The 227,917-nt window shown below is 63.5% G+C and carries 212 protein-coding genes, 2 tRNA genes and 2 pseudogenes (2 of these 216 only partly in view); 80 read left to right on the plus strand and 136 right to left on the minus strand.

Annotated elements, in window-relative coordinates:
- Positions 1–154, plus strand: the 3' portion of a protein-coding gene (locus HOP59_RS15485; RefSeq protein WP_051004637.1) for a YkgJ family cysteine cluster protein. It extends 140 nt beyond the left edge of the window; the window shows 154 of its 294 coding nt (coding positions 141–294); the start codon falls outside the window, past its left edge; the stop codon is at positions 152–154.
- Here HOP59_RS15485 and HOP59_RS15490 read toward each other — a convergent pair.
- Genes HOP59_RS15490 through HOP59_RS15500 form a run of 3 tightly spaced genes read right to left on the minus strand, consistent with a single transcriptional unit; the run spans position 151 to position 5,232 of the window.
- The gene (locus HOP59_RS15490; RefSeq protein ID WP_234254565.1) at positions 151–4,086 is read right to left on the minus strand and encodes an ATP-binding protein; all 3,936 of its coding nucleotides are present in this window, start codon (positions 4,084–4,086) and stop codon (positions 151–153) included. The two genes, HOP59_RS15485 and HOP59_RS15490, sit on opposite strands and share 4 nt — an antisense overlap.
- A gap of 30 nt (positions 4,087–4,116) precedes the next feature.
- Entirely contained in the window at positions 4,117–4,749 is a 633-nt protein-coding gene (locus HOP59_RS15495) for a MiaE family protein (RefSeq protein WP_010628360.1), read from the minus strand.
- A 3-nt stretch (positions 4,750–4,752) separates the two neighbouring features.
- Positions 4,753–5,232: a DUF1289 domain-containing protein gene (locus HOP59_RS15500; protein ID WP_051004636.1), complete on the minus strand. Its 480-nt coding sequence runs from the start codon at positions 5,230–5,232 to the stop codon at positions 4,753–4,755.
- Positions 5,233–5,483: 251 nt separating this feature from the next.
- On the opposite strand from HOP59_RS15500, the gene acnB reads away from it, so the two are divergent.
- The 4 genes from acnB to HOP59_RS15520 all read left to right on the plus strand — a co-directional run bounded on the left by acnB (position 5,484) and on the right by HOP59_RS15520 (position 11,573).
- Positions 5,484–8,087 carry a bifunctional aconitate hydratase 2/2-methylisocitrate dehydratase gene (gene acnB / locus HOP59_RS15505; protein ID WP_010628358.1) on the plus strand — a complete coding sequence of 868 codons (2,604 nt, stop codon included), beginning with the start codon at positions 5,484–5,486 and terminating at the stop codon, positions 8,085–8,087.
- Positions 8,088–8,391: 304 nt separating this feature from the next.
- Positions 8,392–9,003: a porin family protein gene (locus tag HOP59_RS15510; RefSeq protein ID WP_010628357.1), complete on the plus strand. Its 612-nt coding sequence runs from the start codon at positions 8,392–8,394 to the stop codon at positions 9,001–9,003.
- A 121-nt stretch (positions 9,004–9,124) separates the two neighbouring features.
- Positions 9,125–9,613: a ribonuclease E activity regulator RraA gene (gene rraA / locus HOP59_RS15515; RefSeq protein ID WP_010628356.1), complete on the plus strand. Its 489-nt coding sequence runs from the start codon at positions 9,125–9,127 to the stop codon at positions 9,611–9,613.
- 88 nt (positions 9,614–9,701) lie between these two features.
- Positions 9,702–11,573 (plus strand): glycerophosphodiester phosphodiesterase family protein, encoded by a 1,872-nt coding sequence (locus HOP59_RS15520; RefSeq protein ID WP_234254566.1) that lies wholly within the window; start codon positions 9,702–9,704, stop codon positions 11,571–11,573.
- 35 nt (positions 11,574–11,608) lie between these two features.
- Here the strand turns inward: HOP59_RS15520 and ggt are convergent, their stop codons facing one another.
- Together ggt and ppsA are read right to left on the minus strand one after the other, a co-directional pair.
- On the minus strand, positions 11,609–13,435 hold the full coding sequence (gene ggt / locus HOP59_RS15525) for a gamma-glutamyltransferase (RefSeq protein ID WP_234254567.1): 1,827 nt from the start codon (positions 13,433–13,435) through the stop codon (positions 11,609–11,611).
- A gap of 107 nt (positions 13,436–13,542) precedes the next feature.
- Entirely contained in the window at positions 13,543–15,915 is a 2,373-nt protein-coding gene (gene ppsA / locus HOP59_RS15530; RefSeq protein WP_234254568.1) for a phosphoenolpyruvate synthase, read from the minus strand.
- 259 nt (positions 15,916–16,174) lie between these two features.
- On the opposite strand from ppsA, the gene ppsR reads away from it, so the two are divergent.
- Together ppsR and HOP59_RS15540 are read left to right on the plus strand one after the other, a co-directional pair.
- Complete coding sequence (gene ppsR, locus HOP59_RS15535) at positions 16,175–17,008, plus strand: posphoenolpyruvate synthetase regulatory kinase/phosphorylase PpsR (RefSeq protein ID WP_010628352.1); 834 nt, start codon at positions 16,175–16,177, stop codon at positions 17,006–17,008.
- Between the two features lie 13 nt (positions 17,009–17,021).
- A complete protein-coding gene (locus HOP59_RS15540; RefSeq protein ID WP_010628351.1) occupies positions 17,022–17,804 on the plus strand; it encodes a DUF3750 domain-containing protein in 783 nt (260 codons plus the stop codon).
- A gap of 26 nt (positions 17,805–17,830) precedes the next feature.
- Here HOP59_RS15540 and HOP59_RS15545 read toward each other — a convergent pair whose 3' ends face one another.
- The 6 genes from HOP59_RS15545 to HOP59_RS15570 all read right to left on the minus strand — a co-directional run bounded on the left by HOP59_RS15545 (position 17,831) and on the right by HOP59_RS15570 (position 25,128).
- On the minus strand, positions 17,831–19,036 hold the full coding sequence (locus tag HOP59_RS15545) for a CaiB/BaiF CoA transferase family protein (RefSeq protein ID WP_010628350.1): 1,206 nt from the start codon (positions 19,034–19,036) through the stop codon (positions 17,831–17,833).
- A 22-nt stretch (positions 19,037–19,058) separates the two neighbouring features.
- Complete coding sequence (locus tag HOP59_RS15550) at positions 19,059–20,240, minus strand: acyl-CoA dehydrogenase (RefSeq protein WP_010628349.1); 1,182 nt, start codon at positions 20,238–20,240, stop codon at positions 19,059–19,061.
- 85 nt (positions 20,241–20,325) lie between these two features.
- Positions 20,326–21,738: an MATE family efflux transporter gene (locus tag HOP59_RS15555; RefSeq protein WP_141638594.1), complete on the minus strand. Its 1,413-nt coding sequence runs from the start codon at positions 21,736–21,738 to the stop codon at positions 20,326–20,328.
- 86 nt (positions 21,739–21,824) lie between these two features.
- Complete coding sequence (gene mmsB, locus HOP59_RS15560; RefSeq protein WP_010628347.1) at positions 21,825–22,721, minus strand: 3-hydroxyisobutyrate dehydrogenase; 897 nt, start codon at positions 22,719–22,721, stop codon at positions 21,825–21,827.
- Positions 22,722–22,787: 66 nt separating this feature from the next.
- Complete coding sequence (locus HOP59_RS15565; protein WP_010628346.1) at positions 22,788–23,942, minus strand: enoyl-CoA hydratase/isomerase family protein; 1,155 nt, start codon at positions 23,940–23,942, stop codon at positions 22,788–22,790.
- Positions 23,943–23,958: 16 nt separating this feature from the next.
- Positions 23,959–25,128 carry an acyl-CoA dehydrogenase family protein gene (locus HOP59_RS15570; protein WP_010628345.1) on the minus strand — a complete coding sequence of 390 codons (1,170 nt, stop codon included), beginning with the start codon at positions 25,126–25,128 and terminating at the stop codon, positions 23,959–23,961.
- Between the two features lie 220 nt (positions 25,129–25,348).
- On the opposite strand from HOP59_RS15570, the gene HOP59_RS15575 reads away from it, so the two are divergent.
- Together HOP59_RS15575 and HOP59_RS15580 are read left to right on the plus strand one after the other, a co-directional pair.
- Complete coding sequence (locus tag HOP59_RS15575) at positions 25,349–25,789, plus strand: MerR family transcriptional regulator (protein WP_010628344.1); 441 nt, start codon at positions 25,349–25,351, stop codon at positions 25,787–25,789.
- Between the two features lie 113 nt (positions 25,790–25,902).
- The gene (locus HOP59_RS15580; RefSeq protein ID WP_234254569.1) at positions 25,903–27,606 is read left to right on the plus strand and encodes an AMP-binding protein; all 1,704 of its coding nucleotides are present in this window, start codon (positions 25,903–25,905) and stop codon (positions 27,604–27,606) included.
- A gap of 79 nt (positions 27,607–27,685) precedes the next feature.
- On the opposite strand, the gene gcvA is transcribed toward HOP59_RS15580, so the two are convergent.
- Complete coding sequence (gene gcvA, locus HOP59_RS15585; protein ID WP_234254570.1) at positions 27,686–28,573, minus strand: transcriptional regulator GcvA; 888 nt, start codon at positions 28,571–28,573, stop codon at positions 27,686–27,688.
- Between the two features lie 120 nt (positions 28,574–28,693).
- Here gcvA and amaB point away from each other — a divergent pair, with 120 nt between their 5' ends.
- From amaB to nhaC, 3 genes are all read left to right on the plus strand, one after another.
- The gene (gene amaB / locus HOP59_RS15590) at positions 28,694–30,187 is read left to right on the plus strand and encodes an L-piperidine-6-carboxylate dehydrogenase (protein WP_010628341.1); all 1,494 of its coding nucleotides are present in this window, start codon (positions 28,694–28,696) and stop codon (positions 30,185–30,187) included.
- Between the two features lie 74 nt (positions 30,188–30,261).
- Complete coding sequence (gene amaA / locus HOP59_RS15595; protein ID WP_010628340.1) at positions 30,262–31,542, plus strand: L-pipecolate oxidase; 1,281 nt, start codon at positions 30,262–30,264, stop codon at positions 31,540–31,542.
- A gap of 84 nt (positions 31,543–31,626) precedes the next feature.
- Complete coding sequence (gene nhaC, locus HOP59_RS15600; RefSeq protein ID WP_010628339.1) at positions 31,627–33,150, plus strand: Na+/H+ antiporter NhaC; 1,524 nt, start codon at positions 31,627–31,629, stop codon at positions 33,148–33,150.
- A 70-nt stretch (positions 33,151–33,220) separates the two neighbouring features.
- Here nhaC and HOP59_RS15605 read toward each other — a convergent pair whose 3' ends face one another.
- On the minus strand, positions 33,221–34,150 hold the full coding sequence (locus HOP59_RS15605) for a LysR family transcriptional regulator (RefSeq protein ID WP_010628338.1): 930 nt from the start codon (positions 34,148–34,150) through the stop codon (positions 33,221–33,223).
- Between the two features lie 170 nt (positions 34,151–34,320).
- Between HOP59_RS15605 and aptA the strand changes: the two genes are divergently transcribed.
- Both aptA and HOP59_RS15615 read left to right on the plus strand, forming a co-directional pair.
- The gene (aptA, locus tag HOP59_RS15610; protein ID WP_010628337.1) at positions 34,321–35,661 is read left to right on the plus strand and encodes an omega-aminotransferase AptA; all 1,341 of its coding nucleotides are present in this window, start codon (positions 34,321–34,323) and stop codon (positions 35,659–35,661) included.
- Between the two features lie 11 nt (positions 35,662–35,672).
- On the plus strand, positions 35,673–37,163 hold the full coding sequence (locus tag HOP59_RS15615) for a CoA-acylating methylmalonate-semialdehyde dehydrogenase (RefSeq protein WP_010628336.1): 1,491 nt from the start codon (positions 35,673–35,675) through the stop codon (positions 37,161–37,163).
- Between the two features lie 98 nt (positions 37,164–37,261).
- Here HOP59_RS15615 and hglS read toward each other — a convergent pair whose 3' ends face one another.
- From hglS to HOP59_RS15645, 6 genes are all read right to left on the minus strand, one after another.
- On the minus strand, positions 37,262–38,620 hold the full coding sequence (gene hglS, locus HOP59_RS15620; protein WP_010628335.1) for a 2-oxoadipate dioxygenase/decarboxylase HglS: 1,359 nt from the start codon (positions 38,618–38,620) through the stop codon (positions 37,262–37,264).
- 1 nt (position 38,621) lies between these two features.
- Positions 38,622–39,899, minus strand: a complete 1,278-nt coding sequence (locus HOP59_RS15625; protein ID WP_010628334.1) for a 2-aminoadipate transaminase — start codon at positions 39,897–39,899, stop codon at positions 38,622–38,624.
- A 199-nt stretch (positions 39,900–40,098) separates the two neighbouring features.
- Positions 40,099–40,677: a hypoxanthine-guanine phosphoribosyltransferase gene (locus HOP59_RS15630; RefSeq protein WP_010628333.1), complete on the minus strand. Its 579-nt coding sequence runs from the start codon at positions 40,675–40,677 to the stop codon at positions 40,099–40,101.
- Positions 40,678–40,718: 41 nt separating this feature from the next.
- Positions 40,719–41,732, minus strand: coding sequence for a beta-N-acetylhexosaminidase (gene nagZ / locus HOP59_RS15635; protein ID WP_010628332.1), 1,014 nt, complete (start codon positions 41,730–41,732; stop codon positions 40,719–40,721).
- A gap of 101 nt (positions 41,733–41,833) precedes the next feature.
- Positions 41,834–42,352, minus strand: a complete 519-nt coding sequence (locus HOP59_RS15640; protein WP_010628331.1) for a L,D-transpeptidase — start codon at positions 42,350–42,352, stop codon at positions 41,834–41,836.
- Between the two features lies 1 nt (position 42,353).
- Complete coding sequence (locus HOP59_RS15645; RefSeq protein WP_010628330.1) at positions 42,354–43,022, minus strand: TetR/AcrR family transcriptional regulator; 669 nt, start codon at positions 43,020–43,022, stop codon at positions 42,354–42,356.
- Positions 43,023–43,219: 197 nt separating this feature from the next.
- On the opposite strand from HOP59_RS15645, the gene lexA reads away from it, so the two are divergent.
- Both lexA and dinB read left to right on the plus strand, forming a co-directional pair.
- Positions 43,220–43,867: a transcriptional repressor LexA gene (gene lexA, locus HOP59_RS15650; RefSeq protein WP_010628329.1), complete on the plus strand. Its 648-nt coding sequence runs from the start codon at positions 43,220–43,222 to the stop codon at positions 43,865–43,867.
- A gap of 139 nt (positions 43,868–44,006) precedes the next feature.
- The gene (dinB, locus tag HOP59_RS15655) at positions 44,007–45,056 is read left to right on the plus strand and encodes a DNA polymerase IV (RefSeq protein ID WP_010628328.1); all 1,050 of its coding nucleotides are present in this window, start codon (positions 44,007–44,009) and stop codon (positions 45,054–45,056) included.
- A 36-nt stretch (positions 45,057–45,092) separates the two neighbouring features.
- Here dinB and HOP59_RS15660 read toward each other — a convergent pair whose 3' ends face one another.
- A complete protein-coding gene (locus tag HOP59_RS15660; RefSeq protein WP_010628327.1) occupies positions 45,093–45,764 on the minus strand; it encodes an energy-coupling factor ABC transporter permease in 672 nt (223 codons plus the stop codon).
- Between the two features lie 18 nt (positions 45,765–45,782).
- Positions 45,783–46,637: a formyltetrahydrofolate deformylase gene (gene purU, locus HOP59_RS15665; protein WP_026038114.1), complete on the minus strand. Its 855-nt coding sequence runs from the start codon at positions 46,635–46,637 to the stop codon at positions 45,783–45,785.
- A 242-nt stretch (positions 46,638–46,879) separates the two neighbouring features.
- Between purU and HOP59_RS15670 the strand changes: the two genes are divergently transcribed.
- On the plus strand, positions 46,880–48,463 hold the full coding sequence (locus tag HOP59_RS15670; protein WP_010628325.1) for a ribonuclease J: 1,584 nt from the start codon (positions 46,880–46,882) through the stop codon (positions 48,461–48,463).
- Positions 48,464–48,579: 116 nt separating this feature from the next.
- Here HOP59_RS15670 and HOP59_RS15675 read toward each other — a convergent pair whose 3' ends face one another.
- The 6 genes from HOP59_RS15675 to mobA all read right to left on the minus strand — a co-directional run bounded on the left by HOP59_RS15675 (position 48,580) and on the right by mobA (position 52,566).
- Positions 48,580–48,870 carry an H-NS family histone-like protein gene (locus tag HOP59_RS15675; protein WP_010628324.1) on the minus strand — a complete coding sequence of 97 codons (291 nt, stop codon included), beginning with the start codon at positions 48,868–48,870 and terminating at the stop codon, positions 48,580–48,582.
- Positions 48,871–49,023: 153 nt separating this feature from the next.
- Positions 49,024–50,037, minus strand: a complete 1,014-nt coding sequence (gene moaA, locus HOP59_RS15680; RefSeq protein ID WP_035591109.1) for a GTP 3',8-cyclase MoaA — start codon at positions 50,035–50,037, stop codon at positions 49,024–49,026.
- Entirely contained in the window at positions 50,021–50,488 is a 468-nt protein-coding gene (gene moaE, locus HOP59_RS15685; RefSeq protein ID WP_010628322.1) for a molybdopterin synthase catalytic subunit MoaE, read from the minus strand. Before moaE ends, moaA begins: the two co-directional genes overlap by 17 nt.
- Positions 50,489–50,492: 4 nt before the next feature.
- A complete protein-coding gene (gene moaC, locus HOP59_RS15690) occupies positions 50,493–51,302 on the minus strand; it encodes a cyclic pyranopterin monophosphate synthase MoaC (RefSeq protein WP_010628321.1) in 810 nt (269 codons plus the stop codon).
- Positions 51,303–51,355: 53 nt separating this feature from the next.
- Positions 51,356–51,937 carry a molybdopterin-guanine dinucleotide biosynthesis protein B gene (gene mobB, locus HOP59_RS15695; RefSeq protein ID WP_010628320.1) on the minus strand — a complete coding sequence of 194 codons (582 nt, stop codon included), beginning with the start codon at positions 51,935–51,937 and terminating at the stop codon, positions 51,356–51,358.
- 5 nt (positions 51,938–51,942) lie between these two features.
- Positions 51,943–52,566, minus strand: a complete 624-nt coding sequence (gene mobA, locus HOP59_RS15700) for a molybdenum cofactor guanylyltransferase MobA (RefSeq protein ID WP_234254571.1) — start codon at positions 52,564–52,566, stop codon at positions 51,943–51,945.
- 139 nt (positions 52,567–52,705) lie between these two features.
- Here mobA and HOP59_RS15705 point away from each other — a divergent pair, with 139 nt between their 5' ends.
- A complete protein-coding gene (locus tag HOP59_RS15705; protein WP_010628318.1) occupies positions 52,706–53,287 on the plus strand; it encodes a cupin domain-containing protein in 582 nt (193 codons plus the stop codon).
- A gap of 3 nt (positions 53,288–53,290) precedes the next feature.
- Here the strand turns inward: HOP59_RS15705 and HOP59_RS15710 are convergent, their stop codons facing one another.
- The 7 genes from HOP59_RS15710 to HOP59_RS15740 form a co-directional block, all read right to left on the minus strand.
- A complete protein-coding gene (locus HOP59_RS15710; RefSeq protein ID WP_234254572.1) occupies positions 53,291–54,532 on the minus strand; it encodes a uracil-xanthine permease family protein in 1,242 nt (413 codons plus the stop codon).
- A 249-nt stretch (positions 54,533–54,781) separates the two neighbouring features.
- The gene (upp, locus tag HOP59_RS15715; RefSeq protein WP_010628316.1) at positions 54,782–55,411 is read right to left on the minus strand and encodes a uracil phosphoribosyltransferase; all 630 of its coding nucleotides are present in this window, start codon (positions 55,409–55,411) and stop codon (positions 54,782–54,784) included.
- A gap of 110 nt (positions 55,412–55,521) precedes the next feature.
- Positions 55,522–56,205, minus strand: coding sequence for a uracil-DNA glycosylase (gene ung / locus HOP59_RS15720; protein ID WP_234254573.1), 684 nt, complete (start codon positions 56,203–56,205; stop codon positions 55,522–55,524).
- 21 nt (positions 56,206–56,226) lie between these two features.
- Positions 56,227–56,706 carry a xanthine phosphoribosyltransferase gene (gene gpt / locus HOP59_RS15725; protein WP_010628314.1) on the minus strand — a complete coding sequence of 160 codons (480 nt, stop codon included), beginning with the start codon at positions 56,704–56,706 and terminating at the stop codon, positions 56,227–56,229.
- 4 nt (positions 56,707–56,710) lie between these two features.
- Complete coding sequence (locus HOP59_RS15730) at positions 56,711–57,256, minus strand: adenine phosphoribosyltransferase (RefSeq protein ID WP_010628313.1); 546 nt, start codon at positions 57,254–57,256, stop codon at positions 56,711–56,713.
- Between the two features lie 22 nt (positions 57,257–57,278).
- Complete coding sequence (locus HOP59_RS15735) at positions 57,279–58,580, minus strand: NCS2 family permease (protein ID WP_234254574.1); 1,302 nt, start codon at positions 58,578–58,580, stop codon at positions 57,279–57,281.
- Between the two features lie 202 nt (positions 58,581–58,782).
- Entirely contained in the window at positions 58,783–59,412 is a 630-nt protein-coding gene (locus tag HOP59_RS15740; protein WP_234254575.1) for a riboflavin synthase subunit alpha, read from the minus strand.
- A 446-nt stretch (positions 59,413–59,858) separates the two neighbouring features.
- Between HOP59_RS15740 and HOP59_RS15745 the strand changes: the two genes are divergently transcribed.
- The 3 genes from HOP59_RS15745 to HOP59_RS15755 are packed head-to-tail and all read left to right on the plus strand — an operon-like array spanning position 59,859 to position 62,425.
- A complete protein-coding gene (locus HOP59_RS15745) occupies positions 59,859–60,950 on the plus strand; it encodes a methionine ABC transporter ATP-binding protein (RefSeq protein ID WP_026038112.1) in 1,092 nt (363 codons plus the stop codon).
- The gene (locus tag HOP59_RS15750) at positions 60,931–61,584 is read left to right on the plus strand and encodes a methionine ABC transporter permease (protein ID WP_234254576.1); all 654 of its coding nucleotides are present in this window, start codon (positions 60,931–60,933) and stop codon (positions 61,582–61,584) included. Before HOP59_RS15745 ends, HOP59_RS15750 begins: the two co-directional genes overlap by 20 nt.
- Positions 61,585–61,609: 25 nt before the next feature.
- Entirely contained in the window at positions 61,610–62,425 is an 816-nt protein-coding gene (locus HOP59_RS15755; protein ID WP_010628308.1) for a MetQ/NlpA family ABC transporter substrate-binding protein, read from the plus strand.
- Between the two features lie 75 nt (positions 62,426–62,500).
- Here HOP59_RS15755 and HOP59_RS15760 read toward each other — a convergent pair whose 3' ends face one another.
- Positions 62,501–62,800 carry an MTH1187 family thiamine-binding protein gene (locus tag HOP59_RS15760; RefSeq protein WP_010628307.1) on the minus strand — a complete coding sequence of 100 codons (300 nt, stop codon included), beginning with the start codon at positions 62,798–62,800 and terminating at the stop codon, positions 62,501–62,503.
- A 106-nt stretch (positions 62,801–62,906) separates the two neighbouring features.
- Here HOP59_RS15760 and HOP59_RS15765 point away from each other — a divergent pair, with 106 nt between their 5' ends.
- Entirely contained in the window at positions 62,907–63,389 is a 483-nt protein-coding gene (locus HOP59_RS15765; protein WP_234254577.1) for a GAF domain-containing protein, read from the plus strand.
- 86 nt (positions 63,390–63,475) lie between these two features.
- Here the strand turns inward: HOP59_RS15765 and HOP59_RS15770 are convergent.
- From HOP59_RS15770 to glpK, 3 genes are all read right to left on the minus strand, one after another.
- A tRNA-Val gene (locus HOP59_RS15770) sits at positions 63,476–63,552 on the minus strand.
- A 42-nt stretch (positions 63,553–63,594) separates the two neighbouring features.
- Positions 63,595–63,671: transfer RNA gene (locus HOP59_RS15775), tRNA-Val, on the minus strand.
- A 96-nt stretch (positions 63,672–63,767) separates the two neighbouring features.
- On the minus strand, positions 63,768–65,249 hold the full coding sequence (glpK, locus tag HOP59_RS15780; protein ID WP_010628305.1) for a glycerol kinase GlpK: 1,482 nt from the start codon (positions 65,247–65,249) through the stop codon (positions 63,768–63,770).
- 149 nt (positions 65,250–65,398) lie between these two features.
- Between glpK and HOP59_RS15785 the strand changes: the two genes are divergently transcribed.
- The gene (locus HOP59_RS15785) at positions 65,399–66,157 is read left to right on the plus strand and encodes a DeoR/GlpR family transcriptional regulator (RefSeq protein ID WP_010628304.1); all 759 of its coding nucleotides are present in this window, start codon (positions 65,399–65,401) and stop codon (positions 66,155–66,157) included.
- A gap of 179 nt (positions 66,158–66,336) precedes the next feature.
- Positions 66,337–67,839, plus strand: a complete 1,503-nt coding sequence (glpD, locus tag HOP59_RS15790; RefSeq protein ID WP_234254579.1) for a glycerol-3-phosphate dehydrogenase — start codon at positions 66,337–66,339, stop codon at positions 67,837–67,839.
- A gap of 1 nt (position 67,840) precedes the next feature.
- On the opposite strand, the gene HOP59_RS15795 is transcribed toward glpD, so the two are convergent.
- Complete coding sequence (locus HOP59_RS15795; protein WP_234254580.1) at positions 67,841–69,220, minus strand: class II fumarate hydratase; 1,380 nt, start codon at positions 69,218–69,220, stop codon at positions 67,841–67,843.
- A 270-nt stretch (positions 69,221–69,490) separates the two neighbouring features.
- Between HOP59_RS15795 and HOP59_RS15800 the strand changes: the two genes are divergently transcribed.
- Positions 69,491–69,982: a hypothetical protein gene (locus HOP59_RS15800; protein WP_010628301.1), complete on the plus strand. Its 492-nt coding sequence runs from the start codon at positions 69,491–69,493 to the stop codon at positions 69,980–69,982.
- 12 nt (positions 69,983–69,994) lie between these two features.
- Here HOP59_RS15800 and HOP59_RS15805 read toward each other — a convergent pair whose 3' ends face one another.
- Positions 69,995–70,747 (minus strand): helix-turn-helix domain-containing protein, encoded by a 753-nt coding sequence (locus HOP59_RS15805; RefSeq protein ID WP_234254582.1) that lies wholly within the window; start codon positions 70,745–70,747, stop codon positions 69,995–69,997.
- 230 nt (positions 70,748–70,977) lie between these two features.
- Between HOP59_RS15805 and HOP59_RS15810 the strand changes: the two genes are divergently transcribed.
- The 3 genes from HOP59_RS15810 to HOP59_RS15820 all read left to right on the plus strand — a co-directional run bounded on the left by HOP59_RS15810 (position 70,978) and on the right by HOP59_RS15820 (position 73,203).
- Positions 70,978–71,979, plus strand: coding sequence for a sensor domain-containing diguanylate cyclase (locus HOP59_RS15810; RefSeq protein ID WP_010628299.1), 1,002 nt, complete (start codon positions 70,978–70,980; stop codon positions 71,977–71,979).
- A 135-nt stretch (positions 71,980–72,114) separates the two neighbouring features.
- Complete coding sequence (locus HOP59_RS15815) at positions 72,115–72,486, plus strand: phasin family protein (RefSeq protein ID WP_010628298.1); 372 nt, start codon at positions 72,115–72,117, stop codon at positions 72,484–72,486.
- Positions 72,487–72,648: 162 nt separating this feature from the next.
- The gene (locus HOP59_RS15820) at positions 72,649–73,203 is read left to right on the plus strand and encodes a carboxypeptidase-like regulatory domain-containing protein (RefSeq protein ID WP_010628297.1); all 555 of its coding nucleotides are present in this window, start codon (positions 72,649–72,651) and stop codon (positions 73,201–73,203) included.
- Positions 73,204–73,212: 9 nt separating this feature from the next.
- Here the strand turns inward: HOP59_RS15820 and hda are convergent, their stop codons facing one another.
- Positions 73,213–73,914 (minus strand): DnaA regulatory inactivator Hda, encoded by a 702-nt coding sequence (gene hda / locus HOP59_RS15825; protein ID WP_010628296.1) that lies wholly within the window; start codon positions 73,912–73,914, stop codon positions 73,213–73,215.
- Entirely contained in the window at positions 73,911–74,987 is a 1,077-nt protein-coding gene (locus HOP59_RS15830; RefSeq protein WP_010628295.1) for an AI-2E family transporter, read from the minus strand. Before HOP59_RS15830 ends, hda begins: the two co-directional genes overlap by 4 nt.
- 159 nt (positions 74,988–75,146) lie before the next feature.
- On the opposite strand from HOP59_RS15830, the gene purM reads away from it, so the two are divergent.
- Positions 75,147–76,223, plus strand: a complete 1,077-nt coding sequence (gene purM, locus HOP59_RS15835; protein WP_234254583.1) for a phosphoribosylformylglycinamidine cyclo-ligase — start codon at positions 75,147–75,149, stop codon at positions 76,221–76,223.
- Complete coding sequence (purN, locus tag HOP59_RS15840) at positions 76,220–76,948, plus strand: phosphoribosylglycinamide formyltransferase (protein WP_234254584.1); 729 nt, start codon at positions 76,220–76,222, stop codon at positions 76,946–76,948. Before purM ends, purN begins: the two co-directional genes overlap by 4 nt.
- Before the next feature lie 243 nt (positions 76,949–77,191).
- Here purN and dcd read toward each other — a convergent pair whose 3' ends face one another.
- The 4 genes from dcd to HOP59_RS15860 form a co-directional block, all read right to left on the minus strand.
- A complete protein-coding gene (gene dcd, locus HOP59_RS15845; RefSeq protein WP_010628292.1) occupies positions 77,192–77,758 on the minus strand; it encodes a dCTP deaminase in 567 nt (188 codons plus the stop codon).
- A 126-nt stretch (positions 77,759–77,884) separates the two neighbouring features.
- Positions 77,885–78,715, minus strand: a complete 831-nt coding sequence (apbC, locus tag HOP59_RS15850; protein ID WP_338073346.1) for an iron-sulfur cluster carrier protein ApbC — start codon at positions 78,713–78,715, stop codon at positions 77,885–77,887.
- 142 nt (positions 78,716–78,857) lie between these two features.
- The gene (locus HOP59_RS15855; protein ID WP_234254585.1) at positions 78,858–79,979 is read right to left on the minus strand and encodes a coiled-coil domain-containing protein; all 1,122 of its coding nucleotides are present in this window, start codon (positions 79,977–79,979) and stop codon (positions 78,858–78,860) included.
- Positions 79,980–80,132: 153 nt separating this feature from the next.
- A complete protein-coding gene (locus tag HOP59_RS15860; protein ID WP_010628289.1) occupies positions 80,133–80,741 on the minus strand; it encodes a hypothetical protein in 609 nt (202 codons plus the stop codon).
- A 405-nt stretch (positions 80,742–81,146) separates the two neighbouring features.
- Here HOP59_RS15860 and HOP59_RS15865 point away from each other — a divergent pair, with 405 nt between their 5' ends.
- The gene (locus HOP59_RS15865) at positions 81,147–82,070 is read left to right on the plus strand and encodes a YihY/virulence factor BrkB family protein (protein WP_026038108.1); all 924 of its coding nucleotides are present in this window, start codon (positions 81,147–81,149) and stop codon (positions 82,068–82,070) included.
- Between the two features lie 4 nt (positions 82,071–82,074).
- On the opposite strand, the gene HOP59_RS15870 is transcribed toward HOP59_RS15865, so the two are convergent.
- The 28 genes from HOP59_RS15870 to HOP59_RS16005 form a co-directional block, all read right to left on the minus strand.
- On the minus strand, positions 82,075–83,475 hold the full coding sequence (locus tag HOP59_RS15870) for a glycosyltransferase family 2 protein (RefSeq protein ID WP_010628287.1): 1,401 nt from the start codon (positions 83,473–83,475) through the stop codon (positions 82,075–82,077).
- Positions 83,476–83,485: 10 nt separating this feature from the next.
- Positions 83,486–84,583, minus strand: coding sequence for a HEAT repeat domain-containing protein (locus HOP59_RS15875; protein ID WP_234254586.1), 1,098 nt, complete (start codon positions 84,581–84,583; stop codon positions 83,486–83,488).
- Between the two features lie 13 nt (positions 84,584–84,596).
- Entirely contained in the window at positions 84,597–85,385 is a 789-nt protein-coding gene (locus tag HOP59_RS15880; protein ID WP_234254587.1) for a YaiO family outer membrane beta-barrel protein, read from the minus strand.
- On the minus strand, positions 85,385–85,774 hold the full coding sequence (locus tag HOP59_RS15885) for a response regulator (RefSeq protein ID WP_010628284.1): 390 nt from the start codon (positions 85,772–85,774) through the stop codon (positions 85,385–85,387). Before HOP59_RS15885 ends, HOP59_RS15880 begins: the two co-directional genes overlap by 1 nt.
- Before the next feature lie 2 nt (positions 85,775–85,776).
- Positions 85,777–87,840, minus strand: a complete 2,064-nt coding sequence (locus HOP59_RS15890) for a sensor histidine kinase (protein ID WP_234254588.1) — start codon at positions 87,838–87,840, stop codon at positions 85,777–85,779.
- Positions 87,841–87,845: 5 nt separating this feature from the next.
- The gene (locus HOP59_RS15895) at positions 87,846–88,070 is read right to left on the minus strand and encodes a LapA family protein (protein WP_234254589.1); all 225 of its coding nucleotides are present in this window, start codon (positions 88,068–88,070) and stop codon (positions 87,846–87,848) included.
- Positions 88,071–88,185: 115 nt separating this feature from the next.
- Positions 88,186–88,788 (minus strand): HupE/UreJ family protein, encoded by a 603-nt coding sequence (locus HOP59_RS15900; protein WP_234254590.1) that lies wholly within the window; start codon positions 88,786–88,788, stop codon positions 88,186–88,188.
- A gap of 37 nt (positions 88,789–88,825) precedes the next feature.
- Positions 88,826–89,464, minus strand: a complete 639-nt coding sequence (ureG, locus tag HOP59_RS15905; RefSeq protein WP_234254591.1) for an urease accessory protein UreG — start codon at positions 89,462–89,464, stop codon at positions 88,826–88,828.
- A gap of 249 nt (positions 89,465–89,713) precedes the next feature.
- Positions 89,714–90,448 (minus strand): urease accessory protein UreF, encoded by a 735-nt coding sequence (locus tag HOP59_RS15910; protein ID WP_234254695.1) that lies wholly within the window; start codon positions 90,446–90,448, stop codon positions 89,714–89,716.
- A complete protein-coding gene (ureE, locus tag HOP59_RS15915; RefSeq protein ID WP_234254592.1) occupies positions 90,426–90,959 on the minus strand; it encodes an urease accessory protein UreE in 534 nt (177 codons plus the stop codon). Before ureE ends, HOP59_RS15910 begins: the two co-directional genes overlap by 23 nt.
- A 249-nt stretch (positions 90,960–91,208) precedes the next feature.
- Positions 91,209–92,918, minus strand: a complete 1,710-nt coding sequence (ureC, locus tag HOP59_RS15920; RefSeq protein WP_234254593.1) for an urease subunit alpha — start codon at positions 92,916–92,918, stop codon at positions 91,209–91,211.
- Positions 92,915–93,235, minus strand: coding sequence for an urease subunit beta (locus HOP59_RS15925; protein ID WP_234254594.1), 321 nt, complete (start codon positions 93,233–93,235; stop codon positions 92,915–92,917). The genes ureC and HOP59_RS15925 overlap by 4 nt, the downstream gene beginning before the upstream one ends.
- A gap of 172 nt (positions 93,236–93,407) precedes the next feature.
- Positions 93,408–93,710, minus strand: a complete 303-nt coding sequence (gene ureA / locus HOP59_RS15930) for an urease subunit gamma (RefSeq protein WP_159551673.1) — start codon at positions 93,708–93,710, stop codon at positions 93,408–93,410.
- A gap of 17 nt (positions 93,711–93,727) precedes the next feature.
- Complete coding sequence (locus HOP59_RS15935; RefSeq protein WP_234254595.1) at positions 93,728–94,621, minus strand: urease accessory protein UreD; 894 nt, start codon at positions 94,619–94,621, stop codon at positions 93,728–93,730.
- A 225-nt stretch (positions 94,622–94,846) separates the two neighbouring features.
- Positions 94,847–95,545 (minus strand): urea ABC transporter ATP-binding subunit UrtE, encoded by a 699-nt coding sequence (gene urtE, locus HOP59_RS15940; RefSeq protein ID WP_234254596.1) that lies wholly within the window; start codon positions 95,543–95,545, stop codon positions 94,847–94,849.
- Positions 95,545–96,384, minus strand: a complete 840-nt coding sequence (gene urtD, locus HOP59_RS15945; RefSeq protein WP_010628272.1) for an urea ABC transporter ATP-binding protein UrtD — start codon at positions 96,382–96,384, stop codon at positions 95,545–95,547. The genes urtE and urtD overlap by 1 nt, the downstream gene beginning before the upstream one ends.
- Complete coding sequence (gene urtC, locus HOP59_RS15950) at positions 96,381–97,523, minus strand: urea ABC transporter permease subunit UrtC (RefSeq protein ID WP_234254597.1); 1,143 nt, start codon at positions 97,521–97,523, stop codon at positions 96,381–96,383. Before urtC ends, urtD begins: the two co-directional genes overlap by 4 nt.
- Before the next feature lie 3 nt (positions 97,524–97,526).
- Positions 97,527–99,230 carry an urea ABC transporter permease subunit UrtB gene (gene urtB, locus HOP59_RS15955; protein WP_234254598.1) on the minus strand — a complete coding sequence of 568 codons (1,704 nt, stop codon included), beginning with the start codon at positions 99,228–99,230 and terminating at the stop codon, positions 97,527–97,529.
- Positions 99,231–99,304: 74 nt separating this feature from the next.
- Entirely contained in the window at positions 99,305–100,594 is a 1,290-nt protein-coding gene (urtA, locus tag HOP59_RS15960) for an urea ABC transporter substrate-binding protein (RefSeq protein ID WP_370542920.1), read from the minus strand.
- Between the two features lie 398 nt (positions 100,595–100,992).
- The gene (locus tag HOP59_RS15965; protein WP_010628268.1) at positions 100,993–102,483 is read right to left on the minus strand and encodes a tripartite tricarboxylate transporter permease; all 1,491 of its coding nucleotides are present in this window, start codon (positions 102,481–102,483) and stop codon (positions 100,993–100,995) included.
- 19 nt (positions 102,484–102,502) lie between these two features.
- Positions 102,503–102,985, minus strand: a complete 483-nt coding sequence (locus HOP59_RS15970; RefSeq protein ID WP_010628267.1) for a tripartite tricarboxylate transporter TctB family protein — start codon at positions 102,983–102,985, stop codon at positions 102,503–102,505.
- A 121-nt stretch (positions 102,986–103,106) separates the two neighbouring features.
- Positions 103,107–104,108 (minus strand): Bug family tripartite tricarboxylate transporter substrate binding protein, encoded by a 1,002-nt coding sequence (locus tag HOP59_RS15975; RefSeq protein WP_234254599.1) that lies wholly within the window; start codon positions 104,106–104,108, stop codon positions 103,107–103,109.
- 164 nt (positions 104,109–104,272) lie between these two features.
- Positions 104,273–105,019, minus strand: a complete 747-nt coding sequence (locus tag HOP59_RS15980; RefSeq protein WP_234254600.1) for a response regulator — start codon at positions 105,017–105,019, stop codon at positions 104,273–104,275.
- Between the two features lie 23 nt (positions 105,020–105,042).
- Positions 105,043–106,740, minus strand: coding sequence for an ATP-binding protein (locus HOP59_RS15985; protein WP_234254601.1), 1,698 nt, complete (start codon positions 106,738–106,740; stop codon positions 105,043–105,045).
- 75 nt (positions 106,741–106,815) lie between these two features.
- Positions 106,816–107,205, minus strand: a complete 390-nt coding sequence (locus tag HOP59_RS15990; protein ID WP_010628263.1) for a septal ring lytic transglycosylase RlpA family protein — start codon at positions 107,203–107,205, stop codon at positions 106,816–106,818.
- Positions 107,206–107,277: 72 nt separating this feature from the next.
- A complete protein-coding gene (locus tag HOP59_RS15995) occupies positions 107,278–108,738 on the minus strand; it encodes a sodium-dependent transporter (protein WP_234254603.1) in 1,461 nt (486 codons plus the stop codon).
- A 164-nt stretch (positions 108,739–108,902) separates the two neighbouring features.
- Positions 108,903–110,003, minus strand: coding sequence for a 4-hydroxyphenylpyruvate dioxygenase (gene hppD / locus HOP59_RS16000; protein WP_010628261.1), 1,101 nt, complete (start codon positions 110,001–110,003; stop codon positions 108,903–108,905).
- 411 nt (positions 110,004–110,414) lie between these two features.
- Positions 110,415–111,020 carry a LysE/ArgO family amino acid transporter gene (locus HOP59_RS16005; protein ID WP_234254604.1) on the minus strand — a complete coding sequence of 202 codons (606 nt, stop codon included), beginning with the start codon at positions 111,018–111,020 and terminating at the stop codon, positions 110,415–110,417.
- A gap of 94 nt (positions 111,021–111,114) precedes the next feature.
- On the opposite strand from HOP59_RS16005, the gene HOP59_RS16010 reads away from it, so the two are divergent.
- Complete coding sequence (locus tag HOP59_RS16010; RefSeq protein ID WP_010628259.1) at positions 111,115–112,050, plus strand: LysR family transcriptional regulator ArgP; 936 nt, start codon at positions 111,115–111,117, stop codon at positions 112,048–112,050.
- A 33-nt stretch (positions 112,051–112,083) separates the two neighbouring features.
- Here HOP59_RS16010 and HOP59_RS16015 read toward each other — a convergent pair whose 3' ends face one another.
- The 6 genes from HOP59_RS16015 to HOP59_RS16040 form a co-directional block, all read right to left on the minus strand.
- Positions 112,084–112,389: an MTH1187 family thiamine-binding protein gene (locus HOP59_RS16015; RefSeq protein ID WP_010628258.1), complete on the minus strand. Its 306-nt coding sequence runs from the start codon at positions 112,387–112,389 to the stop codon at positions 112,084–112,086.
- An 87-nt stretch (positions 112,390–112,476) separates the two neighbouring features.
- Positions 112,477–113,259, minus strand: coding sequence for a hypothetical protein (locus tag HOP59_RS16020; protein WP_234254605.1), 783 nt, complete (start codon positions 113,257–113,259; stop codon positions 112,477–112,479).
- 61 nt (positions 113,260–113,320) lie between these two features.
- Positions 113,321–113,869, minus strand: a complete 549-nt coding sequence (locus HOP59_RS16025) for a L,D-transpeptidase family protein (protein WP_234254606.1) — start codon at positions 113,867–113,869, stop codon at positions 113,321–113,323.
- Positions 113,870–114,007: 138 nt separating this feature from the next.
- Positions 114,008–118,921, minus strand: a complete 4,914-nt coding sequence (locus HOP59_RS16030) for a coiled-coil domain-containing protein (protein WP_234254607.1) — start codon at positions 118,919–118,921, stop codon at positions 114,008–114,010.
- On the minus strand, positions 118,918–119,754 hold the full coding sequence (locus tag HOP59_RS16035; protein ID WP_234254608.1) for a hypothetical protein: 837 nt from the start codon (positions 119,752–119,754) through the stop codon (positions 118,918–118,920). The genes HOP59_RS16030 and HOP59_RS16035 overlap by 4 nt, the downstream gene beginning before the upstream one ends.
- Positions 119,751–121,148 (minus strand): hypothetical protein, encoded by a 1,398-nt coding sequence (locus HOP59_RS16040; RefSeq protein ID WP_234254609.1) that lies wholly within the window; start codon positions 121,146–121,148, stop codon positions 119,751–119,753. The genes HOP59_RS16035 and HOP59_RS16040 overlap by 4 nt, the downstream gene beginning before the upstream one ends.
- A 210-nt stretch (positions 121,149–121,358) precedes the next feature.
- Between HOP59_RS16040 and HOP59_RS16045 the strand changes: the two genes are divergently transcribed.
- Entirely contained in the window at positions 121,359–123,359 is a 2,001-nt protein-coding gene (locus HOP59_RS16045) for a RecQ family ATP-dependent DNA helicase (protein WP_234254610.1), read from the plus strand.
- Here HOP59_RS16045 and HOP59_RS16050 read toward each other — a convergent pair.
- Positions 123,332–124,894 carry a sigma-54-dependent transcriptional regulator gene (locus HOP59_RS16050; protein ID WP_234254611.1) on the minus strand — a complete coding sequence of 521 codons (1,563 nt, stop codon included), beginning with the start codon at positions 124,892–124,894 and terminating at the stop codon, positions 123,332–123,334. The two genes, HOP59_RS16045 and HOP59_RS16050, sit on opposite strands and share 28 nt — an antisense overlap.
- Positions 124,895–125,170: 276 nt before the next feature.
- Between HOP59_RS16050 and phhA the strand changes: the two genes are divergently transcribed.
- The 3 genes from phhA to HOP59_RS16065 all read left to right on the plus strand — a co-directional run bounded on the left by phhA (position 125,171) and on the right by HOP59_RS16065 (position 126,860).
- The gene (phhA, locus tag HOP59_RS16055) at positions 125,171–126,001 is read left to right on the plus strand and encodes a phenylalanine 4-monooxygenase (protein WP_010628248.1); all 831 of its coding nucleotides are present in this window, start codon (positions 125,171–125,173) and stop codon (positions 125,999–126,001) included.
- A gap of 53 nt (positions 126,002–126,054) precedes the next feature.
- Positions 126,055–126,399 carry a 4a-hydroxytetrahydrobiopterin dehydratase gene (locus HOP59_RS16060; protein WP_010628247.1) on the plus strand — a complete coding sequence of 115 codons (345 nt, stop codon included), beginning with the start codon at positions 126,055–126,057 and terminating at the stop codon, positions 126,397–126,399.
- 194 nt (positions 126,400–126,593) lie between these two features.
- Positions 126,594–126,860 carry a ComEA family DNA-binding protein gene (locus HOP59_RS16065; protein ID WP_010628246.1) on the plus strand — a complete coding sequence of 89 codons (267 nt, stop codon included), beginning with the start codon at positions 126,594–126,596 and terminating at the stop codon, positions 126,858–126,860.
- A 90-nt stretch (positions 126,861–126,950) separates the two neighbouring features.
- On the opposite strand, the gene HOP59_RS16070 is transcribed toward HOP59_RS16065, so the two are convergent.
- Entirely contained in the window at positions 126,951–127,712 is a 762-nt protein-coding gene (locus tag HOP59_RS16070) for an SDR family oxidoreductase (protein WP_234254612.1), read from the minus strand.
- Positions 127,713–127,964: 252 nt separating this feature from the next.
- Between HOP59_RS16070 and HOP59_RS16075 the strand changes: the two genes are divergently transcribed.
- The 5 genes from HOP59_RS16075 to HOP59_RS16095 all read left to right on the plus strand — a co-directional run bounded on the left by HOP59_RS16075 (position 127,965) and on the right by HOP59_RS16095 (position 132,676).
- Positions 127,965–128,486: an FxsA family protein gene (locus HOP59_RS16075; RefSeq protein WP_010628244.1), complete on the plus strand. Its 522-nt coding sequence runs from the start codon at positions 127,965–127,967 to the stop codon at positions 128,484–128,486.
- A 216-nt stretch (positions 128,487–128,702) separates the two neighbouring features.
- Complete coding sequence (locus tag HOP59_RS16080; RefSeq protein WP_010628243.1) at positions 128,703–128,996, plus strand: co-chaperone GroES; 294 nt, start codon at positions 128,703–128,705, stop codon at positions 128,994–128,996.
- A gap of 60 nt (positions 128,997–129,056) precedes the next feature.
- Positions 129,057–130,700: a chaperonin GroEL gene (gene groL / locus HOP59_RS16085; protein ID WP_010628242.1), complete on the plus strand. Its 1,644-nt coding sequence runs from the start codon at positions 129,057–129,059 to the stop codon at positions 130,698–130,700.
- A 161-nt stretch (positions 130,701–130,861) separates the two neighbouring features.
- Positions 130,862–131,893, plus strand: a complete 1,032-nt coding sequence (locus HOP59_RS16090) for a diguanylate cyclase domain-containing protein (RefSeq protein ID WP_010628241.1) — start codon at positions 130,862–130,864, stop codon at positions 131,891–131,893.
- A gap of 48 nt (positions 131,894–131,941) precedes the next feature.
- The gene (locus tag HOP59_RS16095) at positions 131,942–132,676 is read left to right on the plus strand and encodes an RNA methyltransferase (protein ID WP_234254613.1); all 735 of its coding nucleotides are present in this window, start codon (positions 131,942–131,944) and stop codon (positions 132,674–132,676) included.
- A 233-nt stretch (positions 132,677–132,909) separates the two neighbouring features.
- On the opposite strand, the gene HOP59_RS16100 is transcribed toward HOP59_RS16095, so the two are convergent.
- The 8 genes from HOP59_RS16100 to HOP59_RS16135 all read right to left on the minus strand — a co-directional run bounded on the left by HOP59_RS16100 (position 132,910) and on the right by HOP59_RS16135 (position 139,189).
- Positions 132,910–133,947, minus strand: coding sequence for an Lnb N-terminal periplasmic domain-containing protein (locus tag HOP59_RS16100; protein WP_010628239.1), 1,038 nt, complete (start codon positions 133,945–133,947; stop codon positions 132,910–132,912).
- A 91-nt stretch (positions 133,948–134,038) separates the two neighbouring features.
- Positions 134,039–135,007 (minus strand): branched-chain amino acid transaminase, encoded by a 969-nt coding sequence (locus HOP59_RS16105; RefSeq protein ID WP_010628238.1) that lies wholly within the window; start codon positions 135,005–135,007, stop codon positions 134,039–134,041.
- A complete protein-coding gene (locus tag HOP59_RS16110) occupies positions 135,004–136,131 on the minus strand; it encodes a class II histone deacetylase (RefSeq protein WP_010628237.1) in 1,128 nt (375 codons plus the stop codon). The genes HOP59_RS16105 and HOP59_RS16110 overlap by 4 nt, the downstream gene beginning before the upstream one ends.
- Entirely contained in the window at positions 136,128–137,069 is a 942-nt protein-coding gene (gene lhpI / locus HOP59_RS16115; protein ID WP_010628236.1) for a bifunctional Delta(1)-pyrroline-2-carboxylate/Delta(1)-piperideine-2-carboxylate reductase, read from the minus strand. The genes HOP59_RS16110 and lhpI overlap by 4 nt, the downstream gene beginning before the upstream one ends.
- Position 137,070: 1 nt before the next feature.
- Positions 137,071–137,427, minus strand: coding sequence for a RidA family protein (locus tag HOP59_RS16120; protein ID WP_086511986.1), 357 nt, complete (start codon positions 137,425–137,427; stop codon positions 137,071–137,073).
- Between the two features lie 66 nt (positions 137,428–137,493).
- Positions 137,494–138,528, minus strand: a complete 1,035-nt coding sequence (locus HOP59_RS16125) for a histone deacetylase family protein (protein WP_234254614.1) — start codon at positions 138,526–138,528, stop codon at positions 137,494–137,496.
- A gap of 79 nt (positions 138,529–138,607) precedes the next feature.
- A complete protein-coding gene (locus tag HOP59_RS16130) occupies positions 138,608–138,877 on the minus strand; it encodes a hypothetical protein (protein ID WP_234254615.1) in 270 nt (89 codons plus the stop codon).
- Between the two features lie 123 nt (positions 138,878–139,000).
- The gene (locus HOP59_RS16135) at positions 139,001–139,189 is read right to left on the minus strand and encodes a hypothetical protein (RefSeq protein ID WP_234254616.1); all 189 of its coding nucleotides are present in this window, start codon (positions 139,187–139,189) and stop codon (positions 139,001–139,003) included.
- A 160-nt stretch (positions 139,190–139,349) separates the two neighbouring features.
- On the opposite strand from HOP59_RS16135, the gene HOP59_RS16140 reads away from it, so the two are divergent.
- Together HOP59_RS16140 and HOP59_RS23495 are read left to right on the plus strand one after the other, a co-directional pair.
- Positions 139,350–140,558: an MFS transporter gene (locus HOP59_RS16140; protein ID WP_234254617.1), complete on the plus strand. Its 1,209-nt coding sequence runs from the start codon at positions 139,350–139,352 to the stop codon at positions 140,556–140,558.
- Positions 140,555–140,680: a hypothetical protein gene (locus HOP59_RS23495; RefSeq protein WP_267965952.1), complete on the plus strand. Its 126-nt coding sequence runs from the start codon at positions 140,555–140,557 to the stop codon at positions 140,678–140,680. Before HOP59_RS16140 ends, HOP59_RS23495 begins: the two co-directional genes overlap by 4 nt.
- A 63-nt stretch (positions 140,681–140,743) precedes the next feature.
- Here the strand turns inward: HOP59_RS23495 and HOP59_RS16145 are convergent, their stop codons facing one another.
- Positions 140,744–141,691: a LysR substrate-binding domain-containing protein gene (locus HOP59_RS16145; RefSeq protein WP_234254618.1), complete on the minus strand. Its 948-nt coding sequence runs from the start codon at positions 141,689–141,691 to the stop codon at positions 140,744–140,746.
- A gap of 126 nt (positions 141,692–141,817) precedes the next feature.
- Here HOP59_RS16145 and HOP59_RS16150 point away from each other — a divergent pair, with 126 nt between their 5' ends.
- The 5 genes from HOP59_RS16150 to HOP59_RS16170 all read left to right on the plus strand — a co-directional run bounded on the left by HOP59_RS16150 (position 141,818) and on the right by HOP59_RS16170 (position 145,724).
- Complete coding sequence (locus tag HOP59_RS16150) at positions 141,818–142,687, plus strand: pirin family protein (RefSeq protein ID WP_010628229.1); 870 nt, start codon at positions 141,818–141,820, stop codon at positions 142,685–142,687.
- An 80-nt stretch (positions 142,688–142,767) separates the two neighbouring features.
- Positions 142,768–143,388 carry an isochorismate family cysteine hydrolase YcaC gene (ycaC, locus tag HOP59_RS16155; protein WP_234254619.1) on the plus strand — a complete coding sequence of 207 codons (621 nt, stop codon included), beginning with the start codon at positions 142,768–142,770 and terminating at the stop codon, positions 143,386–143,388.
- A 69-nt stretch (positions 143,389–143,457) separates the two neighbouring features.
- The gene (locus tag HOP59_RS16160) at positions 143,458–144,033 is read left to right on the plus strand and encodes an antibiotic biosynthesis monooxygenase (RefSeq protein WP_234254620.1); all 576 of its coding nucleotides are present in this window, start codon (positions 143,458–143,460) and stop codon (positions 144,031–144,033) included.
- A 99-nt stretch (positions 144,034–144,132) separates the two neighbouring features.
- Positions 144,133–145,074, plus strand: coding sequence for a pirin family protein (locus HOP59_RS16165; RefSeq protein WP_234254621.1), 942 nt, complete (start codon positions 144,133–144,135; stop codon positions 145,072–145,074).
- A gap of 41 nt (positions 145,075–145,115) precedes the next feature.
- Positions 145,116–145,724 carry an NADPH-dependent FMN reductase gene (locus HOP59_RS16170; protein WP_234254623.1) on the plus strand — a complete coding sequence of 203 codons (609 nt, stop codon included), beginning with the start codon at positions 145,116–145,118 and terminating at the stop codon, positions 145,722–145,724.
- Between the two features lie 77 nt (positions 145,725–145,801).
- Here the strand turns inward: HOP59_RS16170 and HOP59_RS16175 are convergent, their stop codons facing one another.
- Positions 145,802–145,987 (minus strand): hypothetical protein, encoded by a 186-nt coding sequence (locus tag HOP59_RS16175; RefSeq protein WP_234254624.1) that lies wholly within the window; start codon positions 145,985–145,987, stop codon positions 145,802–145,804.
- Between the two features lie 174 nt (positions 145,988–146,161).
- On the opposite strand from HOP59_RS16175, the gene HOP59_RS16180 reads away from it, so the two are divergent.
- Positions 146,162–147,391, plus strand: coding sequence for a patatin-like phospholipase family protein (locus HOP59_RS16180; protein ID WP_338073344.1), 1,230 nt, complete (start codon positions 146,162–146,164; stop codon positions 147,389–147,391).
- Positions 147,388–148,833 carry a GntP family permease gene (locus HOP59_RS16185; RefSeq protein ID WP_010628222.1) on the plus strand — a complete coding sequence of 482 codons (1,446 nt, stop codon included), beginning with the start codon at positions 147,388–147,390 and terminating at the stop codon, positions 148,831–148,833. The genes HOP59_RS16180 and HOP59_RS16185 overlap by 4 nt, the downstream gene beginning before the upstream one ends.
- A gap of 43 nt (positions 148,834–148,876) precedes the next feature.
- Here HOP59_RS16185 and yddG read toward each other — a convergent pair whose 3' ends face one another.
- From yddG to corA, 3 genes are read right to left on the minus strand one after another with little or no spacing between them, the layout of a single operon-like run.
- Positions 148,877–149,773, minus strand: coding sequence for an aromatic amino acid exporter YddG (gene yddG, locus HOP59_RS16190; RefSeq protein ID WP_234254625.1), 897 nt, complete (start codon positions 149,771–149,773; stop codon positions 148,877–148,879).
- A 41-nt stretch (positions 149,774–149,814) separates the two neighbouring features.
- Positions 149,815–150,588 (minus strand): AraC family transcriptional regulator, encoded by a 774-nt coding sequence (locus HOP59_RS16195; protein WP_234254626.1) that lies wholly within the window; start codon positions 150,586–150,588, stop codon positions 149,815–149,817.
- 19 nt (positions 150,589–150,607) lie between these two features.
- Entirely contained in the window at positions 150,608–151,693 is a 1,086-nt protein-coding gene (gene corA / locus HOP59_RS16200) for a magnesium/cobalt transporter CorA (protein ID WP_234254627.1), read from the minus strand.
- Between the two features lie 170 nt (positions 151,694–151,863).
- Here corA and HOP59_RS16205 point away from each other — a divergent pair, with 170 nt between their 5' ends.
- Both HOP59_RS16205 and HOP59_RS16210 read left to right on the plus strand, forming a co-directional pair.
- A complete protein-coding gene (locus tag HOP59_RS16205; RefSeq protein WP_234254628.1) occupies positions 151,864–153,327 on the plus strand; it encodes a sodium/glutamate symporter in 1,464 nt (487 codons plus the stop codon).
- A 70-nt stretch (positions 153,328–153,397) separates the two neighbouring features.
- A complete protein-coding gene (locus HOP59_RS16210) occupies positions 153,398–153,805 on the plus strand; it encodes a VOC family protein (RefSeq protein ID WP_234254629.1) in 408 nt (135 codons plus the stop codon).
- 17 nt (positions 153,806–153,822) lie between these two features.
- On the opposite strand, the gene HOP59_RS16215 is transcribed toward HOP59_RS16210, so the two are convergent.
- The 3 genes from HOP59_RS16215 to cysK are packed head-to-tail and all read right to left on the minus strand — an operon-like array spanning position 153,823 to position 156,308.
- Entirely contained in the window at positions 153,823–154,167 is a 345-nt protein-coding gene (locus HOP59_RS16215; protein ID WP_010628217.1) for a TfoX/Sxy family protein, read from the minus strand.
- Between the two features lie 51 nt (positions 154,168–154,218).
- Entirely contained in the window at positions 154,219–154,803 is a 585-nt protein-coding gene (locus HOP59_RS16220) for a carboxymuconolactone decarboxylase family protein (protein WP_234254630.1), read from the minus strand.
- Between the two features lie 14 nt (positions 154,804–154,817).
- Positions 154,818–156,308 (minus strand): cysteine synthase A, encoded by a 1,491-nt coding sequence (cysK, locus tag HOP59_RS16225; protein WP_234254631.1) that lies wholly within the window; start codon positions 156,306–156,308, stop codon positions 154,818–154,820.
- Positions 156,309–156,416: 108 nt separating this feature from the next.
- On the opposite strand from cysK, the gene HOP59_RS16230 reads away from it, so the two are divergent.
- From HOP59_RS16230 to HOP59_RS16245, 4 genes are all read left to right on the plus strand, one after another.
- Positions 156,417–158,732 (plus strand): ATP-binding protein, encoded by a 2,316-nt coding sequence (locus tag HOP59_RS16230; RefSeq protein ID WP_234254632.1) that lies wholly within the window; start codon positions 156,417–156,419, stop codon positions 158,730–158,732.
- Positions 158,729–159,277: a DUF4242 domain-containing protein gene (locus tag HOP59_RS16235; RefSeq protein WP_234254633.1), complete on the plus strand. Its 549-nt coding sequence runs from the start codon at positions 158,729–158,731 to the stop codon at positions 159,275–159,277. The genes HOP59_RS16230 and HOP59_RS16235 overlap by 4 nt, the downstream gene beginning before the upstream one ends.
- Before the next feature lie 103 nt (positions 159,278–159,380).
- A complete protein-coding gene (locus HOP59_RS16240) occupies positions 159,381–159,941 on the plus strand; it encodes an OsmC family protein (RefSeq protein WP_234254634.1) in 561 nt (186 codons plus the stop codon).
- A complete protein-coding gene (locus tag HOP59_RS16245) occupies positions 159,938–161,197 on the plus strand; it encodes a flavin-containing monooxygenase (RefSeq protein ID WP_234254635.1) in 1,260 nt (419 codons plus the stop codon). The genes HOP59_RS16240 and HOP59_RS16245 overlap by 4 nt, the downstream gene beginning before the upstream one ends.
- Before the next feature lie 95 nt (positions 161,198–161,292).
- On the opposite strand, the gene HOP59_RS16250 is transcribed toward HOP59_RS16245, so the two are convergent.
- Positions 161,293–162,090 (minus strand): amidohydrolase family protein, encoded by a 798-nt coding sequence (locus tag HOP59_RS16250; RefSeq protein ID WP_010628210.1) that lies wholly within the window; start codon positions 162,088–162,090, stop codon positions 161,293–161,295.
- A 149-nt stretch (positions 162,091–162,239) separates the two neighbouring features.
- Here HOP59_RS16250 and HOP59_RS16255 point away from each other — a divergent pair, with 149 nt between their 5' ends.
- The 6 genes from HOP59_RS16255 to HOP59_RS16280 all read left to right on the plus strand — a co-directional run bounded on the left by HOP59_RS16255 (position 162,240) and on the right by HOP59_RS16280 (position 168,168).
- Entirely contained in the window at positions 162,240–162,998 is a 759-nt protein-coding gene (locus HOP59_RS16255) for a GntR family transcriptional regulator (RefSeq protein ID WP_234254636.1), read from the plus strand.
- A 56-nt stretch (positions 162,999–163,054) separates the two neighbouring features.
- Positions 163,055–164,017 carry a tripartite tricarboxylate transporter substrate binding protein gene (locus HOP59_RS16260; protein ID WP_234254637.1) on the plus strand — a complete coding sequence of 321 codons (963 nt, stop codon included), beginning with the start codon at positions 163,055–163,057 and terminating at the stop codon, positions 164,015–164,017.
- Positions 164,018–164,040: 23 nt separating this feature from the next.
- The gene (locus tag HOP59_RS16265) at positions 164,041–164,535 is read left to right on the plus strand and encodes a tripartite tricarboxylate transporter TctB family protein (RefSeq protein ID WP_141638587.1); all 495 of its coding nucleotides are present in this window, start codon (positions 164,041–164,043) and stop codon (positions 164,533–164,535) included.
- A 13-nt stretch (positions 164,536–164,548) separates the two neighbouring features.
- Positions 164,549–166,060, plus strand: a complete 1,512-nt coding sequence (locus HOP59_RS16270; protein WP_234254638.1) for a tripartite tricarboxylate transporter permease — start codon at positions 164,549–164,551, stop codon at positions 166,058–166,060.
- A 67-nt stretch (positions 166,061–166,127) separates the two neighbouring features.
- The gene (locus tag HOP59_RS16275) at positions 166,128–166,796 is read left to right on the plus strand and encodes a response regulator transcription factor (protein ID WP_010628205.1); all 669 of its coding nucleotides are present in this window, start codon (positions 166,128–166,130) and stop codon (positions 166,794–166,796) included.
- A gap of 1 nt (position 166,797) precedes the next feature.
- The gene (locus HOP59_RS16280; RefSeq protein ID WP_234254639.1) at positions 166,798–168,168 is read left to right on the plus strand and encodes a sensor histidine kinase; all 1,371 of its coding nucleotides are present in this window, start codon (positions 166,798–166,800) and stop codon (positions 168,166–168,168) included.
- Here the strand turns inward: HOP59_RS16280 and HOP59_RS16285 are convergent.
- The 5 genes from HOP59_RS16285 to HOP59_RS16305 form a co-directional block, all read right to left on the minus strand.
- On the minus strand, positions 168,165–169,178 hold the full coding sequence (locus HOP59_RS16285) for an AbrB family transcriptional regulator (protein WP_234254640.1): 1,014 nt from the start codon (positions 169,176–169,178) through the stop codon (positions 168,165–168,167). The two genes, HOP59_RS16280 and HOP59_RS16285, sit on opposite strands and share 4 nt — an antisense overlap.
- Positions 169,179–169,181: 3 nt before the next feature.
- Positions 169,182–170,690 carry a tripartite tricarboxylate transporter permease gene (locus HOP59_RS16290; RefSeq protein WP_234254641.1) on the minus strand — a complete coding sequence of 503 codons (1,509 nt, stop codon included), beginning with the start codon at positions 170,688–170,690 and terminating at the stop codon, positions 169,182–169,184.
- Positions 170,691–170,702: 12 nt separating this feature from the next.
- Positions 170,703–171,158 (minus strand): tripartite tricarboxylate transporter TctB family protein, encoded by a 456-nt coding sequence (locus HOP59_RS16295; RefSeq protein WP_086510410.1) that lies wholly within the window; start codon positions 171,156–171,158, stop codon positions 170,703–170,705.
- 58 nt (positions 171,159–171,216) lie between these two features.
- Positions 171,217–172,185 carry a Bug family tripartite tricarboxylate transporter substrate binding protein gene (locus HOP59_RS16300; RefSeq protein WP_234254643.1) on the minus strand — a complete coding sequence of 323 codons (969 nt, stop codon included), beginning with the start codon at positions 172,183–172,185 and terminating at the stop codon, positions 171,217–171,219.
- A 171-nt stretch (positions 172,186–172,356) separates the two neighbouring features.
- On the minus strand, positions 172,357–173,310 hold the full coding sequence (locus HOP59_RS16305; RefSeq protein ID WP_010628199.1) for a LysR family transcriptional regulator: 954 nt from the start codon (positions 173,308–173,310) through the stop codon (positions 172,357–172,359).
- Between the two features lie 134 nt (positions 173,311–173,444).
- Between HOP59_RS16305 and HOP59_RS16310 the strand changes: the two genes are divergently transcribed.
- From HOP59_RS16310 to HOP59_RS16335, 6 genes are all read left to right on the plus strand, one after another.
- Positions 173,445–174,386, plus strand: a complete 942-nt coding sequence (locus HOP59_RS16310) for a sodium-dependent bicarbonate transport family permease (RefSeq protein ID WP_234254644.1) — start codon at positions 173,445–173,447, stop codon at positions 174,384–174,386.
- 273 nt (positions 174,387–174,659) lie between these two features.
- A complete protein-coding gene (locus HOP59_RS16315) occupies positions 174,660–175,829 on the plus strand; it encodes an isovaleryl-CoA dehydrogenase (protein WP_234254645.1) in 1,170 nt (389 codons plus the stop codon).
- Between the two features lie 76 nt (positions 175,830–175,905).
- Positions 175,906–177,513, plus strand: a complete 1,608-nt coding sequence (locus HOP59_RS16320; protein WP_234254646.1) for a carboxyl transferase domain-containing protein — start codon at positions 175,906–175,908, stop codon at positions 177,511–177,513.
- 52 nt (positions 177,514–177,565) lie between these two features.
- Positions 177,566–178,399 carry an enoyl-CoA hydratase-related protein gene (locus HOP59_RS16325; RefSeq protein ID WP_234254647.1) on the plus strand — a complete coding sequence of 278 codons (834 nt, stop codon included), beginning with the start codon at positions 177,566–177,568 and terminating at the stop codon, positions 178,397–178,399.
- Entirely contained in the window at positions 178,396–180,435 is a 2,040-nt protein-coding gene (locus HOP59_RS16330; protein ID WP_234254649.1) for an acetyl/propionyl/methylcrotonyl-CoA carboxylase subunit alpha, read from the plus strand. Before HOP59_RS16325 ends, HOP59_RS16330 begins: the two co-directional genes overlap by 4 nt.
- A gap of 182 nt (positions 180,436–180,617) precedes the next feature.
- Positions 180,618–181,517: a hydroxymethylglutaryl-CoA lyase gene (locus HOP59_RS16335; protein ID WP_234254650.1), complete on the plus strand. Its 900-nt coding sequence runs from the start codon at positions 180,618–180,620 to the stop codon at positions 181,515–181,517.
- An 80-nt stretch (positions 181,518–181,597) separates the two neighbouring features.
- On the opposite strand, the gene HOP59_RS16340 is transcribed toward HOP59_RS16335, so the two are convergent.
- From HOP59_RS16340 to HOP59_RS16370, 7 genes and pseudogenes are all read right to left on the minus strand, one after another.
- Positions 181,598–182,155 (minus strand): hypothetical protein, encoded by a 558-nt coding sequence (locus tag HOP59_RS16340; RefSeq protein WP_234254652.1) that lies wholly within the window; start codon positions 182,153–182,155, stop codon positions 181,598–181,600.
- 61 nt (positions 182,156–182,216) lie between these two features.
- On the minus strand, positions 182,217–182,885 hold the full coding sequence (locus HOP59_RS16345; protein WP_234254653.1) for a hypothetical protein: 669 nt from the start codon (positions 182,883–182,885) through the stop codon (positions 182,217–182,219).
- A gap of 578 nt (positions 182,886–183,463) precedes the next feature.
- Entirely contained in the window at positions 183,464–183,694 is a 231-nt protein-coding gene (locus tag HOP59_RS16350) for a hypothetical protein (protein ID WP_234254654.1), read from the minus strand.
- Positions 183,695–184,046: 352 nt separating this feature from the next.
- On the minus strand, positions 184,047–184,361 hold the full coding sequence (locus HOP59_RS16355) for an Imm58 family immunity protein (RefSeq protein WP_234254655.1): 315 nt from the start codon (positions 184,359–184,361) through the stop codon (positions 184,047–184,049).
- A gap of 14 nt (positions 184,362–184,375) precedes the next feature.
- Positions 184,376–188,095, minus strand: a complete 3,720-nt coding sequence (locus HOP59_RS16360) for an RHS repeat-associated core domain-containing protein (protein ID WP_234254696.1) — start codon at positions 188,093–188,095, stop codon at positions 184,376–184,378.
- A gap of 69 nt (positions 188,096–188,164) precedes the next feature.
- Positions 188,165–190,183 (minus strand): annotated as a pseudogene (locus HOP59_RS16365) (type VI secretion system Vgr family protein); the annotation flags it as partial.
- Positions 190,184–190,464: 281 nt separating this feature from the next.
- Positions 190,465–190,905, minus strand: coding sequence for a VapA/VapB family virulence-associated protein (locus HOP59_RS16370; protein ID WP_103969635.1), 441 nt, complete (start codon positions 190,903–190,905; stop codon positions 190,465–190,467).
- A 237-nt stretch (positions 190,906–191,142) separates the two neighbouring features.
- On the opposite strand from HOP59_RS16370, the gene HOP59_RS16375 reads away from it, so the two are divergent.
- The gene (locus tag HOP59_RS16375) at positions 191,143–192,870 is read left to right on the plus strand and encodes an FAD-dependent oxidoreductase (RefSeq protein ID WP_234254657.1); all 1,728 of its coding nucleotides are present in this window, start codon (positions 191,143–191,145) and stop codon (positions 192,868–192,870) included.
- Here HOP59_RS16375 and HOP59_RS16380 read toward each other — a convergent pair.
- The 3 genes from HOP59_RS16380 to HOP59_RS16390 form a co-directional block, all read right to left on the minus strand.
- Positions 192,793–195,948 (minus strand): ATP-binding protein, encoded by a 3,156-nt coding sequence (locus tag HOP59_RS16380; protein ID WP_234254658.1) that lies wholly within the window; start codon positions 195,946–195,948, stop codon positions 192,793–192,795. The genes HOP59_RS16375 and HOP59_RS16380 overlap by 78 nt on opposite strands.
- 185 nt (positions 195,949–196,133) lie before the next feature.
- A complete protein-coding gene (locus HOP59_RS16385; protein WP_234246959.1) occupies positions 196,134–196,472 on the minus strand; it encodes a hypothetical protein in 339 nt (112 codons plus the stop codon).
- A gap of 141 nt (positions 196,473–196,613) precedes the next feature.
- A complete protein-coding gene (locus HOP59_RS16390) occupies positions 196,614–197,477 on the minus strand; it encodes a helix-turn-helix transcriptional regulator (RefSeq protein ID WP_234254659.1) in 864 nt (287 codons plus the stop codon).
- 156 nt (positions 197,478–197,633) lie between these two features.
- Here HOP59_RS16390 and hemA point away from each other — a divergent pair, with 156 nt between their 5' ends.
- The 5 genes from hemA (at position 197,634) to HOP59_RS16415 (ending at position 203,590) form a co-directional block, all read left to right on the plus strand.
- Positions 197,634–198,866 (plus strand): 5-aminolevulinate synthase, encoded by a 1,233-nt coding sequence (hemA, locus tag HOP59_RS16395; protein WP_234254661.1) that lies wholly within the window; start codon positions 197,634–197,636, stop codon positions 198,864–198,866.
- Positions 198,866–199,369: a GNAT family N-acetyltransferase gene (locus HOP59_RS16400; protein WP_234246956.1), complete on the plus strand. Its 504-nt coding sequence runs from the start codon at positions 198,866–198,868 to the stop codon at positions 199,367–199,369. Before hemA ends, HOP59_RS16400 begins: the two co-directional genes overlap by 1 nt.
- Positions 199,366–200,436, plus strand: coding sequence for a Gfo/Idh/MocA family oxidoreductase (locus tag HOP59_RS16405; RefSeq protein ID WP_234254662.1), 1,071 nt, complete (start codon positions 199,366–199,368; stop codon positions 200,434–200,436). The genes HOP59_RS16400 and HOP59_RS16405 overlap by 4 nt, the downstream gene beginning before the upstream one ends.
- A gap of 22 nt (positions 200,437–200,458) precedes the next feature.
- Entirely contained in the window at positions 200,459–202,312 is a 1,854-nt protein-coding gene (asnB, locus tag HOP59_RS16410) for an asparagine synthase (glutamine-hydrolyzing) (RefSeq protein ID WP_234254664.1), read from the plus strand.
- Between the two features lie 78 nt (positions 202,313–202,390).
- Entirely contained in the window at positions 202,391–203,590 is a 1,200-nt protein-coding gene (locus HOP59_RS16415; RefSeq protein WP_234254665.1) for an MFS transporter, read from the plus strand.
- A gap of 589 nt (positions 203,591–204,179) precedes the next feature.
- On the opposite strand, the gene HOP59_RS16420 is transcribed toward HOP59_RS16415, so the two are convergent.
- The 6 genes and pseudogenes from HOP59_RS16420 to katG form a co-directional block, all read right to left on the minus strand.
- A complete protein-coding gene (locus HOP59_RS16420) occupies positions 204,180–204,686 on the minus strand; it encodes a helix-turn-helix domain-containing protein (RefSeq protein ID WP_234254666.1) in 507 nt (168 codons plus the stop codon).
- A 174-nt stretch (positions 204,687–204,860) separates the two neighbouring features.
- Entirely contained in the window at positions 204,861–205,388 is a 528-nt protein-coding gene (locus HOP59_RS16425; protein WP_234254668.1) for a DUF6998 domain-containing protein, read from the minus strand.
- 18 nt (positions 205,389–205,406) lie between these two features.
- Positions 205,407–205,670, minus strand: coding sequence for a helix-turn-helix domain-containing protein (locus HOP59_RS16430; RefSeq protein ID WP_234254669.1), 264 nt, complete (start codon positions 205,668–205,670; stop codon positions 205,407–205,409).
- A 53-nt stretch (positions 205,671–205,723) separates the two neighbouring features.
- Positions 205,724–206,115, minus strand: a pseudogene (locus HOP59_RS23700) (DUF6228 family protein).
- Between the two features lie 382 nt (positions 206,116–206,497).
- Positions 206,498–208,231 carry an AAA family ATPase gene (locus tag HOP59_RS16435; protein WP_234245793.1) on the minus strand — a complete coding sequence of 578 codons (1,734 nt, stop codon included), beginning with the start codon at positions 208,229–208,231 and terminating at the stop codon, positions 206,498–206,500.
- A 463-nt stretch (positions 208,232–208,694) separates the two neighbouring features.
- On the minus strand, positions 208,695–210,893 hold the full coding sequence (gene katG, locus HOP59_RS16440; protein ID WP_234254670.1) for a catalase/peroxidase HPI: 2,199 nt from the start codon (positions 210,891–210,893) through the stop codon (positions 208,695–208,697).
- A gap of 501 nt (positions 210,894–211,394) precedes the next feature.
- Between katG and HOP59_RS16445 the strand changes: the two genes are divergently transcribed.
- Positions 211,395–213,152: a carbohydrate-binding module family 20 domain-containing protein gene (locus HOP59_RS16445; protein ID WP_234254672.1), complete on the plus strand. Its 1,758-nt coding sequence runs from the start codon at positions 211,395–211,397 to the stop codon at positions 213,150–213,152.
- A 486-nt stretch (positions 213,153–213,638) separates the two neighbouring features.
- Here the strand turns inward: HOP59_RS16445 and HOP59_RS16450 are convergent, their stop codons facing one another.
- Together HOP59_RS16450 and HOP59_RS16455 are read right to left on the minus strand one after the other, a co-directional pair.
- Positions 213,639–213,926 carry a HigA family addiction module antitoxin gene (locus tag HOP59_RS16450; RefSeq protein WP_026038096.1) on the minus strand — a complete coding sequence of 96 codons (288 nt, stop codon included), beginning with the start codon at positions 213,924–213,926 and terminating at the stop codon, positions 213,639–213,641.
- 70 nt (positions 213,927–213,996) lie between these two features.
- Positions 213,997–214,659, minus strand: coding sequence for a TetR/AcrR family transcriptional regulator (locus HOP59_RS16455; RefSeq protein ID WP_234254673.1), 663 nt, complete (start codon positions 214,657–214,659; stop codon positions 213,997–213,999).
- Between the two features lie 90 nt (positions 214,660–214,749).
- On the opposite strand from HOP59_RS16455, the gene fabF reads away from it, so the two are divergent.
- Positions 214,750–216,012 carry a beta-ketoacyl-ACP synthase II gene (gene fabF, locus HOP59_RS16460; protein ID WP_234254675.1) on the plus strand — a complete coding sequence of 421 codons (1,263 nt, stop codon included), beginning with the start codon at positions 214,750–214,752 and terminating at the stop codon, positions 216,010–216,012.
- A gap of 52 nt (positions 216,013–216,064) precedes the next feature.
- On the opposite strand, the gene HOP59_RS16465 is transcribed toward fabF, so the two are convergent.
- From HOP59_RS16465 to HOP59_RS16490, 6 genes are all read right to left on the minus strand, one after another.
- Entirely contained in the window at positions 216,065–216,838 is a 774-nt protein-coding gene (locus tag HOP59_RS16465; RefSeq protein ID WP_234254677.1) for a ZinT family metal-binding protein, read from the minus strand.
- A 144-nt stretch (positions 216,839–216,982) separates the two neighbouring features.
- A complete protein-coding gene (locus tag HOP59_RS16470; protein ID WP_234254679.1) occupies positions 216,983–217,501 on the minus strand; it encodes a Spy/CpxP family protein refolding chaperone in 519 nt (172 codons plus the stop codon).
- A gap of 50 nt (positions 217,502–217,551) precedes the next feature.
- A complete protein-coding gene (locus HOP59_RS16475; protein WP_234254680.1) occupies positions 217,552–217,695 on the minus strand; it encodes a hypothetical protein in 144 nt (47 codons plus the stop codon).
- Between the two features lie 5 nt (positions 217,696–217,700).
- Positions 217,701–218,675, minus strand: a complete 975-nt coding sequence (locus HOP59_RS16480) for a dienelactone hydrolase family protein (protein WP_234254682.1) — start codon at positions 218,673–218,675, stop codon at positions 217,701–217,703.
- Position 218,676: 1 nt separating this feature from the next.
- Positions 218,677–219,201 (minus strand): EamA family transporter, encoded by a 525-nt coding sequence (locus HOP59_RS16485; RefSeq protein WP_234254683.1) that lies wholly within the window; start codon positions 219,199–219,201, stop codon positions 218,677–218,679.
- A complete protein-coding gene (locus HOP59_RS16490; RefSeq protein WP_338073345.1) occupies positions 219,138–219,707 on the minus strand; it encodes an EamA family transporter in 570 nt (189 codons plus the stop codon). The genes HOP59_RS16485 and HOP59_RS16490 overlap by 64 nt, the downstream gene beginning before the upstream one ends.
- Positions 219,708–219,870: 163 nt before the next feature.
- Between HOP59_RS16490 and HOP59_RS16495 the strand changes: the two genes are divergently transcribed.
- On the plus strand, positions 219,871–220,761 hold the full coding sequence (locus HOP59_RS16495; RefSeq protein ID WP_234254684.1) for a LysR family transcriptional regulator: 891 nt from the start codon (positions 219,871–219,873) through the stop codon (positions 220,759–220,761).
- Between the two features lie 4 nt (positions 220,762–220,765).
- Here the strand turns inward: HOP59_RS16495 and HOP59_RS16500 are convergent, their stop codons facing one another.
- The 3 genes from HOP59_RS16500 to HOP59_RS16510 are packed head-to-tail and all read right to left on the minus strand — an operon-like array spanning position 220,766 to position 222,310.
- Positions 220,766–221,380, minus strand: a complete 615-nt coding sequence (locus tag HOP59_RS16500) for a DNA-3-methyladenine glycosylase I (protein ID WP_234254685.1) — start codon at positions 221,378–221,380, stop codon at positions 220,766–220,768.
- A gap of 31 nt (positions 221,381–221,411) precedes the next feature.
- Positions 221,412–221,699 (minus strand): YciI family protein, encoded by a 288-nt coding sequence (locus tag HOP59_RS16505; RefSeq protein ID WP_234254686.1) that lies wholly within the window; start codon positions 221,697–221,699, stop codon positions 221,412–221,414.
- A 2-nt stretch (positions 221,700–221,701) separates the two neighbouring features.
- Positions 221,702–222,310 carry a TetR/AcrR family transcriptional regulator gene (locus HOP59_RS16510; protein WP_234254687.1) on the minus strand — a complete coding sequence of 203 codons (609 nt, stop codon included), beginning with the start codon at positions 222,308–222,310 and terminating at the stop codon, positions 221,702–221,704.
- A gap of 334 nt (positions 222,311–222,644) precedes the next feature.
- Here HOP59_RS16510 and HOP59_RS16515 point away from each other — a divergent pair, with 334 nt between their 5' ends.
- Positions 222,645–223,268 carry a Crp/Fnr family transcriptional regulator gene (locus tag HOP59_RS16515; protein WP_234254688.1) on the plus strand — a complete coding sequence of 208 codons (624 nt, stop codon included), beginning with the start codon at positions 222,645–222,647 and terminating at the stop codon, positions 223,266–223,268.
- A gap of 92 nt (positions 223,269–223,360) precedes the next feature.
- Here the strand turns inward: HOP59_RS16515 and HOP59_RS16520 are convergent, their stop codons facing one another.
- The 3 genes from HOP59_RS16520 to HOP59_RS16530 form a co-directional block, all read right to left on the minus strand.
- Positions 223,361–223,900, minus strand: a complete 540-nt coding sequence (locus HOP59_RS16520; protein ID WP_234254689.1) for a hypothetical protein — start codon at positions 223,898–223,900, stop codon at positions 223,361–223,363.
- 145 nt (positions 223,901–224,045) lie between these two features.
- Entirely contained in the window at positions 224,046–224,435 is a 390-nt protein-coding gene (locus tag HOP59_RS16525; protein ID WP_234254690.1) for a DUF1801 domain-containing protein, read from the minus strand.
- A complete protein-coding gene (locus HOP59_RS16530; protein WP_010628157.1) occupies positions 224,425–225,168 on the minus strand; it encodes a TetR/AcrR family transcriptional regulator in 744 nt (247 codons plus the stop codon). The genes HOP59_RS16525 and HOP59_RS16530 overlap by 11 nt, the downstream gene beginning before the upstream one ends.
- Positions 225,169–225,252: 84 nt before the next feature.
- Here HOP59_RS16530 and HOP59_RS16535 point away from each other — a divergent pair, with 84 nt between their 5' ends.
- A complete protein-coding gene (locus tag HOP59_RS16535; protein ID WP_202949085.1) occupies positions 225,253–226,041 on the plus strand; it encodes a siderophore-interacting protein in 789 nt (262 codons plus the stop codon).
- Positions 226,042–226,103: 62 nt separating this feature from the next.
- Here the strand turns inward: HOP59_RS16535 and HOP59_RS16540 are convergent, their stop codons facing one another.
- Positions 226,104–226,703 carry a Crp/Fnr family transcriptional regulator gene (locus HOP59_RS16540; RefSeq protein WP_202949084.1) on the minus strand — a complete coding sequence of 200 codons (600 nt, stop codon included), beginning with the start codon at positions 226,701–226,703 and terminating at the stop codon, positions 226,104–226,106.
- Positions 226,704–226,791: 88 nt separating this feature from the next.
- Between HOP59_RS16540 and HOP59_RS16545 the strand changes: the two genes are divergently transcribed.
- Entirely contained in the window at positions 226,792–227,238 is a 447-nt protein-coding gene (locus tag HOP59_RS16545) for a methyltransferase family protein (protein ID WP_234254691.1), read from the plus strand.
- A 33-nt stretch (positions 227,239–227,271) separates the two neighbouring features.
- Here HOP59_RS16545 and HOP59_RS16550 read toward each other — a convergent pair whose 3' ends face one another.
- Positions 227,272–227,917 carry the 3' portion of a sensor domain-containing diguanylate cyclase gene (locus HOP59_RS16550; protein ID WP_234254692.1) on the minus strand. 293 nt of this gene lie beyond the right edge of the window, so 646 of the gene's 939 nt are visible here — the last part of the coding sequence; the start codon falls outside the window, past its right edge — the gene reads right to left on this strand; the stop codon is at positions 227,272–227,274.

Here is a 227,917-nt window from a genome sequence, read left to right on the forward strand (position 1 = left end):
CCAGCTCGACGAGGGCAACCTGTGTCGCCTGTTCGGCGACCCTCGCCGCCCCAAGGTGTGCGAGAGCTTCGCCTTCGACCGCGAGCTCTGCGGTGAGAGCCGCACTCAGGCGCTGCAGCGCATAGCCCTGCTCGAGTGCGGCACCACCGCCTAACCGTTACCTGCGACCACCCGGTCCTTGACTCCACTCACTTGAGGCAGTGGGCGGTCGAGCAAGGTACGCCAGCGAATCAGTACCGGCGCATCGCTGTGGCTCACGCTATCCAGCAGGATGCGGAACTGCTCGCGCACAGCCTCGTCACGGCAGTCGATGAACGACAGCCATGCCTCCAGCGCACACAGCTCCTGATGGCGATTCTCATGCTGGCGGGCGCACTCCAGCGCCTGTTCGACCAGCAGCCTCACCTCTTCCTTGGGCCGACCCAGCCGGTCGCGTACATGAGCCAGCTGAACCGCCAGTTCGGATACGAACAACGTGCTGCGCTCGCGGGCAATCATCAGGCACTGATCGAGGTAATCCTCGGCGCGGCTGAGCTCGTCGAGAGCCAGGCAGGCATCGCTGTACCACAGATTGGGGCGATGATAGCGGTCGCGCCCGGTGATTTCGCCCAGCTCCTCCTGCGCCAACTCCATCATGGTCAGACCGTCGCGATCGCCCGATAGCGCTCGGCGCCAGCCGAGGATCCCCTGGGCCGACACGTGCCACAGGTGCAGATCGGGCGTCTCGGTCAGCGCGACGGCCTGCTCGGCGCGGCGAGCCGCCAGATGCACGTGACCAAGCTGCCGGTAGAGGGCGGCGGCGAACAGCAGCGCCATGGCCAGTGAGCCGGGATGCCCGATGCGCTCGGCCAGGCGAATCGCCGACTCGACCTGCTGCTCGGCCCGCCTGTAGTCGCCGCGCAGGCAGATGGCCCAACCCTGGAAACAGGCGGCCGCCACCTGGGGGTGTTCGGAGAACGGCAGCCACTCGATCATCATCGGCTGCTCGAGCGGTGCGATTTCGTCGAGATGTTCGAAGGCCTGACGGATGCGTCCGGCCCAGTACTCGCAGTTGGCCCGGGCATAGTCGGCCAGACGCTGATAGCGAGGGTCTTCGAGCTTACCGGCGATCGTTGCCAGGCTGGCGGCGAGCGAGAAGGCGTCGGCATGGGCATGACGCTGGCTGCATCCCACCCACAGCCCCCACTTGACCAGGAAGGCCTGCTCCAGATCCTCCGCGTCCTCAGCGTGACAGCCCTCGTGCTGCACCAGCAGCTCACGGGCACGGACGAAGCTCTCGTGGGCGGTCGGCGAGCCATGCCCTTCGAGGGCAAAGGCGGCCTGACCGCGCACGGTCAACAGGCTGATCTCGCGCTCGGCCTGATTCTCCACGTGACGCAGACTGGCCAGACCGAAATCGGCCATCTTCAGCGCGGTGCGGTTGGCGCTGACCTTGAGCGCTTCCCGCGCCGCCAGTTCGAAGTAGCGAGCACCGCGCGCGTAGTGGCCGCTGCGTCGCAGGTGGGTGGCAAAATCGCCTGGGTGACGGCCGATCCACATCGGGAAACGCTCCTCGATGAGGCTGACCACTTGGCGGTGGATGCGCACCCGCACGTCACGGGGACAGGAGAGGTAGGCGGCCTCCTGCAGCAACTGATGGCTAAACTGGTATTCGCGGCCGCCGCCCTCGCCGCCCGCCGGTTCGATGATCTCCAGCCGGCGCATCTGCTCCAGCGCACGATTGAGCTGGGTCATGTCCCAGCCGCTGCATTCAGCGAGGAAATCGAGCCGGAAGCGACGCCCCAGCACCGCAGCCACATGAGCCACTTCGCGGTCGCCGTCGAGCTGGTCGATGCGCCCGGCGAGCAGCCCCAGCAGACCTCGGGGGAGCTCATCGAGATGCACCATGCGCCCCTCGCGACGATCCATTTCCAGGCGCCGGCAGATTTCCTGCATGTAGAGCGGCACGCCGTCGCACCGCTCGATGATCTGCCCGCGCAGCCGTGGGCTGAGATGCAGCCGGTAACGTCTGGCCAGCTGCGACAGCAGCCGCGACGACTGCATGGCATCGAGATGTCCCAGGGTGATCTGCTGGTCCCAGTGCAGGCGGGTCGGCAGCGCCTCGCGGCCATGATGGCTGGCCACCAGCAGGAAGGCGCAGTTGATCGGCAAGCGTGCCTGCAACCCTGCCAGCACTCGGAAGGAGGGCTCATCGAGCCACTGCAGGTCGTCGACCATCAGCACCTGGGTGCGCTCGATGGCCTGACGCTCGATGACGCGGCAGAGCAAGGCCACTACCAGATCGGCCGCCTCACCGCTCTTGGCCAGTTGCGCCACCTCAGGCGACTCGCGTACGCCCAGCGCCTCTTCGAGCAGACCCAACTGTTCCGCACTCAGCGACAGATCGACCTGAGCGACCAGCGCCTCGAGTGACGGCTGGTCGAGCTTGCCTTCCAGATGCCAGCGCAGCAGCGTACGCGCCACGCCGTAGGGCTCCAGCACGGAAAGCCGCGTGGTGGGCTGCCAGCAAATGGCAGCATCGCGGCTGAGTTCGAGCTGGCGGAAGCCGACCATCAGGGCCGACTTGCCCATGCCGGAGGCGCCGCGTACCAGCACGCTCTGGCGCAGGCCGATGCCGGCCCGGGCCAGGGCATCGCGCAGCACCCGCAACGACGACTCGCGCCCCACCAGACTTGGTGGCATGGCATCACGTCCGCCCTCGTTATGGCCCAGCACCAGCGCCCGCAGGCGCACCCGACCGTCGCTCGCCACCAGCCGCGACGACAGGCGCGGCTGCAGGTCCAGCGCAGGCGGCATGTGCTGACTCGCCTCCTGAGAGATCACCAGTTCGCTACCCTCGGCAGCGCTCATCAGTTCCAGCGAGCCCTGGGTCACCTGCCCCAGAGGATCGACCAGCTGGCGCTCGGGCAGATAGACCACACGACCGCTGTTCAGGCCGGCGGCAAGCTCGATGCGCGGCGGCTCGTCCTCACCGCTCCAGTGCCGGCTCACCTCGTCGGGCAGCACGCGGCGGCAGTGTTCGTAGAGCGCCACCAGCTCGGCAAGCTGATGGGCCGGGCCATGGGTGCCGAAACAGGCCAGACCCAGCCCACCGGTAGCCCCGGGCAGCCAGAAACCGCCCAGGTGATGACACTGCTGCTCCAGCCAACGCATGAGCTCGATCTGCAGCGCCAGGCAGGCGCGGGTCTCGTCACGGGCGGAAAACTCGCCTTTGACCCGCAGCCGAATGGCCATCACCGACAGCTGGCGCTGTTCGATCTCGTCTTCACGCAGCGGAGAACTTCCGTGGGCCAGGGTGCGCGAGAAGGCCCCCTGGGGCGAAAGGCTCTTCAGATCGGGAGTTCCGTCCGACCAGTAGCGTGCCAATTGAAGAAAGTTGGGCTCAGGCTGCTGGCCGGAGAGCGCCAACAGTTGCAGGTAGGCGTTGTACTGTTCGTGGGCAGCGGCCAGTTGGCCCTGCTCGGCAAGCTGGCGCACCAGCCGCTCATGGAAGGGCCCATAGCCGGAGAAACGGCTGACGAGGGTCTGCAACAGAGGGTCGGGCACTTCATCGTGGCGCTCGAGCACGCCTTCGGCGAAACGGATCACGCGCTGGCGCCACTCGTTGCGCAGCTGCACCAGCCAGCGCTGGAACTCGGTACAGGCCGGCAGCTGCAGCTCCTCCACCAGATCGCCCCGGTAGCGCCGCAGCAGGCATTGGAGCGTCTCCACGTCCTGCTCGCCTTCCAGCAGTTGCTGCAGCTCGTGCAGGTCGAAACGCCAGCCGTCCGGCCGGCGGAAGGCGATGGTCTGGCGTGACACGACCAGCACGCGCTCCGCTTCCTCGCCCAGGGATTGCCTCAAGCAGTGGAGCGCGTGACGCAGGTTGGTACGACCGGAAGAGAGCCCCTGGTCGGGCCACAGCAGCTCGGCCAGGCTGGCCCGGTTGACCGGCTGATGATGGAGCAGAAGATAGACCAGCAGCGCCTTGACCTTGTCGTAGCTGAACTGGGTCAGTACGTCATCACCCAGTGCCAGCGAGAACTGGCCGAACAACGCCAGGTGATCACACTCACTGTTCTGCACGATATCTGAAGCGTCCTGCATGACGGAACCCTGCATGGCGAAGTGGCGGCGTCAGGCCGGCACGCCACTATGGAAACGAAACGCCGTGTCCGGCGTGACTATTAGTTGTGCTTCGCATTCGGCAAAGAAATCCACCCGCTTGTCAATGGGATCTTTCGCAAGATGCCGGGCCAGCATCAGATAATCCTCGAAATGCCGGCCCTCTGATTTGACCAGCGAGCGATAGAATCGGGCCAGTTCGGTGTCGAGGTGGGGTATCAGCCTGGCGAAACGTTCGCAGCTTCGCGCCTCGATGAATGCCCCGATGATAAGGATATCGACAAGTCGCTCCGGTTCTTGAGGGCGAACGTGGCTACGTAGCGCTTCGGCATAGCGTGACGCACTCAGATGGCGGTATTCGATGCCGCGCGCCTCCATCAGCTTTACCACCTGCTCGAAGTGCAACAGCTCCTCGCGGGCGAGCTGCGACATCTTGGTCAGCAGCAGGGGTTGGTCGACATAGCGGTAAAGCAGGCTCATCGCCGTGGAAGCGGCCTTCTTCTCGCACTGGGCGTGGTCGATGAGCAGCAGATCGGGGTTCTTCAGCGCCCACTCGACCCACGCATCGGGCGTGGGGCAGGCGAGAAAGGCGAGCAGGCTCGGCGGCAGCTCGACGTCATGGGGCGCTTCGAGAGTCTCGGACATGGTTCAGGCTCGGTATTCCTGGTCGTGCGAATCATGGGGAAGCGGCGGGTACTTGCTCGAGGCCTGACGCTCGCCAGCGGCCTCGAGCAGATGCTCGCCCAGGCGGGCATACAGCTCCGCCGCACTGAGTTCGGCGACCCCCTCCAGAGGCTTCAGGCCATAGCGCGACAGATCGCGAATACGATCGCGCCCGACCCGCAGCAGTTCCACCGCCCGCGACAAGGACGGCTGCTCCGGGCGAAAGCGAATGCGGTAGCGGCGCAGCTGCGCCTCCAGCATGGCCTCGTCGATGACCTGCAGGAAGCGCCCGGCCACTCGCTCGCGCAGAGTATCCAGTTGCGCCATGCGCAGGCTGCGCTGCTCGGCCGTTAGGGCCATCCATTCGCCGATCTCGCTATCCGTTCGCTGACAGCCTCGACATATCGGGTCGCCCAGCGTCGTCGAGCAGAGCCCCACACAAGGTGAGGCGATACGCGCGCACATCACCGCTCTCCCTTCATTTATCGGCCCCATGGTAACGCGCCCCGCCGCGAGTGGCACGTTGTAGTTCGACAACATCGCGGCGACCAAAGTCTAGCGCCCGGCTCAGCGGGCCAACTTAACATTGTCGACAGTTTCCCGTAGAATCGCGGCACCCAGTGACTACGGTTGTTTCCCCGCCAAGGCAGGCATTGCGTCGAGGATCATCGACGTATCGGCCTGCCTTGGGCAACACACCAGATGAGGGCCCCAACGTGCTTGAAGCCTATCGCCAACATGTCGAAGAACGCGCCGCCGAGGGCGTCCCGCCGAAGCCCCTGAATGCCGAACAGGCTGCCGCGCTGGTCGAGCTGCTGAAGAACCCGCCTGCTGGCGAAGAGGAGTTCGTCCTCGACCTGCTGACCAACCGCATTCCGCCGGGCGTCGACGAGGCTGCCTATGTCAAGGCCGGTTTCCTGACCGCCATCACCAAGGGCGAGGCGCAGTCTCCGCTGGTCGACAAGGTTCACGCCGTCAAGCTGCTGGGCACCATGCAGGGTGGCTACAACATCGCCACCCTGGTCGAGCTGCTGGACGACGCCGAGCTGGCCAAGGAAGCCGGTGAACAGCTCAAGCACACTCTGCTGATGTTCGATGCCTTCCACGACGTGGAAGAGCGCGCCAAGGCCGGCAATGCGGTGGCCAAGGACGTCATGCAGTCCTGGGCCGAGGCCGAGTGGTTCCTGTCCAAGCCGGCGCTGGCCGAGAAGATCACCCTCACCGTGTTCAAGGTGCCGGGCGAAACCAACACCGACGACCTCTCCCCCGCGCCGGACGCCTGGTCGCGCCCCGACATCCCGCTGCACGCCAACGCCATGCTCAAGAACGAGCGTGAAGGCATCGTGCCTGAAGTGCCCGGCACCACCGGCCCGCTCAAGCAAATCGAAGAGGTGAAGGCCAAGGGCTTCCCGGTCGCCTATGTGGGCGACGTGGTCGGCACCGGCTCCTCGCGCAAGTCCGCCACCAACTCGGTGCTGTGGTTCTTCGGCGACGACATCCCCAACGTGCCCAACAAGCGCGCCGGCGGTTTCTGCTTCGGCGGCAAGATCGCCCCGATCTTCTTCAACACCATGGAAGACGCCGGTGCCCTGCCGGTCGAGATGGACGTCTCCAAGCTCGAGATGGGCGACGTCATCGACGTCTACCCCTATGAAGGCAAGGTGTGCAAGCACGGCACCGACGAAGTGGTTTCGACCTTCGAGCTCAAGACCCAGGTGATCCTCGACGAGGTGCGCGCCGGCGGCCGCATTCCGCTGATCATCGGTCGCGGCCTGACCGGCAAGGCGCGCGAGTCGCTGGGCCTGCCCCAGTCGGACGTGTTCCGCCTGCCCGAGCAGCCCAAGGACACCGGCAAGGGCTTCACCCTGGCCCAGAAGATGGTCGGCAAGGCCTGCGGCATGGAGGGCGTGCGCCCGGGCATGTACTGCGAGCCGAAGATGACCACCGTGGGCTCCCAGGATACCACCGGCCCGATGACCCGCGACGAGCTCAAGGACCTCGCCTGCCTCGGCTTCCAGGCCGACCTGGTCATGCAGTCGTTCTGCCACACCGCGGCCTATCCGAAGCCGGTCGACGTGGAAACCCACCACACCCTGCCCGACTTCATCATGAACCGCGGCGGCGTTTCGCTGCGTCCGGGCGACGGCATCATCCACAGCTGGCTCAACCGCATGCTGCTGCCCGACACCGTGGGCACCGGCGGCGACTCCCACACCCGTTTCCCGCTGGGCATCTCGTTCCCGGCCGGCTCGGGCCTCGTGGCCTTCGCCGCCGCCACCGGCGTGATGCCGCTGGACATGCCGGAATCGGTGCTGGTGCGCTTCAAGGGCAAGCGGCAGCCGGGCGTCACTCTGCGTGACCTGGTCCACGCCATCCCCTACTACGCCATCAAGCAGGGTCTGCTGACCGTGGCCAAGGCGGGCAAGAAGAACGCCTTCTCCGGCCGCGTGCTGGAGATCGAAGGCCTCGAGGACCTTACCGTCGAGCAGGCCTTCGAGCTCTCCGACGCCTCCGCCGAGCGCAGCGCCGCAGGCTGTACCATCACCCTGGGTGAAGCGAGCGTCACCGAGTACCTGAAGTCCAACATCACCCTGCTCAAGTGGATGATCGCCAACGGCTATGGCGACAAGCGCACCATCGAGCGCCGCATCCTGGCCATGGAAGAGTGGCTGGCCAACCCGAGCCTGATGCGCGCCGACAAGGACGCCGAGTACGCCGAGGTCATCGAGATCGACCTGGCCGAGCTCAAGGAGCCGGTACTCTGCGCGCCGAACGATCCGGACGATGCCCGTCTGCTCTCCGAAGTGGCCGGCGAGAAGATCGACGAGGTCTTCATCGGCTCGTGCATGACCAACATCGGCCACTTCCGCGCCGCGGGCAAACTGCTCGAGAAGCAGCCGGCCGGCAGCCTGAAGACCCGTCTGTGGCTGGCACCACCGACCAAGATGGATCAGCACCAGCTCACCGAAGAGGGCTACTACGGCATCTACGGCCGTGCCGGTGCGCGCATGGAAATGCCGGGCTGCTCGCTGTGCATGGGCAACCAGGCACGTGTCGCCGCCAAGAGCACCGTGGTCTCGACCTCTACCCGCAACTTCCCCAACCGTCTGGGCGACGGCGCCAACGTCTACCTGGCATCGGCAGAACTGGCGGCGGTGGCCGCGGTGGAAGGTCGCCTGCCGAGCGTCGAAGAGTACCAGCGTTACATGGGTGAATTCGACGCCATGGCCGGCGAGATCTATCGTTACATGAACTTCCATGAGATCGAGGAGTATCAGAACGCCGCTTCCAACGTGATTCCGGTCGCCCAGGAAGCCTGATACCATCCGGTTCTGATAGAATCAGGTTCGACTCCGATGCTCGCAACATCGATGGCATCAGAAAGCTGATGCCGGAGCCGATGAACGAAGCGCCCTCTCACGAGGGCGCTTTTTTATTGCCGTCTTTCTGGGCTGCGCCTCGCTACGTTTCTTTACCCTCGCTGCCTTGAGCGATGCCATGGGCGTGTCTAACTTTAATAGGTCTGTGTGCAGATCTGTCGGCCAGGAAGCCGGCTCGCACATGAAGACGAGGGATAGAAAGAATGAGGGATGGAAACCACAAGGGACATTCAAGGAGTAGAACATGTCGAATAGAACACTCCTCTGCATAACATTAACGACTGCAACGCTGATCGTCGCCAACGGGGCTCAGGCACAGGCTCACTACGAGCCGCACCAGCAGTATGCCTACCTGGGGCTGGGCACCGGTTTCAGCTCGCTGGAAAACGATCGCGACGAAGTCGACAACTTCATCGAAAGCGGGGGCCGCAACTTCAGCATCGACGACGATGACAACGTGTGGAAAGTCTTCGCCGGCTACCAATTCAACCGCTACCTGGCGGTCGAGGCCTTCTACGCCGACCTGGGGCGCGTGCGCTTGCGCGGTACCGACGGCGCAAGCACCGACCTGGAATCCACCGCCTATGGCGCCAGCGTGGTGGGCCAGCTCCCCATCACCGACTGGTTCACCCCCTTCGCCAAGATCGGTGCGGCCAGTTGGGAAACCGAGGTGCGAGGCAACCTGGGCGATACCGAGCTGAACCTGCAGGACAACGACGGCTTCGACCCGGTCTACGGACTTGGCGCCCAGTTCAACTTCAACCCCATTCTTATCCGCGCCGAGTACGAGCGCTACGACCTCGACAGCGACTACACCATCGACACCTTCACCGCTTCGGTGGGGTGGCGCTTCTAGGGTTCTGGGCTTCGACGCCGGGTTCGCCCGGCGTCGGTCGTCTTGCGACGAATCGATGAAGGCCGGGCAACAGGCGTTATGGCATCATCCCGTGACACATCACTTAGGCAAGGAGCCCTCGATGACCGCCATCATCACGCCCGATATCTGCGATGCCCATCCGGAAGTTCAGGTACTCGACCCCATCTTCGTCAGCTACGGTGGCCGCGAGGCATTCTGCGGTCCGATTCGTACGGTCAAATGCTTCGAAGACAACACGCTGATCAAGCAGGCGGTGAGCGAGCCCGGCGAAGGTGCCGTGCTGGTAGTCGATGCCGGCGGCTCGCACCGCTGCGCCATGCTGGGCGACATGCTGGCCGAACTGGCCGTGGACAACGGCTGGTCCGGTGTCGTGATGTACGGCTGCGTGCGCGATGTCGATGTGCTGGCCGAGACGGACCTGGGCGTGCATGCGCTGGGCGCCCATCCGCGCAGGAGCGAGAAACGCGGCGAGGGCAGCCGCGACATTACGGTCACCTTTGCCGGCGTCACCCTGCGCCCCGGACAGTGGCTGTACGCCGACAACAACGGCATCGTAGTCGCCGAGGAGCGGCTGCCACTGGAGAGCTGAGCCTCACGTCGTGGCACACGGGCTTGCCCTGCCGGCAGTCTCGATGCCACGCTATAGGCATGAGTATTGAGCGGGAGCAGGAGAGCGGATGAAGTCACTCGGCGTGGATGTGCTGCGCAGCCTGCGAGAGCACCTGCGACCGCTGGTGGCGTATCATCTCTTCTTCACCCTGCTGGCCTCCAGCTTGCTGCTGCCCACGGTGGCATGGACACTGACGAGCCTGCTCGGCCGCTTCGACCGACCGGTGATCACCAACGCCGGGCTGCTGGACCTGTTGCTCAGCCCGGCCGGCATGCTGTGGCTGCTGGCCGCCATCGGCCTGACCTTCCTGATCCTCTACCTGCAGCAGGCCGGCATGATCCTGGTGGCGGTAAAGCGCCGCGACAATCACTTCCGGCTCGCTTTCATCGCGCTATGGCAGACGCTACGCCGCCTGCCCACCCTCGCCGGTCTGGTGGTGCTTCAGGTGGGGGCTCACCTGCTGCTTATCCTGCCCGTGGTTCTGCTACTGGGCTGGCTCTACGACGCCATCATAGGGGGGCTCGACCCCTATTACGTGCTGCGCATGCGGCCACCGGCATTCTGGTACTACCTCGGCCTGGCAGTGCCACTGGCCCTCGTCTGGGCCGTGATTGCGGCATCCGTTTACGTACGCTGGATACTGGCCCTGCCAGCGGCCATGCTGGAAAACCTGACACCGCTGGCGGCACTCAGACGCAGCCGTGATCTGACCCGCGGCCACAGAGCCCAGGTCGCACTGGTGGTCATTTCGGTGCTGCTGGTCATCGTGGCCCTGCCCCTGCTTGCCACCGGCCTGTTCGACCGGGTCTTCACCCCGATGCTGTGGTGGTTGCCCGAGCGCAACGCGGTGCTCATCCCCGCCATGCTGACCTACGTCACCGGCTACGTGCTGGTGACGCTGGCCATTACCTTCCTGGGTATCGCCGCCAATGCGCTGCTGTCGGCCTGCCTCTATCTGCGTCTCGCGCATCGCGAGCCGCGCCCCGCCCCGCCGCCGCCCGATGCCCATCCCGGCCGCCTGGCCTGGGGCGTGGAAGCGGGCGTGCTGGTGTTCGCCCTGTTTCAAGCCTGGTGGATCGTCAACAGCTTCGAGCTACGTGACGACGTCACCGTCATCGCCCATCGCGGCAGCTCCATGGCGGCTCCGGAAAACACCCTCGCCGCCATCGAACGTGCCGTAGAGGACCGCTCCCACTACGTGGAGATCGACGTGAGGCTCAGCGCCGACGGCGAGGTGGTGCTCTACCACGATCGCAGCCTGCAGCGCCTCACCGGCGACCCGCGCAACGTACGTGATCTCACCCTCGAAGAGCTTCGCCAGTTCGATGTCGGCAGCTGGTTCGGCGACGCCTTCGTCGGCGAGCGCATCCCCACCCTGGACGAGGCTTTCGCCGCGGTACGCGGTCGCAGCGCCCTGATGATCGACATGAAGCCCGACCCGGGAACGGAAGAAGCGCTGGTAGAGGCCGTCATCGCCTCGCTGCACCGGGAGAACGAAGCCCGGCGTGAGTGCCTGGCTCAAGCGAGCGCGGCCGAAGCCGCCCGCTGCGGCACTCCGGAGGCCGCAGAGGAGACACGCCTGGCGGTAATGTCGAGCGGCGTGCTGGAAATGGTCAAGGAGCGGGAGCCGGAGCTGCGCGTGACGCTGCTGGCTCAGTTGGTGATGCCGGGAACGCTGGACCGGCGCAGCTTCGATGCCTTGGGCCTGCGCCACAACAGGATCACACCCAACGAGATTCGTCTGGCCCGAGAACTCGGCTACGAAGTGCATGCCTGGACGGTCAACGACCGGGCCAGGATGTCGCAGATGATCGACCTCGGCGTCGATGCCATCATCACCGACTACCCGGATCGACTCGTGGAGCTCATGGACGACCGTCGCGAGCTCGGCGACGGTGCGATCCTGCTGGTGAAGCTGCGCAACTGGCTGCGACGCTGAGGGAAGGCGCCACGCGGACGCCCTCCCAACCGCTCTCAGTCGCCCAGCACCACGCCTTCACGGCGCGGGTCGGCCCCGCCGAAGTAGCCGTCCTCGGTACGCTGAATGGCCTGCAGGCCGCTGACCAGCTCGCGCTCGCTGGCCTCATGGCCAAGTTCGTTGAGCGCTTCGAGTACCTCACCCGGGAAGCGCCCTTCTTCGAGGTAGGCCGGCCCGCCCAGGGTGATGGCGTGAGGCAGGTTGAGCGCTTCCTGGGCATCGAGCCCCCACTCGAGCATGGCCACCAATGCCTTGGCGGTGTAGTGAATGATCGCAGCACCGCCGGGCGAGCCCAGGCTCGCCACCAGCTCGTCGGTTTCACGGTCGAACACCAGCGTGGGGCTCATGCTGGAGCGCGGCCGCTTGCCCGGCTCCACCCGGTTGGCGATGGGGGTGCCATCGGCCCCCAGCGGACGAAACGAGAAGTCGGTCAGTTCATTGTTGAGCAGGTAGCCACCCGCCAGGCCGGTACCACCGTCCGCCAGAATGCGCGAGCCGAAGGCGGCCTCGATGGTGGTGGTCATGGCCAGGGCGTTGCCCTCTTCATCGACGATGCTGATGTGGCTGGTGCCGTACTCCGGCTGAGGGAGCTGCATGGACCAGGCCATTTCCACCTCGCCCGGGTTGCCGGCTTCGGCGCCGTCGGGGCCTACGCTGCGCTCACCGATCAGTTCGGCGCGCTTGGCCAGGTACTCGGAGTCGAGCATGCTGTTCCAGTCGCCGCCGGGGGCGTTGACGAAATCCGGATCGCCAATGAACTTGCCGCGATCGGCAAAGGCCAGCCGCGAGGCCTCGAGGAAGCGATGCAGCCACTCCGTGCTGGGACGATCCTCCTCCATCGGCTCCTCGATGTCAGGCAGCTGCTTCATGACGCCCAGGATCTGCATGATGGTCAGGTGGCCGGAGGAAGGCGGCGGAAAGCCGCACACCCGGTAGGCCTGCCAATCGGTACACAGCGGCTCGCGCTCCTTGGCCACGTAGGTCGCCATATCCTCCAGGCTGATCGCCCCGGGGCGGCCAGGATGCCCCTGAACCCGGGAAACGAGGTCTTCGGCAATCGGGCCGGTATGCAGCGCCTTGCTACCCTCTTCGGCTATCTTGCGCAGGATCTCCGCCAAGGCGGGGTTCTGCAGGCGATGCCCCTGAGGCAAGGGCTCGCCCTCTTCCGTATAGTAGAAGGCGGCGCCGAGAGGATCGTCGCGCAGCCGCTCCTCCGCGGCCAGGCTGGTATGCAGCCGGGGGCTGACCTCGAAACCCTCCTCTGCCAGGGTGATGGCCGGGCCGAACAGCTCCGCCCAGGGCAGCTTGCCATGGCGTTCATGCGCCTTCTCCAGCATGCGCACGGTGCCCGGCACGCCGACCGAGAGCCCACTGGCTGCCGCCTCCATGAACTCGAGCGGCTCGCCTTCGCCATTCAGGAACAGCGACTCGCTGGCCGCCCGCGGGGCTGTCTCGCGACCGTCGTAGGCCTTTACCTCGCTACCATCGTAGTGCATCAGGAAGGCTCCGCCGCCGATGCCGCTCGACTGTGGCTCGACCAGGGTCAGTACCATCTGCACGGCGATGGCGGCATCCACTGCCGAGCCACCCGCCCTGAGGACCTGATAGCCGGCGTCGGTGGCCAGAGGGTTGGCTGCCGCCACGGCAAAACGCTCGGTGGCCCAGCCGGGCTTCTCGCTGTAGCCGGACGCCGACTCCGGCGCGATGGCGGGTGCCTCGTACTGAAACGCCGTCTCGGCGGATGCCAGCAACGGCAGGCCCAGCGCGCACGATGAAACGACGCAGGCCAACCAGCGTCGGGGGAAGACAGAGCGCATATCCATGAAAAATAGCCCCTCGGTAACTCCATGTAAGAGGTGTAAGCATAGGCGAAAAAAGACCCGATTGAGAGAGCTCAATCGGGTCAGTTTGTAACCTAAGTACGCTTTGCCTAGGCCAGCGTTTCCCCCGCCAGCATGAACCAGGTTTCCAGCACAGCATCGGGGTTCAGGGACACCGAATCGATGCCCTGTTCCATCAGCCATTTGGCCAGATCGGGGTGATCGGAGGGGCCCTGACCGCAGATGCCGACGTACTTGCCCTGGGCCTTGCAGGCCTGGATGGCCATGGCCAGCAGTCGCTTGACCGCCGGGTTTCGCTCGTCGAACAGATGAGCCACGATGCCGGAGTCGCGATCCAGACCGAGGGTGAGCTGAGTCAGGTCATTGGAACCGATCGAGAAGCCATCGAAGTGCTCTAGGAACTCCTCCGCCAGCAGCGCGTTGGCCGGCAGCTCGCACATCATGATCACCTTGAGCCCATTGTCGCCGCGCTTGAGCCCGTTGGCGGCCATCAGCTCGACGACCTCACGGGCCTCTTCGGTGGTACGCACGAAGGGCACCATGATCTCGATGTTGTCGAGCCCCATCTCGTCACGCACGTACTTGAGGGCTTTGCACTCGAGCTCGAAGCACGGACGGAAGGCATCGGAAACGTAGCGCGAGGCGCCGCGGAACCCGAGCATGGGATTCTCTTCGCCCGGCTCATAGAGCTTGCCGCCGATCAGGTTCTCGTATTCGTTCGACTTGAAGTCGGAAAGACGCACGATCACCCGCTGCGGATGGAACGCCGCCGCCAGGGTCGAGATGCCTTCGACCAGCTTGTCGACATAGAAGTCCACGGGGCTGGCATAGCCGGCGGTGCGCAGGTTGATGGTCTGCTGCAGATCCAGCGGCAGTGTGTCGTATTCGAGCAGCGCCTTGGGGTGCACGCCGATCATGCGATTGATGATGAACTCCAGGCGCGCCAGGCCGACGCCGGCATGGGGCAGGCTGGCGAAGCTGAAGGCGCGGTCCGGATTACCCACGTTCATCATGATCTTGAACGGGATCTCGGGCATCGCGTCGACGCTGGTGACGCGGCGGTCGTAGTCCAGCAGGCCTTCGTAGACGTGGCCGGTATCGCCCTCGGCGCAGGAGACCGTGACGTCGCGGCCGTCTGCCAGCACTTCGGTGGCATCGCCACAGCCGACCACGGCGGGGATGCCGAGCTCACGGGCGATGATCGCCGCGTGGCAGGTACGGCCGCCGCGGTTGGTGACGATGGCCGAGGCGCGCTTCATGATCGGCTCCCAGTCGGGATCGGTCATGTCGGTGACCAACACGTCGCCGGCGTTGACCTTGTCCATCTCCTCCGGGGTAAACACGATCTTGACCGTGCCACGGCCGATGCGCTGGCCGATGGCACGACCGTCGACCAGGGTGCGCCCCTTCTCCTTGAGGTGGAAGCGCTCGAGCTTGCCGCCCTCCTGCTGGGAGACCACGGTCTCCGGACGCGCCTGGACGATGTAGAGCTCGCCGTCGTCGCCGTCCAGCGCCCACTCGATGTCCATCGGACGCTGGTAATGCTCCTCGATGGTGACCGCCTGACGCGCCAGGGCCATCACCTGGTCGTCACTGATACAGAAGCGGGCACGGTCCTTGAGCGGCACGTCCACGGTGGAGACCGATTTGCCGGCGCTGGCGTCCTCACCGTATACCATCTTGATCAGCTTGGAGCCGAGATTGCGACGCAGCACCGCCGGCCGGCCGGCCGCCAGAGTGGACTTGTGCACGTAGAATTCGTCGGGGTTGACCGAGCCCTGCACCACCGTCTCACCCAGCCCCCAAGAGGCGGTGACGAACACCGCATCGCGATAGCCCGACTCAGTATCGAGGGTGAACATGACGCCGGAAGCGCCGGTCTCGGAGCGCACCATCTTCTGGATACCGGCCGACAGCGCCACGTTCTCGTGGGCATAGCCGCGATGCACGCGGTAAGAGATGGCACGGTCGTTGAACAGCGAGGCGAACACCTCGTGCACGGCGCGCTTGACGTTGTCGAAGCCTTCGATGTTGAGGAAGGTTTCCTGCTGACCGGCGAAGGAGGCATCGGGCAGGTCCTCGGCGGTAGCCGAGCTGCGCACCGCCACCTTGAGGTTGGGATGCTGACTGGCCAGCTTGTCGTAGGCCGTACGCAGATGCGTCTCGAAGGTCGGCGGCAGCGGGGTGTCGATCACCCACTGACGGATCTCGGCGCCGACCCGGGCCAGCTCGTTGACGTCGTCGACGTCGAGCCGCGCCAGGGCCTGGTTGATACGCTCATTGAGCCCTTCGTGGGCCAGGAATTCGCGGTAAGCATGTGCAGTGGTGGCAAAGCCTCCCGGGACAGTGACACCGGCCCCCGACAGGTTCGAGATCATCTCGCCCAACGAGGCGTTCTTGCCGCCCACACGTTCGACGTCGTCCATGCCGAGCTGATCGAACCACAGGATGTAATCTTCCACGTAACCCCCTTGAATCTTCGTTGCCAAGGCTTTCGCACCCGCTGTTCAGGCGAAAAGCGCAATGCTGCCCACCTTAAACGCAAGCGGCCATATTCGCCATTGGTCTAACATCGAAGTCACTGGAGGTTTTTTACAACAACGGCTCGATTTGGCCGATTCCTGTAGTCAAGCTGCACCCTGAGCCGCTAAGCGACACCTTGCCGCCACGCTCGGTAGCCCGGACAATGGAGCTTCCTACACAACGAATAGCGCCGACGACATGCCTCGCACCGCCTTCTTCATTTCCGACGGCACCGGCATCACCGCCGAGAGCCTGGGCCGTAGCCTGCTGGCACAGTTCGAGAACGTCGAGCTGCGCATGCTGACCAAGCCCTATATCGACTCCCTCGACAAGGCCCGCACCCTGGTCGATATCATCGAGGCCACGGCGGTACGCGACGGTGAGGAGCCGATCATCATCGACACCATCGTCGACGAGTCTATCCGCGAGGTGATTCGCCGCGCCCCGGGCTTCAAGGTGGATATCTTCTCGACCTTCCTCAAACCGCTTGAGCAGGAACTCGGCACCCACTCGAGCTACACCGTGGGGCGCACCCACTCCATCGGCAAGGACGAGGTCTACATGGACCGCATCCACTCGGTTCACTTCGCCCTGGACAACGACGACGGTGCCCGCACCCACCAGTACGATCAGGCCGACGTGATCCTGGTCGGCGTGTCGCGCTGCGGCAAGACGCCTACATCGCTCTACCTGGCGCTGCAGTTCGGCATTCGTGCCGCCAACTACCCCCTCACGGAGGACGACCAGGACGAGGACGGCAACCTCAAGCTGCCTCCCGCCCTCGCCAAGCACCGCCACAAGCTGTTCGGGCTGACCATCGACCCGCGCCGGCTGGCCGCCATTCGCCATGAGCGGCGGCCCAACAGCCGCTACAGCTCGCTTGACCAGTGCGTACAGGAAGTGGAGCAGGCGGAAGGACTCTACCGTCAGATGCACATTCCCTTCATCGACACCACACGCTTCTCGGTAGAGGAGATTTCCACCCGCATGATCGCCGAGACGGGACTCACTCGGCGCTTCTCGCCGCGCTGAGACCCGACGCACCATGCGCAATCTGTCTCTGGGGCTGCTGCTCCTGATGTTGCTGCTGATCGGTGGGCCACTCTACATGTGGCAGTTCGGTGGCATCGATACCCGCGGTGACTGGCGCAGCGCCGACCGCACCATCGCAGGACTGGCCCCAGTACCAAGCGAGACCCCCGCTGCCGTGGTGCAGGTCTACTCGGCCCGCGCCTTCAACTGGCGCGGCATCTTCGCCGTGCACGCCTGGGTGGCCACCAAACCGGAGAACGCCGACAGCTACACCCTGCACCAAGTGACCGGCTGGGGCCGCCCCGCCCTCGCCTCGCGCGCCGGCACGCCCGACCGCGCCTGGTTTGGCAGCCAGCCGACTCTGCACGCCACTCTGTGCGGCAGCGAGGCCGAAAGCGCCATCGCGCGAATCGAAGCGTTGCTGCCCGAGTATCCCTATCGTGAGCACTATCGCGCCTGGCCGGGCCCCAACAGCAACACCTTCGTGGCCTGGCTGATTCGCGAAGTACCGGAGCTGGACGTGGCGCTGCCCTCCAGCGCCATCGGCAAGGACTACCTGGGCGGGAGCGTACTGGCAGCGACCCCCAGCGGTACCGGCGTGCAGCTGTCGCTGGCCGGCGTGCTCGGTGCCGCGGCGGGGCTGAGAGAAGGATTGGAGCTCAACATCGGCGGACTGGTGCTAGGCATCGATCCGGCAGCGCTCGGGGTCAAGCTGCCCGGCGTCGGCACCCTGGGATTGCGCGATGGCGGCCGGTCGCGGGGCGACTGCGCCCCGCTGCCTGCCGACCGATCCTGATACTGCCATTCTCCTGAAACTGCCGCTCAGCGCACGATGCCTTCGCGCCGCAGGCGGGCGATGTCCTCGACGGTCAGGCCCATCTCGGCGAGTATCGCGTCGCTGTCCTGGCCCAGCCTAGGCGGCGCGACCTCGCTCAGTGCGGGCTCATTGTCGAAGCGCAGCGGACAGGCGACTTGAGGCACCTCGAGATCGCCGCGTTGGAGCGTGCGCTGCATGCCACGGTGCTTCACCTGGGGGTCGTCGAACACCTCGGCAATGGTGTTGATCGGCCCGGCGGGAATGCCCCGTTTCTCCAGCTCGGCCAGCCACTCGTCGCGCCTACGGGTGAGGAAGATCGCCTGGATCAGCGGTACCAGCTCCGCGCGGCTGCCCACCCGGGCGGCATTGGTGGCATAGGCCGGATCCAGAGCCCATTCGGGGTGGCCCAGCAGCTCGGCCAGGCGTGAGAACTGGGCGTCGTTACCCACGGTGAGCACCAGATGCCCATCGGCACAGGCAAAGGCCTGGTAAGGCACGATGTTGGGGTGGGCGTTGCCGTGGCGCTCGGGCGAGACCCCGCCGACCAGGGCATTGAGCGCCTGGTTGGCGAGCGCCGCCACCTGCACGTCGAGCAGCGCCACGTCCACGTGCCGCCCCTGCCCGGTTCGCTCGCGCTCGTGCAGGGCGGAAAGCACGCCGATGGTGGCGTAGAGCCCGGTCATCACGTCGGTGATCGCCACGCCGGTCTTCATCGGCATGCCGTCGGGCTCGCCGCCGATGCTCATCAAGCCGCCCATGGCCTGAATCATGAAGTCGTAGCCGGCGCGGTGCGCATAAGGGCCATCCTGGCCGAAGCCAGTGATGGAGCAGCCGATCAGGCGCGGATTGAGCGCCTTCAGGCTGGCGTAGTCGAGGCCGTACTTGGCCAGGCCGCCAACCTTGAAATTCTCCAGCATGACGTCGGCGCCGGCGGCGAGCTGGCGGATCAGCGCCTGGCCCCGCTCACTGGCGACGTCCACCGCCAGCGACTGCTTGCCGCGGTTGGCGCACAGGAAATAGGCCGCCACCCGCTCGGTCTCGTCATCCTCGGCCAGCCACGGCGGCCCCCAGCCGCGGGTGTCGTCGCCGCGCTCGGGATGCTCGATCTTGATCACCCTAGCCCCGAGGTCGGCGAGCAACTGACCGGCCCAGGGGCCGGCCAGCACCCGCGACATGTCAAGCACCGTGATGCCTTCCAGCGGTCGACTCATGCTTGCACTCCTTGACACCAGCTCAATTTACGAAGGCTTGGATGCCGGTCTGTGCACGGCCGAGAATCAGCGCGTGAACGTCGTGAGTGCCTTCGTAGGTGTTCACTGCCTCGAGGTTCATCATGTGGCGAATCACGTGGTACTCGTCGGCGATGCCGTTGCCACCGTGCATGTCACGCGCCACCCGGGCGATGTCCAGCGCCTTGCCACAGTTGTTGCGCTTGATCAGCGAGATCGCCTCCGGCACCAGCTGGCCCGCGTCGATCATGCGGCCGACGCGCAGCGCCGCCTGCAAGCCCAGTGCGATCTCGGTCTGCATGTCGGCGAGCTTCTTCTGGATCAGCTGGTTGGCGGCCAGCGGGCGACCGAACTGCTTGCGATCCAATGTGTACTGACGAGCGGCGTGCCAGCACGCCTCGGCGGCTCCCATGCTGCCCCAGGCGATGCCGAAGCGGGCGCGGTTCAAACACGAGAACGGGCCCTTGAGGCCGGTCACGCCCGGCAGGCGCTGGTCGTCCGACACCTCGACATCTTGCATGGCGATCTGGCCGGTGATTGAGGCACGCAGGCTGAACTTGCCCTCGATCTTGGGTGCCGAGAGCCCCTGCATGCCCTTCTCGAGGATGAAGCCGTTGATCACGCCCTCGTCATCCTTGGCCCACACCACGAACACGTCGGCGATGGGCGAGTTGGTGATCCAGCTCTTGGTGCCATTGAGCCGCCAGCCGTTCTCGGTGCGGGTGGCACGGGTGGACATGCCGCCCGGGTCGGAGCCGTGATCCGGCTCGGTGAGACCGAAGCATCCCACCCACTCGCCGGTGGCCAGCTTGGGCAGGTACTTATCGCGCTGGGCTTCACTGCCGAAGGCGTGAATGGGGTACATCACCAGGCTCGACTGCACGCTCATGGCGCTGCGGTAGCCGGAGTCGACGCGCTCCACTTCACGGGCGATCAGGCCGTAGCTGACGTAGTTCATGCCGGCACAGCCGTAGCCGTCGATGGTGGCGCCGAGCAGGCCCAGCTCGCCCATCTCGTTCATGATCTCGCGGTCGAAGCGCTCGTGGCGGTTGGCCTCGAGCACCCGCGGCATCAGCTTGTCCTGGCAGTAGTCGTGGGCGGTCTGATGGACCATGCGCTCGTCTTCATCGAGCTGGTCGATCAGGCGGAAGGGGTCTTCCCAGGTCACGGGGGTGATCTTGCTCATGGCGGCTCTCCTGACGAAATATCTACATTTTCATCGAATGTAGAGCAAAGCAACCGGAAAGCCAAGTCCCTTTTCACTCTATTCCTTACACTTTTGGCCGCACCGAGCCGGCATCCTGCGGCGCAACGGTCATAGTGGCGAGACGTCGACACAGCGCACCCCAAGCCACCAGCCCCACCGCCACGTTGGCGAGGAATAACCCGATGAAGATGCCCTCGACACCGCCCAGCACGCCGCCCAGCCACGCCAGCGGCACCGTCAGCAGGAACAGCCGAACCACTGAGAGTCGCATGGCCCGGGCCGGCTCGTGCAGCGCATTGAACGACGACACCGCCAGGATCACGACGCCTTGGGCGCCCAGGCCCAGCGGCACCCACCACAGAAAGCTTCTCAGCACCTCGCTCATCTCGCCGCCCGGGGAATAGCTGGCGACGAGCCAGGGCGCCAGCAGCTGCAGCAACAGCCAGATGCCCAACTGCCACACCAGGACGAAGACGAAGCAGCCGAAGATGGCCCGCCGTACGCGCTCGTGCTGCCCTGCCCCGGCATTCTGGCTGACCAGTGGCGGCAGCGTCATCGAAAGCGCCAGCACGCCGATCTGGGCGATGGCCTCGATACGTGTGCCCACGCCGTAGCCCGCTACCGCATGGTGGCCATGACCGGCGACGATGCGCGTCACCAGCGCCAGGGCCAGCGGCGTAAACACGCTGGTGATCGCCGCCGGCACGGCAATGCGGCCCAGCTCGCGCCACGATTCCATCAGCCCGCTCGGCGTGAGATGGCGCAGGTCGAGACACTCGCGCAGCTCGCGCTGCCAGAACAGCGCTGCGGTCATGGCGCACCAGCTCAGCACCGTGGCCAGGGCTGCGCCCTGCACACCGAGCGCCGGCAGCGGCCCCACGCCGAAGATCAGCAGCCAGTCGAGCAAGCCGTTGAGCAGTGCCGCCAAGGCCATCATCAGCCCGGGTATCAGGGTGTTGCCCTGAGCACGCAGCACGCTGTTGAGCACCCGCGGCACGATCAGCGCCGCTGCGCCCAGGTACCAGATGCCCATGTAGTCATGGATATGCGGCATGAGTGCGGCGTCGGCGCCAAGCAAGCGGAATAGCGGCTCGAGGGTGGCCAGCCCCAGCACGCTCAGCAGCACACCGACCGCCAGTGCCAGCAGCGCGGCATCGGTGGCCCTGCGCCGCACCGTGTCGTGAGCGCCCCGCCCCAGCAGTCGCGCCACCACTGCCGAGGTGCCGATACCCAGGCCGATGGCGAGACTGATCACCGCGAACACCACCGGGAAGGTGAACGACACCGCCGCCAGCGGCTCCGCTCCCAGCCGTGCGATGAACCAGGTGTCCACCAGGTTGAAGCTCATCATAGCAAGCATGCCGCCCACCACCGGCAGACACTTGCGCAGCAGGGTCAGGGCAATGGGACCTTCGAGCAGCTCACGGCGCATGGGGCGGCGTTCGCCGGAGCCGGAACGTGGGGAAGTGGATGTCATGAAGCCTCGGAAACCAGAAGCGGGCACAAGATTGTGCCCGCTTCCAGGGTCGGTGCCAAAGCGAAGTAGAAGCTATTCGCCAGACCCTATTCGCCCGCGCGGTAAAGCTTCTGAATACTGGAAAAGTCGAGACCGCCGTTGCCTTGGGCCGCATGCAGCGCGAACAGGTTGCGCGCCTGGGAGCCCATTGGCACCGTGGCCTTGCAGCCCAGTGCCAGCTCCCACGCCAGCCCGAGATCCTTGGCCATCAGATCGGTGAGGAAGCCGCCCTGGTAGTCGCGCGAGGCGGCGGAGCCTTGCATCACGCCGGGCCACGGATTGTAGACGTTGAGCGCCCAGTTGCCGCCGCTGCTCTGCTTCATGATCTCGGAGAGCACGGCCGGGTCGAGGCCGTTCTTGACCCCCAGCGCCAGCGCTTCGGCGGTACCGCTCATGAGAATGCCGAGCAGCATGTTGTTGCAGATCTTGGCGACCTGGCCGGCACCCACTTCACCGGCATGGAAGATGTTCTTGCCCATCGCTTCCAGCACCGGCCTGGCCTGCTCGAAGCCGGCCTGGCTGCCACCGACGATGAAGGTCAGAGTGCCGGCCTGAGCGCCGCCCACACCGCCGGAAACCGGCGCATCGAGGTAGGTCAGGCCACGCTGTTCGGCACCCGCGCCCACCGCACGGGCATCTTCCGGCGAGATGGTGGAGGCGTCGATGATCAGTGGCTTGCCCTCCAGGGCATCGAACAGGCCCGGAGAGTCGTCACGGCCGAGATAGAGACGACGCACGTGCTGGCCGGCTGGCAGCATGGAGATCACGACCTCGGCCCCGCTGGCCGCGCTCTGTGCGCTGGCGCAGGCACGCGCCCCGGCACTCTCCAGATGCTTCATGGCGACATCGACGAGGTCGAAGACACTGACCTCATGGCCGGCCTTGACCAGGTTGTGGGCCATCGGGGCACCCATGTTGCCCAGGCCGATGAAGGCGATTTTCATGCGAGCTGCTCCTGATTGTCGTTATGGCGTAATTGCGTCATGTCGTGGTGAGAGTACGGGTATCGGTCAGCGTACCCGCTCGCCGCTGTCGAGATCGCGCAGCGGATGCTCCTCTATGCTCCACAGCGGCTCGAGCAGCGCCAGAAGGTCCGCTTCGGGAACGTCGTCGACGTTGGCGTGCTGCCACTTGGGGTTCCTGTCCTTGTCGATCAGCAGCGCGCGAACGCCTTCGGCGACGTCTCCACGGCGACAGCACTGCACCGAGAGGTTCAACTCGTCACGGAAGGCGTCGGCCAGGCTGGTATGCCGGTGGCGTTCCAGCATGCGCCACACCAGATGAGCGCTCAGCGGACTGCCCGCTTCCAGTCGCTTGCGGTTGGCCGCAAGCCAGGCGTCGTCACGGGCGTCCGCGAGGATGCGACGCACGGCCGCTGGCGCATCGATCTGGGCCGTCAATGCCTGAACGTGATCGAGCAGCGGCCACACCTGAGCGGCAGGCGCCTGCTGGCGCGCCTCGAACTCGTCGAGCACACCCTGCACGCCGGCCTGCAGGTCGCGCCGGCTGCGCGTGCCGTAGTCGGCCGCCCCCAGCGCCTCGAGCAATTCGCTACGCCGCTCCCGCGGCACGAAGTGATCGGCCAGGCCCAGGTCGAGCGCATCGCGGGCGTTGAGCTGAGCGCCGGTGAGGCCGAGATAGGCCCCCACGCCCGGCGGCATGCGGTTGAGAAACCAGCTTGCGCCGATGTCCGGATAGAGGCCGATGGTGATCTCGGGCATGGCGATCAGCGTGGTCTCGGTCACCAGACGACGAGCAGCGCCGGCCATGAGCCCCAGGCCGCCGCCCATGACGATGCCGTCGCCCCACACCAGGATCGGCTTGGGGTAGCGATGGATGCGGTAGTCGAGGCGATATTCCGTGGTGAAGTAGGTTTCGGCAAAGAGGCTGTCGCGGCCGGCACCGCGATTTTCCCCCTCTTCGGTCATCGAGCGGTACAGTGCCACCACGTCGCCACCGGCACAGAACGCCTTCTCGCCGCTGCCCTCGAGCCATACCGCCACGATGCTGCGATCCACCGCCCAAGCCTGCAGCTTGGCATCCAGCTGGCGGGCCATATCCAGCGACAGGGCATTGAGCGACTTCGGTGCATTGAGGGTAGCGATGCCGACTCTTCCTCCATCCCGGGTCGGCAGCTCATCGAAGATGACCGCAAGGTCCGTCATGCCTGCTTTCTCCTTGTCATTGCTGAAGCGCTTCGATCGTGCCGTCCGTCAGCAGACGACGGGCCACGATGACACGCATGATCTCGTTGGTACCCTCGAGGATCTGATGCACGCGGGTGTCGCGCACCATGCGCTCCAGGGGGAACTCTCTCAGGTAACCATATCCGCCATGCAGCTGCAGCGCTTCGTTGCAGACGTTGAAGCCCATGTCGGTGGCAAAGCGCTTGGCCATGGCGCAGTACGCGGTGGCCTCCGGATCGCCCTGATCGAGCCGCCAGGCGGCATGTCGCACCATCAACCGGGCCGCCGTCAGCTCGGTGGCCATGTCGGCCAGCTTGAACTGCAGCGCCTGGAAGTGGGCCAGCTCGCGGCCGAACTGCTTGCGCTCCTGCAGGTAGTTGCGCGCCAGGGTCAAGGCGTGCTGCGCGGCCCCCAGCGAACAGCTGGCAATATTGAGCCGACCGCCGTCAAGCCCCTTCATGGCCAACTTGAAGCCCTGGCCTTCCTCGCCCAGCAGGTTGCCGACCGGCACGCGCACGCCGTCGAAGCTGATCAGCCGGGTGGGCTGGCTCTTCCAGCCCATCTTCTCTTCGTTCTTGCCGTATTCGATACCCGCAGCGTCCGCCGGCACCAGAATCGCCGACACGCCACCGGCACCGCTGTCGGGCGCGCCCGTGCGCGCCATGACCACCAGCATGTCGTTGGCGCCGGCGCCGGAGATGAACATCTTGGAGCCGGAGATCACATACTCATCGCCCTCGCGCACGGCCTTGGTACGCAGGCTGGCGGCATCCGACCCGGAACCCGGCTCGGTCAGGCAGTAGCAACCCAGGCACTCGCCGCTGATCAGGCGCTCGACCCAGGTTTCCCGAAGTTCGTCGCTGCCCCAGCTGGCCACCATCCAGGCCACCATGTTGTGAATGGTAAGATAGGCGGTGGTGGCGATGCAGCCCTGGGAGAGCTGCTCGAAGATCAGCGAGGCATCCAGGCGCGACAAACCAAGCCCGCCGCGCTCTTCGGGGATGTAGATGCCGAGGAAACCCGCCTCGCCGGCCCGGCGTATGACGTCGACAGGAAAATGCGAGGTAGCGTCCCATTCGGCGGCGTGGTCGGCCAGCTCTGCCTGCGAAAAATCGGCGGCGGCCTGGACCAGCGCCCTCTGATCGTCGGTTAGGGAGAATTCCATTGCGGTTCCTCAAGATATTTGGCGTAGCGCACTTCCAGCAGCAGCTGGCTTGCACGGCCTTCAAGGCCGAGCTTATGCCAACCAACCTAGCACTTGCTAGGTTTTATCGCATACATCCCTTGGTCGACAACCACTTTACGTTAACGTCAACGTCGTCTAGTGTTGCGGTTATGTGGAGGGACACTGCAAGACGGCCCGCCCAACTCATAGGAAAACAACGATGAACATATCCAAAGCGGAAGTCAGTTCCCCGGCCAACGGCAGCCTGACGCGACAGCGTCGTACCTATTCCATCGGCGAGCTGGCCCGGATGTTCGAGGTGACGCCGCGCACCATCCGTTTCTATGAGCAGGAAGGGTTGCTGGCGCCGGAGCGTCGCGGCCAGACCCGTATCTACCACGAGAAGGACCGCGTTCGTCTCAAGCTCACCCTACGCGGCAAGCGCCTGGGCTTCTCGCTGGCCGAGATTCGCGAAGTCATCGAGATGTACGACGCCATGCCCGACGGCAACGCCAGGCAGCTCAAGCGGCTGCTGGAGATCCTCGCCGACAAGCGCAGCAACATGGAGCGCCAGCTCGAGGACATCCGCCTGATGCAGCGTGAACTCGACGACGTCGAGATGCGGGCCAGGGAAGTGCTGGAACGCCTCGACCAGAGCTAGCACGCCCGACTGCCCTCTTGCGCCCAAGCCACGTCGAATTCAGGGCGGGCTGACATGTCAGTACCCGCCCATCGTCAACCGACTCCAACTGCCACAACAAGACGGGTAACACGATGACACGCCAAGCACTTCAACAACGCGCCCCGAACAGCTACGTCAGCGGCATCAGCGATACCCCGCTGAAAGGCGAGACCATTGGCGACTGCTTCGACGCAACGGTGGCACGCTTCCCCGACGGCGAGGCCCTGCTGAGCCTGCATCAGGGGCTGCGCTACACCTGGAAGGAGCTGCAGCAGGCGGTGAATCAGGCGGCACGAGCCATGCTCGCGCTGGGCGTGAAGAAAGGCGACCGGGTCGGCATCTGGTCGCCCAACTGTGCCGAGTGGACCATTACCCAGTTCGCCACGGCCAAGATCGGCGCCATTCTGGTCAACATCAACCCCAGCTATCGCACCCATGAGCTGGAATACGCGCTCAAGCAGTCCGGCGCCTCGACGCTGATCCTGCAGGGCAAGTTCAAGACCTCCGACTACGTGGCCACGCTGGCAGAGCTGGCGCCCGAGCTGCGAGAAGGCGCCCCGTCAACCTTCTCGGCCGCCAAGCTGCCCGAACTCAAGCGTGTGGTGTGCCTCGACGCCGACCGCGCCCTGACCGGCATGTTCAGCTGGCAGAGCATGCTGGCCCATGCCGACGAGGTTTCGGACGAGCACCTGGCCGAGATCCAGGCCACGCTGCAGTTCGACGAGCCGATCAACATCCAGTACACCTCGGGTACCACCGGAGCACCCAAGGGCGCCACCCTCTCTCACCACAACATCCTCAACAACGGCTTCTTCGTTGCCCGCTCCATGGGCTTTTCCGAGAAGGACCGCCTGGTGATCCCGGTACCGCTCTACCACTGCTTCGGCATGGTGATGGGCAACCTGGGCTGCGTGACCCACGGCGCCACCATGATCTACCCGGGCGACGGCTTCGACCCGGAAGCCACGCTCAAGGCGGTGTCCGACGAAAAGGCCACGGCGCTCTACGGTGTGCCGACCATGTTCATAGCCGAGCTGGAGCACCCCAACTTCGCCCAGTACGACCTCTCCACCCTGCGCACCGGCATCATGGCCGGTTCGATCTGCCCCATCGAAGTGATGCGCAAGGTCATCGACAAGATGCACATGGAGGACGTCACCATCTGCTATGGCATGACCGAAACCAGCCCGGTCAGCACCCAGACCAAGACCGACGCCCCGCTGGAGAAGCGCGTGACCACGGTGGGCACCATCCATCCCCATCTGGAGGTCAAGCTGGTCAGCCCCGAAACCGGCGCAGTGGTGCCGCGCGGCGAGACCGGCGAGCTGTGCACCCGCGGCTACAGCGTGATGCTGGGTTACTGGAACAACGAGGAAGCTACTGCCAAGTCCATCGACAGCGCCGGCTGGATGCACACCGGCGACCTGGCGACCATGGACGAGGAGGGCTACATCGCCATCGTCGGCCGCATCAAGGACATGATCATTCGCGGCGGTGAGAACATCTACCCGCGGGAGATCGAGGACTTCCTCTACACCCACCCGGCCATCTCCGACGTGCAGGTGATCGGCGTGCCCGACGAGAAGTACGGCGAGGAGGTGATGGCCTGGGTCAAGCTCGGTGAAGGCCAGAAGCTCAACGCCGACGAGCTCAAGGAGTTCTGCAAGGGCAAGATTGCCCACTACAAGATCCCGCGTTACGTGAAGTTCGTCGACGAGTTCCCAATGACCGTCACTGGCAAGATCCAGAAGTTCAAGATGCGCGAGGAAGCCACTCACGAGCTGGGTCTGGCCTGATCCTTCGTCGACTTCAGCGTGACGACCACAGCACCCCTGCCCCGGCAGGGGTGCTTGCGTTGGTGCCGACGCTTCCGGCTCAGTCGATGCGCTCGCGTATCCAGTCGATGAAGGCGCGCACCTTGTAGAGCTCGGCCATGTGCTCCGGGTAGGCCATGTAATAGGCATCCCGGCTCTTCAGGCTGAACGGCCAGGGCACCACCAGCTTGCCCTCGTCGATCTCCTCGTCGACCAGGAAGCGCGGCACCAGGGCCACACCGCAGCCGGCCTGCGCCGCACGCAGCGCCATATAGAAGGTGTCGAAACGCGGCCCATGGTAGCTGTGCTCGGTGTACTGGCCCTGGGCATCGAACCAGTCGTGCCATGCCTCGGGTCGGGTGGCACTCTGCAGCAGTACCAGCCGCGTCAGCGCCAGCGGCTCCTCCACCTTCTTGCCCGCCAGTGCCTGGGGTGAGCAGACCGGCACCATCTCCTCCTCGAGCAACTTGATGCACTCGGCCTTGGGCCAGGCCCCGTGGCCGAAGAAGAACGCCACCTCCACCCGCTCCTGCTGCATGTCGAACGGCTCGACACGATTGCTGATGTTGAGGTTGATGTTGGGGTGGCGAAAGCGGAAACCGTTGAGCCTCGGGATCAGCCAACGCGCCCCGAAGGTGGGCAGGGTCGCCACGTTGAGCACGTCCGCCTCCCCACCGTAGGACTGCATGTAGCGCGTCGACATCTCCAACTGGGCCAGGATCTTGCGTGCCTCGCCCAAGTAGATCGCACCCTCGGGGGTAAGGTGCAGGCGCCGACGGATGCGCCGGAACAGCGGGTGCTCCAGGATCGACTCCAGTTGAGCGACCTGCTTGCTCACAGCACTCTGGGTCAGGCTCAGCTCGTCCGCCGCACGGGTGAAACTCAGGTGGCGGGCCGCTGCCTCGAAGCATTGCAGCCCGGCCAGAGAGGGAAGGTGTCGACGACTCATTCAGCCCGCCTGCATGAAATTAAGGAATGACGTGTGTCGTAATCGTCGCTTGTTGCCGCTCGACAGCGGTAGCGATACTGGATGCCACGACATTCTCGTATGATAACGATAGGAGAAAGAATGATCGACTCCCTGATGCAGCGCCTCGGCGTGGCGCCTGAGCAGTACCGGAACGGCGATATCGCGGTCGCCACCCCCATCGACGGTAGCGAGATCGGCCGTGTGCGAACGGCCACCCCGGCGGAGGTCGACACGGCCATCGCCAACGCGCAGCGCGCTTTCGAAGCCTGGCGCCAGGTACCCGCCCCGCGTCGCGGCGAACTGGTGCGCCTGTTCGGCGATCAGCTGCGCCGCCACAAGGAGGACCTGGGCGCACTGGTCACCTGGGAGTGCGGCAAGATCCTCCAGGAAGGGCTCGGTGAAGTGCAGGAGATGATCGACATCTGCGATCTCGCCGTTGGGCAATCCCGCCAGCTCTATGGCCTGACCATCGCCTCCGAGCGCCCCGGGCACCACATGCGCGAGAGCTGGCACCCGCTCGGCCCGGTCGGGTTGATCACCGCCTTCAACTTTCCGGTCGCCCCCTGGGCCTGGAATGCGGCGCTGGCCCTGGTGTGCGGCGACAGCCTGCTGTGGAAGCCCTCCGAGAAGACCCCTCTCACCGCCCTGGCCTGCCAGGCGCTGCTCGAACGCGCCATGGCCGAGTTCGGCGATGACGCGCCTCAGCACCTCAGCCAGGTGATCATCGGCGAGCGTGCCGCCGGCGAGCAGCTGACCGACGACCCCAGGGTTCCCCTGATCAGCGCCACAGGCAGCACGCGCATGGGCCGCGAAGTGGGGCCGCGCGTGGCCGCCCGCTTCGGTCGCAGCATCCTCGAACTGGGCGGCAACAATGCCATGATCCTAACGCCCAGCGCAGATCTGGACATGGCCGTGCGCGCCATCCTGTTCTCGGCGGTGGGCACCGCCGGCCAGCGCTGCACCACGCTGCGCCGCCTGGTCGTGCATCGCTCCATCAAGACAGAGGTCGTCGCCCGGCTCAAGCAGGCCTATGCCGGCATCAGTATCGGCGACCCGCTCGCCGGCAACCTGATCGGCCCGCTGATCGATCGTCAGGCCTTCGACACCATGCAGGCGGTGCTGACCGAAGCCCGCGAACAGGGTGCCGAGGTATACGGCGGCCAGCGCCAGCTTGCCGAGCAGTATCCCGAGGGTTACTACGTGGCGCCGGCCATCGTCGAGGTCGCAGGTCAGAACGACCTGGTACGCCACGAAACCTTCGCCCCGATCCTCTACGTGATCGGCTACGAAACCCTCGACGAGGCCATCGCGCTCAACAACGACGTACCCCAGGGCCTCTCCTCCTGCATCTTCACCACCGACGTGCGCGAGGCGGAAACCTTCGTCTCCGCGGTGGGCAGCGACTGCGGCATCGCCAACGTCAACATCGGGCCCAGCGGCGCCGAGATCGGCGGTGCCTTCGGCGGCGAGAAGGAGACCGGCGGCGGTCGCGAGTCGGGTTCCGACGTATGGAAGAGCTACATGCGCCGCCAGACCAACACCGTGAACTACTCCAGGGAGCTGCCGCTCGCCCAGGGCATCAAGTTCGACTGACCGGCAGGGCATCCTCGGCCTCGGCGCAGCGGTTTGCCGAGGCCTTCCCCACCCCTCCATGTACGGGAGGCACAATGAAGGAACGCTGTCTCTGGCACGACACCTCTCCGGAGCCGCCCCTGGAGCTGACCATGCTGCAGGACGATCACCGTACCGATGTGCTGGTGATCGGTGGCGGGATCACCGGTCTCAGCACCGCCCTGCACCTGGCCGAGGCTGGCGTCGACGTGACCCTGATCGAAGCGGGCGACGTCCCCAGCGGCGCTTCGGGACGCAACGTCGGGCTCGTCAATGCGGGGATGTGGATTCCGCCGGATGATATCCGTGAGGTACTTGGCGAGGAGGTCGGCGAGCGCGCCAACACGATTCTCGGTGGCGCCCCTGCGGTCGTCTTCTCGCTGATCGAGCGGCACGGCATCGCGTGCCAGGCGACCCGTACCGGCACTCTGCACCTGGCACACAACGGCAGCGGCGCGCAGGAACTGGCGCGGCGAGCGGAGCAGCTGCAACGACGTGGAGCTCCCGTGGAGCTGCTCGAGGCAGCGGCCTGCCAGGAACACGTGGGCACCCGGCGCATCCACCGCGCCCTGCTCGACCACCGTGCCGGAACCCTGAACCCCAGCGCCTATACCCGCGGCCTGGCACGTGCCGCACAGAGGGCCGGCGCACACCTGCATACCCACAGCGCTGCCACCGGCGTCGCACGGGCGGGAGACGGCTGGCGGGTCACCACCGCTCACGGCAGCGTCCAGGCCCAGCGCCTGGTGCTTGCCACCAATGCCTATACCGAGGATCGCTGGAACGAGGTCCGCCGCCATTTCTTCGTCGGCCACTTCTACCAGGTCGCCTCCCGGCCGCTGTCCGGCGAGGCTGCCGATGAGATCCTGCCGGGGCGTCAGGGCGCCTGGGATACCCGCATGGTGCTGAGCAGCATCCGCCGCGATGCAGAAGGCCGGCTGATTCTCGGCAGTCTCGGCAAGGGGGAAGGCAAGCCCGCCGCCTTCCTGCGCTGCTGGGCCAACCGCATCCAGCGCCACTATTTCCCCCAGTTGGGCAGCGTCGAGTGGGAATGCAGCTGGACGGGACGCATCGGCTTCACGCCCGATCACACGCTGCGCCTCTTCGAACTCGCCCCAGGCGTACTCGGCGTCTCCGGCTACAACGGACGCGGCATCACCACCGGCACCGTGGTGGGCAAGGGCTTTGCTCGATACCTGATCAGCGGTGAAGACGACGCCCTGCCCCTGCCGATTCGCACACCCCGGCCGATACGGGCCAGAGCGCTGCGCAGCTCCGGCTACGAAAGCGGCTTCACGCTCTACCACACAGGGCAATGCCTGAGAGTGCTGAGCTGAAACGCTGACGGCTGAAAGCAGGAATGGGCTCGATCGCCCAAGCAAACCAAAAACAATGCACTCAAGTCCCAAGGGTAAACCAAGATGAAAAGTTCAACGCCCAGCCAGTACCAGCAGCCAAGTCTGCCGCTGGCACTGACTCCCGTCGTCCTGACACTGCTGGTATTGGCAGTGCAGCTGTTCTATTTCGGTGATTTCACTCCCCATATTCCGCTGGCGATCGGCCTGGCCATCACGGCGCTGGTGGGGGTCAAACTTGGATTCCGCTGGAAGCAGATCGAAGAGGGAATCTTCCACGTCATTCACGTGTCGCTGCCCTCCGTTTCGGTACTGATCTGCGTCGGCATGATCATCGGCGTATGGATCGCCAGCGGCACGGTGCCGACTCTGATCTACTATGGCCTGACGATCCTCTCTCCGACCATCTTCCTGGCCGCGGCCATGTTGCTGTGCTCGATCGTCTCGCTGGCCCTGGGCACCTCCTGGGGCACCGTCGGCACGGTGGGCCTGGCCCTGATGGGCATCGGCGCCGGCTTCGACATCCCGATGTACTGGACCGCCGGCGCGGTGGTCTCCGGTGCCTTCTTCGGCGACAAGGTCTCACCGCTGTCGGATACCACCAATCTCGCCCCGGCGGTTACCGGTACGGACGTCTTCTCGCACATCAAGAACATGATGCCGACCACCGTTCCGGCGATGCTCATCGCCTTCGTCATCTATTTGATTGCGGGCTTCACCCTGATCGACGACAGCACGGCTTCCTTCGCCAGGATCGATGCCATCACCACCGCCCTGCAGGCGAACTTCACCATCTCCGCCTGGCTGCTGCTGCCGGCGGTCTTGGTGATCGCGCTTGCGGTCAAGCGCATGCCGCCCATCCCGACGCTGTTCGCCGGTGCTCTGGCCGGTGCGGTCACGGCCATGTTGGTGCAGGGCGTCGGCGTGCACGACGTGCTGACCTATGCCAACAACGGGTATTCCATCGATACCGGTATCGCCGCCATGGACAGCCTGCTCAACCGCGGCGGCATCCAGTCGATGATGTGGACCATCTCGCTGGTACTCATCGCGCTGGGCTTCGGTGGCGCGCTGGAAAAGACCGGCTGCCTGGAGACGATCATTCGCGCGATCATGACCAAGGTGCGCAGCTTCGCCGGCCTGCAGACGTCGGCGGTGATGACCTCGATGTCCACCAACCTGGTCGCCGGCGACCCGTACCTCTCCATCGCCCTGCCCGGCCGCATGTATGCCCCCACCTACCGCGGCATGGGCTATTCGACTCTGAACCTGTCGCGCGCCGTCGAGGAAGGCGGCACCCTGGTCTCCCCCCTGATTCCGTGGAATGCCGGCGGCGCCTTCGTGATCAGCGCCCTGGCGCTCGGCATCGCCGAGGGTAACATCGAGAACCTGCTGTACATCCCGCTGGCCTTCGCCTGCTGGCTGTCGCCGGTGATCGGCCTGATCTATGCGCAGACCGGGATGTTCTCGCCGCGCGCCAGCGAAGAAGAGCGCCAGCTGTGGGCGGAACAGGGCGAGACCATCGCCACCGACCTCGGCGCCGCCGGTGAGGCTTCCGTGGACACCGCCCCGGCAACGCGAACCGGCTGACCCTGCCCCTCTGCTTCCAGGCAGGGCCACATCACCACCCAGCAGGCTTGGCCTGCTGGGTGGTGATCATTCACCGCTCATGCGCTGCAGCTCTTCGATCCAGCTCTTCGAGATAGGTCTCCAGCACCAGGTTGGGCGGAGCGCCCTTGCGGGTAATGGCACTGTAGTGGGTGAGATAGTGCCAGCGCTCGGGATTCAGCGCGCGCATCCGGCCGCCAGCCACCCAACGCTCGGCGTAGTGGGTCGGCAGGTAGCCGATATAGCGGTCGGAGAGAATCAGAAAGGCAATGCCTTCCCGATCGGTTGCCGAGGCCGACGCCCTGAGCGGCTCATGCAGCGCCTTGACCTCCGGCGTCTGAGCGTAGGCCGGCACCACCGAGTCGCACTCACCGAGATGCTGCTCGGTCACCTCATCCACCTCGAACAGAGGATGGCCCGAGGCGCAGTACAGCTGCGAGGCTTCCGCATAGAGCGGGCGGTAGTGCAAGCCGGGAAGGGTCTTCAGCGCCGGTATCACACCGGTATGCAGGCGGCCGTCGAGCACCGCCAGCTCGATCTCGTTGGGCGGAATCATGCGAATGTTGATGCGTACTTCCGGCCCACGCTCCTTGAGCGCGCTGAGAGCGTTGGTGATCTGCATCTGTGGCATGGTCACCAGGTTGTCGGTAATGCCGATGTTCAGCTCGCCCTTGAGCCAGGCATGCAGGCCGTTGACCCGGGTGCGGAACCCTTCCACGGCGGCCAGCAGTTGCAGGGTCGCCTGGTAGACTTCCGCACCATCGTCGGTCAGCGCGAAGCCGCTACGACCGCGCTGACACAGGCGCAGGCCTAGACGTGTCTCGAGATCGTTCATCGCCATGCTGATGGCGGCACGGCTGATGTTCAGCTCCACCTCGGCAGCGGAGAAGCCGCCGCACTCGACCACCTTGCGATAGATCTTCAGCAGGCGCAGATCGGCATCGCCGGGCTGGGCCGAAAGAGCTTCCTTACGGCGCGACATGGCCTGATCCCTCGTTCAAGACTCTCGGCTACGAGGATATGCCGGCCCATGCACAAAGTTAAGCATTGGCTTACGTGAACTTAAAAATATCTGGATTTAATTTATTTTCATCTCGACCTAGCCTGCTACAAAGGCCGTCGACCGCGGCCATGCCAACAGAGGGTGCTGAGATGTCGGTTCATCAATCACTGCACGGCGGCCTGAGTCAGGAGCAACTGGACGCCTACTGGATGCCCTATACCGGCAATCGCCAGTTCAAGCGCGACCCGCGCATCATCGTGGGCGCCGAGGGCAGCTACTTCACCGACGCCGACGGTCGGCGCATTTTCGACGGCCTCTCGGGGCTGTGGACCTGCGGTGCCGGCCACTGTCGGCCGGAGATCACCGAGGCCGTGACGCGTCAGCTCCAGCAACTGGACTACTCACCGGCGTTCCAGTTCGGCCACCCCAAGGCCTTCGAGCTGGCCCACCGGATTCGCGGCCTGATGCCTCAGGGGCTCGATCACGTATTCTTCACCGGCTCCGGCTCGGAGAGTGCGGACACGGCGCTGAAGATCGCCCGCGCCTACTGGCGCAAGAAGGGCAAGCCGACCAAGACCAAGCTGATCGGTCGCGCCAAGGGCTATCACGGGGTCAACTTCGGCGGCATCAGCCTGGGCGGCATCGGCGCCAACCGCGTACTGTTCGGCCAGGGTATCGATGCCGACCACCTGCCCCACACCCTGCTCAAGGAGAACGCCTTCACCAGGGGCATGCCCGAGCGCGGTGCCGAGCGGGCCGAGGAGCTGCTGGAGCTGATTGCCCTGCACGACGCCTCCAACATCGCCGCGGTGATCGTCGAGCCGCTGGCCGGCTCGGCCGGGGTGATTCCGCCGCCCAAGGGCTACCTGCAGCGGCTGCGCGAGATCTGCGATCAGCACGACATCCTGCTGATCTTCGACGAGGTCATCACCGGTTTCGGCCGCATGGGCTCCATGACCGGCGCCGAGGAGTTCGGCGTGGTGCCGGACATCCTCAACGTGGCCAAGCAGCTCACCAACGGCGCGATACCCATGGGCGCGGTGGTCGTGCAGAGCGAGATCTATCACACCTTCATGGAACAGGGCGGCCCGGACTACATGCTCGAACTGCCCCACGGCTACACCTACTCCGGGCATCCGGTGGCCTGCGCCGCGGCGCTGGCGGCACTCGACGTGCTCGAGAACGACCGCCTGATCCAACGCGTGCGCGAGATGAGTCCGGTCTTCGAAGAGGCCCTGCATGGACTCAAGGGAACCCGCTACATCAGCGACATCCGCAATTACGGCCTCGCCGGGGCGCTGCAGATCGAGCCCCACCCCGGCGAGCCGGCCCGCCGCCCCTTCGAGATCGCCATGAAGTGCTGGGACAAGGGCTTCTACGTGCGCTACGGCGGCGACACCATTCAGCTCGGCCTGCCCTTCATCATCGAGCGCGACGAGATCGACCGCCTCGTCAACGTGCTGGGCGAAACCATCGGCGAATTGGATTGAGAGAAGACGCAATGACCACATTAGGCCACCTGATCGACGGCGCACGCGTCGCCGGCGAAGGGCGTACTCAGGACATCTTCAACCCCTCTACCGGCGAGGTAAGCGGCCAGGTGAGCCTGGCCGGCAAGGCCACCGTCGAGCAGGCCATCGCCGCTGCCCAGGCCGCCTTCCCGACCTGGCGCAACACACCGCCGGCCAAGCGCGCCCGGGTCATGTTCCGCTTCAAGCAACTGCTCGAAGAGCATGCCGACGAGATCTGCCGGCTGATCGGCCAGGAGCACGGCAAGATCGTCCACGACGCCAAGGGTGAACTGCAGCGCGGCATCGAGAACGTGGAGTATGCCTGCGGCGTGCCGGAAATGCTCAAGGGCGAGTACAGCAAGAACGTCGGCCCCGGCATCGACTCCTGGAGCGAGTTCCAGCCGCTGGGCGTGGTGGCCGGCATCACGCCGTTCAACTTCCCCGCCATGGTGCCGCTGTGGATGTACCCGATGGCCATCGCCTGCGGCAACACTTTCGTGCTCAAGCCCTCCGAGCGCGACCCGACCTCGACCCTGTTCATCGCCGAACTGGCGCTGGAAGCGGGCCTGCCCGCCGGCGTGCTCAACGTGGTCAACGGTGACAAGGAGGCCGTCGATACCCTGCTCGACGACCCTCGCGTCCAGGCCGTCAGCTTCGTCGGCTCCACGCCGATCGCCGAGTACATCTATGGCCGCGCCAGCGCCAACGGCAAGCGCTGCCAGGCGCTTGGCGGCGCCAAGAACCACGCCATCGTGATGCCCGACGCCGACATGGACAACGTGGTCGATTCGCTCACCGGCGCCGCCTTCGGCTCCTCCGGCGAACGCTGCATGGCCCTCTCCGTGGCAGTGGCCGTGGGCGACGCCGCCGCCGACGCCCTGGTTGCCAAGATGCGGGAGCGGATGACGTCGCTCAAGGTCGGCTCCTTCGCCGACGCTGGCAATGACTTCGGCCCGGTGATCACCCAGGCCCACCAGGAGAAAGTGTGCGGCTACATCGACAGCGCCGAGGCCCAGGGTGCCGAGATCGTGGTCGACGGCCGCGGGGTGCAGGTACCGGGCTTCGAAAGCGGCTTCTATGTGGGTGGCACCCTGATCGACCGGGTGACCCCTGAAATGACCTGCTACCAGGAGGAGATCTTCGGGCCGGTGCTGCTGGTGGTTCGCGCCGGCTCCATGGAAGAAGCCATGAAGCTGATCGACGACCACGAGTACGGCAACGGTACCTGCATCTACACCCGTGACGGCGAAGCGGCCCGTTACTTCAGCGACAATATCCAGGTGGGCATGGTCGGCATCAACGTGCCGTTGCCGGTGCCGGTTTCCTACCACAGCTTCGGTGGCTGGAAGCGCTCGTTGTTCGGCGACCTGGCCGCCTACGGGCCGGATGCCGTGCGCTTCTACACCAAGCGCAAGACCGTCACCCAGCGCTGGCCGTCAGCCGGGGTCCGCGAGGGCGCGCAGTTCTCCTTCCCCTCCTGACACCAGGCGTTAGCATGGCAAAGCCGAACCAGACACCTGGTTCGGCTTTGCCATTTTCGCCATTCTCACGGCTTGAGCGTTCGAGTGACAGGCGCTGCTCAGCGCCCCAAGGCTTGCAGCACCGCCTCGCGGGAGGCTCGCTCACGCTCGGCATAGAGCGCGAGCTCATCGCAGACCGGCGCCCCCAAGGCCTGCTCGAAGGCCTCGCGATTGGCATTGCCGGCATAGGCCCCGTTCTGCCCACCTCCCAGGTTCGACTGGAAGATGCCTGCCGCACTGACCGGCAGAAAGTCTTCGTAGGTAAGCGGCAGCGCTTCCACCAGGCCCTGGTCGATCAGCGTCTCCAGGCTGGCACCCTCTACACGACCCGCCGCCTCTCCGGCCCCGGTCAGGCGATAGTGGAAGAAGGCCAACCCCTCGCGCCGCAGCACGGTCTCGTCATCGGGGAAGTCGGCGAAGACCTCGGCGAGCACGCGCTGATGCGCCTCGTTGTCGAGCCCGGCGGTGCGGCGCCGTGCTTCGCCAAGCAGGCTGTCGTAACGCTCACGTCCCCTGGCGGTCAGTGCCATGCCGCGCTGCTCGATTTCACCGAAGCGGGCGGTATGGGTTCCCTGCCGCTCACCGGCAAAGTGGATGCCCTCTTCCAGCGCCTTGAAACTGGTCTGGCGCAGCAGGATGGGGCACGCGCGACGAGGCGGCCCCTCGATCACCGCCTTGGGCTGCATGCCGGCGGCGGGCATGCGCCGTTGCACTTCGTCGATGTCCAGCGTGCGCGGCGTGAGGTGATTGATGTGCGGGCCGCGGAAGCAGACCACGTCGGCGATCAACCGGTGCTCGGCATGCAGCGCCTGGTAGGTCTCCAGATCTACCGTGGCGTCGCGATGCCAGCGGAACGTCTCCAGAGCCTCACCGATGAAGCGCTCGGCCTGCTCTTCATCGAGCCCGCCCTGCGCTTCATGGAGTTCGATCAGCTGGCGACAACCCTGGGTGAAGATGTCGCGGCCGGCAAGAATGGCTGCCGCCTGCTCACGCAGCGTCGGGTTCTCGATCAGCTCGAGGCGCAGCAGCGAGGTGAAGATGCGGAAAGGGTTGCGCGCCAGCGCCGCGTCATCCACCGGGCGGAAGGCCGTGGAGTGTACCGGCACGCCGGCTTCGGAGAGGTCGTAGTAGCCCACCGGATGCATGCCCATGACGGCGAACAGGCGACGCAGCATGGCCAGCTCCTGGGCCGTGCCCACGCGGATGGCGCCATGGCGTTCGGCGTCCAGGCGCTCCAGTTCGCCATGGCTGGCAAGGCGCCCGGCCAGGGCGGGATCGGCCTCCAGGACTTGCCGGTTCACACGCTGGACCAGATCGAGCAGCGCCCCGTACTGCGGTACTTCAGCCTGATACATCGCCGACATGGCCCGGGAAAAGCGATCGCGGATCTCATCGGAAGTAAGATAGTGGGCAGACAATTCAGGCCTCCACGGTATGGGTATTGGGTTGAACGAGCGACTCCAGGGCGCGCTCGATGCGCCTGAGTCCTTCTTGCAGGGTGTCGGGCTCGGCGGTCAGCGGAGCCAGCAAACGCAGCACGTTGCGCCGTCGGCCGCTGGGCATCAGCAGCACACCGGCCTCGCGCGCCGCCGTCAGCAGCGCAGCCAGGTGATCGGCAGCGCCGGTGCGGTCGGTATCCTCGAACACGATCCCGCGCATGGCCCCCACGCCGGTGAGGTCTCCCAGCATTGGGAAGCGCCCACTGGCCTGCCAGCGTTGATGGGCCTCGACGATCAGCGCCTCCTGACGCGCGCCCCAGCTCGCCAGGGCCTCTTCGCTCATCAGGGCCATCACCGCACGCGCCGCGGCGCAGGCCAGGGCGTTGCCCGAATAGGTGCCGCCCAGCCCACCCTTGGGCACGGCGTCCATCAACTCCGTCCTACCCGCCACCGCCGCCAATGGCAGCCCCGCCGCCATGCTCTTGCCCATCAGCAGCAGATCGGGCTCGACACCCAGCCGGGAGAAGGCGAAGCGGGCCCCGGTGCGTCCGAACCCCGACTGGATCTCGTCGAAGATCAGCACGATGCCGTGCCTGTCGCACAGGGCGCGCAGCCGCTTGGCGAAGTCGGCACACAGCACGCGGAAACCGCCCTCGCCCTGGACCGGTTCGACGATGATGCACGCCACTTCGTCGGCAGGCGTTTCGACCTCGAAGAGCCGCTCCAGGGCTGCCATGGCCTGATCGGCATCGACACCGCTTTCACCGCTGGGGAAAGGCACGTGGTACACCGGCCCCGGCAAGGCGCCCAAGCGGCTCTTGTAGGGCTTCACCTTGCCGTTGAGATTCAGTGCCGCCAGCGTGCGCCCATGGAAGCCGTCGTCGAAGGCGATGACCGCCTGGCGACCGGTCGCCGCACGCGCCACCTTCAAGGCGTTCTCGGTGGCTTCGGCACCGCTGTTGGTGAGCATGCAGGAGAGCGGGTAGGAAACGGGCACGAAGGCATCCAACGCCTTGGCGACTTCCAGGTAGCCGCGGTGCGGTACGGCATTGAACGCCGAATGCATCAGCGTATCGACCTGCGACTTCACGGCCGTGACGATCTCGGGATGTGAATGCCCCAGGTTGAGGACGCCGATACCGCCGATGAAGTCGATGTAATGCGTGCCACGCTCGTCCCATACCTCGGCATTACGCCCCCGCTCGATACAGATGGGGTGCACGATACCCAGGCCCTGGCTGACGTGAGGAAAGTCCATGAAAAACGTCTCGCAACCGTGAGAGATCGCTCCATGAGAGCAGATGGCCGAGGGCATGCTCAAACGAAAAAAAGACGCCAATTCATTCCATAAAGTCATGAAATCTGGCATCTTATATATTTTTCACAAAACTTTCATCAATCTACATGCGCGGCTTGCGATGACATTCCTAAATCTATCGCGAATGAGATATACCGAGCTACAGACCCTTGGGCGCGAAAATCCCCGGCGCATTGCGCCAGTACCCCTTGTAATCCATGCCGAAGCCGAACACGTAGCGGTCGACCACTTCGAGGCTGCAGTAGTCGGCCTTGAGACCCGGCACCGCCTTGCGGTCATGACGCTTGTCCACCAGCACGGCGGTGGAGATGCTCTCCGCGCCGGCTTCCTGGCAATAGTCGAGGATGGCGGCCAGGGTCGCGCCTTCGTCGAGGATGTCGTCGACGATCACCACATGGCGACCGGCCATGGGGATCTCCGGCGACACACGCCAGAACAGCTCGCCGCCGCGAATGCCGCCGCGGTAACGGGTGGCATGCAGGTAGTCGACTTCCAACGGGAAACCGAGCCGGGTGAGCAGGTGCCCCGTGGTGATCAGGCCACCGTTCATCACGCAGTAGAAGACCGGCAGCTTGTCGCCCAGATCGGCCGTGATCTGCTCGGCCATGCGGTCCAGCGCGCGCTCGACCTCTTCATGACTGATCAGGCAGTCGGCGTTGTCCATGACGTCGCGCATGGTGGCCAGGGATTGATGAAAGTCGGCTTCGAGTTTGGGCATGTATGACTCGTTTCAACGAAGGTAAACGGGAAGAGAAAGAGTTACAGCGAGGCCATGGCCTCGAGACGGGCATGCACCCGGCGCCAGCGCCCCAGCGCTGCCAATGAATCGATGTCGGGACGTGCACGACCGTAGCGCAGACGCGAGCCCAGCCGTACGCTCCGGCCCTGGCAGGCATCCAGCACTTCGAGCGCGGCGGCGCGATCGTTGCAGACCAGCACCATGTCGCAGCCGGCATCCAGCGCGGCCAAGGCGCGTTCGCCCGGCGAACCGGCGTAACCGGCACCTGCCATGCCGAGGTCGTCAGAGAAGATGGTGCCCTTGAACCCCAGCGACTCGCGCAGCAGACCCAGCCAGCTCGCCGAGAAACCGGCCGGACGCGCATCGAAGGCGGAGTAGACGACATGTGCCGGCATGACGCCATCCAGCCGCGAGCTCAGCTCGGCGAAAGGAATCAAATCATGTTGGCGCAGCTGCTCCAGCGGACGGTCGTCGACGGGCAGCTCCAGGTGGGAATCGGCCGCCACGCTGCCGTGCCCAGGGAAGTGCTTGCCCACCGCCGCCATGCCGGCTTCGTGCAGGCCGCCGATGAAGGCCCCCGCCATGGCCGCCACGGCATGGGGATCGGAAGAGAAACTGCGATCGCCGATGACACTGGAAATGCCGGTATCGACATCGAGCACCGGGGCGAAGCTGAGGTCGAGTCCGCAGGCGGCCATTTCCATGCCCAGCAGCCAGCCGGCATCTAGGCACAGGCGCAGCGTAACCTCGGGATTCGCTTCGTAGTCACGACCGATCCTGCCCATGGCGGGCAGACGCGTCACGCCGTCACGCAGGCGCTGGACGCGCCCCCCTTCCTGATCGATGGCCAGCAGCAGCCCAGGGCGAACGCTGCGAATGGCATTGCACAGCTCGCGCACTTGTCGCGCATGCTCGACGTTGCGCGCGAACAGGATGACACCCCCGACCTCCTGGCGCATGAGCATTTCGCGCTCTTCGCTACGCAACTCGGTCCCTTCCAGGTCGAGCATCACCGGACCTAGGGTCTGGGTCATGAGCGGAGTCCTTTGGCCATGAAAGGGAGCTGATTCTAGACGAAAGCCGTGCCAGGCGACAGCCACCCCCTAGCACGATCCGGTGCGACTGAATCCGCGCTCTATTCGTGGAGCCAGACCGGCGTTCCGGGCGGCGCCAGCGCGAAGACCGCGAGCAGATCCGCATCGCGCATGCGAATGCAGCCATGCGAACGCGGCACCCCCATCGGCTGATCGGGCGGCGTACCATGCAGGTAAATGTAGCGTCTTTGGGAGTCGACGGCGCCCCCGCGGTTGAACCCCCGCTCGAGCCCGCACAGCCAGAGGATGCGCGTCAGTATCCAATCGCGTTCCGGATGGGCCTCGGCCAGCGATTGGCTGAACGTCTCACCGGTATGACGCCGACCGCGAAACACGCTACCGGGGGGCAAGCCATCGCCAATGGCGGCCCGCACGTAATGCCAGCCGAGCGGTGTACGGCCGCTGCCTTCACGTTGGCCGGTACCGGCAAGCCCGGTGGAAACGGACCACTCTTCCTGCCGCTGCTCGCCCTGCCAGTGCACGAGGCACTGGCGGCCGATGTCGACCTCGAGCCATACCCCTTCACTGGGAGGCAACGCATCGAGCCTCGGCGTTTGCATCTCAGCTCGCCTTGGCCGGCTGCACGGCGGGCGGCGGCGGCAGCGGCGCATTCATGGCGGCGACCACGACCGGCCGCAGACGGCGTATCAGGTCACGCACCGACACGTGCTCGTGATAGTCCTTCTCGGCGATGTCTCGTAGCGCATCGAGACCGGACAGCGTGAAGATCACCGTGCCCAGCACGAAGTGCAGACGCCAGAAGCGTTCGGCATCCGGCAGCTCGGGGGTGGCGCGACGCACCAGGTCGGTGAAGCGGGTGAAGACGCTGCCGTACTCCTCCTGGATGTGCCGCCGCAGATGCCCCTGGGCCTGGCTGTAGGCCAACCCCAGCAGCTTCATGAACACCTTGAGGCTGTGCTTCTCCGCCGGCACCTCGAGCACGGTGCGCGCCATGGTCTCGAGCAGCTCTTCCAACGGAATGACGCCACCGGCATGCTGCGCCTCGAGTTCATCGAGGGCATGATGGAAACGCACCGTGAAAGGGTCAAGGTAGCGTGAGAATACCGCCTGGATCAGCGCCTTCTTGGAGCCGAAGTGATAGTTCACTGCCGCTAGATTGACGCGCGCCTTGCTGGTAATGGTGCGCAGTGAGGTCTCGGCAAAACCGCGTTCGGCAAAAAGCACCTCGGCGGTATCGAGAATGCGCGTGACGGTATCGGTCTGGGCCATGATCAATTCCCGCTGGAAACGCCTGTTTTAAACATTACAAAAGTCTACGTCATTCGCTGCCTTCTCACAACGTATAGCGTTGCATCAGCGTTTTAAACGACACCGCGGAATACAGCTCGGCTGAACTTCACTTTTACTGGATAGACTTCCATGCTGTATACTTGCACAATAGAGCAAGACAGCCATCGGAGTTCGCCATGAGCCGCCCCCTCACCTCGCGCCAGCAGAACGTGTACGACTTCATCGTCAAGACCATGCACGAGCTCGGCTATCCTCCCACTCGGGCCGAGATCGCCCGGGCCCTGGGTTTCCGCTCGCCGAACGCCGCCGAGGAGCACCTGCGTGCGCTGGAGCGCAAGGGCGTGATCCGGGTGATACGCGGCACTTCGCGCGGCATACGCCTGCCGGCACAGGACAACGATACCAGCGCCCTGGAGCCCAACAGCGAGGGGTTGCCGGTGATCGGTGAGGTCGCCGCCGGTAGCCCGATCCTCGCCGCCGAGCATATCGATCGCTACTGCCCACTGCCGCCGGACTACTTCACGCCCCGCGCCGACTACCTGCTCAAGGTTCGCGGCCTGTCGATGAAGGATATCGGCATCCTCGAAGGCGACCTGCTGGCGGTGCATCGCACCGAGCGTGTGCGCGACGGCCAGATCGTGGTGGCGCGTCTCGAAGACGAGGTGACGGTCAAGCGCTTCCATCGCCAGGGCCATCGGGTCGTGCTGGAGGCGGAGAACGCGGAGTTCGCTCCCATCGAGGTCGACCTGCGCCATCAGGAGCTGGAGATCGAAGGAATCGGAGTGGGGGTCATACGTGGCGGCAACGGCCAAGCTTTGGGTTGATCGCTTCCTGAACTCGACCATACGGCGTTGGAGCTCTCCTCGGAATGCTCATTGACTACAGTCAACTCCGCTTCCTCGTCGAGCTCCGCCTAGTCTGGTCATCGCTCAGAAAGCGCTCCAACTGAGCGGAACGACACTGATGAGTCGCAAGATTCTGCATGCCGACTGCGACTGTTTCTATGCCGCAGTGGAAATGCGCGACAACCCGGCGCTGCGCGAGGTGCCGCTGGCCATCGGTGGCAGCGCCGAGGGCCGCGGGGTGATCGCTACCTGCAACTATCCGGCGCGGGCCTACGGCATCCGCTCCGCCATGCCGACCGCCAGGGCTCTGCGCCTGTGCCCCCACCTCACCCTGCTCAAGGGTGACTTCGACCGCTACCGCGAAGCCTCGCAGCAGTTGCTGGCCATCTTCCACGAGCTGACGCCGCTGGTGGAGCCGCTCTCGCTGGATGAAGCCTTTCTCGACGTCACCGACGTCACGCGCTTTTCGGGCAGCGCCACCTGGATGGCGCGCTGGTTGAAGGAAGAGTGCTTCAAACGCGTCGGGATCACCGTCTCGGTTGGCGCGGCCCCGGCGAAATTCCTGGCCAAGATCGCCAGCGACTGGGAGAAGCCGGACGGCCTCACCGTCATCGCCCCGGACCAGGTCGATGCGTTCCTGCGCCAGTTGCCCGTAACCAAGCTGCACGGCGTCGGCCCGGCCACGGCCAAGCGTCTCGAGACGCTCGAAATTGCCACCTGCGAAGATCTGCAGCAGGTTCCTCTGGAACGCCTGCTGCAGGAATTCGGCAAGTTCGGCCGCCGCCTGTTCGAACTGTCGCGGGGCATCGACGAGCGGCCGGTGCGCATCGAGCGCGAGCGCAAGTCGGTGAGCGTGGAGACCACCTTTGCCAGCGACCTGCCCGACCTGGCCCAGTGCTACGAACAGTTGAACCCGCTCTGCGAACGCCTGGAGGCGCGTCTGGCTCGCCACGGCCACCCGCCCGTGTCGGGGGCCTTCGTGAAGGTACGCTTCGACGACTTTTCGCTGACCACGCTGGACTCCCGAGGCGCTTCGCCCAGCGCCGAGACCTTCGCCTCGCTGATGGAGCAGGCCTGGGCCAGGCAAGGACGCCCGGTGCGCCTGCTCGGCGTGGGCGTGAGGCTGGTGTCGGACGATGCCAGACGCCAGCTCAGCCTGCCCTTCTGATTCCTCGCCGCCTGCCACTCAACTACCGCCTCCCGATCACTTGGTATCGATATAGCGGTGGCTGTCGAAGGTGGCGACCCAGTGGGGGTGGTAGACCATTAGAATGCTGAGCAGCATCCCGGTGATGAAGGCTTCGGGCGGCATCAGCAGTGGCAGGAACAGTGCATACTCCCTGGCCAGGTACACCGCCTCCGGATCGCCGGCCGCCAGCATGACCAGCCCCAGCCCAGCGCCCCCAGCTCCCAGCGCTGCCAGCGCCGCACCGAAGAAGCCGCATACGAATATGAGCACGAACAGGTTGTCGGGCAGATAGCGGTCCACGATGCGCCAGATCGACACCGTGATCATCATGGGAATCACCCCGTTGACCAGCACGTTGACGCCCAGCAAGGGCCAGCCGACCTTGCCCAGCAGCACCAGGGAGAGATTGGCGATCAGATTGGTCATGAGCGCCAATGGCGCCTTGAAGATCAGCGTCAGCAATGCCGTGAGCATCAAGTGCAGGCTCAGCCAGTCCACCGACTGCGCCCTGAGCTGCCACATCAGCACGACCGCCACGCTTGCCGCCAGCCAGCGGTGCTGCAGAGCCCGGTCGCTCAGCAGCACCTGCCAGGAGTGATGCACCACCGACAGCCCCAGCACCGACAACGATACCGCTGCGCAGGCAAGCAGTATCCATGTCGGTAGTATCAGCTCGGATATGGTCATGCCGAACTCCCTTCGGGTTCAGGCAAAGACGACCGTCTTGTTGCCGTGGATCAGCACCCGATCTTCCAGATGCCAGCGCAACCCGCGGGCCAATACCGCCTTCTCCACGTCGCGGCCGAAACGCACCAGGTCCTGCGGCGTATGGCAGTGACTCACCCGGTGTATGTCCTGTTCGATGATCGGCCCGGCGTCCAGTTCCTCGGTGACGTAGTGACAGGTGGCGCCGATCAGCTTCACGCCCCGGGAGTGAGCCTGATGATAGGGACGCGCACCGGCAAAGGAGGGCAGGAAGCTGTGATGGATGTTGATCACCCGACCGGCATAGCGCTGGCACAGTCGCGGCGGCAGGATCTGCATGTAGCGGGCCAGTACCACGACGTCGGCCTCCAGGGCCTCGACCTGGCGCTCTACTTCGGCAAAGGCTGCCTCCTTGTCGTCGGCCTGCACGGGAACATGGAAATACGGCAGGTCGTGCCACTCCACCAGGCCGCGCATGTCGTCGTGATTGGAGATGACACCGACGATCTCGCAATCGAGCTCCCCTGCCGTCCAGCGGTAAAGCAGATCCACCAGACAGTGGGACTCGCGGGAGACCATGATCACCACCTTGGGACGACGGCGGGTATCGCGCAGAGCCCACTCCATGTCGAATTCACGGGCCACGGGATCGAAGGCCTCGGTCAACTCGCTTGCGCTCATGCCGATGGAGTCGGCGAGAATTTCGTAGCGCATGAAGAAGCGTCCGGCCTCCAGATCGGAGTGCTGGCTCGCTTCGGTGATGGAGCCCTCATGGCCCGCAATGAACCCGGAAACGCGAGCCACGATGCCGCGACGATCGGGACAGGAGACGACGAGTCGATAGTAGTGAGACATGAAAAACCCGCTGCTGAACGGAATCAGGAAGCCGGCATTGTAGCGAAATCGACATACCCACGACACGCCCAACCGCAGCCGCCCGCGGGCATTGCATTGTGAAGGGTCGCGACGATCCCGTATAGTGAAGACTCAATTGCCTGGTCCCTGTCTTGCCGATGTCTTCTACTCGCGTCACCATTCGTCCCCGCCGTCGCTGCCCGCTTCACTTCCTGCCGCTGGGGGGCTGTGGTGAGATCGGCATGAACATGACGCTGTATGGGTACGAAGAGACATGGATCGCGGTCGATTGCGGCATGATGATCCGTCAGGATCTGCCCGACTCACCGCTGCAGGTTCCCAGCCTGGAAACACCCGAGGCCCTCGGCATTCGCCCCCAGGCGCTGCTCATCACCCACGGTCATGAAGACCACATCGGTGCAGCCGCCTGGCTGTGGCCCAAGTGGCAATGCCCGATCTATGCCACCCCGTTGGCGGCCGGCCTGCTGCGCGCCAAATTCCACGAGCGCGGTCTCGCCACCGATGCCATTCAGGTGATCGAGCCGGGCGAAGCCCTGGAAAGCGGCCCCTTCACCCTGCGCTATCTGCCGTTGACCCACTCGATACCGGAGAGCTGCGCGCTGCTGATCGTCGTCGGCGATTACCGGGTGCTGCACACCGGCGACTGGAAGCTCGACCCCGAACCGCTCATCGGCCCGCCAGTGAAAGGCGCGACCTTTCGCGCCCTGGCACCGCTCGACCTGCTGGTGGGAGACTCCACCAATGCTCCCATGCCGGGCCACTCGCGCAGCGAAGGCGAAGTCGCCAGGGCCCTGGAGCAGCGCCTTGCCCAGTGCACGGGCCGGGTCGTGGTGACCTGCTTTGCCAGTAACCTGGCCCGGGTGCTGGCCGTGGCCAGAGCCGCCGAGCGCTGCGGACGCCGGGTAAGCCTGATGGGTCGCGCCATGGAACGCATGGTAGCCGTGGCCCGGGGGCTGGGTTACCTGGAGGACATGCCGGCGCTTGTCCCGGTCAGCGACCTGGGTTATCTGCCAGCGGAAGAGGTGCTGGTGATCGCCACGGGCAGCCAGGGGGAACCGCGGGCAGCATTGAGCCGCCTCGCCCATGGCCGACACCACAGCTTCGAGCTGATGGCAGGCGACACCGTGCTGTTCTCGGCCAAGGCGATTCCCGGCAACGAGTATCAGATCGAGCGCCTCAAACAGGCACTCAAACGCCTCGACGTGACGATCTGGGACGAATTCAACCATCCAGAGCTGCACGCCTCGGGGCATCCTGCCCAAGAGGAGCTACGCACCTTCTACGGCTGGGTACGACCGCATCATCTGCTGCCGGTGCATGGCGAACCACGCCACCAGCAGGCCCATCAGGAGCTGGCGCACTCGATGGGCATCCAGTCGCCCCTCTTACCGGTCAATGGCGATCTGATCCGGCTGGATGCGGAAGGCCTGAACGTCGAATCTCGCCATCCGCAGCGCCCCTGCATCGTCAGCCAGAACGCCGTCGCTCCCCTGCCCGGCCTTGCAGCGGAACAGGGCTCATCGCGTCACGGCATTCTCTATCTGGCCCTTTCGGTGGCCTACACGGGCACGGGCTGGACCCGCATTGGCAGGCTGATGATGGACGCCCACCGCGTCAGCGCCATGGACGAAGACAGTTTCACCGAATGGCTGGATGAAAGGTTGGAAGAGATCGATGTGTCGACGCTGGCCGAACTACGCTCAGCCCTGCAGCCTCAAATCACCTACTGGCTCGGTCAACATCTGCGCCAGTTGCCCGACATTCATCTGCAGCTCTTTGCCGTGGAAACACCGGCCTTTCGCTGAATTCTTCTCATGGCGACACAAGTGAACCGCTCCTGACATGAACAGCAGAAGGGAGCAAGGCCCCCGCCTTGCTCCCTTCTGTGGCACTACTAGCAGACGACTCGTTCCCTGCCGGGTCACGAACCGCTGGCATTCTTGGGTGGCCGACCGCGCCGACGGCGAGGTTGCTCACCCACGAGATCTTCCACGGAGAGACCAGCATCGCTCATGGCCTCACGGATCTCAGCCAGTTTTCTTTCCTTGTCCGCTTCTTCCTGTTTGCGGAGCTTCTCTTCCTCATTTTTCTGTTCGATGACCTCGCCGATAACATCGGAGAGCTTGTGCAGCTGCTCCATGCTCAACTGGCGAGCTGCGGCCCGAGCCACGTTCTTGTTACGGGCGATGCGCTCCAGGGTTTCGCTGGACATTGGCCTCCTCCATGCAAGAAAACGACGAGTCAGCCACAAAGGCCCACTCGTCGAAAGTATATGCCGATTTGCCATTTTGGCAAGAAAAGGGCCCACCAACGATGCACGGAATAGCGTCAAAGAGTTCCGACTTATGTCGGCATCTTCCCTCTCTTATCCACCCGTCATGTTCATGAAGCGAACGATCTGAACATCGCCATCGGTGGTGAAATGGTGGCGCTCGGGCTTCAGAGGAAGTGCCTTGACGATGGCATGCTTGAGGGCATCGAGATCCCCCGGGTGCTGGCGCAGTACGGCACGCAGATCGACCGAATGCTCATTGCCAAGGCAGAGCAGAAGCCGCCCTTCCGCCGTCACACGGACCCGATTGCAGCTGGAGCAGAAGTTGTGGCTATGAGGGGAAATGAAGCCGATACGGCTGTCGCTGTCGCTCATGCGGTAGTAGCGCGAGGGCCCCAGCGTCGATTCGGTAGTCGGAATCAGTTCGTGACGCCGCTCGATTGCCGCCTTCACCTCGTCGCTGGAGCAAAAGGTCTCGGCCCGCGAATGATCGGAGACATCGCCGAGGGGCATCTCCTCGATGAAGCTGAGATCGACTCGCTCGGAGCGGGCGAACTCGACAAGATCGAGCACTTCATCGTCGTTGCGACCCTTGAGGATCACGGCATTGAGCTTGATGCGCTCGAAGCCGGCTTCGCGTGCGGCACGCAAGCCCTCCAGCACACGAGACAAATCGCCGGTACGGGTCAGCTTACGAAAGCGCTCGGGATCCAGGGTATCCAGGCTGATGTTGAGCCTTCCCAGCCCAGCTTCACGCAAGCGATGTGCATGCTTGACCAGCCCTGCCCCATTGGTGGTCATGGCCAGATCGCGCAGTCCCGGCAGCGCACTCGTTGCCTCGATGAGCTGATCGATGCCGCGCCGCACCAGGGGTTCTCCACCGGTCAGCCGGATCTTCTCGACCCCCATCTCGACGAACGCTCGCGCCACCAGAGTCAACTCTTCCAGCGTCAATATCTGCGCCCGAGGAAGGAAGGTCATCTCCTCGCTCATGCAGTAGACGCAGCGGAAATCGCAGCGATCCGTCACGGAGATCCGCACGTAGCGGACACGCCTGCCGAAGTCGTCGATCAACTCGGAAGGCAATGGCTCAGGGGATTTTGTCATTCTCGCTCTCCCAGCGGCTGGCATCACGGTAATCCGACTCACGCTCGGCAACCCAGTAGTCACCCGTGATGCTGTGTTCCTTTTTCCAGAAAGGGGCTCGGGTCTTGAGATAGTCCATGATGAAGTCACAGGCTTCGAAAGCGGCGCGCCGATGCGCACTGGCCACCACCACCAGTACGATAGGGTCTCCCGGGGTCAGTCGTCCAACCCGGTGAATGACCCGCACCCCCTGCAGCGACCAGCGAGCCTCGGCTTGATTGACGATCTCACCCAGCGCCGCCTCGGTCATGCCCGGATAATGCTCGAGGGTCAGTGCCGTGACATCGGGCCGTTCGTTGAAGTCGCGCACCAATCCGGTGAAGCTCACCACGGCGCCGATGTCGGAACGGTCGGCAAGCAGCCGCTGCTGTTCAACGCCGGCATCGAAAGGCGCTTCCTGAACCCGAATCATCGCCTCAACCTCCCGTCACCGGCGGAAAGAACGCCACTTCATCGTCGTTGGTGATGGGAGTCGCATCCAACGCCATGACCTGATTGACGGCACACAGCACCCGACCCTCGCTGAGATGGGCAAAGCGAGGATCGCGCTTCACCAGGACACTTTTCAAGCCGCCGACATCGGTACTCGGCAGGCTGTCCAATAGCAGAGTGAGATCGCTGACGCCCAAGCGCTCGCGCAATTCGGCCAGAAACTTCACCCGCACACAGGGGGAATCGATGTCACAGCGGCTGCCCACCGAGACCTGCCCGGCCGCACCCTCACCCGTCACGATGGGGGCCGTTGCCGGCTCCACTTGGCGCCGATAATCTCCCGACTTGCCGCCCTGTTTGGCATCCAGGTGGATGGCGCCGATCTCCATGTCCTTATCGACTGCCTTGCACATGTCATAGAGCGTCAGACAGGCCACCGAGACGGCCGTCAGCGCCTCCATTTCCACACCGGTGCGCCCATTGAGGCGACACGTGGCGACGACCTCGACGCGGCTGTTCTGCTCATCCAGATGAAAGTCCACCGCCACCTTCGAGAGCGCCAAGGCATGGCACAGCGGGATCAGCTCGTGGGTGCGCTTGGCCGCCTGAATGCCGGCGATACGCGCCGTGGCCAACACATCCCCTTTGGGCAGCCCACCCTCGCTCAGTAGCGCCAGGGTCTCGGGCTTCATCTGGATATGGCCTGAAGCGGTCGCCTCGCGGCGGCTTTCCGGCTTGTCAGCGACATCGACCATATGGGCTTCGCCGCGCGTATTGAGATGGGTCAGACTCATGGGGTGCAGCCTCGGGATCGGTTGGGCAGTTGTCGGTTCAATGATGAAGCGCGTCAGCGGATGGCATCGCGAGGCGCGCACTCGGCCGGCCAGCGTGCCGGCCAGGCCGCCACCCAGGCGGCAATGGCGTTCAGGTCGTCGAGGTCGAGCCATTCGACCCCCGGCGGTAGCGCCACCCGGGGCTGGCTCGCCACGGCCTTGATCCACGGGTCTTCGGCCACTCGCAGCGTCTTGCCGACGGCCTCGCGGTAGAGTTCCAGCTTCGGCAAGGGCCAGGCCTTGAAGCCCTCTACCAGCACCAGGTCGGGCCGCTGGCTGCGCACGACGTCGATCAGTTGCGCAAGATCGGCCTCCTCACTCTCGGGCGTTTCCATCATCATGGCCCACCTGGCCCGTGACGCAACCAGCATCGGGGCCGCTCCCGCCTGCCGCAGGCGATGACTGTCCTTGCCCGGCTGGTCGACATCGAATTCATGATGCGCATGCTTGATCACGGCGGTACGCAGGCCACGCGCGGCAAGGCGCGGCAGCAACGCTTCCAGCAGCGTGGTCTTGCCGGTACCGCTCCAGGCGGCAATCCCCAGCAGCGGCAGTGCATCGTCGAAGCCAAGCGCGGCAGGCTGCGTTCGAGACATCAGGGTCAACTCTCCTCGTTCGGGCGCATCTCCAGGCGCCGCTTGTCATCTTCGCTGTTGAGATTGATGAAGGCGTCCGGACAGTCACTGAAATCGATGGCGATCCAGGCATGGCGCTCGACCCAGCGACCGACCTTGCGCTCTCCTGCCTGCAGGGCGACATGCAGGTCGTCGGCCAGCGAGCGCTCGAGCAGCATGACCACGGGGTGCAGGCGTTCACCGTCATGGGCCACGGCGATGCGATGCTCGCCGATGCCGGCGACCATTCTCGCCACCAGATCGTCCGGCAGCGCCGGCGTGTCGCAGGGTACCACCAGCACCCAGGGCGTATCGGCAGCGAGCAGGCCGCTGTAGATACCCATCAGCGGCCCCTGGAAGCCCCCCAAGGCATCGGGCACCACCCGCCCGGCCAGCCGGCGATAGTCGTCGAGGTGCCGATTGGCACTGATCAGCACCTCGGCTACCCTGCCGGCGAATCGCGCCTGCACGTGACTTACCAGCGCGACGCCACGAAGCGGCTCGAGCCCCTTGTCTCGCCCGCCCATCCGTCGACCCTCACCGCCGGCCAGGATCAGGCCGGTCACGTCGGTAAGAGGGTTGGGTATCGCGTTTTCTGATCGATCGGTCATACCCCATCATGCCTCAGCCCGCGCGCCGCTTCCACGGCGCCGTACCGAACATGGGTATTGCCATGATCAAGGTCATCTTATCCAAGGCGCAGCTAACGGGTATCATGTGTCAAACAAATCGAACGTTCTGGACCTGACAATGGAAGGATTTGATGTAGGGACACGTCTGCGCGAATTGCGCAAGACACGCAAGCTGTCCCAGCGTGAACTGGCCAAGCGAGCCGGGGTTACCAACAGCACCATTTCTCTGATCGAGCAGAACAGCGTCAGCCCCTCGGTGAGCTCGCTGAAGAAGATTCTCGATGCCCTACCGGTATCGATCAGCGCGTTCTTTGCCGGCGACGAGCCCTCACCGCCGCGCGCTTTCTATCCCGCCGAGGAGCTCACCGAGATCGGCGACGGCCATCTCTCATGGCGGCTGGTGGCGGCACGCCGCCCGGATCGCAGCATGTCGATCATTCATGAGCGCTACCCTCCCGGAGCGGATACCGGCGGGGACATGCTCGAGCACGATGGAGAGGAGGGCGGCGTGATCGTCGCGGGCGAAATCGAGCTCACCGTGGCCGGCGAGACTCGCCTGCTCCGCGCCGGCGACGCTTACTACTTCGATTCACGCCTGCCCCACCGTTTCCGCAATGTGGGCGATGCGGAGTGCGTGATCGTCAGCGCCAACTCCCCGCCCACCTTTTCCGAAGGCGGCAAGGAGTTGCACCATACGTGAGGATCACTCCTCTTCGGCGGTGGGCAGTATCCAGTTCAGCACGATGCCCACCAGCGCGGCGAGGCTCACGCCCTGCAGGGTGAACTGGCTGCCACCGAACTGCATGCCGCCGATGCCGAACACCAGGATCAGCGATACCACCACCAGGTTGCGCGGCGCGGTAAGAGAGTGCCCGGCGCGCACCAGGGTGTTCATGCCGACCACGGCAATGGAGCCGAACAGCAGGGTCATGATACCGCCCATCACCGGGCCGGGAATGGTCTGCAGCAGCGCGCCGAGCTTGGCCACGAAAGCCAGCGCGATGGCGATGCAGGCGGCTACCACCATGATCCTGGGGTTGAAGGCACGGGTCAGGGTCACCGCGCCGGTCACTTCGGAATAGGTGGTGTTGGGCGGACCGCCGAACAGCGCCGCAGTGGTGGTCGCCAGACCGTCACCCAGCAGGGTACGGTGCAGACCGGGCTTTTCCAGGTAGTTCTTGCGCGTGACCGAGCCGATGGCAATCATGTCGCCGATATGCTCGACCGCAGGCGCGATGGCCACGGGGATCATGAACAGGATTGCCGCCCAGTGGAAGCTTGGCGCCGTGAAAGCAGGCATGGCCAGCCAGGCCGCGTCCTGCACCGGCGTGAAGTCGACGACGCCCATCAGCAGGGCCAGGACGTAGCCGGTGACGATGCCGCCCATGATCGGCACCAGCCGCAGCAGGCCGCGACCGAAGACGGCCAGTACCAGAGTCACCAGCAGACTCACCATGGAGAGAAAGATCGCCGGCCCATAGCCGATGTTGTCGCTGGTCTCGCCGGTGGCCATGCTCACCGCCACCGGCGCCAGGGCCAGACCGATCACCATGATCACCGGCCCCACCACCACGGGTGGCAGCAGGCGATGCAGCCAGGCCGTGCCCTTCAGGCGTACCGCCTGTGAGATCGCCACGTAGACCAGCCCCGCCGCCATCAGCCCGCCCATGGTGGCCGGCACGCCGAAATTGACCACCGAGCCCTGGATCGGGGCGATGAAGGCGAACGACGAAGCCAGGAAGACCGGCACGGTCACCTTGGTCACGCCGTGGAACACCAGGGTACCCACCCCGGCGGTGAACAGCGCCACGCTGGGGTCGAGTCCGGTCAAGAGCGGCACCAGCACCAGCGCGCCGAAGGCGACGAAGAGCATCTGTGCCCCGGTCAGCAGCACCCTGGGCAGGGATTCGGCAGGCGCCTGCGCAGCCGCCACATGTTCGTTCATGGGGTGTTTTCCTTCTTTTGTCGTGTCGTTGGCTCGAAGGCGTCCTGCCCAGAAAAACGCCCCTGGATCGCGATCTCAGGGGCGTGTACTCCATTTCTTCGACCTAGGGAAGCGCTGAACAAATCGACGAGCGAGATGAAGCGCAAGGCGCACGGAGCACAGGAACCGGAGCATATGGGGTATATGTGAGGATTCCGCGCACCGCGCAACGCAGCGATTCGCTCGCGCAGGCATTTGTGCAGTGTTTCCCTAACGGGTGCCGAAGATCTTGTCACCCGCATCGCCGAGGCCCGGGACGATATAGCCGTTCTCGTCGAGGTGATCGTCCACCGCCGCGGTGTAGATCTCGATGTCGGGATAGGCGTCCTGTACCCGCTTGATCCCTTCGGGGGCCGCCACCAGCACGATGACCTTCATCTGCTGGCAGCCGCGGTCACGCAGCATGTCCAGCGTTGCCACCATGGTGCCACCGGTCGCCAGCATGGGGTCGATGACGATGGCCATGCGCTCGTCGAGGTCATTGGCAAACTTGGCGAAGTACGGTACCGGCTCCAGCGTCTCTTCATCGCGATAGAGCCCCACCACGCTGATCCGGGCGCTGGGGATCAGGTCGGTCACGCCATCCAGCATGCCCAGCCCGGCGCGCAGAATCGGCACGATGGTGACCTTCTTGCCCTTCAGCAGCTTCACCGGAATCGGCTTGCCGCTCCAGCCGTCGATGTCCTGCTCTTCCAGCTCGAGATCCTGGGTCGCCTCATAGGTCAGCAGCTTGGCCAGCTCGCCGGCCAGCTCGCGAAAGCTCTTGGTGCTGATGCCGGCTTCGCGCATCAGACCCAGCTTGTGCTGGACCAGCGGATGTTGAATGGCATGGACGCTCATGACGGACCTCTTGGCGTGGGTGGAAGTGGCGACCTGCGTCGCATGGACGAGTCGCGCGCATTTTACTCTCATCCTGCCGAGAGTTTAAGGCAGAAGCCGGCCAGCCGGCTTCAGGGCTCTGCAGGTAGCTGCCAATCGATCGGTTCACGGCCGTTCGCTTGCAGGAAGGCATTGGCGCGGGAAAAGTGCCGATTACCGAAGAATCCCCGGTGCGCCGAGAGCGGAGACGGGTGCGGCGACTCCAGCACCAGATGCCGCGAGGTGTCGACCAGCACCTTCTTCTTGCGGGCGTGACTGCCCCACAGCAGGAACACCGAGGGTTCGGCGTGGGCATTGACCGTCTCGATGGCGCGATCGGTGAAGTGCTCCCAGCCCCTGCCCCGATGTGAGCCGGCATTGCCCTGCTCCACCGTCAGCGAGGTGTTGAGCAGCAGCACACCCTGTCGCGCCCAGTGCTCGAGGTTACCGTGATCTACCGGCTGGAAGCCGACATCGGCGACCAGCTCCTTGTAGATGTTGACCAGCGAGGGCGGCGCCGGGACCCCTGGGCGAACCGAGAAGCACAAGCCATGCGCCTGATTGGGTCCGTGGTAGGGGTCCTGCCCCAGGATCACCACCTTGACCCGCTCCAGCGGCGTCAGCTCGAAGGCGCGGAACCAGTTCGAGGAGTGCGGGTAGATCACCTTCCTGGCGGCCTTCTCCGCCGCCAGGAAGTCACGCAGCGTGTGCATGTAGGGAGCCTGGAACTCGTCTCCCAGCCAGCGCTCCCAACTCTCGGATAATGGACAGCTCATGTTTGCTCGACTCTATGTCGCCTAACGCTTGACCTGGTCGACCAACGGCTCGACGTAGGCCACCCCCATGTCCCACGGGAACTGAATCCAGCAGTCCTGGGCCACTTCGGTCAGATACTGATCCACCAGCGGGCGCCCTTCGGGCTTGGCGTAAACGGTGACGAAGTGCGCCTTGGGCAGCATTTCGCGTACCTTGCGCGCCGTCTTGCCGGTATCGACCAGGTCGTCGACCAGCAGCCAGCCGTCGCCGTCGTGGTCGACGCCCTTCATCACGTCCAGGCCACCCTGATCCATGTGCTCGTAGCTGCTGATGCAGACGGTATCTATCAGCCGCACGTTGAGCTCGCGGGCAATCAGCGCCGCCGGAATCAGCCCGCCGCGGGTGATCGCCACGATGCCCTTGAAATCGCGCTCGACCAGACGATGGCACAGTTCGCGCACGTCACGATGCAGTTGATCCCAGGAAACGGTGAAGTGCTGGTGATAGCGGGCATGGCTCATGACGTCACTCATCCTCATTGAAGGAACAGACCGCAAAGACGCCGAAGCCTGCCTCACGGATCCTTGCCGACCCGCCGATCTCGGGCAGATCGATGATGGTGGCGGTTTCCACCACCTGGCCGCCCGAACGGGTGATGAGCTTGGCGGCAGCAAGCATGGTGCCGCCGGTGGCGATCAGATCGTCCATGATCAGGATCCGATCCCCCTGACGGAATGCATCGGAGTGCAGCTCCACCTCGGCCTGACCGTACTCCAGCGTATAGGTCTCGCTGATGGTGCGGAACGGCAGTTTACCCTTCTTGCGTACCGGCACGAAGCTGCAGCCGAGCTCGTAAGCGACGGGCGCCCCGATGATGAAGCCGCGCGCGTCGATGGCCGCGATGGCATCGAGCTCCATGTCCTGATAGCGATGCACGAAGCTGTCGATCAGCTTGCGAAAGGCAGAGCTGTTCTGCAGCAGCGGAGTGATATCGCGGAAGTTGACCCCCTGCTGCGGCCAGTCGGGGACGGTTCGGATCACGGACTTGATGTAGTCGCCGTAAATGCTCATCGCGGGTCTCGGTGAGGAAATGTCAGTCTAGGAACAGGAACTTCAATACGAACAGGATCGCCAGCACGACCACCGCCGGATTGAGGTCACGGAAGCGTCCGGAAAGGGTCTTGATAGCAGCGTAGCTGATGAAGCCAAGCGCGATGCCTTCGGCAATGGAGAAGGTCAGCGGCATGGCCAGTGCGGCGATCAACACCGGCGCGGCGTCGGTCGGGTCGTCCCAATTGGCATGGGCAAGACTGCCGGCCATCAGCACCGCCACATAGAGCAGCGCGCCGGCGGTGGCGTAGGCTGGAATGGAACCCGCCAGCGGCGCGAAGAACAGGCTGATCAGGAACAGACTGGCCACGACGACCGCGGTCAGGCCGGTGCGCCCACCTGCGGCGATACCGGCGGTGGACTCGATATAGCTGGTCGTGGTCGAGGTACCCAGCACCGCACCGGCCATGGAGGCGCTACTGTCGGAGATCATGGCACGGTTCAGGCGCGGCAGCTTGCCGTCCTTGTCGAGCAGACCACCCTTGTGCGCCACCCCCACCAGGGTGCCGGAGGTGTCGAACAGATCGACGAACAGGAAAGCGAAGATGACGCTGAGCATGGCCACGTCGAGTGCACCCATGAGGTCCATGGCCATGAAGGTCGGTGCAATGGAGGGCGGCATCGACATCAGGCCACCGTACTGGTTGTGGCCCAGAATCATGGCCAGCACCGTCACTCCGAGAATGCCGATCATCACGGCCCCGGTGATTTTCAGATAGGCCATGGCGGTGATGGCGAAGAAACCCAGCAGCGCGTAGATGGCAGCCGGCTGGGAAAGATCGCCGAGCGCCACATAGGTGGCCGGATTGGACACCACGATGCCGGCATTTTTAAGCGCGATCATGGCCAGGAACAGGCCGATACCGGCGGCAATGCCGAGGCGCAGGGAGAGCGGAATGGAGTGGATGATCCACTCGCGCACCTTGAAGATGCTGAGCAGCAGGAAACAGAAGCCGGAGAGGAACACGGCCCCCAGCGCCGCTTCCCAGCTGTAGCCCATGCCCAGCACGACACCGTAGGTGAAGAAGGCGTTGAGCCCCATGCCCGGCGCCTGAGCGATGGGATAGTTGGCCCACAGCCCCATGACCAGACAGCCGACGGCGGCCGCCAAACAGGTGGCGACGAACACCGCGCCATAGTCCATGCCGGTTTCGGAAAGAATGCTGGGGTTGACGAAGATGATGTAGGCCATGGTCAGGAAGGTGGTGATCCCGGCAATGACCTCTGTCTTCACGCTGGTGTTGTGTTCCGTCAGCTTGAAGTGTCTTTCGAGGATGTTCTTCATTTTTGGCATTCCTGCGCACGAGTGCTGGTTAGCGACCAGGGGGCGAGAAAAGCCGCACATGGTACCCAAAGCCCCCTTTAGATGCGAGGCCGAGATTGCTTACCTTGTGCGGCACGATTCGCTCTGTATAAGCAAACTCTGCGCCATTCGCCAGCACGGCTACCAACGCAATCTTGACGAAACGGTCATTTGAATGGTGTTCTCACACGCCGCGTGCGGCCAATACCCTTTCCACGGTTTCCACGATGGCCTGGGTCTGGGGGTCGATCTCGATGTTGACCCTATCGCCAGGCACGCGGTCCACCAGAATGGTGCGCTCCAGGGTCTCGGGTATCAGGTCGACGCAGAAGCGCGGCCCATGAGCAGCCGTGGCGGGCCTCGTGGCGCCGATCGTCAGGCTGATGCCATCGACGCCGATGTAGCCCTTGTCGAACAGGAAGCGGCCCAGCGCATGGGGCACCTCGAACCACAGCCGCCGGTTGTTCGGCGCCTGATCCAGCTCGACCAGCTCGGCCATGGCCATGACATGACCGGACATGGCGTGGCCGCCGATCTCGTCGCCGAAGCGTGCCGCCCGCTCGATATTGACGCGGTCGCCCTCGCCCAGTGCACCAAGGTTGGTCACCCGCAGCGTCTCGCGCATCAGGTCGAAGCTGACCCGGTCGCCGTCGATGGCCGTCACCGTAAGGCAGACGCCGTTGTGGGCCACCGAAGCGCCGAGCTCCAGCCCCCCGCGCAGAGATTGCGGCAAGCTCACGACATGAGTGCGGAATGCCTCGGCTTCCTTGATGGCGACGATCTCGGCCGTGCCTTGAACGATGCCTGTGAACATGACGTCTCCTGCGCGCCTCCCGGTCGAGGGAGAGAAGTGGATGGGGCTCGCAGTGTAAGAATTCACGCCACAGACGTCCATCCGTCAACAGACACTTCCCCAAAGGCGTGTCATCCAGCAGAGCATTCCAATAGGAATCCACGTCTGAAGAGCACTTTTTAGTGTTTTTCACCACATGTTCGCCTGACGAACCGAAGCATCTTTCGCTCCCGTTGACATGTTACGTCTTTGGTCTTACTATGCCGCCTCACATTTCAGGCGCCGATTTGTACCCGGCTTGCGGGCGCCCACGATGCAGACGGCTTTCGTCTGCCGCGTGAAGTGCAGCTAAAAGGGTGTGTCCAGCGTTGATGGCCACCCGCCAGGGTGGCCTTTTTTTTCGTTACGGCTATCCATTCTGGCTCTCGCTGCGCCCGCCCCACCGGGACGGCCTCTCAGGAAGCCAGATGATCACGCTAAGCAACGTTTCCAAGACCTATCATCTCACCGGCCCCAGAGGCCGGCTGCCGTTCGCTGCCCGCCGACGCGACACCTCGGCCCGCACCATCGAGGCGCTGAAGAACGTCGACCTTCACGTTCCGGCGGGCAGCATCCATGGTGTCATCGGCCTCTCCGGCGCCGGCAAGTCGACCCTGATTCGCTGCGTCAACCTGCTCGAGCGCCCTTCCAGCGGCAGCGTCGTCGTCGACGGCCAGGAGATGACCACCCTCTCCAACAGCCAGCTCAACCAGGCGCGCCATCGCATCGGCATGATCTTTCAGCACTTCAACCTGCTGACGACGCGCAACGTCTTTGCCAACGTCGCCCTGCCTCTGGAGCTGATGGGCATGAAGCGCGCGGCCATCCGCGAGCGCGTGCTGCCGCTGCTCGAGCTCACCGGCCTGACCGACAAGGCACGCCAGTATCCGGCCCAGCTCTCCGGCGGCCAGAAGCAGCGCGTGGCCATCGCCCGGGCGCTGGCCAGCGAGCCCCGCGTACTGCTGTGCGACGAGGCGACCTCGGCACTGGACCCGCAGACCACGGGCTCGATCCTGACCCTGCTGCGCGACATCAACCAGAAGCTGGGTCTGACCATCCTGCTGATTACCCACGAGATGGAAGTGGTCAAGTCGATCTGCCATCGGGTCAGCCTGATCTCCGACGGCGAGCTGGTGGAAGAGGCCGAGGTCGGCGACTTCTTCACCGCCCCGCGCACCCGTCTGGGCCGCGAGTTCCTCAACGACTTCCTCCAACTGGAGCCGCCCAAGGCGCTGATCGAACGCCTCGAAGACGCCCCCGGCGAGCATACCCACCCGGTGGTGCGCCTGGCGTTCTCCGGCGATACGGTTTCCACGCCGCTGATCTCGCGCCTGGCGCGCGAATGCGGGGTCGACGTCAGCATCCTTCAGGCCAAGGTAGAGTCGATTCAGGAGCGCACGCTGGGGCTGATGATCGCCGAGCTGCTCGGCCCTCCCGAGCAGACCCGCCGCGCCATCGACTATCTCGAAGACCACGACCTGCATGTGGAGGTGCTCGGCCATGTCCAGCGCGATGATTGATCTGATCCTGCAGGCGACCCTGGATACGCTCTACATGGTCGCAGTGTCGGGCACCATCTCAGCGCTGCTCGGCGTGCCGCTGGGCGTGCTGCTGTACGTCACCCGCCCGCGCCAGATCCTGGCCCGCCCGGTGCTCAACCAGGTGCTGGGCATGGTGACCAACATCGGTCGCTCGATCCCCTTCATCATCCTGATGGTGGCGATCATCCCCTTTACCCGAATGATCGTGGGCACCTCTATCGGCACCAATGCCGCCATCGTGCCGCTGACCATCGCCGCCATTCCCTTCGTCGCCCGACTGGTGGAAGGTGCACTGAACGAGATCCCACCCGGTCTGGTGGAAGCCGCCCAGTCGATGGGCGCCACGCCGCATCAGGTGATCACCAAGGTGCTGCTGCCGGAGGCCCGCGGCGGCATCATCACCGGGCTGACGATCACCATCGTCACCCTGGTGAGCTACTCGGCCATGGCCGGCGCCGTGGGTGGCGGCGGCCTGGGCGATCTGGGCATTCGTTATGGCTACAACCGCTTCAACCCCACCGTCATGCTGATCACCGTGGCCATTCTGGTGGTCATGGTGCAGGGCTTCCAGAGCCTCGGGGATTATCTGGTACGCAAATCGGATCGCAAGTGACGCCACACCCAAGGAGAACGACCCCATGCAAGTGACCCTGACCCGCCTGTTCGGCGCCGCCACTCTGGCCAGCGCCATTCTGGTTGCCGGCTGCGGCAACGACGACGGCGCGACCGAAACGCGCTCGATCAAGGTAGGCACCATGTCCGGCCCCGAGTCGGAGGTGATGGAAGTGGCCGTCCAGATCGCCCGCGAGCGCTACGACCTCGAAGTCGAGATCATCGAGTTCACCGACTACGTCTCGCCCAACGCCGCACTGGCCGACGGCAGCCTGGATGCCAACGCCTTCCAGCACGAGCCCTATCTGCGCAGCATGATCGAAGATCGCGGCTACGACTTGGCCGTTGCCGGCTACACCTTCGTCTATCCGATCGGCGCCTACTCCGAGCGCCACGACAGCATCGAAGAGCTGCCCGAGCGCGCCATCATCGCCCTGCCCAATGACCCCACCAACGGCGGCCGCGCGATGATCCTGATGCACAACGCCGGCCTGATCGAGCTGGACGACCCCGAGAACCTCGAGGCCACCCCGATCAACGTGGTCGAGAACCCGCTCGGCCTGCGCTTCCGCGAGATCGAGGCCGCTCAGCTGCCGCGCGTGCTGACCGACGTGGACCTCGCCTTCATCAACAATACCTTCGCCCAGCCCGCCGGGCTGCGCCTGGACGATGCGCTGATTCAGGAAGGCGCCGAGTCTCCCTACGTCAACCTGATCGCGGTACGTGCCGGCGACGAGGAGCGTGAAGAGATCCAGCAGCTGGTCTCTGCCTACCAGAGCGAAGAGGTGGCCGCCAAGGCACAGGAACTGTTCGATGGTGGCGCCGTGCCCGGCTGGCAGTGATGCCGCGCTGCGCTTCTGACGAGTGACAACGGGCCGACGCCATGCGTCGGCCCGTTCGTTTGGCAGGTGCCGGACTCAGCCGATCTTGCGCTCGACCTTGCCGATCCGGTCCTCGAGACTCTGATCCTTATCGGTAGCCGTGGCGATACGAATCGCGCTGTCCACCCGTGGCGCACCGCGCTCGTGCAGCACGTCGTGACAGCGCTGGATCACCTTCATCACCTCTTCCCAGGAACCTTCGATATTGGTCCCGTGGGCATGCAGGCGATACTTGAGCCCAGCCTCCTCTATCACCTCTTCGCAGGCGGCGATATGAGACGACAGCGAAGCTCCCGCCCCGATCGGGGTCACGTTGACATCGGCAACCACATGCATACTCAATCCTCCTGATTGACCTACGGCTTTCCCTCACCCGAAAGCTAGTGTCGCTCAGCCCATTGTTCAAACCTCTAATCTGTGAGCCGATAGAACAGGAGCACCCATGGCACCAGACATGTCCTATTCGCTGCTGACCCGTCAGCTCGAGGCCCTGCTCGACAGCCGCGACTGGCTGACCAACAGCGCCCAGACCTGCGCTTTCATCATGCAGCAGGTGCCGGACCTCAACTGGGTCGGTTTCTACCTGCAGCGCCAGCCCGAGCTGCTCACCCTCGGCCCCTTCCAGGGCAAACCGGCCTGCAACCCCATCCCCTTCAGCAAGGGCGTGTGTGGCGCCACCGCCAGGAGCCGCCAGACCCAGCGCATCGACGACGTGCACACCATCGCCGACCACATCGCCTGCGATGCGGCGTCGAACGCGGAACTGGTGGTGCCGATTCTGTGCGGCGAAACGCTGTGGGGCGTGCTGGATCTCGACAGCCCGCTGCGCGGGCGTTTCAGCGCCGCCGATCAGGCGGGCCTGGAAGCCCTGGTCGAGGTATTCGTCAGATGCAGCGAGCTGCCCGACTTCTCACTCGCCTGGTAAGCAAAAGCCGTCGGCCCGGGAAAAAAGCCGCAGGTGCCGGAAAGCGAAACGCCCCCTGACAGATGCCAGGGGGCGTTTCGGAATGCTGGTAGGACCAAGCGGATTTGAACCGCTGACCTCCACGATGTCAACGTGGCGCTCTAACCAACTGAGCTATGGTCCTGAAACTATGTGAAACCGTATCGAAAAAGCCGATAGAGAAAGCTGGTAGGACCAGGCGGATTTGAACCGCCGACCTCCACGATGTCAACGTGGCGCTCTAACCAACTGAGCTATGGTCCTGTGTTCGGCTTTCTCGCTTTTCCGCGTTAACCGCCATTCAAGCTGCGGCAACGGATGCATATCTTACCGATATCGCTGGATTTTGCAAGCCTCACACTAGCTTTTTACCCGCTCCACCGCTTCGAGCCAGCCTTGATAGAGTCGCTCCCGTTCGGTTTCCGGCATGCTGGGCATGAAGCTGCGCTCGCAGCGCCACAGCTCGGCGATCTCCTCCAGATCGCGGTACCAACCGAAGCGCAAACCGGCCATGTAGGCGGCCCCCAGCGCAGTCGTCTCGAGCACCGTCGGCCGGTCGACCTGGACCCCCAGCATGTCGGCGAGGAACTGTACCAGCCAGGAGTTGGCCACCATGCCGCCGTCGACGCGCAGGGTTCCCGGCGGCACGCCCATGTCGTCGCTCATGCAGGCTTGCAGGTCGCGGGTCTGATAGCAGACCGCCTGCAGGCCGGCAGCCACGATTTCGGCAATTCCGGTGTCGCGAGTCAGGCCGAAGATCGCCCCTCTCGCCTTGGGGTCCCAGTGGGGCGCTCCCAACCCGGTGAAGGCCGGCACCAGATAGACGCTGTGACCGGCACGGGTCTGCTGGGCCAACGCTTCCGTCTCAGCGGCATCCTTGAACAGTTTCAAGCCGTCGCGCAGCCACTGCACCGCAGCGCCAGCGACAAAGATGCTGCCCTCCATGGCATAGGTGGTCTTGCCGTCCAGGCGATAGGCCACAGTAGAGAGCAGGCGGTTGCGCGATCTGGCCGGCCTGTCGCCGGTGTTGACGATCATGAAGCAACCGGTGCCGTAGGTGCTCTTGCCCATGCCGGGCTCGAAGCATGCCTGCCCGACCAGCGCCGCCTGCTGGTCGCCCACCACCCCACCGATGGGAAGCTCCGCTCCCAGCCAGCGCGCATCGGTGGTGCCGAAATCTGCGCTGCTGTCGCGCACTTCGGGAAGTAAGCCATGGGGAATCCTGAACAGCTCGAGCAGCTCGTCGTCCCACTGCTGGGCATGGATATCGAACAGCATGGTGCGCGAGGCGTTGGTGGCATCCGTGGCGTGGACCCGCCCTCCGGTAAGACGCCACAGCAGAAAGGTGTCCACCGTGCCGAAGGCCAGCTCGCCCCGCTCGGCACGCTCACGCGCCCCTTCCACGTTATCCAGCAGCCAGGCCAGCTTGGTTGCCGAGAAGTAGGGATCGATCAGCAGTCCCGTGTGCGATTGCACCAGCTCGGCATGTCCTTTTTTCTGCAGCTCGCGGCAGAAATCGGCGGTGCGTCGGTCCTGCCACACGATGGCATTGTAGAGCGGCTTGCCGGTCGCACGATCCCACAGCAGAGTTGTTTCACGCTGGTTGGTGATACCGACGCCGGCGATCTCGTCCAGCGCAACGCCCGAACCCTCGACCGCCTCCCGGCAGGTCGCAAGCACCGTGTCCCAGATGTCTTCAGGGTCGTGCTCGACCCAGCCATCGTGGGGAAAGTGCTGCGGAAACTCGCGCTGCGCAACTCGGATCACATGGCCGCCACGGTCGAAGAGGATGGCGCGCGAACTGGTGGTGCCCTGATCGATGGCAAGCAGATAGTCGGCCATGAGTCATCCTGTCACTGTATGTTCGTTTATGATCACCAAGAGTACCCGAGTATGTTCGCAATGCTTTACGACTTTCGTATAAGCATCCCTCGAATACCTGCGCAAGCGTACCGAATCGCTTACACTCGCGTGATCGATAGGGAGCCGTCATGAACCAGCAACAGCGACAAGATGCCATCGTTGAACTGGTACGCCGCCAGGGCTACGCCAGTATCGAACAGCTGACCGAGCATTTTTCGGTCACGCCACAGACCATACGCCGCGATCTCAACGCTCTGGCGGAAGAGGGCATGATCCGACGCGTGCACGGCGGCGCCGGGCTCGAATCGAGCACCGTCAACACCGCCTACAGCACGCGCAAGAACCTCAACCTCGAGGCCAAGCGACGCATCGCCGCTCTGGTGGCAAGCCACATTCCCGATCACGCCTCGCTGTTCATCAATATCGGCACCAGCAACGAGGTGGTCGCCGAGGCGCTACTCGATCACCAGGGGCTCGAGGTGATCACCAACAACCTCAATGTGGCGGCAATTCTGCAGCACAAGGAAGATTTCAACGTCATCATCGCCGGCGGCCAGGTACGCTCACGCGACGGTGGCATCATCGGCGAGGCCACCATCGATTTCATCAATCAGTTCAAGGTGGACTTCGGCATCATCGGTATCAGCGGTATCGATGAGGATGGCTCCCTGCTCGAGTTCGATTATCAGGAAGCTCGCGTGGCCCAGGCCATCATCCGCAATTCCCGTCAGGTCTACCTGACCGCGGACCATTCGAAGTTCCACCGCAACCCCGTCGTGCGGCAGGGCAACATCGCCCAGTTGGATGCGCTGTTCACCGACCGCCAGCCCCCCGAGCGCATCGTTCACCTGATGCAGGTCAATGACGTCGCCCTGCATATCGCCTGAGTTGCTCTTTCGATCTCTCCCTTTCGACCTGCCTTACAACTTGCCCCGCGCCGACCGAAACGTCGGCGCATTTTCCTCCGTGTCTTGATGTTCGATTTCGATTGATCTATGTTCGCTTTCAAACATACACTGTTTGAAAGCCAGCTCATTGCTGACGCGAGATCGGAGCCTTTCAGTCCATGGCGCACACGTCGCACCACCTACTCGACCTCTTCATCATCGGCGGCGGCATCAACGGCACGGGCATTGCCAACGATGCTGCCGGGCGCGGCCTGTCGGTCAGCCTGTGCGAGCAGGGGGACCTGGCCGGCGCCACGTCCTCGGCCAGCAGCAAGTTGATCCATGGTGGATTGCGCTATCTCGAACATCATGAGTTCCGCCTCGTGGGGGAGGCGCTACGTGAGCGCGAAGTGCTGCTGCACAAGGCGCCGCACATCATCTGGCCGCTGCGTTTCATTCTCCCGCACCGCTCTCACCTGCGCCCCGCCTGGATGATTCGGGCCGGTCTGTTCCTCTACGACCATCTGGGCAAGCGCAAGATGCTGCCCGGTTCACGCAGCGTTCGTTTCGCTGCGGATTCGCCCCTGCAGGAAGGCATCAAGCGCGGATTCGAATATTCCGATTGTTGGGTCGATGATGCTCGCCTGGTGGTGCTCAACGCGCTACAGGCACGCGAAGGTGGCGCGGAGATTCTGGTGCGCACCCGCTGCATCGGGGCGAAGGAGGAGAACGGCATCTGGCGCATCGAGCTGGAGGACGTCCGCAGCGGCGAGCGCTTCGAGCGCCAGGCGCGCACCCTGGTCAATGCCGCCGGCCCATGGGTCGAGCGGGTGGTGCGCGAGCAGGCGGCACGTAACTCCCGCTACAGCATCCGCATGATTCAGGGCAGCCACCTGATCGTGCCGCGGCTGAACGGCGACGACCGTGCCTACATTCTGCAGAACAGCGACCGACGCATCGTGTTCGTCCTCCCTTACGAGGACGACTTCAGCCTGGTCGGCACCACGGACCGACGCTATGAGGGCGACCCGGCCCAGGCCGCCATCAGTGAAGAAGAGATCGATTACCTGCTTGGTGTGGTCAATGCTCACTTCCGCCGTCAGCTCCAGCGCAGCGACGTCATCTCGAGCTTCTCCGGCGTACGCCCCCTGTGCGACGACGAATCGGCCGAGCCTTCGGCCATGACCCGGGACTACACCCTGGCGTTCGACGATCAAGGTGCCCCGCTGCTCTCCGTATTCGGCGGCAAGATCACCACCTATCGCAAGCTGGCGGAAGCCGCCTTGAAGCAGCTCAAGCCTGTTCTGCCAGCCATGGGGCCGAGCTGGACCGCCGAAGCCGCCCTGCCCGGCGGCGAGATCGGCAATCAGGAGAATTTCATGGCGCGGCTGCGGCACGACTACCCCTGGCTCGGGGAAGCGCGGACACGGCGCTTCGCGCGTAGTTACGGCAGCCTGTGCCTGCGCTTCCTCGCAGGCACCCAATGCGAAGAGGACCTGGGCGAACATTTCGGCGCCGGCCTCACCGTCGCCGAAGCCGACTATCTGGTCGACCATGAATGGGCCACCACCGTCGAGGACATCCTGTGGCGGCGCACCAAGCTGGGCCTGCGGCTGACGCCGCGCCAAGTTGAGCGACTACAGGCACACGTGGAAGCCCACCGACAGGCCCTGGCCGCCTGAGCTATTCGGGAATACCACCGTAGGTCAGGCTGGCCGGATCGAGCAGCCGCTCGAGCTCCTCACGATCAAGGTCGGTCTGCTCTTCGGCCACGTCGATGATCGGCCGCCCCGCCTGATAGGCCTGCTTGGCGATGGCTGCCGCGGCGTCGTAGCCAATGACCCCGTTCAGGGCCGTGACCAGGATCGGGTTGCGCGCCAGCGGCTCCGCCAGCCGATCCTCGCGCACCCGGAAAGTGGCAATGGCGCGCTCGCCCAGCAGGCGCGCCGTATTGCTCATCAGCCGAATCGAGGTCAGCAGGTTGTAACCGATCAGCGGCAGCATCACGTTGAGCTGAAAGTTGCCGCTCTGCCCCGCCACGGTTATCGCCGCATCCAGACCAATCACCTGGGCAGCAGCCTGCGCCGCCGATTCAGGAATCACCGGATTGACCTTGCCCGGCATGATCGAACTCCCCGGCTGCAGCGCCTCGAGCTCGATCTCGCCCAAGCCGGCCAACGGCCCCGAGTTCATCCAGCGCAGGTCGTTGGCGATCTTCATCACCACGCAGGCCAGCCCCTTGAGCTGCCCCGAAAGCTCCACCGCCGCATCCTGCGAGCCGAGGCTGGCGAAAAAGCTGTCGTTGGGCGCCAGAGCGAGCCCTGTCTGCTCACTCAGTTGACGTGCCATGCGCTCGGCGAACTCGGGATGAGCGTTGATCCCGGTGCCTACCGCTGTACCGCCCTGAGCCAGCCGTGACAGCCGCACCATGGCGCTGTCGATACGCTCGATGGCCTGGCCGACCTGGCTCGACCAACCGCCGAGCTCCTGCCCCAGGCGCAGTGGCATGGCATCCATCAGATGGGTACGGCCGGTCTTCACCACGCGATCCAGTTCCAGCGCCCGTTCGTCGATGGTGGCACGCAATGCCACCAGCGCGGGACGCAGCTGCGCGGTCACCTCCAGCGCCGCGGAAAGATGGATGGCGGTAGGTATGACGTCGTTGCTCGACTGACCCATGTTGACATGGTCGTTGGGCCCCACCTTCAGCCCTTCGCGGCTGGCCAAGTGGGCTATCACCTCGTTGACGTTCATGTTGCTCGAGGTGCCCGAACCGGTCTGGAACACGTCCACCGGGAACTGGTCGTCGTGCTTGCCGTCGACGATCTCCTGAGCCGCCGCAATGACGGCTTCGGCTCGCTCGGCGTCGAGCAGGCCCAGCTCACGGTTGACCTTGGCCGCTGCCAGCTTGATGCGGGCGATGGCATGGATGAAGGCCGCCGGCATCGGCTGACCCGACACTGGAAAATTCTCCACCGCACGCTGGGTCTGGGCGCCATAGAGAGCCGCGGCCGGCACCCGCAGCTCCCCCATGCTGTCGCGTTCGATACGATGATCGCTCATGTCACTCCCTCGTTAGACGATCGCTCCCTTCACCATGGTGTCGGGAATCGTGGCTTGCAAGCCTTTCTCGCCGACAGGGCACGCTCGCTTCGTAGCCCCCTCGAGTTGACAACTGTCAAGCTTCCGCACTATTGGCTGAATATCGAACGCCAACATGATAACTGTCGTTGCGGCGTTAAAAAGGCATTCTCTAAGATCGCTTAGCCCACCCACTCGGGGCAATACCAACAAAGCACCAATCACGACAGCACAACGTGGATGAAACACCTCATGGACATGACTCGTTCCCTGCTTTTACTGCCGCACGAACAGCTCACTCTCGCTTACGAGCACGAAGCCGCCGAGCTCCAGCGCTACCGCCGCCTGACCCTTCGGTTTCTACCCAGGGCTCCGCAGACGAGCAGGTTAATGGCAACGCTGGGCCTGCAGTGCGAGAAGCGCCTCGGCCAGCTTCATCAGGTGGCCGTCTGCCTGGAACTCGAAGCCTGCATCGTTAGAGCGCCAGGCAACGTTGCACCCTTCCCGATTCCGGAACCTCACTTCTTCATCGTCGACGAGGTCATGGGCGAACAGATGATCGAGCACGCCATCCGGGCGGCCATGGAATCGAAGCACTTCTTCGACTGGATGTTGAATACCAACGCCACGGCGGAACTTCATCGGCCGTTGCTCAATTTCGTCAGCGAAAAGGAGGGCGAATGTCGAGTCCTGCTCGAGTACTGGGAACAGCACAGAGCGCCTGCGGTGGCTCAGCGAGCCTGATACATCAACCCTTCATGGCCTCTTCTGCCGCCTGCCGGTGGAAGAGGCCAAGCGCTCGAGTCTTGCAAGATCGAGCAACTGATAGTCACGTCCCGTGACACGCAGCAGCCGCTGCGCCTGATAAGTGGCCAGGGTTCTACCGACCGTCTCCTGGGTCAGCCCCAGATAGCTGCCGATGTCGTTGCGCGATACGGGCAAGCGAAAGTGAGTAGGAGAATAGCCACGGCGATGAAAACAATCCGACACAGCCAGCAGAAAACTGGCCATACGCGCCTCCGCAGTACGGCTCAACAGTCGATGCAGGCTCATGCGCTCCTGCTGCATGCTGCGGCTGATCGTTCTCTGCAGGCGTCGACGCAATTTCGGCAATCTCTGCATCACCGCCTCGAGCCGCTCGAAAGGCAACTCGCACAAGGTCGCGGTGTCGAGAGCGCTGACAGTAGAAGGATAGCGCTCCAGGCCGATGGCATCACAGCCGATGATGCTGCCGGGCAGCCAGATCGCCGTCAGCAGCTGTTCGCTTTCGACGACAGTCTCCTGCTTGAGGCAGCCGGTACGCACGACATACAGGCTGGTGAAAGGTGCCTCCTGGCGATACAACACCTGCCGCTTTTCGAGACGGATGGGAGGAACGACCATTTCGCTGAGTAGCAATGTCTCCTCGGGCAACAGCTCCTCGGCAATGCACAGCGCATTGAGATAACACGAGAGACAACCGGTACCGCTCTCAAGCCCGCCATATACGTACTTGCCACGGCTCGTCATGATGCGACTCTCCTTGCCTTGGCACACACTTAGCAATTATAGGTTTGCCGGGCCGCACCGTAGTCTGACTTACTTCATACCCTGGGCAGAGAAATGTGATAACCCACCCCACGTTGTCATGACGAAAACCATGCTGCACGAAAAATTACAGCCGCCTAGTGTTAATGCTGCATCGCACAGGATCGGTGTACCACTCGGTACAGGGAGGACACCACCAAGGGAGCAGAAACATGCAACAGAAATCCTGGTTGACGACGGACATCCTCAGTCAGCTCAATGCCAATACATGCCTGCTATTGGTGCGCAGCCTGTGGGAATACTGCCCGGAACACATGTTCATCGTTCGCGTCGAGGGACCGGGCAATTTCGTGATCGAGGCCATGAACTCCACTCACGAGACGACGAGCGCAGAGACGAACGCCGTCATCGGCAAGCGTATCGAACAGTCGCTACCCGCCCCGCTTTGTCACGGTGTGCTGGCCAACCTGGGTCGCTGCGTAGAGTCCGGGGCACCGGTGCGATATGAAGAGAATGGCGACTATCTCGACAGGGATGGTATTTATCAGCATATCCATCGGCAGACGCTGCTGGTTCCCATCACCAACACCGAGGGCACTGTGACCCATCTGTTCGGGATATCCCATGATCGGGCCTTCTCCCGCGAGCATCACATGCTCACCCCAGGGATCACGGGCGAGCTGGAGCGCCGAGTCTGCGAACGCACGGCCGAACTGATCGCGGCCAACGAGAAATTGGCCTACCTGGCGACTCACGATCATCTGACCGGCACCTACAACCGGCGCTATCTGATGGAGCTGGCCGAACAGGAGCTGAGGCGCGCCATCCGCTACGAGCTGCCGCTTTGCCTGCTGATGCTCGATATCGATCATTTCAAGACGCTCAACGACGCGCGCGGCCATCTAGTGGGCGACGAAGCCCTGCGCTGCGTGGCACGCACGATACTGGCGACCGTACGCGAGTGCGATCTGGTGGGCCGATACGGCGGGGACGAATTCCTGATCCTGATGCCGGAGACCACGGCCAGTGGCGCGCAGGAGTTGGCCGAGCGTCTGCGCAACACCCTCACCCAGACGAGCCGTCTCACGCTGAGTATCGGGATCGCCAGCCGGGCGCCGGGCGACGACGTCGTGATCGACCTGATCGATCGTGCCGACGCACTGTTGCTCCAGGCCAAGCGCAACGGGCGAAATCGCATCGAATGTGCGGCCTGATCGCCAAGCACCAATTCATCAAGCACCAATTCATCAAGCACATATTGCAATGCAGCAAGAACCTTTGCTATGCTGCATTGCAATAGAGCGGACATCCGTTCGAAATTACACAACACATCCGGAGATACCTTACTCATGATGAAATCATTCAGCTTCGACACCAAGCCTTTCGAAACCATGCTGCTGGGCCCGGCGCGTGCCTATGCCGCCCTGAGCATCGACTATTCCGAAAAGCTGGTCGGCGCCCAGCTAGAGGCCGTCAAGGCCTATACCGACACCAGCCTGGCGCAAGCCCGCAAGCTGCTCGAAGTCCGCGATGCCGACGGTCTGCGTAGCTACCTGGAAGGTCAGCAGCAGTTCGCCAAGGACGTGACCGAGCGTCTCAAGGGCGATGCCGAGAAGGCCGTTACCCTGCATCAGGACTTCTTCCAGCAGAGCCAGAAACTGGCTGAAAGCAGCCTGCAGGAAGCACAAAAGGTCGCCCAGAGCCAGACCGCCAAGGCCTGATGCTCTACCCGTCCTAACGCAAGGCCCGCCGAACCACGTTCGGCGGGCCTTCGTTTTTTCTCTCCAGTTTTCTCGCCAGTTTCATCTTTCCATCTGTCGCCAGCCGGCTCCCATCGTTTATGCTCGTCCTGCACGGGCATGTCGCAATGAGGAAGCAATCGAATGAAAGCCTGGTTACCCGTAGCCTTGGTGAGTCTCACTCTTGTCGGCTGCCAGATGATGGAGCCGGGGCCACCACCCGAGCGTATCGAGGTGATCGATATCGGCGACCCGCAACGCCCCGACGTCGAACGCCCCGACGCCGAGCGCCCTGCCCCCACCCCAGGGAGAATCGCTCGTCAGGTGGCTTTTCCGGCGAGCGAATATGCGGCGCTGCCGAAGAGCGGCACCGCCGCCATTTCAGGCAGGCTCAGTCTGAACGGCACTCCCGGCACCGGGGAGACGATCTCCGTGGCGCCGGTCACCACCTATTCGGCCGAAGCCGCCGAGCATGCCCTGGCAGGACGTGCGGTCGAGCCGGCCGACCCGCGGGCGCGTGAATACACCCACACCGCGCGCACCGATGGCAACGGCAACTTTTCCCTGCAGGGCCTGCCCCCCGGTGAGTTCTATGTCTCGGGAAGCGTGGTCAACCCCAGCAACGGCCAGCGCCAGGTGATACTGCGCCAGGTGTCACTGCGCAACGGCCAGCGCCTCGAGGTCAATCTGAGTCGCTGACACAACGCGCTACCAACCCAGCGCCTGCTTGACGAAGGGAATCGTCAGCTTGCGCTGGGCCGACAGCGAAGCACGGTCGAGCACGGCCAGCTCGTCGAACAGTTCGTCCAGACGTCGCGGTCCGCGATGAAGAATATAGCGGGCCACCTCCTCGGAAAGCTGCATGCCACGTATGCGCGCACGCAGCTGCAGAGCCTGCAACCTTTCGCCGTCATCCAGCCGCTGCAGTTGAAAGGTGACGCCCCAGGTAAGACGCGAGGCCAGATCGGGCAGTGCGACGGGCAGCTGGCGGGGCGCAGCCGACGCCGACATCACCAGACGCTTGCCGGCATCGCGCAAGCGATTGAAGGCATGAAACAAGCCCTCCTCCCAGCGACGTCGCCCGATGACGACGTCCACGTCGTCGATGGCCACCAGGTCGAGGCGCTCCACGTCCTCAAGCATCAAGGGTGGGAAGTGTCCCAGGTCGTGCAGCGGTAGATAGAGCGCGCGAAGGTCCCGGTCGGAAGCCGCATGGCAGGCCGCCTGCAACAGATGACTGCGACCGCTGCCGGACGCCCCCCATAGGAAGAGGAACGGCTCGCCGTCGGCATCGAGCTGGCGCGAAAGACGATCCAGCAAGGTGGCATTGGCGGCCGGTAGAAAACTCTCGAAAGTGGCATCGTCACGCAGCCCCACCCCCAGAGGCAGCTGCGCAGGCGCTCGACTCATGGTGAATCCTCGCTGCTACGCTCTTTTTTATCGGCGTCGTAAAGGCTGCTGCGCTTGTAGCGTTCGTTGAGTTCCCGCAAGAGTACCATGATCACCGCCGCAGCCGGCAGCGCTAGCAGCACCCCGGTGAAACCGAAGAGGTTGCCGCCCGCCAGTACGGCGAAGATCACCGCCACCGGATGCAGACCGATGCGGTCTCCCAGCAGCTTGGGCTGCAGCACCACGCTTTCGATGATCTGACCGATGCTGAACACGATGACCACGCCAAGCAGCGCCACCCAACTGCCGAACTGGAAGAACGCCACGATCAGCGCCACGCTGATACCGACGATGAAGCCGAGAAACGGCACGATGCTGGCCAGCCCCGCCAGCATACCGATCAGCAGCCCGAAGCGAAGCCCCATAACGGTCAGCCCGATGGCGTAGATGGCCCCCAAAGTCAGCATGACCAGCAGTTGGCCACGCAGGAAAGCCGAAAGCACTTCGTCGCAGCGCAGGCTGAGACGCACCGCATCCGGCTCCAGGCGCCGCGGGATGAGATTGCGCAGATTGACGATCAGGCGGTTCCAGTCCAGCAGGAGATAGAACGTGACCACCGGAATCAGCGCGAAATAGGTCACCCAGGCCAGGAACGCCGCCCCCGAGCGTCCGATCTGTCCCAGGAACTGGGCCAGGTAACCACCGGCGTCCTGCCAGTGTTCGGCCAGCGTCTCCTGCACGTTATCGAGATCCGCCGCCACGTCCAGTCCCGTCCAACCGCGGATCTGCGGCGCCAGCACCGTTTCCACCCACTCGAAGATTCCCGGAATCATCAGCCCGAACTGGCGCACCTGCTGCACGGCCAGCGGGATCAGCACCAGCAGTGCTACCCCCAGCACCAAGGTCAGGATGAAGAACACGCCGCACACCGCCAAGGCGCGCGAAAGCCCCAGGCGCTGCAATCGATTGGCCAGCGGATCGCTCAGGTACGCCAGGATCATCCCGGCGATGAACGGCATCAGCATCGTTTCCAGTTGGAACAGCAGCCACACCAAGGCGACCGCGCCAATCAGCACCCACCATTCTTTACGCATCACAGCTCCACACCTCCCTGCGTTCTCCCTCCACGGCGATGCGAGCCGTGCGTCGTGATGCTACAATTCCGGCCCGATCTTGCCCACTGCTTCGGCCATCAGGCGTTGCGTCGCCTTGCGCCGGGCCACATAACCGCGCTACTTCGTACAGGACAGGCCATGACCGATTCCACCTCCCCCGACAATGCCAAGGCATCCCTGAGCTACAAGGACGCCGGCGTCGACATCGATGCCGGCAACGCCCTGGTCGACCGCATCAAGGGTGTCGCCAAGCGCACCATGCGCCCCGAGGTGATGGGCGGACTGGGCGGCTTCGGCGCCCTGTGCCAGCTGCCTTCCGGCTATCGCGAACCGGTGCTGGTCTCGGGCACCGACGGCGTCGGCACCAAGCTGCGTCTGGCCATGGACCTGGGTCGACACGACTCCATCGGTATCGATCTGGTCGCCATGTGCGTCAACGACCTGGTGGTGGCCGGCGCCGAACCGCTGTTCTTCCTCGACTACTATGCCACGGGCAAACTGGATGTGGACATCGCCGCCGACGTCGTCGCCGGCATCGGCGAGGGTTGCGAACAGGCCGGCTGCGCCCTGGTAGGCGGTGAAACCGCCGAAATGCCCGGCATGTACGAAGGCAGCGACTACGACCTGGCCGGCTTCTGTGTCGGCGTGGTGGAGAAATCCGAGATCCTCGACGGCAGTAAGGTCGGCGAAGGCGACGTACTGTTGGGCATCGCCTCCAGCGGCGCTCACTCCAACGGCTATTCGCTGATCCGCAAGATCCTCGAAGTGAGCGGCGCATCGCTGGATACCGCCATCGACGGCCGGCCACTGGGCGACGCTCTGCTCGCTCCCACACGGATCTACGTCAAGCCGCTGCTGTCGCTGATCAAGGAGAGCGGTGTCGCCGTTCATGCCCTGTCGCACATCACCGGCGGCGGGCTGCTGGAGAACATTCCTAGGGTACTGCCCGACTCCCTGGCGGCACGCATCGACGTGAAGAGCTGGACGCGTCCGGCGCTGTTCGACTGGCTGCAGCAGCAGGGCAACGTGGCGGAACACGAAATGTACCGCGTGCTCAACTGCGGTATCGGCATGGTCGTGGTCGTACCCACCGAGAAGGCCGATCAGGCCCGCGCCCACCTGCAGGCCCAGGGCGAGACGGTCTATCGCATCGGCGAGATCATCGCCCGCGGCGAAGGCGAAGAAGCGGTTCTGCTGGAGAACCTCGAGGCATGAGCGAAGCGTACGACGGCGACACCATGACGGACTTCACCCCCGAGCCCACAGGCACACGCCGGGTTGTGGTGCTGATCTCGGGTAACGGCAGCAACCTGCAGGCGCTGATCGACGAGCAGACCCACGACCGCCTGGGCGGCGAGATCGTGGCGGTGATCTCCAACGTTGCCGACGCCTACGGCCTGCAGCGTGCCCGTGATGCCGGCATCGATGCCGTAGTGCTGCCCCACGGCGAGTACGAGAATCGCGAAGCCTACGATGGTGCCCTGATCAAGGTGATCGAGCGCCACGAACCCGATCTGGTGGTACTGGCCGGCTTCATGCGCATTCTAAGCTCACGCTTCGTGCAGCGCTTCCACGGCCGCATGCTCAACATCCACCCCTCCCTTTTGCCCGCTTACCGTGGCCTCAACACCCATGCCAAGGCACTCGCCGACGGCGTGGCCGAACACGGCTGCAGCGTGCACTTCGTCACCGAGGAGCTGGACGGCGGCCCGGTCGCCATCCAGGCCGTGGTAGCGGTTAACGAGGGCGAGACCGAAGCCAGCCTGAAGGAGAAGGTGCACGCCCGCGAGCACCTGATCTACCCCATCGCGGTGAAGTGGTTCCTCGAGGGGCGCCTGCGCCTCGAAGGCGAGAGCGCCCTGCTCGACGGCACCCCGCTGCCGCCCCAGGGGCTACGCCTCTCCCACGCCGACGCCGCCGAAGAACTTGACGAAGAGTAACGCCAAACTCGACGCAAAGTGGATGCCCCAAGACGCTAGCGGCGCCGGGGACAGTTCAGAGTGGAGGTCATTCTTCATGGGTGAGGCGACAGCCGAACGGGCACGCCATGGATGGCGTGCACCGGTCTTGCAAGCGGAGCAGGATGCGAGAGTGAAGCAAGAAGAATGTAGCGCCCAGGGAAGGGTCTACAGCGCCTCCACGAGAACTGTCGACGGATTAGCCGCGGGTTCCGTCAGCCGGACTCAGGTACGGGGTAAGGTGACGCCCCTCTGCCCCATATACTTGCCGCCGCGATCCTTGTAGGAGGTCGCGCACACCTCGTCCGACTCCAGGAACAGCATCTGCGCCACACCCTCGTTGGCGTAGATCTTGGCCGGCAGGTTGGTGGTGTTGGAGAACTCCAGGGTCACGTGCCCTTCCCACTCCGGCTCCAACGGCGTCACGTTGACGATGATGCCGCAGCGAGCGTAGGTGGACTTGCCCAGACAGATGGTCAGCACGCTGCGCGGAATACGGAAATATTCCACGGTGCGCGCCAGGGCGAAGGAGTTGGGTGGGATGATGCAGACGTCGCCCTTGATGTCGACGAAGCTCTTCTCATCGAAATTCTTGGGGTCGACCACCGCCGAGTGAATGTTGGTGAACACCTTGAATTCATCGGCACAGCGGACGTCGTAGCCATAGCTGGAGGTACCGTAGGAGATCACCCGCTGATCGTTGACGTAACGCACCTGATCGGCTTCGAAGGGTTCGATCATGCCTTCCCGCTCGGCCATGCGGCGGATCCAACTGTCGGGCTTGATGCTCATGGGACGTCCTGAATGAGTTGTGCCGAGAATGAAGAAGTAGGCTTTGGCTGAAAAGTCGTCTAGGGCCGCTATCATAGCGGCCCTAGGTGCACTCGTCACGGCCCGTCGCCAACGGGCTGAACACTGTCAATCACTGAACGAGATGCTCGGCCCTTCGCTCGGCGCCTGGCCGCCCAGCTCAGCGGCGATCTGCCGTGCCATGTCACGGAAGGTCGCCGTCACCTCGCCTTCCGGCTCGGCAACAACGGTGGGTCGGCCCCCGTCCGCCTGTTCGCGAATCGACAGCGCAAGCGGCAGCCTGCCCAGCACCTTGGTCTCGTACTCACCGGCGATACGCTCACCGCCGCCTTCGCCGAAGATCGGTTCGGCATGACCGCACTGGGAACACACGTGGAGGCTCATGTTCTCCACCACGCCCAGCACCGGCACGTTGACCTTGCGGAACATCTCGATACCCTTGCGGGCATCGAGCAACGCGATGTCCTGGGGCGTGGTCACGATGACCGCTCCATCCACCGGAACCTTCTGCGCCAGCGTCAGCTGAATATCGCCGGTGCCCGGCGGCATGTCGATGAACAGTACATCGAGGTCGTCCCAGGCCGTTTGGGTCAACAGCTGCTGAAAGGCTCCCGCCACCATCGGGCCGCGCCACACCATGGGCTCCCGGGTGTCGACCATGAAAGCCATCGACATGGCCTGTACGCCATGGGTCTCCAACGGCCGGAACTTGTTCTCGCCGGCCTGCTGGGGCCGCACGCCTTCCGGAACACCCAGCATCTGCGCCTGACTGGGGCCGTGGATGTCGGCATCGAGAATGCCGACACGATACCCTTCGGCAACCATGGCCAGTGCCAGATTGACGGTAACGGTGGATTTTCCCACCCCACCCTTGCCGGATGCCACGGCCACGATATGCTTGACCCCTTCGATCACGACTGACTCCTTATTCCTGCAGATGAGTGTCCTGCGAATGGCAATTGTCTGACACGCTCAGTATAACGCGCCAGCTCCCGATACGAGCGCGACCAAGCGACATCGAAGTCTCCATAAAGACATGCGGCGGGCCAAGGCCCGCCGCATCGTTTCGCCCTCACGGCGCTCAGTTGCTCTCGGCCTCTTCGGCCTCTTCCTCTTCTTGCGGCGTCTGCTGAGTGGCCTGCTGGCCTTGAGGCTGGCCCTGTTGCTGGCCCTGTTGCTGGCCCTGCTGTTGATCTTGCTGCTGCCCTTGTTGAGTGCGCAGCTCGAGATCCCCCAGCGCATCGCGCCACTGGGCAAGCTGCTCCTCGACCTGCTCGAGCTGCTGCTGACGACGCTGAACCTGGGCCTCCAGCTCCTCGAGTTCACCACGGGCCGATTCGATCTCTTCGTTGGTTTCATCGCGCTCCTGGCGAATCGCCTCGAGTTCTGACGTGGCCGCCTCGCGCTCGTCGCGGATTTCGCCCACTTCGCCCTCGACCTCGCTACGCCAGGCCTCCAGCGCCTCGATGTCGTTCTCCAGCGCTTCGATCGTCTGCTGGCGCTCCTCGATGGCCTGATTCAGCGTATCGAGCTGCTCCTGGCCAGCTGCGGCCTCCTCTCGCATGCGCTCCAGCTCACTGGATATCTGCTCGAGTTCCTCTTCAGCCTGGCGGCGCGCTGCTTCTGCCTCCTGGCGCTCCTCTTCGGCGGTCTGGCGCGCGGCCTCGGCTTCCTGGCGTGCGCTTTCCGCATCCTGACGGGCCTCATCGGCATCGGCACGAGCCTCGTCTACCGCCTGGAAGTCATCGCGCAGCGCCGTCAGGCTCTCCTCCATTTCGGCCTGCTCGCCACGGCGTGCCTCGAGGTCGCCCTCCAGCGCCTCGCGCTCCTCCTGCAACTCGTCGACACGGGCAGAAGCCTCTACCGCCTCGGCTTCGAGACGCTCGATCTCGCCGCGAGCGGCTTCCTGCTCATCGTGCAGGGCGGCTTCCGCCGACTGCCGCTCCTCCTCGAGTTCGGCCAGCCGCCGCTCCAGCGCCTCGATGTTCTCCCCCGCCTCATTACGCTCGTTGAGTTCCCTTACCAACTCCTGGTGCTCACCTTCCAGCGCAGCCAGCTGCTCCTCGAGCGCGGCGCTGCGTTCACGCTGGTTGCCGGCGCTGTTATGAGCAAGAATCGCCCAGAGGATGGCCAGCACGGCGATGGCCACCAGGGCCATGACGCGTCTGTCCTTGTAGAGTGGACTTTCGGGTGTTTCCGACATGGGCAAGACCCTCCAGATGGTCCATGTTGATCGTCACGCTTGGCGTGACGCTCGCGTAGGTTCCTTCCTCAGCATACATAGGCAGCCAAGGCAGCGAAAGGAAGCCGCCGGCTAACCGTTCGTCAAGCTTAGCGTATGAAAAATCGCGCGCCGTCAGCGCGGAGTGACCCGCCAATTCGACAGCCAGGGCGAACCGCGGACCTCGAAGTCGAGTTCGCGCAGCCATTGGGCAACCACCAGATTCGATTGATGAGCGGCGGAATAACCGCGTGGATAGGGCACGAACTCCAGACCGTACTGCTCGCTCGGCACCGGTTCCACATCGGCACGCTCGAAGTGTGCATCGAGCCGCCGTTTCAAGGCCTGCACACGTCCCATGTCGGCTTCCAGGGGATAGATGTCGGTCAGGCCCTCCGGGGCCAGCCGGTGAAACTGCTCGGGAGCGTCGATGTCGGGGTGCACGGCTCGACCAATACCCGCATCGGTGGGCCACAACATGGCCGCGGCACCGCTCAGTGCGTGCTGACGCCCCTCGACGTACCAGCGCCAGTCGCCATAGCTGTAGCGCACCACGCCCCCCGATTCACGCGGTAGTACCAGGCTGGCGTGCCGGCCATGATCCAGCAGATAGATATCGACGGGTTGTTCGAGCAAGCTCGGTTCGGGCGGCACGACGCGGCCGGCACAGCCGGTCAAGAGCACAATGGCCATCATGGCCAACAAGGTGCCCAGCCAGCGTCGCAGCTGCTCTCGATATGCCATATCCCTCCATTGCGACCGATAGAGCGCCAGCACCACGATCTGAGATTCAATGGAATTCACTCTGCTTGGACTGGCCGAAAGGCTACTCAGGCAAGCCCTGCAGCAGCCTTCCGTTCCCGCTCGTCATGACCCACGGTCATGACATCGGACCTAGCGCAGCCCCAGCATCGACAGGATGAACAGCACCACCACGATCAGGCCAATGATATAGATGATATTTCGCATACAGCTCTCCTTGCTGTCGGGTTCAATGTAGTCGACGTGGTGACGACCGAGCCACCGTCAGCCCCAGTGTAGCGGACCAACGAAATCCAGCCAGTGAAGCAACCGACTTGTGGTCGCCTACCGAGGCGAATACCTTACGAGGCAGGATCTCGCAAAACGGCACAAGGAGCGATGCTCGCCATGCCCAAGGCTCACCAATCGCGGCATGTCATGTTCGTGCTGTTGCCTCGTACGGGCGCCTTCCTTTGGCGCGTGCTGACCAACTTCCTGCGTAACCGCGGTATCCTGCTTGCCGGTGGTGTTGGTTACAACATCCTGCTCTCCATCGTCCCGCTGTTCGCACTGCTCGCCGTGCTGCTGACCCAGATCATGGATGAAAACGTACTCCTCGAGGTGCTTGCCGTTCAGCTGGATCACCTCGCGCCCGCTCATGCCGCAGGCTTGCTGGAAGCTGTGCGAGCCCTGCTCGAGTCGCGAGACGTGATCGGTATCTTCGGTATTCTGGTGTTACTGGTCTTCAGTTCCTTCGCCTTTCGCATGCTGGAGGATGCACTAGCCATCATCTTCCACACGCCGGAAGCCCATCCGAAGCGCAGCGTGTGGGTTTCAGTGCTGCTACCTTATCTCTTCATGCTGGTACTGGGTGCCGGGCTGGCCGCCCTCACCCTGATGGTGACCCTGGCCGAGGCCATCGGCACGCTATGGATGGCAGTGGTGGGGCGTGAAATGCCCCTGGCCGGGCTCTCCGACCCGCTGCTCAACCTGTTCAGTTTCTTCGGCGTGTTCCTGCTCTTCAGCGGTATCTACAAGGTGCTGCCTGTCGTCAGAATTCAATTGCGCAGAGCCTTGGTCGGCGGCTTCGTCGCAGCGTTGCTGTGGGAGGGGGTGCGCTTCCTGCTGATGTTCTATTTCCTCAATGTCTCACTGGTCAATGTGGTCTATGGTTCGCTTGCCACCATCATCGTGGTGCTGCTAACGCTGGAAATCGGCGCCATGATCCTGCTACTCGGCGCTCAGGTGATCGCAGAACTCGAGTACAACGCCCGCCGCGGTCTGCCGTGGTACGTGGATCCTCGCCGCGAACCGGTCACCCATGTCGATTGAGACCTCACTGCCCCCACTGCCCGCTGCGCTTCATCACGCCCCACTGATGCTTGCGTCGGGCGAACCACTGCCACAGGCCGCGACAGCGCCAAATCGTGTTGAGCTGCCGATAGCCGAAGTTCTCCAGCACCGCGACGAGGAACAGCCGCAGCATGTCGCGGCGACGCTGATAGACACGAAACGACAGCGTTTCAAGCAGCAGACCGTTCACTGATAGCAGTATGCCCATGCCAATGGCCACCAGCAGGAACACGGTAAGGGCAACCGGTGAGACGATGCCCATGGCGAAGCCGCCGATCATGAAGGCGTAACCGGCCAGTTCCACCAAGGGGCCCAGCCACTCGAACAGCGTCATGAAAGGCCAGGCCAGGTATCCAGGCGCCCCACCCCGCCGCCCGAACGCCAACCGCGCATGACGACTCAGGCTTTCCGCCAGCCCACGCTGCCAACGGCTGCGCTGGCGCCCCAGCGTACCCAAATCCTCCGGCGCCTCTGTCCAGCAGATCGGATCGGGCAGGTAACGAATACGGTAGGGAATCTTTCGTTCACGGTGGTAGCGGTGCAGCCGCACCACCAGCTCCATGTCCTCTCCCACGGTAGTGGTGCTGTAGCCCCCGATCTCGGCGACACGCTCACGGTCGAACAGGCCGAAAGCTCCCGAGATGATCAGCACTGCATTGAGCGGCGACCAACCCAGCCGACCGAACAGGAAGGCGCGCAGGTACTCGACGATCTGGAAACGCGCCAGCAGGCTGTCAGGGATTCCCGCCTCGAGCAGAAAGCCGCCGCGCACCGTCGAACCGTTGGCGATACGCACCGTCCCGCCGGCAGCCACGGTTCGCTCGTCCTCCAGGTAGGGCTGTACCACGCGCAGCAGGCTGTCGCGCTGCAGGATGGAATCGGCATCCACGGCGCAGAACAGCCCGTGACGAGCGGCGTTGATGCCGGCGTTCAGCGCATCGGCCTTGCCGCCGTTGACCTTGTCGACCACCTTCAGGTTGGCGTAACGGCGAGAGCGGTAGATACCTCTGACTTCCTGGTGCGGCACGCTGCGGCGTAGCGGCTCCGGGTGCAGCTCGAGTTCGAAGGCCTCGATCAGCACCTCCAGGGTCTCGTCCTTGGAGCCATCATTGATCACCACCAGTTCGAATTCGGGGTATTGCAGTTGGAGCAAGGAGAGCAGCGAGGTTCGTATGGTGGCCGCCTCGTTGTAGGCCGGCACCAATATCGATACGGCGGGTTCGATGCCCAAGTAAGGTACTTGCTCTCCCAGCTCGGCGCGCTGGCGCATATAACGCCGCAAGCTCACCATGGACATTAGATTGAGGGCCAGATAACCACCGTTGAGCAGCACGAAATAGCCGATGAAGCCGATCTGCGCCCACCACATCCAATCGATGCCCATTCTGCCCTCCTCAACGGCGCCGCTCGGCGATGGCGCGAGTCAGGGCATCACGCCCATAACGATCCGTCAGCTCATGCTGCCAAGCTGCGATGTCGGCATCGCCGATACCGGGAAGTTCGACCAGCGCGTCCGCCGCTGCCTGACGCACCCACCAACTGCTGTCAGTCAGCCGCTCGAGCAGGAAGGGAGCATCTTCGAGCCCCGCCTGACGGCGCAGCGCCTGGACCGCAACCAGCCTGACCTGAGGGGAGTCGGCGCCCAACCAGCGTAGAAGGAGCGGCTTGTCACGGGGATCGCGCTGCTGCCCTAGGCAGCTCAACGCGGCACAGAGCGAGGTCTCGGTACCCTCTTGCTCATCGATATTTCCCTCCAGAAAACGCCTTGCCCAGGGTGCCACACGGTTCGGCTCGGCCCAGGCCAGCAGTGCGACCAAGCGAGCGGGCGGCTCTTCTCCTTCGACAAGACGTGACAGCAGCGGGCCGCTGACCGCCGCCGGGCCAGCCTGACGACACAGCGCCTCCAGCCGCGGAATGGCCCAGTCACGGCGCAGCTCTACCAGCGGGATCAAACGCTGCATGGCTCGCGCGGGGTCCATGGCCACCAAGGTTTGCGCGGCTGTGAGCGCCACCACAGGATTGGTGTCATCCACCAGCGGCGTCACCTCGGACCAGTAGCGTGGGTCGGCCAGGTACTGCAGGCAGCTAAGCGAGAGCAGTCGACGGTGTACACCCCGCCCACGTAGCAGCCGCACTACGCGACCGCTCATGCCGATACCTTGGAAGAGCGCGTTCAGTCGCTGCTGTGACTGCCCCCGCACCTGCCGGCGCAGCCGCAGCCACAGCAGCATGAACCAGACCTCTTCTTGCCTGCCACGGGGCGGCCAAGGTAGCGCATCGCCATGCTCCACGCTCCATGCGGTAAGGCGCGGGCGCCAGTGGCCGGTGAAAGCCTCTCTTCGGCGCTCGCGACGACTGGCCAACTCGGTCAGCACCAGTACCTGGAGCATGATCAGCAGCGTCAAACCGGCCAGGGCGAGGGCACTGTAGACGGCAAAGCGCAATACCGGGTCCGCAGGCGGAGTCGCCAGTACCTGCAACGTCTGATTCATCAGAGCCACAAGCTCAGAAGGCATATCTCACACCCAACTGAACGCCGTAACGGTCGTATAGATCGCCCTGGCTGAGGCCACCCAATTCCCAGCTCAACGCCCAGTCGTCACGCAACCAGTGCCTCCCGTGTAGAGCCACGGATGCCACGTCCGTCGTCACCACCTCGCCGCCGGGTAACCCCTCCTCCTCGCGACCGAGCGCCCCGCGCACCCCCACCAGGCTGCGCTCGCCGTAGTAGTAGTCCAGCGCCACGGCATGCCCCACCGGGGTGCCCGCCACGTCCACGTCGCTGACGTTGAGGGTATAGGCACCACGCCAGTTGCCCCAGTAGCGCTCCATGCCCAGCGCCAGCCTGTCGACCTGGGAGCCCTCGTAGCGGGTACGCCGCAGACTGGCGTTGCCCACGTAGCCGCCACCCAGCACGCGCTGTACGCCGAGATCGGCATGCCAGCGGGCAAGGAAATCGGCCGAGAAGGTGCGCCCCACTTCGGGCTGCACGATCCATCCATCGCCCAACGGCAGCGCAGCCCCCGCCACAAGTGCTTCATCCCAGGTGCCATAGCGACGCTCGCGGTGCAACGCGCCATACCAGGTCGGCTCTCCGCGGCGGCTCGACTGCACGTCGAGACGCTGGGTCAACCAGTCGTCGAAGCCGCTGTCCAGCGCATCGTAACGCAGCGAAGCCTCCACCTCGGTGCGCCGCTCCTGTGCCTGCGCAGCGGCAAACAGCGTCGAGCCGATCATCAGCGCCCCGATCAGGCACCCCACGGCAGTAGATCGGGCATCGACCATCCGTTGCATCAACGCCTCCTCATGAAACGCCGCAGCCGAGCCAGGAGTTCCTCCGGCTGAAATGGCTTGGTCACGTAGTCGTCGGCCCCCAGCTCGAGCGCCCGTACCACGTCGGCCTCGCGCGCCTTGGCCGTGAGCATGATGACGGGCACATCCTGCCACGCCGGCAGACTGCGCAGCCGCTCCAATACCTCCAGGCCATCGTGGTAGGGCAGCATGATGTCGAGCAGCGCCAGATTCACCGGGGAAATATCGGAAAGAAGCTCCAGCGCCCGTCGTCCGTCGGGCGCATGCTCCACTTCGAAGCCCTGACGCTCGAGCAGAAAGCGGATCAAAAAGGCGATGTCCTCTTCGTCCTCCACCATCAGGATGCGAGGCTTGGGTTCGCTCGTCGTCATCGTCACCTACCCTCTTCTTGATTCGCATGCCCGTCGGCTTCCGACAGGGCGGGAAAACGCACTCGAAACTCGCTGCCGTTGCCGGGAACCGAGCTGAAGTCGATTTCACCGTTCATGGCATGAACCAAGCCACGAGTGATCGATAGCCCGAGCCCGGTGCCGCCGATACGACGCCGGTCGGAGCCGTCGGCCTGAGCGAAGCGCTCGAAGACACGGGATTGAAACTCCAGCGGTATCCCCTCACCCACATCACGAACCGCCACCTCCCACCAGTCAGCGGCAGCGTTCGTCACTGGCCTGATGCCAACCGTGACGGCAGCGCCTGACGGCGAGTGTTTACAGGCATTGGAGATTAGATTGGCGAGCACCTGGGCGAAGCGATGCGGATCCAGTGCCGCCTCAGCTTGGCGCTCGGCACGCCGCAGCTCAAGCGTCACACCAAAACTGTCGGCATAGGGGGTGTTGTCGATCAGCGCCTGCTCAACCAACGCGGTCAGATCGGCACGCTGCAACCGCACCTCGAGCTGACCGGCCTCGAGCTTTTCGATATCGAGGATGTCGTCGATGAGATGTACCAGACGCTGGCCGTTCTTCTCGGCCACCTGGACCAGGGTCCGGGCATCGTCGGGCAGCTCTCCTCCATAGCCCTGCTGCAGCATGCTCAAGGCCCCCTTGACGGCGGTCAGCGGTGTGCGCAGCTCATGGCTGACAGTGGCGATGAATTCAGCCTTCATGCGCTCCATCTCGCGCCGCTGCGTGATGTCCACCGCCACTGCCAGCAAATGCTGGCTGCCATCGGAAAGGGTCAGCGGCCGTTTGAGCATCTGCAGCCAGTGCTCATTTCCATCGCTGTCGCGAATTTTGAGTTCCGGAACACGCAGCTCGTCACGACCGGCCAGCACTTCACTATCACCCACGCTCAAAGGGCGCAATAACGAGGCCTGATCCAGCTCTGACGGCTGACGCCCCTCAACCTCGCTTGGCTGCAGCCCGAAAAAACCGGCGAAGGACTGGTTGCAGAGTAGGAAGCGCCCATCCGCATCGCGTGAGAAGATCAGATTCTCGTCGGCATCCACCACCCGGCGGAGGTACATCTGCTGATCGCGCAGCCGCCGGCGGCTGCGCAGCCGATCGGTGATATCACGAGCGATGACCAGATGCTCACCGTCCCGCGTCGGCAGCATGCGCACCTCGTACTCGGTATCGTCGGGGTCGTGCCAGACGAAGCTGTGCAGCAATCCCTCGCTGCCAGTCTCATCAAGGCGTTCATGCAGCTCGCGGGCAAAGGGCTCGGTCACCGGCGCCTCGCCCACCAGACGATGGACGCATCGCTCGGCATCGATGACGTAGAGTTCGTCAGGCACGGTATGCAGCAGGGCCTGCAGCCTTGCCTCGCGATGTTCGGCATCTTCGAGCAGCTGGCGACGAATGGTGAGCACGCGGTTCAGCGCCCCGTATGCTGCCACGAAGAGGATCACCACGAATGCGACGCCGATGATGGCCACCTGTCTAGCTCGGCCGGCCTGCTCGGCGGCACGATCGCTCTGCATTGCGAGCAGCTCGCGCTCCTCGTTCTTGAGGGGATCGAGGATGTCGCGTATGCGAACCATGGTTTGACGTCCGCCTGCTGCCAGCAGCCGCAACGATGCAGCCTCGAGCCCATCGCTCTCACGCACGGCGATGTTACTCTCGGCAATGCTCACTCGCTGATCGATCAAGGACTCCAGTAGCGCCAATTGCTCCGCCGACAGGCGCTCGTTGGATTCAAGGCGTTGGTGTAGCAAACGGCGTTCGGCGTCGAGACGCTCCCGGGCACTGCGGTAAGGAATCAGGTAGTCGCTGCGCCCTGTGATGACGAAGCCGCGCTCACCGGTTTCCACTTCGAGCAGGGTCAACTGGAGATCCTGAATCGATGAGATCAGTGCAAGGCCGTCATCGACGGCTTCATTGGCAACCAGAAGGGACTGTTGGACCCGCCCTGCCTGAACCGCAAGGCCGATCAACAGCAGAAAGGCAAGTAACGAGGCGAGACGATGCAAGGCAACGGCAGAGGGGCGATTCAGCAACAGACTTACCTCGTTGGCCGCTTGCGATCATTGCGTAGCCGACCCAGGAGGTGGAACAGCGCCTTCCCGCTTACCATGCCCAGCACATAGATCACCAGCAGCAGCAGCGCCAACGGCATCCGCATCCCCCAGGTAAGGAAACGCACCTCGACCAGGTTGATGTTCTGCACGAAAAGAATCGCGACCAGCAGGGTCACGACGATCTTGATCGCCAGCAGTAGCGTATCCATGCGCTCTCCTTTCCCCAAGCATCCCCTTAAAGCTGGGTGGCAGAGCGTTTTCTGTCAACTTTCGCTAATACGTCGCGCCCGAATGAAGCCGGGCGCGACGATAGCGGATGACGGTTCAACCGATGGCGAATAGCGCCCCGGCAGCGGCGATCGCAACGCCCAGCGCCCGCAGAATACGATTCTCACGCGCCATCAGGAACGCGCCCGCCGCACGCCCTGCGTAGGTAATGGCCAGTGTCGCCAGGGTGAAGCCAGCCAGGTAGGTCAGCATGGAGGCGCCGTGGGGCATCTCGTTGCCATGGGCATGGCCGTGGAACAGCATGAACAGAACCACCACACCCGCACCAACCACGGTGGGGAGCTTGACCAGCGCAGCGATCAGCACCCCTGCCAGCAGTACCGACATGGCGATGCCGAACTCCACGCCCGGCAGTGACATGCCGGCCCAGGCCAGCCCCGCCCCAAGCAACATGCCGCCTGCCGCCAGGGCCGGCGCAGCGAGACTGAAAGCACGGCTCTGGCGCAGGCTCCACAGCCCCACCGCCAGCATCGCCAGCAGGTGGTCTAGCCCCAGCAGGGGATGCGCCAGGCCGGCGGCAAAACCGCCGCCGTGGACATGGTCGTGTCCCGGGTGCGCCACGGCAAGGCCGGCCAAGAGGAGCAGCGCCGGTGCCGCGAGCAGAGCCAGTTGGGTGGATGATGAACGAGTCGTTTTCATGATGGCGATCTCCTGGTCGAAAGTAGTCGAATGGTCGTCAGACACTGGCCGGCTGGGCCTGGGGCCGGCGCTCCGGCAGCATGCCGCGGTCGAGAATGAAACGAATGATCTCCTCGAGACCGACACCGTCGTAGAGGTTGGTGAAGACGAACGGGCGCTCGCCGCGCATCTTCTTCGAATCGCGCTCCATCACCTCGAGCGAAGCGTGAACCTGCTCGGCGATGTCGATCTTGTTGATGATCAGCAGATCCGACTTGGTGATACCGGGGCCGCCCTTGCGCGGGATCTTGTCGCCGGCAGAGACGTCGATCACGTAGAGCGTCAGGTCGGAGAGTTCGGGGCTGAAGGTGGCCGACAGGTTGTCGCCGCCGGACTCCACCAGCACCAGCTCGAGATCGGGATGCCGCTCCTGCAGTTCGTCGATGGCGGCGAGGTTCATCGAGGCATCCTCGCGGATCGCCGTGTGCGGACAGCCGCCGGTCTCCACGCCGAGGATGCGGTCGGCCGGCAGCGCCTCGTGGCGCAGCAGGAAGTCGGCATCCTCGCGGGTGTAAATGTCGTTGGTCACCACGGCAATGTCGTAGTGGTCGCGCAGCGCCAGGCACAGCTGCTTGAGCAGGGCCGTCTTGCCCGACCCCACCGGGCCACCGACGCCGACGCGTAGGCAATGTGTCATCTTTGTCTCCTTGGCCACCTTAGCGGCACTGTGTATGTCGACAGGCGCCAGACCAGTTGCTGCCGAATCCACCTCACGCGATCGCTGGGGCGATGGCCGAGACGACGCGGGCGATCTTCATGGATGAAGATCGAGGAAAGCCGGCACAGGGATGTGCCGTCTTTCCGACCGCGGGGGTCCGGCCGGAGCGCCAGGGTTTCGAGCGCGTGGTGTGGTGAGCGCAGCGGACTGGCTGGCTGACCATCGCAATCAACTCCGAAAAAGCCTCGAGTACTGCGTTTCGTGCAACGCGCTGGCCAACGCCAGGCCGGGCAGCGCCGGGCCGAGTTCGTCGTCACCGAGCGCGAGGGCTTCATCCACCGCGGCGACCAACGCCGGGCGCAACCGCTCGACCAGGCGCTGAGCGGCGGTATGCCCCAGCGGCAACGCCTTGCAGGCCACCGCCAGCTGGTTCTCGAGCCAAGCCCAGGCAAAGCCGAGCATGGCCTGGCGCGGCGCCACCCCACGTACCTGGGCGGCCCAGGCAAACACCGTCACGTAGCCCGTCCCTGCCGGCAGCGCGGGCGACTCGCCCGAACGATCAACGGGCAGCAGCCCCAGGCTGCCCAGCAGCCGCGCCAGCGAGGCACCCAGGCGCGAATCCTCGGCGGCCAGCTCGGCGGTTTCGCGGTTGGCGGCCAGCCAGCCATCCCACTGTGCAATCGCCTCGACGTCCTCATCCGCCCAGGCCTGCTGCAGGCGCGCCAGCACCGGCAGCTCGCAGCGGGTCAGGCCGTCGTCGAGCACGCCGGCCAGCCAGTCGCCGAGGCTCGCCTCGTCCTTTACCCAGCCCAGCTCGAAGGCGCTCTCCAGGCCCTGGGAAAAAGCGAAGGCCCCGATCGGCAGCGCCGGGCTGACCAGCTGCAACAACCCCAGCAGCGCCAGGTCGTCGCTCTGGGCCGTGACATTCACGGGCGCCGCCTCACGGGGCATGGTGATGACCATGACCGTGGTTGTGGCTATGTTCATGGTCGTGGCTGTGGTCGTGGTCGTGACCATGAGCGTGTGAATGGCCCAGCTGGTTGTAGGCGCCCGGCTCGGGGTCGAAAGGTGCCTCGTGCCGCTCCAGGCTCGCCCCCAGCAGCTCGGCCAGCTCCTCCAGCACGTGATCCGGCGGGAAGCGTACGTAACCACCCCGCCAGTCCTCGCCCAGCGCCAGTTGCACGTGGCGATTGCCCAGGTGGTAGGCGAGCCGCGCCAGGGGCAGGCCCGCTTCGATCCGGGCGGTCACCACCGGCTCGTCGGCAGCCCTGACCCGCACGATCTCGCCGCTCTCGGCGCGCAGCCCCTCGCCATGGCGCAACACCGGGCCACGGTCGAGAAACAGCCCCAGATCGCGACCGGAGTCGCTGACCGCCTTGAGCCGACCGCGAATGCGCAGCTCATAGGGCAGCGTGAGGGTGTCGCTGGCCTGGCGCCCCTCAATGGGTCCCAGGCGTTCGATCAGTTTCAGCATTGCGATTGCCTCGTTGAATTCAGGCCCTGGGCCATGCCGGTGACAGACCGCACCCCGCCCAACCACCTCGCGCGACCGCTGGCAGTCCGGGCGAGACGATGCGGGCGATCTTCATGGATGAAGATCGAGGAAAGCCGGCACAGGGATGTGCCGTCTTTCCGAGCGCAGGAGTCCGACCGGAATGCCAGGGTTTCGGGCGCGTGGCGTGGTGAGTGCGGGGTTGCGAGCATGGCGCCATCCTCGAAGGCTTCAGAACAGGTGGTAGCGCTGCGCCAAGGGCAGCTCGGTAGCCGGCTCGCAGGTCAGCAGCTCGCCGTCGCAGCGCACCTCGTAGGTCTGCGGATCGACGCTGAGCTCGGGGCAGGCGTCGTTGAGCTTCATGTCGCTCTTGCGCACCCCGCGCACGTTCTTGCACGCCACCAGTGGGCTCACGAGCCCCAGCCGCTCCCCGACGCCGGCGTCCAGCGCCGCCTGGCTGACGAAGCTCACGCGGCTCTGGCTCGCCGCGCGGCCGAAGGCACCGAACATGGGGCGGTAGTGCACCGGCTGCGGCGTAGGGATCGAGGCGTTGGGGTCGCCCATCGGCGCCGCCGCGATCATGCCGGCCTTGAGGATCAGCGCCGGCTTGACGCCGAAGAAGGCGGGGCTCCACAGCACCAGGTCGGCCAGCTTGCCCACCTCGATGGAGCCCACCTCATGGGCGATGCCATGGGTGATCGCCGGGTTGATGGTGTACTTGGCGATGTAGCGCCGGGCGCGGAAGTTATCGGCGCCGAGCGCCTCGTCCTCCGGCAGCAGCCCGCGCTGCACCTTCATCTTGTGCGCGGTCTGCCAGGTGCGGCACACCACCTCCCCAACCCGCCCCATGGCCTGGGAGTCCGAGGCGATCATCGAGATCACCCCCATGTCCTGGAGGATGTCCTCGGCGGCGATGGTCTCGCGGCGAATGCGCGAGTCGGCGAAGGCCACGTCTTCGGGAATGTTGGGATCGAGGTGGTGACACACCATCAGCATGTCGAGATGCTCGTCGATGGTGTTGATCGTGTAGGGGCGCGTCGGGTTGGTCGACGACGGCAGCACGTAGGGCTTGGAGCAGGCGATGAGAATATCCGGCGCGTGACCGCCACCGGCGCCCTCGGTGTGGTAGGTGTGGATGCCACGCTCCTTGAAGGCAGCCAGGGTGTCCTCGACGAAGCCCGACTCGTTGAGCGTGTCGGTATGGATGGCGATCTGCACGTCGTAGCGCTCGGCCACGCTCAGGCAGGTGTCGATGGAGGCCGGCGTGGTGCCCCAGTCCTCGTGCAGCTTGAGGCCGATGACGCCCGCCTCGATCTGCGCTTCCAGCGCCTCGGGCAGGCTGGCGTTGCCCTTGCCGAGCAGGCCGATGTTCATCGGCAGCTCGTCCACCGCCTGCAGCATTCTGCCGATGTGCCAGGCGCCCGGCGTACAAGTCGTGGCATTGCTGCCGGTGGCAGGCCCGGTGCCGCCGCCGAGCATGGTGGTGATGCCGCTCATCAGCGCCTCCTCCACCTGCTGGGGGCAGATGAAGTGGATGTGGGCGTCGATGCCGCCGGCGGTGAGGATCTTGCCCTCGCCGGCGATGATCTCGGTGCCGGGGCCGATGACGATCCCCACATCGGGCTGGGTGTCGGGGTTGCCCGCCTTGCCGATGGCCGCGATACGGCCCGCCTGGATGCCGACGTCGGCCTTGACGATGCCCCACCAGTCGAGAATCAGGGCGTTGGTGATCACGGTATCCATCACCGTGGCGTCGGCGCGCTGGCTCTGGCCCATGCCATCGCGGATCACCTTGCCGCCACCGAACTTCACCTCCTCGCCGTAGTGGGTAGCATCGCGCTCCACCTCGATCCACAGCTCGGTGTCGCCCAGGCGCACCCGGTCGCCCACGGTGGGACCGTACATGTCGGCATAGGCCTGCCGGCTGATGCTGGTGCTCATGCCTCACCTCCTTCCAGCGATCCCATTACCTCGCCGCGGAAACCGTAGATATGGCGACTGCCGGCAAAGGGGATCAACGTAACCTCACGGGTCTGGCCCGGCTCGAAGCGAATCGCCGTGCCCGCCGCCACGTCCAGGCGAAAACCGCGCGCCCTGGCACGGTCGAAGACCAGTGCCGGGTTGGTCTCGGCGAAATGATAGTGGGAGCCGACCTGGATCGGCCGGTCGCCGATATTGGCCACCTCCAGCGTGATCCGCTCGCGCCCGGCGCTGAGCTCGATCTCGCCGTCCTGTAATTGATACTCACCGGGGATCATTGGACCTTCCCTCTACGTTATGGCTGTCAATAAACAGCTAAAACCGTCGACAGTTAAAACTGAGCGAACGAAGGCCAGGCAAGGCGGCGAGCGACAAAAAAGCGGAGTTTACTTTAGTAAATGAGCATTTTTTGTCGTGAAGCCAACACAGCATGGCCGAGTGCAGCCAGTTTTAGACGATCGGTGTGTGGACGGTGACGAGCTTGGTTCCGTCGGGAAAGGTGGCCTCGACCTGCACCTCGTGCACCATCTCGGCGACCCCCTCCATCACATCGTCACGGCCGAGGATCTCGCGGCCGTAGCTCATCAGCTCGGCCACGCTGCGCCCGTCGCGCGCACCTTCCATGATCTCGAAGCTGATCAGCGCCACGGCCTCGGGATAGTTGAGCTTGAGGCCGCGGGCCCGGCGTCGTTCGGCCAGCTGGGCGGCGGAGAACAGCAGCAGCTTGTCCTTGTCTCTCGGGGTCAGTTCCATGCGTCTCTCCTGGTGAGTCAGGTGAACCAGATACGGGGCGGATGAGCGGGCACACCGATGAGCAGCGGCCTCAGGCAGGCCCATGCCTGCCGGCAGATCTCCCAGGCTTCGTTGCGTTCATGGCCCAGGTAACGCAGCAGGAGTACGCCGTGGCGCACGGTCACCGCCCAGCGCGGGCCCGCCACGAGCGCCTCACGCAGTGCCTCGATGGCGGCGGTTTCGTCACTGAGACCCACGGCCCATAAAGTGGCCTGTACGCTGGCGCCGCCCTGCCCCCAGCGACCGGTGAAGCGCGGGTGAGCCGGATCGAGCGGTTGGCGCTCCAGCCACAATGGCTTGCCGTCGCGATACAGCCGAAAACGCTGATCGATGCGCCCCGACACATAAGGCAGTCGGCTCGCCGGCCGGCCCAGCGCCAGTACTTCCCAGCCCAGGCAGCGCGCCCCCGCATCGAGTTCGATGAGCGTCTCCTGCACGCCCCGCGAGCCATCGAAGGCGATGGTCTCCTGGGGCAGCCATTCGAGAATGCCGTGCTGCGATACCTTAAGACTGGTGCGCTGTTCCCATGCCACGCCGTGGCTGTCGGCCCGGTAGAGCTTGTTGGCGGCAGGCGTGGTCAGCAGCGCATGGGCTTGCGGCTCGACCCGCGCTGAAATGCTCAAGGCATCGCCGCTGACCAACCCGCCGGGTGGATGCAGCAAGTAGACGTGGCAGGCGCCATCTCGCCCTTCCGGGTAGAAAGGCCGCTGCACTCGTAGCGGGCCGCGGTGGCGCGCCTCGACCATACGCGTGCGCCCATCGCGGCAGTCGAAGCCGAGCGTCAGCGACGCCGCCCAGTGACGCTCGGCATCGAAGCGATGTCCGGAGTGCGGCGCTGGCTTGGCGACAGCGGAGGTGGCGAAAGCGGTCATTGGCGGCTCGTGGCATACATATCTGACCAACCCTTCAGCAAGGGTCGTACCAGCTTGGTGAATCGCTTCAACTCGCCTTTATAAACAACAGCTTATAAAAAATCAGCGGGCCGCAAACGCGACCCGCCGACTCCTTTTGGTGCGCCAGATCAGCGCTTTTGCACCAACCTCACGCACCAATATCGTCCGCAGCACCCTTCTGGTGCGGGCATCGCCACTGCCGCCCTATACCGTCAGGTGCTCCTTGATCAACGCATCGGAGAGCTCAGCGATCTCACCCTTGGCCACCGGCCTGCCGCGATCCATGATCACGAAACGGTCGGCGTACTTCCGGGCGAAGGGCAGCTTCTGCTCCACCAGCAGCACGGTGAGACCGTCCTCCTCGATCAACTTGCGAATCACTTCGCCGATCAGGGTCACGATATTGGGCTGAATGCCCTCGCCCGGTTCGTCGAGGATCAACAGGCGGGGTTCGATCACCAGGGCACGACCGATGGCCAACTGCTGCTGCTGGCCGCCGGAGAGATCCCCGCCCCGGCGGTGCTCCATCTCCTTGAGCACCGGGAAGAGCTCATAGATGCGCTCCGGAATGGTGCGTCGACCATCTCCGCGCGCCGCCAGACCGGTGCGCAGGTTCTCCTCCACGGTCAGCAAGGGAAATATCTGCCGCCCTTGGGGCACGTAGCCGATCCCGAGACGCGAGCGATCCTCTACCCGGCGCTTGGTCAGCTCCACATCATCGGCATAGCGAATGCTGCCAGAGGAGACCTTCACCTCGCCCATGATGGCCTTCATCAGGGTAGTCTTGCCCACCCCGTTGCGGCCCATCACGCAGGTGCACTGACCCGCTGGCACGGCCAGGTCGAGATCCCACAGGGTGTGGCTCTCGCCATAGAACTGGTTGAGCTTGTCGATCGCCAGCATTAGAGCGTCTCCTCCTCGACTTCGGCGCCGAGGTAGACTTCGATCACCCGTGGGTCACTGGAGACCTGATCCATGCTGCCCTCCGCCAGTACGCTGCCCTGATGCAGCACCGTCACCTTGCGCGCGATGGAGCGCACGAAACCCATATCGTGCTCGACCACGACAACAGATTGTTTTCCCGCCAACCCGGTGAGCAGTTCGGCGGTGCGCTCCATCTCCTGCTCGGTCATTCCCGCTACCGGCTCGTCCACCAGCAGCAGACGCGGTCGTTGCATCAGCAGCATGCCGATCTCCAGCCACTGCTTCTGGCCGTGGGAAAGAATGCCTGCCGGGCGGGCATGCAGCGCCTTCAGGCCGATGATCTCCAGCACCTCGTCGATGTGATCACGTATCTCACCGTTCATGCGCGCAGTGAGCGTGGGCAGGATGCGCTTGTCGGCGGCCATCGCCAGCTCCAGGTTCTCGAACACCGTGAGCACCTCGAACACAGTCGGTTTCTGGAACTTGCGGCCGATGCCGAGACTGGCGATATCCGGCTCGTTCATGCTCAGCAGGTCGTGACGGCTGCCGAACCACACCTGGCCGCTGTCGGGCCGGGTCTTGCCGGTGATGATGTCCATCATGGTGGTCTTGCCGGCGCCGTTGGGTCCGATGATGCAGCGTAGCTCGCCGTCGTCGATGGTCAGGTTGAGATCGTTGATCGCCTTGAAGCCATCGAAGCTGACCGTCACATCCTCCAGGTAGAGGATCGGCCCGTGCCGCACGTCGACCGGCGACTCCGCGGGCACCAGAAAATCGAATACCCGATCACGGCTGGCCAGGGAACGCAGAATGCTCATGCCGATGCCTCCTTGCCGGAAAACGAACCGTCAGCGTCGCGACGGCGGCGTAGCCTGAGCGCCAGCAGCCCTGCCACGCCCTTGGGCAGGAACACCGTGACCAGCACGAAGAGTCCGCCCAGGGCGAACAACCAAGCGTCCGGCATCGCCCCGGTGAATACCGTCTTGGCGTAGTTGACCAGTATCGCCCCGATCACTGCCCCGTAGAGCGTCGCCCGTCCGCCGAGAGCCACCCACAGCACGATCTCGATGGAGAACAGCGGCGAGAACTCGCTGGGGTTGATGATGCCGACCTGAGGCACGTAGAGCGCCCCGGCAAGCCCCGCCAGCATGGCCGAAACCACGAACACGAACAGCTGGAAGCGCTCGACCCGATAGCCGAGGAAGCGCGTGCGCGCCTCGGCATCACGGGTCGCCACACACACCCGACCCAGCTTGCTGGTGACGATGGCCCGACACAGCACGTAGCCCAGCGCCAGCGCCACGCCTGAGGCCAGAAACAGGCCCAGCCGGGTCTCGCTGCTGCGCAGGTTGAAGCCCAATAACTCACGGAAGTCGGTCAAACCGTCGCTACCGCCGAAGCCCATCTCGTTGCGGAAGAAGGCCAGCATCAGGGCGAAGGTGAGCGCCTGGGTGATGATCGACAGGTAGACGCCGGTGACCCGCGAACGGAATGCCAGGAAGCCGAACACCAGCGCCAACGCTCCCGGCACCAGCATCACCATCAAAAAGGCGAACCAGGCCATGTCGAAGCCCAGCCAGTACCACGGCAGGCTGTCCCAGTTGAGGAACACCATGAAATCGGGCAGCACCGGGTGGCCATAGACGCCGCGGTCGCCGATCTGGCGCATCAGGTACATGCCCATGGCGTAGCCGCCCAGAGCGAAGAAGGCGCCGTGCCCGAGGCTCAAGATACCGAGATAGCCCCATACCAGATCCACCGCCACCGCCAACAGCGCATAGCTCAGATACTTGCCGAACAAGTTAACGGTATAAGCATTGACATAGAGGGGATGCCCCGGTGGCAGCGCCACATGCAGCAACGTCACCAGCGTCACGGCGGCCAGCAGCACGCCGAGAAAAATCAGCGTCGAGCGCTCACCGAACGGCCGTAGCAACCAGAGTCGAGAAGAATCCATGGATCAGCCCTCCGCCGCCCGGCCCTTCTGCGGGAAGAGTCCGCGGGGGCGCTTTTGAATGAACAGGATGATGAACACCAGCACGATGATCTTGGCCATCACGGCCCCGGCCCAGGGTTCGAGAACCTGATTGATCACGCCCAGCGAGAGGCCCGCCACCAGGGTGCCCCACAGATTGCCGACTCCGCCGAACACCACCACCATGAAGGAGTCGATGATGTAGTTCTGGCCCAGGTTGGGTCCCACGTTGGTGAGCTGGCTGAGCGCAACGCCGGCCAGCCCCGCCACTCCGGAACCCAGGGCAAAGGTGAGAATGTCGACCCGGGTGGCGCGGATGCCCATGGAGCGCGCCATGGCGCGGTTCTGGGTCACCGCCCGCACCTCGAGCCCCAGGCGGGTACGGCGCATGATCAGCATCAGTGCAGCGAACACCACCAGGGCGAAGCCGAGCACATACATACGGTTGAGCGTCAGAGAGAGCGCATCGTTGACGGCGATGGAGCCGCTCATCCACTCCGGTGTGATCACGGTACGGTTGAGCGGTGAAATACCGGTGCGCACCAGTTGCTGCAGGATCAGACTGATGCCGAAGGTGGCCAGGAGCGTTTCCAGCGGCCGCCCTTTCAAGAACTGAATGACGCCGCGCTCGATGGCGATACCCGCCAGCGCCGCGACCATGAACCCGGCGGGAATCGCCAGTATCAGGGCCAGCCCCGGCTGACCGGGTAGCAGTTGCTGCATGGCCCAGGTGGTATAGGCGCCCAGCATGATCAGCTCGCCGTGGGCCATGTTGATCACCCCCATCACCCCGAAGGTGATGGCCAGGCCGATGGCGGCGAGCACCAGCACCGAGCCGAGCGAAAGGCCGAAGTAGAGCGTCTCGGCGGCGCGGTTGACCTTGAGCATCTGTTCGATGCCGTTCAATGCCTCTCGGGCGGCGTCGGCCACGATCGGATCGTCGCCGTTGGTGGCACGGTTGAGGGCCACACGTACCCGGGAGTGCAGGCTGCCTTGCAGATCGTCTATGGCCTCGAGCTCACCCTGTTCGAGACGGTAAATTGCCAGTGCCTGAACCAGGCGTCCGCGCACCCGCGCATCAGGCTCCTCTTCAATTACCTCGGCCAGCGGACCGGCCAGATCGCCATCGACTTCACCCAGCAGACGCTCGGCGGAAGCGCGGCGCAGCCCGACGTCGGCGGCGTAGAGATCGACCACGGCAATGGCACTGCGCAGCTGGTTACGCAGCGCGTTGTTGATGCCGATGCGGTCCAGCTCGCGGCGAGACATCTGGCCCAGCGGCTCACCGCTCAGCGCATCCTGTACCGGCCAGTCACGTCCGGTATTGTCCAGCACCACCACGAAGCGGCCGTCACCGGCGCGCTGCAGGCGGCCGTCGAGCAGCGCCTGCAGCCAGTCGCGGGCGCGGGGATCGTCGCTGTGCACGATGGCATCGATGGCATCGCCCTTGGCGGGAAACGAATCGACATCCAGCGCCTCGAGCAGCGTCATGGCGGCGACATCGTCGTTCGGCGCGGCTTCCTGGGCCGCAGCGGGGGTCGTGATGGAGAGGCCGAGCACCAGCACGAGGCTCAGAGCGAGAGCCAGCAGCCATGAGCCCCGGCTCTGGGAGGTACGTTCATCCTCGGCGGCATCGGTGCCGGCCCTCGCCCCGGCCGTCGCTGGCCCAAGCATGGGGGGGTATCTCATCGGAGCGTTCCTCGGAAACGATGGAGAAGGCGTGCTCCCCCGCTGCACTTGGGCAGCGGGGGGCGGGGTACTGCTTACTCGGCGAGCGCCGCTTCGGCCTCTTCGGCCGCCGTGCTGCCACCACAGCGACCGGTAGCGACATTGAAGTTGCCGCAGCGCATCGGCGCCTGCCAATCGGCCATCAGATCGCGGGAGCCCGGCAGGTAATCGGACCAGGCATCGCCGGCAACCGTGGAGGGCGTCTGCCATACGATGTCGAACTGGCCGTTGTCCTGGATCTCACCGATCAGCACCGGTTTGGTGATGTGGTGGTTGGGCATCATCGCCGCATAGCTGCCGGAGAGATTGGGTACCACCACGCCAATGATGGCGTCCTTGATGGCATCGGGATCGGTGGTGCCTGCCTTGCGTACCGCCTCGGCCCACATGTTGAAGCCGATGTAATGGGCCTCCATCGGATCGTTGGTCACCGCCTCTTCGTCGCCGGTCCACTCGATCCAGGCGTCGATGAAGTCGTAGTTGGCATCGGTGTCCACGCTCATGAAGTAGTTCCAGGCGGCCAGATGGCCGACCAGCGGTGCAGTGTCGACACCGGTCAGTTCCTGCTCACCCACCGAGAAGGCGATGACGGGGATGTCGCCGGCGTCCACGCCCTGGTTGCCCAGCTCACGGTAAAACGGCACGTTGGCGTCGCCGTTGATGGTGGAGACCACCGCGGTGGGCTTGCCCTCGCTGCCGAAGCGACGCACCTCGGCGACGATGTTCTGCCAGTCGCTGTGCCCGAAGGGGGTGTAGTTGATCATGATGTCGTCATCCGCCACGCCGTGCTCTTCCTTGAGGTAGGCCTCGAGGATGCGGTTGGTGGTACGCGGATAAACGTAGTCGGTGCCGAGCAGCGCGAAGCGCTCGATTCCCATCTCGTTGATCAGGTAGTCCACGGCCGGAATGGCCTGCTGGTTGGGGGCCGCCCCGGTGTAGAAGACGTTCTCGGAAGACTCCTCACCCTCGTACTGCACGGGGTAGAACAGCAGACCGTTGAGCTCCTCGAACACCGGCAGCACCGCCTTGCGCGATACCGAGGTCCAGTTGCCGAAGACCACATCCACTTGGTGCTGTTCGAGCAACTCACGAGCCCGCTCGGCGAACAGTGGCCAGTTCGAGGCCGGATCCACCACCACAGCTTCGAGCTGACGTCCCAGCAGACCGCCCTGCTCGTTCTGCTGCGCGATCAGCATCTCCACGGTATCTTTAAGGGTCGATTCGCTGATGGCCATGGTGCCGGATAGCGAGTGCAGGATGCCCACCTTGATGGGGCCTTCCTCGGCCAGGGCCTGACTGGCGGACGCGAGGGAAACCGCTGCCATCAGAGCCAGGGTGGTGGAACGAAACGGGAAAGGCATGATGCGTCGGGAAGCGTTCAAGCGAACCTCCTTGCGCCCTCTGAGGGAGGGACTTGTTGTGAGGGATCATGTGCAGCCGGCATTGGCTACACAGCGCTAGGCATCCTGTCGTTGCAAAGCGTGCGCCATGATGCGGCAAGCTCTAAAAATTCTTTGCGTGACATTTAGTTGCACAAAGCTGCCAAGTAAAAATGCGTCACCTACGCACCTCAGACGTGCAGCTTTGGGCGCCATGAACGCGCCGCGACGGAGCGGCTGCACCACCACGAAGCACCATGGCGGTGCAGTGGGAAGAAGCGGAAACGAAAGCGGGGGCGCCGATCGCTCGGCACCCCCGTTTCAAGGCAGGAAGGTTCGGGTTGTCAGACGCTGCGGCGTGCCATCATGCGCTTGATCAGCGGCAGAGTCAGCGACAGCGCGGCAATGATCAGCAGCCACATGGAAATCGGCTTGTCGATGAAGATCGACCAGTCACCGCCTGAAATCTGCAGCGCCCGGCGCATGGACTCCTCCATGATGTCGCCGAGAATCAGCGCCAAGATCAGCGGAGCGGCCGGGAAGCCGAACAGGCGCATGCCCAGCCCCAACAGGCCGAAGCCGAGCAGGAGCAGCAGATCGAAGACGCTGAAGCTCATGCCGTAGACACCAAGCATGCAGAAGATAAGGATCAGCGACAGCAGCAACGGTCGAGGCATGTCGAGGATCTTGGCGATAAGCGGTATCAGCGGCAGGTTGAGCACCAGCAGGAAGATGTTACCCAGGTACATGCTCGCCACCACGCCCCAGAAGACGTCAGGACGGTCCACCAGCATGGCCGGACCGGGCGATACACCCATCACCAGCAGCGCACCCAGCAGCACCGCGGTAGAGCCGGAGCCGGGCACGCCCAGGGTCAGCAGTGGCACGAAGGAGCCGGTACAAGCCGCGTTGTTGGCCGACTCCGGCGCCGCTACGCCCTTGATGTTGCCCTTGCCGAAGGTGTCTCCATCCTTGGCCAGACGCTTCTCCATGCTATAGCCCAGGAAGGAGCCGATGGTGGCGCCAGCCCCCGGCAGCACACCGGTGAAGAAACCCAGGATCGAGCTACGGCCGATCGGTGCCGCGATCTCCTTCACTTCCGACTTCGACAGCTTGAGCGAGCCGATGGCATTGCGCGGCTGCTCCTTGCCACCACCGCCTCTGAGCAGCATGAAGAACACCTCGGTCAGGGCGAATATACCCAGCGCCACGACCAGGAAGTCGATGCCATCCAGCAAATGCACGGTGCCGAAGGTGAAACGCTCGGTACCGGTCTGCAGGTCGATACCCATGATCGAGATCATCACCCCGACCACGGCAGCGATCAGTCCCTTGATCAGCGACTTGTCGGACAGCGACACCACTGCGGTAAGGCCCAGCACCATCAACGAGAAGTATTCGGCGGGGCCGAAGCTTACCGCTACCCGACCCAGCAACGGCGCCACCAGCATCAGGAAGATGATGGAAACGGTGCCGCCAATGAACGACGCGTAGGCGGCAATGGCCAGCGCCTTGCCCGCCATGCCCTGCTTGGCCATGGGATAGCCGTCGAAGGAGGTCGCCACCGTACCTGCCACGCCAGGGGCATTGAGCAGGATCGACGAGGTCGAGCCGCCGAAGATCGCACCGTAGTAAACCCCCGCCATCAGGATCAGGCCCGAGGACGGCTCCATGCCAAAGGTCAGCGGAATCATCAGCGCCAGGGCGCTGATCGGCCCCAGACCCGGCAGCATGCCGATGATGGTACCGGCAAAGACGCCGGCAAAGACGTAGAGGATATTGATCGGCTCCAGCGCGATGCTGAAGCCGTACATCAGATTATTGAAAGCTTCCATGGGCTCACTCTCCGGCCAGTCAGATCGGCAGCACGCCGGTGGGTAGATAAACGCCCATGATGCGCGTCATGGTCAGATAGAGCCCCAGCACCACGCCCAGCGCCGTGGCCAGATTGACCCAGTGGCGACGGTAGCCGTAGTAAGCCGCCAGCCCGAAGACCAGGGCGACGGAAGTTAACACGAAGCCCACCGGCACCAGCAGCAATGCGTAGAGCGCCAGAGCGATGGCCGTGACCACCACACGCGCCCAGGGCCGCAGCAGCAATGGCTGCTGAAGTTCATTGGGATCCAGCGCTTCCGGCACGTCCTTGGCCTTGGGTTTCTCGAGAAACAGCAGCACCGAAAGCCCCAGCAACGTGAAGCCAAGCACCTTGGGGAAGAGGTCGGAATCGATCGGGCGCGGCAGCGGAAAGGAGGGAATCTGCCAGGCCATGGCCAGATAACCTACCGACAGCAGCGCCAGCAAGAGAGCAATGACCTGGTTGGAGTTGAGTCGTGTCATGGGAGTCGGTCCCGGGCTACCACCGCGTGAGCAGCGCCCAAGTTCTTGGCGTTCGAGAATGCCCGGACCTCGCTAGGCGAGGCCCGGACCCGGGAAGCGAAAATCGCGAAGCGTTGGTGGGTTATTCGCCCAGCAGGCCGAGGTCGCCCAGAATGGTGCTGAACTGCTCTTTCTGCTCATCGAGGAAAGCGCCGAACTCTTCGCTGTCCTGATAGGCATCGATCCAGCCCAACTGGTCGCGAGCCTGCTGCCAGCCGTCAGTCTCGAGCATCTGAGCGAACAGATCTTCGTAGTAGGCGACCGCCTCGGCCGGCATGTCCGGGGTGCCCATCACGCCGCGCCAGATATCGAAGGTGTAATCGATATCCTGCTCCTGGTAGGTCGGCACCTCCGCCAGAGCACCACTCAGACGCTCGGGGGCGGATACGCCCAGCGCGCGGATCTGGCTGTTCTCGCCGAGCTGACCGGAGGCTTCGCCGGCACCGGTGATCACCGCTTGCACGTGGCCGCCCATCAGGCTGGTCATGGCTTCGCCACCGCCGGAGAACGGGATGTAGTTGACGTCGGAAGCGTTCAGACCCGCCGCCGCCGCCAGACCGGCCATGGAGATGTGGTCCATGGAGCCCGGGGCGCTGCCGCCACCGACGCTGAGCTGGGGATTCTGTTCCATGGCTTCAATCAGCGACGGCAGATCCTCGTAGGGAGAGTCGTTGCGCACCAGCACGATGGAGTAATCGGTGATCAACCTGGCAATAGGCGTGAAGTTGGTGTGGTCGTAGCGGGACGCACCGGCCAGCGGCACCAGAATCATCGGCGGACTAGTGGCGAACAGCTTGTGCGGGTTGCCGCTGTCACGGGCGATCTGGGCCCAGGCCACCGCACCGCCGCCGCCCGGTACGTTGATGGCACCGAAGCTGCGCTCGGCCAGCCCCTCTTCCTGGATGACGCGGGTGGTGGTGCGCACCAGGGTGTCCCAGCCGCCGCCGGGGTTGGCCGGGGCGATGAACTCGATATTGCGGGTCGGGGTCCACTCGTCGGCCTGAGCCGCACTGCTCATGCCCACCACCGCAGCGAGCGGCAGCACGATGGCACTGAAACGGGTGAGGTGTTGCTTGGCAGTCATGGCGTTCTCCTGGATAGGATCTTGTTGTGACAGCGGGTCTGATGCCCACGTACAGGTTGAACGTTAGAAGAACCAGATACGAAGCGGCAAGTTTATGGGCATAAACGATAAATTGTTCGTTGTGAGCATTTTGTTCATTTTGCTCACGGGGCGCCTTACCACCCTCAGCCCTCTTCGCACCAGGCCGCCGCATCACCTACCAGGCGGTAGCGTCTTTCAGGTCTCCCTACATCACCGTAGCCCAGATCTGCGCCAACTACCTGCACCGACACCAGAAATTCCAGATAGCGTCGTGCAGTGGAACGGCTCGCCCCCATGGCACGCGCCACGTCCATGGCCGCCAGAGGCTTGCCGGCGCTGTCCAGCGCCGCCACCACGGCACGCAACGTCAGACGATCGATGCCCTTGGGCAGGCTACGCGCGGCACTGCCCGACGTCCCCTCCGGTCGCAGCCTGGCCAGTACCCGGTCGAGTTCCTCTTGATTGAGCTCGTGACGTGCCGCCAAGGCTTCGCGCTCACGACGAAAGCGAGCCAGCATCTGCGCCATGCGCGCCGCCTCGACCGGCTTGATCAGGTAGTCGAAGATTCCCCCGCGCAGCGCCTCGGAAATGGTATCGACCTCCCTCGCCGCGGTGATCATGACGATATCCACGTGCACATGATCCCGGCGCAGCGCCCACAGCAGTTCCAGCCCTTCCACATCGGGCAGGTAGGCATCCAGCAGCACCAGATGGACCTCTACTGCGTGTTGCGCCATCAGCTCACGCGCTTCGGCGCCACTGCGAGCCATCCCCACGACTCGGAAGCCCTGGCTCTGCTCGATGAAGGCGCGATGTATCTCGGCGATGCGGAAATCGTCTTCGATGATCAGGATGCCGTATTCTTCAGGCGTCGAGCCTGCCTCGTACATTCTCTCCCCCATAAATATTGGCATTATGATAATGGGTGGTCGGCTTGCACCGGCTGCACGGTGCGACACAGAGAGCGAGAGAGCACCACCGTGAAACAGGCACCGCCCAGTTCGCTTTCCTCCAGCGTGATCGCTCCACCATGTTCGCGACACAGACGATTGACCAGCGCCAGACCGATGCCGCGGTGCTTGCCGGGCTTGGTGGAAAAACCTTCCTTGAAGATCGCCTCGACGTGTTCGGGCGGCACGCCGGGGCCGTTGTCCTCCACTTCGATCAGCACCTGTTCACCGAGATCGGTGAAGAACAGCCGCACCTGCCCCTTTGCCCCACCCTTACGCACCTCATGGAAAGCGTTGTCGATCAGGTTGCCGATCACCGTCATGACGACTTCCTGGCCGGTGAGGGTCAGCGCGGTGGAGAGCGAACTCTGCTCGTCGATCTCGAGATGTACGTCGAGCTCCCGCGCCCGGGTCAGCTTGCCCAGCAGCGTGCCGCTGACCACCGGGTCGGCCACGTGCTTCATCAGGAAGGTCATCTGGGCCTGCTGACGCTCGCTCTCCTGGTGAATCAGCGCCAGGGCGTCTTCGACTCTGTCGAGCTGCAGCATGCCCGAAATGGTGTAGAGCTTGTTGGAATACTCATGGGCCTGGGCGCGCAGCATGTCCACGTCGCGGCTGGCAGCGCTCAGTGCATCGGAGAGCTCGACGATCTCGCGGCGACTGCGGAACGTCGCCACCGCCCCTTCCACTTCGCCGGCGTCGACGATCGGCACCCGGTTCACCACCACGGGATGATCGCCCAGCCACATCTCCTGATCGAACTGCCGCTCGCCCCGCTCCAGCACCTCGGAGAGACGCGAGTTGGGCACCAGCTCCTGGATCGGCCGCCCCAGCACCTCTTCCTCAGGTGGCAGACCGAGGAAGCGCCGGCCCTGCTGATTCACCAGGGTGATCTGCCCTTCGCGGTTCACCGCCAGAATCCCCTCGTGAATCGACTGCAGGATCGCCTCCTTCTCCATCGCCAGCCGCGCGATCTCGTAGGGCTCCAGGCCGAGAATCACCTTCTTCAGATGGCGCGAGAGCAGGTAGGCACCGGCGAAGCCGAACACGATCATCAGCGCCACCAGCCACCACCCCAGGCTGGTGTGCTCGACCACGTCCATGGCCACGCGGTCGAGCATGAAGCCCACCGAGACGATGCCGATGATGTTGCCTTCGGCATCGAATACCGGGGTCTTGCCGCGCATCGCCTTGCCCAGCGAGCCGACCGCCTCGGAGACGTAGGACTCGCCGTGCAGCAGTGCCCGGTCATTGTCGCCGCCGACCATGGACTCGCCCAGGCGCTCCGGCAAGGGATGGGAGTAGCGCAGGCTCTCGGTATTGCCCACCACCACGTAGCGGGCTCCGGTTTCGCGGCGGATGCGTTCGGCGATGGGCTGGATGGTGGCGCTGGGATCGGGGTCGTCGAAAGCGGCGATCAATTCGGGGATGCTGGCCACGCTGAGCGCCACGGCCAACGCGCGCTCGCCCATCTGGTGGCTGATGATCTCGCCCTTGCGATGATTGAGATAGGCGCCCTGGGCCAGCAGCATGGCGGCGAGCAGCACACCTACCAGCAGCATCACCTGCAGGCGAAAGCTGCGCGTCAGCCAGTTACGCCGCGCACGCCCGCGGCGGAGACTTTGAAGCTCGGCAATGGATTCACTGCGCGGGGAGGACATCAGCGAAGCTCGACGTGAACGAAAGCTTCATTGTCGCATGGCTGGCCGGCCGAGGCATCCGCCAACCGGCCTCGCTCATTCGGGGGTCAGGCGTACGTTCACCACACCGGGGCCGATCATGTCGAGCTCCTCCGCCGCACGGCGCGAGACGTCGATGACCCTGCCGCGTACGAAGGGGCCGCGGTCGTTGATGCGCACCACCGTCTCACGACCGTTGTCCAGCCGCGTGACGCGCACATGGGTGCCAAACGGCAGGCTGCGGTGGGCCGCCGTCAGTGCGTTGCGGTCGTGGCGCTCACCGCTGGCGGTCTGGCGGCCGTGATAGCGGTCGGCATAGAACGATGCCTGGCCCTGCTCACCGTTCCAGCCGGACGGTGCCGAGACGCGCTCGCCCTGCCCGCCGCCGCGCCCGGCACAGCCGGCGATCAGCACGGACATGAACAACACGAGCGCGACTCTCATCATCTCTCTCACCTCGCAGGACGTTCCCAACGAACCGGCCCGACATTAGCGCCAAGCTCGACGACAGGCAAGCACTCAGCCGGCCAGCGTACGCCGCAGCCGTGGGCTCACCAGCTCGCCCAGCAGAGTGATCAGCACAAGCACGCCCAACAGCCAGGGCCAGTGCATGCCGAACTCCAGACGCGCGATGCCCAGCGCATCGACGAAGATCACCAGAATGCCCAGCGGGCTGACGTAGCGCACCATGAACAGCCACAGTGCATGCCAGTGGGCCGAGAGGCCCAGCTCCTCGCGGAAGCTCTCGCTCTTCAGCACGAAGCCGGCCAGCAGCGCCATGCCCAGGCCGCCCAGGGGCATCATCCAGCGCGAGGTGAGGTAATCCAGCCAGTCGAAGAAGTGGCGGCCGGCCAGGGTCCAGTCCGCCCCCAGATTGAACGACAGCATCGCCAGGGTGCTCACCAGCCACAGCACGAGCCCGGTGGCCCAGGCCGCCGTACGCCGGCTGATGCCCTTGTTGTCCACCAGCCAGGAGACGGTGGCCTCGACCATGGAGATCGACGAGGTCAGCGCCGCCATGGAGAGCATGACGAAGAACAGGATGCCGAACAGCGTGCCCAGCGGCATGGCCTGGAACGCCAGCGGCAGGCTCATGAAGATCAGGCCCGGCCCCTCGCCGGGGTTCATGCCGTTGGCGAAGATGATGGGGAAGATCGCCAGCCCCGCCATCAGCGCCACCAGGGTATCGGCAATCGCCACACTGAAGGTGGTGCGCGCGATGGAGGTACGCGACGGCAGGTAGCTGCCATAAGTGAGGATGGCACCCGAGGCCAGCGACAGGGTGAAGAACGCATGGCCCAGGGCGGCCAGCATGCCGTCGCTGGTCAGGCTACCGGCGTTGAACGAGAACAGGAAACGCCAGGCCTCGCCGAAGCCGCCGGAGAACACGCCGTAACCGATCAGTATCAGAAGCATGATGACCATGCCGGGCATCATCCAACTGACGCTGCGCTCGATGCCCGCCTGCACCCCCTTGCCCACGATCAGCATGGTCAGCAGCGTTACCAGGGTGCTCCAGAACCCAAGATTGAAGGGGTTCTCGTTGTTGCCGACGAAGATCGCCACCATGTCGTCCACGCCGCTACCGGCGAGCTGGCCGGTAAGCATCTTCCACAGATAGGAGAACGACCAACCGGCCACCACCACGTAGAAGGAGAGGATCATGAAGCCGGCCAGCATCGCCATCCAACCCAGCAGCGACCACAGCGGCGAACGCCCCGACTCCGTCACCACGCGGCGTACCGCATCGATGGGGCTGCCGCGGCCGCGCCGACCGAAAGCGATTTCGGTCATCATAACCGGCACACCCACCGCCAGGATGCAGGCCAGATAGACCAGCACGAAAGCGCCGCCGCCGTGCTCGCCGGTGATATAGGGAAACTTCCAGATATTGCCCAGGCCGACGGCAGAGCCGGTCGCCGCCAGCACGAAGCCCCAGCGGCCCAGCCACTGAGCGCGAGGTTGTTGGGTAGTCGTCATCGTGTCACCAGGGGGAGTTGTTATCGCGCGGACGCAGCAATATGCCCGCCATATTGTCAGGTTTGCAACGTCATTTATTGTCTAGCATTGTAATTCCATGACATCTGCCTGAGGACAGATAAAAAAACGGCTCCCGTCCGATGGGGCGGGAGCCGTGGCGTGGATCAGTCGGCCTTGAGAACGCCGCGCCGGATCTGATCCTCTTCGATGGATTCGAACAGGGCTTTGAAGTTGCCCTCGCCGAAACCGTCATTGCCCTTGCGCTGGATGATCTCGAAGAAGATCGGACCGATCACGGTCTCGGTGAAGATCTGCAGCAGTACGCCTTCGTCCGGACCGCCGTCGATCAGCAGGCTCAGCTCGCGCAGGTCCTCGACGTTCTCTTCGTGGTTGGGCACGCGAGAATCGACCTTCTCATAGTAGGTGTCTGGGGTGGTGAGGAAGGTCACGCCGTTGGCGCGCAGGCCGCGCACCGTGGCATAGATGTCGTCGGTGGCCATGGCCAGGTGCTGGATGCCCTCGCCGTTGTACTCGCGCAGGAATTCGGCGATCTGCGAGGTGTCGTCGGCGGACTCGTTGATCGGAATATGCATCTTGCCGCAGGGCGCGGTCATGGCACGGGAGTGCAGGCCAGTCTTCTTGCCCTTGATGTCGAAGTAGCGGTTCTCGCGGAAGTTGGCGATCTCGGTGTAGAAATCGGCCCACACGTCCATCTGGCCGCGGTCGACGTTGTGGGTTAGGTGATCGAGCACCTTCAGGCCCACGCTGTTGTCGTTGGGCGAACGGCCGGGAATCGGCTCGAAGTCGATGTCGTAGATGGTGCGCCCTTCGCTGTCGACCTTGTTGTCGACGAAGTAGAGCAGCGAGCCACCGATGCCGCGCACCGCGGGAATGCCCACCTCACCGGGGCCGATCGGGTTCTCCACCGCCTCGGCACCGTGGGCCAGGGCGTATTCGAAGGCCTGCTTGGCATCGGCCACCTTCCAAGCCATGGCGCAGGCACAGGGGCCGTGCACCTTGGCAAACTCGGCAGCATGGCTGTCGGGCTCGGCGTTGAGCACGAAGTTGACGTTCTCCTGCTGGAACAGGAACACCTGCTTGGAGCGGTGCTTGCGCGTCTCGGTGAAGCCCATGCGATTGAACAGCGCACGCAGTTCCTCGATACCTTCGGCGCTGGGGGCGCTGTACTCGACGAACTCGAAGCCGTTGGTACCGATCGGATTGTCTTGTGAAATCGGTGAAACGGTCTTGGCGGGTGCGTTCATTGTTTCCTCCAGGGGGTGGACATTGTTGTGCAAGCGCAGTGTCTGCGTCGGGTTCGGCACCCCTCGAGGTGCCGACTGGTGACTCCAGACTAGTGCGCGCCCTCTCCCCGAGAAACGCCCGGCGAGCGCCTTTGGCAGCGCCCGCTGGGGATAACTCGCCTGCGCCATGTAAAAGAACCCTTACAGCTGATCCAAGTGCGACGATACCGCACTTCGGGCGGTGCGATATCGTGACAGGGCGTAAAGCCCTCTTTACACTTGAGCCCTAAGGAAGCGCTGAACAAATCGCCGAGCGAGATGAAGCGCAAGGCGCACGGAGCACAGGAACCGGAGCATATGGGGTATATGTGAGGATTCCGAGCACCGCGCAACGCAGCGATTCGCTCGCGTAGGCATTTGTGCAGTGTTTCCCTAAATCATTGCTCCACTCGCCAGCCTCCACGCCACCCAGGCCAAAATGAGCCCGATCACCAGGTCGATGGCGCGCCACACTCGCGGACTGGCCAGCCGTGGCGCCAGCCAACCCGCTGCCGCGGCCAGACCGAAGAACCAGCCGAATGAAGCCATCGCCGCACCGATGAAGAAACCCAGCGGACTCGGCTGCACCGCGCCGATGGCGCCGAGCAGTACCACCGTTTCGAGATAGACCTGCGGATTGAGCAGGGTCACCGCCAGCGTTGCCGCCAGAGCGGCCTGCCACGACTGGATGCCGCCGCCACCCGCTACCAGCGCCTGGCCGATGAAGACCCGACGAAACGCTAGCGATGCCTGCCAGGCCAGGAAGGCGGCACCGGCCCAACGCGCCACTTCCATCAGCGTCTCCTGCTGGGCGATCAATATGCCCAGGCCCAGCACGCCGACACCGACCAGCAGCCAGTCGCACAGTGCACAGACCCCGGCCACCAGCCAGGCATGCTGCCGGCGCAGGCTCTGCTGCAGCACGAAGGCATTCTGGGCACCGATGGCGACGATCAGCCCGGCGCAGATCAGCAACCCGTTGAGCCATGACAACCACATCGTTTTTTCTCCCTGGCAAGTCGATGCCGCCAAGGCTAAGCTCTCTGCCATAATTAGAGAAATGAATAAAACAACTAGGGAATAAGCATTACTGATGCTCGACTACAAACTGCTCGAGGCGCTGGTGGCGGTGATCGATCAAGGCGGTTTCGAACGCGGCGCGCGATATCTGGGGCTCACGCAATCAGCGGTGTCGCAGCGTATCAAGCTGCTCGAGGCGCGCCTGGGCCAGCCGGTGCTGGTGCGCAGCCCACGCCTCGCGCCCACCCCGCTGGGGCGGAAGCTGCTCAACCATGCCCAGCAGGTACTGCTGCTGGAAGGCGACCTGCTCGGCGAGGTGCCGGCGCTCGGCAGCGGCGAGCAGCGCCTGCGCCTGGCGATCAACGCCGACAGCCTGGCCACCTGGTGGCCGGAGGCCATCGGACGCTTCTGCGAGCGTCATCCCGTGCTGTTCGATCTGGTAGTGGAGGATCAGGAGGTGGCGTTAAAGCGCATGCGCGACGGTGACGTGGCCGGCTGCATCTGCGACTCGCCCACGCCAGTGCAAGGCGCACGCAGCCACCCACTCGGCAGCATGCGCTATCGCGCCCTGGCCAGCCCCAGCTTCGTGGCACGCCATTTCGGCGATGGCGTAACCCCGGAGGCGCTGCGCCGGGCGCCGGCCATCGTGTTCGGCCCCGACGACCGCCTGCAACATCGCTACCTGGCCATGCACGGTGTGGAGCCGCCCTTCCCCCATCACCTCTGCCCTTCTTCGGAGGGTTTCGTCGGCCTGGCCCTGGCCGGACTCGGCTACGGCATGGTGCCGGAGCGTCAGGCCCAGCGCGAACTGAGCGAGGGCCGGCTGCAGGAGATCGACGCGGGACCACACCTGGCCGAGGGCCGGCTGATCGATCTCTCGCCGGGCCAGGTGATCGACGTGCCGCTCTACTGGCACCACTGGCGCCAGGGCGGCAAGGTGCTCGACACCCTCACCGACCACCTGCTGCGCCTCGGCGATGCCTGGCTTACGCCGCTCTCCAAGATATAAGCGCCACGGTCTGCACGGCGAGGAACGAAGCGCTCAACCGTTACGCAGCTTGGTCTCGACACTCGAAACCTTGTCGGCCATGGACTGCTCGCGGTCGGTGCGGGTACCCAGCTTGATGGTGGTGGTGATACGCGGCGCACCCATCTCGTGCACCACCTCGTGGCAGCGCTTGACCACCGCCATCACCTCATCCCACGGCCCCTCGATGTTGGTGCCGTAGGCGTGCATGTTATGTTCCAGGCCCGAGGCCTCGATCACCCGCTGACAGGCGGCGATCTGCGGCGAGACCGACACGCCCACTCCCAGCGGGACGACGCAGAGATCGATGATGACGTGCATGGCAAGACGCTCCTTCTACAATTCACCAAATCAAGATATTCGTAACCGGCACATCAATGAGCACGACAGGACATCACTGGCACTCTGTCATACAGTCTTGTCATCTGGTGGGCGGATGTAAACGTGATCGAGGCTTTCCTCAGGGAAAGCAAAACTTCCCGGCCGCCAGAAGCGAGCTTCCACGCTGCCATGGGCTAGCACAGGAGCCTTAAGATTGATTTCTCCCTGACTTTGGTCCTCGCGTCCGAAATCAAGAAGCAACGAGGCAAGTTCACATAACCCCTCAGGCGTTGTCGCTACGATGAGCTGATCGGCTTCGGCACGCCTGCGCCGATGGCGTGCCTCTTGGTCCGACCAACCGAAATAGAAGCCGGGAAAGTCGATTTCCTCCAGTGCTCGCGAATCATGACTCAACGGGTGGCGATCGACCTCCTTGGGGCTGTATTTGAAGGAGATATAGCGAGGTGGAGCTTCAGTCTTGAGAAAGTAATGGCGATGATGAACCATGCGGTCGCATATCACGTATAACTGTTTTAGAGAATTTCGAGGGTGGGTCAAATTCAACCCCGCCCACTCCCTGCCACTGAAGAGCAGATGCAGCAGCCACAACCCCATTTTCTGCCAGCTTTCCGGCAGCCCATACCACTCCACCGAGGGGTAATTCAGCAAAATCTCGAATGGCGACTCATCATCTTCCCCAGCCGCACCGGCGAAACCAAGGGAGCGTTGACGAAACGGATCGAGAAGAAGCCCATCGAAGTCAACTTGGTTAGCCAAACTCGCAGAAAACTGTGAAGGCTCAAACCGGTAGCTATCCTTCGTCGGTGGGCACTTCAACATATCGAGCAATGCAGTATATGCATTATTCACTCACCAGCCTCCCCTTCTCCATACGCCTGCATTCCCACCCCCAGCACTGCACCTCATAGTATTATTTATTTATGCTTATCGGAGTACCATTGGGGACGAGTGACCATATTTCCCGCATCTCCCGATTGGTAACCGCTATGCAGCCATCCGTCCAGTCCCAGTAGCGGTGCAGCCTTCCAAGCCAGCCCCAACCATTCAGTATGCCGTGGATCATGATGTTGCCACCCGGGGAGACACCGAGCTCATGCGCTACCGCTTGATCATGTTCGTTGGGATAGGAGACATGCAGTGAGAGATGGGCAATCGAGCGTGGGTTACGCCAGTCGATGATGTATTCACCTTCGGGCGTACGTTGATCGCCCTCTTGTTGCTTGTGTCCTTCCGGGCTGGCACCAAGCGCAATGCGGTATTCCGCAATGACCTCTCCTTCCCGCAGCAGCCGCATGACACGCTCGGACTTGATGACCTGGACGGCGTCCGCACGCTGGCTGGGCGGCGCCATGTCAGGCACGGTTGGCGGGAAAAATCGCGGCGCCGCCTTGCCGTAGAGGCTGAAACCTAAGAACAGGACGACCAGCAAGCCGCCCATATACAGCAAGGTGCGCAACATGACATGCCCCTTTTTTATTGGCCAGGGAGTTCGCCTGAACCATTCCCTCACCACCACTCGCGTCGTTCTTAGTCGCTCCCGTTCGAGCCAGGCCAGGGCTTTCCTGGCCTGGCTCGTTCAGCAGAGAGCCGGTTCGCTTTACTCCTGGGTCGCCGGCTCGCTGACGTGGATGCCGAACAGGCTGGCCTCGCCGACGCTGCGGCCCAGCGATTCCGGCGCGGCGATACGGCCATCGCGCACCATCACGTGGCCGCCCTGCCCCTGAGCGCCGCCGATCACGCTGCCCACCAGGTAGGTGGGGAAGATGTCGGGGTCGTTCTCGTAGTTGGGGTTGTGGATCAGGCCGATCATCTGGAAACGCCCACGGGTGTTGCGCAGCGACTCCAGCGAGTCCTGGATCAGGCGGCGGTGCGAGAGCTTGGAGAACAGGCCGTCGAGCAGGATCACGCTTTCGCGGCTGGTGCGGGCGCGGCGGCGGTGGTGCCCCGGCAGTTCGCGCAGCTCGCGCTCGATGGCAAACTCGGAGAGCTTGACCAGCCACATCAGCGACACCGCTTCACGCTGGCCCTCCGACATCTCCTCGTTGAGCGAGAACAGCCGCCCGTGAGGACGGATGGCGTCGTGCTTGAGGCGGATCGCCACGTCGTGGAACAACCCGCGGTAGATGCGCCGGCGGATCTGGCGCAGCAGGTCGTCGTCGCGGCGGCGTGCCTCACCGTCGACCATGCCACCGTCGCGCTCGGCGCGGCGGCGCATGGCGGCCTGGTGCTCGTCGATGTCGGCCAGCAGCGTGGCGATCAGCTCGCGCAGCTGGTCGGGGCCGATCAGCGAGGCCTTGACCTCGAAGAAGGCGCCGCCCTCGCCGCTGCTCTTGGCCACGCGTTTGAGGATGTCGAGGTTGCCGGCGGCATCCGAGATGATCGAGCTGAGACGCTCCACCAGGGTGCCTTCGATCTGCTCGCGAGAGGCATGCAACCGTTCGACCCGTATCTTGTGGTCGTCGAGCTGACCGGCAAGCTGGTCGTGCAGGCGCGAGAGATCGTCCAGCGCCTCGGCGTTGGCATGCGTCAGCCCGGCCAGGCGGGCGCGCTCGGTGTCGCTGAACATGCGGCTGTGTGCTGCTTCGGCCAGGGCCTCGGCCAGCTTGCGCTCGCCGCCCTCGACCTGGCGCGCCTGGCGTTCGCGGTTGCGCGCCTGCTCGCCCAGGTTGAGTTCGCCCAAGGCATCGACCAGGGTCTGCTGACAGGCTTCCAGCGCTTCGATGTCGAGCTCGCCCTGCCTTTCGCTTGCGACCATGTCGTGCCAGGCATCGAGGGCGGCATTGCGCGCCGCGTGCTCGTCCGCCTCTCCGGGCCAGCGGCTGGCTTCGGCGAGATCGACCAGTGCCGCCAGACGCCGCGGCCAGCCCTCGGGCAGGTCGCGCAGCACCCGCAGCCACTCCACCGCCAGCTGATCGATGCAGGCCAGCGCCCGGCGCTGCTCGGCCAGGCGTGCTTCCAGGGCGTCGCGCTCTTCCCCACGGGCCTTGCGCGTCTCGCGCAGCTCACCCAGCTCGCGCCGCACCCGGGCGATCTCGCGCTCGAGCTTCTGGCTGCCGCCGGCGGCATCGCGCACCTCCAGATAGGCGCGAATGCGGGTGAAGTCGAAGTCGGCACGGCGGGTCGCCCGAGCCTGAGCGGCCTCCAGTTCCTCCTGCATCTCGGCGGCAGTGGCCATGAAATCGACGCCGCCCTCGGCTTCGAAACGCGCCAGGGCGCGCAGGCGGTCGCGCTCGCCGTCGCTGAAGATGCCGCGCAGTTGGGCCTCGCTCTCTTCGACCTGACGCTTGAGCGTCTCGCGCTGCTCCTCGGCGGCGGCCAGTCGCTCACTCGCCTCGCTCAGGTGCCGCTCGAGTTCGGCGAGGCGCGCCTCCAGCGCCTGCAGCCGCTCGACGCCGCCGGCGTCGCTGAACTGCTCGGCGGCGAGCCAGGTCTGGCCGTGGGCCTCCAGCTCGCGGGCCGCCGCTTCGCGACGCGGTGCGAGCTCGGCCAGCGCCGTCTCGGCTTCGAGCCGCGCCTCGGCGGCCTCCTGCTGGGCGAACTCGCCGCCCTCCTGCAGGTAGCGCTGGTAGTCGTCGATACAGGCGAGCGCGACATCGGTCAGCCGCGGCGCCAGCGCCGCCTCGCGTTCGGCCAGGGCCGTCTGCCGCTCGGCCAGGGCCTCCAGGGCCACCTCGACCTGGGACTCATCGGCCTCGCGGGCACGCAGCGCCAGGGCGAAGGTCTCGCCGTGGGGATCGAGCCGTTCGCATTCCACGGCCAGCGCCTTCTGCCGCTCGCGGTCGGCGGCCAGCCGCTTCTCGGTGGCCTCGCGCAGAGCTTCCAGGTAGCTCGGGTCCAGTGCGGCCTTCACCGCCAGGGTCTCGACGCCGGCCACCGCGCCCAAGGGCGGCTCGCCCCGGCCCAGCAGGCCGGTCAGCGCCTCGGCTTCGAACACCGGCACCGCCAGGCCCGCCTCGATCAGCTCGGCGGCGGCCGTCTCGGCCGCCTCGCGCCCGGCCACCACCGGGGCGAACAGCACCCCGGCGGCCTGCACCAGCCACTCGCGGCGCTGCTCGGGGGTATGGGTCTCGACGTTGAGTACCGCATGCAGCGGCTGCCAGGCGATGCCGGCGGCGTCCAGTTGGCGGTGGGCCTCGGCCTCCACCACACGCCGCTCCAGCGGATCGCCGGAGAGGCTCTCCAGGTAGCGCTCGCGGGCGGCGATGTCGGCTTCCAGCGTCTCCGCTTCGCGCAGCAGCCGCGGATAGCGGCGGCGGGCGTCGGCCAGCCACTTCTCCGGGGCCAACTCGCTGCGCTCGGCAAAGTCGAGCCGCGCCCGGTGCAGCGTGCGCAGGTGGGTCTCTTCATCGAGCAGCCGCTTGCGCTCGTCGCCCAGCTCTCGCTCGCGTTCACGCAGGCGCGCGCGCAGGTGCACCGGCTCGTCGTCGCCGTGCAGCTCGCCGTAACGGCGGGCGGCCTCGGCCAGCGGTGCCAGCCGGGCCAGGGTGCGCTCGGCCTCCTGGCGGCGCTGCTCGGCCTCGCGGAAGTTCGACTCCAGCTCGGCCAGCGCCGTCTTGCGCCGCGTCCAGAAGCCGCTCACCGCTTCGCCCGGCCAGCCCTCGACGAAGGCGCGCCAGGGCGCCTGGCCGCGGGCCAGCAGGCCCTGCTCGCCGGTCAGACGTTCACGCTCGCCGTTGAGCCGCTCACGCTCGCCGCGGGCGATCTCGAAAGCTCCGAGCGCCTCATCGCGACGCCGGGTCAGCTCGTCGAGGGACTCGGCCAGCTCGGCCTCGCGCTCCTGTTTCTCCTCGAGCCGCTCGGCCGGTGCCAGATCGGGACACTCGCGGCGGTAGGCATCGTGCCAGGCGGCGACCTGCTTGAGCTCGCCGACACGGCCCAGGTGCGCGTTGAGGGCACGGCGAGCGTTCGAGGCCTGGGCCTTGGCCGCTTCGGCGCTGGCTTCGGGGGTTTCCAGCTCGGCCTCGCTGAACAGCCCCTCGGCCAGCGCCTGGGTGTAGAAGCTCTGGTTGTCGACGAAGTCGCGCTGTTGGGACTCCAGCCGCTCGCGCTCGTGCTCCAGGTCGTCGCGACGCTCGTCGAGTTCGGCCAGCTCGCGGGTCAGCTCCTCGAGATAGACCCCGTCGCCGATCACTTCCTCGCGGAAGCGGTTGCCATCGGCGGCCTCGAAGGCATCGGCGCCCTCGTCCAGCGCACTCAGGGCACGGTCGCGGGCCGTGTCGTCGGCCAGGGCGTGGCTTTCGGCCAGCCACTCGCGGGCAGCCTTGAAGCTGACGTGGCCGACGTCGCGGTTGAGCGGCCACTCGGCCTGGGGCAGATGAATCAGCCGCCGGTGCACGTCGACCCGGGCGCCGCGCTCGGAGAGCGCCTGACGCACGGCCCGCTCGGAAAGACCAGAGAGCGTTGCCAGCAGCGAGGTGGAGACCCGCGGCCGCGAGGTATCGCCGGCGATCCAGGCGAAGCCATCCAGCGGAGCGGCCCCGCGCTCGTCGGCGGCGTCCTCAGTGCCCTCTTCAGAAGCGGCACGCGGCAGGCCGGGCAGGCCCAGCAGCGCCTGGCCGCCCAGCAAGGCTTCGCTGGCCGCCAAGTCCTGGTCGAGCTCCATCAGGCGGGCGCGGGCGTCTCGCAGCGACTCGCCCTGCTCGCGCAGCTCGGCCAGGCGCACCACCTTGTCGCTGGCGCGGCGCTGGTCGCTCTCGGCTTCCTCCAGGCGATGGCGCAGCTCGGTGATGTTGGTGCCGGAGTTGAGGATCACCTCCTCGATCAGCTCCTCGCTCTCGTCGGTCTCGCCGCGGGTGGCGCCGGAGAGGATCTCGGGAGCCAGCACCTCGAAGAAGAACGCCTGGTCGGCCTTCTCGCCGGCGCGGGGCTTGATGGCGTTGAAGATCTGGCTCTTGTCGGCGCCGCCCTCCTTCTGGAAGGCGGCGAGCTGGGCCAGCTCGCGACGGGAGACGTGAGCCCCCACCGCCTCCAGCCACTCCTCGCGGTTGTGGGTCAGGCGCACGTTGCGCTCGGCCATGGCCGCCTTGACGTCGCGGTTGGCGTAGAGCGCCAGCTTGCCGTCGAGGGTCTGGTGGTGCACCGGCACGTCTTCGAGGCGCCCGGCATAGTGGTAGAAGGAGAGCCCGCTGCCGTCGCTGTAGCCGTAGAAGCCGAACACGAAGGTCTCGCCGGCCACCTCCTCGCCGACGGCGGCCAGCATGTCGTCCTGGCGCTCGAGCCCGCTGCGCGAACGGAACTCGACGCGCAGGTGGCTCCAGCTACGTGCCGTGCCGCCCACCGACGAGGGCGAGCACTTGCGCCGGGTGCGCGAGAGCAGCGTGCGGTCCCGCGACAGCAGGCCGATCAGCGCCTCGGAGAGCGTGGTCTTGCCGAAGCCGTTCTCCATGCTGATGGCGCTCGACTGGCCGCGCAGATCGAGCAGCACGTGACGCATCTTGGCGTCCCAGGGCGAGGCCACGTCGCCGTGCTTGTTGAGCAGGTTGGCGACCTCGATGCGGTTGATCACGCTCATGCCTGGGTCTCCTCGTGCTCGTCGATGACGGCCTCGTACTCTTCGTCCCGATAGCGGCCCTGGGCGCGGCCCTGAGCCAGCGCTTGCAGATGGCCGAGCTGATGAATGCCGATCTGCTCGCTCTCCAGCGCTCCAAGCAGGGTCTGCTGCCACACCTCGCCGACGCTCTCCTCGGTGCCGGCACTCGCTTCGGCGTCGCGCAGGCTTTCGAGCAGCCCGGCGCGCACCTGCAGATCGATGAAGGCACGAACCCGGCGGCTGATGTCCTCGCCGCGCTCCTCCAGCAACACGCGGCTGGTCTCGGGGGCCTCTTCGCCCAGGCTGCGCAGCGTCTCCAACTGGTCGCGCATCAACTCGACCAGCTCGGCCCCGGCGAAGGTGGCCTCCTGATAGCGGCTGACGTCGGAGAGCGCGCGGTTGTAGCGGGTGTAGAGCAGCGTATGCATCAGCAGCCACAGCTGCAGGTACCACTGGGCCAGCTCGGCGCGGCTCTCCTGGCGCAGCTTGAGCGCCTCGAACACCGGCTCGCGGGTGTAGAGCGGCGGCTGTTCCAGCTCCGGGTCGGGCAGCAGCGCGTAGTAGCGCGAGCCGGGTGCGATGCCGGGGTAGTCGCCGGATTCAAAGGCTTTGAGCCGCAGGCCCTGGCCGGCGAGGAAGTCCCGCAGCGCCTCGCGCTCGGCCTCGCTGGCGTCGTCGATCAGCGCGCAGACGTCGCGCTCGGAGAGCTGGCCCTCGCGGGCGGCACGGCGCTTGCGGCCGCCGCCCGGGGTGCGTTCGGCGCTGCGGTAGCGCAGCAGGTAGGCGACCACTTCGCCCATCTCGGTCATGTTCATACGTGCTGTTCCTGAAAGAAGCCGAGAGAGGGCGTCACGGCCCCCTCAATGCGGCGGCCGTCGTCGAGTTCGAGCTCGAACGGCGTCGCGTCGATACCCACCGTCAGCCCCGGAGCCAGCAATTCGGTATCAACGAAGGTGTTGAGCAGTTGGGCCAGGCAGTCGCCCTCTTCGAAGCGGTGCCAGCCCTCGGTCAGCGCTTCGGGCAGCGACAGCGGCGCACGGCGGAGACGCTGGCGAAGTGCCGGCCCCCGCGCTTCGAGGAAGCGTGCCAGCAGCGGGTCCTCCGGCGCCGCGTCACGCGCCTCGTCGAACACCAGCGCCACCGGGCTGGCGTCGGCGCGGCGACTCTCGAGCAGCGGCACCAGCGGCGCCAGGCGCGGGAAGGTGGCCTGCACGTGCAGAGGCATCATGCGCGCCACCACGGCGTCGCGCAGCGCGCCTGCGGGCGGCGCCTCCAATAGCTGGCGCGCCATGTCCTGGAAGTCGATCACGCCCATGGCCTGGATGCGCCCCTCGGCGATATCGGCCAGCAGCTCGGAAAGCCGGCGCGAGAGGTTCTCGATGGCGGTGAGCACACGGCCGATGGCGCTGGAGAGCACGCGCAGGTCCCAGTCGTCGGACTGCGCTTCGCGCCAGCTCTCGAAGCGCTCCATCAGGCGCGGCGTGGCGAGCTGGGCACGGGCGTCGAGCAGCGTCTGCTGAATGTTGGTCAGGGCGTTATGGTAGTGGCGCTCGTTGTCGAGCAGAGCGGAGAGCTTGCCCTCGCGGGTGGGATTCTCGCGCACCCGTCGCAGTTCCTGGGTCAGGGCACGGATCGCCAGCAGGATCTGGTTGGTGATGTCGGGAATGCGGGAGAAGTCGCCCCGCGCCAGCGCCGCCAGTACCTTGGCCGCGTCGTATTCGGAGTAGAGAAGGTCCTCGACCTGGCTGGCCAGGGTCACCGCCTGGCGGCCGCTCGGGGTGAGGCGCACCTGGCCGGTCTGGCCCTGCTTCTCGATCAGCGCGGTGCGCTTGGTGCTGCGCCGGCTGCGCTCCTCTGCCGTCGCGTCGTCGCTCGTCGTCGGCGATGGCGATGGCTGACGAAAATGGATCTCGCTGGGGGTGGAGAGCAGATTGATGACGAAGCTCAGATCGTCGTGGGGCAGTCCGGGGTAGCTCTCGCGCAGGTGATTGAGGCAGCGGCTCTGCGAGACGAAGGCGCTGTTGGTGGCGAAGTCCTCGTCGAGCAGATAGTCGAGCAGCAGGCAGCCGAGGTCGAGCCAGTAGCCGTCGCGCAGCCCGCGACGCTGCTCCTGGCTCACCTGGACGAAGGGCGAGCCGGGCTCGTGGGCGCTGTCGTGCAGGTCGATCAGCCGCGTCGTGGCGATCAGCAGCTTGCTCCAGGCGGTCATGGGGTCTTCCCTGCGGGCGAAGAAAAAGGAGCATTATGCCAAGCTCGGCACCTCGGGTCATGGCGCGGATGGCTCCATTTTCACACGGTCTCTGCTTTTACACGCAGCCACGTGGAAACGGCCGGTTTGCCGATATGCGAGAATGCTCGCTGTCTGGCGAGATCGTCACCTTCTCGCCTCGGAGTCCACAGCAGCGCAGGGAGTGCCCAAGTGATCGATCAGACGTTAAAGCAGGTCTTCGGCTATGACGACTTCCGCTCCGGACAGCGCCCGGTCATCGAGGCGATAACCAGCGGCCGTTCGGCGGCGGCGATCTTTCCCACCGGCTCCGGCAAGTCGCTGTGCTATCAGCTACCCGCCCTGCACCTGCCCCACCTGACGCTGGTCATCTCGCCGCTGCTGGCGCTGATGCAGGATCAGCTGTCGTTCCTGGCCCGCCACGGCATCGCCGCCGCCAGCATCGACTCGGGTCAGAGCCGCGAGGAAACGGCGGCGGTGATGGAAGGCGTCAAGCGCGGCGAGATCCGCATCCTCATGGTCTCGGTGGAACGACTCAAGAACGAGCGCTTTCGCGCTTTCATCCGCCGCGTGCCGATATCGCTATTGGTGGTCGACGAGGCCCACTGCATCTCTGAGTGGGGTCACAACTTCCGCCCCGATTACCTCAAGCTGCCCCACTACCGCCATGAGTTCGGCATTCCCCAAGTGCTGCTGCTGACCGCCACGGCCACGCCGCGGGTGATCGCCGACATGCGCGAGCGCTTCGGCATCGCCGAGGCCGACGTCACCGCCACCGGCTTCTACCGCCCCAATCTCAACCTGGAAGTGGCGCCGGTGCCGGCCGAGACGCGCCCGCGTCGCCTGGTCGAGTGGCTCAGGCCCCGTCTCGGCGGCGAGCCGCCCCAGCCCACCATCGTCTACGTCACCCTGCAGCAGACCGCCGAGCGTTTGGCCGCCTACCTGAGCAAGGCGGGTTTCGTTGCCACCGCCTACCACGCCGGGCTCGACGCCGAGACCCGCGAGCGCATCCAGCGCAACTTCATGGAAGGCCATACGCCCTGCATCGTCGCCACCATCGCCTTCGGCATGGGCATCGACAAGGCCGACATCCGTAACGTGGTGCACTTCGACCTGCCCAAGTCGGTGGAGAACTACAGCCAGGAGATCGGCCGTGCCGGCCGCGATGGCCAGCCCTCCGATTGCTTGATGCTGGCCGGGCGCGATCACGTCAACGTGCTGGAGAACTTCGTCTACGGCGACACCCCGGAGCCCCACGGCATCCGCAAGGTGATCGACGAGCTGATCGAGGCGGCCGGGACCTCACGCCAATGGGAGCTGGTGCTCAACTCGCTCTCCCAGCACAGCAACATTCGCCCGCTGCCGCTCAAGACACTGCTGGTGCAACTCGAACTGCGTGGCTATATCGCGCCGCGCTACAGCTACTTCGCCGAGTACCGCTTCCGCCTGCACGACGAGCCCGAAGTGCTGGTATCGCGCTTCCAGGGCGAACGCAGCGCCTTCGTTCAGGCGATTGTCGACGCCTCGCAGCGTGCCCGCACCTGGTTCAACCTCGACTTCGCGGCCCTCGAACGGCTAGGCGAGGAGCGCGGCCTCAACGTCGAGCGCGCCCGCGTGCTCACCGCGCTAGACTATTTCGTCGCCCAGGGCTGGATGGTGCTCGAAAGCAAGCAGATGACCGAGGTCTATGAGGTGCTGCGCGGCGACATCGACGCCGCGGCCCTGAGCGAAGAGCTGCACGCCTATTTCCACGACAAAGAGCGGGCCGAGGTCGAACGTCTGCACGCCATGCTGGCGTTGTTCGAGAGCGAGGCGTGCCTGAGCCGCCGACTGGCCGAATGGTTCGGTGACACCCGGGCGCCGGAGCGCTGCGGCCACTGCTCGGCGTGTCGCGGCGCCGTCGCTCGTCTGCCGGAGCCCGAGCCGCTCGAGCCGCTGTCGAGCGAGGCCGTCGCACGCCTCACGGGAGAGCTGGTGCAACAGCTGGCCGCCAGCGACGAGCCTCATCCCGTCACCCCCGATCTACTGGCCCGCTTCCTGTGCGGCCTGACGTCTCCCCTGCTCACCCGGCTCAAGGCGCGCCGCCTGGCGGGCTTCGGCGCGCTGGAAGCGTACCGTTACGCCGAGGTCAGGGAGCTGGCCGCCCGCACGACATCGATCGATGGTCAGGCGTCGGCGGCACCGATGCCGTAATGGCGCAGCTTGTTGGCAATGGTGGTATGCGAGACCCCGAGCCGCTTGGCCAACTGGCGGCTGGAGGGATACTGCGGATAGAGCAAGGCCAGGATGCGGCGCTCCACGTCGCCCATGATGTCGGCGAGCGAGCCGTCGAGGTCGATGCCCGAGAGCCCCGGCGTCTCGCCCACGTCCGGCAAGCGCAGGTGGGCGGGCTCGATGGCGTCGCCCTCGCACAGCGACACCGCCTGGAACAGCACGTTCTCGAACTGGCGCACGTTGCCGGGCCAGTGGTAGGTGGAGAGCCTGGCCAGCGCCGCCGGTGACAGCGACGGCATACGGCAGCCGATCTGACGCGCGGCGCGATCGATGAAGTGCAGCGCCATGGCCTCGATACCGTCGAGACAGTCGCGCAACGGCGGCACCGCCAGCGACAACACGTTGAGCCGATGATAGAGATCCTGGCGGAAATGGCCTTCGGCGCAGAGCCGGGGCAGATCCTGCTGGGTGGCACAGATCACCCGCACGTCGAGATAGGTCTCCTCGTCGCTGCCCACCCGACGAAAGCCCCCGTCCTGCAGGAAGCGCAGCAGCTTGACCTGCAGCCGCGGGCTCATCTCACCCACTTCGTCGAGGAAGATGGTGCCGCCCGCGGTCATCTCCAGCAGGCCGAGCTTGCCCTCCGGGCGCGCCCCCTCGAAAGCACCCGGCGCATAGCCGAACAGCTCCGTCTCGGCCATCGATTCCGGCAGGCCGGCGCAGTTGAGCGCCATGAACGGCGACTGCCCACGGGCGCTGGCCAGGTGGCAGGCCCGCGCCAGCAGCTCTTTACCGGTACCGGTTTCACCGTGGATCAGCAGCGGCGCGTCCAGCGGCGCCATGCGCCGCGCCTCGCGAATCAGCGCAGCAAGTCGGGGACTCGCCTGGAACAGCGCATCGAAACCACGCAGCTCTTGGCGCTGTACCTGGTAGATGCGCTCGCCGATCCGGTCAGCGCTGTGCAGGGTCACCACGGCTCCGGCCAGGGAAGCCACGTCGTCGTGGTGCTCACGATGCAGTGGTGCGATGTCGGCGAGGAAGGTCGCATCGCGCAGCTTGATGCGCAGGCCGTTGACCCGCGCATTGTTGCGCCGAACCAGCGCCGGCAGATCCACGTCGGGCAGGTAGCGGTTGAGCGATAGCCCCGGCACCTCGTCGATGCGCACCCCGAGCAGCTGCCCGGCCGCGCGGTTGGCGGCCACCACGTGCCCCTCCATGTCGATCGACATCACCGGATCGGAGAGCGACGACAGCAGCGCATCGAGCTCGAGATGGCGCCGCTCGCTGGGCATCAGGCTGACCCGGCGCACGCCGAACACTCCCGGTATCGCCTCGAGCACCGGTTTCAGCGTGGCCAGTTGCGCATTGAGCAGGTTGGGAATGTGCAGATAGATGGCGTTGCCATGCTCACCGCCCACTTCGCCCCGCGCCACGTTGAGGCCGTAGTCGACGAAGTGCGACACGATATCGCGCAGGATGCCGATACGGTTCTGGCAGTGAAACCTCAATCTCATGGCGCTGGTGCCTCCGGGCGCGAAAAAGTACGTCAAGCCGACGTGACTCGCCTGTAAAGATAACGTGACACCTCTAGCGGTACAAACCTCGACGCTGCTGAAGTTGACGATATGGAAAGACGATCCGACATCAGCCGTCACGATTTCTTTACGCCCAAACCTCACTTCCCTTCGAAAAAGCCATCCGAAGACTGACAGACAACGCGCACACCGGCCCTAGACTCGAGTCAAAGGTTCGCCACACAAACACAAGATTTCAGCCGACCGGAGTGCCCCATGACGTCATCCAACCCGCATTTGAGCGATGTCGCCAGCAAGACCGGCTACCGCGCCCGTCTGCCCGACGAGAATGGCTACATCGACTGGCCGGAACAGGACAACGCCACCTGGCAGACCCTGATGCAGCGCCAGCTCGGCATGCTCGAAGGGCGCGTCTGCCAGGAGTATCTCGACGGCCTGGAGCGCCTCGCCCTGCCCGAGGACCGCATCCCCCAGCTCGCCGACATCGACCGCGTGCTGCAAGCGGCCACCGGCTGGCAAACCGCCCAGGTACCGGCGCTGATCCCGTTCGACACCTTCTTCAAGCTGCTGGCCAACCGGCGCTTCCCGGTGGCCACCTTCATCCGTACCCCGGAAGAGCTCGACTACCTCAAGGAGCCGGACATCTTCCACGAGATCTTCGGTCACTGCCCGATGCTCACCAATCCGGCCTTCGCCGAGTTCACCGCCACCTACGGCCGCCTGGGCCTTGAAGCCGAACCTAAGCAGAGAGTCTATCTGGCGCGCCTGTACTGGATGACGGTGGAGTTCGGTCTGGTGGACACCCCGGCGGGCCGGCGCATCTACGGTGGCGGCATCATCTCCTCGCCCAAGGAGACCCTGCACGCACTGTCGGATACTCCCGAGCATCTGCCGTTCGATCCCATCGAGGCGCTGCGCACCCCGTACCGCATCGACATCCTGCAGCCGCTCTATTACGTACTGGACGATCTCACGACCCTGCACGACCTTTCCCAGCAGGACATCATGGCCATGGTGCACCGGGCCATGGAGCTGGGCCTGCACGAACCGCGCTTCGAGCCGGCCCCGAAGGCAGCCAAGGCATAAAGCCGAACGCCAGCGACGACACCAATACCAACAAACCCTGACGAGGAGTGACCATGAGCCAACTTTCCGAACAGCAGTGCGAAGCGTGCAGCTGGGACGCCCCCCATGTCACCGACGACGAGCTCGATACGCTCAAGCGCGACATTCCCGAGTGGAGCGTAGAGGAGCGCGACGGCATCAAGCAGCTCGAACGCGTCTTCAAGTTCCGCAACTTCAAGCAGGCGCTGGCCTTCACCAACCGAGTCGGCGAGATTGCCGAGGAAGCCGGCCACCACCCCGCCCTGCTCACCGAATGGGGCAAGGTCACCGTGACCTGGTGGTCCCATGAAATGAAAGGGCTGCACAAGAACGACTTCATCCTGGCGGCACGCACCGACAAGGTCGCCGAGCAGCACTGAGCGGCTCATGCGGGCTGGCGCAGCCGTCCTGGCTGCCCGGCTCACAACGTTTTGGGTCGATGTCTCCCAAAATTTATCGGCATTGTCTTACGTAGCAAATGGCGATATGCCTCTCTCGCTACCGCCCCGATCTCGATTAGGTTGAAAAGCGGCACCGTTACGGTGCCGTTACGTAAACCATACGAGAGAAGAATATGAAAAGGATCCTTCAAGGTGCACTGCTGGCACTCCTGCTGAGCTTCGCCTCGCTCGCTGCGGCTGAGGACGTCGCTCCGATCAACGTCAACACCGCCGATGCCGAGCTACTCACCGAACTGCCGGGGGTCGGCCCGAGCCGGGCCCAGGCGATCGTCGAGTATCGCGAAGCCAACGGCAACTTCGAGAGTGCCGACGACCTCACGCAGGTCAGCGGTATCGGCCAAGCCACAGTGGACAAGTTCCGCGATCAGGTCACGTTCTGAGGCGAGCTTGCGCTAGGCATTGGCCATACACAGCGAGGCCGGCAGATGCCGGCCTCGCTGTCGTATGGCGCAGAGTAACGTTCTGGCGTACTACAAGCGCAGGCCGCCATCGCATTCGATCACGCGCCCGGTGAAGTAGTCGTTCTCGATGATGAACGCCACGCTCTGGGCGATGTGGTCCGGGTTGCCGAGACGCTTGAGCGGCACGCCTGCGGTCAGCTTCTCCAGCATGTCCTCGCGCATCGAGGCGGTCATGTCGGTCTCGATGAAGCCCGGCGCCACCGCGCCCACACGAATGCCATAGCGCGCCAGCTCCTTGGCCCAGGTGGTGGTCAGCGCCACCACGGCGGCCTTGGCCGCGGCGTAGTTGCTCTGCCCCATGTTGCCCGCCCGGGAGATGCTGGAAATGTTGACGATCACCCCGTCGTGCCCCGCCTCGACCATCTGCGCCGCGGCTTCGCGACCGCACAGGAACACACCGGTGAGATTGACGTCGATGACCGACTGCCACTGCTCCAGCGACATGGTCTTCTCGACCTTGCCGTCCTTCGCCTTGACCAGCAGCGCATCGCGCAGAATGCCGGCATTGTTGACGAGACCGCTGACCGGCCCCAGGCGAGCCGCCACGTCACCGAAGGCGCGCTTCACCGATGCTTCGTCAGCCACGTTGACCTGAAACGCTCCCGCCTCGATGCCTTCTGCATGCAACACGGAGACGGCCTTGTCCAAGGCATCCGTGTCCATGTCCAGCAACGCCAGTTGGGCGCCCTGACGTCCGAGACGCTGTGCCATGGCAAAACCAAGGCCACGGGCGCCGCCCGTGATGGCAATTACGCTCTTGTCCAGTTTCATTCGTTGTCCCTTGTCAGAGGTATGAGTCTTGGGCTCATTGCCCTGCCAGGCGGCCGAGCCTGACGAGCGAGCCATTCTTCTTGCCTTACTCCTCTATTCGGCACTTCAGGGCGCCGACTTGAGGCTGAAAGGATCTTTTGTGCATTGCAGCATAAAGGATGAGGACCGTGAATGCCAAGCGGGCCGTACGCATGCGCTTGAATTCCGGTCGAGCATCCCCATTTAGCACTGAACGACACCCTCGGAGCCGACATGCCGCTACTGCTCTTCTTCTCGCTGTTCACCCTACTCGACTTCGTCGTCCTGTTCTCCGTCGGCAGCCAGATCGGTCTGCTGCCCACTCTGCTTCTGGTACTGGCCACCGGCTTCACCGGTCTCTACCTGATCCGGCAGCAGGGTACCGCCACGCTGCTACGCGCCCGCGAGCGCATGGCTCAGGGCGAGCTGCCCTCCAGCGAATTGCTTACCGGCGCCGCTCTCATATTCGGTGGCGCGCTGATGCTCGCTCCGGGCTTCCTGTCCGATGCGCTCGGTCTGCTCTGTGTGATGCCCGGCGCACGGCGCCTGCTTGCCCGACTGCTGGCGCTGCTCAATCTGCGCTGGCTTGCCACGGTCACCCGTCAGAACTCGAGCGCAGCGCAACAAGATGAAGCACGACACGATGCCGGGTGGCAGCAGCACGGGCATGAAGCCGAACGGCAGCGCAGCGACGAGCAGGGGCCGCCGCTGGAAGGCGACTTCATCAGCCGCGACGAGCCACGGCGTCGGGGTTGAGAGGATTCGGCGAAGCGTGAAATTTTTTTACTGCTGACCCTTGAAAGGCATTTGCCCGGCCCCATTTCTCGGTCAGCACAAGGCTACGGCGCCGAGCGGAGCTCGGTGCCTTTGACAAGGAAGGCGTCCTCGCCTCCCCTTCCAGACCCTCTGGAAGTGAATGACGAACCGCCATGTCCAGGCATGGCATCACAGACCATCAGGAGAACGTGAGCAATGAACATCCGTCCCTTGCACGATCGCGTCGTCATCCGTCGCGTTGAAGAAGAGCAAAAAACCGCTGGCGGCATCGTGCTTCCGGGCAACGCCCAGGAAAAGCCGACTCGTGGCGAAGTGCTCGCCGTCGGTAACGGCCGGATTCTCGACAACGGCGATGTTCGCCCGCTGGACGTCAAAGTCGGCGATACCGTGATTTTCAAGGATGGCTTTGGCGTCGAGAAGCAGAAGATCGATGGCGAGGAAGTCCTGATCATGAGCGAGTCCGACATTCTCGCCGTGGTCGAAGGCTGAGCCGACGAACCCTACTCCGTTCCCATAAGACGTTCACGAACTCACAGGAAGTAACGAAAAATGGCAGCGAAACAAGTCAAATTCTCCGATGATGCCCGCAAGCGCATGGCCCGTGGCGTTGACGTTCTGGCCAACGCCGTCAAGGCCACCCTGGGTCCGAAGGGCCGTAACGTGGTGCTGGAGAAGTCCTTCGGCGCACCGACCGTGACCAAGGACGGCGTCTCCGTGGCCAAGGAAATCGAGCTGAAAGACAAGTTCGAGAACATGGGCGCGCAGATGGTCAAGGAAGTCGCTTCCAAGACCTCCGACGTCGCCGGTGACGGCACCACCACCGCCACCGTGCTGGCTCAATCCATCGTCACCGAGGGCATGAAGGGCGTGACCGCCGGCATGAACCCGATGGACCTGAAGCGCGGCATCGACCAGGCCGTCATTGCCGCCGTCAAGGAAATCGAAGCCCTGGCCGTGCCCTGCACCGATTCCAAGGCCATCGCTCAGGTCGGCACCATCTCCGCCAACGGCGACAAGCGTATCGGTGAGATCATCGCCGAAGCGATGGAGAAGGTCGGCAAGGAAGGCGTCATCACCGTCGACGAAGGTCGCGGCTTCGAGGACGAGCTGGAAGTGGTCGAAGGCATGCAGTTCGACCGCGGCTACCTGTCGCCCTACTTCGTGACCAACCAGGACACCATGGCGGTCGAGCTGGAAGACCCCTACCTGCTGCTGGTCGACAAGAAGATCTCCAACATCCGCGAACTGCTGCCGGTGCTGGAAGCCGTCGCCAAGTCCGGCAAGCCGCTGGCGATCATCGCCGAGGACATCGAAGGCGAGGCCCTGGCCACCCTGGTGGTCAACAACATGCGCGGCATCGTCAAGGTTGCGGCTGCCAAGGCGCCCGGCTTCGGCGACCGTCGCAAGGCCATGCTGCAGGATATCGCCATCCTGACCAACGGCACTGTGATCTCCGAGGAAGTGGGTCTGACTCTGGAGCAGGCCAACCTGGATCACCTGGGCAGCGCCAAGCGCATCACCATGTCCAAGGAGAACACCACCATCATCGACGGCGCCGGTAACGAGGGCGACATCGAAGCCCGCGTCAACCAGATCCGCGCGCAGATCGAAGACACCTCTTCCGACTACGACCGCGAGAAGCTGCAGGAGCGCGTCGCCAAGCTGGCCGGCGGTGTTGCCGTCATCCGCGTCGGTGCTGCCACCGAAGTCGAGATGAAGGAGAAGAAGGCCCGCGTCGAAGACGCCCTGCACTCCACTCGCGCTGCGGTCGAGGAAGGCGTAGTGCCTGGCGGTGGTACCGCTCTGGTTCGCGTGCTGACCAAGATCAAGGACCTCAAGGGTGAGAACGAGGACCAGACCCACGGTATCGCCATCGCGCTGCGCGCCATGGAGTCTCCGCTGCGTCAGATCGTCACCAACGCCGGTCAGGAAGCTTCCGTGATCCTCAACGAGGTGAAGGCTGGCCAGGGCAACTTCGGCTACAACGCCCAGACCGGCGAGTTCGGCGACCTGTTCGAAATGGGCGTGCTGGACCCGGCCAAGGTGACCCGTACTGCGCTGCAGTCCGCCGGCTCCGTGGCAGGCCTCATGATCACCACCGAGTGCATGATCGCCGACGATCCGGAAGAGAAAGAAGGCGGCCCGGACATGGGCGGCATGGGTGGAATGGGTGGCATGGGCGGCATGATGTAAGTCGGCCACCTCCCAAGCCCTTTACAAGCCCCGCCATCGTGCGGGGCTTGTGCTTTTTTGGTGCACTACAGGGCTTTCACTGGGTTTCAAAAACGTTACCATGCTGGAAACGGTCGTCCCCGCTATCCTCACGACCGGTCGCAAGCGAGAACGAGACGAGCATGGTTGACGTACTGGACAAGTTGGCAGAAGCAGTCGCCGAAGAAGAGAACCTGGAATCGCTGGTCAATTCCCTGCTCGAGCTGCTGGAAGCCGTCACCGGGCTGGAGTCCACCTACCTCACCCGCATCGATACGCAACGTGGCCTGCAGCATGTCGTGTTTTCCCGCAACAGCAAGGATCTCGACATACCGGCCGGCTTGTCCGTGCCCTGGGGAGATACGCTCTGCAAACGGGCGCTGGACGAGAAGCGCCCCTTCACCGATGACGTCGAGGCCTGTTGGGGCGACTCCGTCGCGGCCAAGGCTCTTGGCCTGAAGACCTACATCAGCGAACCGGTGTGCATCGGTCAGGATGAGCTTTATGGCACCCTGTGTGGCGCCAGCAAGAGCCGGAAATCCGTCTCCCCCAAGTCACGTCGTCTGCTGGCCATGTTCAGCCGCTTGATCGCACGCCAGCTCGAGAGAGACAGGCTCCTCGAGCGGCTCAAGCAGGAACACATGACCTTCAGGGAGTACGCGCTCACCGATCCACTGACAGGCATTCCCAACCGCCGGGCCATGGAAACCGAACTGCAGCGCGCTTTGGCCAATGCCGAGCGTACGGGGAGCGTCATTCACCTCGCCTTCATCGACCTGGACGATTTCAAGCGGATCAACGACCAGCATGGGCACGATGCCGGCGACAGATTCCTCATCGAGATAGCGAAGACTCTGAAGACTGGCATTAGGGAAGGTGACGTCGTTGCCCGGATCGGTGGCGACGAGTTCGTCGTGTTCGGCAATGCCGGCACCTCTGACTCCGCCATGGCGCGGGAGGTGATTGCACATCGTCTGGCGGACCTGACCCGCGGCACGTTCGACTTGGGCGTGATCCAGCTCGAATATGGTGGAGCCAGCGTCGGTGTCGCCACCTCGCTCATGGGGGAACGCGATATCGACGCCCTATTGGGCCGGGCAGACGAGGCCATGTATCAGGCCAAGCAGGCCCGTCGCAACAACGACCCGACGCCGTCCATACACCATTCCAATTGAGGCGCTTTGCGCTACCATCGTCTTTTCCTCAGCCAGCAAGCCAACCCCATGCTCGCCAATATCCGTATCGTCCTCGTCCAGACTTATCACCCCGGCAACATCGGCGCCTCGGCGCGGGCCATGAAGACCATGGGCCTGACGAATCTGGTGCTGGTCAACCCGCGCTGCTTTCCCGATAGCGAAGCGTCACGGCTGGCAGCAGGTGCCGAGGACGTAGTCGACGGCGCCCGAGTGGTGGCCACGCTGGAAGAGGCGGTGGCCGACTGCGTGCAGGTGGTGGGCGCCAGCGCCCGGCTGCGCAGTCTGCCCCTGCCCCACTTCGACGAGCCCGAGGCGATGGCGCGGGAGCTGGTGGCCAATGCGGAAAGCGACCCGGTGGCCCTGGTGTTCGGCCGCGAGCGCTTCGGCCTGACCAACGATGAGATCCGGCTGTGTAGCCATCAGGTCAGCATCCCGGCCAACCCGGACTACGGCATCCTCAATCTCTCCCAGGCGGTACAGGTACTCGCCTACGAGGTATTCAAGGCTTGGCGCCTGCGGCCAGAGAACGGCTATCGCCATGCGCGCCCTGCCGAGGAGCGTCAGCCGACCCGTGAGCAGATGGTTCATTTCCAGGAGCACCTTAGCCGGGTGATGCAGGCGAGCGGCTTTCTGACCCAGCCCCATGCCCGCACCGAGGCCCAGTTGCAGGCCCTGTTCGCCCGGGCTCAGCCCAGCCGCAAGGAGCTGTCGCTGCTGCGGGGTCTGCTTCGCTCGCTGGAAGAATCCGCCACGGACGACTAGGCTTCGAAATGCCCTGTCACGGAACCTTCTTTTGATCGTTACGGCACTGTCATCGCCGCCGTGAGATAAAGGGCGTGATCCCATGAGGGGATCAGGCAATGGACACTGTCGAAGGTACGACACGGACGCGAGCAAGGAAGCGGAACGGGATGCGGCATCGAATATGCCCAGGGAGACATGCGCCACGAGGCTACTTGCCCGTGGCGCTCTTTCTTTCATGCCCTGACGCGCTGTTATGACCCCCGACGCTCTTCCACGACTTCCGACTCGCCGACGTGCAGCGACTCCCAGCCCGGCACTCCCTCACGGATTCGCTGCGAGAAATCGGGCGCGCGGTGAACCTGCCGTGCCCGCTCGTCGATCCGGCCGCCGGCTTCCAGCTCGGGTAGCGAATGGCCGGGCCACAGCCCGCCCACCTTGAAGGCATAGCCCGGCAACCGGTCGGTGACCAGCAGCCGGTAATCGAACGGCAGGCGTGCGCCGATGCCGCGCGCCATGTCGAAGATCAGCGTAGTGCAATTGGCCGTGATGGTGTTGTAGAAACGCGGTGATTCGACCAGCGCATTGGCTTCGTCGACGTAGGCCAGCAGCAGCGAGCGCATCGCCCTGCGTGACATGTGCAGGCGATAGATCGAGACCCGCTCGCCGCGCACCTTGGTGCGCAGCCCCACCGCATCGCGCTCGTCGGCGGCGACGATGGCAAGCTCGTACTGGCGGAAGAAACCGCCGATCTCGGAGAAGCGCTCGCCCTTCAGGCGCCGTACCTCCACGGAGAAAAGCACGAAGCGCTCACCTTCGAAGCCGAACGAGATCATCACGTGAGCGACACCGGGGCGCCCCCAACTGGAGACGATCATGTCCACCGAGTCGAGCCTTTCGAGGTCGTAGCTGCGCTCTTCCCAGTGCTCGTCCGCCTCGTCTCGGGTGTGCCAGTCGAAGTCGCGCACGTGATGCAGCGTCAGGCGTTCGCCGCGCACCTCACCCGTGGCCAGATGGACTACGTCCGCCGACCAGGGACGATCATGGGTGGGCTGCAGACGGAACCACCAGATCAGCAGCGCCGCCAACAGCAGCAGCAAGACAACGCTTGCCGGCCAGATCCCCTGGGCGCCGAGCATGACCAGCACCAGGGCGACCAGACTCCATCCCGTGACCGCCAGGCGCCGCTGGTTCGGCGTACCGGGCAGTCGGAACCACAGCGCAGCTGCGCCCCACATAGCCGCCAACGCCAGTACGGTATGGGCGACAATACCTACTATCAGCTGAGCCATTTCATTCCACTTCTTCCGAGATGCGGCCATATTAGCAGCCTGTACAAGGCCATGCCCGTCTCGCAGTGGTATGAGGTGACGAACGTCGAAATCAGGCTGGCGTCAGCCAGGCGGCATAGTCCGTCAGGCGGCCTTCCAGCTCGCCGCGGGTGACCTGGCGATAGAGGCATTGCAACTGCGCCGTCACGGAGTTGAGGTCGATGGGCTGCTCGGGCAATGGTGCGCCGGCCCGGGCACCGATGTGCCGCCCGTCGAGCTCACGCAGCGGCAGGATCTCCGCCGCCGTGCCGGTGACGAAGGCCTCGTCGGCGGTATACAGCTCGTCGCGGGTAATGCGGCGCTCGCGCACCTCGAGCCCGAGCACGTTGCGAGCCAGGCGAATCACGCTGTCGCGGGTGATGCCCTGCAGGCAGGAGGTCACTTCCGGCGTATGCAGAACCCCGTCGCGCAGCAGGAAGACATTGGCGGCGGATGCCTCGGCCACGTAGCCCTCGGGGTCGAGCATGATCGCCTCGTCGAAACCGGCCTTGACGGCGGTGTTGAGCGCCAGCATGGAGTTGACGTAATGGCCGTTGGTCTTGGCCCGGCAGAGGCTGATGTTGACGTGATGCCGAGCCCAGGAGGAGGTCAGCGCCCGCAGCCCCAGGGTGGCGGCTTCGGCCGAAATGTAATCGCCCAGATCCCAGGCGGCGATCATGACGTGCACCGAAAGCCCCTTGGCGCGCAGCCCCAGTCCTTCGGCGCCGAAGAACACGGTCGGCTTGAGATAGGCATTGCGCAATTCGTTTCGCACCAGGCACTGGCGCTGGGCCTCGATCAGCGTTTCACCGTCGAAGGCCACGGGGATGTCCAGCGCATGGGCACTGTCGAGCAGCCGGCGGGTATGCTCGGCGACCCGAAACAGGTGGGTTCCATGGGCCCCCGCATAAGCCCGCACGCCTTCGAAGCAGCCCATGCCGTAATGCAGGGTGTGGGTCAGCAGGTGCGTCTTGGCGTCGCGCCAGGGCAGCCACTCGCCGTCCAGCCAGATCCAGCCGTCACGATCGTAAAGCGGGGTCATGTCGTCCTCGTCGTTCCAACGCGCCGCCACTCCTCTCGCCAGCTGTCGATCAACGCGCGCTGATGGGGTTGCAGCGCCTGGTAGGCCCAGGCGGCGATCTCGTCGTCTTGCGGATCGGGCACCGCAATGCGGCTACCCGAGAGGACTTGCAGCACCGCATGACCGCATAGCGGCACGTAGCCTTCGGAATAGCCGCCCTCATGAATCATCACCAGCTTGCCGCCACTGATACGCTCGGCCAGGTCCTTCAGTTGCTGCGTCATGGCAGCGAAGGCCGAACTGTTGAGCATCATCTTGCCCAGCGGATCCTTGCCGCAGGCGTCGTAGCCACAGGCCACCACGATCAGATCGGGAGCGAAGTCGCCGATGGCAGGCAACACCAGCTCCTGCATGGCATAGCGATAGGCACCGATACCGCTGCCGGGCGGCATCGGCAGGTTGAGGTTGGCACCGAGACCCGCGCCCTCGCCCAGCTCATCGAAGTCGCCGGTGTCGAGCGGATAGTTGCCGGCCTGGTGAATCGACACCGTCAGCACGTCGGGATCGTCGTAGAACGCCGCCTGCTGGCCGTTGCCGTGATGAACGTCCCAATCGAGAATCGCCACGCGCCGAACCAGGCCCAGCGCCCTGGCGTGCATCACCGCCACGGGAATGTTGCCGAGCAGGCAGAAGCCGCGACCGCGGTCAGCCTCGGCGTGATGTCCCGGCGGGCGACACAGGGCATAGGCATTGGGCAACTCACCGCCGGCCACCGCCTCCACCGCCGCGATCGCCAGACCGGCCGACTGGCGGGCCGCCGCAAGGCTGCCCGGCGTGTACGGGGCACACTCCCCGGCATCACCGCCGCAAGTCCTGTCGCCCTCTTCGAGTTCGTCCAGATAGCGCCCGGTGTGGAATCGCGCCAGGTCCTCGCGGCTGGCTGGCGGCGCCTTGCGCACCTCGAGCTCGTCGATCAGCCCCGAGACTTCGAGCAGGTTCTTCAGCCGTCGCTTGCTCTCGGGGCTCTCGGAAGCGGGCTGCGGCTGCAGGAACTCCCCCGGCGCCGAGAACACCCCGATGGCACCGGGGTCATGCCAGAAGCAGCGCTCGTGCCAGAAGAAACCGGTTCTGCGCCCTTCGCTCATGGCCGCTTCTCCAGTTGCTCCCAGACCTCGATGGCAGCGGCCAGATCCTCGAGAGAAGCGCCCACCGACTTGAACAGCGTGATCGTATCGGGACTTGTACGCCCCGGCTTCTCCCCTTTGAGCAGCTCCGCCAGATCGGCGGCGATGTCGTTGAAGGAGAACGCACCTTCCGCGATGGCCTGGTGCAGATCGCCCGCCTCGCCCCGGGCCCCGGCGTAGGTGTCGACGAACACCTGGGAACGGCGCAGACACTCGGCGTCGGTCTCACGCATGCTGGGGCGAAAGGCGCCGATCAGATCGAGGTGCGTACCGGGAGTGAGCCACTCACCGCGTATCAACGGCTCGGTGGAGAGCGTCACACAGCTGATCACATCGGCCTCGCGAGCAGCGGCGGCAAGATCCTCCACCGCCTCGCAGTCGAAGCGCTCGGCGTACTCCGCCGCCACCTGTCGCGCCTTCTCCAGGTTGCGCCCCCACACGCGCACGCGCCGAATGGGGCGCACCGCGGCGTGTGCCTCGATCACCATGGGAGCCAGCTTGCCGGTGCCCACCACCAGCAGCGACTGCGCATCCTCTCTGGCCAGCTCGCGGGCGGCCAGCGCAGAGGCCGCCGCCGTGCGCCGCCGGGTCAGTTCACTGCCTTCAAGACAGGCCAGCGGGCGGCCATGAGCCCCCTCGCTGAGAAAATAGACACCGGCGATGGCCGGCAGGCCATGCTCGGCGTTCTGCGGGAAGACGTTGACCATCTTCACGCCAATATAGCCGGCCCGTTCCCAGGCCGGCATCAACAGCATGGTGGCTTCGCCATCCGGCCGATGCATGGCGTGATGATGACGCGGCGGCGCCTCGACCCCTTCACGGAAGGTCAGCGCCAGCCGCTCGATCAGCGCGTCCCAGGGCAGCGCGGCGGCTACCTCATCGGCGGTGACGACGCGCATGTCAGGCCTCCGGCAGAGCCGCGATCACCATGATCTCGACTTTCCACTCGGGCTTGGCCAGCTTGGCCTCCAGCGCGGCGCGAACCGGCGGACGCCCCGGCACTACCCAGGCTTCCCAGGCGGCGTTCATCTGGTCGAATTCGGCCATGTCGGTGACCCACACCTGGGCCGAGATGAGATGCTCCTTGGAGCTGCCGGCCTGAGCCAGCAGCTCGTCGATGCGCGCCAGTACCTGCTCGGTCTGGCCACGCATGTCGGCAGTGGCATCGCTCGGCACCTGGCCGGCCAGATAGACAGTACCGTTGTGCACGGCGATCTGGCTCATGCGGGCGTTGCTTTCATGGTATTGCACGGACATGTCGTTCTCTCTTGCAAAAGGTGATGGGAATGAAGCAGCCGATCATGGCATGCCTACGAGGCGACGTCAGCCACCCATGAAGCCATCCATGAAGGCGGCCAGGTTATTGCCCAGGTGCTCGGTCGGGTAGCCGCCCTCCTGAACCAGTACGACAGGCAGTTTCATGCGGCTCAGGCGACGCCCCACCGCGGTGAAATCCTGCGTCTCGAGGGTCATGCCGGCCAGCGGGTCGTCGCGATGCGCATCGAGCCCCAGCGCCACGACCAAGGCCTCGGGGCGGAAGGCTTCCATTCTGGCGATCAGGATCTCCAGCGCTTCGAGGAACGCCGCCCCGTCACTGCCCAACGGTAGCGGCAGGTTGACGTTGGCATCCAGGCCTTCTCCCATGCCCTCCTCGTTGGCACCGCCCCAGAAGAAAGGATAGAAGTCGCTCGGATCCACATGCAGCGAGCCTGTCCAGACATCGCCCCGGTAGTAGAAGATGTCCTGGGTGCCGTTGCCGTGGTGCAGGTCGACATCCAGTATCGCCACCCGCGAGAAGTGCTCGCGCAGCACCGTGGCCGCCAGCGCCGAGTTGTTGAGGAAGCAGAATCCACCGGCCCGGTCGGGGCCGGCGTGGTGGCCGGGAGGACGACACAGTGCGTAGGTAGTGCCATGGCCTTCCAGCAGCGCCTCGGCAGCCGCCTGGGCCGTGGCCGCGCTGGCCAGTATGCCGCGGAAACTGCCGGCGCCGATGGGGCACGCCATATCGTGCAGGTGCCAGCCCGCCTGCCCCACCGGGTGGCGTGGATAGTGATGTCCGCCGCCACAGGGGTGGATGTTGGGCATCACCAGCTCGGAAGCACCGGGCATCTCGCGCCAGCGGGCATGAATGGTCTCGAGGAAACTCAGATAGCGCGGTGTGTGAATCTTCTCCAGACGGCTGCGCAGCCGCGGGCTGTCGACGCCCTCCGGCTCGTGCAGTGTCAGACCGGTGGCCTCGATACCCTTGGCCAGCAGCTCGGCACGCACCGGGCCCTCGGGAGACGCGGCAAGCTTGCCACGCAGCAGAAAGGAGCCTGGTGCGTGCAGCTCCTGATCGGGGTGGTAGAAGAGCTTCATCTCGGTTCCTCAAGCGAAGCGAGTCGATAGTTCTTCTACCCTACCCTGCCGGGCGGCATCGTGAAACCACCCGGCTCCCTCAGCAGCGCCCCTGCATGCGCAGCCCGGGTGGGCAGAAGCCGCCGCCGCGATGATCACGGTGGTGGCGACCGTCATGGTAGTAGTAGTGCCGCTCCACGTAACGGTCACGGTGGCGGTGCCGGTGCTTTTCTCCACGATAGTAGCGGTCGGAACCATCGACCACTATCAGCGGTTCTGGCGTGACACGAGCCGGTGAGTAGCTACAGCCGGCCATCGCCAGCATCACAGGCAGGATGGCAAGGGTTAGCAAACGCATGGGCAGGTTCATGACTTTTACCTCATTGGTAAAGTTGGATGCCCTTCGATTCCCTCAAGGAGGCGTCGGCTTTCTATCAGCTAGCGCCTCTCTTCTCGGTGCGACTCTCTGGGCAAGGCCAAACTGAAAGCAGCTTCAGCAACGCCCTTGCTTGGCCAGACCAGGCGGGCAGAAACGGCCTCCCGGCGGGCCACCATGGTGCCCACGGCCATCGTCGATGACGACCAGTGGCTGCGGGCTGATACGCGCCGGTTGGTAGCTGCAGCCGGCCACCAGCATGACGGCCAGTACGATCACGAAGGGGAATGCCAGACGCCGTGACATGACGTATCTCCAGGTTGACGAACAGTGTTCATAATAGCGGAGCGTAACGCCTTTACACATGTGGCGCAGCGGCTACAAACAAGTCGCCGAACGGCGACATTGCCAGCCCATCGATAACGCGCGATAGTGCATGCTCGTTAGCCTGCAAACGGGACACACCATGGACGCCCTCCGCCGCAACTCGCTGCTGCTGATCCTGCTCGGCAGCCTGGTCATCTCGCTGGCCATGGGGCTACGCCATGGATTCGGTCTGTTTCTGGAGCCCATGAGCAGCGATCTGGGATGGGGGCGTGAGGTATTCGCCTTCGCCCTGGCGCTGCAGAACCTGATCTGGGGCTTCGCTCAGCCCTTCACCGGCGCGCTGGCAGATCGCTACGGAGCCGCCCGGGTGGTGGTCATCGGCGGTGCGCTCTACGCCCTGGGTCTGTTGTTCATGGGAATTTCCGAGTCGGCGCTGGGCATGTCGCTCTCCGCCGGGCTGCTGATCGGCCTGGGGCTCTCGGGCACCACTTTCTCGGTGATCCTGGGCGCCGTGGGCCGTGCCGTGGCTCCGGAGAAGCGCAGCATGGCCATGGGCATCGTCAGCGCGGCGGGCTCGTTCGGTCAGTTCGCCATGCTGCCCGGCACTCTGGGCCTGCTCGGTTGGCTGGGCTGGTCGGCCGCGCTGCTGGCCATGGGCGCCCTGGCGGCGATGATGGTGCCGCTCGGTGCCATGCTGAAGGACCGCCCCTCCGCGCGCCTGGCCACGGACCTCTCACTGCGCGGAGCGCTGGATGAAGCCGCCGGCCATCGCGGCTTCTGGCTGCTGTGCCTGGGCTTCTTCGTGTGCGGCTTTCAGGTGGTGTTCATCGGCGTGCATCTGCCCGGCTATCTGTTCGACAACGGCCTGGCGCTGCACGTCGGCAGCACGGTGCTGGCCCTGGTGGGGCTGTTCAACATCTTCGGTACCTACGCCGCCGGCTGGCTGGGCGGAATCTACTCCAAGCCGCGCCTGCTCAGCTGGCTCTACCTGACCCGCGGTGCGGTGATTGCGCTCTTCGTCTTCATGCCGCTGAGCCCCGCCAGCGCCTACCTGTTCGGCATCGCCATCGGCCTGCTGTGGCTCTCCACCGTACCGCTGACCAACGGCATCGTGGCCTCGGTGTTCGGCGTACGCCATCTCTCCATGCTCGGCGGCATCGTCTTCCTGTTTCACCAGGTCGGCTCGTTCACCGGCGTGTGGCTGGGCGGCATGCTCTACGACCTGCACGGCGACTATGATGTGGTATGGAAGCTTGCCATTCTGCTCTCGGTGATCGCTGCTCTGCTGCACTGGTTCATCAGCGAGGCACCCATCGAGCGTAACGCTCCTCGCGAGGCTCAGGCATGAAGCGTTACCCATTGGTGAAACTTGCCGCTCTGATCATCCTGGCCGGTGCCCTGGCACTGGTCTGGTGGGGCTGGCAAACCGCCGATGCTGCGCTGCTGCTGCTCGGCGTACGGCTGTGCTGAGCCTGCCGCTGCCGTTCTCCACGGCCCGGCCCACCCCGTTCCCGGCCTAGCTTACGGCGTGACTCACGCTTCGCTCGTTGCCTGAGACAGCGCCCAGGCGGTATCGCTGGTAAAGTCGATCTCGTTGATGTTCTCGGCCAGGAAGTCGAGCAGCGCCCGCACGGCGGGAAGCACACCCCGCCGCGAGGGGAAGACCGCATGCAGCACGCCGCCCCTCGGCTCCCAGCCGGGAATCACATCGACGAGACGTCCCGCCTTCAAGTCGTTGCCGGCCACCAGCAAGGCCAGCTTGACCACCCCCAGCCCTGCCAGCGCGGCCTGATGCAGCGTCTCGGCGTTGTCGGTGACCAGCCGCGGGTGATGACGAATCTGCGCCGTCGCTCCCTCGGGGCCATCCAGTACCCAGTCGTGCTGTCTGCCCACCTGATCGAAGTCGAGGCTGGGCAACCCGGCCAGGTCGCCCGGCGCTTGCGGCCTCGGCCACGCCTCGAACAGGGTGGGAGCGGCCACCAGCCGCTGGGGGCTGCGCGACAGCACCTTCATCGAGAGGTCGCTGTCCTCGAGCGGCGGGAAACGCACCCGGATGGCCATGTCGAAGCCTTCCCTGATCACGTCCACCCGGCGGCTGGTGGCCTCCACCTGTACCTCCACGTCCGGGCACTGAGCCATGAAGCGCACCAGCAGCGGTGTGATCAGATAATGCAGCAGGCTTGGCGGACAGCTCAGCCGCACCGTGCCCCGCGGTAACGCCAGGTTGCGCTGAATCAGCTCCTCGGCAGCCTCCGCCTCCACCAGCATCGCCGCGCAGTGGCGGTAGTAAGCCTGGCCCAGCTCGGTAACGGAAAGATGGCGCGTCGAGCGCTGAATCAGCCGGGCACCCAGCCGCTCCTCGAGCTGCGCGATGCGCCGGCTCAGCTTCGACTTGGGAATGCCGAGGGCGCGCCCGGCCGGAGCAAACCCACCATGGTCCACCACCTGCACGAAGTAGTAGAGGTCGTTGAGGTCCTGCATATCGTTCCTCCCTTGTTGTCCTATTCATGGAACGCTGAGTGTGTATTATGCCCTCTACTGCCGCTTCCGTTCTCCTCATAAGCTTCCTGTATCGGGCAAAGGCCCAATCCATGCAGGAGCCAGACCATGAAGAAGATCCAAGGCATCTATGGCGCCCCTCGCGGCCACTGGGTCGGCGACGGCTTCCCCGTGCGTTCGCTGTTCAGCTATGACCGCCACGGCGCCGACCACCTGAGCCCTTTTCTGCTGCTCGACCACGCCGGCCCACATGACTTCCCGCCAGCAAGCCGGCCGCGCGGCGTCGGCGCTCACCCGCACCGCGGCTTCGAGACCGTGACCCTGGTCTACAAAGGCGAACTGGAGCATCGCGACTCCACCGGCAGCGGCGGTCGTATCGGCGAGGGTGACGTGCAGTGGATGACCGCCGGAGCCGGCATCGTCCACGAGGAGTTTCACTCCGGCGACTTCACCGCGCAGGGCGGCACCCTGGAAATGGTGCAGCTGTGGGTCAATCTGCCGGCCGAGCACAAGTCGGCCCCGGCGGCCTACCAGACGCTGCTCGACGCCGACATTCCACGCGTCGCGCTGCCTGGCCGCGCCGGCGAGCTGCGGGTGATTGCCGGCAAGTACCGCGGCCATGAAGGGCCGGCCCATACCTTCACCCCGATCGAGGTGTGGGATCTACGGTTGGCGGCAGGCGGCGAAACGAGCCTGCAAGTTACCGAGGGGCACACCACCCTGCTGGTGGTGCTCGAAGGGACGGTACAGGTCAACGGCGACGCCGTGGTGCGTGATGCTGGTCTGGTGTGCTTCGAGCGCCAGGGCGACGAGATACGGCTCGAAGCCAACAACGACGCCAAGCTACTGCTGCTCGCCGGCGCCCCCTTGGGCGAATCGGTGGTGGGGTACGGCCCCTTCGTGATGAACAGCGAAGCCGAGATCCATCAAGCCTTCGCCGATTTCCAGGCCGGCAAGTTCGGTCGCCTGGAGGGTTAGCGGCACCGCCGCGCCCAACCGCGCCCGGCTCCCTGGCCGGGCGTACTCTCTTAGCTTTCTCAACCCAAGAGGAAAGACCCATGTCCTTTACCTACAACCGACTCGACAAGGACGATGTGGCCCTGCTGATGGTCGATCATCAGTCCGGCCTGCTCTCGCTGGTGCGCGATTTCAGCCCCGACGATTTCAAGAACAACGTGCTGGCCCTGGCCGACATCGCCAAGTTCTTCGAGATCCCCACCATCCTCACCACCAGCTTCGAGGACGGCCCCAACGGGCCGATGGTGCCGGAACTGAAGGAGATGTTCCCCGACGCTCCCTACTTCGCCCGCCCCGGGCAGATCAACGCCTGGGACAACGAAGAGTTCGTGGCGGCGATCAAGGCCACCGGCAAGAAGCAGCTGCTGATCGCTGGCGTGGTGACCGAGGTGTGCGTGGCCTTCCCGGTACTCTCGGCCCTGGAAGAGGGCTATGAGGTATTCGTCGTCACCGACGCTTCCGGCACCTTCAACCAGACCACCCGGGACGCCTCCTGGGACCGCATGTCCCAGGCAGGAGCCCAGCTGATGACCTGGTTCGGAGTGGGTTGCGAACTGCACCGCGATTGGCGCAACGACATCGAAGGCTTCGGCGGCCTGCTGGCCGGACACCTGCCCGCCTACGCCAACCTGATCCAGAGCTACACCGCCCAGAAGGGCTGACGGGTGCGGGCCCGGCAGCTGCCGGGCCCAACCCACTCACCGCGCATTTCGGCCAGACCAAGAGGTGTCATGTCCAGCAACGAACTCCACCCCGTCGACCACTGCGACGGGGCAACCATTAAGATCCACCACCGCGTGCGGCCCGGTGCCGCGGATCGCTACGAGACCTGGCTGCGCCAGATCATCGAGGCCGCTGGGCGTTTCCCCGGCCATCAGGGGGTACACATTTTGCGCCCTCCCGAAGGTCATCACGACTACGAGATCGCCGTGCGCTTCGCCAGCGACGACGACGCCCGACGCTGGCGGGAGTCAGCCGAACGCCGTGAGCTCATGGCGACCATTCAGAGAGAACTGCAACAGGCCGAGCGGGTGGAGATCGTGAGCGGCATCGACTACTGGTTCACCGCGCCCACACCCGCCAGCAGGCAGCCAACGCGCTGGAAACAGTGGCTGGTGACCACATCGGTGATCTGGCCGCTGACCATCATCGTACCGCTGCTGTGGCAACCGCTCTTCGGCCTGCTGCCGCTGCTCGGCACCTGGGGCATTCGTCACGGCCTGGTCGCCGCCACCATCGTCGCGCTGGTGGTCTACCTCGTCATGCCCCGAGTGGTGAAACTGGTGGCGCCCTGGCTGTTCCGTTGAGTCATGAGCATCCTCTCTCAGGCAGGGCGAACGGCCAAAGCCTATGCTGAAACAAGCGCCGCCCCTCCTGCCCACTTCATCCTTCCCGGGAAAACGACAATGAGCAATCTCGTCAACGAAGCCGACCTCTCCTCATCCCTCGATTGCCCAATCGTCGACGGCAAACGCCAGGTGCAGCATGTCGCACCGCGTACCGCCGACGTGGGCGGCATCCCCGTCAACCGTGTGCTGCCTTCGCGTCATCGACGCCTGATCGGTGCCTGGTGCTTCCTCGACCACGCCGGCCCGGCGGTGTTCAAGGGCGACTCACGCGGCCTGCGAGTCGGCCCCCACCCGCACATCGGCCTGCAAACCTTCACCTGGATGATCGAGGGCGAAGTGCTGCATCGTGACAGTCTGGGTCACGAGCAGGTGATTCGCCCCGGTCAGGTCAACCTGATGACGGCGGGTCGCGGCATCAGCCATACCGAGGAGTCGGTGCCCGGCGAGGCGCACTTGCATGCCGCTCAGCTCTGGATCGCCCTGCCCGAAGCCCATCGCCGCACCGACCCGCGCTTCGACCACTACCCGTCACTGCCGCAGTGGCGCGAGGGCGATGTCGAGATGACCCTGCTCACCGGGGAGTTCGGCGGCCACCGCGCACCGACGCTGGCCTTTTCGCCGCTGGTGGGTCTGGACCTGGCGGCCTCTTCGGGCGGCGCGCTGGTATTGCCGCTGCGCGAGGATTTCGAGTACGGCCTGCTGCCGCTGGAAGGCGAACTCGAAATCGAAGGCGAACGCTTTGCCACCAACGAGCTGGCTTATCTGGGCCGTGGGCGCAGCCAGGTCACACTCGAGCTGCCGGCAGGTGGGCGCGCCATCCTGGTGGGCGGTGAACCGCTGGGCGAGGAGATCCTGATCTGGTGGAACTTCGTCGGTCACAGCAAGGCCGAGATCATCGATGCCCAGCGCGACTGGGAAGCCGGCAGCGAGCGCTTCGGCAGCATTCCCCAGTTCGACGGCAAGCGCCTGGAGCCGCCGCCGCTGCCCTGGCAGGCCTGAAAACCAGCAACCGATCTCCCGCCACCTGATGAGAGGCACTCATGACCACCTATACGCCACCGCGCATACTGGTCTTCGCCGGCAGCGCCAGAGAACACTCCTTCAACAAGCGCCTCGCCCGCCTGGCGGCTGAGCGAGTCAAGCACGTCGGCGGCCTGGCCACCTTCATCGACCTGCGCGACTACCCGATGCCGCTCTACGACGGCGATCTGGAAAGTCGCGAAGGCCTGCCCGCCAACGCCCGCAGCCTCCAGGCCCTGCTCGCCGAACATCAGGGGCTGCTGCTCGCCTCACCGGAGTACAACGGCTTCATCACGCCACTGATGAAGAACACGCTCGACTGGATGTCTCGCTCGGACGGTGAGAACAGCGGCCTGGCACTGTTCGCCGAGCGGGTGGCGGCGGTGGTTTCCGCCTCACCGGGGGCATTCGGTGGTATGCGCAGCCTCGCCCTGCTCCGCCAGCTGCTGGGCAACCTCGGCGTGACCGTGCTGCCCAATCCGCTGGCGATTCCCCGCGCTGGCCAGGCCTTCAGCGAAGCCGGCGAGCTGGTGGACGAGAGCCAGCGGCAGCGCCTCGACGCCCTGTGCCGGCGCCTGGTGACGACGCTGGCCAAGCTGCAAGCGACCGACCCCAGCAGAGAGGAGTGATAGGCAAGCACTCAACCACAGACGAAAAAGGCGCCCATGCCGGTCGGCATGGACGCCTTTTTGGCAGCCACTTGTCCTTACAGATAAAACTTGGGCAGCTTGCGTGCAGCACGCTTGCGCTTGGCTTTAGTGGCGCGCAGCGGAACGTCCCAGATGGTCAGGAAGCGCTCGGTGACGGGGGCCGCTTCGCTCTCGGCGGCGTTCAGGTTGCGCCGGCTCGGCAGCGGCAGATCCCAGATGGTGGGGAAACGCAGTGTGTTCATGATGAATTACGGTTCTCGGAACCGCCTCCGCATCGTTTGTGGAAGTATTTTTCATATTATCCACATTGTTAGACTTTAGTTCAACACTTCTTCGAACTTCCCCTTCTCGCTGGCCTGTCAATCGCTAATGGAGTCGCTATACTGCAACGCAACATAAATGACGCAGGAGTTGTTATGGCCAAGGAAGAACGCAAGCACATCGACCTCGCCCTGCAGGGCGGCGGCTCACACGGCGCCCTGACCTGGGGAGTGTTGGACCGGCTGCTGGAGGAGGAGCGGCTGGAGATCGACGGCGTCAGCGGTACCAGTGCAGGAGCGATGAATGCCGTGGTGCTGGCCGATGGGTTGCACCGCGGCGGGCGTGAGGGAGCGCGCCAGGCGCTGCACGATTTCTGGAGCGGCGTCAGCGATGCGGCACGCTTCTCGCCCATCCAGCCGACACCATGGGACCAGTTGATGGGCAACAGCAGCCTGGACAACTCCCCCAGCTACCTGATGTTCGAGAGCCTCACCCAGCTCATCGCCCCGTCCAAGCTAAACCCGATGAAGTTCAACCCCTTGCGCGACCTGGTGTGCAAGCTGGTCGACTTCGAACGGGTCAATGCCTGCCGCAAGGCCAAGGTGTACGTCACCGCCACCAACGTTCGTACCGGGCGCGCCAAGGTCTTCTCTCAACCCGAGATCACGGTGGACACCGTCATGGCCTCGGCTTGCCTGCCATTCATGTTCCCGGCGGTGGAAATCGACGGCGAAGCCTACTGGGACGGCGGCTACAGCGGTAATCCGGCGCTGTTCCCGCTGGTGGACGACATGGACTGCCAGGACCTGGTAGTGATCCAGGTAAACCCGCTGGTCAGGCAGCGCCTGCCCGACAGCGCCCGGGACATCATCAACCGCATCAACGAGATCACCTTCAATACCAGCCTGATCAAGGAGCTGCGCAGTATTCAGTTGCTGCAGCAGCTGATCGACGCCGAAGGGCTCGAGGTGGAGCGCTACCGCTCCATGCGCCTGCACCTGATCCATGCCGAGCAGGAGGTGGAGAAGCTCTCCGCCTCGAGCAAGCTCAACGCCCAGTGGGATTTCGTCTCGCGCCTCTATCGCCAGGGACGCGGCTGGGCCGATCTGTGGCTGAAGGAGAACTTCGACAAGCTGGGGCAGTGCTCCACCTTCGATCTCAATGCCGTGTTCAGCGATACCTTCCGCCCGCTCGCCCGCCCCAGCGGCACGAGCCAGGACGTCGCCGCGGCCGAGCAGGACAAGCCCAGCGCCGAGGAGCCCAGTGCCAGGCTGCCTGCCGACAAGCAGCCCACCGACAAGGCCTCCACCAGCAAGGCATCCACCGGCAAGGCGCCCAGCCGCAATGACTCCAGCACGAAGACTGGCAAAGGAGACGAGTCATGAGCGGCATTCTTGCCATCGTCGTTGCGCTGGTCCTGCTGATGTACCTGGCCTATCGCGGCCTGAGCCTGCTGATTCTGGCCCCGGCGCTGGCCGCCCTGGTGGCGCTGGTGTCGGTGGATACGCCGCTGCTGGCCAGCTACACCCAGGTCTTCATGGGCTCGGCAGGCAACTTCATCGTCAGCTTCTTCCCGCTGTTCCTGCTGGGGGCCATCTTCGGCAAGTTGATGGAAGATTCCGGCAGCGCCGAGGTGCTGGCCGGTGCCATCGTCGAACGTCTGGGCGAGAGTCGCGCCATTCTCGCCGTAGTGATTTCCTGTGCGGTGATGACCTACGGCGGCGTGTCACTGTTCGTGGTGGCTTTCGCCGTGTTTCCTATCGCCGCAGCACTATTTCGCAAGGCCGACCTGCCCAAGCGACTGATCCCCGGCACCATCGCCCTGGGTGCCTTCACCTTCACCATGACGGCGCTGCCCGGCACACCGGCGATCCAGAACGCCATCCCGATGCCCTTCTTCGGCACCTCGCCCTTCGCCGCCCCGGGGCTCGGCATCATGACCGGATTGATCATGCTGGGCCTGGGTCAGGCCTGGCTCACCTACCGCGCCAGGCAGGCACGAGCAGCGGGCGAAGGCTACGGCGAGCATGACAGCGAGCCCACCCCGCACGATCACCTGCGCGAGCGTGCGGCCGGCGAAGGCTTCGACCTGGCCGAGGTCCAGCCTCAGCCTCGCAGCGGGCTGCCCAGCCTGCCTCTGGCACTGCTGCCCATCGTGCTAGTGATCGCGCTGAACCTGCTGTTCACCACCGTGGTCATCCCGGCCATGGATACCGGCTACCTGGCGGATCCGGTCTACGGCGCCACCAGCATCGAATCGGTACGTGGCGTGTGGTCGGTCATCGCCGCGCTGGTGTTCTCGATTCTGGTGTTGATTGCGCTCAATTGGTCGCGCCTGCAGCAACTTACCGCCTCGCTGGACAGCGGCGCCAACGCCTCGCTGCTGCCGATCTTCAACACCGCGAGCCTGGTCGGCTTCGGCTCGGTGATCGCCTCGCTGGCGGCTTTCGATGCCATCAGCGCCTGGGTGACCACCGCCGGCGGCGACAATCCGCTCATTTCGCTGGCCATCGCGGTGAACCTGCTGGCGGGCATGACCGGCTCCGCCTCCGGTGGCATGAGCATCGCGCTCTCTACCCTCGGCGACACCTACCTGGCCATGGGCCAGGCGGCCGGCATCTCACCCGATCTACTGCACCGGGTTACCGCCGTGGCCACCGGCGGCCTGGACGCCCTGCCCCACAACGGCGCGGTGATCACCCTGCTCTCGATCTGCGGCTTGACGCACCGCCAGGCCTACCTGGACATCGCCGCGGTGGCCGTGGTGGGGCCGATCATCTCGCTGATCCTGCTGATCCTGGTGGGCTCGCTGGTGGGTTCCTTTTAACGGCTCGTTCTGAACGGTCCGTTCCAGCCCCCGTGCGCCCGTCTCAGGCGGAGCGCACGGGAGTTGCCTGCCTCTTACGGCGCACCAGCGCACCGCTGCCGACCAGCATGCCCAGGGTGATCACGCCTGCCGCCAGGGCCAGCAGCGGCGTGGCCTCGGCGTAGCCGGCCACGATCAGCACCAGCGTGGAGAGCAGCGGCGTGGCGTAGGCCAACAGCCCGAGCAGATGCAGGTCGCCGTGCTTGACGCCAATGTCCCAGGTGAAGAAGGCACTGCCCACCGGCCCTAGGCCCAGCCCAACCACACCCAGCCACTCGATGCCCTGGGGCCAGCGCGCCACCTCGAACAGGCCGTGACAGGCGAAGGCCAGCAGCGCCGTGACCAGGCAGAAGCCACCCACGGCGCTGGTCGGCACCGCCTTCTTGGCTCGCGACAGTACCGAATAGCCGCTCCACACCAGGGCACAGGCGAAGGCCGCCCCATAGCCCAGCGCGCTGCCGCCGGCGCCCAGATCGCCGCCGATCAACAGCACCGCCCCGGCAAAGCCCAGCAGCCCACCCACCACGTGCCTGGGCAGCAGGCGCTCTCCCGGCAGCAGGCCGACGAACAGCACGATCAGCAGCGGCCACAGATAGCTGATCAGCCCCGCATTAGCCGGCGGCGCATTCTGCTGGGCGACGAAGTAGAGCGCGTGATAGCCGAACAGCCCGCCCACTCCGAGCGCCCACACCGAAGGCGCCTGACGCAGCGGTGCAGTGAACGACTCACGACGCGCCAGGCTCCAGGCGAAAAAACAGAGAAAGGCAATGCTGAAGGCCAGCCCGGTGAGCAGGAACGGCGGCACCGGCCCCGAGAGCTGAGTCAGGGTGGCGAGCAACGCCCAGTTGAGAATGGTGGTGGCCCCGATGGCCGTAGCCTGTCGTCGGGTCAAAGCGGACATGATGAGACCTCGTCAGTGTTGTCGAGGCCACAGCATGGGCTTCAGATCGAGACGCGGCTTGTCGAATCCTGACCTCTTTTCGAGGTGCCGCCCGAAGCCACTAGGCGCCGCCACTCACTCGGCGAGACATCGTGCTGGCGGCGGAAGCTGCGCGAGAAGTGTGCGCTGTCGGCAAAGCCACAGGCCAGAGCCACCTCGGTGAGCGAGGCACCACCGACCTGGAGCAGCTCACAGGCACGCGACAGGCGCTGTCGTACCAGCCATTCGTGGGGCGAGAGGCCGGTCAGCGCACGAAACTGGCGGGCGAAGACGGCCTCGGCCAGGTGGCAGCGGCGGGCCATCTCGGCCACACGCCAGGTGTGTGCCAGGTCGGCGCGCATGGCGGGTAACAGATCGAGCAGCTTGAGCCGCGGCGGTACCAGCCTACGGCCGCCGGCTTCAAGCGCCAGCTCGAGCCAGCGGGCCAGGGCCTGGCCGGACTCCCCCATCTTCGCTTTACGCAGGCACTCGCCCCGTGCCATCAGTGCCTCAGGCAGGCGCCGGGCCGGGCCCTCGAACAGGCCATCCAGAAGCAGCGCCTCGCACCAAGCCTCGGGCAGGTCGAGCACCAGCACACGGTTGTCGCCCGGCGCCAGGTAATGATGCAGGTCGCCGCTTGCCACCGGGGCCAGCACGGCGCGGGTCACGTGGATGAGCCGCCCCGCCGCTTCGAGCTCCAGGGCACCGTCGAGCCCCAGCAGCAGCTGGTGAAAGCCGTGACGGTCGCTCAGTTCACGATCGGGATAGCTACGAGTTTCGACGAGGGGGCTGTCCATGACATATCCATCCCGGCACCTAGAACCAGCGCTTGCGCTTGAACCACACCACCATTCCTATTCCGACGGCAATCATCACACCCCACACCATAGGATAGCCCCAGTACCAGCCCAGCTCGGGCATGGCGAAGGGGCTGTCGGGATTCTCGAAGTTCATGCCGTACACGCCGACGATGAAGGTCAGCGGCATGAACACGGTGGCGATGATGGTCAGGGTACGCATGCTCTCGTTGAGCCGATTGCTCATGCTGGAGAGATAGACGTCGAGCAGGCTGGCCGTCATGTCGCGATAGCTCTCCACCAGGTCGATGACCTGCACGGTATGGTCATAGATGTCACGCATCCAGAGCCGCGTATCGGGGGTGAAGAGATCGTCGTGATCGCGCAGCAGCTGGTTGATCACTTCGCGGGTGGGCCATAGATAGCGGCGCAGCATGATCAGTTCGCGCTTCAGCCCATGCAAGTGCTCCAGGGTCGAGCTGTCGGGACGGTCGAGAATCTCCACCTCGAGTTCCTCGATGCGCTCGCCCACGCTGTCGAGCACCGGGAAGGCGTGGTCGACGGCAGCATCGAGCAGGCCGTAGAGCAGGTCATCCGCCTCGCCCAGTGCCCGGCCGCCACGCTCCTTGAGCCGCCGCCGAAAGACGACGAAAGGATCCAGCGCCCCGCCCATGAAGCTGATGATGACGTTGCCACCCATGAACAGCGCCAACTGGTAGAGATGCAGGTCGCCTTCATCGTCCAGTTCCGGAATGCCGAGAAACACTACCAGCGACTCATCAAAGCGCTCCACCTTGGGCCGCTGCCCGCCGTTGAGAATGTCTTCCTGCGCCAGCGGATGCAGCCCCACCCGGTCGCCCAACAGCTCCAGTTCTTCTGCCGTCGGCACACCCTGCACGTGCAACCAGCACAGCGGCTCTTGCGCATCGACGCCGGGGGTGGCCTCAGGCGAGACCTCAAGGGGCTCGCCCCAGCGCCCCGCTTCACGACGGGCCAGCGTATAGGTGGCCGGCGCCAGCAGCGCCGCCTGCTCCAGGGTCAGCTCGCGCAGCGTGCCCGGGGCGGTGCCGGCCGGGTGGTAGTGCTTCTTGAACAGTCGGGTCATGTGGGTATCGATCCTAGGCGATTCGGCCCTACCCATATTGACACGCTTTGACGTCGCCACGAATCCTGGACGGTATGGGCACGTCCGCCGGTTCAGCGAAGCAACGAAATTCAGCTAATCTGTAACGTGGCGTGAGGTAAAAGGAAGCCAGCCCAAGGAAGGAGAACGACATGACCATGACGGTGGGCGAGCTTTTCATTGCCCTGGTGCTCATCTCGCTGGTGCTGCTGGCCAGCAATGCCATTCGCAACGTTTCGCCCTGGCTACGGCGTCTGTTTCTGCCTAGCTCGGTGATCGGCGGTGCGATCCTGCTGCTGCTCGGCCCGGAGGTGGCGGGCCGCGCGGTAACGGCGCCCTTCGAGGAAGCCGCCGGCCTGTTTCCCGAATACGTCTTCGAAAGCTGGGCCGCCCTGCCCGGCCTGCTGATCAACGTGGTGTTTGCCGCGCTCTTCATCGGCCGACCGATCCCCGGGCTGCGCACCATCTGGATGCGCGCCGGGCCGCAGGTGGTAGTGGGCCAAACCATGGCCTGGGGCCAGTACGTGGTCGGCCTGACCCTGGCCATTCTCATTCTCGCGCCCGTGTTCGGCATGAACCCCATGGCCGGCGCCCTGATCGAGATCGGCTTCGAAGGCGGCCACGGCACCGCTGCCGGCATGGCCGACACCTTCGCCGAGCTCGGCTTCGAGGAGGGCGCCGACCTGGCATTGGGGTTGGCCACCGTGGGCATCGTCTCGGGCGTGCTGATCGGTACGCTGATGATCAACATCGCGGCCCGGCGCGGGGTCATCAGCCTGGAGAAGACGCGCAAGACCTCGGAGGCGCTGGACGAAGCCCAATCCATGTCCCAGGGCGAGGAAAACGAGCTGCCGCCCACCGAGGAGTACAGCGAGTTCAAGAAGGACCTGGCCCAGGAAGAGGAAACCGCCGATCCGCTGAGCCTGCATATCGGCCTGGTCGGCATCGCCATCGCCATCGGCTGGCTGATCCTTTCCGCCCTGCAATGGATCGAACAGCAGACCTGGGCGCGCAACGACGGCCTGGAGATTCTCGCCCACGTGCCGCTGTTCCCCATCGCCATGATCGGTGGCGTGATCGTGCAGCTGTGCGTTACGCGTTTCGGCCTCGAACCCCACGTCTCCAGCCGCACCATGGCACGCATCGCCGGCACCGCCCTCGACTTCACCATCGTCGCGGCACTGGCCACACTGTCGCTCACCGCCCTGGGCGAGCACTTCATCCCGTTCCTGCTGCTGGCACTGGCGGGCATCGGCTGGTCGCTGTTCGTACTGATCGTGATCGCCCCGCGGGTTATCCCCGAGAACTGGTTCGAGCGCGGCATCGGCGACTTCGGCCAGTCCATGGGCGTGACCGTCACCGGCCTGCTGCTGATGCGCATGGCCGACCCCAAGAACCGCTCCGGCGCGTTCGAAAGCTTCGGCTACAAGCAGCTGATGTTCGAACCGGTGGTCGGCGGCGGGCTGTTCACGGCGGCGTCGCTGCCGCTCATTGCCCAGTTCGGCGCGCCCACCGTGCTTGGCTTCACGCTGATACTCACCGTGGCCTGGCTGATCTTCGGCCTGCTCTACTTCGGCCGTATGGTACCGGAGCGAGGGCGGGGACGATGGGGATGAATGAAGACCTGGAGCGTGTCAGTCACCTGAGCCATAGTGTCGATGGACTCCTCATGAGAAGCGGAAAAGCATGCTGCCAATCCAAGGGATCGATCATCTGGTGCTGCGCATCCGCGACACCGACGCCATGCTCGCCTTCTACTGCGACGTGTTGGGCTGCACGGTGGAGAAGCGTCAGGAAGAGATCGGCCTGATTCAACTGCGCGCCGGACGCAGCCTGATCGACCTGGTACCCGTGGCAGGCCCGCTTGGGCAGCGTGGTGGCGTCGCCCCGGGCCGCGAGGGGCGCAATCTCGATCACTTCTGCCTGCGCCTGGAGCCCTTCGACGAGGTGACGATTCGCCGACACCTGACCACGCACGGCATCGAGGCTGGCGAACTTCAGCAGCGTTATGGCGCTGAGGGCACCGGCCCCTCGCTCTACCTCGAAGACCCTGAAGGCAACACCGTCGAGCTCAAGGGGCCGCCCACCATCTGAGCATCAACAGCCGGGCCTCAGGATTTCGTCTTGCGCTTGCCCGCCTGAGCGCGTAGGGCGGCCTCGAAGGAGCGGCGTGCCCAGACGGCAGCCAGCTCGCGGTCCTCGAACAACTCCTCCGGCGCCTGGTAATAGGACATCTGCACCACCCTGCCACCCTTGTCGTACTCGAACGGCTCGAGCCCCTCGCGCTCGAAGTCGTCAAGGTTGTGCGCATCGACCTTGAGATAGAGCGTCTCGTCGGCCACCAGTGCGAACATCAGGCCATCGTGATAGATGCCGTGCCCGCCGAACATGCGCCGCGCGGTGATGGGACCGAACAGCTCGAACACGTCGCGCAGCGAATCCGTATATTCGCTCACGGCATCTCCTCCATGCCTATGGGTTCTCCGTCATTCTGGCTTACGACCAGCTCAGCTCAAAGCAATCGGCCTGCCCACGCAGAGCGCCGTGGCCAGCTTGGATGGCAGCTCGCGGTAGGCGGTATCCGGCTCGGCCCCCAGACCGTCGAGAATGCTCGTGAAGAAAGCGCGCCCGGCGACCACGGCGACGATGTCGAATATTTCGTCGTCGGCAAGCCCATGGACGCGCAGTGTTTCGATATCCTCGGCGCCGACCTCCTGAGCGCGACAGGCCACCTTGGCGGCAAAGGCCATGATGTCGCGCTCGACCGGGTCGGGCGAGCCTTCCTCACCGAGTAGCATGGCCTGGGTGGCCTCCATACCCACCAGCTCCGCCAGGAACTTGGCATGGGCCAACGAGCAGTAGGAATTGCCCAGGGCCCGGGCGGCGGCAACGGTCACCAACTCGTAGCGGCGCGACTCCATGGGGCGGCGGATGGTGGCGATAAGCGTCGCCCAGGCCTTCATCACTTCGGGGCGATGACAGAACAGCCGGGCATAGTTGGGCAGGTAGCCGAAGTGCGCCCGCTGGCGCTGATACATGGCCTGCACCTCGCCTTCGGCCTGCTCGGGGGCAATCGTCTCGATATAGCTCATGTGCGTGTCTCCTCTCAGGCCGTGACGGAACGTGGATGCAGCCAGGCCGGCAGCAGCAGTTGGGTGTCGATGATGGCCTCGGCGTCATATGCGACACCGCACGCGGCGAGGTGACGGCCCAGGCTGCCGTCGTGCCATGCCTCGAACAGTTCGCTGCAGCCACCGATGGATTGACCGTCGATGAAGATCTGCGGGATGGTCGGCCCTCCGCAACGCCGCGCCAGCACCGGGCGCAGGCGCACCCCCATGTCGCCGACCTGATAGGCAGGCGAATCGAGGTCCACGCTCAGGTAATCGACCCCAAGCCTGGCCAACAGCTTGCGCGCCGCCCAGCAGAACTCGCACCAGGCAAGAGAGAACATCACTACCGGCGCCTGGGCCAGACACTCATCCAGGCATCGCTCGGCCTCGACATCGCGCGCCGTATCCACCGGCTGTACGGCCCGGGGTGCGGCAACAGCGGCCGGACGTGGCGCGGGCAAATCGAAGCGACAGCCGGGCGTGGAGCGCGACAGCGCCAGCTCCTCCTCGTTCATCTCATCCTCGATGCCCTCGAACAGCTGAGTGGACTGGTAGCGCTCACCGGTGTCGGGCAGCATGCAGACGATATGGCTGCCGGCCGGCGCTCGCCGAGCCACCTCAAGGGCCGCGGCCAGAGTCGCGCCGGCGGAAATGCCGACGAAGATGCCCTCCTTGCGGGCCAGCTCACGGGCCAGCCTCAGCGCTTCCTCCCCGGCCACCGGCACGACCTCGTCCACCATGCCGGCGGCCACCGCCTGCTGGGTCAGCGGCGAAATGAAATCGGGGCTCCAGCCCTGCATCAGGTGAGGACGGAAGCGAGGATGGCTGGCGCCAGCCGGCTGCGCCTCGCCGCTGCCCAGCAGCGGGGCGTTGTCGGGCTCGGCAACGACGACGCGAATACGCGGATCGGCTGCCTTGAGCACCCGAGACACCCCCTTGAGCGTGCCGCCGGTGCCGAAGCCGCTGACCCAGGCATGAATCGGCTCGCCCTGCATGTCGTCGAGAATCTCCCTTGCCGTGGTGCGGCTGTGCACCTCGGCGTTGGCCTCGTTCTCGAACTGGCGGCACAGGAAGTAGCCGTGCCTCTCTGCCAGTTCGATTGCCTTGGCCAGCATGCCGCTGCCCTTCTCGGAGGCCGGCGTGAGCACCACGCGGGCACCGAGGAAACGCAGCAACCGACGCCGCTCAAGGCTGAAGCTTTCCGCCATGGTCACCACCAGCGGGTAGCCCTTGCGTGCGCAGACCATGGCCAGGCCGATGCCGGTGTTGCCGCTGGTGGCCTCGATTACCGTCTGGCCCGGGCGCAGGTCGCCGCTGCGCTCGGCCGCCTCGATCACCGCCAGCGCCATGCGGTCCTTGACCGAGCCCATGGGGTTGAAGGCCTCCACCTTCACGTGCACGTTCACCGTCGGCGGCGCAAGCCGGGCGAGTCGCACCAGCGGGGTACGGCCGATGGTTTCCAGAATGCTGGCGTAGCGGGTCATGATCAAACTCCTCGGGTGGGCATGCCGACAGCTTCGCCCCATGCCGAGGAAGCCGGCGTGTGAGCCAGCGTGGTTTTTCTGGCGACGTGCTTGAAGACGAACCTGTAAATGACAGGCCAGCCCGGCGCGATCGGCGACTATACTGCTAGCGTGACATCACCGGGTCCGGACATGAACGCGCTGACCCTCAACCTGCTTGGCGATCTCGAAGTCATTCGGGACGGGCAGGTATTGTCGCTGCCGCCCTCGCGCAAGACCCGTGCCCTGCTCGCCTACCTGGCCCGTCATCCCCGCCCCCTTAGCCGTGAGCACCTGTGCGACCTGCTGTGGGAGCTTCCCGACGATCCACGTGGTTCGCTGCGATGGAGCCTGTCGAAGTTACGCCGTCTGGTGGACACACCGGGTCGACTACGACTGCGAGCCGACCGGCTTGGCGTATGCCTGGATACCTCCGACATCGACATCGATGTAGCCGGCCTGCATGCACTATGCAACGGTGGCTTGGCAGAGGCCGATATCGAAGCGCTCGAGCATACTGCCACTCGCTACCGTGGCCCCTTTCTGGAAGGGCTGGAGCTGGACCGCTTTCATGACTTCCACGGCTGGTGCCTGGCCGAACGCGAAGCGGCCATACGCGCCCAGACGACCCTGCTGACGACTCTGGTCGAGCGTCTCGCCGACTCTCCGCAGCATGCCCTGCCCCACGCCCATGCCTGGGTACGCCTGGCGCCCTTCAATGAAACGGCGCGTGCGCAGTTGGTGCGTCTGCTGCTGGCACTGCACCGTCCGCGCGAGGCCGAACAACAGCTGCAACTGGGTGTGCGGCTCATCCGCGAGGCGGGCCTGCCGCTCAACGGTCAGTTGCTGCGCGCCTGGCGGTCGAAGCCCTCGCCCACGCCTTTGTCAGAGAACGTCGATACCGCGGATTCCCAATCCCCCGTATTAGAGAGAATCCACCCGGACCTGACGGGCGACGCCCTGGAAGTGATGCGCTGGGCCGCACTGTTTGCGCCGAACCCTGATTTCACGACCCTGAGCCAGGTCTCGGGGCTCGATACCAATCGTCTCGGTATCGCCCTGGAAGTGGCCGAGCGCCACCAGTGGCTCTCCATCGATGCTCAAGGCCTGCGCTTCACGCACAGCGCCATGGCCGCCGAGCTGTACGATGCCATTTCCCCGGTACGCCGCCAGACCATGCACCGGCGCATCGCCGAATGGCTCGCCGCTGGCCCCCTCAACGACATGCAACAGGCTAATTGCCTGGTACATCACGCCCAGGCCAGCGGCGACCTCGACCTGGCAACCCGAGCAATGATCGAAGCCGGACGCTTCTGTCTGCGCAGTTGCGCCAACGAGGAAGCCCAGCGCTTCGCCCAGCAGGGCCTGGCGCTGAGCGATGGCATGACCGGCACCCGGCGTGTCTGTCTCGCCATCGAACTGCACGACATCCTCTACAGCGCCGCTCCCCTGGCAGACTGGGAGGCCGGCGCCGGCACAGTGGTGACACTGGCCGAGCAGGCGCTGGAACACGGTGCCCTCGCCCACGCCCGGCTCGGCTATCAGTTGGCCAGCCATATCCGCTGGGCTCATGGCCAGTGGAGCGACGCCCATGAGCAGACTCTCCAGGCGGAGCGCGCAACCCGCTGCGGCGACGACCGCGAGCAGGTCATCGCCATGGCGGAAACCGCGCGCTGCCTGGCCATGCTGGAGCGTGACCTGGGCCAGGCGGCCGAGCTGCTCGAGCAGGCACGCGAACTGGCCACTCGGCAGCACATCGGTTATCCCGCCATTCCCCTGGCTCAAGGCCTGCTCAGCCTGCATGAGGACCGCTTCGACAATGCGGCGAGCTACTTTCGAGAGGCGCGCACCCTGTGCAAGGCCATGGGCGACCGACTGGGCGAGTTCCAGGCCCAGGAGTCGTTGCTGCTGATCGACCTGGAGCGGGACGATTACCAGCAGGCCCAAGAGCGCTGCGTCCAGCTGCAGGAACTCGGCAAGCGGCTGCGCGACGGCAGCGAAGCGCCATACGCAGATGCCGCCGCGGCCCTATGTACGTATGCTCTCGAGGATGACTCCGCCCCTTTCGGCGTCGCACTCGTCACCCTGCGCCACGCCGATGCCCGCCATCGCCTGGCCACGCTGCTGCTGCAGGCGGCACGGCTCGATCTCGCCCGCGCTCGAACCGAAACGGCCCGGCAGCGAGCTGGCGAGGCCCTGGAGCATGCCCGTGTGCTCGAACGTCGCAGCGAGCAGCTGCTGGCCCACGCCCTACTGGCCGAATGCGCCCGTCGCCTGGGTGACGAGGATGATCGGCGCGAGCACGCCCGCACCGCCGAAGCCCTGCTGCAGGAGCCCATCGCCGCCTGGGTCAGGCGCCGCTGTCACACGCTGCTGGAGCAACCTGCTGCCGAGGACGAAGCATGATCGACGTGTTTCTGGAGCGCCGCCTCCCGCACCCTCTCGGACCGAAGGTGGTGCGTGCGCTGACTCTGGAAGGACAGCCATGCTTCGATCTGTATCGAATCCAATGGCAGGAAAGCCTGCTGGCACGAGATGGGCACCGCCTGGTCTGTCATTTTCAGGCGCCCGACGTGGAATCGGCGCGTATCGGTCTGCGCCAGGCAGGTGCCGACGTCAGCTCACTGTGGGGCGGCAGCGTGCATGCTGCGCCGGGCCTGAAAGCCGCGGATCTGGCGACCGCCAACGTCCTGGTCGAGCGCCACTTCGCCGCCCCCGTCACCTTCGAGGCGATCCAGGCGCTGGAAAATGCCGGGGCCGCATGCCTGTCCAACCATCACGTGCGTTTCCTGCGCAGCCACTTCTCCCTCGACCGGCAGCGCATGCACTGCCTCTACCAAGCGCCCGATGCCGAATCGGTACGCTTGGCCCAGCATCAGGCCGGCATGCCGGTCAGCCGCATCTGGGCCTTTCAACGTATCGCACCGGCCGATACCACGGCGCAGCTCTGAAAAACCACGCCCTCTCCCACGCTGGGTCTCACGTGCCCCAGCGAATCTCGCAGCTGACCGCTGACGGTCACCCCACGACGAGAGAACAAAGAAGGAGAGTTCCATGCACACTGCCACTCAACAGATCGACAACGGCGTCAACGTCACCGCCCTGCTCGGCGCCCGCGAAGCGCTGACCCAGGCACCGGAGGCCGCCCGCTTCACCTGGCGCGCTCACTGCGACTGGATTCGCGGCACTCATAGCCAGATCGCCGTCGAGGACTTCCACGGTCTCGGCGAAACACAGCGGCATCGCTCACGCTTCACCTACCAGGCGGACCACCCCGAAGTGTTCGCCGCCGAAGACCACGGCCCCACTCCGGTGGAGTATGTGCTGGTCGGGCTGGCCGCCTGTCTCACCGCCGGTGTCGCAGCCGTGGCCCAGCATCGCGGCATTCAGCTGCGCTCGGTCAAGGCCATGGTGGAGGGCGACATGGACATCCAGGGCATCCTCGGCATGGACCCTGAGGTGCGCAACGGCTTCGACGACATCCGCGTGACGTTCGAGATCGACGCCGATGCCAGCCGTGCGGATATCGAGGCACTGGTCGCCCAGTCGCAGAAGCGTTCGGCCGTATACGACCTGCTGACCAACCCCACCTACGTGAAGGTCGAGCTGAAATGAAGAGCGTCACCGCCGTGGTCATCGGCGCCGGCCACGCCGGGCTCGCCATGAGCCATCACCTGGCCCGGCGCGGCATCGACCATGTGATTCTGGAACGCGGCGAGGTGGCCAATGCCTGGCGCCACGAGCGCTGGGAGTCGCTGCGCCTACTCACGCCCAACTGGCAGTGCCGCCTGCCCGGGCAGGCCTACACCGGGCCGGAGCCAGAAGGCTTCATGAGCATGCCGGAGCTGATCGCCTTTCTCGATGACTATGCACGGGGCCTTTCGGCCCCGCTGCATACCGCGACCGAAGTGCTCGCTCTACGCCAGGTGGAGGGCGGCTACCGGATCATCACCAACCGGGGCGAATGGCGCTGCCGCGCGGCGATAATCGCCACCGGTGCCTGCCAGCTTCCCGTCGTGCCTGCCATGGCGGCAGCCCTGCCGCCATGGATCGTGAGCCTGACGCCACATGCGTACCGTCGACCGGAGCAGCTACCAGAAGGCGGCGTGCTGGTGGTAGGCGCCTCGGCCACCGGCGTCCAACTGGCCGACGAGCTTCAGCGCAGCGGTCGAAGCGTCACGCTGGCCGTGGGGCAGCACCTGCGCCTGCCGCGGCGCTACCGCGGCCGTGACATTCAATGGTGGCTGGAGCATGCCGGCTTGCTCGACCAGCGCTTCGACGAGGTGGAAGATCTCGCCCGCGCCCGGCGTCAGCCCTCGCCGCAATTGCTGGGCAACGCCATGTCCGAGGATCTCGACCTCAATGCCCTGAGCGAGCGTGGCGTGCGCCTGGTGGGGCGTCTAGCCGGCCTTGCCGGCACCCGCCTGCAGTTCTCGGGCTCGCTGGCCGTTCACTGCACCGCGGCGGATCTCAAGCTGTCGCGGCTGCTCGACAACCTGGACGCCTGGGCCATTGCCCACGGCTTGCACGACACCCTGCCCGCCCCGGAGCGCCCGGCGCCCACCCGGGTGCCACCGCGGCCTTGCCTGGGCCTCGACCTGGCTACCGGTGAGATCAAGACGGTGCTCTGGGCCACCGGCTTTCGTCCCGACTTCCGCTGGCTCCAGGTACCGGTGTTCGATACCCGTGGACGCCTGCGCCACGAAGGCGGCGTGGTGGCCCCCGGCCTCTACGCCATGGGCCTGCCCTTCATGCGAAGGCGCAAGTCGGGCGCTATCCATGGCGCCGATGACGACGCCGCCGAACTCAGCGCCCACCTGGCCGCCTGGTTGGCCAAGGCGAAAAAACGCACCAGGGCAGCTTTGCCCTGACCTTCCCTTTGGTTTAGGCCTGAAAACGCCAAGACCCAGCCGCTGTGTGAGCGGCTGGGTCTTCATTTGCTCTGGATTTCGCCCTCCACCCATCCTCAGTCGAGATGAAACAGCCTGCGCGGTGAATCGTTCAGGATAACGCGTCGGTCGTCCTCATCGCGGACCCAGTCGGTCAGCCAGTCGAGGGTGTCCCGGTAGCCATGCTTGCCTTCATGGCGGGTCCAGGGCCAGTCGCTGCCCCATACCAGGCGCTCACGCCCCAGCTCGTTCAGCAGCTCACACACATGGGGCTGCAGGTCTCGCACGGGGGAACGATAAGGTGCCGACAGCTTGACCCAGGTGCGCCCGTAGCGCCCGGCTTCCAGCAGCAAACGAAACCCGGCATCGGCACGGGGATCGGCCTCGACGGGCAGACCCAGGTGATCGATCACCAAGCTGACGCCGTGCTCGTGCAAGGCTGGGAAGAGTTCGGGCAGACGGTCTCCCTCGAGATGCAGCTCCAGGTGCCAATCCAGAATCTTCAGTCGGTCGAGAAAATCGATCCATCGAGGATCGCTGAGGTCGGGGAGTTCACGGCGTCGCTCGATCAGATTCCAGCGCACGCCGACGATGCCGGCTGCGCCAAGCTGGCGCATCTCGGTCAGGCTCGTATCCGCGGGAAGCTGCACCACTCCGCGGTAGTCCTCGCCCAACTGACCGAGAATCCGCAGCAGCTCACGATTGTCATGGCCGAGGAAACTTGGCTGCACCAGCACGCCACCGCGAAGCTCGCAGGTCATCAGGTGCTGCTGCCACTCATCCAGGGGCGCCGGCCGTGAAGGCCGGTAGTTGGAGCCTTCGTTCTCCTCCACCTGCGCATAGACGTGGGCGTGACAGTCGAATCCTTGTTTCACTCTGGCGTCCTCACTCTTGGCTTTCTCTTTGCGTCCCGACTCTTGAGTTTATACTTAAGTCTAGTTCTCTAGAGAACTGATTGACTAGAAGTATACACTGGTCTTTAGTGACAGCAACAAGACAGCGGAATCGCCAGGAGAATGCACCCATGTGTGCACTGCACATGCCCAAGACCGATGGACGCCTCCCTCTGTACGCTAGGCTGCGCGACCAGTTGGCTTCGCGGATCGCCAATGGCGAATGGTCGCCAGGCGACACGATCCCGTCCGAGAATCGCCTGGCCGAGGAGTACGGCGTGGCGCTAGCCACCATGCGCATGGCACTCAAGCAGCTCGTGGACGAAGGCTTGCTTGAGCGTCGCCGTGGCACCGGCACCTTCGTCAAGCAGCCGGCGTTTCGCGCCGACCTGTTCCGCTTCTTCCACGTTCACGATGCCGATGACCCCGACGGCTCCGTCATACCCGAAAGCCGCATTCTCAGTCGTGAGGTGGTCAAGATGCCGGCCGAGGTCCGGTTGGCCTTCGGCGAGCCGGACACAACGCACTGCATCAAGCTCGAGCGCGTTCGCCTGTGGTCCGGCGAACCGATGCTGTTCGAGGAGATCTATCTGCGCCTGCCCGATTTCGAAGGTCTGCAGACGCTCAACCCCAAGGACATGGGACCCCTGCTCTACCCCGTCTTCCTGCAGGAGTTCGGGATTCTCATCACGTCGGCGACGGATGAGCTTTCGTTCGGCACCGCCACCAAGGCAAGCGCCAGATATCTGGAGCTACCTGCCAATTCGCCGGTTGCCGTCATCGAGCGCATCGCGCGTAACCCCGTAGGTCGCATCATCGAATATCGCCGCGTGCATGGTCGCCCCGAGCGTTTCCGCTATCGCGTCAACCTCGGCGAGCAACACACCTGAAGCGAGTCTCGAAACTCGCCCCCATGTCCTTACGATTCCAACAACAGGTACCAACAATGAAACTCACGCTGCTCCTCACCACCGCCACTGCGTCAGCTCTCGCCCTCACCCCGGCCCTGGCCAGCGATTACCCCAACCGCCCCATCGAGCTGATCGTGCCGGCCCCGGCCGGTGGTGGTACCGACAACGTCGCTCGCATGCTCAACCAGTATCTCGAGGCGGAACTGGGCCAGCCCGTAGCCGTACTCAACGTGGCAGGCGGTGGCGGCGCCATCGGCGTCAACCAGTTCTCCCGGGCGCGCTCTGATGGCTATACCCTGCTCTCCACCTGGAACAGCCCCATCACCACGGTGCCGCACATGCAGCGCGTGCAGTACTCCTACGAGACGCTGACGCCCATCACCAGCACCTCACAGAGCGCCTACACCCTCTGCGTGGCTCCCGACTTTCCGGCCGAGAGCGGCGAGGAGTTCCTTGCCGAGCTGCAAGCCAACCCCGGTAGGTACACCTATGGCAACGATGGCGTCGGCGGCACCATGCGTCTGGCGGCGGAGCGGATTTTCGAAGCCTTCGACATCACCGCTCGCCCGATTCCCTTCGGCGGTGCCGGCGAGACCCTGCAGAACTTCCTCGGTGGCCACGTGGACATCTATGGCGGCTCCATCACGCCCGTACTGCCCTATGTAGAGGAAGGCCAGGCCAAGTGTCTGCTGGTGACCTCCGCCGACGACAACGAAGCCCTGCCCCAGGCATCCGGTCTCGCTGCCCTGGGTCATCCCGAACTCGAGACCGTGCTGTGGCGCATGATGCTGGGCCCCGAAGGCATGGCGGAAGAACGTGCGGAAGCGGTCGCCGACGCCGTGGCCCGTGCCGTGGAGCATCCGGAGTTCCAGGCGTTCCTCGCCGCCCAGGGCGAAACCCTCAACCTGGTGCGTGGCGAAGAACTGCGTGAACGCCTGCGGCTGGAAACCCAGGCCATCGGCGAGACCCTGGAAAGCCTCGGCCTCAAGCAACAGTAACGCGCAAAGGCATCGATAAGACCATGAACTACAGAGACCTCTTCTCTGGCATCGCCTTCCTCATCATCGGCGCCAGCACCGTCTGGATGGGGAAGGACTTCTTTGCCGATGCCGCTTACGTTCCCATCGGGGCTGGCGCCCTGATGGGGGCGTTCTCCCTGCCTCTGATCTGGCGTGGCGTGAAGAGCATTCTGGCCGCGCGAGCGATGACCGATTCCACCAAGGCCAGTCACACCCAGGCCCATCGAACCCAGGCCCATGCCATCCCGGCCCTGGTCGACCACCCGGCGCGCTTCGCCACCACGCTGGGTTGCTGCCTGGTGTATTACGCGGCCATGCCCATCGTCGGCTTCTATACCACCAGCGCTCTGTTCATCAGTTTGCTGGCGGTACTGCTGGGTGAGCGGCGGCCCGCCGTGGTAGCAGGCATCACCCTGGGCTTCATCACGCTGCTGTATGCCCTGTTCGCGGTGGTGCTCAAGCGTCCCTTGCCCGTCGAGTTCTTCTTCGCCACCTAGAGGGCTCTACCTCATGTTCGAATCTCTCCTGAACGCGCTCCCGGTAGCCCTGCAGTTCGAATCGCTGATCAGCCTGTTCGTCGGCACGCTGATCGGCATTCTGATCGGTGCGCTGCCGGGCCTGAATCCGGTCATGGCCATCGCCCTGATGCTGCCGCTGACCTATGGCTTCGACCCTATCATTGCCCTGGGGCTGGTGGCCGGCATCTACAACGGCTCCATGTACGGCGGCTCCATTCCGGCCATTCTGCTCAACATCCCGGGCACGCCCGCCGCCATCGCCACCACCTTCGACGGCTACCCGATGACGCGCAAGGGCGAGGGCGGCCTGGCCCTGAAGACGGCCTGCTGGTCGTCCGCCATCGGCGGTATCGTCAGCGCGCTGGCCCTGATGACCCTGGCGCCCATGCTGGCCAAGGTGACGCTGGCATTCGGTCCTGCGGAGTACTTCTGGGTGGCCGTATTCGGCCTTGTCAGCATTGCCTTGCTGGTGGGCAAGGATGCCAGCAAGGGCATGCTCTGCGCCCTGCTCGGTGTCATCATCGGTCTGGTGGGCGTCGACACCATCAGTGGCGCAGAGCGTTTCACCTTCGATACGCTCTACCTGGTGGGCGGCTTCGAACTTCTCGTCGTGCTGATCGGGCTCTACGCCGTACCCCCGGTGCTGGAGATGGCCGAGAAGCGCAACGAATCCTACTTCAATGCCGAAAGCTTCCGCGTCTCGCCCGGTGGCGGCGCGCTCGGCTTGCTGCGCCGCCACTGGCGTACCTGGAGCCGCTCGTCGCTGATCGGCGTCGCCGTGGGTATTCTGCCCGGCGCCGGCGGCAATCTGGCCGCGCTGCTCAGCTACAACGAGGCCAAGCGCAAGTCATCCGAACCCGAGTCCTTCGGTACCGGCAATCCGGTCGGCATTGCCGCCGCAGAGTCCGGCAACAGCGCCGACAACGCCGCGGCCATGATCCCCTCGCTGACGCTTGGCATACCCGGCAATCTGATCGCGGCGCTGGTTCTGGGCGCCCTGATGATCCATGGTCTTCAGCCCGGCCCTCAGCTGTTCACCCGTGCTCCCGACGTGGTGTTCGGCTTCATGTGGCAGATGCTGCTCACCGCCATGCTGTTGTTGCTGCTCGGCGGCATGGTCGCCACACGCCTGTTCGCCCAGGTGCTGCGCATGCCCTCTGCCCTGCTGGTTCCGACCACGTTGGTACTGATGGCGGTGGGGGTTTACACCGTCAACGGCAACGTCATGGACCTCTATGTGATGCTGGGCTTCGGCCTGCTCGGTTACCTGCTCAACCGGCTCGGCTTCCCGCTGGCACCGGTGGTGCTGGGGGTGCTGTTGGGCCCGATGGCGGAGCAGAACTTCCGTTTGACCATGCTGATCGCCCAGAACGACTGGACGGTACTGTTCACCCGCCCCATCTCGCTGGGTATCGTGGCGCTGCTGGCCGCGGTGTTGATTTCCCAACTGTTGAAAACCCTGCGCCAGCGGGCACGTAGCGCCGCCCACTCGCAACAGCGCTGAGCCTGGGGATCCGTTACCATTCACGTCCTTGAGAGCACGTTCCTGAAAACCAAACACGGGATGCCACGTGAAAGCTCTGGTCATCGAAGACAACCCGAACCTGGCCACCTCCATCGCCACTTTCCTCGGTGAGGCGGGCTTCCAGGTGGAGACCTGCGGCGACGGTCGCAGCGCCGAGCATCTGCTGCAGACGCTCTCCTTCGACTTGATCCTGCTGGACCTGGGGCTGCCCGAGCTGGACGGCATCCATCTGCTGCGCCGCCTGCGCAGCCGGCACGACAATACGCCCGTGCTGATCATCTCGGCGCGGGACGCCCTCGACCAACGCGTGCTCGGCCTGGAGGAGGGTGCCGACGACTATCTGGCCAAGCCCTTCTCACTGGTGGAGGTGGTGGCAAGGGCAAAAGCGCTGGTGCGCCGGGCGAAGCAGTTCGGCGAGAACAGCCTGCAGTGCGGCGACATCGAGCTGCCTTCCGGTAGCCCGGCCGTGCTGGTCGCTGGCCAGCCGGTCACGCTACACCGGCGTGAACGTGAGGTGCTCGAGTACCTGCTGATCAACCAGGGGCGCCTGGTGAGCAAGGCGCAGTTGATCGACCGGCTATCGGACCTGGACGATGCCGTCTCCCCCAGTGCCATCGAGACCTACATCTCGCGCCTGCGCAAGAAGCTGGGCGACGGCATCCAGCTGCGTACCGTACGCGGCCTCGGCTACCTGCTCGATACCAAGTCCAGCTGACATGACTTCCATTCGCTCCCGCCTGCTGCTGTGGATCGGCCTGCCCTTCACCCTGGTCGGCCTGCTGACCCTCGCTACCAGCTATTACGTGCTCTCCCACCAGATCACCGAGACCTTCGACGACATGCTGCTCAATGCCGCGGAGCGCCTGGAGCGACGCCTCTATTCGGTGGACGGCGAGCTGCGCATCAACATGCATTACTTCAGCATCAGCACCCTGGGCAGCCGCGGCGACGGCAAGATCTTCTATCGCATACGCGATGCCGAGGGCCGCATGTTGGCGGGCTTCGACGGTCTGGAAGACCCGCCCGGCGACCTCGATGAGCCGCTGTTCTACGACACCCGCTACGCCGGCAATACGCTGCGTGCCGTGGCCACCACCTTCCCCGTGGTGCGCTCCACCCACAGCGGCCAGATCGAAGTGATCGTGGCCGAATCGACCGAAGCCAGGCAGAACATGATCAACGAGTTTCTGCTCACGCTCTCGGTGCTGATCGCCATCGGCGGCCTGCTGGCCGTGACCATCGCCCTGCTGGCCATTCATCGCGGCCTAGCCCCGCTGCGCTCGATCAGCCGCTCGTTGCGCCGCCGTTCGCAGAACGACCTCGAGCCGATCGAAGCCGAAGTGCCGAGGGAAGTCTCGACGCTCGTCGCCAGTATCAATGGCCTGATGATGCGAATGCGCCAGAGCATTCACAACACCCAGCAGTTCAATGCCGATGTATCTCACCAGTTGCGCACGCCCATTTCGGAGATTCGCGCCCTGGCGGAGCTCACCTCCCGCCAGTCCATCGACCCGCGAGCCAGGAGCAGCCTGGAGGAGATCGGGCGTATCGCCGAGAGCGCCGGCTACACGGTTCAGCAGCTGCTCACCCTGGCCAAGGCGCGCCACGAACTGGTGGACACTTCCGCCATGGCCATTGCCGACCTCGCCGAACTGAGTCGGGTAGCATGCGCCGAGTCGATTTCACGGATCTACCAGCGCGGTCAGGAGCTCGAGTTCTGCGAACGGGAGAGCGACTGCCTGGTCATGGCGGACAGCGTAATGCTGCGCTGGCTGATCCAGAACCTGGTCGAGAACGCCAGCCAGCATGCCGGCGGCGCCCAGCCCTATCGCGGCACCATCTACGTGCGGGTTGCCCGCAGCGAGGGAACGGTGCAGCTGCGGGTCAGCGACGATGGGGTCGGCGTGAGCCCGGAGCAGCTGGCCAGACTGACCGAGCGCTTCTACCGTGCCAGCCCCGAAACGCCAGGCAGTGGGCTTGGTCTGGCCATCGTCGACGAGATCGCCCGCGCCCACGGCGCCACGCTGGAACTCGACAGCCCGCCGGGGCAAGGGTTAACGGTGACGGTCATTTTTCCCTCAGCCTAGGCCTTGTTCGCTAGCCGCCGGCTTAGCGAAATGATCGCCGGTGTGGCCAGAATCAGCAGCAGCAGGCGCAGCACGTGGTGCGACACCACATAGAGCGGGTCGACGTCCAGCGCCACCGCGATCACCGCCATCTCCCCGACTCCGCCCGGCAGCAGCGCCAGCAGCGCCGCCGTGAAGGAGTGCGCCGTGAAGCTCGCCAGCAGCCAGGCGGTGGCCACTGCCATCAGCACGGCATAGAGTCCGAACAACAGCCCGTAGCGCCCGACCTGGACGACCCGCTGCCAAGGCGTGCCGGCGAAACGCGCCCCTACCGAGCTGCCCAATACCAGAAAGGTGGCTATCAGTAGCACATCAGGTAGCGCCACCCCATGGCCCAGCGTCGCCAGCACCACCCCCACGGCCATGGGCCCGAGGAACTCCGGCAGCGGAAAGCGCAGCAGCCGGCCGAGCCACCAGGAAGCGGGTGCCAGCAACAGCAGCGAGACGCCCGCCCAGCTCACGCCGTTGCCCTCACCCAGGGCAATGCCACCGGCCAGGTAGCTGGCCATGAAGGCCGCCGATGCCACCACGATGACAAGACGCATGGCGTGAGTGATGGCAATCCAGCGGATGTCCACGCCCAGGCGCTCGGCCAGGATCACCGTGGCATTCATGCTACCCGGGAAGGAGCAGAACACCGCGCTCAGACGGCTCATTCCGCTGGTGGAGAACAACCAGGCGCCCCCAGCCAGCATCAAGCCCATGTACACCAGCATGGCCAGCACGCTGGGATACCACTCCAGCAAGTGCGACAGCTCGCCCAGCTCGATGCGGTTACCGATGAACAGCCCCAGCATGGCGATGGAACCGCGATGCAGCCGCTTGTCGATGCCCGCCCTTACGCCGGCCAATGAAGCGATCAGCACCGCGAACAGCGGCCCCAGCATCCAGGCCATGGGCAACGAAACCAGGGTGGCGACTGCGCCACCCAGAGCCCCGATCGACAATGTCGAAACGGTACGCAGCACCATCGCTCAGGCGCCGAGCGGCTGGCGGCGCCGCCGGAACCAGTTCACCAGGTGCTGGCCGAACAGCGAGATGAGCAGCAAGGCCAGAATGACCAGCGTCACCGGACGTTCCAACACGTAGGCCAGGTTGCCGCCGCTGATCTGGTAGGAGTGCAGCAGCGACTTCTCGGCCATGGCCCCCAGCAGCATGCCGATTACGGCGGCAGGCACCGAATAGCCGTAATGGCGCAGCAGCCAACCGACCACCGCGAAGATCAGCACCGTGGCGGGTCCGGTCATGTTGCCGGTCAGACCGAAGGAGCCCATCACCGCCAACACCAGCACCGAGGGAATCAGGTAGCGCATCGGCACCTTGACGATGTTGGCCAGCAGCGGGATGAACATCAGGCCAATCACCATCAGCAGGAACACCTGAGCGAAGTTGGCGAAGATGATGGCGTAGACCACATCCGTCTGCTGGCGGATGAACTGCGGCCCGCCGGTGATGTTGTGCATGGCGAAGGCCGCCAGCATCACCGCCGTGGCGCCCCCGCCGGGAATGCCCAGCGCCAGCAGAGTCGCCATGGACCCCGCCTCGGAGGTGCTGTTGGCCGACTCGGAGGCCACCACGCCCTTGGGGTTGCCTTTGCCGAACGAACTCGGGTCCTTGTCGCGGCGCTGGGTCTCCACATAGGAGAGCAGGTTGGACACCGACGACCCCACCCCCGGCACGGCACCGACGAACACGCCGATGAAGCCACCCCGGATCAATACCCAGGGATACTTCACGGCCATCTTGAAGCCCTGGAAGATTTCCGAGATCTTGACCTTGCGCGAGGCTTCCGACTCGACGATATAGCCCTTGTTGGCGAGCTTGAACAGCTCCGAGGCCGCGAACATGCCCATCATCGCGGGGATGACCGGCACCCCGTCGAGCAGGAAGGTCTGCCCCATGGTACCCCTGGCCATGCCCAGCTCGTTGAAGCCGATGGTGCCCACCAGCATGCCGACGAAACCGGCCATCAACCCCTTCAGCATATGCTCGCCCCGCAGGGTGGCGATCAGCGTCATGCCCCACAGGATGACGGCGAACATCTCCGCCGGCCCCAGCTTCAGCACCATGAAGGAAAGCGGCTGGATCATCAGGAACAGGATCAGGTAGCCCATCAGCACGCCGATGACCGACGAAGCCAGCGCCACGCCCAGCGCCTGGTTGTGCTTGCCCTGGCGCGCCATGGGATAGCCGTCGAAGGCGGTGGCAATGGCTGAGGAGGTCCCGGGGATGTTCATCAGAATGGCCGGAATGCCACTGCCGAAGGAGCCACCGGTGAAGATGGCCGTGAGGAAGAGCATGGCCTGCACGAAATCCATGTACAGCGTCATGGGCAGGAAGATCGCCATGGCCATGGAGATCTGCAGGCCCGGCGTGGCCCCGAAGATCAGGCCGATGATGATGCCTGGAACGACCACCATCCAAGGGCTGAAATTGGTGAAGAGCAGCGCAAGCGCCTGCTCGACGGCGGCAAAATCGATCATGGTGTCGCTCCCTCAGTCCGGCAGGACAAGCATGTGCATGGGATAAGGCAGCATCTCGGCGAAGAAGAACGCCGTGCCGAAGCCGAAGGCCAGGCTGTAGCCACCCAGCAGCAGCCAGTTGCGCTCGCCCTTGAGCAGCAGGAACAGGGCAACGAACAGCACCGTGGCCACATCGAAGCCCAGGGTTTCCAGCGAGATGACATAGGCGGCGAACAGCCCCACCACCGGCAGCGTGCGGTGCAGTGGCTCCCCACCGTCATCCGGGCGGGTCAGCAGGGTGCCCTGCTTCAGGCGAATGGCGACCTCCAGCAGCACGATGGCCAGCACTACGAGAGACAAGGGCAGGATCAGCAAGAGATTCTGTATGGCCGACGAGACCCGAATGGCATCCATCAGGTACCACAGGGTAAAGCCGGCCAGAGCCATGAGGACCAACAGGTCCCCATAGTCGCGTTTATGGGTGGTCATGAGACGACTCCAGGCGGCCCCGACCACGGTTGGCCGGGGCCGCGTCATGCGGCAGGGATCACTTCAGCAGATGAGCGTACTTCTCGAAGACTTCGTAGTTGGTCTGCATCAGCTCGTTGGCGCGCTCGGGGCCGACCCAGACACCGCCGATGTCGTTGGCGGAGAGATGATCCTGAACATCCTTGCGCGCCAGGGTGTTCTGGATCGCCTCGGAGAGCGCCTCGAAGCGCTCGGGATACTGGCGCTCCATTTCGCTGCTGACGGCGAAGCCGCGCATCGAGCCCTGCAGCACCGGCACTTCGAGGCCCATCGGCTCGAGCGCCTCGTTGATGGGCGGAGCGTCCCACTGGTCGATGCGCTCGTCGTTGACGACGGCCAGCGGCGTGAGGAACTCACGGATGCCCTCGCTACCCTCGGCACTGATGGAGGTGAAATGCACCTGGCCGCCGGCCACCGCGGAACGCGCCTCACCGCCGCTGTTGTAGGTCACCAGGTTGAGGTTGTCCTGGGGAATGCCCGCTTCATCGAGCAGCAGCCGAACCATCAGATGGCCCGCCGAGCCCTGCACCACCGAGCCGCGCACCTGGCCGGGGTTGTCGCGGATTTCCTCCAGCAGCGAAGGCAGGTCCTCGAAGCCGCTGTCCTTGTTGGCGGCGATCAGGTCGAGATCGAACCACTGGAAGTTGACGAAGGAGAAGTCGTCGATGGCGTAGGACGCCCCACCGGTCAGGATGGTGTTGGTCAGGTACGGCGCAAAGGTGGAAGCGTAGAGGGTGTAGCCGTCGTCCGGCCGCGACAGAATGTAGTTGGCGGAAACCTGAGTGCCCGCTCCCGGGCGGTTGGTCACGCGCACGGGCGTCTCGAGTTCCTCGGCCAGGAAGTTGGACATGGCGCGCGCCATGCGGTCGGCGCTGCCGCCGGTACCGAAGCCCACCACCATATCGAGGGGGCGATCCGGGTAATCGTCCGCCGCGACGGGGGCCGTCATCGTGAGTGAAGCCAGCACGGCTGCCAGAGTGCCGGTCATGAGCACCTTCCGACCGGTCTGTGAAATTCCTTCAAACATGGCGTGTACACCCTCATTGTTGGTTTATTGCGGAGCCTCGCCCCGGCAGTGCCCACTCTAGAGGGCCAACCTGTCACCAACCTTGCATGGCAAGCATACTCGACCAATGTCTAATCTCCTTTTCACCAACACTTATTGTTCGAGATCCGCCAGTAGCCTTGCCAGCTCATTGGCAAGGAAACGCGGTTGCACGCACTCGCCGAGATGTCCCGAGGCAAAGCGCAGAAAGCCCTGCGCAGCGTGGGGCAGACGGCGATCGCGGCGTACGATGAACTGCCAGTGGCTCTCGATGGGGAAATCGGTGACCGGCAGGATCGCGATATCCGGATGCTCCGGCGGCAGCACGTGCTCGGAGAGCACGGCCAAACCCATGCCGGCGGCCACCCCCACGCGAATTGCCTCGTTACTGGCCATCTGCAAAGTCGGCCCCAGCGACAGGCCGTGCTCCTGCAGCCAGCTCTCAAACATCATGCGCGTGGCCGAGCCCGGTTCGCGCAACAGGAAGCGCTCTCCCAGCAGCTCGTTCATGGCGATGGCCTCCCGCTTTGCCAGAGGATGGCCCTGAGGCGCCACCACCACCAGTGGATTACGCAGAAAGCGACCGGCCAGGGCATGCACCAGGGAAGGCGGGTGGCTGAACACGTAGAGATCGTCGTCCTGGCGCTCGAAGCGCGTGAGTACCTGACGGCGGTTGCCGATGTGCAGAGTAACGTCGACGTCGGGAAATGCCTGGCTATAGGGGCCGAGCAAACGTGGCAGCACGTACTGGGCGGTGTTGACCAGGGCGATGCTGAAGCGGCCCCGCTCCCCGCCTCGCAGCGCCTCGAGGTAGTCCTGATAATCGTCGAAGCGGCCGAGCACCTCACGACTGGCGCGGTAGAGCTCCCGCCCTGCCTCAGTGGGCAAAAGGCGTCCGCGGCGCATATGCAGCAGCGGCTCCCCCACCGCTTCGCTCAAGCGCTTGAGCTGCTGGGAAACGGTAGGTTGGGTCAGGTGGAGCTGACGCGCCGCCTCGCTGACCGAGCCGCTTCGCACCACCACGACATAAACCTGAAGCAGGCGGAAAGTAAGATGACGAACGTTCATGGCGCGGCCCCGCAGCGCGTCATATAGAAGATCACCTATAGTAATTTCATCGAGATTCTATTGGAATCAATATCAGGCGCTGCGCACAATCCGCGACTACTCTGCCATTCGCGGTTACAGAAGAAGAGAGAGATATGCCTGACATCGTCGTCATGTTCTTCCTGCTCGGCCTGCTCGCCGGGGTGGTCAAGTCGGACCTGAACATCCCCAAGGCCGCCTACGACACGCTGAGCCTGCTGCTGATGCTGACTATCGGTCTCAAAGGCGGCATGGCACTGTACGGCAACCTGCGCTGGTCGCTGATCCCCGAACTGCTTTCGGTCGCCGCCCTCGGCGCCCTGATTCCGCTGGCGCTGATGCCCATCTTGCGGCGCTTCGCACGCCTCTCTCCCGCCGACAGCGCCAGTATCGCCGCCCACTACGGCTCGGTGAGCGCCGGCACCTTCGCCGTGGCGCTGGCCTTTGCCGAAAGCCGCGCCCTGCCTATCGGTGCAGAGGTCACCCTCTACCTGGTGATGATGGAGCTGCCGGCGATCATGGTGGCCATCGCGCTTTACCGCCGCCATGCCGGCAAGGAAGCAAGCGAGGCGTTCCAAGGCATCTGGCACGAGACCCTGACCAACCGCGGCGTGATCCTGCTGGCAGGCGGCGCGGTGATCGGCGCCATGTACGGCCCGCGGGAAGGTGCGGCCGTGACCGAACTGTTCATGGGCGCCTTCCATGCCGTGCTCGCCCTGTTCCTGCTGCAGATGGGCCTCACCGCGGCGGAAACCCTGCGCCCCGTTCCCTGGTACCACTGGCGTCTGCTCACCTTCGCCCTGGTGGCCCCGTTCGTTCTAGCCATGGCCGGCCTGGCTGTCGGTCTGATGCTGGGCCTGCCCATGGGCTCGCTGATGATTCTCACGGCGCTAGCCGCCAGTGCCTCGTACATTGCCGCTCCGGCGGCCATGCGAACGGCGATACCCCAGGCCAACATCGGCCTGGCCATGCTCGCGGCGCTCGGCTTCACCTTCCCGCTCAACGTGATCGTGGGTATTCCCATCTACTATCAGTTGGCCATGTGGTTGGGTAACTGAGTTACCCCTCAGCCTCTACGCCACCGGCAGCCCCGGTGGCGTTCGCTTTTCTCCCTACCTTCTTCTTCCATATCCTCGCCTCTTCGACATTCGTAGAACGTCCCAAAGCTGCACTTTACGTTAACGTAAACCTCGCCTAGTCTAGTAACATTCGTGAATAGCCATGCGAACTGCGCCTGCGCGGTTCGCACAACCCGACAGCTTCGCACCTGACACACAGCTGCGCTAGCGACAGAAACACCAGCTACGACACAACCATCAGGGAGTTCCGCCATGCTGACCGCCTACAAGCCCCTCGACTTCGGCCTCGACGACGAGCTCAACATGCTGCGCGATCAGGTGAACGCCTTCGCCCGCGACGAGATCGCCCCGCGCGCCGCCGAGATCGACGAGAAGAACGAGTTCCCCAACGACCTGTGGCAGAAGTTCGGCGACATGGGCCTGCTCGGCATCACCGTGCCGGAAGAGGATGGCGGCACCGGCATGGGCTACCTGGCGCACTGCATCGCCATGGAAGAGATCTCCCGGGCCAGCGCCTCGGTGGGTCTCTCCTACGGCGCCCACTCCAACCTGTGCGTGAACCAGCTCAAGATCAACGCCAACGCCGAGCAGAAGGCCAAGTACCTGCCCAAGCTGATCAGCGGCGAGCACATCGGCGCGCTGGCCATGTCCGAGCCGGGCGCCGGCTCCGACGTGGTCTCGATGAAGCTGCGCGCGCGCCAGGAGGGTGACAAGTACATCCTCAACGGCAACAAGATGTGGATCACCAACGGCCCCGACGCCGACGTGCTGGTGGTCTACGCCAAGACCGACCCGGACGCCGGCTCCAAGGGCATCACCGCCTTCATCATCGAGAAAGGCATGCCCGGCTTCTCCACCGCCCAGAAGCTCGACAAGCTGGGCATGCGCGGCTCCAATACCTGCGAACTGGTGTTCCAGGACTGCGAAGTGCCGGCCGAGAATATTCTGGGCGAGGAAGGCAAAGGCGTGCGCGTGCTGATGAGCGGCCTCGATTACGAGCGCACCGTGCTGGCTGCCGGCCCCATCGGCATCATGCAGGCGGCCATGGACGTCGTGGTGCCCTACGTGCACGAGCGTAAGCAGTTCGACCAGTCCATCGGCGAGTTCCAACTGGTGCAGGGCAAGATTGCCGACATGTACACCACGCTGAACGCCTGCCGCGCCTACCTCTACGCGGTGGCGGCCGCCTGCGACCGCGGCCAGACTTCCCGTAAGGACGCCGCCGGCGTGATCCTCTACTGCGCGGAGAAGGCCACCCAGGTGGCGCTGGACGCCATCCAACTGCTCGGCGGCAACGGCTACATCAACGAGTACCCCACCGGGCGCCTGCTGCGCGACGCCAAGCTCTACGAAATCGGCGCCGGGACGAGCGAGATCCGTCGTATGCTGATCGGCCGTGAGTTGTTCAACGAATCAAAATGAAAATGGCTGCGCTAGCTCGCACCTTCGTGAACACACATTGAGTTCGTGAACACATATTGAGCAAGGGAGCCGATAGATGGCCATCCTGAACACCCAAGTCAATCCGCGCAGCGACGGCTTCCAGGCCAACGACAAGGCCATGCGCCACGAGGTCATGAAGCTGCGTGAGCTGACCGCGGCGATCAGCCAGGGCGGCGGCGAGAAGGCCCGTACCCGCCACGAGAGCCGCGGCAAGCTGTTCGTGCGCGACCGCATCGACCACCTGATCGACGAAGGCTCGCCGTTCCTCGAGTTCTCGGCGCTGGCCGCCCATGAGGTCTACGAGAGCGCCGTGCCCGCCGCCGGCGTGGTCACCGGCATCGGTCGCGTGAGTGGCGTGGAGTGCGTGATCGTCGCCAACGACGCCACCGTGAAGGGCGGCACCTACTACCCGCTGACGGTGAAGAAGCACATCCGCGCCCAGGAGATCGCCCGCAAGCATCGCCTGCCGTGCATCTACCTGGTCGACTCCGGCGGCGCCTTCCTGCCCCGTCAGGACGAAGTGTTCCCCGACCGCGAGCACTTCGGGCGCATCTTCTACAACCAGGCCACCCTATCGGCGGAAGGCATTCCGCAGATCGCCGTGGTGATGGGCTCCTGCACCGCCGGCGGCGCCTATGTGCCGGCCATGGCCGACGAGTCGATCATCGTCAAGCAGCAGGGCACCATCTTCCTCGGCGGCCCGCCGCTGGTGAAGGCCGCCACCGGCGAGACCATCAGCGCCGAGGACCTGGGCGGCGCCGACGTGCACGCCAAGAAGAGCGGCGTGGCCGACCACTACGCCGAGAACGATGCCCATGCCCTGCAGCTCGCCCGCGCCTGCGTGTCGCGGCTCAACTGGCAGAAGCGCGGCCAGCTCAAGATGCAGGAGCCCAAGCCGCCCAAGCTCGACCCCAGCGAGATCTACGGCATCGTCGGCACCGACTTGAAGAAGCCGTTCGATGTGCGCGAAGTCATCGGCCGCATCGTCGACGACTCTGACTTCGACGAGTTCAAGCGCTACTACGGCGACACCCTGGTCACCGGCTTCGCCCATATTCACGGCTACCCGGTGGGCATCGTCGCCAACAACGGCGTGCTGTTCTCCGAATCCGCGGTGAAAGGCGCCCACTTCATCGAGCTGTGCGCCCAGCGCAAGATTCCGCTGGTGTTCCTGCAGAACATCACCGGCTTCATGGTCGGCTCCAAGTACGAACACGAAGGTATCGCCAAGCACGGCGCCAAGCTCGTCACCGCCGTGGCCTGCGCCAAGGTGCCCAAGTTCACCGTGCTGATCGGCGGCAGCTTCGGCGCCGGCAACTACGGCATGTGCGGCCGCGCCTACGATCCCAATCTGCTATTCATGTGGCCCAACGCGCGCATCTCGGTGATGGGCGGCGAACAGGCCGCCGGCGTACTGGCCCAGGTCAAGCGCGAGCAGTACGAGCGTGAAGGCCGCGAGTGGAGCAAGGAGGAGGAAGAGGCCTTCAAGCAGCCCACCCGCGAGCAGTACGAGCACCAGGGCCACCCCTACTACGCCAGCGCCCGGCTATGGGACGACGGCGTGATCGACCCGGCCCAGACCCGCGACGTGCTGGGACTCTCACTCGCCGCCGCGATGAACGCGGAGGTGCAGGAAACGCGCTTTGGCGTATTCCGGATGTGAAGACTTCAGTGTCTGCACTCGAAGACTTTACGGGATATGGGAGCCACGAAAAATGACCGATACAAATAGCTTTTCTCAGCTAAGCATCGACGAGCGCGGCGTCGCCCGGCTGACGCTGAATCGCCCCGAGGTGCACAACGCCTTCGACGACAGCCTGATCGCCGAGCTCAACGAGCATCTCGCCAAGCTCCACGGCGCCGCCCGCCACGGCGAGGTACGCGTGGTGGTGCTGGGCTCCGAGGGCAAGAGCTTCTCCGCCGGAGCCGATCTCGGCTGGATGAAGCGCATGGTGGAGTACGACTTCGAGGGCAACCTGGCCGATTCGCGCAAGCTCTCGCAGCTGATGCATGGGCTGGATACCCTGCCCTGCCCCACCGTATGCCGCGTGCAGGGTGCCGCCTTCGGCGGTGCCGTGGGCCTGGCCGCCTGCTGCGACGTGGTGATCGCCAGCGAGAAGGCCAAGTTCTGCCTCTCCGAGGTGAAGATCGGCCTCTCCCCGGCGGTGATCAGCCCCTACGTGCAGCGCGCCCTGGGCTCGCGCCAGATGCGCCGCTACGCCCTCACCGCCGAGGTGATCGATGCCGACCAGGCGCTGGAACTGGGCCTGGCCCACCAGATCGTCGGCCACGACCACATCGACGAGGCGGTCGAGGAGATGATCGCCACCCTGCTGGCCGGCTCGCCCCAGGCCCAGCGTGCCACCAAGGCGCTGCTGGCCGAAGTAGCCCGCGACTCCGACAGCAAGGCCACCCGCGAGCACACCTGCCGCGTGATCAGCGAGCTGCGCGTGAGCGCCGAAGGTCAGGAAGGCCTGACCAGCTTCTTCGAGAAGCGCCGCCCCGCCTGGGCCGACGACAACACGAATTCCTCGGAGCGCCGCTCATGAGTCAGAACGATTCCCGCACCACGCCCTTCGACACCCTGCTGGTGGCCAACCGCGGCGAGATCGCCTGCCGCGTGATGCGCACCGCCCGCGCCATGGGCCTACGCACCGTGGCCGTGTACTCCGACGCCGACGCCAACGCCCGCCACGTGCGCGAGGCCGACGAGGCCGTGCGCCTGGGCCCGGCCGCCGCCCGCGAGAGCTACCTCAAGGTGGAAGCGGTAGTCGAAGCCGCCAAACGCACCGGCGCCGGCGCCATTCACCCCGGCTACGGCTTCCTCTCCGAGAACGGTGCCTTCGTCGAAGCGCTGGACGCCGCCGGCATCACCTTCGTCGGCCCGCCCGCCTCGGCGATTGCCGCCATGGGCGACAAGTCCGCCGCCAAGGCGCGCATGGCCAATGCCGGCGTGCCGCTGGTACCGGGCTATCACGGCGACGACCAGGACGACGCTCTGCTCAAGTCCGAAGCCGACAAGATCGGCTACCCGGTGCTGCTCAAGGCGAGCGCCGGCGGTGGCGGCAAGGGCATGCGCGTGGTCGAAGCCCCCGAGCAGTTCCAGGCCGCACTGGACGGCTGCCGGCGTGAGTCCCAGGCTGCCTTCGGCGACACCCGCATGCTGATCGAGAAGTACCTGACCCAGCCGCGTCACGTCGAGGTTCAGGTGTTCTGCGACAGCCATGGCAACGGCGTCTACCTGTTCGAGCGCGACTGCTCGGTGCAGCGCCGCCACCAGAAGGTACTCGAAGAAGCCCCCGCCCCCGGCATGACCGCCGAGCTGCGCCGCGAGATGGGTGAAGCCGCCGTACGCGCCGCCAAGGAGATCGGCTACGTGGGTGCCGGCACCGTCGAGTTCCTCTTGGACAAAGACGGGTCGTTCTACTTCATGGAGATGAACACCCGCCTGCAGGTGGAGCACCCCGTCACCGAGATGATCACCGGCCAGGACCTGGTCGAGTGGCAGCTGCGCGTGGCCATGGGCGAAGCCCTTCCGCTCCAGCAGGACGAGCTGACCATCACCGGCCATAGCTTCGAGGCGCGCCTCTACGCCGAAGACCCGGAGCAGGACTTCCTGCCCGCCACCGGCAAGCTCGAGCGCTTCGCCATGGACCTCAAGGGTGCCGGCCTCGACCCGCGTCAGGTACGCCTGGACAGCGGCGTGGAAACCGGCGACGTGGTCTCCATGCACTACGACCCCATGCTCGCCAAGCTGATCGTCCACGGCGACGACCGCGAGCAGGCGCTTTCCACCCTCAACCGGGCGCTAGCGGCGCTGGACGTGCAAGGCGTAGTGACCAACCGCGCCTTCCTGCAGCGCCTGGCCACCCATCCGGCGTTCCGCAACGTGGAGCTGGACACCCGCTTCATCGAGAAGAACGAAGCCACCCTCTTTGCTCCCAAGCAGTACAGCATCGAAGAGTACGCTGGCGCCGCGCTGATCGGCCTCAACCAGCTCGCCCGCGAGTGCGAGAGCGACTCGCCGTGGGACCGCCACGACGGCTTCCGTCTCAACGCCCCGCACACCATCCGCATCTCGCTCTGCGACCCTGCCCACGTGCAGGATGAAGAGAGCGTTGTTGTCGTGGAAGGCACCCGTGCCAGCGGCGCCGATCCGTGGGATCTGACCATCGGCAACGAGACCCTCACTGCCCGCCTGCAGCACCTGGAAGGCGACGCCGTGGCCGTGACCCTCAACGGCCACCGCCGCCGCTTGCAGGCACGGCGCGACGGTAACGTCGTCGTGATGGTCGACCCACGAGGCGAAACCCGCCTGTTCTGGCGCCGCATCGACGCCATCGACCACGGCCACCACGAAGCCGAATCGACCCTCACCGCGCCGATGCACGGCACCGTGGTCGCGCTGCTGGTGGAAGCCGGTCAGAAGGTGGAGAAAGGCATGCCGCTGATGGTCATGGAAGCCATGAAGATGGAACACACCATGACCGCCCCCGCCGACGGCCACGTGGAGAGCTTCCACTTCAACGCCGGCGATACGGTGGGCCAGGGAGACGTGCTGCTCGAGTTTGCACCGGTCGAGTAAGCTAAGAGAGGTATCGGAAGCGCCAAGCTAAGCGGCGCCGGGGACAGGGCGAAGCGGAGGTCATTTGCCATGGATGGCAAATGTAGCGTCCAGGGAAGGATTTACAGCGCCCCCTCAGAGACCTGTCGACGGATCAGCCGCGGATCATGACCATGGCCGTGAACAGGAAGGAGTACAAGAGAATGGCATTTCCCAAGCGCGTGCGCCTGGTCGAGGTCGGCCCCCGCGACGGGCTGCAAAACGAGCCCAACCCGATCGACACGGCCACCAAGCTGGAACTGATCGACCGCCTGGGCGCCGCCGGCATCGGCTACATCGAAGCCGCCAGTTTCGTCTCGCCCAAGTGGGTGCCGCAGATGGCCGACCATCGCGAAGTGATGACCGGCCTCAAGCGTCGCCAAGGCATCACCTACGCCGCCCTTACCCCCAACCTCAAGGGGCTGGAAGCGGCGCTGGAGTGCGGCGTAGAGGAAGTGGCGGTATTCGGCGCAGCAAGTGAAGCCTTCTCGCAGAAGAACATCAACTGCTCCGTCGCAGAATCTCTGGAGCGCTTCGCCCCCGTGCTGGAGCGAGCCAGAGAGGCCAACGTGCGCGTTCGCGGCTACGTCTCCTGCGTGCTCGGCTGCCCCTACGAAGGTGAGATCGCCCCGGCCAAGGTGGCCGAGGTGAGCAAGGCGCTGTTCGATATGGGCTGCTACGAAGTCTCGCTCGGCGACACCATCGGCGTCGGCACCCCGCTCGCCGCCAAGCGCATGATCGAAGCCGTGAGCCGCGACATCCCCATGGAAAAGCTCGCCGCCCACTTCCACGACACTTACGGCCAAGCGCTGGCCAACCTCTACGCCGTGCTGGAAGAAGGCATCAGCGTAGTGGACAGCTCCGTCGCCGGCCTCGGCGGCTGCCCCTACGCCAAGGGCGCCTCCGGCAACGTGGCCAGTGAAGACGTTGTCTACCTGCTCAACGGCCTGGGTATCGAAACCGGCATCGACCTCAACAAGCTCGCCGAAACCGGCACCTGGATCACCCAAACCATCGGCCGACCGAACCGCTCGAAGGTAGGCGTGGCGCTGGCGGCGAAGTGACTGCGTGGTAAAAACGAAAAGCCCCTGAGTCAGGTGACTGGCTCAGGGGCTTTGTGTCAGGTGAATACTGCACTGTACAGTTAGACGTCAATCATGGGTGGTACATCCCAAAGCTGCACTTCGATATAGAGCTCAAATTCAGTTTCCCAATATCGCTCATAAGGGACCAACTGATCATTTTCAGGGACACCGAATCGAGCAATGAGCTCGTCGATCTCGCTGAGAAGAAACACTTGGTTATAGTACGGCTTGTCGTTTCGGGTTAGCGCAACAAAGCTATCCGGAAAGGTTAAAGAGGTCACTTCTGGATCAAGCTCTGAGAGAGAAATTCTCAGCTCCCTGTGATCAGCGTTCAGATCACGAAACCACGGCGACTCACCCAATACCAGATAAAAGGGATGGCGTCGACGCGGCTTGCCTCCTCGCGCGATGAACAACTCACGCAGCCGAGCTTCAACCTCACGCCGTACAGCAATATAATTCCTGCCATAGCGCCGACGATAGCCGGAATCGCGCTCATGACGAGTCAGAAGATCCAGGAAAACAGGATCTTCGGAGCCGGCCGATAGCTCCGAGAGGCTTCTGAACGGGCCAGTTTCGCGCAAATAGTAATGAGTAGCGAATTTGGCGTCTTTCATTATTTTAATCCTGTATACAGGAGAGTAGATTCGGCCCGCCCCGCCCCGCCCCCCTAACCTCTTATCTTTTAGAGTAATAACCCAATGCATGGCCGCAGTTTTCAGCAAACTCAACGGTTGAAGGCCTAAATCTTCCCAAGTCGCGATAACACCACCACCTTTCTGGACCACCTAAATCTCGCCGAATTTTCATATAACCAAAAAAAACAGAAATATATTTTATAAGCCTAAGTGAGCGATGCCTTGAGGAGCAAAACAAATACATTTTCAAACTTGTTGCATGCCCACTCTTTGCAGCCATTTTAAAAAATGCACCCGCTTTATCAAAAGATTCCACATCACTTCTATCTTTCAAAAAATTATCGTAATAAAAAACACCTTTTAAATAATTGCCCTTCCGAGGACATAATCTCTCCGCCCTATTAAAAAACTGCAAGGCCTCTTCTTCACTCACCACACCATAATATCCGCGTAAAAAACCCAAACCGGCTGCACATAATGATCTTGCATTTTCTTGCACATCTGGATTTTTCAGCATTTCGACAGCCGAACTCGCATCTTTCTCACACCCCTTCCCTAGGGCTTTGTACCAACTTTCCAGCACTATAAATTCCGACTCACCAGACATTGCATGCGTTTTAATCTTCTCAAACGCATCTATATCCCTGAGACCCCGATCCCAACTGTGAGTTCTCAAATAAAAAACCGGATCGTGGTAAAGATCTTTCATCATTCACCGCCTGCAAGTTAGTATATCAGGCATCTTGGGCTCGGACGCGTATCAAGCTGGATCTGTTCCGCTAAAAAACACAAATGAAAAGCGGACAATCGGAGCTGATGAAAAAGGTAAGATCCTACTTGGTCGATGCTGTGACTTACCGTTCGCCATGCCACACTCCCGCCAGGAAAAACAGCGAAGCCTCTCCCTAGCAATAGACCAATAACTCATAAATTACCATGCTGAAAATTTTCATCAACTCACAAGGAGAGGAAAGCCACGACCCCGATCGCTATTACCATTACACCCACGCAGCTGGTCCATACTCCCTCATGACTCTCGCTCTTCCAACCATTCCGAGCTTGACCTTTCGGGTATCGTCCCAAGGTGATTATCTTAACAAATGGCCAACCAATATAATAAAACATAACTTCAAATATTATTTGCCCTACGATATACACAACCGCACGAGCAAAGGCCTTTACAAGCCCTTCAATCACACCATCCATGCATTGACCCCAAAAAAACCAACCAATTTTCACGCCCCAGACTGGGGGCGCCTCCGCTCCCAAAACCCATAAAACAAAACTTCACTTTCTTCCTGCCGTCCACTTCAAAAATCTTGGCGGATATCCTTTCAACAAAATAACTAGTGAAACATACAAAAATAGCCCTACAACCGCAACAAAGATCAACATTTGAGCATGAGCCCCTTCATCACGTCCAAATGCAAGAATCCCCAGAAGAGCTATAAGACAAAAAGAAGAAATCAGACCGCAAAGCAGCCTGTAAAACCAGCCCAATTTCTTTAGCTCACCCACACCCGGCACTCCCTCTTACGTTTAAATGTTGTGCATTGAACCATAGCACCGAACTAGGGGTGGTAATACTGCAGCGATATTATAAGCGACATGAAAGACGATGTATAAAAGCCAAGAAACACCGTACTTATTAAACTTTTCCTCATCTTCGGTCTCCCACAAAACATAGGGACAAAAATCAAAGCAGTTAGGAAAATAGCCAGCCAATAATTGAAAAGATATATATTTATCGGAGCGGATACAATCGCCGCCGCAAGAAATATGGCTAAATATCTACCACCGCTCAGCTTTCCTTTACCTACCGCTCGCTCCATGCAATCACACCTACTTTCTACAGCGCCATAATTATTTATCACCTTATCTCTATGAGCATGCCAGCTTCAAAAATAAGAGCCACTTCATTAACCATAATTATATTTTCTCGAGGGATCTCCTTATAGATTAATCTCCCTTCTCCTTGCTTAGACGCCTCCTCCAGCTTTGAAAATACAGCATCCTTGGATAATCCCATCCACTCGTTTTCCAAAAGCAAGACCAAAGCATCAGAGTTTTGCTTTAGCAAGTCGTAGCTACTTTGCAAATATGAATGCGAGACCCTTGCATTAACTAGTAACACAATGACCGCACAAAGCGCAATTATCGAAAGGGCGAGAGAAACAATCAGCATAGGATATCTCATATCTATTGACCCGCAGAAATGGCTTCATTAGCGAATGTTCTACAATGATTAGGCGACAGGGGACTCCAGCTATAAGCCGGCCTCCCGGGATTATTGGCAAAATTTTCTATATGCCTATACATTTCTTCGATGTCTACGTCTGAGAAACAAGTCATCTCAACTCTAGTTCCTCTTCCTGCACTTTCCGACAGAGCACGCCTTAGTTGATCCAAAGACTCACTTGTAGGATCACCACCTTCTGTCAATGTAAGATCAGGTACGGTAATCGTCCTTATGTTCCCTTGTGCGGCCGGAAGGCGTTCTCCTATTACCCCTCGCCCATCAGGAGCGTATCTCCCAAACTCATAATACTGCGTCTTTCCCTGAGCATCATACCCTAGCACACCTGCATGCCCCCCTAACCAAGTTGAGCTAAATCCGAGGCCAGTATTGATAGGGTAATCGGGGAACAGCACGTAGCAGCCTGCCAACCCCAGCGGATCCACCATCCCGGTCGGGTTGCTGACGTAACCATACAGGTTGGTACCGCCGTTCAGGCCAATCGGGTCCTGGTTGATGTACCGGCCCTGCTGCGGGTCGTAGTAGCGGTGGCGGTTGTAGTACAGCCCACTCTCTTCATCAAGCCACTGGCCTTGGAAGCGGATGGGCTGGGCGGTGCGGCCCTGTTCGTTGGTGACCGCGGCCCAGTCGTCAGGCTGGGCTTGCCATAGGGTGTCGCCCCGGGGCGTGACGAGCTGCATGGGTGTGCCCAGGGCATCGGTGACGTAGGCACTGATCTGCTTGGCTGCGCCATCACCGGCCTGGTCGATTCGGAGCATGGGCACGAAGCTGCCGGGCTCGTAGACTACGGTGGTTCGGTGGCGCTCTTTCGCTTCGTGCACCAGCCGGTCGCCATCCCAGCCGTAGTGGGTGGTGGCGGTGGTGCCGTTGGCGTGATGGACGGTCTTGCTGATGCGCCGCCCCAGGGCGTCGTAGCGGTAGCGGGCTTCTTCGGTCGCTCCCTGGGCGCTGGTACGGGTCAACCGTACCAGGCGGTTGGCACCGTCGTAGCCCAGGCTGAGCCGCTCGCCATTGGAAGTCTCGCGCTCGATCAGGTTGCCGGCGCCATCGTGACGGTAGCGGGTGCCGTCGAGCTGGGTCAGGCGGTTGTCGGGCTGAGCGCTGGCTTGGCCTTCGAGGCGGTTGCCGGCGGCATCCACCGGGTAGCGGTGGGCACGGTCGCCGTGCTGACTGGCGATCAGGCGCCCCGCCGCGTCATAGCTATAGGCGATGACCGGGCTGACACTGCCCTGGCTGCGGAAGCTGAGCCGCCCGAGGGCGTCGTAGCGGTAGTGCTGCTCGCCTTTGGCGCTGCCAGGGCCGCGCAGGCTGAGGTGATCCAGTTGGCCAAGTGCCGTGTAGCCACGCTCGAGGATCAGCGGTTGGGGCTGGTCGGCGCTACTCAGGCGGCGCTGGGTTTCACGGTGCAGGGCATCGGGTTCGAGGGCGAGTTCGAGACCCAGGCCTGGGGCGCTGAGGCCGTGCAGGTGGCCGCTGCCGTAGGTGTGCCAGGCGAGTTCGGGCAGATCGCCATAGCGGCTGGCCTGGGGCGCACCGGTGGCGGTCAGGCGTTGCTGGTGCTGCCATTGCCAGGCGGCTACGTCGCCATCGGCATGATGCCGCTGCCGCTCCCCGATGGGACGACCGGCGACGTCGTAGGCGAAGGAGACCTCGCTCTCAGGATTGACGACACCAGCCAGCTGGCCGTCGGCGCGCCACTGATAGCGCTCGGTGCTGGCCGGGGCCGAATCGGTTGCGGGCAGGTGGCGAGCGATCAGGCGACCGCTGGCATCGAACTCGTAGTGAACGGCTAGCGGCTGCCCGTCGGGGCCGAGCCGGTGAGCTTCGGTACGTGCGCTCAACTGGCCTGCGGCGTCGTAGGCGTAGCGCTGCTCGCGGCCGTCCGGGCCGGTCTCGCTGACGAGACGATCCATCTCGTCATACTCGAAGCGGTAGCTGGCGCCGTTGGCCAGGGTCAGTTCACTGAGTCGGCCAGCTTCGTCGTAGGCGTAATGCTCGCGGCCGCCGTCGGCGTCGATTCGCAGTACAGGACGACCGTGGGCGTCGTAGTGGAATTGTTGCCGGTAGCCTTGAGGCCCCTCTTGCTCGACGAGCCTGCCCTGCAGGTCGTGGTGATGTTGCCAGCGGCTGCCGTCAGGCAGTTGGGTGGCGATGCGCCGGCCCATCTCGTCGTGGGTGGTGCGGGTGGTTTCACCCAGAGCGTTGGTTACGGCCAGCAGGTGGCCACAGCTATCGTAGTCGTAGCGGGTGGTCTGGGCCGAACAGTCGGTCTCGGCGATGAGCTGGCCAAGGGCGTTCCATTCGAGTCGGCGAGTACTACCGCCGGCGTCGGTGACGGCGGTGGGACGATCAGGCAGCGTTTCGCTCCCAAAGGCGAAGGTGGTGGTGCCCTCGGGGCCGGTGACACGAATGAGGTTGCCGCGGGCATCGCGCTCGAGCTGCCAACGATGGTTTTCCGGGCCGGCCACGGCAATGGGCTGCCCTTGCGCGTCGCGGGTAATGGCCCAGCGGCTGCCGTCGGGGCCTATCTGAGCGATGACCTGCCCGCTTTTATCACGATCAAGCGCGGTCTCGCGACCGAGCGGATCGACGGTGGCGATGCGCTGCCCGGCGTGATCGTAGCGGTATTGAATGACCGAGCCATCGGCACGGGTGTGAGCCGTCCAGCGCTGGCCGGGGCCAGTGCCGCTGAAGTGGTAGCGCTCCTCGCGGCCGAGGCTGTCGGTCACCAAGGTGTGGTCTGGATGGTAGGCGTAGGTACGCGTCAGCCCACCGCTCTCCTCCTGGGCGATGACCCGGCCTTCCGGGGCATAGCGATCCCAGGTGTAGCGGGCTTCGATACCGCCGGGCACACGGTGAGCCGTGAGCATGTGGTCCTGCCACTCGAATTCGCGTACGACCTCGCCATGACGCAGCTGCACGCTGATCAGATCGCCTTCGGGGCTGTAGGCATAGCGCACCAGCCAGTCGTCCTGGGGGCTGCCATCGGCCTCACGCACCAGGCGTACGCCACTGAGGCGCTGGCCGCTGTCCTGCTCGCTCGCCGGCAGCAGCGCTTCGTAGTCGAAGTGGAAGTGGCGCCCGGCGCTGTCCTCGACCTGGACGAGCAGCTCGGCTTCCCAGCGATAGGTGGTGGCGTAGCCGTTGCGGTCCAGTTCCTGGGCAAGGCGCCAGGTGGTCGATGCTTCCTGCGTCGGTGCGAAGACATAGTAGAGGTCACCATCGCTCAGCACGATGGTCTGCGGGTCGTGGCGCAGGGCTTCGGGCAGAGCCGCCCAGCGGGCGCTTTCGCCATCCTTGCCCGCTTCCAGCTCGGTCGGCTCGCCACCGCGCCGCAGCCATAGCTGCTCGGTGGGCGAGTAGCGCGACTGACCCGGCGCCAGGGCGCCGAAGGTGATGTCGCGGCCCTGAGCATCGTGGATCACGCAGGCATCGTCGCGCAGGCTGAGCGAGAGGCCGTCACCGGGTACCGACCACCCCTGCCCCAGCACGCCGATACGGGCGTTGGCGGAGAGGTAGCCGCGCGAGAACACGAAGGGCCGCGGTGCCGGCAAGGCGAAGTCGGTTTCCGCGGGCAGCAGCTTGGCGCCCAGTAGCGGATTGACCGGGCTGCCCACGGCAGGCGCACAGGCGCTGCAGCGGTTGGCCAAGCCTTCGAGCATGGCGGGATTGCCGAGATCCAGCAGATTGCCTAGCTGAGAGAACAAGCCGGCACCGACCGATTTGAGCGTCACGTCCTCGCTGGCTTCCGGCGTGGTGGCACCCGGCAGCAGCGCCGCCGCTGTGGCTTGCCCGCTCCCCGAGCCGGGGCTGCCGCCGGAGTTGATCTTGACCTGGGCGCCGACGATGGTGATGCCGCTGGGGTCGAGCTTGAGGAAGCTGCCGCCGGCCTTGAGGGTGATCTCGGCGCCGGCGTCGATCACGGTCTTGCTGCCGGCCTTGTGGTGGATCTCCTGGCCGGCTTCGACGAGCTGGGCGCGGGCGGTCTTTTCGTGGCGCGTGGTACCGACGATGAGGTGGTCGTCGCCGTCGACCTTGAGGTGACGCTGGCCGCGCACGGTGAGGTGGTCGTCGGCGTGGATCTCGCTGATGCGGTTGCGGTGCACGGTGAGGTGGCTGTCGTTGCCGATCTCTTCGGTGCGGTCGTTGTGGGTCAGCAGTTCCAGGTCTTTCTGGGCATGGAGCCAGATCTGTTCCTGACCGGCTTCGTCCTCCAGGCGCAGTTCGTTGAAGCCTTCGCCTTGGTGACTCTGGGTGCGGATGACGGTACGGGTCTTGTTCGCCGGCAGTTCGTAGGGCGGTGTGCTGACGGCGTTGTAGATTCGCCCGGTGATCAGCGGCTGATCGGGGTCGCCCTCCAGGTAGCTGACGAGGATCTCATGGCCAATCCGCGGAATCGCCATGCTGCCGTAGCCGCCGCCGGCCCAGTCCTGGCTGACACGAATCCAAGCACTCGCTGTTTCATTAGGCTCAGCGTAGCGATCCCAAGGGAACTGCACCTTGACCCGGCCGTGCTCGTCGCAGTAGATCTCTTCACCTTCAGGACCGACGACGAAGGCGATCTGAGGGCCGTCGACCCGAGGGCGGGGCTTGGGCTCGGGGCGCCAGGCCTGGTCGGCGGGCATCAGGACCAGCTCGTTGTGGTACTGGGTCATGGCTTCCGAGCCTGCCCGACCCCGCAGGCCATCACTTTGATCGGTTTGCTCGCTTCCCTGAACGAAGCCGTCCTCTTCCAGCGCCTGGCGCTGCTTGCCGTGGTGAATGACGCCGAGCACCTGCCAGTCGCGGTTGAGGTCATCCAGATCGTGGTCGGTGAGCGTGAACCGGGTGCCCGGGGCGAGTTCGGGCAGGTCGCTCTCTGCGTCGGCGGTGTTGGCGCCGCGGCGCAGCGCTTCGAGGCGAATGCGGGTGAAGGCCTGGCCGGAGGCGTCGGCCTTGTAGCGCCCGGGGTAGTCGTAGTGCTCGTAGTCGCTTCGCTGGCCGTGAGCTTCAAGATCGCGTGCGGCGTGGTCGTGCAGTTGTCCGTAAGCAGGTTTCTTGAACGAGTAGTCCTTGAGCGTGGCCGAGGCCGGGGCGACCCGGGCATGCTGCTGCAGCTTACGCACGTGACGCGCCGGTGGTGTGCCCCCGGCGCGGCCGTGGTAGGTGCGCTCGCCCAGGTGGCTCAGCACCTGGGGCGCATCGGCGAACACCAGGCGGTGGGCGGCGCGGGCCTCCTCGTCGCTACCGACCTCGAAGAACTCATGGAAGTAGAACAGCCCCTCTTCGGCGGCCAGGCGCTCGACGAAGGCGAGATCGTCTTCACGGTACTGGGTAAGGTACTCCCGAGGCTCGGGTTCACGGGTGGCGGCGAAGGCGAGATCGGTCAGGCCGTGCTCGTCGCACAGGGTGTTGAGCACCGTGAGCGGCGAGACCTCCTGGAAGATGCGCGAGTTCTGGCGCAGGCCGAGGCGCCACAGGGCGGGACGGATCTCGACCCGGTAGAAGGTGTGGCGGTGGCCGCGGTCGCCACGGGCGAACTCGCTGACGATGCCGTTCACCTGGCGCAGCATCTCGTCGTCCTGCCAGATCGTCAGGGTGGCCTCGCGGTCGAGAATGTCGCGAGCAGAGAGGCTGCCGTTACGGCTGGCGAAGCGCACCGTGAGCTCGAAGGGGGCGGAGAGCCGTTCCCGGTGGGTGAACTCGATGACCGCCAGGCCCTCGGTATCGGGCAAGGTCAGAGTGAAATGCAAACCGGTGGCCTTGGCCATGTCGCCTCCCTGCGGCTGGAAGTACTCGATGTTATTGGTCGTTTTGCGTATACGCGCATTTTCGCGCAGCAAAGCATACCAATCGCAGCCAGGCGTATCTGTGGCGCTTCGCTGATAAGAATGTAAGAAATAGCTTACAAAGGAGAGTGAGTGCCGCCGGCCGACCGAACCACACGACTGCGTATGTTGTACTGACGACAAGCAAGAGAAACGAAAAACCCCTGAGTCAGGTGGGCTGGCTCAGGGGCTTGGTCAATGCAAATACCGTCTCTCAATCGTTCTCAATGCCACTTTCCTTTGCCACCTCCAACACCGGTGACGGTGGAAACTGCCCCCGACTGGAAGTGGCCCAGCAGTTTGCTGTGGCTGTCGAAGAACAGGATGCTCAGGTAGACCGGTGTGCCTTGGAACTCGAAGCTCACGGTGTCGCGATAGAGCCGCTCGAGGTCGTTGGTGTAGACGTGCCCGAAGAGTGCGCCGCCGCCCGGTGAGGAGGCGCCTCCAGCATTGCCGTCGAAGGTCTTGCCGCCATTGGTGATATTGACCTGGAACTTCAGATAGAAGATCAGGCTGGCCACGCTGCCGTTGGCGGGATAGGCCGTTTCGGAAGCAACCAGTGTCTGGGCGACATCGTCGATCTTCTCGGGCTCGAGCTTGCCATGCATGGCGACACGGAAGTCGTGGGCGATCAGCTGCTTGTCGATGGTTTGCGGAGCGTTCATGGGGTGATACCTCGTATGTTGTTCTGGAAATGGCGGTCGGACCTCGACCGCGGCTTACTGCCCCAGTCATTCCAGTTGAGGAATCTCATACCGACCGCATCAGCTCGGTATCACCACGAACGCCGGTATCAGCCCCACGAAGCGCAACGGATCACTTCGGTATCACCTCGTCTCACCCCCTTGGTTACACCATCCTCTTGAGGGATTCTTAGGAAAACAACGACTGGGGGCGTCATCATGGACCATGCACCGCTGCGGGTCGCCATCATTGGCGGCGGGGTTTCCGGCCTGTCGCTGGCTTACTACCTACAGAAGTTCGGCAGCGAGGCGGCCCGGCAGATCGAGGTCACGCTGTTCGAGCGCAAGGCCACCCTGGGCGGCAACGCGGAGACGGTGTGGGTCGACCTGGGCAACCGGCGCATGCCGGGCAAGCCCGAGACGCCCTACCGCCGCTGGGCCGACCTGGGGGTGAATGACGTCAATCTGGCCACCTACCACCGCCTGCGCACGATACTCGCCGAGATCGGTGAGCTGGAGCGCATGAAGCCGCTGGAAAACAGCGAGTGCTACTTCAGCCGCGACGGCAGCATGGCCCTCACCGATGACCGGGATCTGGTACGCGGCGTGAGCGACCCGGCCCATGAGCTGAGCCTGGTCGATGGGGGCCGGCTGGCAGTGCTGATCGCCGTGGTTCACCGCAGCGCCATCAATCTGGTGGAGAGCCGGCGCATTACCCCGCGCTATACGGTGGACGACTTCTTCGATGGCTGCGTGGCCGCACCCGCCGAGATGCTGGGCGAAGCGGCGGAGCAGTTGAGCGCTACCATCGACTGGGACGACCCCGAGCTATCGGCCCGACTGGAGCGCATTCGCCACAGCATCTACTATCCCCGCATCTCGGCCATGTACTTCGCCGACGACCGCGGCCCGGGCGGCATGCCGCTGCAGGCGCCCTTCGAGTACTACCGCATTCAGGAAGGCGGTTCACCGCCGGACCGCCGCTACTTCGAGCATGGCGCCCAGCACTGGCTGGAGGCGCTGGCGGCACATCTGGTCAATCCGCTGACACCGGGGCCGCAGGTCAAGATCCTGCGCGGTATCGAGGTGGAAGCCAGCCTCTCGACCCAGGGCGTGACGCTGACGGAGCGTGCGCCCGGCGAGCGCCGCTGGGAAGCCGACCTGCTGATCATGGCCACCCATGCCGAAGACGCCCTGCCGCTGCTGACCTTCGGCGATGGCCTGAGCGAGACCCAGCGGGAGCTGCAGCACATTCTCGGCAAGGTGCGCTACACCCGCAGCTTCGGGGTCTGCCACACATCCGCCGCTCGGCTACCTCCCAATCGCAACCTGTGGCGCACCTACAACATCGAGGTGCGCAACCCCGAAGACACCTTCTTCCCCTACCGCATCGACTATGTGGCGAATCGCCATCAGAACGATGCCGAGAACCCCTGCTACGACCGGGCGGGCCTGCCGCAGTACTTCGTCTCCCTAGTGGATGACCTGAACCGGATTCCCCGCAGCGAGATGCTCGACCGCCACCCCGCGCCGCTAGACGCCCCGGTAGCGCTGGCGGGTGTTGCCCCCGGCGAGTCTGGCTACCGCGACCGGCTGCCGCCGATGGAGAGCGCGTTGGAAGCCAAGGCCTGGACCCTGTTCAAGCACAACGTGCTGGATGCCGAGTGCCTCGAGGCGCAGGCGGAAATAGAGCGCTACAACCAGAGCACCGCGCGCAAGCGCTTCGAAGGCCGGCAGGACGTCTGCCCGCTGCTGTTCGCCGGCGGCTGGACGCGCGGTGCCGGCCTGCAGGAGCAGTGCCTGGAGCAGTCGGCGCATCTCGTCGCGCTGCTGCTGGCGGCACCGGAGCGCCGGGCCAATCCCCTGCGCTTAGCGCCGCCCAGCAGCCAGACAAGGCAGAGTCATCCGCAGACCGGCGGCTTCACCCTGCTGCCAGCAAGCCTCTAGGGCGGCCTGAGCGCTCGACTCGCCGCCCACCTCGCCATGCTCGCCCCCGCTCTCCAGCCAAGCGGCGTGGGCCTCGATCAAGGCGCGGTGATGCTCGCCCCAGGCACAGGGCTCCGCCCCCATCAGTTGGGTCAGGCGCCGGGCGTAGTGGCGGGCCGCCTCGGGGCGCCCGTCGAGCAGGCTGACCTCCGCCGCCGCGATCAGGAAGCGATAGCCGTTGTGCCCCACGCAGCCGGCATCCAGCAGCGCTTCGCCCTCTTGTAGCGTCGCCAGGCGCGTCTCGACCTGCTCTTCCAGCAGCGCCCGGGTGCCCAACACCCAGGGGCCGATAAAGGCCTTCAGGCCGTGCTGTTCGACCAGCTGCCAGGCACGCTCAATGCTGGCTCGCGCCTCGGCCAGGCGCCCGGTGATCAACTCGACCCGGGCACGACTCTCCAGCAGGAACGCCTCGAAGCGACCGGAGCCCAGGCCACGCGCCACCGTCAGCGCCTGTTCGATCTGCTCGTCTGCCGCTTGCGGCTCGCCCTGGGAGAGCAGAATCCACCCCGCCGTGAGCCGCGCCACCACCTCGGCACGCCGATTGCCGACCCGCTTGCCCAGCTCGGCGGCATCGAAACAGTCGGCCAGCGCCGCCTCGGTCTGGTTGGCGTAGATGCGGGCGGTACCCAGCATGAACAGGTTGGAGGCCTCCAGATCGGCGTGGCCATGGGTTCGGCACAGCGTGACGCAGTGGTCGAACAGCTCGAGGGTACTGAGCATCTGCCCCTCGGCATAGTGGGCATCGCCCAGCCCGCTCAGGGCCTGGATCTCAGTGCGGACGCCGCCGCCACGGCGGGCCTGCTCCAGGGCGCGGGTGTGATAGGCGCGGCTGGTGGTAAAGTCGCCCCGGGGGAAATAGAGATTGCCCTTGAGATAGAGCGCCTCGGCCAGGGGCAAGGGGTCCTCCAGCGCCTCGGCCAGGGGCAGCAGGCCGTCGAGTATCGCCTCCTCCGCCGCCAGCGCATCGAGCATGTTCAGCACCCGGGCCAGCCACAGATCGGCCGTGATGCGCTGATGCTCCTCCCGGGCGAAGGTACGTGCCGCCTCGAAGTGCTCCCGCGCCGCCTGGATCTGCCCGGTAGCCATCGCCACCTGGCCCTGCAGCAGCATCAGCCGGTACTCATCCTTCGGCGCATAATCAATGGCGCGGCAATCCCTCAGCAGCGCCATGGCTTCCTCGTGCCGATAGCGGGCCATTTCCGCCGCCACCGCTTGCAGGAAGGCATTCGGTGCCTCCAGCGAGCGCGCGCGATGCAGGTGGCGCGCCCGCAAGCCCGGCTCCGCCTCGCCGTAGAGCGCGGCCAGGCGCAGATGCAGGCGATCGCGCTGGATCTTGGGAATCCCCTCGTAGATGCCTTGCAGGATCAGGTCGTGCACGAAGCGGTAGCTGTCCTCTTCCAGCGGACGCACCAGGCTGTAGCGCTGGGGCAGTTCGGGCTGATAATCGGCCTGCCCCAGCACCTCCTGCAGCGAGGCCAGGGAGAAGCGCTGCCCCATCACCGCGGCGATGCACATGGCCCGACGATCCAGATCGGTGAGCTGATCCAGCTTGCTCTGTACCAGATTGGCGAGGCTGGCCGGCAGGCTGCGATGAGGATGGAACAGCAGCAACTGAGTCAGGAACAGCGGGTTGCCCTGAGCCTGGGTCACGCAGCGGGCGGCGTGCTCGGCGGGCACCGTGCCGTAGCTGGCCACCAGGGCCTCGGCCTCCTGCGGGCGCAGCGGCGGCAACTCGATCAGGGTGAGCGGCAGCTCCGGCAGCTGCGGGCGCAGGCGGCTCTCCAGCGGGTCCTGCTCCAGGCGCGAGGTGAACAGCCAGATCACCGGCGCTTCCTGGGTACCCTGCAGCAGCCCGGTGAGCGTGGCCAGCAGCGCCTCGTCGGCCCAGTGCAGGTCCTCCACCACCACCAGTTGCGGGCGATGAATGGAGCGCGCCAGGAGCAGATCGCGCAGTGCCAGCACCAAGCGCTGGCTGCGGGTCGCGGGGGTCATGGCGGCATAGAGCGACTGCGCCTCCTCCGGCTGAGGCAAGCCCAGCAGCGGACGCAGCAGCATGGCGTGATCCATCGGCAGGCGCAGCGCCGAGAGACGGGCCAGTAGGAGAGCCTCGTCCAGAATTTCCGCTTTCGCCTCGGCGGAGGTTTGCAGCAGCGAACGCGCGAGCTGCATCAGCGGGCCTTCGTCGGCACGGGTACCGAAATCCAGCACCTCGGCCTGGTGATGATCGGCATGGGCCGCGGCCATTTCGGCAAACTCGGCGCTCAGGCGCGTCTTGCCGATGCCGGCCACACCGCGGATATAGATCAGATGGCCGGCCTGGTAGGCCTGGGTGCTCTCCAGGATGGCTTGCAGCTGGCCTAGCTGTACCCGGCGCCCCACCAGCTCGAAGCGAGCGTCATGAGCCTCGTCACGGGGTTGGCGATAGCGCAGCCACTCGCCGCCTTCGTCATCGAAAACGAAGCGCTCCGCCAACTGCACCGCCACGCCACGCTCGACCCACACACCGCTCTGCCCACCCGACATGGAAAGCGGCGTAGCCGTAGGCCAATGGCCGGCCTGAAGATAAACGCCACGCGCCCCCCCCTGTTCCACCAGGGTAGCGGCACACAGCAGGCCGCGCTGCGCATCGCTGCGGTAAGCCCGGGGTAGCCCGAACAGCGCCGTGCCCCCTTCCTCAAGGCTGCCGCCGAAATGCTGCACCCAGCTCGCCAGCGCCGAGGGATCGGCCGCCACGGCGTGCAGCTGGATCAGCACGCGGGCGCTCTCCATCTCCTCGATATCGGAAGCGACAACGGCCGCCTCCTCGGCCTCCGCCGACAGCTCCTCGACCTCGACCTCATAGATCTCGGCCAGATGGCGCGCGGTACGATACAGCACCGCCTTGCCACTCTCCGCCCGCTTGATGGAAGCGATGGAGACACACAAGCGCCGATCAAAACAGTACTCGGCCAGCGCCTCCTGACTCAGGCCCAGCCGCTTGCGATGCTGCTTCAAGCGCTCACGATCCAGCCGCAAGCGCCCGTCTTGGGGGATGATCACTGTTGTTTCCTTGGCGGTCACAAATTTCAAAAAGCACTATTGAAGAACGTCCGAGTGGTACGCCATCCGTCGGGATGAGGCTAACGTTGCAGCTCAGCCACTGCGAAGCCGTCGACTACAGCGCCTCGTTAGGCATTTTTTGTTGATCAAAGGACAAGCGTCTACGTTCTTTGCTTCTTTTCCTTTTATGGCTTTTTGGAAGTGAGAAAGCTAGATAGTAGATTAACTCCGACTCCGCCAACCACAGCCGGGAACAGCAACAGCCAGATTGCTCCGGATGTCTGAAGCTGTTGGAACACGCCCTGCTCGATTCTCCCACTGGAGTGAAGATGCTCTGCAGTTGCAACCAAATCTCCCAGCAGACCCACCATCATAACAGCAAGACCAATCAAGAGCAGCGCGCTCAAGAGATTACTGATCCGCCACAACTCGCCTCGGTTGTAGTAGGCAAATATCATGACGGCGATGGCCGGGAAAACTCCCAGGCTCCAGCCGATCGCATGTATTAGCTGGCCTTGCTCCATATTTCCCCCCTAACCTAACGCAAAGCACGCGGGCGGCGAGCCCCGCAGTGAGTTGGCTTCCCAGCGGTCGAAAGCCACGAATGGTGCGCCTTGTTTGTGACGGTATTTGCACTGACAGTCGGCCACTGAAAAGCAAAGCGGTCACGAGTTTTCCTGCACCGGCTCCTGTTGTAACCACTGCTCAAAATCTCGACTCTCAGGCCTACCTTCCTTTGCTGCGTAGTACACAAGGCGCAGGTGGCGGTCTTCGTCGATAGACAATGAAGTATGCTCGAACTCCACTTGTCCAACCGTGGGTATCTGCAAGTGGCGAATGCCTTGGCATGGACCATGGATATCCTGCTGTTGCCACCAGGCCTTGAAATCAGGTGATACGTTTTCTAGTTCCGCCACCAAGCCGGTGATATCAGTATCATGTATGGCACGCACGAAGTCACGACGGAAGCTCGATAAAATCTGTAGCGCCTGCTCATCCCAAGGAGAAAAAAGCTCACGCATGCCGGGGCTAGTAAACAGCATCCATAAAAGATTTCGCCTATCGGCGGGGCGACTTGAAAAACCAAACACCCGGTCTGCGGCTGAATTCCAAATCAACACATCCCAGCGCAGATTAAGTACATAGGAAGGTCGTGAAGGGATGTCATTTATCAACCGATTTATCAACGGTGGAACCACACAAATGGCATGGCCTAGCTCCGGTGGCAGCCGCTGATGAGCTAGCAAGAAAAGGTGACGGCGCTCAGTCTCATCCAACTTGAGCACTCGTGAGAGGTTATCGAGAAAAGCAGAAGATGCCTTAATATCCCGCCCTTGCTCCAGCCACGTGTACCAAGACAAGCCAACCCCAGCCAAGGCTGCCACCTCTTCGCGGCGCAGCCCCGGTGTGCGCCGCCGGCCGCCAGCAGGCAATCCCACCTCTTTCGGTGAGATTCGCTCACGGCGGCTACGAAGAAAGTCAGCCAGCTCTGCTCGGGTGTGTTGGGAGGGTGTCTGAGGTGCGCTCATACGGTTACCTCAAGTAATAGCATAAACGGTCAAATTGTACCCTTCGAAAAACCGAAGAAGAATACCCATTCCTGGCTGACGAACCCGGGCCAGGACTCTTGCTTGATTAAGAGTTTACACATTGATGTGTCATCAATCTGCAAAGGGGTCAACAGGATGTACCAATCACTTCTTCGCGATCAGCTAGAGACTCTGAAGTCCTCCAATCAGTATCGAACCTTCACCACCCTAAGCCGCCTCTGCGGCCAGTACCCGTTAGCCAGGCTGAGCGATCATCACCCAGAACCCGTAGTTATCTGGTGCAGTAACGACTATCTGGGCATGTCCCAGCATCCGTGCGTACTTACCGAGATGCACAGGGCACTAGGGGTCTATGGCGCCGGCTCAGGCGGGTCACGCAATATTGGTGGGTCTCACGAAGTGTACGCACGCCTGGAGGCAAGCCTCGCCGACTGGCACGGTAAGGAAGCTGCTCTGGTTTTCCCTACCGGCTTCGGCTCCAACGACGCAACCATCCAATGCCTTCTACGCCGCATTCCCAACTGCGTGGTGATCAGCGACGAACTGAATCACGCCTCTATCGTGAACGGCATCCGCTCTACGCCCAACGAGCGCCAGATATTCCGTCATAGCGACGTAGCCCATCTAGAGCAGATACTGTCCAGCTATCAACTGGATCGACCAAAGCTTGTGGTGTTCGAGTCAGTTTATTCGATGGACGGAGACATCGCCCCCATCGAAGAGATCGTCGCCGTTGCCAAGCACTACAACGCGCTCACCTACCTCGACGAAGTACATGCCGTTGGCATGTACGGCCCTCGTGGCGCGGGCATAGCGGCTGAACGCGGCCTTACCGATCAAGTAGATATTATTCAAGGTACCATGGCCAAGGCCATTGGGGTAATTGGTGGCTATATCGCCTCGACTCATGTGCTTGTCGATGCCGTGCGCTCCTTCGCTACGGGCTTCATTTTTACCACCTCGCTTCCTCCGGCAATAACCGCTGGTTGCCTGGCCAGTGTCGAGCATTTGAAGGCCAACAGTGCGGAGCGGGAGCGGTTGCACGCTCAAACGGCCAAGCTGCGCGCATACCTCCAACAACATGACATCCCAGTCATGCCCTGCTCACAGACGCACGTACTACCGGTGCTGGTGGGCGAGGCGAAGCGCTGCAAATCTGCGGCTGAACGCTTACTGCATACCCACGGTGTGTACTTGCAGCCGATCAACTATCCATCGGTACCGGTAGGTACCGAGCGCTTCCGCGTGAATGCCACACCGAACCACAGCGACGCTCAAATCGAGCATTTGGCGGTATCACTACGCGAGACATTCGAGCATTTCTCCATTCCGCTTGCGTCCCAAGTGTTCAGCGCGGAGGTGGCCTGATGGATCTGCCCTTCCTTATCGTGCGCCCTGCGATGGTGGCCGACCTGAACAGGCTAGTGGAGCTGCGTGCTTACTTGCTGGATGGCACTGAAGCCATGTATTCGAGCAAGACACCAGAAGACTCAATGCGCTGGCGCGCGGCTTACCGCACTTGGCTGAGCAGCCACTTAAACACAAGCAATTGCGTGCATGTTCTAGCCGCAGAACACAAGGAAACTGGTGAAGTGCTTGGCTGTGCAACCGCGATTATCGATCAACGTGCACCAGCTCCCGGATGCCTTAACGGCTTGTCCGGCTGGGTACAGTCGGTGGTGGTGGAGCCGCAATGGCGTAACCGTGGCATAGCCCGGCAATTGATGCAGAACCTGCTGCGCTGGTTCGCCAGCTGCAGCGTAGGCTCCGTGGTGCTTCAGAGCACCGAGGCTGCCGACAAGCTGTACCAGACACTGGGCTTCGTCATCAGCGACGAGCGCCTGCTGATCCGTCAGGAGGCCTCGGCATGAAAATCCTTATCATCGGTCTAGGTTATGCCGGCAACCGCTACCGACGCGCCTTCGAACATATCGCCGCGAGCACTGGCTTGCCACTGTCGCTGGCCTACGTCGGGCGCCAGCAGAAACCGACCGAGCTGCCCTATTTCGATAGCGTCGGCCGGGCGCTGCAGGAGTTCGCGCCGGATATCGTCGTGGTCAGCGTCAACGATCACAGCCATGCGTCAGTGCTGCAACAGCTGGCCGGTTACCGGAGCTTCGTGATCTGCGAGAAGCCGCTGGTTACGCCGCAGGACAATCTGGACCAGCTGCTAGGCGCACTGGAGCACATCAGTGGCTTTGCCCTGGATCTGGTGGAGCGCTACTCGGACGTCAGCCGGCAATTGCGCGAGTGGGTCGAACGCAACGACTGGCAACTGGTGCGCGCCAGCTTCCACTGGGGCAAGGATCGCATCAACGACTACCGCCCCACCTGCGGTGTGACCAGCGAAGTGATCCATGCACTGGATCTACTCGGCTGGATCTGCCCACGCGCCGGCCAGCTCAAGTTGCATGGCGTACTCGGTGTGCGCTCGGACTTCTCGATCTCCGGCAGCGAGGTGCTCGACACCGTGCAGCTCACCGCCAGTCTGGGTGAGGCGCAGGTCACCGGCTACGCCAGCTTCGTCAACATCGCACGCCAGCGCACGGTGGACTTCAGCTTCGTCGATCGCGATACCCGGCTAATACACGCACGCCTAGTGTTCGACACGCCGCGCTGGGACCACGACCAGCTTCGAATCTGGACACGCAACGCCAATGGAACCGAGGACTTGCTGCACGAGTTCGCAGCCGCCCCTGACGAGCCTGGACTCGACACTCTGCACAAACTCTCGCGTCTATGCCGGCAGGTGGTTCACGCAGTGGCACTCAAGGAGCAACCACCCCAAGCCTTCGCCGATCTCGAAACCGCCATGGAGCTACAGCGCCTGCTTAACGAGCTCGACAACCACGCCCAAACCCCACCACCGGTTCGCTACGTCCATGGCGAAACGCGCGTGCTGCTGGCCGAGGACAGCGACTTGGAAAGCCTTGGATAGCTCACTCACAAGGAGAAAGACTATGTGTGGAATCACTGGATGGCTGTCCTACAGCCAGAACATGGAAACGCAACGCGGCACCCTCCAACGCATGACCGACACTATGGCCCTGCGCGGACCGGATGCCGGTGGGCTGTGGATCGACGGTCCAGTCGGCCTAGGACACCGACGCCTGTCGATCATTGACTTGGAAGGTGGCCGTCAACCAATGACAGCCATGCACGGCGGCCTGCGCGAAGTGGCCGCTATCCCCTACAGCGGCGAGGTCTACAACTTCCGAGAGCTGCGCACCGAGCTGCAGCAACTCGGACACCAGTTCGAGACCCGCAGTGATACCGAAGTGGTTCTACGCGCCTATGTGGAATGGGGCGAAGCCTGCGTGGATCGTCTCAATGGCATGTATGCCTTCGCCATTTGGGATCTGCGCATCCAAGAACTACTGCTGATTCGCGATCGCATGGGTGTCAAGCCACTGTACTACTTCCAAACCTCCGACGGTGTGGTATTCGGCTCCGAGCCCAAGGCTCTGCTGGCCAATCCCCTGGTGCCGCGTAAAGTGCGCGCCGATGGCCTGCGAGAAATTCTGGAAATGGTGAAAACGCCGGGGCATGCCGTATTCGCCGGCATGAACGAAGTGATGCCAGGCGAGGTAGTGCGAATCAACCGCCAAGGCCTATACCGCCGCCACTATTGGAAGCTGGAAGCACGTGAGCATAGCCACTCGTTGGACGAGACCATTCGCCATACCCGCGACCTGCTGGAGGACATCGTCGAGCGCCAGATAATCGCTGACGTACCGCTATGCAGCCTGCTCTCAGGCGGGCTCGACTCTTCAATCATCACCGCGCTGGCTTCGAAGAAACTGCTGGCAGCCGGCAAGGAGAACATTCGCTCCTTTTCCGTCGACTTCGTTGATCACGGCAGCGGCTTCACCAGCGACGCCGTGCGCGGCACGCCGGATGCCCCATTTGTCCGTGATCTAGTGGAGAAGATCCGCTCCAGTCACCAGGAAATTGTCCTCGACAGTCGCGAACTGGCCGACCCAGCGCTACGTGCGCAGATCGTTCGCGCCCTCGACCTGCCTCCGGCCTTCTGGGGGGACATGTGGCCGTCGCTCTACCGCCTGTTCCAGGAGGTGCGCCGGCAATCGACAGTGGCACTGTCCGGGGAAAGCGCGGACGAGGTATTCGGCGGCTACCGCTGGTTCCACGACCCTGAGGCGATCCAGGCCCACACCTTTCCCTGGCTGACCTCAGTCACGGGCAAATATTTCGACGGTAAGCCTCTGTTCGATCAGGGACTGTTAGCACAGTTGGACATGCAGAATTTCCTGCATGACAGCTACTCCCAAGCGATCTCCGAAGCACCGGTACTGCCGACCGAAAGTACGATAGACCAGCGTATGCGCCAGATGAGCTACGTCAACCTGACGCGCTTTGTGCAGACCCTACTGGATCGCAAGGACCGCATGAGCATGGCCGTCGGCCTCGAGGTGCGGGTGCCCTTCTGCGACCACCGGCTGGTCGAGTATGCCTTCAACATTCCTTGGGCGATGAAGGCCTTCGACGGGCGGGAGAAAAGCATCCTGCGCGCAGCGACTCGCGACCTGCTGCCGAAGTCGATCAGCGAGCGGGTCAAGAGCCCCTACCCCTCGACCCAAGACCCTGCCTATGAACAGGCCCTACGCGATGCCCTAGCCGCCATCCAAGCTGATCGAAACGCGCCGGTGACGCCGCTCCTCGACAGAGGCCGAATCCAGCAAACACTTGCCAAGCCGCTCGGTAGCGTCTCGCCCATGTACGAGCGCATGGGCATGGAGTTGGCGGTCGGCCTCAACAGTTGGCTGAACGAGTACGACGTGAGTCTCGAACTCTAGCCCTCACGCGATGTGGTCCTGACTCGGGGCCACATCCTTTCCCTTAAATATTACCTGGAACCCAAGTGAGCAATGAGTATGAATACTCCTAACCAATCTTCCGTTTACCTAATAGCCTTGGGAGCCTTTGCCCTCGGCATGGCCTCCTACGTTACCGCTGGGCTGATTCCTATGATCGAAGCCTCATTCGCGGTATCCGTGTCGATGGCTGCACAATTGGTTACTGCCTTCACCCTCGCCTATGGACTGGGCTCTCCAATTTTTGTTGCCTTGACCCCAGCCCATCGACAGCGTGCCGGCCTGCTCTTGTCTCTAGGCCTGTTCGTCATCGCCAATGCCGCGAGCGCACTGGCCGAAAACTTCACTGTGCTAATGATCTGGCGCGCCATTGCGGGTGTAGGTGCCGGCGTATACCTGGCCATGGGCATTGGTGCCTCAGCGGCAGTTTCCACCCCAGAACACCGCGGTAAGGCCATTGCAATCATTATGGGCGGCATGGCCAGCGGTGTGGTGCTTGGCGTACCGCTCAGCCTGTTGTTTGCCGAGCAGATGGGATGGCAATCGGCGCTTTGGCTTGTCGCCCTACTCGGCTTGATTGCCTTTGTCGGCTTGCTGCTAAAACTTCCAGCCCTGCCTGTAGCGACAGCCAGCTCGTTAAGACAGAAGCTGACGATTCTCAGCGACGGCCATGTGCTTGTCATTCTTACAGTCTCCCTGCTTGCGGCCATTGCCAGCCTAGGCATGTACACCTTCATCGCTCCGCTATTGGCTGACCCGGCCTATGGCGCCGTGCGCTCAGTCACACCCTATCTCTGGGTCTGGGGCATTGGCGGTGTACTCGGCAGCTTCTTGGTCGGGCCACTGGTAGATCGTCTAAAGGGGCCAAATGTGACCTTTGCCATTATGTTGATTCTTGCAGTATCATTATTCGTTCTACCGCTTACGGCTGCGCTAAGTACTTGGTTGGTGATGCTACCGATCGTTCTTTGGGGAGCCGTTGGTTGGGCCTTGCAAGTGCCACAAAACAACGAACTTATCCGGGCCCGCCAAGCTAAGGGCGACGGCAATCTAGCCATTGCCCTGAACGAATCAGCGCTGTACTTGGGCAGCGCCATTGGTGCAGCAGGCGGAGGCTTCGTACTGCTGCTGCAGCTACCTGTCTGGTCACTGGCAGCATGCGCTGGCGGTGTAGCAGCGCTGGGTGCTCTTCTGCAGATCGTCAATCTGCGCCGGCCGCGAACGCTGGTAGCCGAAACGCAAGTTGGCTCCTGTAATTGAGGCATCGAGAGAGAATAGAGCGCCGGTAACTTATACGTACCTGAAAGCCGGTCTGAAAGTTGGTGGCACGTCGCTTAGCGTCGTCGCTGCCAACCATTGGTGAGATGCCCTAGAAGAGATACAGCAGGACCAGAAGGACACTATCTGGCCACCTACAATGCAAAACGCCCGCACCAAGGGCGAAGCATGATGGGGATGACACCCTATGACGTTTCAAGAAAGGGCTTCCCAAGACGACAAAGAAAGAAAACAGGTAAACGGCACAAAACACTGCTTAACTATAGGGAGCCCACGGGGTGTGGGTCAGACGGAAACCATTACTGCATCCATCTCGTGCCTATTGACACATGCATCAATACAGGTACATTGACACATGAGAGGCTTGCTCTCAAACACATAAGGAAAACCACCATGGCTCTTAAACCAGGCCCAAAACCAACTGCTAAATCAACAGGGAAACTTGACCAACGTCGACGTGACAATAAAAACACACCGGGAAATACCCCGGAATTAAAACCTAGCAAATCCTCAAAAAAATAAGTTAGACTGCTCTTTACCGACAAAAGCTACCGTGACGGTAGCTTTTTTATTACTTATCGCATTCAGTGGCCTGCCTGAAGATAAACGCCGCGGGCCACCCCTTGCTCCACCAGGGTGGCGGCACACAACAAGCCGCGCTGCGCATCGCTACGGTAAGCCCGGGGCAGGCCGAACAGCGCCGTGCCTCCTTCCTCCAGGCTGCCGCCAAAATGCTGACCCAGCTCGCCAACGCCGAGGGATCGGCCGCCACGGCGTGCAACTGGATCAGTACGCGGGCACTCTCCATCTCCTCGATATCGGCAGCGACAACGGCAGCCTCCTCGGCCTCCGCCGACAGCTCCTCGACCTCGACCTCATAGATCTCGGCCAAATGACGCGCGGTACGATACAGCACCGCCTTGCCACTCTCCGCCCGCTTGATGGAAGCGATGGAGACGCACAAACGCCGATCAAAACAGTACTCGGCCAGCGCCTCCTGACTCAGGCCCATCCGCTTGCGATGCTGCTTCAAGCGCTCACGATCCAGCCGCAAGCGCCCATCTTGGGGGATGATCACTGTTAGATGCTTTTCCTACGTTTATGGAACATAAGAGGAGGAATGGGCTAACGCGCAAGCTCAGATACGCGGATCCGTTAGGTGAAGCACTTGGTTAGGCAGTTGTCATTTGCCTCTACGGCTATGGCTGCCCATGTCCTTCTCTTGAATATCCCGCTAGCCCCAAGGAGCTCTTTATTCCAAAGTACTGATTTTCAATATTTTTTGGAGATCTTCTGTGAGATCATCTACCCCAGGAGCGGCCAGCAAGTCGACTGTCGCTCGGAAGCGCCACTTTGGCAAGCTATTGTTGTGCTGTACCAGCGAGGCGACCTTCTTAAAAACATGTATGGGGATCCCATACGCCCGTTCGATCCTGTAGTCTCGCCGAAACACAACATAGACTAGATAGTCGAATTGGTGCCCATCCACCGTGGTGCTACGAATATCTGTGCGAGGTACATAGCCATCGCGCCTGGCAACCCGGCCCTTGACCTCAATCTTGAGACCATTGTTCGTTACAAGGTCGCAGCCGGCTGTGCAGTTAGCTGATCGGCGGGCGCCGAAGTGGGTTTGAACTAACAGCTCTGCGTACTGCCCGACTAGATCTGTGGCTCCAGACGAGAAACCAAGGTCCGCCATTCGCTGCTTAGCAGCTTCGGCTACCTGGAGTAGCTTTCGGGGAGAACGCAGCCTGTGAATAGCGTCGATCAGGTCACTCATAAGTTTATTTCAAATCTCCTAACGCTTGGGCTCTTCTGCCTTCACCGACAGCTCCTCGACCTCGACCTCTACCTCGACCTCATAGATCTCGGCCAGATGGCGCGCGGTACGATACAGCACCGCCTTGCCACTCTCCGCCCGCTTGATGGAAGCGATGGAGACACACAAGCGCCGATCAAAACAGTACTCGGCCAGCGCCTCCTGACTCAGGCCCAGCCGCTTGCGGTGCTGCTTCAAGCGCTCACGATCCAGCCGCAAGCGCCCGTCTTGGAGGATGATCACTGTATAGTTACCCTTGTCGCTAGTTACTGCTACTTCTAGTACAGCGCAGGCCATTACTCTGGTGAGGGTCCAAAAAACGCTCTAGCCATCTCGGCAAATCGTGGTAGCTGACCAAACTCGCTGCTGATGCGCTTGCGTAGCTCCCATTCTTCAGACGTACCAAAATGGCATAGTTTCACTTCGAAAGAAACTACACCAGTACTGCTACAGGTAGCGCTCAGGAAAACTCTCCTTCTATCGAGGACCAAGCTTCAGCACTTCGCCATGGTCGAGATTGCTTAGCTAGAAATTCAAAAAGATCAGCCAGGCCATACGCATCCGTATATGCCCATACTTCCCGTGCCGCGCTTATCTGGCGAGAGCGCAGCTCAACATCAAAGTAATCACCGCGATGGCCGAGAAAAACAAGCTCGGTATCAGACTCTGTAGACCGGATGGAAAACACACTTACTCTCCCGAAGGGAATTCATCAAAACACATCGTTCCTGGAGCATAGCGCTGTCGTTCCGCTGCACGCATACTGACAAATACTTTCGCACCCAAGGGCGAGCCAAGTGGTACGAGGTCTTGGGAGAAATGAAGCAGAATCGGGACGACTATCTGGTCACCTACAACACGAAACGGCCGCATCAGGGCCGCAACATGAAGGGGGCGATGCCCTATGCCGTCTTCAAGAAAAGGACTCCCCAAAGCAACGAAGAAGGAACCCAGGAAAACGGCAGAGAACACTGCTTAACTATAGGGAGCCCACGGGGGCATGTGTCAGGCGAATACCATCACTGTACAAATTATTATAAAATAAATAAAACTTAAAAATATAACAACAACTAACACACCCCCTTAACCAGTTCAATTTTATTTATTAAATCTTCAAAATTTTTGAAATCTTCTAGTTCATTACGATTTAGCAAAAAGGTCTCAAAATCCCTTTTCCTTGAGCTATCAAATTCTCGTATAATTACACCATTTGATAAAGAAATGGTTTTCACAAAACCATCAAACAAACATTCATCAAACATATTCTCAATACCCTTTTGTATAAGCTCATTTTTTTTGTTTCTTTTTAGTACATACGAATATGTATTATTACTATCTATAAGCTGATACTCAACATCGCAATCCCAAACGAATAACACTTTATTATCATGAGGAACCTTTGACAGGAATTCATATAAGGTCTTAAGCTGATTTTTACCGGAAAGATGCTCAATTCCCGCAACTACATTGATACCGTCACACCCCAATAGCTCACAAGCCTTTTTGATAAATTTTGTATTATATCCTTCAGTTATAATGGTGACTTCAGCGCGAGCCAATTCATCAAATATTTTCAGCCCCTGGTCTAACGTAGCGAAACCTTCTGTTAGTATACTTAGCGCGCTCTGCTTAGTCTTTTTCTCAAGCTTAACCTCCTCACCTTTACTCATAACATAAACACTACCTTCCGGTGATAAAGCAACCATGGATGGTGAGTGGGTCACAATAATAATTTTTGTTCCAAAAGAAACCAAATTCTCAATTATAACATTCAAGAATGTTTTAATCATCGAAGGATGAAGAGAAGCATCTACCTCATCAAACAATATTAAATCTGGCAAATTATTATCTAACCTCATCCTATAAATTAAACCCACCAGCGCCATTAATATACGCTCACCCGATGAGAGGTCAGCATGCGCAATGGCAAGACCTGCATTATTCTTGCTTATTAATGAATATTTATAACTATCATCGCGAGACAACCCTTCAGGAGAATTAACTCGATAGCAAACAGAATCAAAGTCTTCCAAGATTTCATTTATCAATAACCAAGGTTTTCTTCCGTAGAGGCTCTCAAATTCCTCTTCATTTAATATCTTCACTTCTGAGGATGTTACATTTTTGCTTGCTAAATACTCCATGTATTTGTTATGGTCGTATTTGACGTAGTAGTCCCAAAATGTCTTTGCTAGCTCGCTAGGCAGTAAATAGTTGGAGAAAGAATAAGGAATAAACAAGCGCTTGAACTCCGAATCACTAACTTCATGAATTGAGTATGGTATCTTGCAAGCCAAGCGCAACAGCGACTGTCCATATGAAGTATGAGTGTATTTTTCAGGTATCTTTATTGTTAAATTTGACAAACTCTTTTTATAAGAGCTGATCACATCCATGTAATTCTCAAATAGCGTATTATCAGATATATCTTCTCTTGTGAGTTCCGTGAAGCCTTTTTCACAACTATGACAAATATTTTTTATTTTCTCATAATCGATGAGAGCCTCAACATTTTTTTTAGCGCTAGCCTTGCGTTGAGAAAAACTTCTTAATAAGTGAGTATATTCTTCCTCTAATGTTTTAGAGCTTGCGGCCTTTTCGTTTGTTAGCGCGAATGAAGAATTATTAAAAAAAATTATTTTATTCTTTTCTATCCCTTCTACAGAAATAGAACCATTTAAAATAGCCTGTAAAAAATGGCTTTTTCCAGCGCCATTTAAACCAGTAATAATAGAAATATCGTTTAATGCAGCGCTGCTGAAATTCCTTAAGGACTTGTACTCTTTCTTCACTTCTATTTTCACTTTTAATATCCCATATATATTACATGGCACGCTTATCAAACGTAAAAATAACGAATTGATTTCTAGAATTCAACTTCACTCTTAAACAACTATAATGTCGATAAAAATAACATAACCTCGAGATTTTGTATCGAGCCTGCAGTTCTCGCATAGGAAAGGAAATAATTGAAATTTAGACCATTAGGCACGCTACCGCCCCTGCTGGCAGAATGGATGATAATGAGCATCATCCTTAGTGCGGCAGTCCCTGTGTACGTCTTGGTTACTTAGCCGTCTACTGCGGCTTTTTACTTACCGTAACCAAGCGAAACGTTTAGGGCAATGCCAACGAAAGCATGAGGCGGCGATAGCGCCACTTCTTTTGATCTGAGTCGGGACATAAAAAAACCGGAGGCTGGTTGCTCAGCCTCCGGAGTCAGTTTTGAAACCCACCAGGTCCGCGTTACTGCCGCGGACCTGTCGTTCAGCGGTGCAGGTCGAAGCGATCGTTCTCCATGACCTTGACCCACCCTTTCACGAAGCGGTCGATCATGCGCTCTTCACCGCCGTTGGCGGCGTACTCCTCGGCGATGGCGCGTAGCTGGGAGTTGGAGCCGTACACGAGGTCGACGCGGGTGGCGGTCCACTTCTTCTCGCCCGTCTTGCGGTGGCGGCCTTCGAAGCGCTCTTCGCTCTCGTCGAGGGGCTCCCACACGGTGCCCATGTCGATGAGGTTGACGAAGAAGTCGTTGGTCAGCTGGCCGGGGCGGTCGGTGAGGATACCGTCGTCATTGTCACCCACGTTGACGCCGATGGCCCGCATGCCGCCGAGCAGCGCGGTCATCTGCGGTACGCTGAGGTTGAGCATGAAGGCGCGGTCCACCATCAGGTGCTCGGCCGGGATGGAGGTCGCCTGGGGCTGCATGTAGTTGCGGAAGGCGTCGTGCCTCGGCTCCAGGTAGGCGATGGTATCCACCTCGGTCATTTCCTGGGTGGCGTCGGTGCGGCCCGGGGTGAACGGCACGGTGACGTTGTGCCCGGCCGCCTTGGCCGCCATTTCGACCCCGACGCTACCGCCCAGCACGATCATGTCCGCCAGGGAGATGTTGGCGTCCGAGGCGTTCTTGATCTGCTCGAGCTTGTCGATCACCTCGAACACGCCGGAGCGCTTGTTGATGTCCCAACCGGTTTGCGGTTCGAGCCGGATACGCGCGCCGTTGGCGCCGCCGCGGTGGTCGGTCTGGCGGTAGGTGCAGGCCGAGGCCCAGGCGGTGCTCACCAGTTGCTTGGCGGTGAGGCCGGAGTCGGCGATCTGCTGCTTGAGGGTGGCGATCTGCTGGTCGTTGACCAGCGGCCCCTGATGATCGGGTACCGGGTCCTGCCAGATGAGCTCTTCGTCGGGCACCTGCGGGCCGAGATAGCGGGCGCGCGGGCCCATGTCGCGATGCAGCAGCTTGTACCAGGCGCGGGCGAACTCGTCGGCGAGCTTGTCCGGGTTCTGGTGGAAGTCCTTGGCGATCTCGAGGTAGGTGGGATCGGTGATCATCGCCATGTCGGCGGTGTTCATCACCGGCGGGTTCTTCTTGCCTTCCACGTGGGCGTCGGGTACCCAGTAGCCCTCCTTGACCTCGACCGGCTCCCACTGGTTGGCGCCGGCGGGCGATTTCTTCACTTCCCACTGGTGGGCGAAGATGGTGTTGAGGTAGGAGTTGTCCCACTTGGTCGGGGTCGGGGTCCAGGCGCCTTCGAGGCCGGAGGTCACGGTGTACTCGCCGAGGCCGGTCTCATTGGTGTTGGCCCAGCCGAAGCCCTGCTGGTGGATCTTCGAGCCCTCCGGCGCTTCGCCCACGGCATCCGGCGAGCCGTTGCCGTGCATCTTGCCGAAGGTGTGGCCGCCCACCGTCAGCGCGACGGTCTCGCGGTCGTTCATGCCCATGCGGGCGAAGGTCTCGCGTACGTCCTGGGCGGACTTCATGGCGTCCGGCACGCCGTTGGGGCCTTCCGGGTTGACGTAGATGAGGCCCATCTGCACCGCGGCGAGGGGGTTGTCGAGTACGCGGCTGCCGTCTTCCCAGCTGCCGGTGTAACGCTCGTCCTTGGTGGCCAGCCACTCGGTCTCGGGGCCCCAGTAGATGTCGTCTTCGGGTGCCCAGATGTCGGCGCGCCCGTAGCCGAAGCCGAAGGTGCGAAAACCCATCGTCTCCAGCGCCCGGTTGCCGGCGAGCACCAGCAGATCGGCCCAGGAGATTTTCTCGCCGTACTTCTGCTTGATCGGCCACAGCAGGCGGCGCGCCTTGTCCAGGTTGCCGTTGTCGGGCCAGCTGTTGAGCGGGGCGAAGCGCTGCGCGCCGGTACCGCCGCCGCCGCGACCGTCCACCGCACGATAGGTGCCGGCGGCGTGCCACGACATGCGAATGAAGAACGGGCCGTAGTGGCCCCAGTCGGCGGGCCACCAGTCTTGCGAGTCGGTCATCAGAGCATCGAGGTCGGCGCAAAGCTCATCGACATCGAGCTGCGAGAACGCCTCGGCGTAGCTGAAGTCGGCACCGAACGGGCTGGCGTCGGGGTGCTTCTGATGAAGGATGTTGAGGTTGAGCTGGTCGGGCCACCAGTGCTCGTTGCCCTGCAGACGGGACGTGGTGCGCGCCCCATACTCCCGGCGTGTAGGCTTTTGATCGGACACGGTCTTCTCCTCGACTGAATGGGGACCTACAGAACAGTTGGGCTGACGATTTATATCGCCTCGATTCAGCACCCTCTGACCGAGCCAGAAGGCAGTGAGGCGTCCTGTAAGCCGTCCATTACAGTGAAGGAGTGAAGGTCTAAACCGTCAAGGAGATGGGAGGCTTTCGGCTCGATAGGTGTAGGCTATGGGGCTACTCAGTGAAGCCGCATGCCGCTTCGACGACCGCCGAGAGATGCTGCGCCCACAGCCGGTAACCGGCGGTTGTAGCTGCTCCTACGCTCTCTCCTACGCTCTCTCCTACGCTCCCCCCTCCTACGCCTCCCTCCTCTATCCTCCCAGCTGCTACGCCCTCTCTTCATTTCCAAAGGGGGTTCTGACCGATGGTCGGGCAGTGCACCGTTGGCGCTTATCAGCTATTGCGAATCAAGAACAAGCAGGCTCTGGCTGAGGCCGTTAGATGCACCACATCACAAGGATTGGGCAATACAGGAGTTCCCAATGATCCCTTTGCATCGCTTTATCGCCACTTCCTCCCTCGGTCTGGGCGCCCTCGGCCTAGGCGCCCTTGGCGCGGCTACGGCGCTACCTACCCAACAGGCTCATGCCGGTACCTTCGTTCACCTGTTCGAATGGAAATGGACCGACGTGGCACAGGAGTGTGAGAATTTTCTCGCGCCGAAGGGCTTCAGCGCCGTTCAGGTGTCGCCACCACAGGAACACATACAAGGCGACACCTGGTGGACCCGGTATCAGCCAGTGAGCTACCAATTGCACAGCCGCAGTGGCGATGCCAACGAGTTCGCCGACATGGTGCAGCGCTGCAACGCCGTCGGCGTGGATATCTACGTGGACGCGGTAATCAACCACATGGCCGCCGCCGGGGACGGTACCAGTACCGCCGGCTCATCTTATGACTCCGGCTCCCTCGACTATCCCGATTACAGCAGCAATGACTTTCACCCCCACTGCGACATCGAGCCCGAAGACTACCGCAACGATGCCTGGCGGGTGCGGCATTGTCGGCTGGTGGGCCTGCCCGACCTGAACACCTCGGACGATTACGTACAAAGCACTCTTTCCGGCTACCTGAACCACCTGACCTCCCTGGGGGTGAAAGGCATACGCGTCGATGCGGCCAAGCACATGGCGCCGTCCGACATCAGCGGTATTCTCTCGCGGGTGAACTATCCCCTCTACGTCTTCCAGGAGGTGATCGACCTGGGCGGTGAGGCGGTGAGCGCCGACGAGTACACCGGCATTTCCGACGTCACGGAGTTTCGCTACAGCGCCTCGATCGGCGATGTCTTCAAGAACCAGCGCCTTGCCAACCTGAGCAATTTCGGCGAGGCCTGGGGATTCCTCTCCAGCCAAAATGCGGTGGTGTTCACCGATAACCACGACAATCAGCGCGGCCACGGCGCTGGCGGCGACAATATACTGACCTATCAGGACGGCAGCCTATACAACCTCGCCAATGTATTCATGCTGGCCTGGCCCTATGGTTATCCGAAGGTGATGTCGAGCTTCAGTTTCACCGACAGCGAGCACGGGCCGCCTGCCCAGCCCGTTTATCAGAACGGCAGCGCCCAGTGCGGTGGCGCCTGGGTTTGTGAGCACCGCTGGAGCTCCATCGCCAATATGGTCGAGTTCCGCACCGTCACCGCTGGCACCGAGGTAACCGGCTGGTGGGACAACGGTAATAACCAGATTGCCTTCAACCGGGGCAGCGAGGGCTTTGTCGCCATCAACCGGGAAGGCGGCTCCCTCTCACGCACCTTCGATACCACGCTTCCGGATGGTGATTACCGCAACATCGCCGGAGACGGCAGCTGCGTCAGCGTGCAGGGTGGCCAGGTCGCGCTGAACGTTCCCTCGATGGTGGCCGCGGCGCTGCATGTGGGTGCGCTCTGCAATGGTGACGGTAACGGCAATGACGATCCGCCCAGCGATGAGAACGTAAGCGTCACTTTTACCTGTGCGAACGGCACCACGGAACTTGGCCAGAGTGTCTATGTGACCGGCAGCAACCAGGCACTAGGCAACTGGTCGCCCGCCGAGGCACTCAAGCTCGAGCCGGTGAACTACCCGACCTGGAGCGGCACCTTCAACATGCCGGAGAATGCCAATATCGAATGGAAGTGCATCAAGCGCAGCGAGACCGAGCCTGAGAGCATGCTGGAGTGGCAGCCCGGGAACAACAACCTGCTTGAAACCGGGCAAACCGGCTCTACGGTGAGCACTTCAGGAAGCTTCTGATTATATGGCTCAGGCCATCATGACGTCGTGTACTGCCGGGCCGTTTTCCGGCAGTACCGAATTGCACCGGAAGCTCGAAGCCACCGTGACCTCCCCCCTGGCTTAGCTCCGCTCTTCAGCGTGCACGCAGCCCCAGCACTGCCCGCTGCGGTTGGGGAAGCGCAGGAAAGCGCCCCATGGGCGGCACCGCTGCGAAGACGACAGGTACTGAGCCGCAACGCTCGCGCACTGCCGAGACCAGCTCGAGCAGCTCCCACGCCGGCGGCCGTTGATTCGCCGATCAGTAGGAGTTTGAGCGGTGGAGAAGTGAGAGTGGGAGATGCTCCCGACACCAGCCCGGTGCAGGGACCGCTCGCCTCCGGCAAGCGCGGGATGGTGCGCCGTAGCCGTCGCCCCTGGAACATGAGAATCGGACCGAGCACCAGGCTCAGATTCGTTGCACTGCGCAGCGCCGGCTCACCCATCGCCCTACTCCGGATAAGTTACCTAGGCGGCAACCAGTCGCTTGACCTTGAGCTCATTGCGATGCTGCTCGGCATGCCAGAGTTCGTATTGCGCCTGCTGGTTCAGCCAGCTTTCTGCCGAAGTATCAAACGCGATAGACAGCCGTATTGCCATTTCCGGGCTAATACCAGCCTTACCGTTCAACACAGCGCTCAGGGTCTTTCGACTCACGCCCAATCCTTCTGCGGCCGCCGTTACAGACAAGCCAAGAGGCTCGAGGCAAAGCTCGCGCAATACTTCACCAGGGTGGGGGGGATTGTGCATCAGCATGGCGGGTACCTCAGTGGCATCTCCATCTTCGAACCGAAACTGAATAATAAACGACCCTGTTGAAAGCATGCTACGCAGGGCTCTGCTCTCGCCCTATATCGCCCAGCATGCCCTCCAGCTCACTCTCGCTGACGCCGAGCATCTGCAGGATGTTGCGCTGGGCGGCATTGAGGATGTGCTGGCGTTCCTGCTCGCCGGGCAGGCTCTTGGCGATGGCCACGGCGCCTACCAGCGAGGCGAGAATGGCGCGGGACTTGTCGGCGATGACCTCGCGGTCGGCTTCGAAGGGCAGTTTCTTCAGGCGGCTCAAGGCGATGAGCCGGGTTTCCAGCATCTTCTTCATGCTCAGGTAGGAGGCTTCGAATAGCGTGCGGACCTCGGCGTTCTCGTTGCCGATCTCGTTGAACAGCACGGTTTCCGGCCCCGGCTTGTGCTTGCGCTCCAGCTCCTGGAGATTCCAGCAGTTGGCCACCAGCTCGGTCAGGTGCTTCACTGAGAGCGGCCCCTTGACCAGCCTGGCCGCGCGGCTGCTCTCGAGGGTTTCCCGCACCGAGGCGTGGTAGAGCGCTTCCTTCGAGGCGAAGTGGGCGTAGAAAGCGCCGTGGGTCATCTTGGCCAGCTTCATGATCTGGGCGATGGAGACCTTCTCGAAGCCCTTGCGGCTGAACAGCTCGATGGCCGACTTGAGAATACGCTCGCGCGATTTGGCCTTGTGGTTCGTCGAGTAGGGCATGGCAACTCACACTCCCACGGTGAATATTATGTTGATCATATCAACCTGACTGTTAGCGTGGCACAACCCCAAGCTGTTCAGGAAATTACCATGCAATCACCGCTCGTCATCACCGGCATGGGCATGATCAGTCCCCTTGGTTGCGGCGTCAAGGCAGGCTGGGAGCGCCTTCTCGCCGGCCGTTCCGGCATCTCTCCGATCACCCGCATCGATACCGGCGAGCTGCCGGTCAAGGTGGCAGGCGCGGTACCCGGCATCGAGGACGACCCTGAGGCCGGCCTCGATCCGGACCGTGTGCTGGATGCCAAGGAGCGTCGCAAGCTGGAGCTGTTCAGCCTCTATGCCATGGCCGCCGCCGAAGAGGCGCTGACCCAGGCCAATTGGTTCCCCGAAAGCGATGAGGACCGGCTGGCCACCGCCACCATCATCGGCTCTGGCATCGGCGGCTTCCCTACCATCACACAGGCGCAGAACACCCTGACGACCCGTGGCCACCGCCGGCTCTCCCCTTTCACCGTGCCGGCTTTCCTGGCCAATCTGGCGGCAGGTAACGTCTCGATTCGCTATGGCCTGCGCGGACCGCTTGGCTGCCCGGTCACGGCCTGTGCCGCCGGCGTGCAGGCCATCGGCGACGGCATGCGCATGATCCGCAGCGGCGAGGCCGAGGTGGCCCTGGTGGGCGGCGCCGAGGCCTGTATCGACCCGCTGTCGCTGGCCAGCTTCCACGCCATGAAGGCGCTCTCCACCGAGCAGGACGATCCCGGCAAGGCGTCACGCCCCTTCGACCAGGGCCGCAACGGCTTCGTGATGGGAGAAGGCGCAGGGCTGCTGGTGATCGAAACCCTGGCCCATGCCGAGGCGCGCGGGGCAACGCCGCTGGCCATTCTCAGCGGCTACGGTACCAGCGCCGATGCTCACCACATCACCGCCGGCCCGGAAGACGGCGGTGGCGCCGCAGCGGCCATTCGGGCCGCGCTACGAATGGCGGGGCTCGCTCCCTCAGATATCGATCACATCAACGCCCACGCCACTTCGACCCCGGTCGGCGATCGGGCCGAGATCGCTGCCCTACGCAACGCCTTCGGCGACGCCCTGGGTGGCATTCCGATCTCCGCCACCAAGTCCTCGACCGGGCATCTGCTGGGTGCCGCCGGCGGCGTGGAGAGCATCTTCTCTGCCTTGGCAGCCATGCACGACCGCCTGCCCCCGACCCTGAATCTGGAGAACCGCGACGAGGATCTGCACGATCTGGATATCGTCGGTGAGGCGCGGGAGCACGCCACTCAGCACGTGCTGTGCAACGGGTTCGGCTTCGGTGGGGTGAATGCCGCGCTGATCGTGAGCAAGGTGTAGGTGGGAAGTGTGCCGGTAGCAAACGCTACCGGCACATGAGCGAGGCGCCTGTTCAGTGCGCCAGCATTTCCTGCACGATACCTTCGGCATCCAGCTGTGACGGATAGTAGGTGGGCCAGTTGGTGAGCTCTTCCAGCAGCGCTTCCCGATCGTCTCCCCAATACAGGTGGAAGTGGTGGGCATCGGTCGGGAAAATGGCGTGGTCGCTGAACTGGATGTATTGCGGCATGTCCTCGTCGCCTTCTTCGCGCTCGAAGATGAACCTGACGCCTCGGTTCCCGGCGTCGTACGTCAGGATTTCATACCCGTCATAGACATACTGACCGGTCCTCTCCTGGTCGTCCTCGTAGAAGGTGACGGAATCGCCTTCGATGACGATACGATCGACGTCCGTCCGGTAGCCCGTCTCATAGTATTGCTTGTACTCCTCGGCGGTTCTCTCGTCGCTTTGCTCTGCCTTGTGAGCAAACACTTCATCGAGAGTGCCATCCTGCAGGTAGGGGTAGACGGACTGCCAGTCTCCTTCCCAATCGGAAAGGGACCGATCCTCGATCTGACTGTCTTCGAAATAGCCCGCGTAGATGTCCTCGTCGTGGCTATGGTCGTGATCGTGGCCGTTGTCATGGTCGTGACCGTTGTCATGGTCGTGATCGTGACCGTTGTCATGGTCGTGATCGTGCTCGTGCTCGTGACTATGATCGTGATTGCCGGCACTCTCTTCGGCAGAGGCGGAATCTCCGCTCTGTGCGATGGCCAGCGGCGTCCCTGCCACAATCAGAAGGCTGACGGCTACGGCGCTCATCTGTTTGGGTAATGTCAGTTCCATTGGTACACACTCCTTCCATTTCTTGGCTCGGGTTTCATCATCCAGACGAATGGCAAAATGCTATGCTATAACGTTGCTTTCACAGTCAAGCACACTTCAGTAACTGAGACTACCTCTCGATGCGGGTGTAGCCGGTAGATCTCACTAGTGGCGATGGCCGTGGCCGCGGTGGTGGACATACCGCCGAACCTGTTCGTCATCGAGCACCGTGAGCATGACCAGGTGGTATTCGAGGTGAACCGCTCGTAGCTGCCCCCAGCGCCGAGCCGTCTGCTCGGTGAGGCGCTCGATCTCCTCGAGCGTTGCTTGGCGCTCGGCAAACAGCCGGTCGAGTTCACGCTCGCTTTCGATCACTTGCTCGCCAAGCTCACTGGCACGTTCACGCATGCGCTCAAAGGCTTGTTCGGTGCGCTCCCGCTGCTCTTCTGTCAGGTTCAGTTCGTCGGCCAGCTCCAGCACGTGCATGGGACCTGGGTAGCCGTTCAACTCCGCTGGCAGGGCCAGCTCCATCCCCCTGCCCTGCTGGAGCCCTTCCACGTCGCTGGCGGAGAGCGCCTTGATCTCGCGTGAATGGAACCCGGCGTAAGAGCCGTGCCCTGTCGCTTCCCCCTGGGCCGCCCCGGTGGTCAGAACTAACAGTACAAAAGCCAACAGGCGTGTCATTGGAATGCCCTCTCTCGGTTTCGGTTGCACCTAGAGTGGGGTGGGCAGCATCATTTGGGTATGAGCGAGATCATATCCAGTCCGTTGCTGGGCATCTGCTGGGTGCCGCCGACGGCTTGGAGAGCCTGAATCTGGAGAACCGCGACGAGGATCTGCACGATCTGGATATCGTCTCCGGTGAGGCGCGGGAGCATGCTACTCAGCATGTGCTGTGCAACGGCTTCGGTGGGGTGAATGCCGCGCTGATCGTGAGCAAGGTGTAGGGCAAACGAAGCACGCGGGACCAGGTCGTTTTCGCATGAGCCCGCTTAATGTTCATGCGAGACCAGGGCTTTGCTGAACAGGATAAGCAACCTCGACCAAGCCCGCTGTGCTTCGGATTTTCGTAAGCCGCGGTATCGGGTGAGCACCAACCATGTTTGGTGCCAGCGTAGACTTCGATCTCGGCCGCCAGCCTAACTTTGTTATAGGCTTGGCGCAGCACGCTCTTCACCTCCGGCTCCTTCCTATCGTCATCCGCAGCGATGGCAATAAGTGCGCTTGCCTCTGTTTGGGGAATCAGTCGATGCGGGCTACTTGACTCTTGCGTCACCAGCCCACGGCCATGGAAGGAGGCTACGGCAGCGACGCGACCCTGTACGGTGGCCGCTGTTCGCATGGCCATTGCTCCGCCGATGCAATAACCAACCGTACCGAGCTTACGCTTAGGGTCTACTGATTCCTGTCGGGAGAGATATTCGGCAAAGGCAACAGCGTCGTCTGTGGTCATTCTCGGCGTGATCGCATTAACAAGGCCCAGCACTTTTTCGCGCCCTAGCGGCTCATCGAAGCTGCTTGCATCCACACCAATTGGTGCGGCCTTCTGCCGGTAGTGGGGATTTACTACCAATACCGAGTAGCCGGATTGCGCCAGACGCTTACTGATCGTGCGGAATGCCGGACGCAAGCTCAGTGCATCGGGCCAGAGGATGACACCAGGCCAGGCGCCGCTCCTCGGATGGACGAAGTAGGCATCAGCCATACCGTCGAGTGTCTCGATCTTGACCTCACTTTCGCTCACGTCGAAAGCATGCGCCGTGACCGTGAGCCCCGTTCGGCGATGTTGTGAGTACTCCGTCTCATCGACGACTCGAGTTCCGACACTTCCCATTGCGCCAAAAACGGTGATATGCATATCAATAAATCCTTGGAGTACGGATTGAGGTTGGGGCACTTGGCTCGATCGTGCGGCTGGCAGACAAGCGCCGGGACTTTGCTCTGACATCGCGGCGTAGCAGTAATGCAATCGCCAGGACAACTAGGGTTGATCCCGGTAGCCAGTGCCAAGTGAGGCTACTGGGATCGGTAATAAAGAGCACCAGCATCGAGACGAAGGGTGGAACGTAGGCATATGTCGTTACCACGGCAGGTGTCAGGACGGTAACAGCACGTTGCATGAGCCAGAAGGTAGCCGCAGTAGAAACTAATCCCAGATAGGCCAATAGCAAGAGGTCCCACCATTCCAAGTATGCCAATGCCTTCGGACTCTCCTCAATGAGCCCCACAGCGCCGATCAGGACAGCGCCCACGACAAGGCTCCAGAACGAGCGCACTCCCTCCTTCGGGGAAAGCCAATGGTGTGACAGGCCCCACTTGCTCAACACAGAGTAGAAGGCAAAGCCCACACATCCAGACATGAACACCACTTCGGTAATGCCCATATGCATGCTGGTAAGCTGACCGCCGCTTTCCGCCCAAGCCAAACCCAAGGCACCGCATGCTCCAAGCGCCAAGATGCCAAGATGCCAAGATGCCAAGATGCCAAGATGCCAAGATGCCAAGATGCCAAGATGCCAAGCAAGGGTGCGCTCGCGCGCTCGACACGAAAAGCAAGCCCAAAGCAGTAGGTCAGGAATGGAACACTGACGCAGAGTACCGCCATAGAGAGAGCGCTCATGCGGTGTGCGGCCCAGAACATGGAGCCGAAGAAGGCAGCTTGGCTAAGCCCCAGAAGGCTGTAAATCACAAGGGCGGGCAGCCCTGGTAGCCCTTCTGGTTCTCGCCAGAACAGAGGAAGCATAGCAATAGCTGCAATAGCAAAGCGCAACGCCGTGAGAAGGAGGGGCGGCAGACCTTCTCCCATCATTCCGACCACGGTGAAGGAGAGTCCCAGGATTACGGCCCGGAGGAGCATGCCCATGTGGGCATGTAAGAAATCGTGGTCCATGCATTGCCTCGCATAGGGTTTAGCGGCGCTTTGCGTACCGCAGCATCAACACCGTATCTATTTACCGGCTTCCTGTGCCGGCACAGCAGTGACGATAATTCATTGCCACTGATGCTTTAATATGCGATTTAGTAGATGGACTGTTCACTGAGAGTAAATAATCATGGATCGACTAATGGCATTGAATGTATTCCGCCACGTCGTTGAGCTCAGTAGCTTCGTCGCGGCCTCCCGGCGCCTGCAACTGTCGCCTGCCGCTGTGAGCAAGAACATTGGTGAGCTCGAGGCTCATCTCGGCGTGCGATTGCTCAACCGAACAACACGACGCCTGAGCCTTACCGAAGCGGGTAAGCTATATTACGAACAGATCTCGCTAGTGCTGGATGACCTGGATGCGGCTGACAGTTCGCTGGGGCTCCACCAGCATGTACCAAAAGGCGTCCTGCGCATCAGCGCGCCCACTACGCTGACGCTTCTAACGACGCTGTCGCAGGCGATGCCGAAATTCCTCGACCGGTATCCAAAGCTTTCGCTTGACCTTCGAATGGACGACCGACGGGTCAATATCGTTCAGGAAGGCTTCGATCTCGCTATACGCGCCGTCGACACCCTTGAGGATTCGAGCCTTGTCGCCAGGAAGTTAATGACAACGCCTCACGTGGTTTGCGCATCGCCTGATTATCTCGTACGCCATGGCACCCCAGAGAAGCCAAGCGACCTTCTTCATCATAAATGCGTACAGTTCACTTTATCAGGACATCCCGATGAGTGGGCGTTTTGGCGCGGGGATCAATCCGTTCGGGTGCCTATCGATAGTCGCTATAAGGTATCGTCCAGCCTAGCCGTTCGTGATGCACTCTGCAGCGGTTTCGGCCTTAGCCTGATACCTTGGATCTATGTTAAGAAGAATATTGAAAATGGCCAGCTGCGTACCGTTCTTGAGGGCTGGACTACTGTCGAACTATCGGTCTATGCCGTCTACCCTTCGAGGCGCCACGTCATGCCTAAAGTTAGAGCTTTCGTGGATTTTCTCATTGAAGAGTTAACACCATAAATTTTTACGCAGCGACAGGCCTCTCGAAGCTCATTCGGGCACGTTCGACCTCGTCACGGACGACGCAGCCAATTGCGTGGTCGTTAATCAGCCCCATGGCCTGCATGAAGGCGTAAACCGTTGTCGGACCAACGAACTTCCAGCCTTGCTTCTTGAGTGCCTTCGACAGGGCAATCGACTCCGCCGATGTCGATGCACTTTGTGGCTCGATGCCTTGGTGTGGTGCCGGCTCATAGCGCCAGAAGAAGGCCGCAAGAGAGCCTTCCCGCTCGACGAGCTCCATGGCACAACGAGCATTGTTGATGACAGCTTCGATCTTCCCACGGTGCCGCACGATTCCCGGATCGCCTAGCAAGCGCTCGACGTCGTGATGGGTAAACTGTGCGATGCGTATAAAGTCGAAACCGCAGAAAGCAGCGCGAAAGTTCTCTCGCTTCGCGAGTATCGTGCGCCAGCTCAAACCTGACTGAAACCCCTCGAGGCACAGCTTTTCGAACAAGCGCCGATCATCACTGACCGGGAAACCCCATTCAGTGTCGTGATAGGCAAGAAACTCAGGGGCAGCGCCGCACCAGCGGCAACGCTGGCGACCATCGGGGCCAGAGATCAGATTTGTCATTTTGTCGTCCTGAGTGAAGCCGGCCGGAATGCTAGGAGAGCAAAAATGCTAGCCGCTCATCCGTCTTCGAGGGGGCCACTTCGATGATTTCCGCGCTCACGATACCTTCTGCCACGAACGGATCCTCGCTGACACGCTGCTGAAGCTCATCCAGAGAAGCGTTATGCGCCAAGATGGCTCCTCCAAGCTGCGGCTTGATAGAGCCAGAGACGAGAAACACTCCCTCATCGAAGCCTCGCTCGAGCCACTGTTTATGCCCTTCCATGAAGCGGCCTGCCTCGCTCTTGTTGCTGGCAAAGCGGAGAAGTACCAATTGCATGATTAGCCCTCTTTTTGTGATTGTTCGGCGCGCAGGCGCGGAGACACGCCTGTACAGGTATCTAGCCAGTCGAGCAACTGCCCAACCTCGACATCGACGAAGTTCTCGTCTTGGTAGGCATTCGCCACGAGGGCGATCCCCTGGCTGCGCGCCAGCAGGTGCATTGCGAGAACATCGGCGTCGGATTCATGGCCCATGGCAGCGAACTGCTTGCGTAGCCAGGTCCGGAACAAGGTCATGACCTCGTTCGCAGCATCGCGCTGGAGATGCTCCAGCTTCGCGAGCTCGGCGCAGAGCGTGCCGACCGGGCAGCCATGGCGCATGATCTTGCCCCGGTTACCGATCAAGATTCGAATGAAGCTGCGGATGCGCTCCTCGGGCTCGCTACTATTGGCCCTCCACTGTTCGAGCATATTGCGCGTGTTAGCAAGTCGCCGCTTGATCACGGCTTCCAGGATTTCGTCTTTCGTCTTGAAGTGGTAATAGAAATTACCTCGGGATATGCCAACTGCCCCCGCTATGTCCGCAAAGGTGGTCTGCTCGAAGCCTTGCCGATAAAAAAGATCATCCGCCGAGCTGACAATCGACTCACGGGTCGAGTTTGCCTGCATCGAACCTCCTCCTGCCTAGCTGCTTCGAACCGGATAGGACGCTTGTCCTAACGACAGCCAAAGCGTAGGACGTACGTCCTACACCGTCAAGGTGAAGCGAGGCGATGCGCAGGTGCTAGTGGCCGTGACCTACCCGTTGCTGTGGCCGCCACCACCGTGGCCGCTGTGGCGGACATACCGCCGAACCTGTTCGTCATCGAGCGCCGTGAGCAGCTGCCCCCTGGGCCGCCCCGGTGGTGAGAACTAACAGCACAAAAGCCCGCAGAAGTGTCATTGGAATGCCCTCTCTCGGTTTCGGTTGCACCTAGGGTGGGCCCGGCAGCATCATTTGGGTATGAGCGAGATCACATCCAGTCCGTTACCGGGCATCGCCTCGACCCTGGAGACGCTAGCCGGCCGCCCTGGCCATCGGCGGCGGCTTGCCGCCGGGGAGATGCTGTTCCACGCCGGGGAGCCTGTCGCCTCGGTGTATGTGGTCCTGTCCGGTCTGATACGGATGGTGCGGATGAACCAGACCGGAGCGGAAGTGACCGTCGACCGGGCCGGCCCCGCCCGCTGGTTGGCCGAGGCTTCGTTGTTCGCAGCGCGCTACCATTGCAATGCGATGGCCGACACCGAGGCTTGTCTGCTCAGCTTCCCCAAGGCAGCCGTGGTCGAAGGCATGCAACGGCAACCGGCGCTGGCGACCGAGCTCATGATCGATTTGGCCCGGCGGCTGCATGAGGCGCGCTTGCGCATCGAGATTCTCAATATATCCAGCGCCCAGGACCGCCTGCTCGCCTATCTGCAGGCTCACGCCAGCGGAGAGAACGAGGAGTTTACGCTGTCGGGTAGCTGGAAGGCCCTGGCCGGAGAGATCGGGCTGACGCACGAATCGGTCTATCGCGCGCTGGCGCAGCTTGAGCGTGAGGGAAGGGTCCGGCGCGATGGCCGGCAAGTCTGGTTAGCGCCACCGTAGGGTTGCGTGGCTTCGCTCTACCCCTCTTACCGTTTCATCACACCGCAACGGTACGACTCCCCCGCGCCGTTTAGCCAAAATAAAGCGGAAAGCTAAAACACCGTGTACGCGTAGTTGCTATTTGGAATGTACCTAATCAAAGTTGATTCCTCGAAATAGTCCAGGCCAGCGGCTTCGAACCTACTCATGACCATATCCCTAAGTTCAGACTTGGACTTTTTCCGATGAACTCCCAGCACCCAAAAGGACCTAACATCAAGAGATGATGATTTAATTTTCGCGATCTTCTCTATATCTTTCATCATATTAGAAAAGCAAACCGCAGCTTCCGGGTGCTGCTTTACCTCTAACGCTGCGTAGGCGTCCTGCCGCCATCCCTTTTTCCTTATTATAAAATCTGGGCGACAAAAAATTTTTTCCTTCTCTCTTCTTCTATCAAACTCAACCGGCCATTCTCGCCACCATTCAGGTAAGGATTCGTGTTGACTAAGATAGTAGGAAAACTCTATCTGGAACCACACCTCCCATCCGGTAATATTACTTTCTTCAATAATACGAAGCGACTTACCAACTTTTCTCTGCTTAAAAAAACCTTCCAGCAGGTCTGCAATATAATCAAAGTCTCTTTTCACTTCCCCTCCGGGTTCCCTGGGCAGTCTGCAGCGGGTAATATTTCTTCACAAGAATGTAACACACAGTAACGAGACGGACAATTCTAAAGGTAATGAATCAGTATGAGGGGGTAACATAGCGACAGGAATAACACTCACCACAAATTCACTTCAGCCGTTCAAGCCGCCCCTTGCGTTTGACGATGTTTCGGTAATCCCACTGGATGTCTCGGGCTTTACCAAGCCAGCGCTCGAGGTCTTTCACATTGACTTGCTCGACGGCGGTGTAGCGGGCTTCCGCGGCCTTGAAGCTGCCCTCTTTCTGCAAGCCTTCCTCTTCGAAGGACTGGCCGCTCCAGAACAGCAGCCGCACACAGTGCTTGAGCTTCTTGTAGCCGACTATTGGGTTGTCATCGAGGAACCATACGGGATGGGCGTGCCATACCTTGCTCTCGGCCTCGGGCAGGTGGCGCTCGATGGTCTCGGCCAGGAGGTCGCAGATGGCTTTGTCGCTGGGCTCCTGCCGTTGGTTGTAGTCGTGGATGTCAGGATGCATCGCGCCCCCTCCTTTGGCTGATGCAGCGCTCGTAGCGAATGGATAGCTTCTCGCAGATTTCCTCCAGACACTCTTCGAAAACCGGCTCCATATCACTGTAGGCAAATGCGAGTTGGTTCATGATCTCCATACACAATAAGCCGTACAAGCGGATCCAGCACCATAGGAAGACATGGACCGCTTCAGGCGGCAATAGCCCATCAATAGCTTCGGAGTAATCTTGGAGTTGCCTTAGCAGAGAAGGATCCAGCTCATCCAACGCCGGGACGGCGAACGGCTTGGTCTCCCACACTTCCACCAATTGATCCAAGAACGTCTTACCGAACGCCACCCCCGCTTGGTGCCTGGAGGACTCCGGGTTGCGTATATCGACCGCCGGCACCGGGCTGGCAAACACCCAGCCGAACTCGGCAGGGTGCCTAACGGCCCAGGTACGCATGGCACGTGCCATCGCTATCAGGCGTTGCCCCGGTGTGCCGGATGTCGCCGCTCCCGCGGCCTTCATGGCAGCGGTCAGCTCCTCGTAGAATTCGGCAGTGAGTGCGCTCACCAAGTCATCGTGACTCTCATAGTAGCGGTACACCGCCGGTCCGCTCATGCCCACTTCTCGGGCGATGGCGTTGATGGTTACCGCAGCCGTGCCTTTATAAATCAATAGATTGCGCGCCGCCTCGCGTATCTCTGCCAAGGTAGCCTGCCTCAACCTCTCGCGTCTGCTCACCTGCGTCGCCATTTGAATGCTCCCTTCATGCCAATCTGCTTGACATGTTACAGCTATTATTGTCAGTTATACCCTCTAACTAAACTGACGAGAGCCATGAACATGACGTCATCACAGCACCGGCCTCTGCCTTCGCAGCGGGCATCTCGCAATCCATTGGCACGACTACTGGCCAAGCACTTCTCTCACGGCGTGGTCACCGAGGTGGAAGACGTTACCCCCTCGATGCGCCGGATTCGCATAGCATCCGAAGCGCTGGGTGAGCTCTCGTACATCCCGGGCCAACACGTTCGGATCGAGATTAACGATCCGCTTTCCCTTTATGGGATCTTGCGCCCTGCCGAGACGCTGCGCACCTACACGATCTGGCACTATTCCCGCGAGGACCAATACATCGACCTATGTGTCCATCTCTACCGTGGTGATGGCATTGGCGTGGAATGGGCGAAACGTACTAGCCCCGGAGAAACCGTGACTTTCTGGGGGCCGCAGGGTGACTTCGTACCGCAGGCGGCCGACTACCATTTGTTCATTGGCGAAGAAACGGCTACGGTCGCCTTCGCAGCGATGATCGCCGCCATGCCCGCCGAAGCTCGGCTCTATGGCGTACTCGAAAGCGCCAACGCGGGAGAGGAGTTGCCGCTGCCTGACAGTGGGGCGTTGCTTAGAGTGCACCGAAACGGGGGTTCACCCGTAGCATCTACCACCCTGTTGGTAGCACTAGCGGAACTGGATCTCCCGGGCCAGCCTGGCTTCGCCTACATTGCCGGTGAAGCACGCACTTGCCAGCTGGCCCGACATCACCTGATCGAGGAGCGCGGCTGGCCCCGGGATGCGATCAGGACGAAGCCCTTCTGGGCACTGGGCAAGCGAGGCTTACATTAATGCGCCACATCTGCTCTTTCATCGAACCGGACAGCGGCTCCGCAAATCGATCTCATCACCCCTCATATGTCGAGACGATCATCCATTTGCCTGAGCTTGATGCGTGCCTTGATCCTGCTGAGGGCAACGGGCGTAACCCGGACGTAGCCTGCTATGTCCCGATCCGTCACTCGCTCGGCGATATGCGGGTATTCTTCGATGAAACGCTGATAGCGTTCCTCCGCAGAGAGTGTGAGCAGGTCGCGCTCACGCGCTTCCTTGCGAAAACCGTAGAGCTCGAAACCTTTCCGCAGGGCACGCTGCCACTGTGGGTGCTTGTCGCCTAGCTGATCCAGCAGGTGGTATGGCAGCGATTCGACCGAGGCCGAACAAGCGGCAACGGCGCTGAAGCTGGTAACGCCACCGGGTGATAGCCCGGCAATACTGGCAAAGAACCTACCTTCGGCAGCAAATGCCTTGACCCAGGCATCGCCGTCGTAGGTTTCGTAGACCATCTTGATGACGCCGCTTTTCACGAAATAGACGACTGGATGGGCAACTCCCACCAGGAATAAGCACTCACCAGATGCCAGTGTCTTACGCCGTAGCGCAGACTCAACAAGGTGCCAGTCCGGTAGCGAATCGCCCGCCAGCCGCTCGAGAATTTCCTTTGCCGCGCTCACTATCCTTCACCGCTCATTAACCTAGGTTAACGCTGACCGTACATCACCAAGGGATGCTGCCGCCAATATCCCCCTTAGGAGACTCATCATGCGTTGGCTCATCCTGCCGCCCAGTGCGCTACTTTTCACCGCTGTCATCATGGTTCTGCTGGATCTTTACGCTCCACTCGTGCGCCTATGGGAGACGCCGTACCGCTGGGGTGGCATTGCGGTGCTGCTCGTTGGTCTCGGCATCGCCCAGTGGCATGCACACCTGTTCCGTCGGTTGGAAACCAACATCGACACCTTCGGTGAACCCGGTTCGCTGACCCGGCAAGGCCTTTTCGCGGTAACGCGCAATCCCATGTATCTCGGCTTCGTCATCGCTCTGACGGGCCTTGCCATCTGCCTTGGCTCAGCAGCCCCTTTCCTGGCAGCGCTCTGCTTCGCCCTGCTGGTCAACTTCTGGTACATCCCGGTCGAGGAGCGCAACATGCAGCAAAAGTTCGGCCAAGCCTACCTCGATTACAAGGCAGCGGTGCGCCGCTGGCTCTAGGCTTGCCGGCCTCAACCGAGCTGAGCGGGCCTGTCACTCCCCAACGATACGGTCCCGCCCGCTCTGCTTGGCCTGATAGAGCCTCCGGTCCGCCTGTTCGATCAGGCTGGCCGGGATCCCCCCTTCCGCTGGGGTAGCGGTTGCCACGCCCATGCTGACGGTGACGAGGTGTGAGACGTCGGAAGCGCGATGAGGTATGGCTGCATCACAAAGGGCGGCTCGACAGCGCTCTGCCACCTGACAGGCGGCCTCAAGGTCCGTTTCCGGCAATACGAGAGCGAACTCTTCGCCACCGAAGCGTGCCAGCAAGTCGCGAGGTCGTGCGGCCGAGGTACTGACGATGTGCGCCACCCGGCGCAGGCAATCGTCACCGGCGAGATGGCCGTAGTAGTCGTTGTAGAGTTTGAAGCAGTCGATATCGAGCATGATGAACGAGAGGGCTTGGCCGGCGCGCTTGGCGCTGGCCCACTCCGATTCCAGTACGGAATCGAGCAGGCGCCGGTTGGCGACACCGGTGAGGCCATCCTGATACGAGAGCTCCTCGAGTTCCCGTTGCAGCCGCATCAGCTTCTCTTCGCTCTTCTTGCGCTCGCTGATGTCGAACATGAAGCCGACCAGCGCTTCCGCTTCGCCGGCTTCGTTGCGTAGCACGTGCACGACGTCACGTATCCACACGTAG

Source organism: Billgrantia aerodenitrificans (genome assembly GCF_021404405.1).
GTDB classification, from domain to species: Bacteria; Pseudomonadota; Gammaproteobacteria; order Pseudomonadales; family Halomonadaceae; genus Halomonas; species Halomonas aerodenitrificans.

Bases quoted from the DNA above. Each gene is read 5' to 3' on its own strand.
- HOP59_RS16535 (WP_202949085.1), top strand. From the start codon at position 225,253: ATGAACATGACGTCATCACAGCACCGGCCTCTGCCTTCGCAGCGGGCA.
- HOP59_RS16205 (WP_234254628.1), top strand. From the start codon at position 151,864: ATGACCATGACGGTGGGCGAGCTTTTCATTGCCCTGGTGCTCATCTCG.
- HOP59_RS15815 (WP_010628298.1), top strand. From the start codon at position 72,115: ATGATGAAATCATTCAGCTTCGACACCAAGCCTTTCGAAACCATGCTG.
- HOP59_RS16505 (WP_234254686.1), bottom strand. From the start codon at position 221,699: ATGCAATTGGTACTTCTCCGCTTTGCCAGCAACAAGAGCGAGGCAGGC.
- HOP59_RS16425 (WP_234254668.1), bottom strand. From the start codon at position 205,388: ATGAGTGACCTGATCGACGCTATTCACAGGCTGCGTTCTCCCCGAAAG.
- HOP59_RS16260 (WP_234254637.1), top strand. From the start codon at position 163,055: ATGAAACTCACGCTGCTCCTCACCACCGCCACTGCGTCAGCTCTCGCC.
- HOP59_RS15615 (WP_010628336.1), top strand. From the start codon at position 35,673: ATGACCACATTAGGCCACCTGATCGACGGCGCACGCGTCGCCGGCGAA.
- upp (WP_010628316.1), bottom strand. From the start codon at position 55,411: ATGAGCGTCCATGCCATTCAACATCCGCTGGTCCAGCACAAGCTGGGT.
- HOP59_RS16175 (WP_234254624.1), bottom strand. From the start codon at position 145,987: ATGAACACACTGCGTTTCCCCACCATCTGGGATCTGCCGCTGCCGAGC.
- HOP59_RS16415 (WP_234254665.1), top strand. From the start codon at position 202,391: ATGAATACTCCTAACCAATCTTCCGTTTACCTAATAGCCTTGGGAGCC.
- purU (WP_026038114.1), bottom strand. From the start codon at position 46,637: ATGTCTCACTACTATCGACTCGTCGTCTCCTGTCCCGATCGTCGCGGC.
- HOP59_RS16160 (WP_234254620.1), top strand. From the start codon at position 143,458: ATGTCCAGCAACGAACTCCACCCCGTCGACCACTGCGACGGGGCAACC.
- HOP59_RS16510 (WP_234254687.1), bottom strand. From the start codon at position 222,310: ATGCAGGCAAACTCGACCCGTGAGTCGATTGTCAGCTCGGCGGATGAT.
- ppsR (WP_010628352.1), top strand. From the start codon at position 16,175: ATGCCTCGCACCGCCTTCTTCATTTCCGACGGCACCGGCATCACCGCC.
- HOP59_RS15765 (WP_234254577.1), top strand. From the start codon at position 62,907: ATGGCACCAGACATGTCCTATTCGCTGCTGACCCGTCAGCTCGAGGCC.
- HOP59_RS16330 (WP_234254649.1), top strand. From the start codon at position 178,396: ATGAGTCAGAACGATTCCCGCACCACGCCCTTCGACACCCTGCTGGTG.
- HOP59_RS15885 (WP_010628284.1), bottom strand. From the start codon at position 85,774: ATGACGACGAGCGAACCCAAGCCTCGCATCCTGATGGTGGAGGACGAA.
- moaE (WP_010628322.1), bottom strand. From the start codon at position 50,488: ATGATTCGGGTTCAGGAAGCGCCTTTCGATGCCGGCGTTGAACAGCAG.
- dcd (WP_010628292.1), bottom strand. From the start codon at position 77,758: ATGAGCATCAAGCCCGACAGTTGGATCCGCCGCATGGCCGAGCGGGAA.
- HOP59_RS16400 (WP_234246956.1), top strand. From the start codon at position 198,866: ATGGATCTGCCCTTCCTTATCGTGCGCCCTGCGATGGTGGCCGACCTG.
- purM (WP_234254583.1), top strand. From the start codon at position 75,147: ATGACCGATTCCACCTCCCCCGACAATGCCAAGGCATCCCTGAGCTAC.
- HOP59_RS16220 (WP_234254630.1), bottom strand. From the start codon at position 154,803: ATGAGCTATATCGAGACGATTGCCCCCGAGCAGGCCGAAGGCGAGGTG.
- HOP59_RS15870 (WP_010628287.1), bottom strand. From the start codon at position 83,475: ATGGGCATCGATTGGATGTGGTGGGCGCAGATCGGCTTCATCGGCTAT.
- HOP59_RS15755 (WP_010628308.1), top strand. From the start codon at position 61,610: ATGCAAGTGACCCTGACCCGCCTGTTCGGCGCCGCCACTCTGGCCAGC.
- HOP59_RS15795 (WP_234254580.1), bottom strand. From the start codon at position 69,220: ATGAGCGATCATCGTATCGAACGCGACAGCATGGGGGAGCTGCGGGTG.
- HOP59_RS15785 (WP_010628304.1), top strand. From the start codon at position 65,399: ATGAACCAGCAACAGCGACAAGATGCCATCGTTGAACTGGTACGCCGC.
- HOP59_RS16130 (WP_234254615.1), bottom strand. From the start codon at position 138,877: ATGAACCTGCCCATGCGTTTGCTAACCCTTGCCATCCTGCCTGTGATG.
- ureG (WP_234254591.1), bottom strand. From the start codon at position 89,464: ATGACACATTGCCTACGCGTCGGCGTCGGTGGCCCGGTGGGGTCGGGC.
- HOP59_RS15865 (WP_026038108.1), top strand. From the start codon at position 81,147: ATGCCCAAGGCTCACCAATCGCGGCATGTCATGTTCGTGCTGTTGCCT.
- HOP59_RS15740 (WP_234254575.1), bottom strand. From the start codon at position 59,412: ATGTTCACAGGCATCGTTCAAGGCACGGCCGAGATCGTCGCCATCAAG.
- HOP59_RS15895 (WP_234254589.1), bottom strand. From the start codon at position 88,070: ATGGATACGCTACTGCTGGCGATCAAGATCGTCGTGACCCTGCTGGTC.
- purN (WP_234254584.1), top strand. From the start codon at position 76,220: ATGAGCGAAGCGTACGACGGCGACACCATGACGGACTTCACCCCCGAG.
- HOP59_RS15995 (WP_234254603.1), bottom strand. From the start codon at position 108,738: ATGACGACTACCCAACAACCTCGCGCTCAGTGGCTGGGCCGCTGGGGC.
- HOP59_RS16040 (WP_234254609.1), bottom strand. From the start codon at position 121,148: ATGACCGCCTGGAGCAAGCTGCTGATCGCCACGACGCGGCTGATCGAC.
- HOP59_RS16180 (WP_338073344.1), top strand. From the start codon at position 146,162: ATGGCCAAGGAAGAACGCAAGCACATCGACCTCGCCCTGCAGGGCGGC.
- HOP59_RS16290 (WP_234254641.1), bottom strand. From the start codon at position 170,690: ATGATCGATTTTGCCGCCGTCGAGCAGGCGCTTGCGCTGCTCTTCACC.
- dinB (WP_010628328.1), top strand. From the start codon at position 44,007: ATGAGTCGCAAGATTCTGCATGCCGACTGCGACTGTTTCTATGCCGCA.
- HOP59_RS15500 (WP_051004636.1), bottom strand. From the start codon at position 5,232: ATGTGCGCGCGTATCGCCTCACCTTGTGTGGGGCTCTGCTCGACGACG.
- groL (WP_010628242.1), top strand. From the start codon at position 129,057: ATGGCAGCGAAACAAGTCAAATTCTCCGATGATGCCCGCAAGCGCATG.
- HOP59_RS16100 (WP_010628239.1), bottom strand. From the start codon at position 133,947: ATGGCTCAGCTGATAGTAGGTATTGTCGCCCATACCGTACTGGCGTTG.
- HOP59_RS15875 (WP_234254586.1), bottom strand. From the start codon at position 84,583: ATGAATCAGACGTTGCAGGTACTGGCGACTCCGCCTGCGGACCCGGTA.
- HOP59_RS15975 (WP_234254599.1), bottom strand. From the start codon at position 104,108: ATGACTGCCAAGCAACACCTCACCCGTTTCAGTGCCATCGTGCTGCCG.
- HOP59_RS16310 (WP_234254644.1), top strand. From the start codon at position 173,445: ATGCCTGACATCGTCGTCATGTTCTTCCTGCTCGGCCTGCTCGCCGGG.
- HOP59_RS16320 (WP_234254646.1), top strand. From the start codon at position 175,906: ATGGCCATCCTGAACACCCAAGTCAATCCGCGCAGCGACGGCTTCCAG.
- HOP59_RS15550 (WP_010628349.1), bottom strand. From the start codon at position 20,240: ATGAGCAAGATCACCCCCGTGACCTGGGAAGACCCCTTCCGCCTGATC.
- urtE (WP_234254596.1), bottom strand. From the start codon at position 95,545: ATGCTGGCGATCGACAAGCTCAACCAGTTCTATGGCGAGAGCCACACC.
- ung (WP_234254573.1), bottom strand. From the start codon at position 56,205: ATGAGCTGTCCATTATCCGAGAGTTGGGAGCGCTGGCTGGGAGACGAG.
- HOP59_RS16490 (WP_338073345.1), bottom strand. From the start codon at position 219,707: ATGGACCACGATTTCTTACATGCCCACATGGGCATGCTCCTCCGGGCC.
- HOP59_RS16325 (WP_234254647.1), top strand. From the start codon at position 177,566: ATGACCGATACAAATAGCTTTTCTCAGCTAAGCATCGACGAGCGCGGC.
- HOP59_RS16360 (WP_234254696.1), bottom strand. From the start codon at position 188,095: ATGCTCGAAGGCTTGGCCAACCGCTGCAGCGCCTGTGCGCCTGCCGTG.
- glpK (WP_010628305.1), bottom strand. From the start codon at position 65,249: ATGGCCGACTATCTGCTTGCCATCGATCAGGGCACCACCAGTTCGCGC.
- ureE (WP_234254592.1), bottom strand. From the start codon at position 90,959: ATGCTGAAACTGATCGAACGCCTGGGACCCATTGAGGGGCGCCAGGCC.
- HOP59_RS16270 (WP_234254638.1), top strand. From the start codon at position 164,549: ATGTTCGAATCTCTCCTGAACGCGCTCCCGGTAGCCCTGCAGTTCGAA.
- HOP59_RS16235 (WP_234254633.1), top strand. From the start codon at position 158,729: ATGATCGACGTGTTTCTGGAGCGCCGCCTCCCGCACCCTCTCGGACCG.
- HOP59_RS15900 (WP_234254590.1), bottom strand. From the start codon at position 88,788: ATGAAAACGACTCGTTCATCATCCACCCAACTGGCTCTGCTCGCGGCA.
- HOP59_RS16065 (WP_010628246.1), top strand. From the start codon at position 126,594: ATGAAAAGGATCCTTCAAGGTGCACTGCTGGCACTCCTGCTGAGCTTC.
- yddG (WP_234254625.1), bottom strand. From the start codon at position 149,773: ATGTCCGCTTTGACCCGACGACAGGCTACGGCCATCGGGGCCACCACC.
- HOP59_RS15710 (WP_234254572.1), bottom strand. From the start codon at position 54,532: ATGAACGAACATGTGGCGGCTGCGCAGGCGCCTGCCGAATCCCTGCCC.
- ureA (WP_159551673.1), bottom strand. From the start codon at position 93,710: ATGGAACTGACCCCGAGAGACAAGGACAAGCTGCTGCTGTTCTCCGCC.
- HOP59_RS15670 (WP_010628325.1), top strand. From the start codon at position 46,880: ATGAACATGACGCTGTATGGGTACGAAGAGACATGGATCGCGGTCGAT.
- HOP59_RS15675 (WP_010628324.1), bottom strand. From the start codon at position 48,870: ATGTCCAGCGAAACCCTGGAGCGCATCGCCCGTAACAAGAACGTGGCT.
- ureC (WP_234254593.1), bottom strand. From the start codon at position 92,918: ATGAGCACCAGCATCAGCCGGCAGGCCTATGCCGACATGTACGGTCCC.
- HOP59_RS15645 (WP_010628330.1), bottom strand. From the start codon at position 43,022: ATGGCCCAGACCGATACCGTCACGCGCATTCTCGATACCGCCGAGGTG.
- HOP59_RS16005 (WP_234254604.1), bottom strand. From the start codon at position 111,020: ATGTGGTTGTCATGGCTCAACGGGTTGCTGATCTGCGCCGGGCTGATC.
- HOP59_RS15705 (WP_010628318.1), top strand. From the start codon at position 52,706: ATGGAAGGATTTGATGTAGGGACACGTCTGCGCGAATTGCGCAAGACA.
- amaB (WP_010628341.1), top strand. From the start codon at position 28,694: ATGATCGACTCCCTGATGCAGCGCCTCGGCGTGGCGCCTGAGCAGTAC.
- HOP59_RS16165 (WP_234254621.1), top strand. From the start codon at position 144,133: ATGAGCAATCTCGTCAACGAAGCCGACCTCTCCTCATCCCTCGATTGC.
- nagZ (WP_010628332.1), bottom strand. From the start codon at position 41,732: ATGACCCAGACCCTAGGTCCGGTGATGCTCGACCTGGAAGGGACCGAG.
- corA (WP_234254627.1), bottom strand. From the start codon at position 151,693: ATGACCCGACTGTTCAAGAAGCACTACCACCCGGCCGGCACCGCCCCG.
- HOP59_RS16195 (WP_234254626.1), bottom strand. From the start codon at position 150,588: ATGGACAGCCCCCTCGTCGAAACTCGTAGCTATCCCGATCGTGAACTG.
- HOP59_RS16105 (WP_010628238.1), bottom strand. From the start codon at position 135,007: ATGACCCCGCTTTACGATCGTGACGGCTGGATCTGGCTGGACGGCGAG.
- HOP59_RS16345 (WP_234254653.1), bottom strand. From the start codon at position 182,885: ATGAAAGATCTTTACCACGATCCGGTTTTTTATTTGAGAACTCACAGT.
- lexA (WP_010628329.1), top strand. From the start codon at position 43,220: ATGAGCCGCCCCCTCACCTCGCGCCAGCAGAACGTGTACGACTTCATC.
- HOP59_RS16110 (WP_010628237.1), bottom strand. From the start codon at position 136,131: ATGAGCGAAGGGCGCAGAACCGGTTTCTTCTGGCACGAGCGCTGCTTC.
- HOP59_RS16280 (WP_234254639.1), top strand. From the start codon at position 166,798: ATGACTTCCATTCGCTCCCGCCTGCTGCTGTGGATCGGCCTGCCCTTC.
- HOP59_RS15575 (WP_010628344.1), top strand. From the start codon at position 25,349: ATGAACATATCCAAAGCGGAAGTCAGTTCCCCGGCCAACGGCAGCCTG.
- HOP59_RS15860 (WP_010628289.1), bottom strand. From the start codon at position 80,741: ATGGCATATCGAGAGCAGCTGCGACGCTGGCTGGGCACCTTGTTGGCC.
- HOP59_RS15990 (WP_010628263.1), bottom strand. From the start codon at position 107,205: ATGATGAGAGTCGCGCTCGTGTTGTTCATGTCCGTGCTGATCGCCGGC.
- HOP59_RS16335 (WP_234254650.1), top strand. From the start codon at position 180,618: ATGGCATTTCCCAAGCGCGTGCGCCTGGTCGAGGTCGGCCCCCGCGAC.
- HOP59_RS16025 (WP_234254606.1), bottom strand. From the start codon at position 113,869: ATGTTGCGCACCTTGCTGTATATGGGCGGCTTGCTGGTCGTCCTGTTC.
- HOP59_RS23495 (WP_267965952.1), top strand. From the start codon at position 140,555: ATGAAGCGTTACCCATTGGTGAAACTTGCCGCTCTGATCATCCTGGCC.
- HOP59_RS16185 (WP_010628222.1), top strand. From the start codon at position 147,388: ATGAGCGGCATTCTTGCCATCGTCGTTGCGCTGGTCCTGCTGATGTAC.
- moaA (WP_035591109.1), bottom strand. From the start codon at position 50,037: ATGACAAAATCCCCTGAGCCATTGCCTTCCGAGTTGATCGACGACTTC.
- HOP59_RS16230 (WP_234254632.1), top strand. From the start codon at position 156,417: ATGACAGGCCAGCCCGGCGCGATCGGCGACTATACTGCTAGCGTGACA.
- amaA (WP_010628340.1), top strand. From the start codon at position 30,262: ATGAAGGAACGCTGTCTCTGGCACGACACCTCTCCGGAGCCGCCCCTG.
- HOP59_RS16475 (WP_234254680.1), bottom strand. From the start codon at position 217,695: ATGCTCCCGCGCCTCACCGGAGACGATATCCAGATCGTGCAGATCCTC.
- HOP59_RS16135 (WP_234254616.1), bottom strand. From the start codon at position 139,189: ATGTCACGGCGTCTGGCATTCCCCTTCGTGATCGTACTGGCCGTCATG.
- HOP59_RS15630 (WP_010628333.1), bottom strand. From the start codon at position 40,677: ATGCCCAAACTCGAAGCCGACTTTCATCAATCCCTGGCCACCATGCGC.
- HOP59_RS16140 (WP_234254617.1), top strand. From the start codon at position 139,350: ATGGACGCCCTCCGCCGCAACTCGCTGCTGCTGATCCTGCTCGGCAGC.
- HOP59_RS15540 (WP_010628351.1), top strand. From the start codon at position 17,022: ATGCGCAATCTGTCTCTGGGGCTGCTGCTCCTGATGTTGCTGCTGATC.
- gcvA (WP_234254570.1), bottom strand. From the start codon at position 28,573: ATGAGTCGTCGACACCTTCCCTCTCTGGCCGGGCTGCAATGCTTCGAG.
- HOP59_RS16385 (WP_234246959.1), bottom strand. From the start codon at position 196,472: ATGGAGCAAGGCCAGCTAATACATGCGATCGGCTGGAGCCTGGGAGTT.
- hemA (WP_234254661.1), top strand. From the start codon at position 197,634: ATGTACCAATCACTTCTTCGCGATCAGCTAGAGACTCTGAAGTCCTCC.
- mobA (WP_234254571.1), bottom strand. From the start codon at position 52,566: ATGACCGATCGATCAGAAAACGCGATACCCAACCCTCTTACCGACGTG.
- glpD (WP_234254579.1), top strand. From the start codon at position 66,337: ATGGCGCACACGTCGCACCACCTACTCGACCTCTTCATCATCGGCGGC.
- HOP59_RS15855 (WP_234254585.1), bottom strand. From the start codon at position 79,979: ATGTCGGAAACACCCGAAAGTCCACTCTACAAGGACAGACGCGTCATG.
- HOP59_RS16355 (WP_234254655.1), bottom strand. From the start codon at position 184,361: ATGCTGATTGTTTCTCTCGCCCTTTCGATAATTGCGCTTTGTGCGGTC.
- HOP59_RS16375 (WP_234254657.1), top strand. From the start codon at position 191,143: ATGGACCATGCACCGCTGCGGGTCGCCATCATTGGCGGCGGGGTTTCC.
- urtD (WP_010628272.1), bottom strand. From the start codon at position 96,384: ATGAGCATTCTGCGTTCCCTGGCCAGCCGTGATCGGGTATTCGATTTT.
- phhA (WP_010628248.1), top strand. From the start codon at position 125,171: ATGACGTCATCCAACCCGCATTTGAGCGATGTCGCCAGCAAGACCGGC.
- HOP59_RS16095 (WP_234254613.1), top strand. From the start codon at position 131,942: ATGCTCGCCAATATCCGTATCGTCCTCGTCCAGACTTATCACCCCGGC.
- HOP59_RS16470 (WP_234254679.1), bottom strand. From the start codon at position 217,501: ATGACACGCCTGTTGGCTTTTGTACTGTTAGTTCTGACCACCGGGGCG.
- fabF (WP_234254675.1), top strand. From the start codon at position 214,750: ATGCAATCACCGCTCGTCATCACCGGCATGGGCATGATCAGTCCCCTT.
- HOP59_RS15880 (WP_234254587.1), bottom strand. From the start codon at position 85,385: ATGCAACGGATGGTCGATGCCCGATCTACTGCCGTGGGGTGCCTGATC.
- hppD (WP_010628261.1), bottom strand. From the start codon at position 110,003: ATGAACGCACCCGCCAAGACCGTTTCACCGATTTCACAAGACAATCCG.
- HOP59_RS16340 (WP_234254652.1), bottom strand. From the start codon at position 182,155: ATGAAAGACGCCAAATTCGCTACTCATTACTATTTGCGCGAAACTGGC.
- HOP59_RS16255 (WP_234254636.1), top strand. From the start codon at position 162,240: ATGTGTGCACTGCACATGCCCAAGACCGATGGACGCCTCCCTCTGTAC.
- urtB (WP_234254598.1), bottom strand. From the start codon at position 99,230: ATGAGATACCCCCCCATGCTTGGGCCAGCGACGGCCGGGGCGAGGGCC.
- HOP59_RS16170 (WP_234254623.1), top strand. From the start codon at position 145,116: ATGACCACCTATACGCCACCGCGCATACTGGTCTTCGCCGGCAGCGCC.
- HOP59_RS15570 (WP_010628345.1), bottom strand. From the start codon at position 25,128: ATGGAATTCTCCCTAACCGACGATCAGAGGGCGCTGGTCCAGGCCGCC.
- HOP59_RS16245 (WP_234254635.1), top strand. From the start codon at position 159,938: ATGAAGAGCGTCACCGCCGTGGTCATCGGCGCCGGCCACGCCGGGCTC.
- HOP59_RS16450 (WP_026038096.1), bottom strand. From the start codon at position 213,926: ATGCTGATGCACAATCCCCCCCACCCTGGTGAAGTATTGCGCGAGCTT.
- HOP59_RS15640 (WP_010628331.1), bottom strand. From the start codon at position 42,352: ATGCAAACGCCGAGGCTCGATGCGTTGCCTCCCAGTGAAGGGGTATGG.
- rraA (WP_010628356.1), top strand. From the start codon at position 9,125: ATGACCGCCATCATCACGCCCGATATCTGCGATGCCCATCCGGAAGTT.
- HOP59_RS16525 (WP_234254690.1), bottom strand. From the start codon at position 224,435: ATGCATCCTGACATCCACGACTACAACCAACGGCAGGAGCCCAGCGAC.
- HOP59_RS15805 (WP_234254582.1), bottom strand. From the start codon at position 70,747: ATGACGAGCCGTGGCAAGTACGTATATGGCGGGCTTGAGAGCGGTACC.
- HOP59_RS16485 (WP_234254683.1), bottom strand. From the start codon at position 219,201: ATGGGCATTACCGAAGTGGTGTTCATGTCTGGATGTGTGGGCTTTGCC.
- HOP59_RS15970 (WP_010628267.1), bottom strand. From the start codon at position 102,985: ATGACACGACTCAACTCCAACCAGGTCATTGCTCTCTTGCTGGCGCTG.
- HOP59_RS15730 (WP_010628313.1), bottom strand. From the start codon at position 57,256: ATGAGCATTTACGGCGACTACATCAAGTCCGTGATCCGAACCGTCCCC.
- HOP59_RS15510 (WP_010628357.1), top strand. From the start codon at position 8,392: ATGTCGAATAGAACACTCCTCTGCATAACATTAACGACTGCAACGCTG.
- HOP59_RS15800 (WP_010628301.1), top strand. From the start codon at position 69,491: ATGGACATGACTCGTTCCCTGCTTTTACTGCCGCACGAACAGCTCACT.
- HOP59_RS15555 (WP_141638594.1), bottom strand. From the start codon at position 21,738: ATGACATCCACTTCCCCACGTTCCGGCTCCGGCGAACGCCGCCCCATG.
- ycaC (WP_234254619.1), top strand. From the start codon at position 142,768: ATGTCCTTTACCTACAACCGACTCGACAAGGACGATGTGGCCCTGCTG.
- HOP59_RS15625 (WP_010628334.1), bottom strand. From the start codon at position 39,899: ATGGACTTTCCTCACGTCAGCCAGGGCCTGGGTATCGTGCACCCCATC.
- HOP59_RS16370 (WP_103969635.1), bottom strand. From the start codon at position 190,905: ATGAACGCTCCGCAAACCATCGACAAGCAGCTGATCGCCCACGACTTC.
- HOP59_RS15490 (WP_234254565.1), bottom strand. From the start codon at position 4,086: ATGCAGGACGCTTCAGATATCGTGCAGAACAGTGAGTGTGATCACCTG.
- hda (WP_010628296.1), bottom strand. From the start codon at position 73,914: ATGAGTCGAGCGCCTGCGCAGCTGCCTCTGGGGGTGGGGCTGCGTGAC.
- nhaC (WP_010628339.1), top strand. From the start codon at position 31,627: ATGAAAAGTTCAACGCCCAGCCAGTACCAGCAGCCAAGTCTGCCGCTG.
- HOP59_RS16240 (WP_234254634.1), top strand. From the start codon at position 159,381: ATGCACACTGCCACTCAACAGATCGACAACGGCGTCAACGTCACCGCC.
- HOP59_RS15520 (WP_234254566.1), top strand. From the start codon at position 9,702: ATGAAGTCACTCGGCGTGGATGTGCTGCGCAGCCTGCGAGAGCACCTG.
- HOP59_RS16455 (WP_234254673.1), bottom strand. From the start codon at position 214,659: ATGCCCTACTCGACGAACCACAAGGCCAAATCGCGCGAGCGTATTCTC.
- HOP59_RS16445 (WP_234254672.1), top strand. From the start codon at position 211,395: ATGATCCCTTTGCATCGCTTTATCGCCACTTCCTCCCTCGGTCTGGGC.
- HOP59_RS16405 (WP_234254662.1), top strand. From the start codon at position 199,366: ATGAAAATCCTTATCATCGGTCTAGGTTATGCCGGCAACCGCTACCGA.
- HOP59_RS16285 (WP_234254640.1), bottom strand. From the start codon at position 169,178: ATGGTGCTGCGTACCGTTTCGACATTGTCGATCGGGGCTCTGGGTGGC.
- HOP59_RS16495 (WP_234254684.1), top strand. From the start codon at position 219,871: ATGGATCGACTAATGGCATTGAATGTATTCCGCCACGTCGTTGAGCTC.
- HOP59_RS15735 (WP_234254574.1), bottom strand. From the start codon at position 58,580: ATGAAGAACATCCTCGAAAGACACTTCAAGCTGACGGAACACAACACC.
- HOP59_RS15925 (WP_234254594.1), bottom strand. From the start codon at position 93,235: ATGATCCCCGGTGAGTATCAATTACAGGACGGCGAGATCGAGCTCAGC.
- HOP59_RS16305 (WP_010628199.1), bottom strand. From the start codon at position 173,310: ATGAACGTTCGTCATCTTACTTTCCGCCTGCTTCAGGTTTATGTCGTG.
- HOP59_RS16295 (WP_086510410.1), bottom strand. From the start codon at position 171,158: ATGACCACCCATAAACGCGACTATGGGGACCTGTTGGTCCTCATGGCT.
- HOP59_RS15580 (WP_234254569.1), top strand. From the start codon at position 25,903: ATGACACGCCAAGCACTTCAACAACGCGCCCCGAACAGCTACGTCAGC.
- HOP59_RS16500 (WP_234254685.1), bottom strand. From the start codon at position 221,380: ATGACAAATCTGATCTCTGGCCCCGATGGTCGCCAGCGTTGCCGCTGG.
- HOP59_RS16060 (WP_010628247.1), top strand. From the start codon at position 126,055: ATGAGCCAACTTTCCGAACAGCAGTGCGAAGCGTGCAGCTGGGACGCC.
- HOP59_RS16465 (WP_234254677.1), bottom strand. From the start codon at position 216,838: ATGGAACTGACATTACCCAAACAGATGAGCGCCGTAGCCGTCAGCCTT.
- HOP59_RS16300 (WP_234254643.1), bottom strand. From the start codon at position 172,185: ATGACCGGCACTCTGGCAGCCGTGCTGGCTTCACTCACGATGACGGCC.
- HOP59_RS15660 (WP_010628327.1), bottom strand. From the start codon at position 45,764: ATGACCATATCCGAGCTGATACTACCGACATGGATACTGCTTGCCTGC.
- HOP59_RS16080 (WP_010628243.1), top strand. From the start codon at position 128,703: ATGAACATCCGTCCCTTGCACGATCGCGTCGTCATCCGTCGCGTTGAA.
- HOP59_RS15760 (WP_010628307.1), bottom strand. From the start codon at position 62,800: ATGCATGTGGTTGCCGATGTCAACGTGACCCCGATCGGGGCGGGAGCT.
- HOP59_RS15545 (WP_010628350.1), bottom strand. From the start codon at position 19,036: ATGAGTCGACCGCTGGAAGGCATCACGGTGCTTGACATGTCGCGGGTG.
- HOP59_RS16530 (WP_010628157.1), bottom strand. From the start codon at position 225,168: ATGGCGACGCAGGTGAGCAGACGCGAGAGGTTGAGGCAGGCTACCTTG.
- HOP59_RS16515 (WP_234254688.1), top strand. From the start codon at position 222,645: ATGAGCGAGATCACATCCAGTCCGTTACCGGGCATCGCCTCGACCCTG.
- mmsB (WP_010628347.1), bottom strand. From the start codon at position 22,721: ATGAAAATCGCCTTCATCGGCCTGGGCAACATGGGTGCCCCGATGGCC.
- HOP59_RS15935 (WP_234254595.1), bottom strand. From the start codon at position 94,621: ATGACCGCTTTCGCCACCTCCGCTGTCGCCAAGCCAGCGCCGCACTCC.
- HOP59_RS16090 (WP_010628241.1), top strand. From the start codon at position 130,862: ATGGTTGACGTACTGGACAAGTTGGCAGAAGCAGTCGCCGAAGAAGAG.
- HOP59_RS15820 (WP_010628297.1), top strand. From the start codon at position 72,649: ATGAAAGCCTGGTTACCCGTAGCCTTGGTGAGTCTCACTCTTGTCGGC.
- mobB (WP_010628320.1), bottom strand. From the start codon at position 51,937: ATGTCTCGAACGCAGCCTGCCGCGCTTGGCTTCGACGATGCACTGCCG.
- HOP59_RS16545 (WP_234254691.1), top strand. From the start codon at position 226,792: ATGCGTTGGCTCATCCTGCCGCCCAGTGCGCTACTTTTCACCGCTGTC.
- HOP59_RS16480 (WP_234254682.1), bottom strand. From the start codon at position 218,675: ATGCATATCACCGTTTTTGGCGCAATGGGAAGTGTCGGAACTCGAGTC.
- HOP59_RS15810 (WP_010628299.1), top strand. From the start codon at position 70,978: ATGCAACAGAAATCCTGGTTGACGACGGACATCCTCAGTCAGCTCAAT.
- HOP59_RS15605 (WP_010628338.1), bottom strand. From the start codon at position 34,150: ATGTCGCGCCGTAAGGAAGCTCTTTCGGCCCAGCCCGGCGATGCCGAT.
- HOP59_RS15985 (WP_234254601.1), bottom strand. From the start codon at position 106,740: ATGTCCTCCCCGCGCAGTGAATCCATTGCCGAGCTTCAAAGTCTCCGC.
- HOP59_RS16120 (WP_086511986.1), bottom strand. From the start codon at position 137,427: ATGTCCGTGCAATACCATGAAAGCAACGCCCGCATGAGCCAGATCGCC.
- gpt (WP_010628314.1), bottom strand. From the start codon at position 56,706: ATGAGCCATGCCCGCTATCACCAGCACTTCACCGTTTCCTGGGATCAA.
- HOP59_RS16315 (WP_234254645.1), top strand. From the start codon at position 174,660: ATGCTGACCGCCTACAAGCCCCTCGACTTCGGCCTCGACGACGAGCTC.
- HOP59_RS15565 (WP_010628346.1), bottom strand. From the start codon at position 23,942: ATGACGGACCTTGCGGTCATCTTCGATGAGCTGCCGACCCGGGATGGA.
- HOP59_RS16070 (WP_234254612.1), bottom strand. From the start codon at position 127,712: ATGAAACTGGACAAGAGCGTAATTGCCATCACGGGCGGCGCCCGTGGC.
- HOP59_RS15830 (WP_010628295.1), bottom strand. From the start codon at position 74,987: ATGCGTAAAGAATGGTGGGTGCTGATTGGCGCGGTCGCCTTGGTGTGG.
- HOP59_RS15965 (WP_010628268.1), bottom strand. From the start codon at position 102,483: ATGGAAGCTTTCAATAATCTGATGTACGGCTTCAGCATCGCGCTGGAG.
- HOP59_RS15750 (WP_234254576.1), top strand. From the start codon at position 60,931: ATGTCCAGCGCGATGATTGATCTGATCCTGCAGGCGACCCTGGATACG.
- asnB (WP_234254664.1), top strand. From the start codon at position 200,459: ATGTGTGGAATCACTGGATGGCTGTCCTACAGCCAGAACATGGAAACG.
- HOP59_RS16265 (WP_141638587.1), top strand. From the start codon at position 164,041: ATGAACTACAGAGACCTCTTCTCTGGCATCGCCTTCCTCATCATCGGC.
- HOP59_RS16010 (WP_010628259.1), top strand. From the start codon at position 111,115: ATGCTCGACTACAAACTGCTCGAGGCGCTGGTGGCGGTGATCGATCAA.
- HOP59_RS15980 (WP_234254600.1), bottom strand. From the start codon at position 105,019: ATGTACGAGGCAGGCTCGACGCCTGAAGAATACGGCATCCTGATCATC.
- HOP59_RS16050 (WP_234254611.1), bottom strand. From the start codon at position 124,894: ATGAGATTGAGGTTTCACTGCCAGAACCGTATCGGCATCCTGCGCGAT.
- aptA (WP_010628337.1), top strand. From the start codon at position 34,321: ATGTCGGTTCATCAATCACTGCACGGCGGCCTGAGTCAGGAGCAACTG.
- HOP59_RS16150 (WP_010628229.1), top strand. From the start codon at position 141,818: ATGAAGAAGATCCAAGGCATCTATGGCGCCCCTCGCGGCCACTGGGTC.
- ggt (WP_234254567.1), bottom strand. From the start codon at position 13,435: ATGGATATGCGCTCTGTCTTCCCCCGACGCTGGTTGGCCTGCGTCGTT.
- HOP59_RS16075 (WP_010628244.1), top strand. From the start codon at position 127,965: ATGCCGCTACTGCTCTTCTTCTCGCTGTTCACCCTACTCGACTTCGTC.
- HOP59_RS16125 (WP_234254614.1), bottom strand. From the start codon at position 138,528: ATGAAGCTCTTCTACCACCCCGATCAGGAGCTGCACGCACCAGGCTCC.
- HOP59_RS15910 (WP_234254695.1), bottom strand. From the start codon at position 90,448: ATGGTCATCACCATGCCCCGTGAGGCGGCGCCCGTGAATGTCACGGCC.
- HOP59_RS15745 (WP_026038112.1), top strand. From the start codon at position 59,859: ATGATCACGCTAAGCAACGTTTCCAAGACCTATCATCTCACCGGCCCC.
- urtC (WP_234254597.1), bottom strand. From the start codon at position 97,523: ATGGATTCTTCTCGACTCTGGTTGCTACGGCCGTTCGGTGAGCGCTCG.
- lhpI (WP_010628236.1), bottom strand. From the start codon at position 137,069: ATGCGCGTCGTCACCGCCGATGAGGTAGCCGCCGCGCTGCCCTGGGAC.
- HOP59_RS16390 (WP_234254659.1), bottom strand. From the start codon at position 197,477: ATGAGCGCACCTCAGACACCCTCCCAACACACCCGAGCAGAGCTGGCT.
- HOP59_RS16030 (WP_234254607.1), bottom strand. From the start codon at position 118,921: ATGAGCGTGATCAACCGCATCGAGGTCGCCAACCTGCTCAACAAGCAC.
- HOP59_RS16035 (WP_234254608.1), bottom strand. From the start codon at position 119,754: ATGAACATGACCGAGATGGGCGAAGTGGTCGCCTACCTGCTGCGCTAC.
- HOP59_RS16015 (WP_010628258.1), bottom strand. From the start codon at position 112,389: ATGCACGTCATCATCGATCTCTGCGTCGTCCCGCTGGGAGTGGGCGTG.
- urtA (WP_370542920.1), bottom strand. From the start codon at position 100,594: ATGGCAGCGGTTTCCCTCGCGTCCGCCAGTCAGGCCCTGGCCGAGGAA.
- HOP59_RS15495 (WP_010628360.1), bottom strand. From the start codon at position 4,749: ATGTCCGAGACTCTCGAAGCGCCCCATGACGTCGAGCTGCCGCCGAGC.
- HOP59_RS16145 (WP_234254618.1), bottom strand. From the start codon at position 141,691: ATGCAGGACCTCAACGACCTCTACTACTTCGTGCAGGTGGTGGACCAT.
- moaC (WP_010628321.1), bottom strand. From the start codon at position 51,302: ATGAGTCTGACCCATCTCAATACGCGCGGCGAAGCCCATATGGTCGAT.
- HOP59_RS16210 (WP_234254629.1), top strand. From the start codon at position 153,398: ATGCTGCCAATCCAAGGGATCGATCATCTGGTGCTGCGCATCCGCGAC.
- cysK (WP_234254631.1), bottom strand. From the start codon at position 156,308: ATGACCCGCTACGCCAGCATTCTGGAAACCATCGGCCGTACCCCGCTG.